Source organism: Aquabacterium sp. A3 (assembly GCF_038069945.1).
Lineage (GTDB): Bacteria > Pseudomonadota > Gammaproteobacteria > Burkholderiales > Burkholderiaceae_C > Aquabacterium.
This window is the reverse complement of record NZ_JBBPEV010000001.1, coordinates 1,081,268-1,309,655: the sequence shown is the minus strand read 5'-3', so window position 1 is coordinate 1,309,655 and position 228,388 is coordinate 1,081,268. Positions and strand designations below refer to the sequence as shown.

The 228,388-nt window shown below is 64.0% G+C and carries 199 protein-coding genes, 2 tRNA genes, 1 other RNA gene and 1 riboswitch (2 of these 203 cut by a window edge); of the genes, 113 read left to right on the top strand and 89 right to left on the bottom strand.

Annotated elements, in window-relative coordinates:
* Window positions 1-2,835, bottom strand: the 5' portion of a protein-coding gene (locus WNB94_RS05780) for an efflux RND transporter permease subunit (protein WP_341389005.1). The gene continues 429 nt to the left of window position 1, outside the view; only the first 2,835 of its 3,264 coding nucleotides appear in the window; its start codon is at window positions 2,833-2,835; the stop codon falls past the left edge of the window.
* Window positions 2,836-2,848: 13 nt separating this feature from the next.
* Window positions 2,849-3,910 carry an efflux RND transporter periplasmic adaptor subunit gene (locus WNB94_RS05775; RefSeq protein WP_341389003.1) on the bottom strand — a complete coding sequence of 354 codons (1,062 nt, stop codon included), beginning with the start codon at window positions 3,908-3,910 and terminating at the stop codon, window positions 2,849-2,851.
* 123 nt (window positions 3,911-4,033) lie between these two features.
* Between WNB94_RS05775 and WNB94_RS05770 the strand changes: the two genes are divergently transcribed.
* The 5 genes from WNB94_RS05770 (at window position 4,034) to WNB94_RS05750 (ending at window position 8,408) form a co-directional block, all read left to right on the top strand.
* A complete protein-coding gene (locus WNB94_RS05770; RefSeq protein ID WP_341389002.1) occupies window positions 4,034-4,369 on the top strand; it encodes an ArsR/SmtB family transcription factor in 336 nt (111 codons plus the stop codon).
* Between the two features lie 74 nt (window positions 4,370-4,443).
* Window positions 4,444-5,148: a molybdate ABC transporter substrate-binding protein gene (gene modA, locus WNB94_RS05765; RefSeq protein ID WP_341389001.1), complete on the top strand. Its 705-nt coding sequence runs from the start codon at window positions 4,444-4,446 to the stop codon at window positions 5,146-5,148.
* Window positions 5,132-5,833: a molybdate ABC transporter permease subunit gene (gene modB / locus WNB94_RS05760; RefSeq protein ID WP_341389000.1), complete on the top strand. Its 702-nt coding sequence runs from the start codon at window positions 5,132-5,134 to the stop codon at window positions 5,831-5,833. The genes modA and modB overlap by 17 nt, the downstream gene beginning before the upstream one ends.
* Window positions 5,834-5,835: 2 nt before the next feature.
* Window positions 5,836-6,921, top strand: coding sequence for a molybdenum ABC transporter ATP-binding protein (modC, locus tag WNB94_RS05755; RefSeq protein ID WP_445819043.1), 1,086 nt, complete (start codon window positions 5,836-5,838; stop codon window positions 6,919-6,921).
* A gap of 167 nt (window positions 6,922-7,088) precedes the next feature.
* Window positions 7,089-8,408 (top strand): lipase family protein, encoded by a 1,320-nt coding sequence (locus WNB94_RS05750; protein WP_341388998.1) that lies wholly within the window; start codon window positions 7,089-7,091, stop codon window positions 8,406-8,408.
* Window positions 8,409-8,412: 4 nt separating this feature from the next.
* On the opposite strand, the gene WNB94_RS05745 is transcribed toward WNB94_RS05750, so the two are convergent.
* Entirely contained in the window at window positions 8,413-9,042 is a 630-nt protein-coding gene (locus tag WNB94_RS05745) for a TetR/AcrR family transcriptional regulator (protein ID WP_341388997.1), read from the bottom strand.
* A gap of 117 nt (window positions 9,043-9,159) precedes the next feature.
* On the opposite strand from WNB94_RS05745, the gene WNB94_RS05740 reads away from it, so the two are divergent.
* Both WNB94_RS05740 and fcl read left to right on the top strand, forming a co-directional pair.
* A complete protein-coding gene (locus tag WNB94_RS05740) occupies window positions 9,160-9,798 on the top strand; it encodes a hypothetical protein (protein WP_341388995.1) in 639 nt (212 codons plus the stop codon).
* A gap of 99 nt (window positions 9,799-9,897) precedes the next feature.
* Window positions 9,898-10,827: a GDP-L-fucose synthase gene (fcl, locus tag WNB94_RS05735; protein WP_341388993.1), complete on the top strand. Its 930-nt coding sequence runs from the start codon at window positions 9,898-9,900 to the stop codon at window positions 10,825-10,827.
* An 11-nt stretch (window positions 10,828-10,838) separates the two neighbouring features.
* Here fcl and WNB94_RS05730 read toward each other — a convergent pair whose 3' ends face one another.
* Window positions 10,839-11,006, bottom strand: coding sequence for a DUF3149 domain-containing protein (locus tag WNB94_RS05730; protein ID WP_341388992.1), 168 nt, complete (start codon window positions 11,004-11,006; stop codon window positions 10,839-10,841).
* A 109-nt stretch (window positions 11,007-11,115) separates the two neighbouring features.
* On the opposite strand from WNB94_RS05730, the gene WNB94_RS05725 reads away from it, so the two are divergent.
* A complete protein-coding gene (locus WNB94_RS05725; protein WP_341388991.1) occupies window positions 11,116-13,398 on the top strand; it encodes a patatin-like phospholipase family protein in 2,283 nt (760 codons plus the stop codon).
* Window positions 13,399-13,418: 20 nt separating this feature from the next.
* On the opposite strand, the gene WNB94_RS05720 is transcribed toward WNB94_RS05725, so the two are convergent.
* From WNB94_RS05720 to WNB94_RS05710, 3 genes are read right to left on the bottom strand one after another with little or no spacing between them, the layout of a single operon-like run.
* Window positions 13,419-14,549, bottom strand: coding sequence for a protein-glutamate methylesterase/protein-glutamine glutaminase (locus WNB94_RS05720; protein WP_341388989.1), 1,131 nt, complete (start codon window positions 14,547-14,549; stop codon window positions 13,419-13,421).
* A gap of 18 nt (window positions 14,550-14,567) precedes the next feature.
* Window positions 14,568-15,266, bottom strand: a complete 699-nt coding sequence (gene cheD, locus WNB94_RS05715; protein WP_341388987.1) for a chemoreceptor glutamine deamidase CheD — start codon at window positions 15,264-15,266, stop codon at window positions 14,568-14,570.
* A 25-nt stretch (window positions 15,267-15,291) separates the two neighbouring features.
* Window positions 15,292-16,140: a CheR family methyltransferase gene (locus WNB94_RS05710; protein WP_341388985.1), complete on the bottom strand. Its 849-nt coding sequence runs from the start codon at window positions 16,138-16,140 to the stop codon at window positions 15,292-15,294.
* Between the two features lie 259 nt (window positions 16,141-16,399).
* On the opposite strand from WNB94_RS05710, the gene WNB94_RS05705 reads away from it, so the two are divergent.
* From WNB94_RS05705 to WNB94_RS05695, 3 genes are read left to right on the top strand one after another with little or no spacing between them, the layout of a single operon-like run.
* Entirely contained in the window at window positions 16,400-17,155 is a 756-nt protein-coding gene (locus WNB94_RS05705; RefSeq protein ID WP_341389958.1) for a GGDEF domain-containing protein, read from the top strand.
* The gene (locus WNB94_RS05700) at window positions 17,155-17,973 is read left to right on the top strand and encodes a MinD/ParA family protein (RefSeq protein WP_445819042.1); all 819 of its coding nucleotides are present in this window, start codon (window positions 17,155-17,157) and stop codon (window positions 17,971-17,973) included. The genes WNB94_RS05705 and WNB94_RS05700 overlap by 1 nt, the downstream gene beginning before the upstream one ends.
* A gap of 4 nt (window positions 17,974-17,977) precedes the next feature.
* The gene (locus WNB94_RS05695) at window positions 17,978-18,364 is read left to right on the top strand and encodes a group II truncated hemoglobin (RefSeq protein ID WP_341388981.1); all 387 of its coding nucleotides are present in this window, start codon (window positions 17,978-17,980) and stop codon (window positions 18,362-18,364) included.
* A gap of 10 nt (window positions 18,365-18,374) precedes the next feature.
* On the opposite strand, the gene WNB94_RS05690 is transcribed toward WNB94_RS05695, so the two are convergent.
* Window positions 18,375-19,067 carry a Smr/MutS family protein gene (locus WNB94_RS05690; RefSeq protein ID WP_341388979.1) on the bottom strand — a complete coding sequence of 231 codons (693 nt, stop codon included), beginning with the start codon at window positions 19,065-19,067 and terminating at the stop codon, window positions 18,375-18,377.
* A 65-nt stretch (window positions 19,068-19,132) separates the two neighbouring features.
* The gene (radC, locus tag WNB94_RS05685) at window positions 19,133-19,801 is read right to left on the bottom strand and encodes a RadC family protein (protein ID WP_341388978.1); all 669 of its coding nucleotides are present in this window, start codon (window positions 19,799-19,801) and stop codon (window positions 19,133-19,135) included.
* An 89-nt stretch (window positions 19,802-19,890) separates the two neighbouring features.
* Between radC and WNB94_RS05680 the strand changes: the two genes are divergently transcribed.
* The 4 genes from WNB94_RS05680 (at window position 19,891) to WNB94_RS05665 (ending at window position 22,842) form a co-directional block, all read left to right on the top strand.
* Window positions 19,891-20,352: an FKBP-type peptidyl-prolyl cis-trans isomerase gene (locus WNB94_RS05680; RefSeq protein ID WP_341388977.1), complete on the top strand. Its 462-nt coding sequence runs from the start codon at window positions 19,891-19,893 to the stop codon at window positions 20,350-20,352.
* Between the two features lie 11 nt (window positions 20,353-20,363).
* Window positions 20,364-21,338 carry a 4-hydroxy-3-methylbut-2-enyl diphosphate reductase gene (ispH, locus tag WNB94_RS05675; protein WP_341388976.1) on the top strand — a complete coding sequence of 325 codons (975 nt, stop codon included), beginning with the start codon at window positions 20,364-20,366 and terminating at the stop codon, window positions 21,336-21,338.
* A gap of 39 nt (window positions 21,339-21,377) precedes the next feature.
* On the top strand, window positions 21,378-22,712 hold the full coding sequence (gene serS / locus WNB94_RS05670; protein WP_341388975.1) for a serine--tRNA ligase: 1,335 nt from the start codon (window positions 21,378-21,380) through the stop codon (window positions 22,710-22,712).
* A 39-nt stretch (window positions 22,713-22,751) separates the two neighbouring features.
* Window positions 22,752-22,842: transfer RNA gene (locus tag WNB94_RS05665), tRNA-Ser, on the top strand.
* A 63-nt stretch (window positions 22,843-22,905) separates the two neighbouring features.
* Here the strand turns inward: WNB94_RS05665 and WNB94_RS05660 are convergent.
* Entirely contained in the window at window positions 22,906-23,928 is a 1,023-nt protein-coding gene (locus tag WNB94_RS05660) for an ABC transporter substrate-binding protein (protein WP_341388974.1), read from the bottom strand.
* Between the two features lie 94 nt (window positions 23,929-24,022).
* Here WNB94_RS05660 and WNB94_RS05655 point away from each other — a divergent pair, with 94 nt between their 5' ends.
* The gene (locus tag WNB94_RS05655; RefSeq protein ID WP_341388973.1) at window positions 24,023-24,667 is read left to right on the top strand and encodes a flavin reductase family protein; all 645 of its coding nucleotides are present in this window, start codon (window positions 24,023-24,025) and stop codon (window positions 24,665-24,667) included.
* 21 nt (window positions 24,668-24,688) lie between these two features.
* Here WNB94_RS05655 and WNB94_RS05650 read toward each other — a convergent pair whose 3' ends face one another.
* Genes WNB94_RS05650 through WNB94_RS05640 form a run of 3 tightly spaced genes read right to left on the bottom strand, consistent with a single transcriptional unit; the run spans window position 24,689 to window position 28,190 of the window.
* Complete coding sequence (locus WNB94_RS05650) at window positions 24,689-25,531, bottom strand: hypothetical protein (RefSeq protein ID WP_341388971.1); 843 nt, start codon at window positions 25,529-25,531, stop codon at window positions 24,689-24,691.
* Window positions 25,528-26,352 carry a citrate synthase family protein gene (locus tag WNB94_RS05645; RefSeq protein WP_341388970.1) on the bottom strand — a complete coding sequence of 275 codons (825 nt, stop codon included), beginning with the start codon at window positions 26,350-26,352 and terminating at the stop codon, window positions 25,528-25,530. The genes WNB94_RS05650 and WNB94_RS05645 overlap by 4 nt, the downstream gene beginning before the upstream one ends.
* A complete protein-coding gene (locus tag WNB94_RS05640; protein ID WP_341388969.1) occupies window positions 26,349-28,190 on the bottom strand; it encodes a thiamine pyrophosphate-binding protein in 1,842 nt (613 codons plus the stop codon). The genes WNB94_RS05645 and WNB94_RS05640 overlap by 4 nt, the downstream gene beginning before the upstream one ends.
* A 152-nt stretch (window positions 28,191-28,342) precedes the next feature.
* Here WNB94_RS05640 and WNB94_RS05635 point away from each other — a divergent pair, with 152 nt between their 5' ends.
* The 3 genes from WNB94_RS05635 (at window position 28,343) to WNB94_RS05625 (ending at window position 33,643) form a co-directional block, all read left to right on the top strand.
* Window positions 28,343-29,338 (top strand): ABC transporter substrate binding protein, encoded by a 996-nt coding sequence (locus WNB94_RS05635; RefSeq protein ID WP_341388968.1) that lies wholly within the window; start codon window positions 28,343-28,345, stop codon window positions 29,336-29,338.
* Between the two features lie 2 nt (window positions 29,339-29,340).
* Complete coding sequence (locus WNB94_RS05630; protein WP_341388967.1) at window positions 29,341-31,413, top strand: HAMP domain-containing hybrid sensor histidine kinase/response regulator; 2,073 nt, start codon at window positions 29,341-29,343, stop codon at window positions 31,411-31,413.
* Between the two features lie 100 nt (window positions 31,414-31,513).
* The gene (locus WNB94_RS05625; RefSeq protein ID WP_341388966.1) at window positions 31,514-33,643 is read left to right on the top strand and encodes a TonB-dependent receptor plug domain-containing protein; all 2,130 of its coding nucleotides are present in this window, start codon (window positions 31,514-31,516) and stop codon (window positions 33,641-33,643) included.
* Here WNB94_RS05625 and WNB94_RS05620 read toward each other — a convergent pair.
* Entirely contained in the window at window positions 33,615-34,706 is a 1,092-nt protein-coding gene (locus WNB94_RS05620) for a zinc-binding metallopeptidase family protein (protein WP_341388965.1), read from the bottom strand. The genes WNB94_RS05625 and WNB94_RS05620 overlap by 29 nt on opposite strands.
* Before the next feature lie 96 nt (window positions 34,707-34,802).
* Between WNB94_RS05620 and WNB94_RS05615 the strand changes: the two genes are divergently transcribed.
* The 5 genes from WNB94_RS05615 (at window position 34,803) to WNB94_RS05595 (ending at window position 38,228) form a co-directional block, all read left to right on the top strand.
* Window positions 34,803-35,438: a Spy/CpxP family protein refolding chaperone gene (locus WNB94_RS05615; RefSeq protein ID WP_341388964.1), complete on the top strand. Its 636-nt coding sequence runs from the start codon at window positions 34,803-34,805 to the stop codon at window positions 35,436-35,438.
* Between the two features lie 47 nt (window positions 35,439-35,485).
* The gene (locus WNB94_RS05610) at window positions 35,486-36,202 is read left to right on the top strand and encodes a winged helix-turn-helix domain-containing protein (protein ID WP_341389957.1); all 717 of its coding nucleotides are present in this window, start codon (window positions 35,486-35,488) and stop codon (window positions 36,200-36,202) included.
* The gene (locus WNB94_RS05605) at window positions 36,199-37,608 is read left to right on the top strand and encodes a sensor histidine kinase (protein ID WP_341388963.1); all 1,410 of its coding nucleotides are present in this window, start codon (window positions 36,199-36,201) and stop codon (window positions 37,606-37,608) included. Before WNB94_RS05610 ends, WNB94_RS05605 begins: the two co-directional genes overlap by 4 nt.
* A 78-nt stretch (window positions 37,609-37,686) precedes the next feature.
* On the top strand, window positions 37,687-37,905 hold the full coding sequence (locus WNB94_RS05600) for an antitoxin MazE family protein (protein ID WP_341388962.1): 219 nt from the start codon (window positions 37,687-37,689) through the stop codon (window positions 37,903-37,905).
* On the top strand, window positions 37,902-38,228 hold the full coding sequence (locus WNB94_RS05595) for a type II toxin-antitoxin system PemK/MazF family toxin (protein ID WP_341388961.1): 327 nt from the start codon (window positions 37,902-37,904) through the stop codon (window positions 38,226-38,228). Before WNB94_RS05600 ends, WNB94_RS05595 begins: the two co-directional genes overlap by 4 nt.
* A gap of 68 nt (window positions 38,229-38,296) precedes the next feature.
* Here the strand turns inward: WNB94_RS05595 and WNB94_RS05590 are convergent, their stop codons facing one another.
* Window positions 38,297-38,773, bottom strand: coding sequence for an FxDxF family PEP-CTERM protein (locus tag WNB94_RS05590; RefSeq protein WP_341388960.1), 477 nt, complete (start codon window positions 38,771-38,773; stop codon window positions 38,297-38,299).
* Between the two features lie 161 nt (window positions 38,774-38,934).
* On the opposite strand from WNB94_RS05590, the gene WNB94_RS05585 reads away from it, so the two are divergent.
* From WNB94_RS05585 to WNB94_RS05570, 4 genes are all read left to right on the top strand, one after another.
* Window positions 38,935-40,137 carry a nucleotide sugar dehydrogenase gene (locus tag WNB94_RS05585; RefSeq protein ID WP_341388959.1) on the top strand — a complete coding sequence of 401 codons (1,203 nt, stop codon included), beginning with the start codon at window positions 38,935-38,937 and terminating at the stop codon, window positions 40,135-40,137.
* A 133-nt stretch (window positions 40,138-40,270) separates the two neighbouring features.
* Complete coding sequence (locus tag WNB94_RS05580; protein ID WP_341388957.1) at window positions 40,271-40,846, top strand: PEP-CTERM sorting domain-containing protein; 576 nt, start codon at window positions 40,271-40,273, stop codon at window positions 40,844-40,846.
* A gap of 34 nt (window positions 40,847-40,880) precedes the next feature.
* Window positions 40,881-41,180, top strand: coding sequence for a nucleotidyltransferase domain-containing protein (locus WNB94_RS05575; protein WP_341388956.1), 300 nt, complete (start codon window positions 40,881-40,883; stop codon window positions 41,178-41,180).
* Complete coding sequence (locus WNB94_RS05570; protein ID WP_341388954.1) at window positions 41,177-41,635, top strand: hypothetical protein; 459 nt, start codon at window positions 41,177-41,179, stop codon at window positions 41,633-41,635. Before WNB94_RS05575 ends, WNB94_RS05570 begins: the two co-directional genes overlap by 4 nt.
* Before the next feature lie 38 nt (window positions 41,636-41,673).
* Here WNB94_RS05570 and WNB94_RS05565 read toward each other — a convergent pair whose 3' ends face one another.
* Window positions 41,674-42,033 (bottom strand): Rossmann-fold NAD(P)-binding domain-containing protein, encoded by a 360-nt coding sequence (locus WNB94_RS05565; protein WP_341388952.1) that lies wholly within the window; start codon window positions 42,031-42,033, stop codon window positions 41,674-41,676.
* Window positions 42,034-42,209: 176 nt separating this feature from the next.
* Here WNB94_RS05565 and xrtB (WNB94_RS05560) point away from each other — a divergent pair, with 176 nt between their 5' ends.
* From xrtB (WNB94_RS05560) to WNB94_RS05540, 5 genes are read left to right on the top strand one after another with little or no spacing between them, the layout of a single operon-like run.
* On the top strand, window positions 42,210-43,121 hold the full coding sequence (gene xrtB, locus WNB94_RS05560) for an exosortase B (RefSeq protein WP_341388950.1): 912 nt from the start codon (window positions 42,210-42,212) through the stop codon (window positions 43,119-43,121).
* A 53-nt stretch (window positions 43,122-43,174) separates the two neighbouring features.
* Window positions 43,175-44,608 carry a chain length determinant protein EpsF gene (epsF, locus tag WNB94_RS05555; protein ID WP_341388948.1) on the top strand — a complete coding sequence of 478 codons (1,434 nt, stop codon included), beginning with the start codon at window positions 43,175-43,177 and terminating at the stop codon, window positions 44,606-44,608.
* A gap of 13 nt (window positions 44,609-44,621) precedes the next feature.
* Window positions 44,622-45,515, top strand: coding sequence for a polysaccharide biosynthesis tyrosine autokinase (locus tag WNB94_RS05550; protein WP_341388947.1), 894 nt, complete (start codon window positions 44,622-44,624; stop codon window positions 45,513-45,515).
* A gap of 57 nt (window positions 45,516-45,572) precedes the next feature.
* Complete coding sequence (locus WNB94_RS05545) at window positions 45,573-47,024, top strand: phenylacetate--CoA ligase family protein (RefSeq protein WP_341388945.1); 1,452 nt, start codon at window positions 45,573-45,575, stop codon at window positions 47,022-47,024.
* A 7-nt stretch (window positions 47,025-47,031) separates the two neighbouring features.
* On the top strand, window positions 47,032-47,490 hold the full coding sequence (locus WNB94_RS05540; RefSeq protein ID WP_341388944.1) for a serine O-acetyltransferase: 459 nt from the start codon (window positions 47,032-47,034) through the stop codon (window positions 47,488-47,490).
* A 9-nt stretch (window positions 47,491-47,499) separates the two neighbouring features.
* Here the strand turns inward: WNB94_RS05540 and WNB94_RS05535 are convergent, their stop codons facing one another.
* The 7 genes from WNB94_RS05535 to epsI (WNB94_RS05505) form a co-directional block, all read right to left on the bottom strand.
* Entirely contained in the window at window positions 47,500-48,024 is a 525-nt protein-coding gene (locus tag WNB94_RS05535; protein WP_341388943.1) for an acyltransferase, read from the bottom strand.
* The gene (locus WNB94_RS05530) at window positions 48,011-49,429 is read right to left on the bottom strand and encodes a lipopolysaccharide biosynthesis protein (protein ID WP_341388941.1); all 1,419 of its coding nucleotides are present in this window, start codon (window positions 49,427-49,429) and stop codon (window positions 48,011-48,013) included. The genes WNB94_RS05535 and WNB94_RS05530 overlap by 14 nt, the downstream gene beginning before the upstream one ends.
* 20 nt (window positions 49,430-49,449) lie before the next feature.
* A complete protein-coding gene (locus WNB94_RS05525; RefSeq protein WP_341388939.1) occupies window positions 49,450-51,135 on the bottom strand; it encodes a heparinase II/III family protein in 1,686 nt (561 codons plus the stop codon).
* Window positions 51,136-51,478: 343 nt separating this feature from the next.
* Window positions 51,479-52,612: a glycosyltransferase family 4 protein gene (locus WNB94_RS05520; RefSeq protein WP_341388938.1), complete on the bottom strand. Its 1,134-nt coding sequence runs from the start codon at window positions 52,610-52,612 to the stop codon at window positions 51,479-51,481.
* A complete protein-coding gene (locus WNB94_RS05515) occupies window positions 52,609-53,766 on the bottom strand; it encodes a glycosyltransferase (RefSeq protein ID WP_341388937.1) in 1,158 nt (385 codons plus the stop codon). The genes WNB94_RS05520 and WNB94_RS05515 overlap by 4 nt, the downstream gene beginning before the upstream one ends.
* 14 nt (window positions 53,767-53,780) lie before the next feature.
* Complete coding sequence (locus WNB94_RS05510; RefSeq protein ID WP_341388936.1) at window positions 53,781-55,274, bottom strand: O-antigen ligase family protein; 1,494 nt, start codon at window positions 55,272-55,274, stop codon at window positions 53,781-53,783.
* Window positions 55,274-55,960: an exosortase-associated protein EpsI, B-type gene (epsI, locus tag WNB94_RS05505; RefSeq protein ID WP_341388935.1), complete on the bottom strand. Its 687-nt coding sequence runs from the start codon at window positions 55,958-55,960 to the stop codon at window positions 55,274-55,276. The genes WNB94_RS05510 and epsI (WNB94_RS05505) overlap by 1 nt, the downstream gene beginning before the upstream one ends.
* 248 nt (window positions 55,961-56,208) lie before the next feature.
* Between epsI (WNB94_RS05505) and WNB94_RS05500 the strand changes: the two genes are divergently transcribed.
* The 5 genes from WNB94_RS05500 to WNB94_RS05480 are packed head-to-tail and all read left to right on the top strand — an operon-like array spanning window position 56,209 to window position 62,829.
* Window positions 56,209-57,249, top strand: a complete 1,041-nt coding sequence (locus WNB94_RS05500; RefSeq protein WP_341388934.1) for an NAD-dependent epimerase — start codon at window positions 56,209-56,211, stop codon at window positions 57,247-57,249.
* A complete protein-coding gene (locus WNB94_RS05495; protein ID WP_341388932.1) occupies window positions 57,246-58,319 on the top strand; it encodes a glycosyltransferase family 4 protein in 1,074 nt (357 codons plus the stop codon). Before WNB94_RS05500 ends, WNB94_RS05495 begins: the two co-directional genes overlap by 4 nt.
* Complete coding sequence (locus tag WNB94_RS05490; protein ID WP_341388930.1) at window positions 58,316-60,316, top strand: heparinase II/III family protein; 2,001 nt, start codon at window positions 58,316-58,318, stop codon at window positions 60,314-60,316. Before WNB94_RS05495 ends, WNB94_RS05490 begins: the two co-directional genes overlap by 4 nt.
* Window positions 60,317-60,326: 10 nt before the next feature.
* A complete protein-coding gene (locus WNB94_RS05485) occupies window positions 60,327-61,640 on the top strand; it encodes a nucleotide sugar dehydrogenase (protein ID WP_341388929.1) in 1,314 nt (437 codons plus the stop codon).
* On the top strand, window positions 61,624-62,829 hold the full coding sequence (locus WNB94_RS05480) for a glycosyltransferase family 4 protein (protein WP_341388928.1): 1,206 nt from the start codon (window positions 61,624-61,626) through the stop codon (window positions 62,827-62,829). The genes WNB94_RS05485 and WNB94_RS05480 overlap by 17 nt, the downstream gene beginning before the upstream one ends.
* Window positions 62,830-62,900: 71 nt before the next feature.
* Here WNB94_RS05480 and WNB94_RS05475 read toward each other — a convergent pair whose 3' ends face one another.
* Window positions 62,901-64,001 carry a heparin lyase I family protein gene (locus WNB94_RS05475; RefSeq protein ID WP_341388927.1) on the bottom strand — a complete coding sequence of 367 codons (1,101 nt, stop codon included), beginning with the start codon at window positions 63,999-64,001 and terminating at the stop codon, window positions 62,901-62,903.
* 119 nt (window positions 64,002-64,120) lie between these two features.
* Window positions 64,121-65,224, bottom strand: coding sequence for a nucleotidyltransferase family protein (locus WNB94_RS05470; RefSeq protein ID WP_341388925.1), 1,104 nt, complete (start codon window positions 65,222-65,224; stop codon window positions 64,121-64,123).
* Between the two features lie 215 nt (window positions 65,225-65,439).
* On the opposite strand from WNB94_RS05470, the gene rfbB reads away from it, so the two are divergent.
* The 4 genes from rfbB to rfbC are packed head-to-tail and all read left to right on the top strand — an operon-like array spanning window position 65,440 to window position 68,896.
* On the top strand, window positions 65,440-66,513 hold the full coding sequence (gene rfbB, locus WNB94_RS05465) for a dTDP-glucose 4,6-dehydratase (RefSeq protein WP_341388924.1): 1,074 nt from the start codon (window positions 65,440-65,442) through the stop codon (window positions 66,511-66,513).
* Window positions 66,513-67,409, top strand: a complete 897-nt coding sequence (gene rfbD / locus WNB94_RS05460; protein ID WP_341388922.1) for a dTDP-4-dehydrorhamnose reductase — start codon at window positions 66,513-66,515, stop codon at window positions 67,407-67,409. Before rfbB ends, rfbD begins: the two co-directional genes overlap by 1 nt.
* A gap of 20 nt (window positions 67,410-67,429) precedes the next feature.
* A complete protein-coding gene (gene rfbA / locus WNB94_RS05455; protein ID WP_341388921.1) occupies window positions 67,430-68,314 on the top strand; it encodes a glucose-1-phosphate thymidylyltransferase RfbA in 885 nt (294 codons plus the stop codon).
* A gap of 21 nt (window positions 68,315-68,335) precedes the next feature.
* On the top strand, window positions 68,336-68,896 hold the full coding sequence (gene rfbC, locus WNB94_RS05450) for a dTDP-4-dehydrorhamnose 3,5-epimerase (RefSeq protein WP_341388920.1): 561 nt from the start codon (window positions 68,336-68,338) through the stop codon (window positions 68,894-68,896).
* 72 nt (window positions 68,897-68,968) lie between these two features.
* Here rfbC and WNB94_RS05445 read toward each other — a convergent pair whose 3' ends face one another.
* Complete coding sequence (locus WNB94_RS05445; RefSeq protein WP_341388917.1) at window positions 68,969-69,469, bottom strand: PEP-CTERM sorting domain-containing protein; 501 nt, start codon at window positions 69,467-69,469, stop codon at window positions 68,969-68,971.
* A gap of 195 nt (window positions 69,470-69,664) precedes the next feature.
* Here WNB94_RS05445 and WNB94_RS05440 point away from each other — a divergent pair, with 195 nt between their 5' ends.
* Genes WNB94_RS05440 through WNB94_RS05415 form a run of 6 tightly spaced genes read left to right on the top strand, consistent with a single transcriptional unit; the run spans window position 69,665 to window position 76,789 of the window.
* Window positions 69,665-70,903, top strand: a complete 1,239-nt coding sequence (locus tag WNB94_RS05440; protein WP_341388916.1) for a glycosyltransferase family protein — start codon at window positions 69,665-69,667, stop codon at window positions 70,901-70,903.
* Between the two features lie 7 nt (window positions 70,904-70,910).
* Window positions 70,911-71,876 (top strand): lysylphosphatidylglycerol synthase transmembrane domain-containing protein, encoded by a 966-nt coding sequence (locus WNB94_RS05435; protein WP_341388915.1) that lies wholly within the window; start codon window positions 70,911-70,913, stop codon window positions 71,874-71,876.
* An 11-nt stretch (window positions 71,877-71,887) separates the two neighbouring features.
* Window positions 71,888-73,312 (top strand): UbiA family prenyltransferase, encoded by a 1,425-nt coding sequence (locus WNB94_RS05430; protein ID WP_341388914.1) that lies wholly within the window; start codon window positions 71,888-71,890, stop codon window positions 73,310-73,312.
* A complete protein-coding gene (locus tag WNB94_RS05425; RefSeq protein WP_341388913.1) occupies window positions 73,309-74,649 on the top strand; it encodes an FAD-binding oxidoreductase in 1,341 nt (446 codons plus the stop codon). Before WNB94_RS05430 ends, WNB94_RS05425 begins: the two co-directional genes overlap by 4 nt.
* Window positions 74,646-75,383: an SDR family oxidoreductase gene (locus tag WNB94_RS05420; protein ID WP_341388912.1), complete on the top strand. Its 738-nt coding sequence runs from the start codon at window positions 74,646-74,648 to the stop codon at window positions 75,381-75,383. The genes WNB94_RS05425 and WNB94_RS05420 overlap by 4 nt, the downstream gene beginning before the upstream one ends.
* 32 nt (window positions 75,384-75,415) lie before the next feature.
* Window positions 75,416-76,789 (top strand): hypothetical protein, encoded by a 1,374-nt coding sequence (locus WNB94_RS05415; protein WP_341388910.1) that lies wholly within the window; start codon window positions 75,416-75,418, stop codon window positions 76,787-76,789.
* Window positions 76,790-76,819: 30 nt separating this feature from the next.
* Here the strand turns inward: WNB94_RS05415 and WNB94_RS05410 are convergent, their stop codons facing one another.
* Window positions 76,820-77,308, bottom strand: a complete 489-nt coding sequence (locus tag WNB94_RS05410) for a low molecular weight protein-tyrosine-phosphatase (protein WP_341388908.1) — start codon at window positions 77,306-77,308, stop codon at window positions 76,820-76,822.
* Between the two features lie 86 nt (window positions 77,309-77,394).
* Window positions 77,395-78,246: a PEP-CTERM sorting domain-containing protein gene (locus tag WNB94_RS05405; protein WP_341388907.1), complete on the bottom strand. Its 852-nt coding sequence runs from the start codon at window positions 78,244-78,246 to the stop codon at window positions 77,395-77,397.
* A gap of 414 nt (window positions 78,247-78,660) precedes the next feature.
* On the opposite strand from WNB94_RS05405, the gene WNB94_RS05400 reads away from it, so the two are divergent.
* The 21 genes from WNB94_RS05400 to WNB94_RS05300 are packed head-to-tail and all read left to right on the top strand — an operon-like array spanning window position 78,661 to window position 104,778.
* Entirely contained in the window at window positions 78,661-79,263 is a 603-nt protein-coding gene (locus WNB94_RS05400) for an XrtA/PEP-CTERM system exopolysaccharide export protein (RefSeq protein WP_341388905.1), read from the top strand.
* Between the two features lie 46 nt (window positions 79,264-79,309).
* A complete protein-coding gene (locus WNB94_RS05395) occupies window positions 79,310-80,875 on the top strand; it encodes an XrtA system polysaccharide chain length determinant (RefSeq protein ID WP_341388904.1) in 1,566 nt (521 codons plus the stop codon).
* A gap of 5 nt (window positions 80,876-80,880) precedes the next feature.
* Entirely contained in the window at window positions 80,881-81,885 is a 1,005-nt protein-coding gene (locus tag WNB94_RS05390; protein WP_341388902.1) for an XrtA-associated tyrosine autokinase, read from the top strand.
* On the top strand, window positions 81,882-83,468 hold the full coding sequence (locus tag WNB94_RS05385; protein WP_341388901.1) for a TIGR03016 family PEP-CTERM system-associated outer membrane protein: 1,587 nt from the start codon (window positions 81,882-81,884) through the stop codon (window positions 83,466-83,468). The genes WNB94_RS05390 and WNB94_RS05385 overlap by 4 nt, the downstream gene beginning before the upstream one ends.
* Before the next feature lie 5 nt (window positions 83,469-83,473).
* Window positions 83,474-84,529 (top strand): XrtA/PEP-CTERM system-associated ATPase, encoded by a 1,056-nt coding sequence (locus WNB94_RS05380; protein ID WP_341388900.1) that lies wholly within the window; start codon window positions 83,474-83,476, stop codon window positions 84,527-84,529.
* Window positions 84,530-84,535: 6 nt separating this feature from the next.
* Window positions 84,536-85,417, top strand: a complete 882-nt coding sequence (locus WNB94_RS05375; RefSeq protein ID WP_341388898.1) for an XrtA system polysaccharide deacetylase — start codon at window positions 84,536-84,538, stop codon at window positions 85,415-85,417.
* Between the two features lie 4 nt (window positions 85,418-85,421).
* Window positions 85,422-86,465, top strand: a complete 1,044-nt coding sequence (locus WNB94_RS05370) for a FemAB family XrtA/PEP-CTERM system-associated protein (protein WP_341388897.1) — start codon at window positions 85,422-85,424, stop codon at window positions 86,463-86,465.
* 1 nt (window position 86,466) lies between these two features.
* Window positions 86,467-87,672 carry a TIGR03087 family PEP-CTERM/XrtA system glycosyltransferase gene (locus tag WNB94_RS05365; RefSeq protein ID WP_341388896.1) on the top strand — a complete coding sequence of 402 codons (1,206 nt, stop codon included), beginning with the start codon at window positions 86,467-86,469 and terminating at the stop codon, window positions 87,670-87,672.
* On the top strand, window positions 87,669-89,228 hold the full coding sequence (gene xrtA, locus WNB94_RS05360; RefSeq protein ID WP_341388894.1) for an exosortase A: 1,560 nt from the start codon (window positions 87,669-87,671) through the stop codon (window positions 89,226-89,228). The genes WNB94_RS05365 and xrtA overlap by 4 nt, the downstream gene beginning before the upstream one ends.
* A gap of 6 nt (window positions 89,229-89,234) precedes the next feature.
* Window positions 89,235-91,148, top strand: a complete 1,914-nt coding sequence (locus WNB94_RS05355; RefSeq protein WP_341388893.1) for an XrtA/PEP-CTERM system amidotransferase — start codon at window positions 89,235-89,237, stop codon at window positions 91,146-91,148.
* On the top strand, window positions 91,145-92,665 hold the full coding sequence (locus WNB94_RS05350) for a glycosyltransferase family protein (protein ID WP_341388892.1): 1,521 nt from the start codon (window positions 91,145-91,147) through the stop codon (window positions 92,663-92,665). Before WNB94_RS05355 ends, WNB94_RS05350 begins: the two co-directional genes overlap by 4 nt.
* A 12-nt stretch (window positions 92,666-92,677) precedes the next feature.
* Window positions 92,678-93,841 (top strand): glycosyltransferase family 4 protein, encoded by a 1,164-nt coding sequence (locus tag WNB94_RS05345; RefSeq protein WP_341388891.1) that lies wholly within the window; start codon window positions 92,678-92,680, stop codon window positions 93,839-93,841.
* A gap of 35 nt (window positions 93,842-93,876) precedes the next feature.
* Window positions 93,877-95,061: a glycosyltransferase family 4 protein gene (locus WNB94_RS05340; RefSeq protein ID WP_341389956.1), complete on the top strand. Its 1,185-nt coding sequence runs from the start codon at window positions 93,877-93,879 to the stop codon at window positions 95,059-95,061.
* A complete protein-coding gene (locus WNB94_RS05335; protein WP_341388889.1) occupies window positions 95,058-96,191 on the top strand; it encodes a TIGR03088 family PEP-CTERM/XrtA system glycosyltransferase in 1,134 nt (377 codons plus the stop codon). The genes WNB94_RS05340 and WNB94_RS05335 overlap by 4 nt, the downstream gene beginning before the upstream one ends.
* A 12-nt stretch (window positions 96,192-96,203) precedes the next feature.
* Complete coding sequence (gene wecB, locus WNB94_RS05330; protein WP_341388888.1) at window positions 96,204-97,340, top strand: non-hydrolyzing UDP-N-acetylglucosamine 2-epimerase; 1,137 nt, start codon at window positions 96,204-96,206, stop codon at window positions 97,338-97,340.
* Complete coding sequence (gene wecC, locus WNB94_RS05325; protein ID WP_341388887.1) at window positions 97,341-98,561, top strand: UDP-N-acetyl-D-mannosamine dehydrogenase; 1,221 nt, start codon at window positions 97,341-97,343, stop codon at window positions 98,559-98,561.
* 38 nt (window positions 98,562-98,599) lie between these two features.
* Complete coding sequence (locus WNB94_RS05320; RefSeq protein ID WP_341388885.1) at window positions 98,600-98,788, top strand: hypothetical protein; 189 nt, start codon at window positions 98,600-98,602, stop codon at window positions 98,786-98,788.
* Window positions 98,781-100,085: a putative O-glycosylation ligase, exosortase A system-associated gene (locus WNB94_RS05315; protein WP_341388884.1), complete on the top strand. Its 1,305-nt coding sequence runs from the start codon at window positions 98,781-98,783 to the stop codon at window positions 100,083-100,085. Before WNB94_RS05320 ends, WNB94_RS05315 begins: the two co-directional genes overlap by 8 nt.
* Window positions 100,082-102,331 (top strand): polysaccharide deacetylase family protein, encoded by a 2,250-nt coding sequence (locus tag WNB94_RS05310; RefSeq protein WP_341388882.1) that lies wholly within the window; start codon window positions 100,082-100,084, stop codon window positions 102,329-102,331. Before WNB94_RS05315 ends, WNB94_RS05310 begins: the two co-directional genes overlap by 4 nt.
* 37 nt (window positions 102,332-102,368) lie before the next feature.
* Window positions 102,369-103,295: a hypothetical protein gene (locus WNB94_RS05305; protein WP_341388880.1), complete on the top strand. Its 927-nt coding sequence runs from the start codon at window positions 102,369-102,371 to the stop codon at window positions 103,293-103,295.
* A gap of 10 nt (window positions 103,296-103,305) precedes the next feature.
* Complete coding sequence (locus WNB94_RS05300; RefSeq protein WP_341388879.1) at window positions 103,306-104,778, top strand: lipopolysaccharide biosynthesis protein; 1,473 nt, start codon at window positions 103,306-103,308, stop codon at window positions 104,776-104,778.
* A gap of 43 nt (window positions 104,779-104,821) precedes the next feature.
* On the opposite strand, the gene WNB94_RS05295 is transcribed toward WNB94_RS05300, so the two are convergent.
* Entirely contained in the window at window positions 104,822-107,368 is a 2,547-nt protein-coding gene (locus tag WNB94_RS05295; RefSeq protein WP_341388878.1) for a hypothetical protein, read from the bottom strand.
* 212 nt (window positions 107,369-107,580) lie between these two features.
* A complete protein-coding gene (locus WNB94_RS05290) occupies window positions 107,581-108,954 on the bottom strand; it encodes a hypothetical protein (protein WP_341388877.1) in 1,374 nt (457 codons plus the stop codon).
* Between the two features lie 121 nt (window positions 108,955-109,075).
* Between WNB94_RS05290 and WNB94_RS05285 the strand changes: the two genes are divergently transcribed.
* Window positions 109,076-110,581 (top strand): right-handed parallel beta-helix repeat-containing protein, encoded by a 1,506-nt coding sequence (locus tag WNB94_RS05285; protein WP_341388876.1) that lies wholly within the window; start codon window positions 109,076-109,078, stop codon window positions 110,579-110,581.
* Between the two features lie 63 nt (window positions 110,582-110,644).
* The gene (locus WNB94_RS05280) at window positions 110,645-111,670 is read left to right on the top strand and encodes a GNAT family N-acetyltransferase (protein WP_341388875.1); all 1,026 of its coding nucleotides are present in this window, start codon (window positions 110,645-110,647) and stop codon (window positions 111,668-111,670) included.
* Here the strand turns inward: WNB94_RS05280 and WNB94_RS05275 are convergent.
* The 3 genes from WNB94_RS05275 to WNB94_RS05265 are packed head-to-tail and all read right to left on the bottom strand — an operon-like array spanning window position 111,639 to window position 113,701.
* Complete coding sequence (locus WNB94_RS05275) at window positions 111,639-112,556, bottom strand: hydrolase 1, exosortase A system-associated (RefSeq protein WP_341388874.1); 918 nt, start codon at window positions 112,554-112,556, stop codon at window positions 111,639-111,641. The genes WNB94_RS05280 and WNB94_RS05275 overlap by 32 nt on opposite strands.
* Window positions 112,553-113,431 (bottom strand): serine aminopeptidase domain-containing protein, encoded by an 879-nt coding sequence (locus WNB94_RS05270; protein ID WP_341388872.1) that lies wholly within the window; start codon window positions 113,429-113,431, stop codon window positions 112,553-112,555. The genes WNB94_RS05275 and WNB94_RS05270 overlap by 4 nt, the downstream gene beginning before the upstream one ends.
* Window positions 113,432-113,443: 12 nt before the next feature.
* Window positions 113,444-113,701, bottom strand: coding sequence for an acyl carrier protein (locus WNB94_RS05265; protein WP_341388871.1), 258 nt, complete (start codon window positions 113,699-113,701; stop codon window positions 113,444-113,446).
* A 66-nt stretch (window positions 113,702-113,767) separates the two neighbouring features.
* Here WNB94_RS05265 and WNB94_RS05260 point away from each other — a divergent pair, with 66 nt between their 5' ends.
* The 11 genes from WNB94_RS05260 (at window position 113,768) to WNB94_RS05210 (ending at window position 129,142) form a co-directional block, all read left to right on the top strand.
* The gene (locus tag WNB94_RS05260) at window positions 113,768-115,366 is read left to right on the top strand and encodes an acyl-CoA ligase (AMP-forming), exosortase A system-associated (protein WP_341388870.1); all 1,599 of its coding nucleotides are present in this window, start codon (window positions 113,768-113,770) and stop codon (window positions 115,364-115,366) included.
* Window positions 115,353-116,570 carry a pyridoxal-dependent decarboxylase, exosortase A system-associated gene (locus WNB94_RS05255; protein WP_341388869.1) on the top strand — a complete coding sequence of 406 codons (1,218 nt, stop codon included), beginning with the start codon at window positions 115,353-115,355 and terminating at the stop codon, window positions 116,568-116,570. Before WNB94_RS05260 ends, WNB94_RS05255 begins: the two co-directional genes overlap by 14 nt.
* 5 nt (window positions 116,571-116,575) lie before the next feature.
* Entirely contained in the window at window positions 116,576-118,366 is a 1,791-nt protein-coding gene (locus WNB94_RS05250; protein ID WP_341388868.1) for a hypothetical protein, read from the top strand.
* 69 nt (window positions 118,367-118,435) lie between these two features.
* On the top strand, window positions 118,436-119,824 hold the full coding sequence (locus tag WNB94_RS05245) for a TIGR03013 family XrtA/PEP-CTERM system glycosyltransferase (RefSeq protein ID WP_341388867.1): 1,389 nt from the start codon (window positions 118,436-118,438) through the stop codon (window positions 119,822-119,824).
* Between the two features lie 28 nt (window positions 119,825-119,852).
* On the top strand, window positions 119,853-121,907 hold the full coding sequence (gene prsK / locus WNB94_RS05240; RefSeq protein WP_341388866.1) for an XrtA/PEP-CTERM system histidine kinase PrsK: 2,055 nt from the start codon (window positions 119,853-119,855) through the stop codon (window positions 121,905-121,907).
* Window positions 121,904-123,268 carry a PEP-CTERM-box response regulator transcription factor gene (gene prsR / locus WNB94_RS05235; protein WP_341388864.1) on the top strand — a complete coding sequence of 455 codons (1,365 nt, stop codon included), beginning with the start codon at window positions 121,904-121,906 and terminating at the stop codon, window positions 123,266-123,268. Before prsK ends, prsR begins: the two co-directional genes overlap by 4 nt.
* Window positions 123,269-123,306: 38 nt before the next feature.
* A complete protein-coding gene (gene prsT / locus WNB94_RS05230) occupies window positions 123,307-126,081 on the top strand; it encodes an XrtA/PEP-CTERM system TPR-repeat protein PrsT (protein ID WP_341388863.1) in 2,775 nt (924 codons plus the stop codon).
* Between the two features lie 62 nt (window positions 126,082-126,143).
* Window positions 126,144-126,824: a hypothetical protein gene (locus tag WNB94_RS05225; protein ID WP_341388861.1), complete on the top strand. Its 681-nt coding sequence runs from the start codon at window positions 126,144-126,146 to the stop codon at window positions 126,822-126,824.
* Entirely contained in the window at window positions 126,806-127,105 is a 300-nt protein-coding gene (locus tag WNB94_RS05220; protein WP_341388860.1) for a hypothetical protein, read from the top strand. Before WNB94_RS05225 ends, WNB94_RS05220 begins: the two co-directional genes overlap by 19 nt.
* Before the next feature lie 74 nt (window positions 127,106-127,179).
* Window positions 127,180-128,016 carry an HprK-related kinase A gene (locus WNB94_RS05215; protein ID WP_341388859.1) on the top strand — a complete coding sequence of 279 codons (837 nt, stop codon included), beginning with the start codon at window positions 127,180-127,182 and terminating at the stop codon, window positions 128,014-128,016.
* Complete coding sequence (locus WNB94_RS05210) at window positions 128,009-129,142, top strand: nucleotidyltransferase domain-containing protein (protein WP_341388857.1); 1,134 nt, start codon at window positions 128,009-128,011, stop codon at window positions 129,140-129,142. The genes WNB94_RS05215 and WNB94_RS05210 overlap by 8 nt, the downstream gene beginning before the upstream one ends.
* A 20-nt stretch (window positions 129,143-129,162) precedes the next feature.
* Here the strand turns inward: WNB94_RS05210 and WNB94_RS05205 are convergent, their stop codons facing one another.
* On the bottom strand, window positions 129,163-130,044 hold the full coding sequence (locus WNB94_RS05205; RefSeq protein ID WP_341388856.1) for a WecB/TagA/CpsF family glycosyltransferase: 882 nt from the start codon (window positions 130,042-130,044) through the stop codon (window positions 129,163-129,165).
* A 305-nt stretch (window positions 130,045-130,349) separates the two neighbouring features.
* Here WNB94_RS05205 and xrtB (WNB94_RS05200) point away from each other — a divergent pair, with 305 nt between their 5' ends.
* Genes xrtB (WNB94_RS05200) through WNB94_RS05165 form a run of 8 tightly spaced genes read left to right on the top strand, consistent with a single transcriptional unit; the run spans window position 130,350 to window position 140,255 of the window.
* Entirely contained in the window at window positions 130,350-131,267 is a 918-nt protein-coding gene (gene xrtB / locus WNB94_RS05200; protein ID WP_341388854.1) for an exosortase B, read from the top strand.
* Window positions 131,251-131,979, top strand: coding sequence for an exosortase-associated protein EpsI, B-type (epsI, locus tag WNB94_RS05195; RefSeq protein ID WP_341388853.1), 729 nt, complete (start codon window positions 131,251-131,253; stop codon window positions 131,977-131,979). Before xrtB (WNB94_RS05200) ends, epsI (WNB94_RS05195) begins: the two co-directional genes overlap by 17 nt.
* On the top strand, window positions 131,976-133,106 hold the full coding sequence (gmd, locus tag WNB94_RS05190) for a GDP-mannose 4,6-dehydratase (protein ID WP_341388852.1): 1,131 nt from the start codon (window positions 131,976-131,978) through the stop codon (window positions 133,104-133,106). Before epsI (WNB94_RS05195) ends, gmd begins: the two co-directional genes overlap by 4 nt.
* Before the next feature lie 24 nt (window positions 133,107-133,130).
* Window positions 133,131-134,441, top strand: a complete 1,311-nt coding sequence (locus WNB94_RS05185; protein WP_341388851.1) for an MATE family efflux transporter — start codon at window positions 133,131-133,133, stop codon at window positions 134,439-134,441.
* Window positions 134,438-135,553 carry a glycosyltransferase family 4 protein gene (locus tag WNB94_RS05180; protein ID WP_341388850.1) on the top strand — a complete coding sequence of 372 codons (1,116 nt, stop codon included), beginning with the start codon at window positions 134,438-134,440 and terminating at the stop codon, window positions 135,551-135,553. Before WNB94_RS05185 ends, WNB94_RS05180 begins: the two co-directional genes overlap by 4 nt.
* Window positions 135,550-136,662, top strand: a complete 1,113-nt coding sequence (locus WNB94_RS05175) for a glycosyltransferase family 4 protein (protein ID WP_341388849.1) — start codon at window positions 135,550-135,552, stop codon at window positions 136,660-136,662. Before WNB94_RS05180 ends, WNB94_RS05175 begins: the two co-directional genes overlap by 4 nt.
* Before the next feature lie 13 nt (window positions 136,663-136,675).
* Window positions 136,676-138,172, top strand: a complete 1,497-nt coding sequence (locus WNB94_RS05170; protein ID WP_341388848.1) for an O-antigen ligase family protein — start codon at window positions 136,676-136,678, stop codon at window positions 138,170-138,172.
* A gap of 1 nt (window position 138,173) precedes the next feature.
* Entirely contained in the window at window positions 138,174-140,255 is a 2,082-nt protein-coding gene (locus tag WNB94_RS05165; protein ID WP_341388847.1) for a hypothetical protein, read from the top strand.
* Between the two features lie 150 nt (window positions 140,256-140,405).
* On the opposite strand, the gene WNB94_RS05160 is transcribed toward WNB94_RS05165, so the two are convergent.
* The 5 genes from WNB94_RS05160 to glnE form a co-directional block, all read right to left on the bottom strand.
* The gene (locus WNB94_RS05160) at window positions 140,406-141,329 is read right to left on the bottom strand and encodes a polysaccharide biosynthesis tyrosine autokinase (protein WP_341388846.1); all 924 of its coding nucleotides are present in this window, start codon (window positions 141,327-141,329) and stop codon (window positions 140,406-140,408) included.
* A 5-nt stretch (window positions 141,330-141,334) separates the two neighbouring features.
* Window positions 141,335-142,744: a chain length determinant protein EpsF gene (epsF, locus tag WNB94_RS05155; RefSeq protein WP_341388844.1), complete on the bottom strand. Its 1,410-nt coding sequence runs from the start codon at window positions 142,742-142,744 to the stop codon at window positions 141,335-141,337.
* Window positions 142,745-142,798: 54 nt separating this feature from the next.
* Window positions 142,799-143,797 carry an EpsD family peptidyl-prolyl cis-trans isomerase gene (locus tag WNB94_RS05150; RefSeq protein WP_341388843.1) on the bottom strand — a complete coding sequence of 333 codons (999 nt, stop codon included), beginning with the start codon at window positions 143,795-143,797 and terminating at the stop codon, window positions 142,799-142,801.
* Window positions 143,798-143,932: 135 nt separating this feature from the next.
* The gene (locus WNB94_RS05145) at window positions 143,933-144,541 is read right to left on the bottom strand and encodes a rhomboid family intramembrane serine protease (RefSeq protein ID WP_341388842.1); all 609 of its coding nucleotides are present in this window, start codon (window positions 144,539-144,541) and stop codon (window positions 143,933-143,935) included.
* Window positions 144,542-144,590: 49 nt separating this feature from the next.
* Complete coding sequence (glnE, locus tag WNB94_RS05140; protein ID WP_341388839.1) at window positions 144,591-147,476, bottom strand: bifunctional [glutamate--ammonia ligase]-adenylyl-L-tyrosine phosphorylase/[glutamate--ammonia-ligase] adenylyltransferase; 2,886 nt, start codon at window positions 147,474-147,476, stop codon at window positions 144,591-144,593.
* 161 nt (window positions 147,477-147,637) lie between these two features.
* Here glnE and WNB94_RS05135 point away from each other — a divergent pair, with 161 nt between their 5' ends.
* On the top strand, window positions 147,638-151,930 hold the full coding sequence (locus WNB94_RS05135) for a YhdP family protein (RefSeq protein ID WP_341388838.1): 4,293 nt from the start codon (window positions 147,638-147,640) through the stop codon (window positions 151,928-151,930).
* A gap of 8 nt (window positions 151,931-151,938) precedes the next feature.
* Window positions 151,939-152,448, top strand: coding sequence for a TlpA disulfide reductase family protein (locus WNB94_RS05130; protein WP_341388837.1), 510 nt, complete (start codon window positions 151,939-151,941; stop codon window positions 152,446-152,448).
* Here the strand turns inward: WNB94_RS05130 and WNB94_RS05125 are convergent, their stop codons facing one another.
* Window positions 152,449-153,654, bottom strand: coding sequence for an ATP-binding protein (locus tag WNB94_RS05125; protein ID WP_341388836.1), 1,206 nt, complete (start codon window positions 153,652-153,654; stop codon window positions 152,449-152,451).
* Between the two features lie 74 nt (window positions 153,655-153,728).
* On the opposite strand from WNB94_RS05125, the gene WNB94_RS05120 reads away from it, so the two are divergent.
* The 5 genes from WNB94_RS05120 (at window position 153,729) to WNB94_RS05100 (ending at window position 157,015) form a co-directional block, all read left to right on the top strand.
* Entirely contained in the window at window positions 153,729-154,334 is a 606-nt protein-coding gene (locus WNB94_RS05120; protein ID WP_341388835.1) for a hypothetical protein, read from the top strand.
* A gap of 21 nt (window positions 154,335-154,355) precedes the next feature.
* Window positions 154,356-154,814 (top strand): PTS sugar transporter subunit IIA, encoded by a 459-nt coding sequence (locus WNB94_RS05115; protein WP_341388834.1) that lies wholly within the window; start codon window positions 154,356-154,358, stop codon window positions 154,812-154,814.
* Window positions 154,783-155,052, top strand: a complete 270-nt coding sequence (locus WNB94_RS05110; protein WP_341388832.1) for an HPr family phosphocarrier protein — start codon at window positions 154,783-154,785, stop codon at window positions 155,050-155,052. The genes WNB94_RS05115 and WNB94_RS05110 overlap by 32 nt, the downstream gene beginning before the upstream one ends.
* 226 nt (window positions 155,053-155,278) lie before the next feature.
* Entirely contained in the window at window positions 155,279-156,361 is a 1,083-nt protein-coding gene (locus WNB94_RS05105; RefSeq protein ID WP_341388831.1) for a SphA family protein, read from the top strand.
* A 9-nt stretch (window positions 156,362-156,370) separates the two neighbouring features.
* Window positions 156,371-157,015 carry a chalcone isomerase family protein gene (locus tag WNB94_RS05100; protein WP_341388830.1) on the top strand — a complete coding sequence of 215 codons (645 nt, stop codon included), beginning with the start codon at window positions 156,371-156,373 and terminating at the stop codon, window positions 157,013-157,015.
* A gap of 9 nt (window positions 157,016-157,024) precedes the next feature.
* Here WNB94_RS05100 and WNB94_RS05095 read toward each other — a convergent pair whose 3' ends face one another.
* From WNB94_RS05095 to queC, 3 genes are read right to left on the bottom strand one after another with little or no spacing between them, the layout of a single operon-like run.
* A complete protein-coding gene (locus WNB94_RS05095; RefSeq protein WP_341388829.1) occupies window positions 157,025-159,016 on the bottom strand; it encodes a M48 family metalloprotease in 1,992 nt (663 codons plus the stop codon).
* Window positions 159,017-159,029: 13 nt separating this feature from the next.
* On the bottom strand, window positions 159,030-159,623 hold the full coding sequence (locus WNB94_RS05090; protein WP_341388828.1) for a LemA family protein: 594 nt from the start codon (window positions 159,621-159,623) through the stop codon (window positions 159,030-159,032).
* Window positions 159,620-160,351, bottom strand: a complete 732-nt coding sequence (gene queC / locus WNB94_RS05085) for a 7-cyano-7-deazaguanine synthase QueC (protein WP_341388826.1) — start codon at window positions 160,349-160,351, stop codon at window positions 159,620-159,622. Before queC ends, WNB94_RS05090 begins: the two co-directional genes overlap by 4 nt.
* A gap of 185 nt (window positions 160,352-160,536) precedes the next feature.
* Here queC and WNB94_RS05080 point away from each other — a divergent pair, with 185 nt between their 5' ends.
* Window positions 160,537-161,313 (top strand): ferredoxin--NADP reductase, encoded by a 777-nt coding sequence (locus WNB94_RS05080; protein ID WP_341388825.1) that lies wholly within the window; start codon window positions 160,537-160,539, stop codon window positions 161,311-161,313.
* Here the strand turns inward: WNB94_RS05080 and WNB94_RS05075 are convergent.
* On the bottom strand, window positions 161,246-161,497 hold the full coding sequence (locus WNB94_RS05075) for a DUF2061 domain-containing protein (RefSeq protein ID WP_341388824.1): 252 nt from the start codon (window positions 161,495-161,497) through the stop codon (window positions 161,246-161,248). The genes WNB94_RS05080 and WNB94_RS05075 overlap by 68 nt on opposite strands.
* A 138-nt stretch (window positions 161,498-161,635) precedes the next feature.
* On the opposite strand from WNB94_RS05075, the gene WNB94_RS05070 reads away from it, so the two are divergent.
* Complete coding sequence (locus tag WNB94_RS05070) at window positions 161,636-162,877, top strand: SMP-30/gluconolactonase/LRE family protein (protein WP_341388823.1); 1,242 nt, start codon at window positions 161,636-161,638, stop codon at window positions 162,875-162,877.
* Between the two features lie 9 nt (window positions 162,878-162,886).
* Here the strand turns inward: WNB94_RS05070 and WNB94_RS05065 are convergent, their stop codons facing one another.
* A complete protein-coding gene (locus WNB94_RS05065; RefSeq protein WP_341388822.1) occupies window positions 162,887-164,188 on the bottom strand; it encodes a glutamate-5-semialdehyde dehydrogenase in 1,302 nt (433 codons plus the stop codon).
* 550 nt (window positions 164,189-164,738) lie between these two features.
* Between WNB94_RS05065 and WNB94_RS05060 the strand changes: the two genes are divergently transcribed.
* The gene (locus WNB94_RS05060; RefSeq protein ID WP_341388820.1) at window positions 164,739-164,870 is read left to right on the top strand and encodes a hypothetical protein; all 132 of its coding nucleotides are present in this window, start codon (window positions 164,739-164,741) and stop codon (window positions 164,868-164,870) included.
* 10 nt (window positions 164,871-164,880) lie between these two features.
* On the opposite strand, the gene WNB94_RS05055 is transcribed toward WNB94_RS05060, so the two are convergent.
* Window positions 164,881-166,224 carry an FAD-dependent monooxygenase gene (locus tag WNB94_RS05055; RefSeq protein ID WP_341388819.1) on the bottom strand — a complete coding sequence of 448 codons (1,344 nt, stop codon included), beginning with the start codon at window positions 166,222-166,224 and terminating at the stop codon, window positions 164,881-164,883.
* A 192-nt stretch (window positions 166,225-166,416) separates the two neighbouring features.
* Here WNB94_RS05055 and ispB point away from each other — a divergent pair, with 192 nt between their 5' ends.
* Window positions 166,417-167,355 (top strand): octaprenyl diphosphate synthase, encoded by a 939-nt coding sequence (ispB, locus tag WNB94_RS05050; protein ID WP_341389955.1) that lies wholly within the window; start codon window positions 166,417-166,419, stop codon window positions 167,353-167,355.
* Window positions 167,356-167,382: 27 nt separating this feature from the next.
* Window positions 167,383-167,459, top strand: a tRNA-Pro gene (locus WNB94_RS05045).
* A 29-nt stretch (window positions 167,460-167,488) separates the two neighbouring features.
* Here the strand turns inward: WNB94_RS05045 and WNB94_RS05040 are convergent.
* The 8 genes from WNB94_RS05040 to WNB94_RS05005 form a co-directional block, all read right to left on the bottom strand.
* Entirely contained in the window at window positions 167,489-167,800 is a 312-nt protein-coding gene (locus WNB94_RS05040) for a hypothetical protein (protein ID WP_341388818.1), read from the bottom strand.
* Between the two features lie 62 nt (window positions 167,801-167,862).
* Entirely contained in the window at window positions 167,863-168,822 is a 960-nt protein-coding gene (locus tag WNB94_RS05035) for an RsmB/NOP family class I SAM-dependent RNA methyltransferase (protein ID WP_341388817.1), read from the bottom strand.
* A gap of 65 nt (window positions 168,823-168,887) precedes the next feature.
* Window positions 168,888-170,147, bottom strand: a complete 1,260-nt coding sequence (gene chrA / locus WNB94_RS05030) for a chromate efflux transporter (RefSeq protein ID WP_341388816.1) — start codon at window positions 170,145-170,147, stop codon at window positions 168,888-168,890.
* Entirely contained in the window at window positions 170,144-170,611 is a 468-nt protein-coding gene (locus tag WNB94_RS05025) for a DUF411 domain-containing protein (RefSeq protein WP_445819021.1), read from the bottom strand. Before WNB94_RS05025 ends, chrA begins: the two co-directional genes overlap by 4 nt.
* A gap of 11 nt (window positions 170,612-170,622) precedes the next feature.
* The gene (locus WNB94_RS05020; protein WP_341388814.1) at window positions 170,623-172,008 is read right to left on the bottom strand and encodes a multicopper oxidase domain-containing protein; all 1,386 of its coding nucleotides are present in this window, start codon (window positions 172,006-172,008) and stop codon (window positions 170,623-170,625) included.
* Between the two features lie 30 nt (window positions 172,009-172,038).
* Window positions 172,039-173,511: a TolC family protein gene (locus WNB94_RS05015; RefSeq protein WP_341388812.1), complete on the bottom strand. Its 1,473-nt coding sequence runs from the start codon at window positions 173,509-173,511 to the stop codon at window positions 172,039-172,041.
* Entirely contained in the window at window positions 173,498-173,815 is a 318-nt protein-coding gene (locus tag WNB94_RS05010) for a hypothetical protein (RefSeq protein ID WP_341388810.1), read from the bottom strand. Before WNB94_RS05010 ends, WNB94_RS05015 begins: the two co-directional genes overlap by 14 nt.
* 78 nt (window positions 173,816-173,893) lie before the next feature.
* Entirely contained in the window at window positions 173,894-174,310 is a 417-nt protein-coding gene (locus WNB94_RS05005; protein ID WP_341388809.1) for a hypothetical protein, read from the bottom strand.
* Window positions 174,311-174,409: 99 nt separating this feature from the next.
* Here WNB94_RS05005 and WNB94_RS05000 point away from each other — a divergent pair, with 99 nt between their 5' ends.
* Entirely contained in the window at window positions 174,410-175,480 is a 1,071-nt protein-coding gene (locus WNB94_RS05000) for a patatin-like phospholipase family protein (protein ID WP_341388808.1), read from the top strand.
* Window positions 175,481-175,492: 12 nt separating this feature from the next.
* On the opposite strand, the gene WNB94_RS04995 is transcribed toward WNB94_RS05000, so the two are convergent.
* Both WNB94_RS04995 and WNB94_RS04990 read right to left on the bottom strand, forming a co-directional pair.
* Window positions 175,493-176,071 carry a TMEM165/GDT1 family protein gene (locus tag WNB94_RS04995; protein ID WP_341388806.1) on the bottom strand — a complete coding sequence of 193 codons (579 nt, stop codon included), beginning with the start codon at window positions 176,069-176,071 and terminating at the stop codon, window positions 175,493-175,495.
* Between the two features lie 16 nt (window positions 176,072-176,087).
* A riboswitch (yybP-ykoY riboswitch) is annotated at window positions 176,088-176,288 on the bottom strand.
* 15 nt (window positions 176,289-176,303) lie between these two features.
* A complete protein-coding gene (locus tag WNB94_RS04990; RefSeq protein ID WP_341388805.1) occupies window positions 176,304-177,620 on the bottom strand; it encodes a dicarboxylate/amino acid:cation symporter in 1,317 nt (438 codons plus the stop codon).
* Window positions 177,621-177,779: 159 nt separating this feature from the next.
* Here WNB94_RS04990 and WNB94_RS04985 point away from each other — a divergent pair, with 159 nt between their 5' ends.
* Complete coding sequence (locus WNB94_RS04985) at window positions 177,780-179,210, top strand: DUF294 nucleotidyltransferase-like domain-containing protein (RefSeq protein WP_341388803.1); 1,431 nt, start codon at window positions 177,780-177,782, stop codon at window positions 179,208-179,210.
* A 25-nt stretch (window positions 179,211-179,235) separates the two neighbouring features.
* Here the strand turns inward: WNB94_RS04985 and WNB94_RS04980 are convergent, their stop codons facing one another.
* Window positions 179,236-180,630, bottom strand: coding sequence for an alkaline phosphatase PhoX (locus WNB94_RS04980; protein ID WP_341388801.1), 1,395 nt, complete (start codon window positions 180,628-180,630; stop codon window positions 179,236-179,238).
* A gap of 281 nt (window positions 180,631-180,911) precedes the next feature.
* Between WNB94_RS04980 and katG the strand changes: the two genes are divergently transcribed.
* Window positions 180,912-183,083 (top strand): catalase/peroxidase HPI, encoded by a 2,172-nt coding sequence (katG, locus tag WNB94_RS04975; RefSeq protein WP_341388800.1) that lies wholly within the window; start codon window positions 180,912-180,914, stop codon window positions 183,081-183,083.
* Here katG and WNB94_RS04970 read toward each other — a convergent pair whose 3' ends face one another.
* Window positions 183,084-183,986, bottom strand: a complete 903-nt coding sequence (locus WNB94_RS04970) for a LysR family transcriptional regulator (protein ID WP_341388799.1) — start codon at window positions 183,984-183,986, stop codon at window positions 183,084-183,086.
* Window positions 183,987-184,079: 93 nt separating this feature from the next.
* Here WNB94_RS04970 and WNB94_RS04965 point away from each other — a divergent pair, with 93 nt between their 5' ends.
* Both WNB94_RS04965 and WNB94_RS04960 read left to right on the top strand, forming a co-directional pair.
* Window positions 184,080-185,582, top strand: a complete 1,503-nt coding sequence (locus WNB94_RS04965) for an NADH-quinone oxidoreductase subunit L (RefSeq protein WP_341388798.1) — start codon at window positions 184,080-184,082, stop codon at window positions 185,580-185,582.
* The gene (locus WNB94_RS04960; protein ID WP_341388796.1) at window positions 185,575-188,100 is read left to right on the top strand and encodes a YbcC family protein; all 2,526 of its coding nucleotides are present in this window, start codon (window positions 185,575-185,577) and stop codon (window positions 188,098-188,100) included. Before WNB94_RS04965 ends, WNB94_RS04960 begins: the two co-directional genes overlap by 8 nt.
* 67 nt (window positions 188,101-188,167) lie before the next feature.
* Here WNB94_RS04960 and WNB94_RS04955 read toward each other — a convergent pair whose 3' ends face one another.
* From WNB94_RS04955 to WNB94_RS04905, 11 genes are all read right to left on the bottom strand, one after another.
* Window positions 188,168-189,190: a nucleotidyl transferase AbiEii/AbiGii toxin family protein gene (locus WNB94_RS04955; protein ID WP_341388795.1), complete on the bottom strand. Its 1,023-nt coding sequence runs from the start codon at window positions 189,188-189,190 to the stop codon at window positions 188,168-188,170.
* The gene (locus tag WNB94_RS04950) at window positions 189,183-189,803 is read right to left on the bottom strand and encodes a DUF6088 family protein (protein WP_341388794.1); all 621 of its coding nucleotides are present in this window, start codon (window positions 189,801-189,803) and stop codon (window positions 189,183-189,185) included. Before WNB94_RS04950 ends, WNB94_RS04955 begins: the two co-directional genes overlap by 8 nt.
* A gap of 94 nt (window positions 189,804-189,897) precedes the next feature.
* Window positions 189,898-190,268, bottom strand: a transfer-messenger RNA (tmRNA) gene (gene ssrA / locus WNB94_RS04945).
* A 91-nt stretch (window positions 190,269-190,359) separates the two neighbouring features.
* Window positions 190,360-191,625, bottom strand: coding sequence for an HD-GYP domain-containing protein (locus WNB94_RS04940; RefSeq protein ID WP_341388792.1), 1,266 nt, complete (start codon window positions 191,623-191,625; stop codon window positions 190,360-190,362).
* A 77-nt stretch (window positions 191,626-191,702) separates the two neighbouring features.
* The gene (gene argJ / locus WNB94_RS04935; RefSeq protein WP_341388790.1) at window positions 191,703-192,932 is read right to left on the bottom strand and encodes a bifunctional glutamate N-acetyltransferase/amino-acid acetyltransferase ArgJ; all 1,230 of its coding nucleotides are present in this window, start codon (window positions 192,930-192,932) and stop codon (window positions 191,703-191,705) included.
* 27 nt (window positions 192,933-192,959) lie between these two features.
* Window positions 192,960-195,704: a preprotein translocase subunit SecA gene (gene secA, locus WNB94_RS04930; RefSeq protein WP_341388788.1), complete on the bottom strand. Its 2,745-nt coding sequence runs from the start codon at window positions 195,702-195,704 to the stop codon at window positions 192,960-192,962.
* 77 nt (window positions 195,705-195,781) lie between these two features.
* On the bottom strand, window positions 195,782-196,546 hold the full coding sequence (locus WNB94_RS04925) for a metal ABC transporter permease (protein ID WP_341388787.1): 765 nt from the start codon (window positions 196,544-196,546) through the stop codon (window positions 195,782-195,784).
* On the bottom strand, window positions 196,543-197,502 hold the full coding sequence (locus WNB94_RS04920) for a metal ABC transporter substrate-binding protein (protein WP_341388785.1): 960 nt from the start codon (window positions 197,500-197,502) through the stop codon (window positions 196,543-196,545). The genes WNB94_RS04925 and WNB94_RS04920 overlap by 4 nt, the downstream gene beginning before the upstream one ends.
* Complete coding sequence (locus WNB94_RS04915; protein ID WP_341388784.1) at window positions 197,486-198,937, bottom strand: hypothetical protein; 1,452 nt, start codon at window positions 198,935-198,937, stop codon at window positions 197,486-197,488. Before WNB94_RS04915 ends, WNB94_RS04920 begins: the two co-directional genes overlap by 17 nt.
* Window positions 198,938-199,030: 93 nt before the next feature.
* Window positions 199,031-199,423, bottom strand: a complete 393-nt coding sequence (locus WNB94_RS04910; protein ID WP_341388783.1) for a DUF2946 family protein — start codon at window positions 199,421-199,423, stop codon at window positions 199,031-199,033.
* A gap of 6 nt (window positions 199,424-199,429) precedes the next feature.
* Window positions 199,430-200,437: a peptidoglycan DD-metalloendopeptidase family protein gene (locus tag WNB94_RS04905; protein WP_341388781.1), complete on the bottom strand. Its 1,008-nt coding sequence runs from the start codon at window positions 200,435-200,437 to the stop codon at window positions 199,430-199,432.
* Between the two features lie 159 nt (window positions 200,438-200,596).
* Between WNB94_RS04905 and WNB94_RS04900 the strand changes: the two genes are divergently transcribed.
* Complete coding sequence (locus WNB94_RS04900) at window positions 200,597-200,830, top strand: DciA family protein (RefSeq protein ID WP_341388780.1); 234 nt, start codon at window positions 200,597-200,599, stop codon at window positions 200,828-200,830.
* A gap of 19 nt (window positions 200,831-200,849) precedes the next feature.
* Here WNB94_RS04900 and WNB94_RS04895 read toward each other — a convergent pair whose 3' ends face one another.
* The gene (locus WNB94_RS04895; RefSeq protein WP_341388778.1) at window positions 200,850-202,022 is read right to left on the bottom strand and encodes an NAD(P)/FAD-dependent oxidoreductase; all 1,173 of its coding nucleotides are present in this window, start codon (window positions 202,020-202,022) and stop codon (window positions 200,850-200,852) included.
* Between the two features lie 8 nt (window positions 202,023-202,030).
* Window positions 202,031-202,195: a rubredoxin gene (locus tag WNB94_RS04890; protein WP_341388777.1), complete on the bottom strand. Its 165-nt coding sequence runs from the start codon at window positions 202,193-202,195 to the stop codon at window positions 202,031-202,033.
* Window positions 202,196-202,430: 235 nt separating this feature from the next.
* Here WNB94_RS04890 and WNB94_RS04885 point away from each other — a divergent pair, with 235 nt between their 5' ends.
* From WNB94_RS04885 to WNB94_RS04875, 3 genes are read left to right on the top strand one after another with little or no spacing between them, the layout of a single operon-like run.
* Window positions 202,431-204,833, top strand: a complete 2,403-nt coding sequence (locus tag WNB94_RS04885) for a polysaccharide biosynthesis/export family protein (RefSeq protein WP_341388776.1) — start codon at window positions 202,431-202,433, stop codon at window positions 204,831-204,833.
* A 22-nt stretch (window positions 204,834-204,855) separates the two neighbouring features.
* Window positions 204,856-206,028: a Wzz/FepE/Etk N-terminal domain-containing protein gene (locus tag WNB94_RS04880; protein WP_341388775.1), complete on the top strand. Its 1,173-nt coding sequence runs from the start codon at window positions 204,856-204,858 to the stop codon at window positions 206,026-206,028.
* Between the two features lie 9 nt (window positions 206,029-206,037).
* Window positions 206,038-207,291, top strand: a complete 1,254-nt coding sequence (locus WNB94_RS04875) for a hypothetical protein (protein WP_341388773.1) — start codon at window positions 206,038-206,040, stop codon at window positions 207,289-207,291.
* Between the two features lie 15 nt (window positions 207,292-207,306).
* Here the strand turns inward: WNB94_RS04875 and WNB94_RS04870 are convergent, their stop codons facing one another.
* From WNB94_RS04870 to WNB94_RS04830, 9 genes are all read right to left on the bottom strand, one after another.
* Window positions 207,307-208,218 carry a class I SAM-dependent methyltransferase gene (locus WNB94_RS04870; RefSeq protein ID WP_341388771.1) on the bottom strand — a complete coding sequence of 304 codons (912 nt, stop codon included), beginning with the start codon at window positions 208,216-208,218 and terminating at the stop codon, window positions 207,307-207,309.
* Window positions 208,155-208,949, bottom strand: a complete 795-nt coding sequence (locus WNB94_RS04865; RefSeq protein ID WP_341388770.1) for a glycosyltransferase family 2 protein — start codon at window positions 208,947-208,949, stop codon at window positions 208,155-208,157. The genes WNB94_RS04870 and WNB94_RS04865 overlap by 64 nt, the downstream gene beginning before the upstream one ends.
* Window positions 208,946-209,836 (bottom strand): glycosyltransferase family 2 protein, encoded by an 891-nt coding sequence (locus WNB94_RS04860; protein WP_341388768.1) that lies wholly within the window; start codon window positions 209,834-209,836, stop codon window positions 208,946-208,948. The genes WNB94_RS04865 and WNB94_RS04860 overlap by 4 nt, the downstream gene beginning before the upstream one ends.
* 13 nt (window positions 209,837-209,849) lie before the next feature.
* A complete protein-coding gene (locus WNB94_RS04855) occupies window positions 209,850-210,395 on the bottom strand; it encodes an LbetaH domain-containing protein (RefSeq protein ID WP_341388766.1) in 546 nt (181 codons plus the stop codon).
* Entirely contained in the window at window positions 210,388-211,521 is a 1,134-nt protein-coding gene (locus WNB94_RS04850; RefSeq protein ID WP_341388764.1) for a glycosyltransferase, read from the bottom strand. Before WNB94_RS04850 ends, WNB94_RS04855 begins: the two co-directional genes overlap by 8 nt.
* A complete protein-coding gene (locus WNB94_RS04845; protein WP_341388762.1) occupies window positions 211,518-212,588 on the bottom strand; it encodes a glycosyltransferase family 4 protein in 1,071 nt (356 codons plus the stop codon). The genes WNB94_RS04850 and WNB94_RS04845 overlap by 4 nt, the downstream gene beginning before the upstream one ends.
* Before the next feature lie 157 nt (window positions 212,589-212,745).
* Window positions 212,746-213,924 carry a hypothetical protein gene (locus WNB94_RS04840; protein ID WP_341388760.1) on the bottom strand — a complete coding sequence of 393 codons (1,179 nt, stop codon included), beginning with the start codon at window positions 213,922-213,924 and terminating at the stop codon, window positions 212,746-212,748.
* A 2-nt stretch (window positions 213,925-213,926) separates the two neighbouring features.
* Window positions 213,927-214,763 (bottom strand): alpha-1,2-fucosyltransferase, encoded by an 837-nt coding sequence (locus WNB94_RS04835; protein ID WP_341388758.1) that lies wholly within the window; start codon window positions 214,761-214,763, stop codon window positions 213,927-213,929.
* Window positions 214,764-214,847: 84 nt separating this feature from the next.
* Window positions 214,848-215,954 (bottom strand): MraY family glycosyltransferase, encoded by a 1,107-nt coding sequence (locus WNB94_RS04830; RefSeq protein ID WP_341388757.1) that lies wholly within the window; start codon window positions 215,952-215,954, stop codon window positions 214,848-214,850.
* Window positions 215,955-216,205: 251 nt separating this feature from the next.
* Here WNB94_RS04830 and WNB94_RS04825 point away from each other — a divergent pair, with 251 nt between their 5' ends.
* Window positions 216,206-218,653, top strand: a complete 2,448-nt coding sequence (locus tag WNB94_RS04825) for a ligase-associated DNA damage response DEXH box helicase (RefSeq protein WP_341388756.1) — start codon at window positions 216,206-216,208, stop codon at window positions 218,651-218,653.
* 2 nt (window positions 218,654-218,655) lie between these two features.
* On the opposite strand, the gene WNB94_RS04820 is transcribed toward WNB94_RS04825, so the two are convergent.
* From WNB94_RS04820 to WNB94_RS04780, 9 genes are all read right to left on the bottom strand, one after another.
* Window positions 218,656-218,862: a DNA gyrase inhibitor YacG gene (locus WNB94_RS04820; protein ID WP_341388755.1), complete on the bottom strand. Its 207-nt coding sequence runs from the start codon at window positions 218,860-218,862 to the stop codon at window positions 218,656-218,658.
* A complete protein-coding gene (gene zapD / locus WNB94_RS04815; protein WP_341388753.1) occupies window positions 218,859-219,617 on the bottom strand; it encodes a cell division protein ZapD in 759 nt (252 codons plus the stop codon). Before zapD ends, WNB94_RS04820 begins: the two co-directional genes overlap by 4 nt.
* A gap of 32 nt (window positions 219,618-219,649) precedes the next feature.
* Window positions 219,650-220,264 carry a dephospho-CoA kinase gene (gene coaE, locus WNB94_RS04810; protein ID WP_341388750.1) on the bottom strand — a complete coding sequence of 205 codons (615 nt, stop codon included), beginning with the start codon at window positions 220,262-220,264 and terminating at the stop codon, window positions 219,650-219,652.
* Complete coding sequence (locus WNB94_RS04805) at window positions 220,264-221,115, bottom strand: prepilin peptidase (RefSeq protein WP_445819041.1); 852 nt, start codon at window positions 221,113-221,115, stop codon at window positions 220,264-220,266. The genes coaE and WNB94_RS04805 overlap by 1 nt, the downstream gene beginning before the upstream one ends.
* 30 nt (window positions 221,116-221,145) lie before the next feature.
* Window positions 221,146-222,360: a type II secretion system F family protein gene (locus WNB94_RS04800; protein WP_341388747.1), complete on the bottom strand. Its 1,215-nt coding sequence runs from the start codon at window positions 222,358-222,360 to the stop codon at window positions 221,146-221,148.
* Between the two features lie 32 nt (window positions 222,361-222,392).
* Entirely contained in the window at window positions 222,393-224,120 is a 1,728-nt protein-coding gene (gene pilB, locus WNB94_RS04795; protein WP_341388745.1) for a type IV-A pilus assembly ATPase PilB, read from the bottom strand.
* Between the two features lie 134 nt (window positions 224,121-224,254).
* Window positions 224,255-225,070 (bottom strand): GNAT family N-acetyltransferase, encoded by an 816-nt coding sequence (locus tag WNB94_RS04790; RefSeq protein WP_341388744.1) that lies wholly within the window; start codon window positions 225,068-225,070, stop codon window positions 224,255-224,257.
* Between the two features lie 11 nt (window positions 225,071-225,081).
* The gene (locus WNB94_RS04785) at window positions 225,082-225,540 is read right to left on the bottom strand and encodes a Cif family virulence factor (protein WP_341388743.1); all 459 of its coding nucleotides are present in this window, start codon (window positions 225,538-225,540) and stop codon (window positions 225,082-225,084) included.
* Window positions 225,537-226,514, bottom strand: a complete 978-nt coding sequence (locus WNB94_RS04780; protein WP_341388742.1) for an ATP-grasp fold amidoligase family protein — start codon at window positions 226,512-226,514, stop codon at window positions 225,537-225,539. The genes WNB94_RS04785 and WNB94_RS04780 overlap by 4 nt, the downstream gene beginning before the upstream one ends.
* A 110-nt stretch (window positions 226,515-226,624) precedes the next feature.
* Here WNB94_RS04780 and WNB94_RS04775 point away from each other — a divergent pair, with 110 nt between their 5' ends.
* Window positions 226,625-228,388 carry the 5' portion of a hypothetical protein gene (locus WNB94_RS04775; RefSeq protein ID WP_341388741.1) on the top strand. It continues 87 nt past the right edge of the window, so the window shows 1,764 of its 1,851 coding nt (coding positions 1-1,764); it begins with the start codon at window positions 226,625-226,627; its stop codon lies beyond the right edge, outside the window.

Genomic DNA, 228,388 nt, shown 5'->3' with positions numbered 1-228,388 from the left:
CACCAGCAGGTAGATCAGGATCAGGCCCACGCCATAGGCGGCGCCCATGTCGCGGAAGGTCTCGTAGGTGATCTGCCATTCGCCATCCCACTTCAGCGAGATGCCGCGGTAAGGATCGGTGGGCTGGGCGATGAAGTGCTCGGCGATCTGGCCGCCCGGCACTGTCAGGCTGGCGATGTCCTGGCGCATGCCGAACAGGCCGTACAGCGGGCTGTCCAGGCCGTCGTCGCGCGACATGTCGGCCACGACCATGGTCACGGGCAGCAGGTCTTTGTGCCAGATGGGCAGGTCGGCCTCGTCACGCCGGGTTTGCAGCAATTCGCCCACGGGCACCAGCGCACCCGTGGCGGTGCGCACGGGCAGCTTGCGCAACTCGGTGGTGTCGCCGCGTGTGGTGTCGGGCAGCATCAGCATCAAGGGCACGGGGTATTTGGATCCGTCGTGCAGGTGGCTGACAGCCTCACCCGACAGGCCGGCACGCAGGCTGCCCACGATCGAGGCCTGAGGCACGCCCAGCAGGCCCGCGCGTTGGCGGTCCACGCTCAGGAACTCACGCGGCGCGGGGGGCGCGTCGGAGGTGTCGATGTCCACGATGCCCGCACTGCGGTGGAAGACGGCCTGCACCTGCTCGGCCGCCGCGCGACGCGACGCGTCATCCGGCCCATAGACCTCGGCCACGATGGGTGAGATCACCGGCGGGCCCGGAGGCACTTCCACCACCTTCACGCGGCCGCCATGCGCCAGCGCAATGCGCTGCAAGGCCGGGCGCAGGCGCGTGGCGATGGCGTGGCTCTGGTCGTCGCGGTGGTGCTTGTCCACGAGGTTGACCTGGATGTCGCCCACCTCGCCACCCGCGCGCATGTCGTACTGCCGCACGAGGCCGTTGAAGTTGATGGGCGCGGCCGTGCCGGCGTAGACCTGCCAGTTGAGCACCTCCGGCGCCTTGGCCAACTCCAGCGTCATCTCTTGCAGCACGGCGGCGGTTTTCTCCACCGGGGTGCCGCCGGGCATGTCCAGCACCACCTGGAACTCCGACTTGTTGTCAAAGGGCAGCATCTTCAGCACCACCAGACCCGCCACCGGCAGCGACACCGACAGCGCGATCAGCACCAGCACGCCACCCCAGAGCTTGAGGCGGTTGCCATGGCCACGTTCGCGGTCCAGGAAGGGCGTGAACAAGCGGGTGAAGAAAGGCAGCAGCTTGCCGGTCAGGCCAGCGTGGGCAGTGTGATCGCCTGAGGCATCGCTCGACGTCGGCAACTTCAGCCAGCGGTTGGACATCCACGGCGTGAGCACGAAGGCGATCGCCAGGGAGATCAGCATGCCCATTGATGCGTTGATGGGGATGGGGCTCATGTAGGGGCCCATCAGGCCGCTGACGAAGGCCATGGGCAGCAGGGCCGCGATCACGGTCAAGGTGGCCAGGATGGTGGGGCCACCCACTTCATCGACGGCGCCCGGAATGATCTCCACCAAAGGCTTGCCGGGGTGCAGCAGCATGTGGCGGTGGATGTTTTCCACCACGACGATGGCGTCGTCCACCAGGATGCCGATGGAGAAGATCAAAGCGAAGAGCGACACGCGGTTGAGCGTGAAGCCCCAGGCCCAGGAGGCGAACAGCGTGGCCGTCAGCGTCAGGGCCACAGCGATGCCCACGATCAGGGCCTCGCGTCGCCCCAGGGCGATGAACACCAGGGCCACCACCGAGGCGGTGGCGAACAACAGCTTCTGGATGAGCTTCTGAGCCTTGTCGTTGGCGGTCTCGCCGTAGTTGCGGGTCACGGTCACGGCCACGTGGTCGGGGATGACGGTGTTGCGCAATTCGTCCACGCGCTGAAGCACGGCGTTGGCCACGTCCACGGCATTCTCGCCCGGCTTCTTGGTGATCTGCAGGGTGACGGCGGGGGTTTCTCGCACCTGGCCGCTTTGGCCGTCATTGGCTTTGTCCTGGACCTTTTCACCAAACCACACCAGGCGTTGCACGGGCAGGGGGCCATCGACCACGGTGGCCACGTCGCGCAGGTAGACAGGCTTGCCGCCACGGGCGCCCACCACCAGCCCGGCCACCTCATCGGCGTTGCTCAGGAAGGGGCCGGCCTCCACCTCGACGGCCTGGTTGCCCGAGATCACCTGACCCAGCGGCGCGCCCTGGTTGGCCGATTGCAGCACCTGGCGCAGATCGTCCACCGTCAGGCCCGCCTGGCGCAGGCGTGAAGGGTCGAGCTCGATGCGCACGGCGCGGCCGGGCCCGCCAATGGCGCTCACGTCACGCGTGCCGGTCACGCGCTTGATCTCGGCTTCGATGGCGTGGGCCACGCGCTCCAGGTCCAGCGGCGCATCGGGCTTGGCAGCGTCGCGCCCATGCAGGGTCAGCGTGACCACAGGCACGTCGTCGATGCCCTTGGGCCGGATGATGGGCTCGCCCACGCCCAGGTTGGCGGGTAGCCAGTTGCGGTGCGCGGCCACCGTGTCGTGCAGGCGCACGACCGCCTCGGTGCGCGGCACGCCCACCTTGAACTGCACGGTGAGCACCGACACGCCCGAGCGCGACACGCTCATCACGTGCTCGACGCCAGGCATGCGCGAGAACACCTGCTCGGCCGGGATGGTCACCGCCTGCTCCACCTCCTTGGTGGCGGCGCCAGGGAAGGGGATGATGACGTTGGCCATCGTCACGTCGATCTGGGGCTCTTCTTCGCGCGGTGTCACCATCACGGCGAACAAGCCCAGCAGCAAGGCCACCAGGGCCAGCAGTGGCGTGATGCGCGCTTGCAGGAAGTAGCCGGCGATGCGGCCCGAGATGCCCAGCTTGGGGCCCAGTGTCTGCGACGACATGCAGTCCTCCCGATCAGCGTTGGGCAGCGGCGGCCACGGGGTCCAGGGCCACGCGTTCACCGGTGTTCAGGCCCGACAAGACTTCCACCGTCGCGCCGGCGGTGCGTCCGAGGCGCACTTGTCTCAGGCGTGCCTGGCCGTCGGCGCCGACCACATAGACACCGGTCAACTCACCGCGCACGACCACGGCTTGGCGTGGCACGTCAAGCCGTTGGGCGCTGAGCGGCGCGGCCGCGCCATTCAAAGGCAGCACCAGCTTGATGGATTGGCCCGGGGTGAGGCCGCTCACGCCAGCGGGCAAGGGCGCACGCACGGTCACCGTGCGGGTGGCGGGGTCCACCGCCGGCAGCACGTCCAGGCTCAGGCCGGTGATGGGAGCGGTGCCGCCAGCGTCCGCGCTGGCGCCTTGGCGCTGCAGTTGGGGCACGAGCGATTCCGGCACCTGCGCCGTGATGCGCAGCGCGCTGGGGTCGTACACCTGCATGAGCATCTGGCCGGGGCCCGCGGCATCCCCCAGGCTCACCGCCACCTGGGCCACCCAGCCCGCGAAGGGCGCCTTCAGCACGTGCAGGCCCGCCTGGGCGTTGGTGGCTGCCACCTGGGCCTGCATGGCGCGCACCTGTGCATCGGCGGCCTTGGCCTGGGCCTCGGCCTGGTCCAGCGCCGCCTGGCTGATGTAGGACTTGGCAAACAACTGTTGAGCGCGGCGCACTTCGTTGCGCGCCACCACGGCCTGGGCTTGCGCCTGGGCCAATTGCGCCTGACTGCCGGCCACCTGCTGCTGGATCACCGAGGGGTCGATGCGGGCCAGCACCTGCCCGGCCTCGACCCGATCACCTGCACGCACGGCGAGCCCGACGATGCGCCCCGGCACCTGGCTGGCGATGCGCGCGTCGCGCACGGCCTCGACCGTGGCGTCGGTCAGAAAGCGGGGGCCGCCTTGGGGAGCGCCCACCGTCACGGTCTGCAGGCTGGACGGGGCGGCAGAGGCGGGTGGCGTTTGCGCGTGAACGAGCACCATCGGCGTCTGCCAGACCAGGGCCATGGACAAGAACAGGCGGGTGACGTGGGGCATGACCGGACTCCTTGGGGCGCTTGCGTTATGCATCTTTACGTCATAGTATAACCATATGGTTATTAACGCAACTGGAGAATTCGTACAATGGCTCGCAGTTGTTCCACAGGTGGTGCCCCACACATGAATGCCCTTGACGATCAGGCGCTGGACCAGGTGGCCGATTACTTCCGAGCCCTGGCCGAGCCATTGCGCCTCAAGCTGCTCAACGGCTTGCGCGACGGCCCCATGAACGTCAGCGAGCTCACGGCCCTGGTGGGCAGCAGTCAGGCCAATGTGTCCAAGCACCTGGCGGTGCTGGCCAAGGCGGGTTTGGTGGTGCGCCGCTCTCGCGGCACCAGCGCCTATTACGAAATCGGCGATGGGCGCACCTACCAGTTGTGTGATCTGGTGTGTGGGCACATTGCCGACCGGCTGTTGGCCCAGGTGCAGGGCATGACCGGGGGGGCGCGGCCTTGAGGGTCCGCTGGCTTCGCCGCCTTGTTCATGGCCTGAGCGCCTTGATGTGCTCGAGCGTGTGCACGACATCGGTCTTGGCCGATGAAGTTCGGGTGGCCGTGGCCTCCAACTTCGTCGCACCCTTTCAGCACATCGCGCAGGCCTTCACCCAAGCCACCGGACACGCCGTCAGGGTGTCGGGTGCCTCCACCGGCAAGCTCTACCTGCAAATCCGCAACGGCGGGCCATTCGAGGTCATGCTGTCGGCCGATGACGAGACCCCGCGCAAGCTGGTCGCGCAAGGGCATGGTGTATCAGGCAGCGCCTTCACTTACGCCCTGGGCAAGCTGGTGTTGTGGAGCGCGCACCCTGAGGTGGTCGATGCCGAAGGCCGTGTGCTGCGCGACGGCGCATTCCAGCGCTTGGCTGTGGCCAATCCCAAGCTGGCACCCTATGGTGCAGCGGCCACCGAAGCCCTCCAGGCCCTCGGGCAGCTGGAACGCCTCACCCCACGTTTCGTGCAGGGAGAGAACATCGCACAAACCTTGCAGTTCGTGTCCACGGGCAACGCCGAGCTGGGTTTTGTGGCCCTGTCGCAGGTGGCCGTGCCCGGCCAAGCTGTCAGCGGTTCGCAATGGGTGGTGCCCGAACACCTGTACACCCCCATTCGGCAAGACGCGGTGTTGCTCAAGAAGGGCGAAGGCCAGCCGGCGGCCGAAGCGTTGATGCGGTTCATGCGGTCGCCTCAAGCACGCCAGATCATCCAGACCTGGGGATACGGCCTTGCCCCTGCACGCTGAAGACTGGCAAGCCCTGTGGTTGACGGCCCGGCTGGCGGCCACCACCACGGTGTTGCTCTTGTTGGTGGGCACCCCCATCGCCTGGTGGCTGGCCCACACGCGCTCGGCGCTCAAAGGGCCCGTGGCGGCGGTGGTGGCGCTGCCGTTGGTGTTGCCCCCCACGGTCATCGGCTTTTACTTGTTGGTGTTGTTGGGGCCTCAAGGCCCTGTGGGTCAGTTCATGCAAGCCATGGGCATGGACCTGTTGCCGTTCACCTTCTCCGGGCTGGTGGTGGCGTGCACCCTGCACTCCCTGCCGTTCGTCGTTCAGCCGCTGCAACAGGCCTTCGAGGCCATCGGCGCGCGTCCGCTGGAGGTGGCCGCCACCCTGCGTGCGTCGCCGTGGGATCGATTCATCACCGTGGCTCTGCCGCTGGCCCGCCCGGGCTTCCTCACGGCAGCGGTGCTGGGTTTTGCGCACACGGTCGGTGAGTTCGGGGTGGTGCTCATGATCGGTGGCAACATTCCTGGCGCCACGCGCGTGCTGTCGGTGGCCCTCTATGGACACGTTGAAGCGCAAGAATGGGCCAACGCCCACTGGCTCGCGGGGGGCATGGTGCTGTTTGGCTTTGTGGTCATGCTGGCGCTGTACCTGCTCAATGCCCGTCGTAGCGCCTTGGGCGGATCACCCGGGGTGCCCACATGAGCATGGGCGACCTCCGGGCACAACTGCAGTTGCACCACCCAGGTTTTGAGTTGTCGGTGAGCCTGTGTTTGCCCGGTCGCGGGGTCAGCGTGCTGCTGGGGCCTTCAGGCTGTGGCAAAACCACGGTCCTCAGGGCGTTGTCTGGTCTGACCCGCGCGTCTGGCAGCGTGCGTCTGGGCGATGAGGTGTGGCAAGACGACGACCTGGGTCGCTGGCTGCCTGTGCATCGGCGACCGCTGGGCATGGTGTTTCAGGAAGCCAGCTTGTTTCCACACCTGGATGTGCGCGCCAACCTGCTGTACGGGCATCGTCGCGTGCCGTCGGGCTTGCATCGCACCACGCTGGACGACGCCATTGAGTTGCTTGGCATCGGCCATCTGCTGTCCCGGCATCCACAGGGCCTGTCGGGCGGTGAGCGTCAGCGTGTGGCCATCGCCCGCGCCTTGCTGACCAGCCCACGCTTGCTGTTGATGGACGAGCCCTTGTCGGCGCTCGACGCGGCACGCAAGGCCGAGGTGCTGCCTTACCTGGAGGCCTTGGCGGTGCACGGGGTGCCCATTGTTTACGTGACCCACGCGCTGGACGAGGCGGCCCGGCTGGCCGATCACCTGGTCCTGATGGAGCAAGGCCGCGTGCAGATGTCAGGGCCCGCCTTGTCACTGATGTCTCGCACCGACACGCCGTGGGCCGCCTTGGATGAGGCCGGCGCCGTGCTCGCCCTGAGCGTGAGGCGCCATGACGAGCCGCATGGCTTGAGCCTGTTGGGCTGGGGCGAAGGCCCCGATCAGGGGCTGTGGGTTGGCCGGGTGTCGGCGCCCTTGGGGCAGGCGGTGCGCTTGCGCATTCTGGCGCGCGATGTGAGTGTGGCGCTGAGTCGTGCGACCGACAGCAGCATGCTCAACATCCTGCCTGCAGTGGTTCGCACTGTGCACCCTCACGGCGACGGCAGTGTCATGTTGGGCCTGGCATTGAGCGCACACCACACCGTGCTGGCGCGCATCACCTCCCGGTCAGCATCGACCCTGGGGCTGCGTGAAGGCCTGCCGGTGTACGCCCAGATCAAGGGCGCCGCCTTGTTGCGCGCCTAGTTGGGGGTTTCTCTGGGGGTGGCCTGGGGTGCACCCTATGCGGTCAAACCCTTGAGTGTCGGTGACGCGGCGCCGGAATGACCAACAGCTGACAGTCTGCTGTCCAGGTGGGCCCAGATACTGGGGATCTTTCGTGTGAAGTTGCACAACCAGAACAGGAGATATCGATGCGATTCCGTTTGACCCCTCGCCCACAGTGGCTCTGTGCATTGCCCGTGGCCTTGTCTGCGCTGGCCTTGCCCGGCACGGCCAGCGCTACCACCGATCCCTTCTTCGAGTTCACCGACACGGCTGCACTGGCCAGCGCGGCGCCCGGCACGGTGCTCAAGAGCCGCACGATCTCTGTGTACGTGGCCGGCTTCAAGACCAAGCTCAAGGCGACGCAACTCGTCTACCGATCGACCGATGCCTTGATGCGGCCGGCAGCCAACGTCACCACCATCTTCACACCCGACTGCGCCACGGCCAGTTGCACCAACAAGAACAAGGTCATTTCGTACCAGTCGTTCTACGACTCGTTGAACCCGGAAGACGGTCCTTCGCGCGCCTATGCGGGGGGCAAGCGCCTGCCCGACCTGCTGCCTGCTGTCGAGACCATTCTGTTTGGCAAGTACGTCAAGCAGGGCTACACCGTGGTGGTGTCTGACACCGAAGGCCAGAAAGCCAACTTTGCCGCAGGGCCCGAGTACGGCTACAACACGCTGGATTCCATCCGTGCAGCGCTCAAGGCCCCGCAGGTCGGCCTGAGCAGCAACGCCCAGGTGGTGATGATGGGCTATTCGGGCGGTGCCATCGCCACCGAATGGGCGGCCGAGCTGGCCCCCAGCTATGCGCCAGACCTCACGCCCAACCTGATCGGCGCAGCCTTTGGCGGCACCCTGGTGAGCCCCGAGCACAACCTGACCTACGTCGAAGGCGCGCCCATCTGGGGCGGTGTGATGCCCATGGCCATCATCGGCGTGTCGCGCTCGTACGAGATCGACATCAAGAAGTACCTCTCTCCGCGCGGCCTGGAGGTCTACGACAAGATGCAGAAGGCCTCGATCGCCTACGTGCTGGGCATGTACCGCAACGTGACCTGGAAGGACCTGGTCAAGCCCGAGTACCAGGACCGCACCAAGATCAAGGAATACGTGGAAGCGGTGAACAAGGTCATCATGGGCACCGGCGGCACCCCTGCCATCCCGCTGCAGATCGGGCAAGGCACCGGCGGCGTGTGGGAGCTCACCAAGACCTCGCCCCTGTGGGGCAAGGGTGATGGCGTGATGCTGGCCGGTGACGTGCGCACCCTGGCTCGTCAGTACTGCGCCCAGGGCGTGCCCGTGCAGCACAAGGAGTGGGGCACCAGCCACTTCACCACCATGGCCCTGTGGCTGCCCTGGGCCACCGACTGGGTGGATGCGCGTTTCGCTGGCAAGGCAGCGCCGCAGAACTGCTCCAGCATCGCCCCCGGCAACCCATTGACCCCCCTGGCCTACAACCCTTGAGGTCTCAGCCCCTCAAGCCGTCAATCAGAGCGTTCAACACGGCGTGCAACTCACGCCTTGCCGAACCAGATTTGACGCCCCATTGAGCCAGTTGGCCGTCGACGTGCATGCGCGCCATGCCGTAGACGGCACTGCGCAACATCAGCGCGAGGCGCTCAGGTGGTACATCCGCCTGAAGGCTGCCCTCGCGCTGCGCCATTTCCACCAGTGACACGGTTCGTGAGCGCACCTCGTTGAAGTGAGCGTGCAGGCTGGGCGACGCATTGAAATCGTAGAGGCGCCGAGCCGATACCAGACGAAATGAGGTGGGGTGTTCCAGCGCCCAACTCAGGAAGCTGTTTCCCATGGTGCGCAGGCGCTCGATCGCCGCTGGTGGCGACCGATGCTGATCGCGCTCGACCATCAAGCGCAGGCGCACGGTGGCCTCTTCCGCGATGGCGGCCATCAAGGACGCATGGTCTGCAAAGTGCCGAAAGGGTGCGCCCGAAGAGACACCGATGCGCCGCGCCACCTCCCGCAGACTGACCTGCTCGTCTCCAGTTTCTTCGGCCAGCGCCAGGGCCGTGTCGATCACGGCCTGGCGCAGGTTGCCATGGTGGTAGTGGGTGCGGTTTGGAGGGGATGCAGGCGTCATGGCTTGAGGCATTGGTGATGTACAAAAAGCACTTCAATGTAAGCAGTGCGTATTTTGGCTTCACCGCATCGCGTTGTCGCATCAGCATGGCGGCCATCACCACTCCCCAAGACGGCCATGCTGGATTCCAACACTTCATCAGCGGCTCTGGCGCTGCGAACAACGTCGCCCTGGCGCGTATGGATCTGGGGCTCAGTGGCCCTGGCGGTCTTGAGCGCCTTGATGTTGTTGAGTCAACCGGACGCGGACGGGGCGCGGCGGCTTGTCCGCGTGACGGCGCGACTGTCTTTGCCGCTGTTTCTGCTGGCCTTCGTGGCATCGGCATGCTGGCGTTGGTGGCCAGGTACGCTCAGCGCAGCGTTGATGTTGCACCGTCGCCAGGTAGGGCTGTTGTTTGCTACATCGCATGCCTGTCACGCTGTGGGTATTCTCTGCCTGTGGATTTGGGCAGAGCCTGCGCTGTGGTCACACCTGACGCCGCTGCTCAGTCGATGGATCGGTGGCGCGGGCTATGTGGCGGTCGTGCTGATGGCAGCGACCTCGTTTGATCCTGCGGTGCAGTGGATGGGCCGGGCACGATGGGTGCTTCTACACCGCCTCTGTGCCTATGTGATCTGGACGGTGTTCGTGCTGTCATGCCTGAAGCGCGTAGGGGCAGCGCCGGTCTATGCCTTGCCCTTGGTCTTGTTGCTGGGCGCGATGCTGCTGCGAGTGTGGCCGCAGCGATCTGCTGCACCGCTCAGCCAGCGCCTCTGAGCGAGGCGTCGATGCCTCTGTCGTTGGCCTTGCAGGTTTGTCGAGACGAGCGGCCGCGCCTGCGCTGTCTATACTGTGCCGAACAGGAGTTTCGTTCCCATGCAATCCAACGCCAAGATTTTTGTGGCCGGCCACCGAGGCATGGTGGGCAGCGCCCTCGTGCGTCGCCTGCAGTCTGCCGGCTACAGCAACGTCATCACCCGCAGCCGCCAAGAGCTTGATCTGCTCAGCCAGCAGGCCGTGCATGAGTTTCTGCAGTCAGAAAAGCCGGATTACCTGTTCATCGCCGCCGCCAAGGTGGGGGGCATCCAGGCCAACAACACCTACCGGGCCGATTTTCTGTACCAAAACCTGGTGATCGAGGCCAACTTGATCCACGGTGCCCACCTGGCGGGCGTGCAGCGGCTGATGTTTCTGGGCTCCAGCTGCATCTACCCCAAGCTGGCGCCCCAGCCCCTGAAGGAAGAGTACCTGCTCACCGGCCCGCTCGAGCCCACCAACGAGCCCTACGCCATCGCCAAGATCGCGGGCATCAAGCTGGCCGAGGCCTACAACCACCAGTACGGGCGCCAGTACACCAGCGCCATGCCCACCAACCTGTACGGCCCCAACGACAATTACGACCTCAACAACAGCCACGTGCTGCCGGCCCTGATCCGCAAGGCGCACGAGGCCAAGCAGCGGGGCGACAGCGAGCTGGTGGTCTGGGGCACGGGCACGCCGCTGCGCGAGTTCCTGCACGCCGACGACCTGGCCGATGCCTGCGTGTTCTTGATGGAAAAGGGCTTTGACGGTCCGTTGATCAACGTGGGCTGTGGCAGCGACGTGTCGATCCGCGAACTGGCCGAGCTGGTGGTGAAGGTGGTGGGCTTTGAAGGCCGCCTCACCTTCGACACCAGCAAGCCCGATGGCACGCCCCGCAAGCTGATGGACGTGGGGCAACTCACGTCACTGGGCTGGACGCCCCGCATCGGGCTGGAAGAAGGCATCGGCCTGGCCTACCAGGACTTCCTCAAGCGTTACACCTGAGGCGGCCTTGTTCACTGGGCGCGACCCTCGCGCACCAGCCGGTCATGTTCTTCCACATCGGCCTTCACGTGGCGGGCCACATACCAGCCGATGTAGCCCAGCATCACGAACATGAAGGCAATGACGGCCAGGCTCATCAGACCGTAGTCGGTGGTGAAGAAGTCGATCCAGGCTTGCATGATGTGCTCCGTTCTTGTCTGAATTGAGTGCCCCAAGGGGTATGTTCATCAGACGCCTTTTTCGGGGCGGTTGCCATGACCCAGGTCAATTCAGAATGACAATCGGCGCATGAGCGTGCGTCTAGTCATTTCGATCCTGGTGGCCACCCTGTTGTCGGTGGTGTCGGCCATGGCCGCCGAGGCGCCTCGGGGTGAGTCCCCGCGCGACGGGGCGTCACAGCGTCCGCGCATTGGCCTGGTGCTCTCTGGTGGCGGTGCCCGTGGCCTGGCCCACGTCGGGGTGCTCAAGGTGCTTGAGCGCGAGCGCATCCCGGTGGACGTCATCGCAGGCACCTCCATGGGGGCCATCGTGGGCGGGCTGTATGCCAGCGGCCTGAGCGCCGCGCAGATCGAAGCCGAGGTCAAGCGGCTGGACTGGGGCAATGTGTTCGCCAGCCGGGTGGATCGTCCCGAGTTGTCTCAGCGGCGCAAAGAGCAGGATTTCGAGGTCTCGCCCCTGATCGAGGTGGGCGTGGGGGCCGATGGCCTGAAGGCCCCGCTGGGCTCGCTGTCCAGCCGGGTGCTGGAGTCGCACCTGCGCCGCCTGACCTTGCCGGCCAGCCAGACCTCGCACTTTGATCGCTTGCCGATCCCGTTTCGCGCCGTGGCCACCGACATGGAAACCGGCCAGCCGGTGGTGATCGAGCAGGGCGACCTGGCCACCGCCTTGCGCAGCTCCATGTCCGTGCCCGGCATTTTTGCCCCGGTGGAGGTTCAAGGGCGCATCCTGGGGGACGGTGGCCTGGTCAACAACACCCCGGTGGATGTGGCCCGGGCCATGGGGGCCGACCGGCTCATCGTGGTCAACGTGGGCACCCCGCTCGCTCCACGCGATACCTTGTCCACGCTCACGGGGGTGACCGCCCAGATGATCAACATCCTCACGGAGCAAAACGTCCAGCGCAGCCTGGCCACGCTGACGCCGCAGGATGTCTTGATCACACCGCAACTGCAAGGGCTGACCTCGGCCGATTTCAGCCGCGCGGTCGAGTTCGTGGAGCTGGGCGAAACGCAGGCCGACGCCATGGTGCTGCGCTTTCAGGACCTGCGCCTGTCAGAGGCCGATTACGCCGCCTGGCGTACAGGCCATCAGTTGCGAGCACCAGCGCCGCAAGAACTGCGTTTTGTGCGCTTTGAAGGCTCCGAGCTGACGCACCCCCAGGCCCGCTCTGACATCCTGCGCTCGCAACCCGGACATGCTTTCAGCGTGGCGGATGCCGAGCGCGACCTGGTCACCCTGGCGGCCACGGGCGATTACCTGCGCACCGACTACCGGCTCGAGCCCGCACCCGATGGAGGACAAGGCCTCGTCTTCATTCTGCAAGACAAGCCCTGGGGGCCCAACTACCTGCAGATGGGGCTTGATTTCAGCGCCGACAACCGTGGGCGCAGCACCTTCGACGTCAAGGTGGTGCACACCCGGCATTGGGCCGACCGCAGCGGCAGCGAATGGCGCAACTTTGCCCGCATCGGTTCGTCACCAGCGCTGTCCACCGAGTGGTGGAGCCCCTGGACGCTCCAGCTGCCAGACGGCCTCAGCGCCTTCTGGTCGGCATCGGCCGCCACGCAGCGCCACACGGTGGACTACCACCTCAATCCGGACGATGACCTGGCCGCCACGGTGCGCCGTCAGCGCAGCGAGCTGGCCCTGGACCTGGGCCTGAACTGGCGCGAGCTGGGCGAATGGCGCCTGGGCTGGGTCAGCCAGAACCTGCGCGACGACCCACGCATCGTGTCATCGGCGCTGTCCGAGGCCAGTGCCTCGGGTGGGCCTGACGTGCAGCGCTGGAAAGAGCAAGGCTGGCGTTTGCGCGCCGTGTTTGACCAACTGGACCACGCCTTCTTCCCGCTCAAGGGCTGGCGGGTGGATGGGCAATGGTTTCATGGGCACCTGAGCGACCGCGGCTCTGCACCGATTGATGAAGGCACGCTGCGTTTGATCAGCCTGCAGGGCCAAACTGTTCACACCTGGGGCAGACACACCTGGAGCCTGCTCGGGCGTGTGTCGCTCAGCGATGGTCCGCAGCCGACCATCGACCGCTATGGCCTGGGCGGCTTCCAGCAGATCTCGGGTTATGCGCCATTTCAGATCAGTGGGCCGCAGGTGGCCCTGGCGCGCCTGGGTTACCGCATTCGCCTCACCGACATGAGCCTCACCCGGGGCACCTACCTGGGCGCCAGCCTGGAGGCCGGCAACGCCTGGCAGCAACGCGAAGAAGTGGGCGAGGGCCGCCTGAAGCTGGGCGGCAGCCTGTACATCGGTGCCGACACGGCGATCGGCCCCGTGTATGGGGCCCTGGGGTACAGCCCGGCGCGCGGCAGCACCTTGATGCTGTTCGTGGGCCGGCCTTGAGCCGGCCTTGAGCACGGGTCTCAGACCCGGCTCAGCGCCTGTCCCACCGTGCTGCGCAGGTGCTCCATCAGGTGCGGGCCGATCTGCTTGAGCGGCAGCACTTCTTGCACGGCCCCGGCCGCAATCGCCTCACGTGGCATGCCGAACACCACGCAGCTGGCCTCGTCCTGCGCCACGCAATAAGCGCCCGCATCCTTCATCTCGCGCATGGCCTTGGCGCCGTCGGCGCCCATGCCGGTCAGCATGATGCCGATGGCGTTGCGTCCCACGAGCCTGGCGGCCGATTTGAACAGCACTTCCACACTGGGTTTGTGGCGGTTGACCGGCTCACCATCCTGCACCCGTGCGATGTAGTTGGCGCCCGAGCGCTCCACGCTCAGGTGCAGCCCGCCCGGTGCGATGTAGGCGTGGCCGGGCAACACCCGCTCGCCATCGGTCGCCTCTTTCACGCGGATGCGGCACAGCCCGTCCAGGCGGGTGGCGTAGCTCTTGGTGAAGCCCGGTGGCATGTGCTGGGTGATGACCACCGCAGGCGCGTCGGCCGGCAGCGTCATCAGCACCTCCTTGGTGGCCTCGGTACCGCCCGTCGATGCGCCGATGAAGATGATCTTTTCGGTGGACAGCCGGCCCAGGCTGGCCGGTGCAGGCGCGGCCGTGCCCGTGGCCGTGCTACTGGCCCCAGCGCTCCCGGTACTGGCCCCCACAGGGGTGCTGCGGGCAGGCGCCGATGGCGTCGGCGCGCGGTTGATGCGTGCCTTCGAGGCGATGCGCACCTTTTCGGTGATCTCGTTGGCCAACTGCTGCAGGCCGTCGGCCACGCCAATCTTGGGCTTGGCCACAAAATCGATGGCCCCCAGCTCCAGCGCCTTCAGGGTCACCTCCGCGCCGCGCTCGGTCAGCGTCGACACCATCACCACCGGCATGGGCCGCAGGCGCATCAACTTGGACAGGAAGTCGATGCCATCCATGCGCGGCATCTCCACGTCCAGCGTGATCACGTCGGGGTTGAGGTTGCGGATCATCTCGCGCGCCACGTAGGGATCGCTGGCCGCGCCGATGCATTGCATGTCGGGCTGCCGGTTGATGATCTCGGTCAACATGCTTCGCACCAGGGCGGAGTCGTCCACCACCACCACTCGAATCTTGGCCATTGGGATTTCTCCGTCGGGTCAGAACAGGTCCACGGTGCCACCGCCGGTGCTGGCGGGTACCACCTTCTGAGCGGCCATGCGATCTTGCTGAACGATGGCCTCGGGGTTGCTGGGGGCCAGGCGCTTGACCATGGCCTTGCCACTGTGCGGCAGGAAGCACACCTTGCGCGGGTAGATGTCCAGCACATCCTTGGACACCACCGGAATGCGCTCGGTCTTGAGGTAGTCCATCACAAAATTGGTGTTGCGCTCACCCACGTTGATCGTGTTCATGCCGCTGATCACCGCGCCGCCGCCAAACACCTTGGCTTCCATGGTCATGCGCGCGGCGCCCATCTTCATCATCTCGTTGATCAGCAGTTCCATGGCGTACGAGCCGTAACGTCCCGAATCGCTGGCCCCGCCGCCGTTGTCTGGCAGCATGAAGTGGTTCATGCCCCCCACCTTGGCTTGCCGATCCCACAAGCACACGGCGATGCACGAGCCCAGCGTGGTCATGATCAGGATGTCTTCGTCCAGCACGAAGTACTCGCCCGGCAACACCTTGACAGCTTCACTGCGAAAGTGCGCGTCGTAGAAAAAGAACGAGGCTTCGCCGGGCTTGGCCACGCGGGTCTTGAGCCGGGTCAGCCGATCGGTGCGCGTCGCCCCCAGCCCACCGGCCAGGGCCGACGGGGGAGCGGGACGGGCCGCAGGGGTGGAAATGGGGCTGATCATCGTGTCTCCTGGTGGCCGTCGGTCTTCAGACCTTGTCATAAACCGTCTTGCCGCGCAGCGTGAACAGGTCACGCGATTCGGTGAAGTTTTCAGAGTGCCCCACGAACAGCATGCCCTTGGGTTTCATCACGCCGTGGATGCGCTCCAGCACCTTGCGCTGGGTGGGTGCATCGAAATAGATCATCACGTTGCGGCAGAACACGATGTCGAAGGCCTCGCCCAGCTGCCAGCTGGTCTGCATGAGGTTGAAGGGCCGAAACTCCACCAGGCGCGCCAGCTCGGGCTTGACCCGGATGCTGCCGGCGTTCGCCCCCTTGCCCTTCAGGAAGAAGCGGTGCAGGCGTTGGGGCGACAGGCCGCGCGCGCTGGCCTCGTACACCCCGCGCGAGGCCTTGGCCAGCACCTGGGTGTCGATGTCGCTGCACAGGATCTTGACCGGCGCGTGCAGCCCCATGTTTTCGGCCACGGTGATGGCCAGTGAATACGGTTCTTCGCCGGTGGACGCCGCACAGCACCAAATGCGGGTGGGCTGGCTGCCGCGGGCCTTCAGCCACTCGGCCAGGGTGTGAAAGTGATGCTCTTCGCGGAAGAACGAGGTCAGGTTGGTCGTGAGGCAGTTCACGAACTCCTGCCACTCCAGATCGGCTTGCGGGCCGCTGGCGCCCTCCAGCCACCTCAGATAGGCATCAAAAGAGGGGTGCCCGGTTTCGCGCAGTCGGCGCGACAGGCGGCTGTACACCATGGCCTGCTTGCCGTCATGCAGGCTGATGCCCGCCCGCGCATAAATCAACGAACGCACCCGGGCAAAATCGCGCGGTTGAAAGTCAAATTCGCGATCAATCGGTAGAACGGCGTCGGGGCTGGCGATGGACATGGGCAGTGGTGCCTTGGCGGTGAACGGTGAGGATGCGAGCGCGGACAATGAGACCCTGTTGGGTTATCGGACGGGCCGCACCAGACTTGAGCATGCCCACCCGGGCCGGGCGTCAGCCTCGGAGATGACGTGGCAATCCGTGCCATTCCGGCGACAACAGTCCCCTGGGCGCTGCTAGACTGAAACGAACTTTGGTGTTCATGCTCAGGAGCCCGCCATCACCACCGTCGTGCCTGCCCCGCTTGCCACGTCCGAGCCCATGCCCTTCAGCTTGTCAGACGGGGCGCTTCGACTTGAACAGGCCTTGTCTCTGCTGCAGCAGGCCGGCTGGCAGGCCCCCGCTGACTTGGCCGCGGGCAGCGCGCCGTGGCTGCAGGCCATCCTGGATGGCCTGTGCGACCTGTCCAGCCGTGACGCCCTGACGGGCCTGGCCAACCGGCGCCAGTTCGAAGCCGCCATCGCCCGCGAGGTCGATCGCGTGGCCCGCATCGGCGAGCCCGCCTTGCTGCTGGTGGCCGACATCGACCACTTCAAGAAGGTCAACGACACCTACGGCCATGCGGCGGGTGATGTCGTCATCCAGTCGGTGGCGCACTGCCTGCAGGACTGCGTGCGGCCCATGGACCTGGTGGCCCGCCTGGGTGGCGAAGAGTTCGCCATCATCTTGCCCAACTGCCCACCCGCCTTCGGGCAGACGGTGGCCGAGCGCATCCGGCAAAAGGTGGAACAGCGCGACGTGGCCATCGTGGGAGGCCAGCATTTGCGCGTCACCGTCAGCATTGGCGGCGCGTTTGCGCCGCAGTGGGTGCGCTCCCTGGCCACCTTGTGGTCAGAGCGTGCCGACCAGCAGCTTTACCGCGCCAAGGCCGAAGGCCGCAACCGCACCTGCCTGGACATGCCGCCCCTGACGGTGGTCAGCGCCGAAGAAAAAGGGCTGCTGTTTGGCAGCTTCACACACAGTGACGATGGTCCGGACTCAGGAAATGACGCCGACCTGCCGAAAACCAGCCCATGATGGTGACCATGTCCACTCCTGACGTTTCTTCGTCCCCGGCTGTTCGCCTCGCCCGCACGGTGGCTGTCACCAGTGGCAAGGGTGGGGTGGGCAAGACCTTTTTCAGTGCCAACCTGGCGGCGGCGCTGACGCGCCAGGGCATGCGCGTGCTGGTGCTGGATGCCGACCTGGGGCTGGCCAACCTCGATGTCGTGCTCAATCTGTACCCCAAGATCACGCTGCACGACGTCTTCACGGGCAAGGCCGAACTGGAGGAAGCCATCCTGGCGGCGCCCGGTGGCTTTTCCGTGCTGCTGGCCGGCTCGGGCCTGGTCGAGTACTCTCGGCTGACGCCCGAGGTGCGTGAGCAGTTGCACACCATTTTCGAGGCGGTCAAACCCAAGTTTGACGTCATCATCATCGACACCGGTGCCGGCATTTCCGACGTGGTGCTGTACGCCGTGTCGATGGCACACGAGGTGGTGGTGGTGGCCACGCCAGAGCCCACCTCCATGACCGATGCCTACGCCACCATCAAGGTGCTGGCGGCCCAGCAAGCCCGAGAGCAGCTCAACCTGGTGGTCAATCAGGTCAGCCGGCCCGGAGACGGGCGCGGCATCTGCAATCAACTGCAGCAGGTGGTTGAGCGCTTCGTGCAACTGCCCAGCGGCGGTGCCCCCAAGCTCAATTTTCTGGGCGACATCCCTCAAGACAACAGCGTGCGCGAAGCCGTGCAAAAGCGCCAGCTGCTGCTGGAACTGCACCCGGGCAGCCCGGCGGCCCAAGGGGTGGTGCAGGTGGCCACGCGGCTGTTGAGCCGCGCGGCCGTGTCAAACTGAGGGCATGAGCGAAGCTTCTGCGTTTGACCTGCTGGGCGGCGAGCCCGGCGTGCGTGCCCTGGTAGACCGTTTTTACGACCTGATGGACCTGGAGCCCGCCTACGCGGTCTTGCGTGGCGTGCATGGCACCACCCTGGACGACGCCCGCGACCGCCTGTTCTGGTTCTTGTGCGGCTGGCTGGGTGGCCCCAACCACTACATCGAGCGCTTTGGGCATCCGCGCCTGAGGGCGCGGCACCTGCCTTTTGCCATCGGCATCCGCGAGCGTGACGAGTGGCTGGCCTGCATGGCCCAGGCCATGCGCGAGCAGGACATCGACGCCGACCTGCAAGCGCGTCTGGCCCAGGCCTTCTTTCAAACGGCCGACTGGATGCGCAACAAGGGTGTCTGAGCCCTGCCGCTCAGGATGCGCCCTGCGGTCCCGACCGCCCGGGCTTGAGCAAGACCACGACCGCGCCGTGGCCACCTTCGTCGGCCCGGGCCTGCACGAAGGCCAGCACCCGGTCGCTTTGCACCAGCCACCGGCGCACCTTGTCTTTCAGCACCGGCTGTTTGCCGGGTGAGCCCAGCCCCTTGCCGTGCACGATGCGCACGCAGCGCCAGCCCTTTACATGGGCTTCGCGCAAGAAGGCCGACACGCGGGTGCGTGCCTCGTCCACGCGCAGCCCGTGCAGGTCCAGCGCGCCCTGAAGCGCCCACACCCCTCTGCGCAGCTTGCGCACCACGTCCACGCCCAACTCGGGCCGGCGCCACGACAGGGTGTCGTCGGTCTCCAGCAGGCTTTCCACGTCGAATTCGTCTGACAAGGATTCTTGCAGCACCGCCTGCTCGTCGGCTTGGCGGTGTGCAGGCACAGGCTGGGCCTTGCGGGCGGGCTCCGGGGCCCTTCGGCCCGCATCGGGCAGCGGATGAACCGAGCCCACCGCCTGCCTGAACAGCGCGGCGTCATGCACCTGGCTCTGACGGCGAGCCTGCTCCGCGCGCTCTTGTTCCAGGCGAGCGGCAGCCTCCCGCGCCGCCTGTTTCAAGGCACGCTTGAGATCGGCAAAGTCGCGCAAGGCAACGTTGGGCGGCGGTTTGACATCTCGGCTCACGGACCCTAGCCTAACCGAAGTTCGGTCACATTTCGTCACAGGCTGAACGGGCCGCGTGGCCGGCGTCACAGCAGTCCGCGCTCGGCAAACGAGATGGCGCCGGTGCGCCCCACCACCACGTGGTCCAGCACCTTCACGTCCACCAGGTTCAGGCTGGTTTTCAGGGTTTGCGTCAGCAACTCGTCGGCGCGTGAGGGCTCCAGCACGCCCGAGGGGTGGTTGTGGGCCAGGATCACGCTGCCGGCGTTCAACTCAAGCGCGCGTTTCACCACCTCACGGGGGTAAACCGAGGTTTGCGTCAGCGTGCCCCTGAAGAGCTCTTCGCAGGCGATCTGCCGGTGTTGGGCGTCCAGAAAGAGCACGGCAAACACCTCGTGGGGCAGGGCGCCCAGGCGCAGACACAGGTAATCTTTCACCAACTGGGGCGAGCTGAACACCGGCTGGGCACTCAGGCTGCCTTGCAGTCCGCGCCGGGCCATCTCCATCACGGCCACCAGCTCGGCCCGTTTGGCGGGCCCCAGTCCGCGGATGCGGCGCAGCCGCTCTGGCGGGGCGTGCAGCAGGCCCTGAAACCCGCCCAGCTCTCGCAGCACGGCCTCGGCCATCTGCAGCACCCCCAGGCCCTTGAGGCCCGTGCGCAGCAGCAAGGCCAGCAGCTCGGCATCGCTGAGCACGCCTGGGCCCATGGCCAGCAGTTTCTCCCGCGGCCGCATCTCGGCAGGCAGGTCTTTCATGGTGTGTCGTCCCTGGGTGTGTAGTAAACCTAAAATTGTGGCTTCGCTGCTTTTCCCTGCCCATCCTCACGAAGGGTGGGCCCACCACCATGACCTCCCCCGTGCCCACCGTCGCCCCTGGCTCGTTCCTCACCCTGCACTACCGCCTGGCCGGCCCGGACGGTGGCGACGTGGTCAACACCTTCGATGACAAGCCCGCCACGCTCTCGCTGGGCTCGGGTGAGTTGTCACCCGCCATCGAGGCCCGCCTGATCGGCCTGCCCGAGGGCACCCGCACCACCTTGCAGCTCGACGCCGGCGAGGCCTTTGGCCCCCGCAACCCCGAGATGCTGCAGCGCGTGGCCCTCAAGCTGCTGCGCGAGCTGGGTGACCCGGACGAAACCTGGAACGTGGGCGATGTGGTGCAGTTCCCCACCCCGGATGGGCAGGGCTCGTTCGCGGGGGTGGTGCGCGAGCTGGACCCGGCGGGCGAATGGGCGTTGTTTGATTTCAACCACCCGCTGGCGGGTCAGCCCGTCACCTTCGAGGTGCAACTGATCGGCGTGCTGTGAAAGGGCAGGGCATGAACCAGGTTGAAGACGTGTTGCTGGCCGAGCCCCGGGGCTTTTGCGCCGGCGTGGACCGCGCCATCGAGATCGTCGAGCGGGCGCTGGCCCAGTTTGGCGCGCCCATCTACGTGCGCCACGAGATCGTGCACAACACCTACGTGGTCAACGACCTCAAGTCCAAGGGCGCTATCTTCATCGAAGACCTGGCCGAGGTGCCCCCAGGCGCCACGCTCATCTTCAGCGCCCACGGTGTCAGCCAGGAGGTGCGCCGCGAGGCCGATGCCCGCGGCTTCAGCGTGTTCGACGCCACCTGCCCCCTGGTCACCAAGGTGCACGTGGAGGTGGCCAAGCTGCACCGCGAGGGCTTCGAGTTTTTGATGATCGGGCACAAGGGGCACCCTGAGGTGGAAGGCACCATGGGCCAGGTCACCGAAGGCATCTACCTGGTGGAAGACGAGGACGATGTTGAGCGCGTGCAGGTGCGCAACCCCGGCAAGCTGGCCGTGGTCACGCAAACCACGCTGTCGGTGGACGACGCCGCCGGCATCCTGGCGGCCATCAAGCGGCGCTTTCCGCAGGTGCGCGAGCCCAAGCAGCAAGACATCTGCTACGCCACCCAAAACCGGCAGGACGCCGTCAAGATCATGGCCCCGCAGGTGGACGTGGTGATCGTGGTGGGCAGCCCCACCAGCTCCAACAGCAACCGCCTGCGCGAACTGGCCGAGCGCCTGGGCACCCCCGCCTACATGATCGACTGCCCTGACGACCTGCAAGAATCCTGGTTTGAAGGGCATCCCCGCGTGGGCCTGACCGCTGGCGCGTCCGCGCCCGATGTGCTGGTGCAGCGCGTGATCACGCGTCTGAAAGACATGGGCGCCGTGTCCGTGCGCCGCATGCAGGGGGTGGAAGAGCACGTGCGCTTCCCGCTGCCCAAGGGCCTGGGAGGCACCGGCCTGGACCGCCCCCTGCCCAGCCAGCGCGCCGTGTAAGCTGCGCGCAGTTCTGATCCACATTCACCACGACTCAACATGCTCGACATCGCCCTGCTGCGCAAAGACCTCGATGGCGTGCTGGCCAAGCTGGCCAAGCGCAAGACCCCGCAGCCTTTCCTGGACGAGGCCCGTTTTCGCGCGCTCGAAGCCGAACGCAAGACCATCCAGACCCGCACCGAAGAGCTGCAATCACAGCGCAACAGCCTGTCCAAGCAGATCGGCATGCTCAAGGGCAAGGCCGCCAAGGGTGAAGACACCACCGCCCAGGTGGAGGCCGTGATGGCTCAGGTGGCTGGTATCGGCGACGAGCTCAAGGCCAGCGCCGATCGGCTCGACATCATCCAGACCGAGCTGCAGGCCATGCTGCTGTCGGTGCCCAACCTGCCGCAAGACGACGCGCCCGTGGGCCACGACGAATCGGGCAACGTCGAGGTGCGCCGCTGGGGCACCCCTGCCACCTACGCCTTCGAGGTGAAAGACCACGTGGACCTGGGCGAAAAGCTGGGCCTGGATTTCGACACCGGTGCCAAGCTCTCGGGCGCGCGCTTCAACTTCATGAAGGGCCCCATCGCCCGCCTGCACCGCGCGCTGGCGGCCTTCATGCTCGACGTGCAAACGCAAGAGCACGGCTACACCGAGTGCTACACGCCCTACCTGGTCAAGGCCCCGGCGCTGCAGGGCACCGGCCAGCTGCCCAAGTTCGAGCAAGACCTGTTTCACGTCACCTCGGGCGATGCCGAGGCCGCCGAGGGCAAGTGGTACCTCATCCCCACCAGCGAGGTCACGCTCACCAACACCGTGGCCGACACCATCGTGCCGCTGGAGCAGTTGCCCATCAAGCTCACGGGCCACACGCCGTGCTTCCGCTCTGAAGCGGGCAGCGCCGGGCGCGACACGCGCGGCATGATCCGCCAGCACCAGTTCGACAAGGTCGAGATGGTGCAGATCACCACGCCCGAGCAAAGCAACGCCGCGCTGGAGGCCATGGTGGGGCACGCCGAAGCCATCCTGCAAAAGCTGGAACTGCCTTACCGCGTGATGGCCCTGTGCACAGGCGACATGGGCTTTGGCGCGGCCAAAACCTACGATCTGGAAGTGTGGCTGCCCGCGCAGAACACCTACCGCGAGATCAGCTCGTGCTCCAACTGCGAGGCCTTTCAGGCCCGCCGCATGCAGGCCCGTTTCAAGAACGCGCAGGGCAAGAACGAACTGGTGCACACCCTCAACGGCTCGGGCCTGGCCGTGGGCCGCGCGCTGGTGGCGGTGCTGGAAAACCACCAGCAGGCCGATGGCAGCATCTGCATCCCGGCCGCGCTGCGCCCCTACCTGGGCGGCGCCGAGGTGCTCACCCCCCTGAAATCTCTGCTATAGTTGCGGGCTACGCCGAATTGACCCCGGCGCCCCGTTTCAGGAGAGGTGGCAGAGTGGTCGAATGTACCTGACTCGAAATCAGGCGTACGGTATCCCCGTACCGAGGGTTCGAATCCCTCCCTCTCCGCCACACACCAAGCCCCGAGCGATCTGACGATCCTCGGGGCTTTGTCTTTGTATTTGTCAGCCAGGCTCAGCGCTTGGGCAGCACGTCCAGCTCGGCCGCGCTGGGCAAGAACGCGCCGTTCCACACCGCTTCCACCGGCACGGGGTTCTTGGTGGCGTAGGCGGCGGCCACCTGCTCGGCCATCAGCTTCAGGCGGTCGGGGTTCAGGCGGCCAAAGCCTTCGGCACGGGCGCTGGGCGAGTCCATGGCGGTTTCAATCGTCAGCTTCAGGCGCTTGATTTCCAGTTCGGTGTTCACCAGACCGTCCTTGGTTTTCAAGGACGCGATCGCAGCGGCCGGGTCGGCGATGGCCTCACGCGTGCCCTTGGCGAAGGCCTTCAGAAACTTGCGGATGGCCTCAGGGTTCTCGGCGATCAGTTTGGGGCTGGCGATGATGACGTTGCCGTACAGCTTCACACCGTTTTGCGCATAGGGCATCAGCACCACGTCCTCGCGCTTGACGCCTCGGGCCTCCAGGTTGAGCAGGCTGGTGAAGGTGTAGCCGGTCACCGCATCCACGTCGCCGCGCACCAGCATGGTTTCGCGCAGGGGCGGGTCCATCGTGGTCCATTGCACGGCGCCCACGCCATTGGCCTGCGCAAAGATCGGGAAGGTGCGGCGCCCCGCATCAAAGATGGGGGCCCCCATCTTCTTGCCGGCCAGGTCGGTGGGCTTGGTGATGCCTGATTTCTTCAGTGTGATCACGGCAGCCGGCGTGGTGTTGTAGATCACCATGACGGCCACGGGCTTGATGGGGGCTTGCGGGTTGTTGGCGTGGAACTCCATCAGCGCGGCCAGGTCGGCAAAGCCCAGGTCGTGCGTGCCCGAGGCCACGCGCTGGATGGCGCCGGCACCGCTGGCGGCCTGCACGTCCACGTCCAGGCCCTGCTCTTTGTAATAGCCCTTGATGCCCGGGTGCACAAAGAATGCGGCGGGCCCTTCAAAGCGCCAGTCCAGCTGGAACTTCAAGGGGGTGTCGGCGGCGTGTGCGGTGGCACACCACAGGCTGGCAGACACCAGGCACGCTTTGATCAGGGCTTGTTTGAACATAAGGCTCCATCAGGGTGGGGGTTGCAAAACTGTATACCGTTTTGCAAAATCGGTGCCAGCGGCGAACGCCTCGTCCGCACCCACAAGGTTCTGCATGACCGAAATCGACTTCACCACCCTCGATGCCTACGCCCGCTACAAGCTGATGGCCAGCCTGATCGTGCCGCGTCCCATCGCACTGATCACCACCGTCAGCCCCGATGGCACCGTGAACGCCGCGCCCTTCAGCATGTTCAACATGGTGGGTGAAGACCCCCCTGTGCTGATGGTGAGCATCAACAAGCTGCAAGACGGTCAACTCAAGGACACGGCCGCCAACATCCTGCGCACAGGTGAGTTCGTGGTGCACATCGCCGATGAGGCCATGGCCACCGCCATGCACCGCTGTGGTGACCGTTTGCCCATGCATGAGAGCGAATTGGTGCATGCAGGCTTGCACAGCGTGCCATCGCACCAGGTCGGGCCGCCGCGCATCGACGAAGCGCCCGTGGCTTTTGAGTGCGTGCTGCACGAAACCATGGAAACCGACAGCCGCTACGTGTTCATTGGCCGCATCGTGTGGCTGGGCGCACGCGATGGCCTGATCGATACGGCGCGCTGGCGTGTGCACCTGCAAAGCTACTTTCCCGTGGGGCGCTTCGGGGCCAGCTTCTATGTCAATTGCCGAGATCGTTTTGCCATCGACGCGGCCGACGCGCCCCAGGCCGGCGCGGCCAGCACCGCCATCGATGAGATCTAAGCCACGAGGCCATCCAGGCCGTCAGGCCGCTGGCGGCCAGGGGCGTGGCGCCACGCCCTCGTACGCCACGTCGTCACAGCGCATGGCAAAGCGGGCGCCAGCCGGCAACTCCAGCGCCTCCAGGTAGCAGGGGTGCATGCCCGCCAGGAAGGCGGGAAAAAGGAACATCGTGAATTCGCGCGGGCTCCAGCCAAAGTCGGCGGCGAAGGCCGACACCAGGCCCCCCAGGTTCAGGCGCAGGGGCTTGCCTTGCTGCGCAAAGTAGTCGTCAATGGCCCAGGCCAGTGCCAGGTGCGGGCCCTGGTCCAGCCCCAGTTCACGGGCCTTGGCCAGGGTCAGTGGCATGCGCTCGTCCACGGTGGAGATCGGGCGCCCGTAGCCCGCCAGGCGTCCGCCATCGGCCAGAAAGCGGGTCAGCACCTCGGCCAGCGGTTCACCGGCCTGCACACGCTGCTGCACCTTGATCAAAAAATCCATGGCGCGGTATTCGTTGCCCCGGCCAAAGATCGTGGCCTCGGACATGGCCTCGGCCGCGCTCAGGCCCAGGTTGGCGGTGCTGCGTGTGGTGCCGGCCAGCGCGGCGATGCGGTTGTTCCACAGGCGCAGGTCGGGGTAGCTGGTCCACACCCAGATCGAGTCAAAAAAATCCAGCTGAGCCTTCGGTACCTCGCGTCCGAACACGGCCAACGCGCACAGCCCCAGCCAGTGGTGGTCGCGCAGGTCGCGGTGCAGGTCGCGCCCCCTGAACACGGCCCGCTGGCCCGGGAAGGCCGCGCCCACGCGCGTGGGCTGGGCGCCGGTGTGGGCCAGCAAGGGGTGAGCAGCCGAGGGTGGCGCTGCTGAGGGGGGTGAGTCGGGGGTCATGAGGTCGTGCCTTGGTGCAGCGGGTCGTCCAGCAGGTTCACGGGCGGATACGGAAAGCGCTTGAAGCCCTGGCTGGCCTGCTCCAGCGCGTGCGCGGCGGCCCCCGGCAGTCGCAGCAGCAGGTGCAGCATCTCGCCCTGGGCCGGGCTCAGTCCCAGATCGGTCATGACGGCGGCGGCCACGGCCACCAGCGTCAGGCCCATGCCGGCCTGGGCGCACAGGGTGTCGATGTGCTCATGCAAGCGCTGCGTGCAGGGCCCTGCCTCGCTCAGCAGCGCCAGGCTCTGGCGCACGATGGTGGCCGTCACCGGGCTGTGCGGGTCCAGGCCGGCGGGGTGCTCTGCCGTGGGCCAGCCCGCATCACGCGGGCCCAGCCAGGCGGGGGCATGCACTGCCAGCAGGGTCTCCAGCCATTGGCTCAGCGGGGCGTCGGCGGGCAGGGCGCGCGCACCTTGCCAGGCGTGCATCGCCAGGTACACGTCGCGGGCGCCACCACTTTGGCCTGCGCCCACGGCCAGGGCCGCCATCAGCCCTGCTGCGGCGGGCGTGCCGCCAATGCCGGCGCACATGGCCGCATGCACCATGGGGTCGCGCGGGCCGGGGTTGGCCAGGGCCACGGCCAGCGTCTCCAGCACGCGGGCCTGCAGCGGGGCCGGGGCCTGTCCGGTCAGCAGCAGGTACACCATGTCCACCCAGCGGGCCTGACCCAGCATCTGGCCGTACACGTCATAGCCATGGCAGCGGGCCACCTGGGTGGCAAAGGGGTTGTCGGGCTCGGGTGTTTCTTGCCAGATCGTGCTGTGCAGTGTGGGCTCGCTCATGCCGATGCCCCCCGGCCTTCCAGGGTCTGCATGCGCAGGCCCATGGGCGGCACCTCCTCGGGGTCGATGTGCACATCCAGCAGGGTGGGGCCCTGCCGCTGCAAGATCTCGTCCATGTCCAGGCGCTCGAAGTCGTCGGGGCCGTGGATCACCACCCCCGGGATCCCCATGGCCTCGGCCAGGGCCGCGTAGTTCACATCCGGCAGCTCGAACGCCACCTGCTCAGCGCCCGCCAGACGCTGGCCGTGTTTGACCATGCCCAGGGCCGAGTCATTGAGCACCACAAAAATCACCGTCAGGCCCTGCTGTGCCGCCACGGTGATTTCTTGCCCGTTCATCAGGTAGCTGCCATCCCCGGTGATGCACACCACCGGGCAGGCGGGTTGGCCGCTGGCAATGCCCACGGCGGCCCCGATGGCCCAGCCCATGGGGGCGAACTCGGTCAACACGCGCAGCCATCCGGCGCGGTCGCGACGCCGTTCGGTGGGCGCCGTCCCAGCGGTGGCGTGGGCCGCCGGGCCTTGGCGCACCAGGCCCAGGCGCCGGTTGTTGCGCGCTTCCAGGTAGTGCACCACCCAGGCCGTGGCGTTGCCTGCATCGGCCACAAAACGCGTGGTGGGGGGCAGCCGGCGGGACAGCTCGTTCATCAGGCGCTGCGGTTTGATGGGTGTTGCCTCGCTGTGAAGCTGCTCAGGTGCACGCAGGCTCAAGCCAGTGGGGGGCAAGCCTGCGCCCGTTTGCAGCAGCGGCCAGTGCCCGTCATCGGCATGGGGGGCCTGGGCTTGCAGTGCCTGCACCAGGCGCTCAAACACCGATCGCAGGTGCCCCTTCACATGGCCCCGCGCCATGGGCGACCGGCGCAGGTGGTCGTCGTTGTCATCCACATGCACCAGCCGATGGTTCAGCACCGCGTCGCTCCAGGCGGCGCTGGTCCATTCGCTGAGCGGGGTGCCCACGGCCAGCACCAGGTCGGTGTCGCCGCGCAGGGCGGCCTGGGCCGAGTCGTGGCCCGCAAACCCCAGCACCCCCCGGTACTGCGGATGGTGCGGGTTGATCAGGCCTTTGGCATCGGGGGTGCTCACAAAGCTGGCCCCCGTCAGTTCGATGAAGCGCATCAGCGCCGGCATGGCTTCGCCGCAGCTGCCGCCCACCAGCACCGCCAGCCGTCGCGCCCGCGACAGCTCGTCCAGCAGTTGCGCCAGTTGGTGGCTGTCCACCGCTTGCGAGCGGCGCATCAGCACCGGCAGATCGGCGGCGCGCAGCCGGGGGCTCAGGGGCTGCCTGAGCAGGTCCAGCGGGATGGACAGGTGCACCGGCCCGGGCGGGCTTTGCGTGGCCCGCATCAACGCCTGCACCAGCTTGGTCTCCAATTGATCAATGTGCGACACCAGCGTGTTGTAGCGCGTGCAGTGCTCGAACATCCCCAAGGTATTGACGCCGGTGCAGGCCGACTCTTGCAGGGCGCCGCGCCCGAAGACGGGCAGGGTGGGCTGACCCGTGATGACCAGCATGGGCACCCCGTTGTCAAAGGCGCACGCCACGCCGGTGATGAGGTTCGTGGCCCCTGGCCCCGAGGTGGCGCAACACACCCCGACGCGCCCGGTCTCTCGGGCGTAGCCATCGGCCATGAAGGCCGCCCCGGCCTCATGCCGGGCCACCACCGGGCGCACACCACCTCGCCGCATGCTCACGGCCATGGCGTTGTACAGGGGCTCTATCGCGCCACCAGGCACCCCGAACACCTGGTCGATGCCCAGCGTCTCAAGGTATTCCACGATCAACTCGGCGGCCGTTGGCCGATACGCTGGCTTGGTCGACAGCAAGGTGTCAGCAGGCATGAGGGCCTTTCGCTACTTCCGCAACAAACAGGAACATCTTTCACGTACTGCAATAATTGTCGACGCCAGCGAGAATGCCTTGTTGACAAACTCGCGTCACCCCCCGGCATGTGGGGCCCTGACTGTGTGTACGCCACACCATGAAACATGTCTTGAAGAGATCTTGCCGTTCTGATCTCGACGTTGTCGAGTTGCCCGCGCGTCGGCAGGCCACCGCCTGGATGTCGGCTGCCGCCCTGCTCGGCTGGGGGGTGTCGCCGCGCGTGGGCGCCGCCGAGCCCACCCGGTTGCCACTGGCCGTCATCTACCCCGACATCGGCGAGCCTTACCGCAGCGTGTTCCTCAACATGGTGCGCGGCATTGAAGACCGGCTCAAAGCGCCCGTGCTGGCCTGGGCGGTGCCCGCTGGTGCGCCGGCCGAGGCCCTGCGCAACCGCCTTCAGCAAGACGAAGTGCGCACCCTGATCGCCCTGGGACGCAGTGGGCTCAAGACCGGCGCCGAGCTGGCCGCCAGCGTGCAGGTGGTGGCCGGCGGCGTGGTGTCCGTGCCCGAGGCCGATGCGCTGGACCTGGTCGTGCAAAGCCTGGCCCCCGACCCGGCCTTGCTGTTTGCTCGCCTGCGGGCCTTCATGCCGCGGGTGCGCCGTGTGTTCGTGGTGCACGACCCACGCCAGAACACGTGGTTGATGCGCCTGGCCCGCGAAGCCGCGCGCCAGATCGGGCTGGAGCTCATCGTCTACGAAGCCCAGGACCTGCGCACGGCGATCCGGGTGTACCGCGACATGCTGCCCCGCCTCACGCCGCAGGTGGACGCCGTCTGGCTGCCACAAGACACCATGACGGTGGACGACACCACCGTGCTGCCCCTGTTGCTCAAGGAATCCTGGGCGCAGCGGTTTGCCGTGCTGTCCAGCAACGTGGCGCACGTGCGCCGCGGCGCGCTGCTGGCGCTGTACCCCGACAACATCGACGTGGGACGCGAGCTGGCCGGACTGGCCTTGCAGTCCCTGGGCACCCAGGCACTCCTCAAGGGCATCCAGCCCTTGCGACGTTTGCGCACTGCTGTCAATACGCGCACGGCCAGCCACCTCGGGCTGGACCTGAACGCGGCCCAGCAGCCCATTCACCTCGTCTTGCCGGAGCAGTAAATATGACAAGACTTCAACAATGCCTGGCGCAGTGGCGTGCATGGGGATGGCGCAATGTCATGACCTTCCGTCAGCAAATCCTGCTGACCATGGCCCTGGGTGGCATGAGCGTGGCGCTGGTGGCCTCGGTGGGCAGCGCGTGGCAGGGCAGCGAGCAGATCAAGACCCATCTGCTGCAGCAAAGCCTGGGGGTGGCCGCCAGCCTGGCCACGCAAAGCCAGTTGGCCCTGCTGGCGGGCGCGCCCGATAACGTGGTGGAAGCGGCCGAGGCGGCGCTGACGTTTCCCGACGTCAAGCGTGTTGAGGTGCGCGGTGTTGATGGCACCGTACTGATGGTGCGCGGTGCCGACGACGCGGGCATGAGCGGCGCCCATGAAATGGTGCCCGCCACCTTCACCGAGCCCATGGTGCTGGCCGAATGCGACCAGGCCTGGCGCATCGTGGCGCCCGTGCTCACCTCGGTCACCAGCTCGCCGTTTGACGTCACCCCCAGCGCACCACAGTACCTGGGTTATGTGGCCGTGGTCATCAGCAAAGACACCCTGGGCCGCATGGTGGGCAGCATCTTCACGGTCAACCTCGTGTCGGCCATGCTGGTGGTGCTGGGCTTTCTGGTGGTCATTCGCTACCTGTCGCGTCGGCTGTCGCAGCCCTTGGTGCAACTCTCCAGCGCCATGTCGCGCGCCGAGCGCGGCGAAAGCAATGTGCGCACCCCCGTCGATGGCCCCCGAGACGTGCGCACCATGGCCATGGCCTTCAACCGCATGATCGCGGTGCTGCAAGACCGCGAGCAAGAACTGCAAAGCCACCGCGATCACCTCGAAGAGCTGGTGCGCGAGCGCACCCACCAGCTCAGCGTGGCCAAAGAGCGGGCCGAAGTGGCCAGCCAGGCCAAGTCCGACTTCCTGGCCCGCATGAGCCACGAACTGCGCACGCCGCTCAACGCGATCATGGGCTACGCCCAGATCATGCAGATGGACACCACGCTGTCGCCCCGCTACCTCAACATCCTCGACACCATCCACCACAGCGGCGAGCACCTGCTCACACTGATCGTCGACATCCTGGACCTCTCCAAGATCGAGTCTGGCAAGGCCACGCTGCAGCTCACGGCCGTCAACCCGCACGACATGGTGCAATTGGTGGGCGATGTCATGTGCATCAAGGCCGCCGAAAAACACCTGGACTTCACCGCCCAGTGCGACCCAGACGTCCCCACCGCCCTCATGCTGGACGACAAGCGACTGCGGCAGGTGCTGCTCAACCTCTTGAGCAACGCCGTCAAGTTCACCCGCCAGGGCTCGGTGGGCTTGCGCGTCAGCCGCCTTGACAGCACCGATCACCCCGCCGACGGCGGCGACGATGCCGGTGGGCCCTGCGCGCGTCTGCGCTTCGAGGTCATGGACACCGGCACCGGCATCCGCCCTGAAGACCAGCAGCGCATCTTCGAGCCCTTCGAGCAAGCAGGCGATTCCCGCAGCCGTGCAGCGGGCACGGGCTTGGGCCTGGCCATCTGCCGTCAGTTGGTGCGCCTCATGGGGGGCGAGATCCGGCTGGACAGCACGCCAGGGCAGGGCAGCGTGTTCCTGTTCGAGCTCACCTTGCCGGTGGCTGAAGCCCAGGCCCCTGCACCCGTGGCCCGACCCGTGCCGGTTGGTTACGAGGGCCCCCGTCGGCGCATCCTGGTGGTTGACGACGTGGCCGTCAACCGTCAGATGCTGCTGGCCCTGTTGCAGCCCCTGGGCTTCGAGGTGCTCGAAGCCGCCGACGGGCAAGAGGCGCTCAGCCAATGGCGCACTGGATCGCCTGAGCTCATCCTCATGGACCTGGTCATGCCGGTCATGGATGGCCTGGAGGCCATCCGCAGCATCCGTCAGGCCGAGGCCAGCGACACCGCACGTGGCCAAGCCCGGCTGCCCATCGTGGCCCTGTCGGCCAACGCCGCCGACAGCGACCAGGCACAAGCCCGCGACGCCGGGGCCGACGACTTCTTGCCCAAGCCCGTGGCGCACGCCGAACTGCTCGATCGGATCGCCACTGCACTGGATTTGCAGTGGACGCACCGCCCCTCATGACATGGATTGTGGTGAACGTGCACCTGGGTCATCCACAGGCTGGTCAACTGTCCGGTTTGCCGACACAATGCGGCAGGTTTTCAACAGGTGGAACTGCCCCATGAGCGTGAAGTTGGCTCGAAGTTCTGTTCCCCGTGCTGCCCTGCGTGCCGCGCGCGCTGTGGTGTGCGCGTCGTGCATGGTCAATGCACAAGCCGCCCCCGCCTCTGATGCCGAAGACCTGGCCATGGCCTTTGGCGACCAGGCCTCTATCAGCCTGGCCACCGGCTCTTCATTGCCCCTGCGGCGCGCCCCGGCCGTGGCCTCGGTCATCACGGCCGAGCAAATCGCGGCCATGGGTGCCCGCGACCTCGACGACGTGCTTGAGGCCGTGCCCGGCCTGCATGTGTCTCGCGTGGCCCAGGGCTACAGCCCGCAGTACGTCGTGCGCGGCATCTACAGCGAGTTCAACCCCCAGACCCTGGTGCTGCAAAACGGTGTGCCCATCACCATGCTGTACGTGGGCAACCGCGGCAACGTCTGGGGCGGCTTCCCGCTGGAAAACGTCTCGCGCATTGAAATCATTCGCGGCCCAGGCTCGGCCCTGTACGGGGCCGACGCCTACGCAGGGGTCATCAACATCATCACCAAGGGCCCTGACGAGGTCAGCGGCACCACCGTGGGCGCGCGTGTGGGCTCGTTCAACACCACCGATGCGTGGCTGTTGCATGGTGCCACCCTGGGCGCCTTTGACGTCGTCACCCACCTGCGCTGGGGGGCCTCTGATGGGCACGACGGCACCATCACCAGCGACGCACAAACCGCGCTGGACCAATTGCAAGGCACCTCGGCCAGCTTGGCGCCAGGGTCGGTCAACACGGGCTATCAGGCCCTTGATGCCAGCGTTGAAGCCCGCCTGGACGACCTGCGCATGAGCCTCAGCTACCGACTGCGCGACAAGCTGCAGTCCGGTGCCGGGGCGGCCAGCGCCATTGACCCCCTTGGGCGCGGCCGCACCGAACGCTGGCTGGCCGACTTGAACTGGCGCCGCATCACACTCAGCCCCGACTGGCAGGCGGCCGTCAACCTCAGCTGGTTCAGCTACACCACCACCTACCCCCAACTGCTGCAGTTGTTGCCCCCTGGGGCCTTCAATGGCGCCTTTCCCGCCGGCATGCTGGGCTCGCCCAACACCTGGGAGCGCCAGATCCGTGGCTCGGTCGTCTTCACCTACAGCGGTTGGGCAGGGCACCAGATCCGACTGGGGCTGGGCCATGACGACCTCGACATGTACCGCACCCAGGAGTTCAAGAACTTCACCCAGGCCCCCAATGGCGCGGGTGTGCCGCTGCCGGGCGCCCAGGTCGTTGAAGTGCCCGTGGCCGATTCGTTCGTGGCGCCGCAGCGCCGTCGCGTCAGCTACGTCTACGTGCAAGACGAATGGAGCATCGCCCCTGACTGGCAGCTCACCGCCGGCCTGCGCCACGACCAGTACTCCGACTTTGGCGGCACCACCAACCCGCGACTGGCCCTGGTGTGGGACACCAGCCTCGACTTCACCACCAAGTTCCTCTTTGGCCGCGCATTCCGGGCGCCCTCGTTTTCTGAGCTCTACAGCGTCAACAACCCTGTCTTGCGCGGCAACCCCGACCTCAAGCCCGAGGTCATCACCACCTTCGAAACCGTCTTCACCTGGCAGGCGCGCGCCGACACCCAGTGGCAGCTCAGCCTGTTCAAGTACGACATGAAGGACATCATCCGCAGCACCGGGCTGCCGGCCATCCGTGCCAACTCAGGACGGCAAAGCGGCGAGGGCTTCGAGCTGGAGGCCCAGCACCGTCTGGCCCCCGATTGGCAGTTCACGGGCCATTACGCCTTTCAGCGCACCATCGACCGCAGCACCGGGCAGTCTGCCGGCTACGCCCCCCGACACCACCTCTATGGCCGCGTCGATTGGCTGGCCGACCACGGCTGGGCCGTGGGCCTGCAAGCCAACCGCGTGGCCGGACGCGAGCGGGCGGCGGGCGATGCCCGTGCGCCCGTGCCCGACTACACCACCGTGGACCTGAGCCTGCGCTCGCCGGCCAACACCCGCAGCGGCCAATGGACGCTGACCGTGCACAACCTCTTCGATGCCGACGTGCGCGAGCCCAGCTGGTACTCGCCCAGCAGCCTGGTGCCTGTGCTCATTGCCGATGACCTGCCCATGGCCGGGCGCAGCATCATGCTGCAGTGGCAGTACGCGCTCTGAGCATGGTCGAGTGCACCAGCGAGTGCACCAGCGTCAGCTTGTCCAGCACCGCGTTGGGCAGCACAAACGGGTACAGATCGCCCTGGCCCAGGCTGCGCCCCATGCTGTTCAAGAACATCGCCAGCGTCACCCACTGCTGAACCAGCTGCTGCCTGAAGTCCTGCATGCGTGTGGCCACCCGCGCAAAGTGCACGCCCTGCGTCGGGCTCGGGTCATCGGGCGTGGCCAGCATCACCGCTTGCCAGTGCGAGGCCGTGTCCAGCGCATCCACGATGTGCAGGTAATGCGCGAAGGTTTCGGCCCAATCCTCCCAGGGGTGTGAGGCGGCATAGCTGCTCACGTGGCGTTGGCTCCAGTCGGCGGGCGGGCCCTGCTCGTAGTGCCGCTTCAAGGCCTCACCGTAGTCTTGCCGCTCATCGCCAAACACCAGCCTGAAAACATCGTGCCAGCCCTGATCCCCCACGATCCGGTCCCAGTAAAAGTGGCCCACCTCGTGCCGCAGGTGGCCCAGCAGCGTGCGGTAAGGCTCACGCAGGCGCGTGCGGATGGCCTCGCGTTCGGCGTCATCGGCCTCGGCCACGTTCACCGTGATGCACCCTTGTGCGTGCCCCGTCATCACGGCAGGCCCCTGGGGGGGCGAGGCCTTGAAGTGAAACACCAGCCCGTCGGTGGGCCGCTCGCGCCGATCAGGCACCGGCAGCCCCAGGCTCCACAAGGTGTACAACAAACGCCGTTTGGCCGACTCCAGCGCGCGCCACTGCTGCAGATGGCGTCCGTCGTGCAAGGGCGGAATCACCGCCGTCAAGCGGCAACTGGCGCACAAGGCATGCGGCGAATCCGCCGGCACCGCCCAATTGCAGGCGCCATGCTTCACATCGTTGGCGCAAGGCCGCCAGGCCGTGCGGTCGTCGTCCAGCGTCCGCCACGGGCCCTGGTCGGTCACCTCAAAAGCCCGCATCATCAAGCGCTCGGCATCAAAAGCCAATCGCGCCCCGCACGCACCACACTGCGTGTTCTCAAAGAACACCGTCTGGCCGCACCGTTGGCATCGAAACGTCTGCATCTACCCATCCTTCACAGATCTTTACCCCCCCGCCACGCCCACTTAACCCCCTGGGGTCAGCATGAAGTCATTGCAACCTCACGCCAGGAGCCCATCATGCACACGCCCTTCACCACCACGCTCAAAGCCCGCCTGTCGGTTGCCGCTGCGGCCGTGGTCATGGTCACCTCTCAGGCCTGGGCCCAAGCCCCCGCCGCGCCAGCCTCGGCCCCGGCTGCCAACGATGCACCCTATGGCGCGCCCCAGGCCGCACCCGCCCAGCGTCCAGATCACCAGCGCGGCCAGCAGCCTCGCGCAGAGCACCACGGCAAGCGCATGCACCCCATGCCCGGCCTCATGCCCTTCATGATGGCAGGCCCGCACGCAGAGCGCCACACCGAGCGCCTGCTCAAGCGCATCAAGGCCACCGATGAACAACGCCAGGCCATCCACCAGGCCATGCGCACGGCCCGCGAGCAACAGCGTCCCCTGATGGCAGAAGGCCGCACCCTGCACCAAGACGCCATGGCCCTTTGGGCGCAGCCCGACATCACCCCCGAGGCCGTCGACCAGCTGCGCATGCGCATGAACGCCCACCACCAGCGCATGACCGAGGCCAACAGCGCCCTGTTCCTGGCCGTGGCCCGCGTGCTCACGCCCGAGCAGCGCGTGCAGATCGCCAAAAGCTTTCAGGAACGTCGAGACGAGCGCCGAGATGAGCGCCGCGAACAGCGCCAAGAACAGCGCCGCTGATCCCATTACCTGGCCATAACACCCCGGAGCGCGCGACAATCATGGACATGACCGAGCACATCCTCCTCATCGATGACGACCTGCGTCTGAGCACCATGGTGGCCGACTACCTCAAGGGGCACGGCTACCAGATCGCCACCGCGCCCAGCCTGGGCGCCGGACGCGAAGCCCTGGCCCGCCAGAACTTCGACGCCCTGGTGCTCGACCTCATGCTGCCCGATGGCGATGGCCTCGACCTGTGCAAAGAGTTGCGCGCCTCACCCCGCACCCGCAGCCTGCCCCTGCTCATGCTCAGCGCCCGGGGCGAGCCCACCGACCGCATCGTGGGGCTGGAGGTGGGGGCCGACGATTACCTGCCCAAACCCTTCGAGCCCCGCGAACTGCTGGCCCGCGTGCGCGCGCTGCTGCGCCGCACCGGCGCCCAATCGGCCGACAGCGACCTGTGGCGCTATGGCCGGCTGGAGATCGACGGTGGCCTGCGCCAGGTGCGCCTGGACGGCAAGCCCTGCGACCTCACCTCCTACCAGTTCGATCTGCTGACCGTGCTGGCGCGCCACCCCGGCCGCGTGCTCTCGCGCGACCAGATCATGGACGCCCTCAAAGGCCACCCCCTGGAGGCCTTTGACCGCTCCATCGACGTGCACATCTCGCGCATCCGTGCCGCCATCGAAGATGACCCGAAAGAACCCCGCCGCATCCTCACCGTGCGTGGCGTGGGCTACGTCTTTGCCAAAAAACAGGATGCTGACGCCGAAGCGGCATGAAAACCCTGGCGCTGCGCATCTACCTCACCGTTGTGGCGGTGCTGCTGGTCTTCGCCCTCGTGTCGGGCTGGCTGGCGCAGCACAACATCGAGCACGAGCGCGCACAAACCCAATCCATCGCCGCCTGGAACGAGCGCGCCGCCGCCTGGGCCGAACTCATTGAAAACAGCCTGCCGCCGCTGGAATCGCCCCGCGACATGCAGGCCCTCGTCTTTCTGGACTGGGCCGATCGCCTGCGCATTCCCATGGCGCTGGACGACCCCGCCGGCCAGCGCATCGCCACCTCGCAACTGCTGATCGAGCGCCTGCAGCGCCGCCCCGAGCTCATCGAGCGCATGCAGACCACCCGCCTGTCTGACGGGCGCACCCTCTGGGTGCTGCGTCCCCCCTTCAGCCGCCTGCGCAGCGCCCCTGATGCCGACGGCCCCCCGCCCGACGCCTCAGGCCCCAGCATGCGGCCACCCAACATGCCCCCGGCGCCGCCCCGCATCGAGCCCTGGCTGGGCCCCTTGAGCTGGCTCATGCCCCCCTGGCTGGCCCAGGGCCTGCCCGCCTTCCTGCTGTCGCTCATCTTGCTGTTCATGGCCGTGGCCGTGGGCGCCTGGCCCGTGGTCAACCGGCTCACCCGCCGCCTCAAGGCCCTGCGCCGTGGCGTGCAGGTCTTTGGTGCGGGCGATCTGGCCCACCGCGTGGCCGTTGAAGGCGCCGACGAGGTCGCCGCCCTGGCCCACAGCTTCAACGAAGCCGCCCAGCAGGTGCAAGACCTCGTCACCGCCAACCGCAGCCTGCTGGCCAACGCCAGCCACGAACTGCGCTCGCCCCTGGCCCGCCTCAAGATGGCCGTCTCCCTCATGGACGAGCTGCCCCCCGAGCGCATCAGCCAGATGAAGGCCGAGATCAACCAGGACATCCGCGAGCTCGACGCCCTCGTGGAAGAAGTGCTGCTGGCCAGCCGCCTGGACGTGCGCACCGACCTGCAGCGCAGCAGCGTCGACCTCATGGGCCTGGTCACCGAAGAGGCCCAGCGCGTGGGCGCCCAGGTTGACATCCAGCCCGATGCGCAACTGCAAAACGTGCAGGGCGACGAACGCCTGCTGCGCCGCGCCGTGCGCAACCTGCTGGAAAACGCCCGCCGCTACGGTGGCCCTGATGTGCTGCTGGAGCTGTCCATCAGCCGGGGCCAGGTGCTCATCGCCGTCAACGACCGCGGCCCTGGCGTGCCCCCCGACCAGCGCGAACGCATCTTCGAGCCCTTCTACCGCATGCCCGGCCACGCCGAACACGCCGGTGGGGTGGGCCTGGGCCTCAGCCTGGTGCGCCAGATTGCCCAGCGCCATGGCGGCCAGGTCATCTGCGGTGCCCGCGAGGGTGGCGGCAGCCGGTTCATGATCACCTTGCCGCTGTGAGTGCTTCCTGCTCAGCCAGCCCCTGTTGCATGTAACAGCCGAAAGGCCCAGAATGTTGCATGTAACAGGAGGCCTGACATGGCGCACGTCAATTCAAGAGTCCAAAAGCACCGCGAAGCGCTTCGCATGGCGGGCCTGAGGCCAGTGCAAATCTGGGTGCCAGACACCCGGCGGCCCCATTTCACTGAAGAATGCCAGCGGCAGTCCCGGCTGATTGCACAGGCTGATCAGGCCGACGACAGTCTCTCTGCTTTGATGGATGAGGCCCTGGCCGACCTGGACGGCTGGACAGAATGAGGCGAGGCGATTTCGTCACCATCGCCATGCAAGGCGACTTTGGCAAACCCAGACCAGCCTTGGTGATCCAGACGGACCATTTCAACCAGCACCCCAGCGTGACCGTCTTGCCCGTGACGGGCACCCTGGTGGCGGCCCCTTTGTTGCGGATCACCGTTCAGGCCGACGAGGCCAGCGGCCTGACAAAAACGTCGCAAGTGATGGTGGACAAGGCCATCACCGTCAAGCGAGACAAAGTTGGCCCCCCGATCGGCAGGATCAGTGCCGACGCGCTGCTGGAGGTTGAGCGGTGTCTGGCTGTGTTTTTGGGCATCACCAAGTAAAAAAGGCGCCCGAGGCGCCTTTTTGCATTGCACAGGTTGCAAGAGGCCCGAAGGCCCCCGCAGCCAGATCAGTGAACCTTCTTACGGCGTGCAGCCACCAAGCCCACCACGCCCAGGCCGGCCAGGGCCAGCGCGTAGGTTTCGGCTTCGGGCACGGCGGTCACCGAGCCGGTGAAGCCACCAAAGCTGAAGGGCGACGACGATGCGGCCGTGAAGGTCAGGGTGTAGTCGCCAGCACCCAGGTTGCCGAAGCTGAACATGCCGCTGTCAGGCAGGGGGGCAAACACCGAGATGTTCGAAGCGCCGCCGGTCAGCATGATCGAGGTCATGGTGATGTCGCCACCGCCAAACAGCTCACCGACGATGCCGGTGCCGCTCAGCAGCGAAAACGTGTACTCGGTCGACAGACCGTTGAACACCGCAAAACCGCCCACCGTGGCGCCCACCGGGTCGGTGCCCAGGTCGGTCGGCAGTGAGGGCAGGGCGTGGGCGCTGCCCAGGGCCAGGGCGGCTGCGGCGGCCACCATCAATTGACGAACTTGCATGAGATTCCCCTCTGGTTGAGGCAAGGTTTCGGTTGATGTGTAATTTGCCACAACCCAGAATGCCTACGACCCCCTGACCGAGGGGATTACAGTTGCTGACACATGCGTCTGATATTCTCAACAGCAGTCACTTCAAACGCATGTCAGGCAGCACCCGCACCATGAGCACACTACAGGCCTCCAGCACCCCCATCCACACCAAGATCGCCGTTTTTGGCCTGGGCTACGTGGGCATGTCCATGGCCGTCTTGCTGGCCAAACACAACCAGGTGGTTGCGGTAGACCTCATGCAGGCGCGGGTAGACCAGGTCAACAACAAGGTCTCGCCCATCGAAGACCCCGACATCACCCAGGCCCTGCAAACCCAGACGCTCAACCTGGTGGCCACCACCGATGGCGTGGCCGCGCTCCAGGGCGCCGAATACGTCGTCATCGCCACCCCCACCGACTACGACGTCGACACCAACCGCTTCAACACCCGCAGCGTCGAGGCCGTCATCCAGCTGGCCCTGCAGCACGCGCCTGACGCCGTGCTGGTCATCAAGTCCACCATCCCTGTGGGCTACGTGGAAGACGCCCGCCAGCGCCTGGGCACCCACAACCTCATCTTCTCGCCCGAGTTTTTGCGCGAAGGCCGTGCCCTGCACGACAACCTCTACCCCAGCCGCATCGTGGTGGGCGAGCAATCGCCCCGCGCCGAGCGTTTTGCCGCGCTGCTCAAACAGGCCGCCCTCAAGCAAGACGTGCAGGTGCTGCTCACGGGCCCCTCAGAGGCCGAGGCCATCAAGCTCTTTGCCAACACCTACCTGGCCATGCGCGTGGCCTACTTCAACGAGCTGGACACCTACGCCCAAACCCACGGCATGGACACCCGCCAGATCATCGAAGGCGTCAGCCTCGATCCGCGCATCGGCCAGCACTACAACAACCCCAGCTTCGGCTACGGCGGCTACTGCCTGCCCAAAGACACCAAACAGCTGCTGGCCAACTACCACGAGGTGCCGCAAAACCTCATCAGCGCCATCGTCACCTCCAACACCACCCGCAAAGACTTTGTGGCCGACAGCATCCTGGCCCGCAAGCCCAAGGTGGTGGGCGTCTACCGCCTCATCATGAAGGCCGGCAGCGACAACTTCCGCGCCAGCTCCATCCAGGGCGTCATGAAGCGCATCAAGGCCAAAGGTGTCGAGGTCATCCTGTATGAGCCCGTGCTGACTGAAGACACCTTCTACAACTCCGAGGTGGTGCGCAGCCTTGAAGACTTCAAGGCCCGCGCCGACGTGATCGTGGCCAACCGCATGGGCCCTGAGCTGGCCGACGTGGCCAGCAAGGTCTACTCGCGGGATCTGTTCGGGCAGGACTGATCTTCGCGCGTGACGCATTCACGCTTTACACGCTGAGCCATGCGGCCCACCCCAAGCGGGGGATGGCCTTACAGGCGACAAACCCAGGACACTACGGGCATCAAATACGACAAATTGCCCGAAAGGTTCCCTCATGTTGCTCAAAAAGTCCCTCATCGGCGTTGCTCTGGCTTGCACCGCGCTCAGCTCGCACGCCTTTTTCAGCTCCACCACCGATCTGGGCACCCTCAGCCCCACCCCCACCGGCGCCTTCACGTTTGCCGGCGTCGGCGTGCTGGGCATCAACCTGCTGGGCAACAGTTTCGTGTTTGACCTCAGTGCCGGCTCCGACGTTTATCTGGACGTCTACACCCTGGCCGGCGTCACCCTGGGCGGCGCGTTCGAGCTGTCCACCGCAGGCGGCCAAGAGATCTCGTCACAACTGCTGGCCAGCGGCACCAACCTGGGCCTGATCAACGCCGACGTGCTGGGCTATGCCGGCGTGGGCCTGCTCAGCCACCGCCGCATCACGTTTGACGACGTGGCCGCCGGCAACAACTACAAGGTCACCTTCGACCCCGGCCTGGCCTCGGTCAGCGTGTTCAACAAGGTCAAGTTCAGCGCCGCCGCGCCCGTGCCCGCCATCCCTGAGCCCGGCACCTGGGCCCTGATGGGCCTGGGCCTGTGCGGCATCGCCGCCGTGTCCATGAAGCGCCGCCGCGCGGCCTGATCCGCCGCCCGCTGCGCGCGGTAAAGTATCGGGCATGCGACTGCTGCCTGAACACATCGCCCTGATCAAGCGCGTCAGCGCCGACATCCTCGGTGCCGACGCCAGCGTGCGACTGTTTGGCTCTCGGGTGGACGATCAAGCCCGCGGTGGCGACATTGATCTCTACATCGAAACCCCGCACCCGCTTGACAACCGCGCGGTGACCGCCGCGCGCGTGGCCGCCACCCTTGAGCGCCGACTGGGCGGACGGCGTGTGGATGTGGTGCTGGTCGACCCCGTCACGCCGCCCCAGGCCGTGCATGCGGTGGCGCGTGCCAGTGGGGTGGTGTTGTGATCAACCCCAAACTGCAGTTCTTGCTTGAAACCGTGGCCCTGGAGCGCGAGCACCTGGCCCACACCAACACGCGCCTGTTTGCCCAAGCCATGACCGCCCAACGCGCGGCCACACTGCGCACCGACCCAGACCTGGCCGAGCGGGTAGACGCCTTTGTGGCGCGCTTCGGGCGCCTGCAAGACACCCTGGGCGACAAGGTCTTGCCCGAGTTGCTCAAAACCTTGGCCGAACCGGTGGGCCCAGCCATCGACAACCTCGGCAAAGCCGAGCGTTTTGGGTGGCTGCCATCGGTAGACCAGTGGCTGCTGGTGCGCCAACTGCGCAACCGCATGATCCACGAATACGTTCGCGACCCCCAAGAACTGGCCCAAGCCCTGCAAACCGCCCACGAGGCCGTGCCGCTGCTGGACACCGTGGCCGACCACCTGGCCCAAGCCGCCGCGGCGCGCGCCTGAAGCTTCGCAACTCGCTGAAGCAGCGCCGGCATCACAACTCAGGCGTAATACGCCCTGTACCACTCCACAAACCGCCCAATGCCTGAGGCCAGATCGGTGTGGGGCGACACGCCCGTCCAGGCCTGCAGGGCGCTCACGTCGGCAAAGGTGGCGGGCACATCGCCCGGCGCCATGGGCTGAAAATCCAGCTGCGCGGTCACGCCCAGGGCGGCTTCCAGCGTGCGGATGAAGTCCATCAGCTGCACCGGCTCGCTGTGGCCGATGTTGAACACCCGGTAGGGCGCCCACGAGGTGGATGACTGCGGCGCCTGCTTGTCAAACGCCTCATTGGGCAGGGCAGGGCGGCGCAGCGTGGCCACCACGCCGTCCCGTTTCGTTCTGATACCACGATGGTGCATGCACCCCACATGTGGGCCCAGACACCCCTTTGAAGGTACACAAGTGTCACGTAGCACCGATACACTGCGTGATGCCTTTGGAGGATCACCTGTATCGGGGGGGCGGAGGAACCCTTGTATCCGTTTCATCTCTGAGCTGAGGTAGGAACCATTCTTGCAACTGCCCACATCACCACATGAGCACTCAAACCTCAAACCTGCTAGCCACTCCTGACGGGGTCAATAAGCGCCCGGGATCTCCCAGCGTGGTTGAGCTGGTTCTTTTGTTGCTGGGCTTTTTGGTTCTTTACGGCCAAACCTACGTCGTGCTCGACAAGACGATCTGGAGCATCGTGGGGCAAGGGCACGGGCCGATCATGGTGGCGCTGTCGTTGTGGTTGGCGTGGATCAGGCGGGAGGCGTTGATTGCTTTGCCTAACGCGGTCGCGCCCGTAGGCGCATCTGTGGTCTTGCTGGTCGGTGCTGCCTTTTATGTCGTCGGCAAGTCGCAAGGCATCCTCGCGTTTGAGGTGTTTTCTCAGATTTTCGTTCTGGCTACTGCTTTGCTCATTTACCGGGGCTGGGCAGGGGTTCGCCTCATGTGGTTCCCCCTGGCTTTCATGCTTTTGGTTGTTCCGCTGCCAGGTGCCGTCGTTGTTGCCATCACCGGGCCCCTGAAGAGCTTTGTATCCGTTGCTGCCGAATGGTTGATGTATCACGCTGGTTATCCGATCGGCCGTACTGGAGTCACGTTGGTCATCGGCCCATACAAGCTCTTGGTGGCTGACGCCTGCGCAGGGCTGAACTCAATCTTTGCGCTGGAAGCCATCGGCGTTTTTTACATGAGTGTGGTCGGGCACACCAACAAGTGGCGAAACATACTGCTTGCGCTCTTGATCTTGCCAATTTCATTTGTGTCCAACGTGATCAGAGTGATCGTGTTGGTGATGGTGACATATTACTTTGGTGATGAAGCAGGGCAGGGCTTCATTCATGGCTTTGCCGGCATTCTTTTGTTCATGGTGGCGACAGCGCTGACCATTGGTGCAGATAGTATCTTGGGCCTTTTCTTTAAAAAGGAAAGCCAAGAGGTCATGGGTGGTAAATGAGGTTGATGTCGGTTGCGTCATTGTGATCGCCAAAAAAGCCGAGAGATAAAAATATGTCGATTAATCAAATCCTCGCAATATTTAAGGCCAGATGGCTTTTGTTCGCCGCCATCTTGGGGGTGACTGTGGTCGCTGCAGCGGTGGTTACCGTTCTTCTGCCAAAACAATACACCGCTTCGGCATCGGTCGTGATTGACCTCAAAAGCCCAGACCCTGTTGCTGGCATGATGATGCCAGGCATGCTGGCGCCCAGCTACATGGCAACCCAGGTCGATATCATCCAAAGCGAACGGGTTGCACGCAAAGTCATTGCCGGCTTGAGACTGGCAGAAAACCCAGATACCAAAATTGCTTGGGAAGAAGCCACCGAGGGGCGCGGCACCGTTGAAGACTGGCTCACCACGCTACTGCTTGAGAAGCTTGAAGTTTCTCCTTCGCGAGAGTCTAATGTTTTGCGCCTTTCCTATGCGGCCGCTGATCCTAGGTTTGCGGCTGTCATCGCAAACGCGTTTGTGCAGGCTTACATTCAAACGGTCTTGGAGTTGCGTACAGAGCCCGCATCGCAATTCAACGCCATGTTTGAAAATCAAGCGCAACAAGCCCAAGTGCGCCTTGAGAAAGCCAAAAAGGCGTTGGCAGACTATCAACGAGCCACCGGAATCATATCCATTGATGAACGGATGGACGTTGAGAACGCCCGTTTGGCCGAGTTGTCCTCTCAATTGGTGGGCATGCAGTCCATTGCGGCTGAGTCTCGCTATCGCGCAGGCCAAGCCAGCAACAATGCCGAGCGTGCTCCAGAGGTGGTGAACAATGCGCTCGTTGCCGGTCTTCGCGCAGACAAAGCCAGACAAGAGTCCAAATTGCAAGAGCTGCAAGCGCGTTTTGGTGAAGCACATCCTTTGGTGGTTGAAACCAAAGCATCCATCGCAGAATTGACTCGCCGTATTGGCCTTGAAACCAACCGAGTTGCCCAGAGCATGGGCGTGAACAGTTCGATCAATCAGGCCAGAGAGGCGCAGATCCGCGAGGCGCTTGCAAATCAAAGGCAAAAAATTCTGGACCTCAAAGACAAGCGAGCCGAGATGGATTCTCTCCTCAGAGAAGTTGACTCTGCGCAGCGTGCCATCGACGGATTGCAAAGCCGTTTGAATCAGACCGATCTTGAGCGCCAGGCCACCCGCACCAATGTTTCTGTCTTGAAGTCGGCATCGGAGCCCATCGAGCCTTCCTCGCCAAAAACCATATTGAATATTTTCCTTGCTATTTTTGTGGGCGGGGCGATGGGCTTGCTGGTGATTTTTGGTCTGGAGTTCGTGAACAGAAAACTTCGAACAGAAAACGATCTGGACGGCTTGGTGGACCTGCCGTTCTTGGGGGTCATGCCAGACGCCAAGAATTTGGGCAATTTGCCTCGCCCTGTGTCTCCGGTTGGGCAACTTTTGTCCCTGGGCAGTCAGCCTCGGCTGACCTCTTCGAAAGCTTGAGAGCACGTGTCACATGTCTGAAAACCCTCAAAACATCATCGCTCCTGTGGCTCCGCAATCTGTTGGCAATCGAAGTATTGGCGAGTTGATACGCGAAGCCAAGAATTTGACGCCCGAGCAGATGGATTCTGTGCTCAAGTATCAGGCGGAGCATGGCATCCGGTTTGGTGACGCGGCCGTGGCCCTGGGCTTTGTGAAAAGAGACGATGTCCTGTGGGCCTTGTCCAGGCAATTTCATTATCCATACAGTGCTGGCGGTGATTCCGCCTCCACTGCAAATCCAGAACTGGTGGTTGCCAACAGCCCCTTCAGCGATGAGGCTGAGGCATTTCGAAATTTCCGAAGCCAACTGATCAGTTCTGTTTTTAATCCTGGGGCTCCCAAGAAGGCGCTGGCGGTGGTCAGCCCTTCTTCTGGTGAAGGAAAAAGTTTTTTCTGCGCCAACCTTGCGGTTGTGTTCAGTCAACTGGGTGGGCGTACCCTGCTTGTGGATGCGGACATGCGAACGCCGCGTCAACACGAAATCTTCGGGGTTGAGGGCAACAATGTGGGCTTGAGCAGCGTGCTTGCGGGGCGCTGCGAGACAAACGTGATTCGCCCGATCGAAGAGCTTCCCAGCCTTTACGTGCTGCCTGTGGGCGCCACGCCTCCCAATCCGCTTGAGCTTGCGCAGCGCCCAGCTTTTGCGTTGCTGGTGATGGAGTTGCTGCAAAAGTTTGATTACGTGATCGTGGATACGCCTGCGGCGGCGCATGGCGCAGATGCCAGGGTCATTTCGGCTGTTTGTGGTGCAGCCATGGTGGTTGGCAGACGTCATCACACGTCAGTGAGTGCGCTGAAGGCACTCGCTGACAATTTGAAGAAAGCCAACATCACCAATGCTGGCATCGTCTTGAACGACCATTGAGTGCCCTCTGGGCGCCATCAGCATTACCCCAGCGTCCAGTCACCATGCCCACTCAGAATGGACGACCAGCTGCATCGCTTGCTTGGGCTGTACATGCAAGCCCCTCAATGGATCAAATCATCCATTGGATGGGCGTATGCACGCATCCCACCCACCGTGCGATTTGGTGCAGCTTATCGCAGCTATCAAGACGCGTTTGCGCGCCAGCCCACCGAGGCTGAGCTGCAGCGCTGCCTAACCCACACCCTGCTGACCGCTGTGCAGCATGTACCGGGTTATCGGCACCTACAGCACCTGGCGCCGCTGATTCAAAACCAGCCGCGCGAGGCGCTCAGGCACTTCCCGCTGCGCGACAAGACCGACTACAAAGGCCGGCTGGACGACTACACCTCCAGCATCAGTCGCCCAGCCCAGCGCCTTAAAACATTCACCGGCGGCTCTACCTCGGTGCCCATGGTGTTTTTCCTGGAAAAGGGGCGCACGCGTGCGCGCGAATGGGCGGCCTTTGAGGCCCTGTCGCGCCAGGTTGATGTGGATGACGGCAAGTCCACCATATTGGCGTTGCGCGGACGCTCCACCGGGCCGCAATTGTGGATGCACGAACCCATCAAGCGCCACCTGGCCGTCAGTTGCGACCACCTGGTGCCTGAACACCTGCCCGCGTATGCCGACATCCTGAGCCGCTGGCGTCCGCGCTACATCCACGCTTACGCGTCGGCACTGTATCCGCTGCTGTTGTGGCTGTCGGCCAACCAGCGCATGGAGGTGCTCAGCCAGGTGCGCGGCGTGTTGCTCACCTCAGAATCCATCCAGCCGGTGCACCTGGAGGCGTTTCGTAAACTCTTGCCCTGCCCGGTGGTGGCCCACTATGGTCACAGCGAGCGGGTGCTGTTTGCCCACACCGATGATCTGGGTCGTTATCACTTCTGGCCCCGGTATGGCTACTTTGAGCTGGTAGACGAGCACGGGCAACCCATCACCCAGGCCGGGCAACTGGGTGAAATCGTTGGCACCAGCTACGACAACGAGGTCATGCCCTTCATCCGCTATCGCACTGGCGACATGGCCATGCTGGCCGAGCCACTGAGTGGTGCCTTGAGCGATGTGCCAGTGTGCGCCCCCATCCATGGACGCAAGCAAGAGTTTGTGGTGTGCCACGACAAGCGTCTGATCAGCATCACCACACTGGGCGCCGCCCACTTTGCGCCGCTGGAACGGTGCTTGCGTATCCAGTACGAACAACACCAGCCCGGCCACCTCATCTTGCACGCGGTGCCCGGCCCCCAGGGTCTCAACGCCCAAGACATCGAACAGATCGAGGCCGCCGTGAAGCAAAAAACCGAAGGTGGGTGTCGTGTGGATGTGCACTTGACGGACCAGGTCAGCCTGACCCGCATTGGCAAACAGCGTCTGCTGTTGCAACACATCGATCTGACACCGTACCTGGGGGCCTCGATTCAGAACACCGCACAAATCAGTGAAGAGGCCCAGCCCCTACACACACCCTGAGCCCCCAATGAGCAGATTGCTGTATCTCATCCACGCGTTCATTTACACACTTCATCAATGCCGAATTCCGGTGTTGCCTGGTTTGCTGAACAAGCTGCTGATTCGCATACCCTTTGGATGTCAAATTGGCTCAGGCACCAAGTTGGGCAAAGGAACATGTCTCGCCTATGGTGGATTGGGCGTGGTGATCCATGACCGCGCAGTGATCGGGGCCCGCTGCTACATTGGCAGTGGCGTCACCATTGGCGGCACATCAGGTAAAAAAGAAGTGCCCGTCATAGAAGACGATGTGATCATTTACGCAGGCGCGAAAATCATCGGCCCCGTGGTGATTGGGCGCGGGAGTGTGGTAGGCGCCAATGCTGTGGTGACACGGAGCATCCCCGCGAAATGTGTGGCTGCAGGCATACCTGCCAGAATAATAAAAGAAAACATCAAAATCAACGACTACAAGACAGGTGAATAATGCTTTAAATTATTCTCCTTCGGAGAAGTGTGCAATTAAATACTTTCTTTTTTCGCGCGGCGACAAATTCTTTGTGCCCAGAGATTTCTCAAGCGAAGAAATCTTGTATTCATCGATTCTCCGAATAATCTTCGCTGGCACACCTGCAACCACCGAGTTGCTAGGCACTGACTTGGTCACCACAGAGCCGGCGCCGATAATGCAGTTGTCGCCAACAACAACACCAGGCATTAAAATCGCATTAAAACCTATGAAAACATTATCTCCGATCACGATCTTCCCAAAAACATCAACCTCTGGATTTTGATCGCGCAAAACCCAAACCCCGCCATCGTGAGTAATGAATCTAACCCCGCTGGTGATCTCGACATGATCGCCAATTTCCACAAGATACGGCTCGCTACCCAACAACTCCGAAGGCCTTGTCTTTATAAGCGTCCTCTTGCCGACCTTTGCACCAAGATGCCGACAGAATTCGGCATCATTCCCCCTAAATAAAATCTTTCGATAAATAAGCTCTTTAATTAAATTCATGACCAAGGCCTTTCATGTAGCGCTTCGCGAGAATAAAACCAACACCAGAAGCAAGAGCAGCCACCAGAACCATCGCATAAACCACATTGACGCCAAAGCGATCTAGAGCATATCTGGAAGCGGCAACCAATGCCAGCGACAACAAGGCCAACGAGCCTGTTTTTAACCAAGGCTGAACTGCATAAATTGAAATGCCAACTCTTTTGGCAATTTGTTTTGCGAGTAATATGCGTTCTACATATGTGGCCAATACGCTACCCAGCGCAGCCCCTGGAAGGCCGAAAAATTTAGCGCCCAGATAACTCACGGTCACAGAAAGCGCCAACAAGGGAAAATTCACCTTAGAAAGATAGGCGCCTTCTTTCAACATGACGACAAGTGCATTCATATCGATCATTTGCAAAAGCCAAAGCACCACAAAAACCCTGAGCACATTGGCAGCATCCAAGTACTGAGTTGTGTAGACCCAGCCTACCAACACATCAGCATAGACAGCTACAACCGCCAGCATGGGGCCCATGAAAGCACTGACCACCAAGTTGCCCTGTTGGTTTGTTTTGAGCATGGCTTGCAGGTCACCGCGTCCTTGAGATCGGCTCATACTAGGCATCAGTACAAGGCCTACTGATTTGCGCGCCATCACCATCACGGGTGCCAACGTCGCAGCAATCGAAAATGCGGCAAACTGCAATGGCGAGAACAATGCGGCCACAAGCCATTGCTCGCTCTGGCGCCTTAGGCCAAATAAAACAGTGCCAAAACCCAAGGGCCAAGCATGGCCCAAATGTTCTGTCAGCCGTGCTTTCTGCCAATCATGGTGCCGATGATAGCGCGCCACGTAAAACGCCATCAAAGCCAGCTTAAGCAGCACGAATGCGCATAACACATACAAGATGGCTTCCAGTGTTTGCCAATGCCACGCAGCAAACACTAACGCTGCAGACCTAACCACTGCCAAACCTATGGACAAGGCCATCTGCCACCGCACACGCTCATCTGCAGTAGGCAATTGGTCCAGCAGCATCCCCACCACCCATGCCACGGTGAAGCTCACCAGCCACGGTCCATGGGCAGCAAACAAACCGGTTTCGCCGGGCAGATGTTGTCGCAACAACCACGCGGCCCCCACCATCAGCAAGGCCATCATCAGCAGGTGCACCAGCGTTTGCGTGATGTACTGCAACTTCGCTTTGGACTCGGCCTTGGGCAGGTAGTAAAACAGGCTCACGATCATGCCCAGGGGTGCGATGGCAGCCACCGTACCCGCCAACAGCCACACCCAACGGTAGGCGGCGAACACATCGGCCTCCAATACGCGCACCAGCACCACGGGCGTGAGTAACTGCAGCCCAAACTCAACGATCTGGGTGGCCCCCACCCCTGCCATCTTGCGTCCAACCGACACGGATTTGTCCTTGTGAATAATCAACGACCAGAGATGGCCACTTGCCCACGCGCTATATCAATGTTCGCGCGGGCACTTTTACCTTGCAATGTGAGGCCCTGCTCGGTGAATGTGACTTGCCAGGCTGATGAGCAGCTGCCCCGAGTCAGAAGAGCCACATGCGTCAACTGGCGCACAGGCTTTACGCTCAGCACCCGTTGATGGCGGGGCAAGGGCCATGCCAGCTTATCCGCCCACCGTGGCGCAGGCGGCGCGACATCGGGCTGAAGGTCCCACCGTACACCGCCTTGGCGGCTTAGGCTGTTCATGCACGCGCCAGCCCCCGCCAAGTGGCTCACCACCGACCTACCATCCGAGCTCAATCGCCCCGCTGCGGCGGTGTGAAAGTTCAACTCCCAGCGGTGCGGCTGCAGCGCCTTGACGTCATCGACAATGGCCACGGTGTCATTGTCCAGCCGGAGCACCCATCGCCAGTAACGGGTCAATAGGCCGCCATAAGCAGCCGTTGCATCAGCCCACACCCAGCCCACACCACCTTGATGACCATGACCACGCACTTGCCCAGTGGCCTGCGCATTCCCGCCACGGGCATCGTCCTGGGTTTGGCCTTTGCCACCGTCATAGGTCAAGGTGTTGTGGGCCACAGTGCGGCGTGTCCACCCCAGGTGGTGGGGGGATCCGTACTGGTCATAAACACCGCTGGGCAGAAGCCAGGGCTGACCGTCTACATACAGCAGCACACCATTCTGGTCCGCGTGTGCATGTGATTGAGCCCCGTACGGACTGCCGCGCAAGTAGGCGACCAGGCCCTGGTCTGGGTGTGCCCCATCACGCAAGCTGGCCATGCCGACTGATTCGAACACCCGCACGGGCTGCAACACAGGTGGCGTCGCCACGGCGTTGGCCTTGATGATCGGTGCAGTCAATAGCTCCAGACGGCTTTCATCGGCACCATGGAACGTCGAAGCGAAAGCCACCAGTGCCGGATCGCCGCGGCGGGCCGCATATGCGCGGATCATCCTGGCTCTGGCCTCGGTGATGTCTCGCTCTGCGGCATCGCCATATTTGGACCCTGGCTCACTTGGCCGCATGAAGTAGGCGGCGAAATCACCAAAGGCTCGTACGCCGGGCGCGGTTTGCACTGGGTCTACGCCGGTGGCGCGCCGAAAATGATCCCAAGGCTGAATGAAGGACAGCACATCCCAAGTGCCATATGCCGTGCCGTTGGCAAAACCGCCATCATCGCCACCCCAGGGCCAGGGCTGACTCAAAAAGTGGTCCAACACCTCGGTACATGCCGCTTGCTGCGCGGGTGCCCGTACAGCCAACACCAAGCTGGCAACGGCAAGAGAGGGCAAAATTTCGGTACGGTGAGATTCCAGCTTCACCCGCAAGCCGCGCGGCCCAGTGACCACATGCAGGGTCAGATCATTGTGCAGCTTCTGCGCAGCGGCCAGGGCGCGCTGCAACTCACCAACTGGCCAGCGTGATACAGGCACCCAATCAATGGCCATGATCAACGCACCGAGGGCGTGAGTGGCCGCCAGGTCCGCCCGATCAACCGACGGCTGGTTGCGCCCAAACCAGGCCGCGACTTGCAGGGCCTGCTGCAGCCATTGGTCATCTCCACTGAGCCGCCACAACCATAAAGACTCGTGTGCAACCTGGGCCAGGCGGCTGGCCGCTACGTGCAAGTGCTTTTCCATCTGTACGGCATTGGCGGAACCGCGGGCCGCCAATTCAGGCTTCAACTGCAGGCCATTGTCATCCCATAATTTACGGGCTCGGCGCGTAAGCTTGCGCTGGAGCCCTTCATATGCCCGTGCTCGGGGCTGTCCGGGGCGCATCGCCGCACGCAAGCTGGAGAGTTCTTCAGCTGTAGGCGACGTTAGGGGCACACTCGCCGTACCGCGCCCAGCTTCGCACAAAGCGCGAGCTTGCTGCGGTGCAGGCCACGGCACTGCGTAGGCCGCGCAAGCCATGCCGCCGCTGACTGCCGCCCACAAGACCATGCGCATGGCTGTCTGCCAAGTAACGCGGAGCGCGACATCAACGTGACGGACACACCTGGTGGATGACACGTTCATATTCGTCCATGGCGGCCGAGGGCGAGCGGTGGGCCTGGTAATAAGCATCCACCAGCGCTGAGCGTTCTTGCCAATAGGCCCCACGTTGAGCAAGATCGTTGACCAACTTCACCATGTGATCTAGGTTGTCCGCCACCAAGTCAACTGCCTGACCATTTAAAAATGAACGCGAGTTCCAGAAGGCCACGGTGGGAATCTTGCGCGCCCAGGCTTGCAGATAGGTGTTGGGGAAGCCTTCATCGACCGCTGTGTTGACGAACACACTGGCGCGGTTGAACAAGGCATCGGCCGCGTCGTAAGGCTGAAACCCTTCGAAAATCAGATTGGGCACCGATACAGCCATTTCTTTGGCTTTTTCAAATTGGCGCTGCCCGTCTTCGCTTGGCAAGGCGCCGCCCACCATTCTGAAGGTGAGGTGCGGCAATCGCCTGGCAACTTCAATGAACAACTCAGGTCGCTTGATCTGACGCATCATGGAGCACCACAACACCTCAGGCCCAGTTAGCGCAGATAAAGGGTTCGGCGGAACGTAAAAGCTGGGAATCAAAGAGGGTTGTCGTTGGTAATGCCTCTGAGCGGTTTCAACCTGGTGTTGATTCTGCACAACCCAGGCATTCGCTCTCTGCAGGCCCCACTGAAACATGACCCGATCACGACGACTGTAAAGACGCTCTTTACCTGGTGTGAAGTCAGTATCTGCAGCGCCGGCGTAGATCATTCCACATCGAAACCTGCGGGCGTGGAAAGCAACCAGCCCAGTGATCATGGCGGCATTGCGTTGGTAGTAAACGTCTGCATCCGCCCGGGCAAGTGCACCAAGAATGCCGGTCATTCGCGGGTGAAAAAATCTGAGACCGCGCAGTCCAGATTGCTCGTTGAAAAGAATATGGTGGGTGATCCCGTCAATTTTCTGCCCGTCGCGCTGACCAAAGTCCAAGCTGGCCACGTGCACGTCGTAACCTCGCTCAACCAGCGCTCTCGCTATGAACGTTTGCTGTACCTCGGCGCCACCCATGCGCCCAGCGACTCCTTCGTTGCCAGACAAAACAGGATAAAGGTTGGGCGCCACGAAACAGATTCTGATGCGCCGCTTCATTTTGGTGGGACCTTTTTTGCCGCATATTGCTGAAAAACTGCGAGCATGCGCTGCGCAGAAATATCTACGGTGGCCTCGCGCTCCACAAAAGCACGCTGCTCCGCAGAAATGGCATCGTGGTTGGCCCAAGCATTTTGCACACGCTGAGCCAAAGACTGAGCATCCCGCTCCGGGGAAACCTGCCATTTAAAAGGCAGGATGTGCGTGATATCCGAGTAGGCGGTAGACACCACTGGCGTACCTGCCGCCATTGCCTCAAGTACTACATTGGGAAAGCCTTCATGTACCGACGTGGACAAAAGCACATCGGCCGCAGCAATCAGCTTGATTGCATCATCCCTTTTGCCTGTGAACACAACTGACGCAGTCAAGCCCTGGCTTTTAACGAAATCAAATACTTCCTGTTTGTACTGCGCCTCTTCGCTGGCCGCCTTGCTGCGGTAGTGCCCGAAACCTGTCGGGGCATCACCCACGAACATGAAACGCCAGCTGACATCTGAGCGTTGCAAAGCTGCGCACACCTTCAAGGCCAGCATGTGGTCCTTGCTGCGGCGGATGGTGCCCACCACCACCACTACCTTGAAATCACCTTCACCAAACAGATCCCGCCTCAATGTCTGCTTCTCATCCGCATTTGGTGAAAAATTCTGCACCTTGGCTACGTCAATACCGTTCCACACCACATGAGTTCTCGACTCGTGAATCCCAAAAAGTCGTTGTGCGAACGCACGTCCCGCATGGGTGTTGGCCACCACGGCGTTGGCCAGCACCCGGGTGGGGTAATGGGCAAGCGCTTGGTTTCGGTTCAATTCATAACCATCGTTCCGCTCGCCATTGATTATGGGGATGCCTGTGCCAACCCCTGCAAGACGGGTATAAAAGTTGGCGTCAAATAAAAACCCTTTGACTACGTCCGGCCGCCACTTCTGTATAAACCGACGAAGGCGCATGACCTCTCTAATGTCAAAGGGGCTGGACTTGTGGCCTTGCTCTACATGAACTTCTGGCGGCAAGTCAGAAACCCGGTCAGTCTCAGGGGTGAGCAAGTACAGCGCTACTTGGTGCCCCATTCGGACAAAGGCATGACACAGGTAAATGATCTGCGTTTCAGCGCCGCCGTGGCGCAATCCACTATTGACGATCAATATCTTCACAAAACAACACCAGATTACAGGCGAGAGTCGCGCACAGAAGCTTGCGCCGCGCCCAAAATCAAACCCAGGGCTCCCCATGCCAATATCTGCATCGGAACGGGCATCCATGACGATCCAGTAATGCCAAAGATAGCAAAGACAAACAACACCATGGCGCCGCCTCTAGCCCCGGCGCGCAACCACGTAGGAGCAAAATCCTGCGTACTCAAGCTCCTGAATTTTTGCCACAGCAGGAAAACGCCAGTCAATACAGCAAGGGTTCCCATTAATCCCATATCCATTAAGAGGCGAAGATAGGCGTTGTGCGGGTGGGTAATCAAATGCGGTGTAAGGCCTGTCCAGCTAGCATTGGACCACAGCATGGACATCATGCCTCTCCCGACAATCGGGCTCTGTGCTATGTCGTATAAAACTGGAATCCAAATGCCAGCTACACGACCAGCCGTAAGCTTGTCGGTTTTGCCCATTGACTGCACGTCAGTCGCGCCGGGCTTAATGCCTTCAGAAATCCGATCGATCACCTCTTGCGGTAGTAGCATGGCAATGACGGATATAACCAGAACTCCTGCCAGCAGTCTGACGCCATTTTTTGCGCCAAAAAAATAGAATCCGGCAGCTATCATCAATCCAAGAAACGCTGCCCGCGAAAATGTTAGCATCACAGCGACAGCAGCAACCCCCATCACGGCCCAACAAGCAGCCTTTACCGCTACGCTCCTTAAGCCCGCCTGAATAAACAAAACGAAGACAATGCCTGTAACAAGCATGGGTCCCAACTCATTAGCATGCATTCCGACAACGTTCAAGGCTTGACGATTTGTCGAGTCCGCTAGGCCCGCAAGTCCCAGGCCAGAAGAAAGGGCCCCGTAAAAGACAACCAAAACCATCACAAGAATAGATAAAACAAATGGTATTAGCAGCAAATTAGGGCGGCGGCTTTCTTTTGCGGCTGCAGCGACCAAATACGCGTAGAGCATGAAGAAGAGCGGCTTAATAACAACATCCCGGAGGTATGGTGCGGGGGTTGAGTATTTTATTTGGTTGTCAATCAGGTATCCTGGGAATATGTTGTTGACGTGTGTGGATCCTATAAAGCCCGCAGCCAGTAGCGGTAACACATAAAACCAGAAAAATTTACTCGAAACCTTCAGTGGCCCGTCCTGACTGAAAAGATGTTTGAGAAAATAAACGCCCGCTGTGCCTAGCAAAATCAGGTTTTCAGGGCTGAATCCCGTGATGCCAAACAGTTGCCTGGGAAATAGATAGGTGTTGGACACCGGCATGATCAAAATCAACGCCACCACGCCAACTCGGTAATCCCAGAGCATGAGCGCGCCTACGGCCACCATCACCACCAGCAGCGCAATCAAGATACCCAACCCCAGGCCTGTTGCTGCGCCCATCAGGCTCGCAAAAAACAACACCGCCACAATGGGCAGTGCTTTTTTGATCCATGCGCCTAAACCCGCCAGGCGGCTGGCGGGTACGTTTTCTTGCCAAACGTTCATCAAGCCCCCGGATTGGTACCCAGGACCGCGATCACGCGTGGGCTGTTGATGTGACCCACCAACTCACGCACAAACGCGTCGTGCAATACATAGGCCGCCTTGGGGTCTGAGCCGAAGCTGGATACGCGTACCAACGCGCCATCAGGAATCACACCCTTCAGGCCGTAGCCAATTTGCACGAACAAGCGCTCAAACCGGCCAAGTACGGCCCGGTCTGCCATGGTGAACCAGTAGGTCACGGGCTCTTTGCGTGAGCCCTGTTCTGCAAACATGCGTGTGACCGGCAGTGCGGCCGCGCCCACATGCAACCGGTCGTTGTGGACTTTGGACACCTTAAAGCCCTGCGCTGTGTAGCAGACCTCTTGCCTGTGGGCCTTGAGGGCGTCGGTCTGGTCGCCACCGTATGCAATGCTCAGCATGACCCGGTCACCCTTGCTGTTGACGTACGTGCGGTTGACGATCTGATCGTAGATCTTGTCGACCGTTTCCTGCACGTCAGGCGAAGGCTCGATCACCTCATTGGAGTGGTCGGCACGCCAATCGCCGAACTGCTCAGGGATGTTGTTGCCAATCTCGACGATGGACTCTTCCATCCGGTGGGCGGGCTTGAGTTGGTCGGCAGCCACGTAAGACGCCGCCAGCACCAGCAGCACGGCCAGGGTTTTGAGCTTGACGATGGAGGTCATGGCATGAACGTCGATGGGTAGTGAGGGGGCGTTTGAGCATCAGGGATTGCTCGCCGTAATCAGGATACACAAACCAGTGTGTCAGTTCCCTGAAAGTGGATCCCCTGTATGGGCGTGTGTAGATTGACACATTGTCTCAATACACTCAGCCGGGCGGTGGTTGGTGATGCGAAAGGGTGGCAGACTTTTGTGGTCTGGCTTTTGCTTGCTGCATGGCCGCTAGAAGCAGGTTTTAGGACGTCCACAACATGAAAGTACTTGTCACGGGAGTCGCCGGGTTCATCGGCATGCACACGGCGTTGGCCTTGCTGGCCCGTGGTGATGAAGTGGTCGGCATCGACAACATCAACGACTACTACGATCCGCAACTCAAGCTTGATCGCTTGGCGCACATCCAGTCGCAGATTGAGTCAAGTTGGCCGAATGCTCGGTTTGCGTTCCAGAAGCTTGATCTGGCCGACGATGCCGGCATGGACGCGTTGTTCCAGGCGCAAGGCTTTGACGCTGTGGTGCATTTGGCGGCCCAGGCCGGGGTGCGCTACTCGCTTCAAAACCCCCGTGCGTATTCGCAGTCCAACCTGTCTGGCTTTGTGAACGTGCTGGAGGGCTGTCGCCACACGGGCGTCAAGCACTTGGTGTACGCCAGCAGCTCCAGCGTGTATGGCGGCAACGTCAAGATGCCGTTTGCCGAAACTGATCCGGTGGATCACCCCGTCAGCCTGTATGCGGCCACCAAAAAGGCCAATGAGCTGATGGCCCACACCTACAGCCACCTGTACGGCTTGCCGACCACGGGCTTGCGTTTCTTCACGGTGTATGGCCCGTGGGGGCGTCCTGACATGGCCCCCATGCTGTTCACCCGTGCCATTCGTGCGCAAGAGGCCATCAAGGTGTTCAACCACGGCAAGATGCGCCGTGACTTCACCTACATCGACGACATCGTGGCCGGTGTGGTGGGCACGCTGGACCGCATTCCCGGGCCAGATGCCGAGTTCAATCGCGAGGTGCCCAACCCATCATCGTCGTGGGCGCCTTACCGCGTGTTCAACATTGGGCACAGCGAGCCTGTTGAATTGATGGATTTCATCGCCGCACTTGAAAAGGCCCTGGGGCAAGAGGCCATCAAAGATTTCCAGCCCATTCAGCCAGGCGACGTGGTGGCCACGTTTGCCGACACCGCCCGGTTGGAGGCCTGGACGGGCGTTCATCCCGGCACATCGATCGATGAAGGCGTGCGCCGCTTTGTGGAGTGGTACGTTGCCTACTTTGGCAGCCGCAGCAAGGCATGAGCAAGGTTGCAATGATCGGCACGCATTTCGACACGATGGGTGGCATCTCATCGGTGGTCGGCGTGTACCGTGCGGCGGGCATTTTTGAGCGGTGTGGCGTGGAGTACATCCCAACGCATTGCGACGGCTCAGCCACCAATAAGCTGTTGATTTTGGTGCGCGCATGGTTGTGTTTCATGCTGGGGTTGTTGGGCTTTCGCTGGCAGATCGTGCATGCGCACATGTCATCCCGAGCCAGTTTTTGGCGTAAATCTTTATTCCTGCTGCCTGCGTTTACGTTCGGGCGGCCAGTGGTGCTGCACCTGCACGGCTCTGAGTTCAAGATTTTTTACGAGCAAGAGTGCAGCGCCTGGCAGCGCTGGTTTGTGCGCCTGGTGTTCAAGCGCAGCGCCTGCGTGATTGTGCTGTCGCCCTCCTGGCAGGCGTGGGTGCGTGAGCATTGCCCCAGCCGGGATGTGCGCGTGGTGTTCAACCCGGTGCTGTATCGACACGAGACGGCCAAACCCGACGCCAGCTACGCGGCGCAGCGCATTTTGTTTTTGGGGCGGCTTGGCAAGCGCAAGGGCGCTTATGACCTGGTTGACGCGCTGGCCGTGTTGAAGGGGCAGGGCATCACGCCTGAGTTGCTGATGGGGGGCGATGGCGAAGTGGAAGAGGTGCGGGCGCATGCCCAGCGCCAGGGCGTGGCCGATCAGGTGCGGTTTTTAGGTTGGGTGCGCGGCGTCGACAAGCAACGCCTGCTGGACGACGCCACCCTGTACTGCCTGCCGTCTTACAACGAAGGCCTGCCCATGGGCGTGCTGGAGGCGATGGAGGCCGGGTTGCCCATCGTGTCCACGCCGATTGGCGGCATCCCTGATGCGGTGACCCCTGGGCAGGAGGGCGCCTTGGTCACACCGGGCGACGTGCCCGCCCTGGCCCAAGCCCTGCATGGGCTGCTCACTCAACCTCAGATGGCCCGCCAGCAAGGGCAGGCCGCCCGCGCCAAGGTACGGCAGTTGTTTTCTCACCTCGCGGTTGAGCCTCAACTTGCCGAGGTGTATGCCGCTGTGCTGAAGGGGCGCCCATGAGTGGCCTGCTCTGGAAGCTGAACCGGCTTCGCACCATGGACCCGGCAGAGGTGTTGTACCGGGTTGAACAGTTGGTGCATGGCAAGTTGCAGAACCTGGGCGTGGGCCTGGCGCGGCAACCCGCAGTGCCCTCGGGCCGCAGCGGGCGCTGGCTGACGCCCCCACCACCAGCCCTGCTGGATGCAATACCCTACCTGCAAGCGGCCGATGAGGTGCTGGCGGGCCGGTTCAATGTGTTTGCCATGCGTGGCGCGCCGCTGGGGTTTCCCCCGCAGTGGAACCAAGACCCGCGCACCGGTACCGTAGCCCCGATGGTGTTCGGCAAAACGCTGAACTACCGCGATGAACGCATCGTGGGCGACATCAAATACCTCTGGGAGCCCAGCCGGCACCTGGAACTGGTGACACTGGCGCAAGCTTGGCACCTGAGCCGCGACGCTCGCTACCTGAGCGGTGTGCGCACGTTGCTGGAGTCATGGATGGACCAGTGCCCCTACATGGTGGGGGTGCACTGGGTGAGCTCGCTGGAGCATTCGGTGCGTCTGGTGAACTGGGCCGCCGCCTGGCACCTCTTGGGCGGCGATGAGTCCCCCTTGTTTGCAGGGAGTGATGGCGCACGCTTCAAGCAACGCTGGCTCACTTCTGTGTTTCAGCACTGCCACTTCATCAGCGGGCATTTTTCAAAGCACTCATCGGCCAACAACCACTTGCTGGGCGAATACATGGGCCTGTTGTTTGGCGCCATGACCTGGCCCATGTGGCCCGAGATGCGTGGCTGGGCCGCCTTGGCGCAGCGTGGCTTCGAGGCCGAGGCGCTCAAACAAAACACGCACGATGGCGTCAACAAAGAGCAGGCTGTCTACTATCACCATGAGGTGATGGACATGATGCTGTTGTGCGGCACCTTGTTGCGCGCCAACGGGCAGGATTTCTCGGCGGCCTATTGGGAACGTCTGCAGCGCATGACCGATTTTGTACATGCGCTGATGAACCAGGGCGGGGAGATCCCGATGATTGGTGATGCCGACGACGCGTTGATGGTGCGTTGGGATCCCCGCCCCGACTTCGATCTTTACCAGGCACTGCTGGCATCTGGCGCAGCATTGTTTTCGCGCGCTGACTTCAAGTTCAAGGCCGAGCAGTTTGGCGACAAAAACCTGTGGTTGCTGGGCGCCGAGGCTGCACAAGCATTTGAGCTGCTGCCCGCCCGGGTCGAGGCGCCAGTGCCGCAATTCCCCGAAGGGGGCTACTACATCATGGGCGCAGGGTTTGACACGCCCTCTGAGGTCAAGGCCGTTGTCGATTGCGCTCCGCTGGGTTACCTGAGCATCGCGGCACATGGCCATGCTGATGCGCTGGCGATGGTGCTGTCGGTGGGGGGCAAAGAAATCCTGTCGGACGTGGGGACCTACGCTTACCACACCCAAAAGGCCTGGAGAGACTACTTTCGGGCCACCCACGCCCACAACACCGTGCGTGTGGACGAGCAAGACCAGTCGGTGATCGGTGGTAACTTCATGTGGCTGGACAAGGCAGAGGCGCGCTGCCTGAAGTTTGAGCCCTCAGGGCCCATCCAGCACTTCTCTGGCACGCACAACGGCTACCGCCGCTTGAGCGATGCCGTGACGCACCAGCGCGACATCGACTTCGATGCGGTCTCGTCGTGCTTTAAGGTGAATGACCAGTTGAGCTTCAAGGGCGAGCACATCATCGAAGTGTGCTGGAACCTGCACGAGGACTGTACGGTAGAAGTTGGCGATGACTGCTTGACGATATGTCGGGATGGGCAGACTGTGCACCTGCGGGTGGTGTCCAGCAGCGCACCATTGACGTTGAGCGGCAGAAAAGGCGAGGACAACCCGATCGGTGGCTGGATCTCTCATCGGTTTGACGAAAAAACGCCGTCCCACCAGTTCATCTGGCGTGGTCGGTTTGTCGGCGGGGCCAGCATTCGAACGGAAATTGCTTGCACGCCTTCTACGATTGCTCAGGAGTAAGGTGAACATCATGAAAATCAGTGTTTTTGGACTGGGTTATGTGGGTGTGGTGGCCGCAGGCTGCATGGCAGCCGATGGACACACCGTGATCGGGGTGGACCCCAGCAAGACCAAGGTTGACCTCATCAACAAGGGTGTACCGCCCATCGTTGAGAAAGACATTGGCGAAATCGTGGCAGCTGCGGCGGCTACCGGTCAGTTGAGCGCCACGGAAGACGCCCGCAAGGCCGTGATGGAGACCGACATCTCGCTGATTTGCGTGGGCACGCCCAGCCAGCTCAACGGCTCGCTGGACCTGCGCTATGTGCGCAAGGTGTGCGAAGAGATCGGCGCCACCTTGAAAGACAAGGCGGCCTTCCATGTGGTGGTGGCACGCAGCACCATGCTGCCCGGCACCATGCGTGATGTGGTGATTCCGACGCTGGAAGAGTTCTCAGGCAAGGTGGCTGGCAAAGACTTTGGCGTGTGCAACAACCCCGAGTTCTTGCGCGAAGGCACTGCCGTGTGGGATTACCGCAACCCGCCCAAGACCGTGATTGGCGAAACCGACGGCAAGAGCGGCGATGTGCTGGCCTCGCTGTACGAGGGGCTGGATGCGCCCATGATTCGCACCACGGTGGAAGTGGCCGAGATGGTGAAGTACGTGGACAACGTGTGGCACGCCCTGAAAGTGGGTTTTGCCAACGAAATCGGCAACATCTGCAAGCAGTTGGACATCGACAGCCACAAGGTGATGGAGATTTTCTGCAAGGACACCAAGCTGAACCTGTCGCCCTACTACCTGAAGCCTGGTTTTGCCTTTGGCGGCTCGTGCCTGCCCAAGGACGTACGCGCCCTGACCTACAAAGGCCGCGCGCTGGACCTGAACCTCCCCATCCTGAGCTCCATCCTGCCCAGCAACGAGCTGCAGATTGCCAAGGGTTACGACATGATCGTGAACAAGGGCAAGCGCAAGGTGGGCGTGCTGGGCTTCAGCTTCAAGGCCGGTACCGACGACCTGCGCGAAAGCCCTGTGGTGGAGGTGATCGAGCGCCTGTTGGGCAAGGGCTTTGACCTGAAGCTGTACGACAAGAACGTGAACATCGCCGCCCTGACGGGCGCCAACCGGGACTACATCCTCAACCACATCCCCCATATCTCCAAGATCATGGTGAGCACGGTGGAAGAGGTGCTGGAGCACGCCGACGTGATCGTGATTGGCAACGGTGCCAAAGAGTTCGGCAGCATTGCCAGCCAGCTCAAACCAGAACAACAGATCGTCGATCTGGTGCGCGTGAGCGCGCTGGAAGGCAACGGGGACAGCTACGATGGCATTTGCTGGTAAGCGGCAACGCAAGGTTCTGATCATCGTCGAGAACCTGCCTTCTCCTTTCGACCGACGCGTGTGGCAGGAAGCCAAGGCCTTGACGGCCGCAGGCTACCTGGTGAGCATCATTTGCCCCACGGGCAAGGGCTACGAGTCAAGGTACGAAGAAATCGATGGCATTCACATCCATCGGCACCCGTTGCCATTGGAGGCAGATGGTGCTTTGGGGTACCTGATCGAGTATTCCACCGCGCTGTTCTGGGAGTTCACGCTGGCGTGGAAAGTGCTGTTTGCACGCGGGTTTGACGTGATCCACGCGTGCAACCCGCCTGACAACATCTTCTTGGTCGGGGGTTTTTTCAAGTTCTTGCTGGGCAAGAAGTTCTTGTTTGACCACCACGACATCAACCCGGAACTGTACGAGGCCAAGTTTGGCCGACGTGATTTCTTCTACAAGCTGATCTGCCTGTTCGAGCGCCTGACGTTCAAGACGGCCGATGTATCGATCGCCACCAACGAATCGTACCGGCGCATTGCGCTGGAGCGCGGCGGCATGGACCCGAAGAAGGTGTTTGTGGTGCGCAGCGGCCCACAACTGGAGCGCCTGCGGCTGTGCCCACCTGTGCCTGCGCTGAAGAAAGGCAAGGATTTTCTGGTGGGTTATGTGGGTGTGATGGGCAAGCAGGAAGGGATTGATTACCTTCTGAAGGCGGCGCGCATCCTGGTGCATGACATGGGCCGCAAGAACATCCACTTCGGCCTGGTGGGCGGCGGCACCGCCTTGCAAGAGATGAAGGACTATGCCAAAGAACTGGGCGTGGACGATTACGTGACGTTCACCGGGCGTGTACCCGATCAAGACCTGCTGGACATGCTGAACACGGCCGACGTGTGCGTGAACCCGGACGAGGCCAACGAGATGAACGACAAGTCCACCATGAACAAGATCATGGAGTACATGGCCTTGGGCAAACCCATGGTGCAGTTCGACCTGACAGAAGGCCGATTCTCTGCACAAGAGGCATCGCTGTACGCCAAACGCAACGACGCCCACGACATGGCATTGAAGATCGCCGAGTTGCTGGACGACCCTGAGAGGCGCCTGCGCATGGGTGAGTTTGGCCGCAACCGGGTGGTCAATGAGCTGGAGTGGCAGTATGAAGTACCCAAGCTGTTGCAGGCTTACGAGACGCTTTGGGCCAAGTGAAGTTCTCAGCTGCTGACGTCTGAAAAACAAGGGGCCGAATACATCGGCCCCTTGTTTTTTTGCTTGAGACTTCAATAAAGCAGGGCACGCACCATGCTGGCGTTGTAATTGGCCGAGTCCTTTAGCAGCATCATGCTGGAGTAACTGGCCTCGATCGTCTCGGGTGCCCCAGGGTGCCAGTAGTTTGTGGTGGTGTTCCAGTGGTAGAGGCCAATCTTGGCGTAGTCTCTCGGGTTGGTGTACCGATATCCAAAAGGACCGCTGTAGTCAACAACCTTTGTGCCGTTGAGCCATATTTGGACAAACCCGGTACTGCCTGACGGGTCTACGTTGGCTTTCACCACAAAGTCTTGCCATTGATGAGGCTCCCACTGGTCGGTGCTCAGCAAGACCACAGCACTGGTGTTGTCTCGTGTCGGTGCACCTGAATCATTGAATTGAGCAACGATCTTCAGGTTTGTGCCGTTAACGATTGCAGCCAGGTGGGGCAGCAGGGCTTCGCCGGCATTATCTTCATGCCATTGCCACACAATCCGGTGCGAGGTTGCATCCCATTCACTGGTTTTCAGGCGAACGCCAAACCATATGTCAGTGAGTTGAGGAATGATTTGCGAATCACTGGCGAAGTAACGTTCACAACGCTGCGTGTTGATGCCTGACGTTACCGGGTCACTTTTCCACAACCGGAAGAGCATTGTTTTGTTGGCGCCATTCGCTGCTGATGTGTCACTGACGACGCCATGCTTCAGTTCAGTTATGCCGTCCGCACCACTGCCATACAAGCCATTTTGGATTGCGGCAATGGGGGTGTTTTGACCCATGCATTGCAGGCGGCCTACTGTAGTGGCTGATGTGTCACCAGCGCGCAAGCTAACCAGCACATCTTCATTCTGCAACAGAGCAAACGCCGATTCGGTACTGATGGCAGGCGCCTGCGATTGCGCACTGGTCAAGCCGCCCAGGCCGGACGTGTTCACAACCGAAGTGATATCGGTAACTTGCGCTTGCGTCAGAAGATCATCTTGGCTTGTGATGCCACTCGCATCCGCACGAGTAGATGACTCGTTTGAAGAGCCGCCACCGCCGCACGCAGTAAGCGATGCAGCGCTGATTGCCAGCGCGCAATGAGCAAAACGCAACCAAAAACTGGGCTGCCCGTCAGAGTAATTCATTTGGCCTGGACTTGGTGGGTGGACATCAGGTACGTGGGGTGACTGAATGATGCATCAGAACCAGCCTGAATCACCGGTAGTTGTGCGCAACCCTGATAAGGGTATCAATTGGTTACGCATCAGGCCCGGGCATCACCCCAACGCAGGGTGCTGGTTTCGTCGCCCTGGTAGGTGGTGTTGCCATTACGGTCCACGCAGTACTGGGGCGAAGCCACCACGTCGGCCATTTCGGTGTTTTCTGACACGCGCGTGTACTCGAACAACACGCTGCGCTTGACCGTGCAGTTCTTGCGCAACAGGCTGCCATGGCCAATCCAGCAGGGGCCTTCAATGGTCACGCCGGGCTCAATGTCGCAGCTGGAGCCGATGTACACCGGCCCGGTCACGTTCACGGTGTCCCAGTCAACGCGGGTGTTCAGGCCCACCCACACGCCGGGGCGCACCTGGGTGCCGGGCATGTCCATCTGGGCCACTTCACCGGCCAGCACGCGCTGGCACACCGCCCAGTAGTCAGACACGCGGCCAATGTCGATCCAGTTGAAGTGGCGGCTTTGCGCATAAAAGGGCATGCCCTTTTCAACCAGCAGCGGAAACAGCTCGCTGCCGATGTCGAACTCTTTGCCCGGCGGGATCAGGTCCAGCACCTGCGGCTCGAAGATGTAGATGCCGGTGGATGCCAGGTTGGACTTGGCCTCTTCGGGGCTGGGCTTTTCTTGAAACGACGTGACCCGGCCTTCTTTGTCGGCCACCACGATGCCGTAGTTCTTGACCTGGTCATCGGGCACCTCCAGCGTGATCACGCTGGCCATGGCGCCCTTGGTCTTGTGTTCGTACAGGGCCGATTTGAAGTCGATGTCGATGATGGCATCGCCACACAGCACGATGGTGGTTTCATCGAAGAAGCCCGAGTGATCCTGGATGCGGCGCATGCCACCGGCCGAGCCCAGCGGCTTGGGCACGATCTCGCCATGCTGGCGTGTGCCTTCGAAGGCATAGCCAATCTCAACGCCCCAGCGGTGGCCATCGCCAAAGTAGTTCTCGATCTTCCAGTGGTTGAAGGCCACGTTGACCATGATCTCGCGCACGCCATAGCGCGCCAGGTGCTCGATGATGTATTCCATCACCGGCTTGCCCAGGATGGGCACCATGGGCTTGGGGGTTTGCTTGGTGAGGGGGCGAACGCGGGTTCCCTGACCCGCGGCGAGGATCATTGCCTTGGCCATTTTTACTTCTGTTGTTGGTTGAGTTCGTTCTGAAAATAAAAGCCAGGCCATTGTGGCCCGGCATCATGACCATCATGCAACAACGGGGCCATGTGTTGTCAACCCCCACCCCAAGCGTCCCGCAAACGAAGGGCGCTGGTAATTTCTCCTTAAGACTTCGTGGCAGGCATGCCTTGCATAATTCAGCAACTCAAGGTTTGAAGATCAACTCCAAGATGCTTTTCATCACAGGCGGCGCCGGCTTCATCGGCGGCAACTTCGTGCACCACTGGCTGGCCCGCCATGGCGCCCAGGCTGAAAAGCTGGTGGTCTTTGACAAGCTCACCTACGCGGGCAACCCGCACACCATCGCCGGGCCCCTGGCCTCGGGCCAGGCCACGCTGGTGCAGGCCGACATCGCCGACCGCGAGGCCGTGCGCGCCGCGCTGGCCCAGTACCGGCCCCGCGCCATCCTGCACTTCGCGGCCGAAAGCCATGTAGACCGCTCCATCCACGGCCCCGGCGAGTTCATCCACACCAACATGGTGGGCACCTTCAGCCTGCTGGAAGAAGTGCGCGCCTACTGGGGCGCCATGCCTGAGGCCGACCAGGCCGCCTTCCGCTTCTTGCACGTCAGCACCGACGAGGTGTATGGCTCGCTGGCCGATACCGACCCCGCCTTCAGCGAAACCACGCCCTACGCGCCCAACAGCCCGTATTCGGCCAGCAAGGCGGGCAGCGACCACCTGGTGCGCGCCTATCACCACACCTACGGCCTGCCCACGCTCACCACCAACTGCAGCAACAACTACGGGCCCTATCACTTCCCTGAAAAGCTCATCCCGCTGATGATCTTGAACGCGCTGGAGGGCAAGCCCCTGCCGGTGTATGGCGATGGCCTGAACATCCGCGACTGGCTGTACGTGCGCGACCACTGCGAGGCCATCTGCCAGGTGCTTGAAAAAGGCACCCCGGGCGAGACCTACAACGTGGGCGGCATCAACGAGATCCGCAACATCGATGTGGTCAACACGGTGTGCGGCATCCTGGATGAGCTGCGCCCCCGCGCCGATGGCAGCCCCTACGCCTCATTGATCACCTACGTGACCGACCGCCCCGGCCACGACCGCCGCTACGCCATCGACCCCACCAAGATCCAGCGCGAGATTGGCTGGGCCCCGGCCGAAACCTTTGCCACCGGCATCCGCAAAACGGTGCAATGGTTTCTGGACAACAGCGAGTGGATCGATACCGTGCGCTCGGGCGCCTACCGGGATTGGATCAGCACCAATTACGCGGGGCGCAGCTGATGAGCGGTGGCTCCAACATTTTGCTGCTGGGCTGCGGTGGCCAGGTGGGCTGGGAGCTTCAGCGCGCGCTGGCGCCGCTGGGCCGGGTGCACGCACACGATGCCGACACGGCCAACTTCACGCAGCCTGAGCAGGTGGCCGCGCTGGCGCGCAGCCTGCGCCCTGATGTGATCGTGAATGCGGCCGCCCACACGGCTGTGGACAAGGCCGAAAGCGAGCCCGAGCTGGCCCGCCTGATCAACGCCACCACGCCGGCCCGGCTGGCCGAGGTGGCGGCCGAGCAGGGCGCTTTGCTGGTGCACTACAGCACCGACTATGTGTTTGATGGCAGCGGCACCGCCCCGCGCGACGAGCAGGCCCCCACCGGCCCCTTGAGCGTGTACGGCAGCACCAAGCTGGAGGGCGAGCAGGCCATCCAGGCCAGCGGCTGCCGGCATCTGATCTTTCGCACCAGCTGGGTGTATGCGGCGCGCGGGGGCAACTTTGCGCGCACCATGCTGCGGCTGGCGGCCGAGCGCGATGCGCTGAAGGTGATCAGCGACCAGGTGGGCGCCCCCACGGGGGCTGACCTGCTGGCCGATGTGACGGCCCACGCGGTGCGCGCGGTGCAGGGCCATGATGGCTTGCTGGGCCTGTACCACCTGGTGGCCGGCGGCGAAACCAGCTGGCATGCCTACGCCACCCATGTGATCGAGTGGGCGCGGGCCCAGGGCCTGCCCGTGAAGGTGGCGCCCGGCGCGATCGAGGCCATTCCCACCACGGCCTACCCCACGCCGGCGGCCCGCCCATTGAATTCGCGCCTGAACACGGCCAAGTTGCAGGCGGCCTTCGGGCTGACGCTGCCGCATTGGCAGCAGGGCGTTGACCGCATGTTGACCGAGATGTCTGGCCAGTAATCAGGGAAGTGAGTCAAGTCATGAACAACCGAAAAGGCATCATCCTGGCCGGGGGCTCGGGCACGCGCCTGCACCCCGCCACCCTGGCCATCAGCAAGCAGTTGCTGCCGGTGTACGACAAGCCCATGGTGTATTACCCACTCAGCACGCTGATGCTGGCGGGCATGCGCGACATCTTGCTGATCAGCACGCCGCAAGACACGCCGCGCTTTCAGGCGCTGTTGGGCGATGGCAGCCAGTGGGGCATCAACCTGCAGTACTGTGTGCAGCCCAGCCCCGATGGCCTGGCGCAGGCCTTCATTCTGGGCAAAGAGTTCATCAATGGCGCCCCCAGCGCCCTGGTGCTGGGCGACAACATCTTTTACGGGCATGACTTTGCGGGCCTGCTGGGCCGGGCGCATGCGCAGGCCACAGGCGCCAGCGTGTTTGCCTACCACGTGCACGACCCCGAGCGCTATGGCGTGGTGGAGTTCGATGCGCAGCAGCGCGCGCTGAGCATTGAAGAAAAGCCCAAAGTGCCCAAGAGCAATTACGCGGTCACGGGCCTGTATTTTTACGATGAGCAGGTGTGCGACATCGCCGCCAGCATCCAGCCCAGCGCGCGTGGCGAGCTGGAGATCACCGACGTGAACGCCACCTACCTGCGCCAGGGGCAACTGAGCGTTGAGATCATGGGCCGGGGCTACGCCTGGCTGGACACGGGCACCCACGACAGCCTGATGGAGGCCGGGCAGTTCATCGCCACACTGGAAAAACGCCAGGGCTTGAAGGTGTCATGCCCCGAAGAGATTGCCTACCGCGCGGGCTGGATCTGCGCCGAGCAACTGGAGGCGCTGGCCCAGCCCATGCTGAAGAACGGCTATGGCCAATACCTGCAGCGCATCCTGAAAGAAACCGTGTATTGATCCAGGCATAAAGCAGCGACCATGAAGTTCATTCCAACCGCCATCCCCGATGTGGTGATCATCGAGCCCGCCCGGTTTGGCGACGACCGTGGCTGGTTCATGGAAAGCCACAACCAGCCCAAGTTTGAAGCGGGCCTGCGTGAGCTGGGCCTGCCCGTGCCGCGCCCCTTTGTGCAAGACAACCACTCATGCAGCCAGGCCGGCGTGCTGCGCGGCCTGCATTACCAGCGGGCCCCGCACGCGCAAGGCAAGCTGGTGCGGGTGGTGAAGGGCCGGGCCTTTGACGTGGCGGTGGACATTCGCGCCGCATCGCCCACGTTTGGGCAGTGGGTGGGCGTCGAGCTGTCGGCCACCAACCACCGCATGATGTGGCTGCCCGAAGGCTTTGCCCACGGCTTTGTGGCCCTGGAAGACGACACCCACTTTTTGTACAAGACCACCGATGTCTATGCCAAAGACTGCGAAGGCAGCATCGCCTGGAACGACCCGGCCATCGGCATTGACTGGCCTGTGGGCGGCCTGAGCATCAAGCTGGCGCCCAAGGATGAGCAGGCGCCGTTGTTGGCGCAGGCGGTGTTTTGAGCAAAAAAAACCGGCCCTGAGGCCGGTTTTTGCTGAGGTGCCACCAGGGCACCTGCACCATGTGGCGCTGGATCAGACCTTGCGGCGGCGCGAGGCCACCAGACCGACCACGCCCAGACCCGCCAGGGCCAGGGCCATCGAGCCGGCTTCAGGCACGGGGGTGGTGATGGCGGTGGCCGTCACGGTGCCGGTGACGAAGCTGCCGAACGAGCCGGTGCTGTCAAACGAGATGCTGTAGCTGCCAGCGCTCAGGCCGGTGAACAGGGCGCTGCCCGACGCAGGCACGACCGTGTCGCTGAACGAGCCGCCGGTCACGGTGATGCCGTTGATGGTGGCCGGAGCGAACACCGACCAGAAGTCGGCGCTGAGGTCGAACGAGGTGGTGAAGCCGGGGGTGGCCACTTCAACCAGATCGAAGTAGAAGGTGCTGACGCCGTTGGCCAGGCCAACAAACGACACACCATCGGGGTTGGTGCCCAGCGAGCCGCCCGGATTGACCGCCTGAGGTGCGGCAAACGCAGCACCGGCAGAGGCCACCAGGACGGCCGCAGCGGCCAGTTTGGTGAGGTTCATGAAATTGCTCCTTGAAGGGTAAGCTGAGGTGGTCCTCGAGATAGAGGTTTTCCCTGTGCGTAATGTACCGGGCGGCGGTGTTTGAAACGCCCCCTCTGATGAGGGGGAGGCAGTGTCTGCCTGAGGGCTTGTCTCGTCGCCTCGTTCAACTGCGTCCGATATGCTTCGCGTTTTGCGCTGGAGCCGTGTGACTCAATGAAGTGTTTTCCCTCTGAACGGGCGGGGCTCGCCTGGTTTTGTGTGTTGGCTTTGCTGTCCGCATTGGTGACGGTGGCACTGATCGCAAAGTCTGGCAGTGCCATGCCTTATGCAGACGAGCGTGATTATTTTGATCAGGCGCAGCGGCTTTTTGCCGGGCAAGGCTACGTACTGGAGGATGGAACGCCCACGGCCTACCGGCCGCCGGGTTATCCGGCGCTGTTGGCCCCATTCACTGCATGGGAGCATGGTGTGGTGGCCGCTCGAATGATGAACGTGGCGGCCTTGCTCATGGCGCTTGTGTTGATGCGACACTTGGTGTGGCGGCACGCTCCGAAGTGGGCGTGGCTCGCTGGTGGCGCGGCCTTGTTGTATCCCGTGTGGATGTATGCGGCCTCGACGCTTTATCCTCAGATCTTGTGCATGGTGCTGTTGCTGGCCTTGGTGTGTCTCATCACGAGGGATGACTTGCGCTGGAAGCACATCGGTCTGGCCGGTGTGCTGTTGGGAGGGCTGATTTTGGTGGCGCCGTCATTTCAGTTGATAGCGCCCTTTTTTGCTTTTTTCATCTTGTTCGCGCAGCGGGGCAGCGTCCGACGCCGCTGGTGGCAAACGGTCGCATTGGCCGCGACGGCGGTGATCGTGGTGGCCCCGTGGATTTGGCGCAACTATCAGGTTTTTGACACGTTCGTTCCGGTGTCAACCAATGGCAGCGTCAATTTGCTGCTAGGCAACAGCGAGTTCACCGAACCCAATAGCGGTATCTACGTGAACGTTGACAAGTACCTTGCCGTGGCAGAGCACTTGCCTGAACTGGAAAAAGCACGGGCGCTTCAGCGCTTCGCTGTCGAGTGGATCTCACAACATCCGGGTGACGCCGCATGGCTGTACGCAAAAAAGGTTCTGAACTATTTCAACTACAAGGCTGATAACGTGACCACGCCGGGGCATTTGCCCAGCGGCAAAGATCTTGTCATGTTGTTGACCTACTATCCAGTCCTGCTGGTGGTGGTCGTGCGTCTGATGTTTCATCGTCGTTATCCACTCTCCCGTGTGGAATGGCTGATGGCGTCGATCTATTTTGTCAATGCACTGTTGGCTGCAATTTTTTTCACGAGGCTGCGATTCCGTTTGCCGTTCGATGGCTTGCTCTGGGTGCTCATGCTGACCTCGATGGCGGCCTTTTTGGGGCAGCGGGGCTTGTTGGAGACAGCGCCTGGTGAGCGCCAGCGATAATTCCCCCATGTCGTATTCGCCCACAGGGACTACTCCGCCCTCTACGCCCTTGTGGCGTCGCGCTTTGCTTTACGCCCTGTTTGCCGGCTTCGCCCTGTGGTGTGTGCTGGCGTTTCAGCGTGATCTGGCGCAGATCAGCCTGGCCCCCTTCAAAGAGGGGTGGTGGGCGGTGGCGGTGGCGGCGGGCTTGTCGCTGTTCAACTATGCCTTGCGGGTGATGCGCTGGCAGTGGTACATGCGCCGCGCGGGGCATCGGCTGCCCTGGGGGTTCACGGCGCTGGCCTTCATGTCGGGGTTTGCCTTCACCTTGTCGCCTGGCAAGGTGGGCGAGATGGTGCGCGCCCGGTACTACGTGCCCAAGGGGGTGCCGCTGTCGGCCACCACGGGGGCGTTTTTTGTGGAGCGGCTGCTGGATTTGCTGGTGATGATCATGCTGGCCGCCGTGGCCTTTGCCGAGCTGCAGTCGTACAGCCACTTTTTGTGGGTGGCCATTGGCCTGGTGCTGGCCTTGTTGCTGAGCATTGCCGTGATGCCCTGGCAGCGCTGGGCCACGCAGCTCAAGACGCAGCGCCCCAGAGGGTGGCGCGCCGGGCTGCTGACCGGGGTGGACATGTTTGCGCAGTCGCGGCAGTTCTTGTCACCCGGGCTGTTGCTGGCCGGCCTGGCCGTGGGGCTGGTGGCCTGGGGTGTAGAGGCCTGGGGGCTGCACCTGGTGGCCCAGGTGGTGGTGCCTGGCCAGTTGACGCTGCCTGGCGCCATGGGCATCTATTCGATCGCCATCATCGTGGGGGCGCTGTCTTTTTTGCCGGGTGGGCTGGGCAGCACCGAGGCGGTGATGACCGCGCTGCTGTATTCGCATGGCATCCCGATGCCGCAGGCCATCTTGCTGACGATGGTGTGCCGCCTGTTGACCTTGTGGTTGGCAGTGGGCATTGGCTGGCTGTGCGTGTGGGCGCTGCGGCGCCAGGCTTGATTTGCTGAACCATGACCATTTCTTCCAGACCGCTCGCCGTTGACCTGGACGGCACCCTGATCCACAGCGACTTGTTGCTGGAGAGCTTTTTGCTGCTCATCAAGCGCAACCCGCTGTACCTGCTGATGCTGCCCTGGTGGCTGCTGAAGGGCAAGGCGGCGTTGAAGCGCGAGATCGCTCAGCGGGTGTCGGTCAATCCGGCGGCCTTGCCGTACAACGCGCCGTTCGTGGCCTGGCTGCGCGAGCAGAAAGCGGCCGGGCGCAGCCTGTGGTTGTGCACGGCCTCTGACCGCAGCCTGGCGCAGCCGGTGGCCGACCACCTGGGCCTGTTTGATGGCGTGTTGGCCAGCGATGGCGCGGTGAACCTGTCAGGCAGCCGCAAGGCGCAGGCCCTGAGCCAGCGCTTTGGTGCCAAGGGCTTTGACTACTGTGGCAATGCCCGTGTGGACGTGGCGGTTTGGCGTGAATCGGGCGCGGCGGTGGTGGTGAGCAACCAGGCGGCTTTGGCGGCGGCGGCGCAGCAGGTGGCCCCGGTGGCCGCGCAGTTTGAAGGCGCGCGCGGCGGTGTGCGGGTGTGGCTGAAGGCCCTGCGGGTGCACCAATGGGCCAAGAACGGGCTGGTGCTGGTGCCCATGCTGGCCGCGCACCAGATGGACAACATGGCGGTGCTGGGCCAGGCGCTGCTGGGCTTGATCGCGTTCAGCCTGTGTGCCTCGTCGGTGTACCTGCTCAATGACATGCTCGACCTGGAATCCGACCGGCAACACCACAGCAAATGCAACCGGCCCTTTGCCGCCGGGCGCTTGAGCCTGTTGTGGGGCATGGCCATGGCACCGGCCCTGCTGGTGGCGGCCCTGCTGTTGTCGCTGTGCTTGCCAGAGCGATTCATGGCGGTGCTGCTGATGTATTACGCCGCCACGCTGGCGTATTCGTTCAGCCTCAAGCGCATGGTGATGGTGGACGTGCTGGCCCTGGCGGGTCTGTACACCATCCGCCTGGTGGCCGGGGCGGCCGCCACGGGCATCGAGCTGTCGTTCTGGCTGCTGATTTTCTCGATCTTCATCTTCCTGAGCCTGGCCATCGTCAAGCGCTATGCCGAGCTGCACGCCATGCGCGAGCAGGGCAAGCTGTCTGCCAAGGGGCGCGGCTACGAGGTGGACGACATGTCGCTGTTGCAAAGCCTGGGCGCGGCTTCGGGCTACCTGAGTATCCTGGTGCTGGGCCTGTACATCAACACGCCCGACAAGGCCATGCTGTACAGCCACCCCAAGTACATGTGGCTGCTGGTGCCCATCATGCTGTACTGGATCAGCCGAGTGTGGATGCTGACGCACCGCGGCAAGATGCACGACGACCCGCTGGTGTATGCCCTGAAAGACCCGGCCAGCCTGCTGACCGGCGCGGCGGCAGCGGCGGTGCTGGTGATGGCGGCATGAACACCCAGGTGATCACCTCGTGGGGACGCGTGCTGCGTGAGCCGCACGAGGTGCTGGGCCTGACCGCCCGGCACGCGCCTTTGGTGTTGCCGCGCGAGGGCTGCACCGCCTTGCCGTATGGCAATGGCCGCAGCTATGGCGACAGCAACCTGAACCCGGGTGGCGCCGTGTGGCGTTGTGCGGCGCTGGACCGGTTCATGGCCTTTGACGCCGCCACCGGGGTGCTGCGCTGCGAGGCCGGGGTGCTGCTGGCCGACATCCTGAAGCTGGTGGTGCCCCAGGGCTGGTTTTTGCCAGTGACGCCTGGCACGCAGTTCGTGACCGTGGGTGGGGCCATCGCCAATGACGTGCATGGCAAGAACCACCATGTGGCGGGCTCGTTTGGCAACCATGTGCGCGCGCTGGAGTTGCTGCGCACCGATGGCCAGCGCCTGCACTGCACCCCCGATGAACACGCCGATTGGCTGGCCGCGACCATTGGCGGGCTGGGGCTGACGGGGCTCATCACCTGGGCCGAGCTGCAGTTGCGCCGGGTGCACAACCCCTTCATGGACGCCGAAACCATCCGCTTCAGAAGCCTGGAGGAATTTTTTGCCTTGTCGGCGGCCTCGGAAGCAGATCATGAGTACACCGTGGCCTGGATCGACTGTGCGTTCAGTGGGCCTCGGCTGGGCCGTGGTTTGTTTAGCCGGGCCAACCACGCCCCGGCGCTGATCGATGTGCAGGGCCTGCCGCGTGCCTTGACGCCGTCGGTGGTGACGCCCTCGCGGGTGGTGCCCTTCACGCCGCCGCTGTCGCTGGTGAACCCGCTGTCGTTGAAGGCCTTCAACACCCTGTACTTTCATCGTCAGGTGGGCGATGCGGTGCGCGGGCTGCAGCATTACCGGCCGTTTTTCTACCCGCTGGATGCCCTGCGTGAATGGAACCGCATTTACGGGCCGCGCGGCTTTTACCAGTACCAGTGCGTGGTGCCGCCCACCGATGCCTTGCCCGTGACGAGGGCTTTGCTGCAGGCGATTGCCGACAGCGGGCTGGGTTCGTTTCTGGCGGTGCTCAAGCAGTTTGGCGCGCCGCCGTCGCGCGGGATGTTGTCGTTTGCGCAGCCGGGCACGACGCTGGCGCTGGATTTTCCGAATGTGGGGCCGCACCTGCACCGCCTGTTTGATCGCCTGGACGACATCGTGCGCGAGGCGGGCGGGCGCTTGTACCCGGCCAAGGATGGCCGCATGAGCGCGGCCATGTTCCGCCAGGGGCAGCCGCGCCTGCAAGAATTTGTGCCCTATGTAGACCCACGCATCAGCTCGGGTTTCTGGCGGCGCGTGATGGAGCAAGCATGAGAAAAATACTGATCGTGGGGGCCAGCTCGGCCATGGCCCAGGCCTGTGCGCGCCAGTGGGCGCAACGTGGCGACCGCCTGTTTTTGGCGGCCCGGCAAGAGGCCGCCGTGCAGGCGGCCTGCGCTGACCTGCGCACCCGGGGGGCCAACCGTGCCGACGGCATGGTGTTTGATGCCCTGGCGCTGGACAGCCACGCCGCGCTGCTGCAGCGGGCCACCGAGGCCCTGGACGGCCTGGACACCATCCTGATTGCGCACGGCACCCTGTCAGACCAGGCGCGTGCCCAGCGTGAGCCGGCCTACGCGCTGCAAGAGCTGCACACGAATGGCACCTCGGTCATCCACCTGATGGGGCTGGCGGCCGAGCAGTTCGAAGCGCAGGGGCGGGGCGCGATCGCCGTGATTTCGTCGGTGGCGGGTGACCGTGGCCGGCAAAGCAACTACGTCTACGGCAGTGCCAAGGCCCTGGTGAGCGCCTTTGCCTCGGGCTTGCGCCAGCGCCTGGCCAAGCGCGGCGTGGCGGTGGTCACCATCAAGCCGGGGTTTGTGGACACGCCCATGACGGCCAGCTTCAAGAAGGGGGCCTTGTGGGCCAGCCCGCAGAAGGTGGCCGGTGATATCGTGCAGGGCATCGACAAGGGGCGGGCGGTGGTCTACACGCCGGGGTTCTGGCGCGCGATCATGTTTGTGATCACGCACATTCCCGAGCGGATCTTCGTCAAGCTGTCACTGTAAGGCGGGTGCGGCCTGGACAAGGGACGTTGGTGATGCAAGGTGGGTGGCGTTGGCTGTGGCGCGGTGTGGCGCTGCTGGTGTTGCTGGGGCTGATGGCGGCTGCGGCCATGGCGGTGCTGTTGATGTCGCTGCCGCAGGGTGCTGCCTTGGTGCCGCAGGCACCCGTGACCCGGCCCGCCGAGAGCCTGCGCGAAGTGCGCGGCCTGATGCACCGGGGCTTGTTGTTCAAAACCTTGCATGGCGAGCCGCTGGTGCTGAACCTGCCCTTGGCCGACCTGGCCTCGGTGGCCCAGGACGCGGCAGGGCGTGTGGCGCAGGGCCGCGCCCGTTTGCGCGCCGACGAGCAGGTGCTGTGGCTGGAGGGCAGTGTGCCTGTGCGGGCCACGCCGCTGGCCTCTTTGAGCGCCTTGGGTGAATGGTTGAACGTGACGGTGGGGCTGCGCTGGCGCGAGCAGGGCGCGCCTGAGCTGGCGCAGGTGAAGGTGGGGCGCGTGGGGGTGCCCCCGGCGCTGGCCTTGTGGGTGGCCCGCCAGGCACTGGCGCGCCACGAGTTGCTGGAGCCCGCCGAGCTGCTGGTGGCGGCCGTGGCCCAGGCCCAGGTGGCCGATGAGCAGTTGCTGCTGACGCTGCACTGGACGCCCGAGCTGCAAGGCCGCACGGTGGCCCTGGTGGTGCCTGCCGAAGACTGGCCCCGCCTGGTGGCTTATCACCGTGTGGTGGTGCAGGCCCTGAGCCGGGTGCCGCCGGCCATGCGGTACCGCCCCGGCATGCCCCTTCCCGAGTTGATGCGCGCGGTGTTTGTGCACGCACAGCAGCGCACCCTGGCCACCAGCCTGATGCCCGCCGCCAGCGAGGCCTTGTCTGCACAGGACGTGGCCGCCCGAGAAAACCGGGCCGCCCTGGTGGCGGTGGCGCTGGCGGCCAACCGCCTGTCACTGCATCAACTGCTGCCGCGCTCGGTGGCGGGGGTGTTGCCGGTGCTGCCGCCGGTGTCGGTGCAACTGCTGGCGCGCGAAGACTTTGCGCAGCACTACACCTTGTCGACCTTGTTGTCGCTGATGGTGGGTGGGCGTGTGGCCGACACGGTGGGCCTCTACAAGGAAATGGCCGACGCCGACAAGGGCCTGGGCGGCAGTGGCTTCAGCTTCAATGACCTGGTCATGAACCGTGCCGGGATCCGGCTGGGCCAACGCGCCCGCCAAGACCCGGTGGCGCTGTTGCACCGCCTGGGGGGTGAGGCCGCGCTGTTGTCAGACCGCGATTTTGTGCCTCAGGTGGACGGCTTGCCGGAGTTTTTGAACCGGCCCGAGTTCATTCGGCGGTTCGGGGGCTTGAACGATGCCCGCTTCCGCCAGGTGCTGGACGCCATGGACCAGACGCTGGCCGGGCTGCCAGTGTTGCGCTGACCGACCCGCCTTGGTGCGCCTCCATGCCACTCAGTGCACGGGGGTGCGGTCCATCAGCAGGCGGCGCAAGGCGCCATCCACGCTGGATTCGCACAGGCTGAGCACGCGCTGAAAGCCCTGTGCGCTGCCGAAGTAGGGGTCGGGCACGGTGTGGGGGGCGGGCAGGCCGGCGTAGCTCAGCAGCAGGTGCACCTTGTGGTGGTGCTCGTCCGGGCAGCGCTTGAGGGCCGAGCGCAGGTTGTCCTGGTCCATGACCAGGATCAGGTCGTGCTGGGCAAACCAGGAGGTTTGCACGGGGCGGGCTCGGTGCTGCTGGATGTGCTGGTAGCCATGCTGCAGTGCCAGCTTGACGGCGCGAGGGTCGGCCGGTTGGCCTTGCGACGAGCGCGAAATGCCGGCCGACGACACCCGCACCTTGTCACTCATGCCGCGCAGCGCCAGGTGGCGCTGAAAGACCGCTTCTGCCAGCGGAGAGCGGCAGAGGTTGGCTTGGCAGAGGAAGAGGACACGACGTTGCATCGCCGCATCCTACCAAAGGGTTCAGCCCCTCCAGAAAGCAGTAAAGCCCACCAAAGGTGGGCTTTACGTTCAGCAAAAAACCTGAATCAGGCTTGCTTGCGGCGGCGGGTGGCCACGGCCAGACCGGTCAGGGCCAGGCCAACCAGGGCGATCGAAGCAGGCTCAGGCACGTTGAAGGTGATGTTGCCGTCCAGCGAAGTGCGGCGGAACAGGTAGGTGCCAGGCTCGTTGGCCACGATGGTCGAGGCGGTGATGGTGCTCGGGCTTTCGGTGGCGTTGATGCGCCACGTCAGGGCCTCGGGGTCGATGTCGTAGAAGCTTTGGCCAGTGCCGGCGTCCACGAAGAAGTTTTGCACGAAGGCATCAGCGCCCACCCAGCTGTAGTCGACATCGCCTTCCAGCACCAGCTGGTTGGTGTTGTTGCTGCTGGTGACAACGTCCAGCTCAGCCACCTTGGTGCCGGGGGGCACGGTGGAGTCACGGTAGTACAGGGTGACGGTGCCGCCGGTGTAGTTGATGAAGCCACCGCTGGTGATGGTGCCGGTCAGGTCCAGGCTGTAGGTCAGGCCCCAGGTGCCGAAGAAGCCGTAGCCGAAGGGTGTGCCGTTCGTGAAACCATTGCCATCGGCCACGCCCGTGTTCAGGGTGTCGATGTTGATGGTGTCAGGATCGGCAGGGGCGGCCAGACCGGTGGTGCCAAAACCGTAGGTGTTCAGCACGCTCAGCGAGTTGGTGACACGAACTTGGGAGCCCACGTTGGTGTTGTTGTTCAGGAACACGGTGTAGAAGCTGGTGCCGGTGAAGCCCAGGTTGTCGACCGTGCTGGTTTGCGTGCTGCTGTTGCCGCCGAAGTCGGCACCGTTGTCGATCACGAATGGCGTGGCACCAGCGGTGGACACGAAGGCAGCTGCAACTGCGCTCAGAACAAACTTTTTCATGGAACTCTCCGATTGAAATGACTGCTGACTTGATCCGGTTGGCAAGCACAGGTGCGCTGCCAGATGCCAACCAATAAGCACATGGTGTGCCAGCTTGGCTTGCGCCTTTAAAATCAATGACTTGCGAAATCTGGCATGCCGAATTCTGATTGGTGTGTCAAAAAAACCGACAGGTTGGTGGGCATGACTGGGGGCGGCGCAGGCCGTGTCCGCCCCTGTGCTCAAGTTTAGGCGGCGGGGGCCGTAAAAAATGCACGCGACGCCCGTACAGTGGTGTTTTCCCCTGCACTCAGGGGGGGCACGCTTTAGGGGGGCGGTCATCCTGCCGAGGGGTGGGTGCGATAAAGTATCCGATTGTGTCGAATCTGTTTACACACATGGGAGGCGATCTTGGTCGCAACAACGTTTGATCTTATGCAGTGGGTGCGTCGGGTGTGGCTGTGCGTGTTGTGTGCCAGCCTGTGGGGCTGCGCCTCTTACCCACCTGCGCCCGCCACGGTCGAGGCCGCCGCCAGTTATGACTACCTGGTGGGCCCGGGCGACACGCTGAGCATTTCCGTATGGCGCAATCCGGAGCTGTCGATGACGGTGCCGGTGCGCCCGGACGGCAAGATCTCGTCGCCGCTGGTGTCTGACATGGTGGTGCAGGGCAAATCGGCCAAGCAGATTGCGCAAGACGTCGAGAAGGCCTTGTCGGCACTGGTGCGTGACCCGGTGGTCAGCGTGGTGGTGACCAACTTTGTGGGCCCGTACAGCGAGCAGGTGCGCGTGGTGGGTGAGGCGGCCAAACCCCAGGCGCTGCCCTTCCGTCAAAAGATGACCGTGCTGGACGTGATGATCGCCGTGGGCGGCCTGACCGATTTTGCAGACGGCAACTCGGCCACGATCGTGCGCGCCGCAGACGGTGGCAAGCGTTATTCGGTGCGGCTGCACGACCTGCTCAAGCGGGGCGACATCGGTGCCAACGTCGAGATGCTGCCAGGCGACATCCTGATCATTCCGCAAGGTTTGCTCTGACCTCGTGTCCTTGACCTTTTCATTGGCCGGCTGAGGCGAGCGCTGCATGGAAGAACTGATCAAACAGGTGCTGACCATCCTGCGCGGTATGTGGAAGTACCGCCGCGCGGGGATGGCCGTGACGTGGGTGGCCGCGCTGTTGGCCGCTGGCGGCGTGCTGACCATGAAGGATCGCTTCGAGGCCTCTGCCCGGGTGCACGTGGACACGCAAAGCATCTTGCGCCCACTGATGTCGGGCCTGGCGGTGCAGCCCGACGTGGAGCAGCAGGTGTTGATGCTGAGCCGCACCTTGATCAGCCGGCCCAATGTGGAGCGGCTGATCCGCAGCGCCGACCTGGACCTGACGGTCAAGACCAAAGAGCAGCGCGATGCCTTGATCGACGAGGTGACCAAAAACGTGCGCATCCGCGCCACGGAGCGCGACAACCTGTACACCTTGTCGTACACCGACACCTCGCCCGATCGGGCGCAGCGGGTGGTGCAGGCGCTGCTCACCATCTTTGTCGAGTCGAGCCTGGGTGCATCGCGCACCGATTCGGACTCGGCCCGGCGTTTTCTGGAAGAGCAGATCAAGGCCTACGAAACCAAGCTGGTCGAGGCCGAAACCCGCCTGAAGGATTTCAAGTTGCGCAATCTGGAGGTGCAGTTTGAGGGCGATGCCGATTCGGCGGCCCGCATGTCCCAGATTGCCGAGCAACTGCGCGAGGCGCGTTTGCAATTGCGTGAGGCGGAAAGCGCCCGCGAGGCCGCGCGCCGTCAACTTGACATTGCCCGGGGTGCCGGTGCCCGTGCGGCGGGCGCCGCGCCGCTGGCCACCCCCATGACACCGGAGCTGGACGCCCGCATCAACGAGCAAAAGCGCACGCTGGACGCCTTGCTGCAGCGCTACACCGATCAGCACCCGGACGTGCAGAACACGCGGCGCCTGATCCGTGACCTGGAAGAGCAGCGCAAGCGCGAGATCCAGGCGTACAAGGCCAATCCGTCGGATTCGTCGCTCAACAGCTCGATAGAGTCGTCGCTGGCGGTGCAAGAGCTCAACCGCACGCTGGCCGGTCTGGAGGTGCAGGTGGCCAGCCTGCGTGCGCGCACGGGTGAGTTCGAGTCGCGCCTGGCCCGTGCACGCGAGCAGCTGAAGCTGGCGCCGCAGCTGGAGTCCGAGCTGGCGCAGCTCAACCGCGATTACGAGGTGCACCAGTCCAACTACAAAGACCTGGTGTCTCGCCGAGAGTCGGCGTCCTTGTCCAGCGAGCTGGAAACGGCGTCCAGCGTGGCTGATTTCCGGGTGATCGATCCCCCGCGCGCCAACAAGACGCCCGTGGCGCCCAACCGCGTCCTGCTGTTGCCGATGGCGCTGGTGGTGGGCTTGGCCGTGGGTGGGGCCGTGATGTTCTTGCTCAGCCAGATCCGACCGGTGTTCTTTGACGCTGCGTCGTTGAGCGCCGTCACCGAAATGCCGCTGCTGGGTGTGGTGTCCAAGGTGATCAATGAAGAGGTGAAGCGCCAGGAGCGCCGAAGCCTCAAGCGCTTCGGGCTGGCCCTGGCGGGCCTGGTGGGTCTGTTTGTGATCGGGATGGCAGCCCTGTCGTACCGACTTGGTCAACTGAGTTGATGTCCATGACAAATTCGATCGAACAAGCCGCCGCCCGCCTTGAACAACTCCGCAAGGCCGGCGCCTTCATGGACGACAGTGCGCCAGCGACGCCAGCGCCCGCGGCACCACCAGCACCTGCGCCCGCAGCCGCCCCGGCTGAATTGCCGGTGCTGGTGGAAGAGCCGCTTAAAGAGCCCGTCAAAGCCGAGCCGTTTGGAGAAGACTCTGCGTTTCCGGGCGTGGGCACCGTCTCGCGCGTGGTCAACATCGACATAGCGCGCCTGGCCGCGCTGGGGTGCATCACGCCCGATGCCCCTCGCTCGCACATCTCCGATCAGTACCGCGTGATCAAGCGCCCCTTGCTGGACAACGCCCGGGGCAAAGGCGCGGCCTTTCTGGAAAGCGGCAACTGCATCATGGTGACCAGCTCGCTGCCCGGTGAGGGCAAGAGCTTCACGGCCTTGAACCTGGCCATCAGCATGGCCATGGAAATGGACCACACGGTGATGCTGGTGGACGCGGACGTGGCCAAGCCATCGCTGATGAAGATGCTGGGCCTGCCGCCCAGCCCAGGCCTGCTCGATTTGCTGGTGGACGAGACACTGGAGATGTCGAAGGTGCTGTTGCGCACCAACCTGGGCCGCCTGACCATCCTGCCCAGCGGCTCGCCGCGTGACAGCGCCACCGAGTTGCTGGCCAGCTCCAGCATGACCCACCTGGTCGAAGACATGGGCAAGCGCTACAAGGACCGGATCATCATTTTTGATTCGCCACCCCTGTTGTTGACCACCGAATCGCGCGTGCTGGCCACGCACATGGGGCAGATCGTGATGGTGGTGCAGGCTGAAAAGACCTTGCAGGCGCAGGTCAAACATGCGCTGGCCACGATCGAGTCCTGTCCGATCAAGCTGATGCTGCTGAACCAGGCGCGCTCGGGTGGCACCGATGCCTACGGCTATGGCTATGGTTATGGCTACGGCTACGGTGAGAAAGAAGCCAAAAGTGCCGAGGCCGGAGGAGGCTCATGAGCCGTCACATGCATCGCCGCCGGGCGGCGTGCGCCACCGCGGTGTGTCTGGGGGCTGCCGCCTTGCTGGCCCATGGCCCGGCGCACGCTCAGTCCGAGCCGCCCCAACAAACCGCTTCGGGCACCACGGCATCGACCAAGCCCCGATTGTGGATTGAGCCTTCGTTGCAAGTGCAAGCGGCGGTCAACCACCGCGCCGAGGGTGGAGGCTTCAAGTTTCCGCTGGCCGACCGCACGGGCGCCGAGGTTCAGGTGTCGCCCGGTTTGCGCGTGGTGGGTGATTTGCCCAAGGCCCGCTTTTCTGTGGATTACGTGCTGACGGGCGCCACCCGATCACGCCATCTGTCAGACGCAGAAACCTACCACCGGCTCAACAGCCTGGGCCAGTTCGAGCTGGCCGACAACACGCTGTTTCTGGACGTGCAGGCCCAGGCGGCGCGACAGGCCGTGTCGGCATTGGGTGCCCCCTTCCAGTCCACGGGCTCGGACGCCAACCAGGCGCAGACCTGGTCGGGACAGCTGTCGCCCTACGTGAAGGGCACCCTGCCAGGGCAGGTCAATGCCTTGTTGCGCCATACCGTCGGTGTGGTGGGTTCGGACGCGGCCAACCGCGCCGACACCACCACCCACCAGACCGCCTTGAGCTTGGGGCGTCAGGTGGGCACCTCGCTGGGCTGGGCTGTGGATGTGCAGCACCAAACCCTGGCCCGTGACCTGAATCTGGACGACACCTCGCTGTCGTCGGCCAACGCCACCGTGAGCTATGCGGTGGCCTCGCGCTGGCTGGCCCGCGTCAGTGCGGGTGCCGAGTCCACCGACCGCATCGAGGGCGTGAGCACCCGCTACACCAACTGGGGGCTGGGCCTGGAGTGGAAGCCTTCTGGTCAAGCCGTGGTGGGCGCCGATGTGGGTCGCCGGTATTTTGGCAATTACCACGATGTGCGCCTTGAATGGCGCGGCCCCCGCAGCAGCGTGCGTTTCTCTGACACGCGCGACGTGGTGGACACCCCCGAGACCAGCGTCACCCAAAGCGTGGGCACCCTGTATCAGTTGTTCGACACCTTGCTGGCCTCGGAGCTTGAAGACCCGGTGGCGCGCGCACAGGCGGTGGAGGCGCTGCTGCGCCAGAACGGCCTGACGGGCGACGAGCTGGTGCAGCGCTCGTTCTTGTATTCGCAAAGCACGGTGCAGCGCACGCGCACGGTATCGGTGTTGTGGTCGCGCCCGCGCCAGAGCCTGGGCTTCAATGTGTCTCATGCCGATGTGCGCCGCCTGCAAAAGCAACGGTTCACGGCAGGTGATGACCTGGACGTGCTGTCGGCGGTGCGCACCTTGAACTGGAACGTGCTGTTCACGCACCGCCTGACGCCACGCATGTCGGTGTCGGTGTCGCATGCGCGCTCGCGCCCCCTGGGTGATGAGGCGGCCGTGGGGGCGTCCAGCCAGTCGACACAGGTGGGCCTGAACGCCGCCTTGGGCGCCCGCACCTCGGGCTCGGTGCAGCTCAGGCACACCAGCAACAAGAGCAGTGTGAGTCCGTATGCGGAAACAGCACTGGTGGGTAACCTGCTGCACCGTTTCTGATCACCATGTACGAAGCTTTTTTCGGGCTCACGAGCAAGCCGTTCCAGCTCAACCCAGACCCTGCTTTTTACTTCGGTAGCAAGCAGCATCGCCGTGCGCGCGCTTACCTTGAATATGGCGTGATGCGTGGCGAAGGCTTCATCGTGATCACGGGTGAGGTGGGCGCGGGCAAAACCACGGTGGTGCGTGGCTTGCTGGAGGGCCTTGACCCCAAGACGGTGGTGGCCGCCCAGTTGGTGAGCACCCAGATCGAGGCCGAAGACACGCTGCGCCTGGTGGCTGCGGCCTTTGGCGTGAACGTGCGTGATGTGTCGAAGGCCGAGCTGTTGATGGCCCTGGAGGCCTTCTTTTTGCGCCAGGCCACCTTGGGCAAACGCTGCCTGCTGCTGGTGGACGAGGCCCAGAACCTCACGCCCAAGGCGGTGGAAGAGTTGCGCATGCTGTCGAACTTTCAGCTCGACAAGAAGGCCTTGTTGCAGACCTTTCTGGTGGGGCAGCCCGAGTTTCGCCACACGCTGCAAAGCCCCGACATGCTGCAGTTGCGCCAGCGGGTGATTGCGCGGTGCCATCTGGGCCCCATGGAGCAAGACGAAACCCGGGGCTACATCGAGCACCGGCTGCGCTGCGCAGGTGCCACCGACAAGCCCACGTTTGAAGACGGCGTCTTTGAGGCCATTCACGACTACACCCACGGGGTGCCCCGCCGCATCAATACCTTGTGTGATCGCCTGCTGCTGAGCGCCTTTCTGGCGGGCACATCCCACATCACCAAAGAGTTTCTGGCCAATGTGCTGACCGAGCTGGACACCGAGCAGGCGGTGCCGGCGCCCACGCCCAAGGCCATCACGCACGAGGTGTCGTCGCGCCTGATGACGCTGGAGGTGCCCGAAGGCGCCGAGCTCAAGGGCGGCCTGTTGCCGGATCTGCAAGAGCACATGGGCCGGTTGACGGCGGTGCAGTTGAGCGCGCAGCTGTCGCGCATCGAGCGCAGTGTGTTGCGGCAGGAGCGCCTGAACATCGAGATCCTGACGGCGCTGCAAAAGATTCTTGAAAAGAGGTGAGCGCCCATGAGCCCAGCACCACGTGGCGTGGTCAACGCCTTCACGATCGATGTGGAAGACTACTTCCAGGTGTCGGCCTTCGCGCCCTACATCGCCCGCAGCGACTGGGATGCCCGTGAGTGCCGCGTGGCCCGCAATGTGGGCCAGATCCTGGACATGCTGGCGCGTCACAACACCCGGGCCACGTTCTTCACCCTGGGCTGGATCGCGCAGCGCTACCCGCAATTGGTCAAAGACATCGCAGCGGCCGGGCACGAGGTGGCCAGCCATGGTTATGGCCACGAGCGTGTGAGCGACCTCAGCGAGGCCGACTTCGAGCAGGATGTGCTGCGCACCAAGGCCTTGCTGGAAGACCTCAGCGGCCGTCCGGTGCTGGGTTACCGCGCCCCGAGCTTCTCGATCGGCGGCGGCAACCTGTGGGCCCTGGACGTGCTGGCCCGCACGGGGCACCGCTACAGCTCCAGCATCTACCCCATCCAGCACGACCACTATGGCATGCCGGACGCGCCACGGTTCAAATACCGCACGCGCCCGGGCCTGGTGGAGGTGCCGCCCACCACGCTGCGCTTGATGAACCGTAACCTGCCGTCCAGCGGCGGTGGCTACTTTCGGCTGTTTCCGTACGCCTTGTCGCGCTGGATGCTGCAGCAGGTCAATGCGCGCGAGCAGCAATCGGCGGTGTTTTATTTCCATCCCTGGGAGATCGACCCCGATCAGCCCCGGGTGCAGGGCATCGACTGGAAGTCGGGCTTTCGGCACTACGTGAACCTGGGGCAGATGGCTGGCCGGCTGGATCGCTTGCTGGCCGATTTTGAATGGGGCCGAATGGACGAGATTTTCTTGCGCGACGAGCCTGCCGTGTCGACACCGGAGGTGGCCTTTGCCTGATGCGATGTCTGCCGTGAAGGTGTCGCGCCTGAGCGCTGGTGATGTGGCCCTGGCCGCCCGCTGGGATGCTTACGTGATGGCGCACCCGGAGGGCACCTTCTTTCACCGTGCGGCCTGGCAAGGCATTCTGGAGCGTGTGTGGAAGCACCGCACCCACTACCTGTGCGTGGAGCAGGGTGGACAGGTGCGCGGCGTGCTGCCGTTGGGACACGTGAAGAGCCGCCTGTTTGGCAACGCCCTGACCAGCCTGCCCTTTGCGGTGTATGGCGGTGTGCTGGCCGATGCACCCGAGGTGGCCCAGGCCCTGGAGCAGGCCGCCGAGGCCCTGGGCCGCGAGCTGGGGGCGCAACACCTGGAGCTGCGCCATGTGCGGCAGCACCATGCCGACTGGCCCACGCAAGACCTGTATGTCACCTTCCGCAAGGAGATCTTGCCCAAGGAAGAAGACAACATGCTGGCCATTCCGCGCAAGCAGCGCGCGATGGTGCGCAAGGGCATCAAGAATGGCCTGAGCTCGCACATTGATCCGGACGTGAACCGATTTTTTGCCCTGTACGCCGACAACGTGCATAGGCACGGCACACCGGCCATGCCCAAGCGCTACTTCGAAGCCTTGTTCGAGGTGTTTGGCGACGACTGCGAAGTGATGACGGTGTGCGATGCACAGGGTCAGCCCGTCAGCAGTGTGATGAGCTTTTATTTTCGCGACGAGGTGCTGCCTTATTACGCGGGCGATGCCGTGGCAGCCCGTGATCTGGCGGCCAATGACTTCAAGTATTGGGAGCTGATGCGGCGTGCTTGCGCGCGTGGCCTGAAGGTGTTTGACTACGGGCGCAGCAAACAGGGCACGGGCTCGTATTCGTTCAAGAAGAACTGGGGCTTTGAGCCCACGCCCCTGCATTACGAATACCGCTTGTTCACGCGAGATTCGATCCCACAGAACAACCCGTCCAACGCCAAGTACAAGCTGATGATCGAGGGCTGGCGTCGCCTGCCCATCGGCGTGGCCAACTGGTTGGGGCCCTTCATCGTGCGCAGCCTGGGGTGACATGGCCAATGTCCTGTACCTGGTGCACCGTTTGCCTTTTCCGCCCAACAAGGGCGACAAGGTGCGTTCGTACCACCTGCTCAAGCACCTGGTGCAGCGCCATCGGGTGTTTCTGGGCACCTTCATCGATGACCCCGAAGACGAAGCCCATGTGGGTGAGCTGAGTCAGCTGTGCCCCGATCTGCACATTGAACGTGTTGACGCCCGTTGGGGCAAGGTGCAAGCCTTGCGCGGCCTGTTGACGGGCGAGGCCCTGTCGCTGGCGTTTTACCGCCGGCCGTCACTGCACGCCTGGGTGCGCGAAGTGGCGGCGCGGCATGGCATCGACGTGTCGGTGGTGTTTTCGGGGGCCATGGCGCAGTTCGCCACGCCCTTGCTGCCCAAGGTGCCCATGCTGGTTGATTTCGTGGACGTTGATTCCACCAAGTGGACGCAGTACGCGCCCGAGCACACCTGGCCCATGTCGGTGCTGTACCGGCGCGAGGGACGCCGTCTGCTGGCCTACGAGCGCGAGGTGGCCGCCCAGGCGCGGCAGTCTTTCTTTGTGACGCCCAAAGAGGCGGCGCTGTTTCAGGGGCTGGCGCCAGAGTCTGCCGCCCGCGTTCAATCGATCAGCAACGGGGTGGATGCCGAGGTGTTTGCGCCCCAGCCCGGGCTGGACAGCCCCTTTGCGCCTGACGAGTGGCCCGTGGTGTTCACCGGCGCGATGGATTACTGGCCCAACATCGACGGCGTGTGCTGGTTTGCGCAGGCGGTGTTGCCGCGCTTGCGTGGGCAATGGCCGCAGGTGCGCTTCTACATCGTGGGGCGCAATCCGGCGGCCCAGGTCAAGGCGCTGGCCGGTGACGACGTGGTCGTGACCGGCACCGTGCCCGATGTGCGGCCTTACCTGGCCCATGCCCGTGCGGTGGTGGCGCCCTTGAGGGTGGCCCGTGGCATCCAGAACAAGATCCTGGAGGCCATGGCCATGTCGCAGCCGGTGGTGACGGTGCCTGAGTGTGCCCAGGCCATAGGCGCCACAGCCGAAGACGGGCTGTTCAGCGCGGCCGACGCCGATGGACTGCTGGAGGCCACCTCGCGCATGCTGCAGGCACCCGCGTTGCGCGAGCAACTGGGCCATGCGGCACGCGCATTTGTGCAGGCGCGCTACAGCTGGCAGGCCCACCTGTCGGCGCTGGATGGCTGGATCGACGAGGTGCGCGCATGACGCGAGCCCAGATGATCAAGGCCTTGACCCCCCTGGTGGTGGCCTGTTTGGCCGTGCTGGTGGTGTACTGGCCCACGGCCGTGTCGATGGCCGAGGTCTGGGATCGCTCCAACACCTACGCCCACGGCTGGGTGATACCGCCCATTTCGCTGTGGCTGATGTGGCGCGAGCGCGCGGCGCTGCGGGCCGTGCCGCTGCAGCCTTCGTGGTGGGGCCTGCTGCCGCTGGGGGCCAGCATGGGCTTGTGGCTGGCGGGTGACCTGGTGGCGGTGAATGCGGCCACCCAGCTGGCCCTGGTGGGCATGCTGGTGTCGATGGTGCCGCTGCTGTTGGGCTGGCGTGCCGCACGGGTGTGGTGGTTTCCGCTGGCCTTTTTGTTCCTGGCCGTGCCGGTGGGTGATTTCATGCTGCCGGTGCTGATGTCGTGGACGGCCGATTTCACGGTGTTGGCGTTGCGCTGGTCGGGTGTGCCTGTGTACCGCGAGGGGCTGGAGTTCATCATCCCCTCGGGCTCATGGTCGGTGGTGGAGGCCTGCAGCGGCATCCGTTACCTCATCACCGGGTTCATGGCGGGCTGCCTGTATGGCTACCTGAACTACCGCAGCAACTGGCTGCGCCTGAAGTTCGTGGGCCTGGCGGTGCTGGTGGCCTTGCTGGCCAACTGGTTGCGCGCCTACCTCATCGTCATGCTGGGCCACCATTCGGGCAACACGATTGCCACCGGGGTGGACCACCTCATCTACGGGTGGTTCTTCTTTGCCATCGTGTTGATGATTTTGTTCTGGCTGGGCGGGCGATGGACCGAGCCTGACGCCCCGCCCACGCCCACCATCCCCACCACGTCGGCCATGCCCCTGCCATCGCAGGGCAGCACGGGCCGTGGGTGGCCTGCCTTGCTGCTGGCCGGCGTGTTGCTGGCCACGCCCCTGATGGCGCTGGAGGTGTTCCGCCTGGGGGTGTCCAGCCAGCCGGTGGATGTGCGCCTGCCGCCGGCCGCCCCGGGCTGGCAGGTGGCGCAGGGTGCCGAGGCCTTGCCCGACTGGGGCCCCACCTTGCTGAACCCCAGCCTGGAGCGCCATCAGGTGTACGAGCGTGCCGACGGTGCCCGGGTGGGTCTGCACGTGGGCTACTTCCGGCAGCAGGGGCCGCAGCGCAAGCTGGTCACCTCATCGAACACGGTGGTGTCTGGCGACAAGGAGGCCCCCTGGGCCCTGGTGTCTCAAGCCCAGGCGACCGTGCAAGTCGATGGGCGGCCCTTGCCCGTGCGCGCCTTTGATCTGCGCTCGACCCAGGGGGGCCTGATGGCTCAGCCCCAGCGCTTGCGCCTGCACCAGTGGTACTGGCTCAATGGCCGGCTGACGGCCAGCGATGTGCGCGCCAAACTGTGGGGCGCGGCCGACCTGGTGCTGGGCCGGGGCGATGACGGCGCCATCTTGACGGTGTACGCCCTGCAGGGCCATGACACCGAGGCGCTGTTGAACGATTTCATGCGGGCACACGGGGATGCGTTGATGGCGGCACTGATGACGGCCCGGACGGCCGCAAGAGGCGGGTGAACGGCGATGTGTGGCATATCCGGCATGTTTGACACGCGCGGCCAACGCCTGTTTGATGGGGCACTGGCGGCGCGCATCAACAACATCCAGGCCCACCGTGGCCCCGACGAGGCCGACGTGCACCTGGAGCCTGGCCTGGCGCTGGGACATCGCCGTTTGTCGGTGATCGACCTGGCCACGGGGCAGCAGCCCTTGTTCGTGGCCGACGGTCAGGTGGGCATCGTCTTCAATGGCGAGATCTACAACTTTCAGGCGCTGCGCGCCGAACTGGAGGCCTTGGGGCACCACTTCCGCACCCGCAGCGACACCGAAGTGATTGCCCAGGCCTGGCTGGCCTGGGGGCCAGACTGCGTGCTGCGTTTGCGTGGCATGTTCGCCTTTGCCATCTGGGATCGGCGCGAGCAAACATTGTTCATGGCCCGTGACCGTCTGGGGGTCAAGCCGCTGCATTACGCCTTGCTGGCCGATGGCACCTTGGTGTTTGGCTCTGAGCTGAAGGTGATCACGGCCCACCCGGGTTTTGAGCGGCGCATTGATCCGCTGGCGGTGGAAGACTACTTCGCACTGGGTTATGTGCCCGACCCGCGCTGCATCTACCAGGGCGCGCACAAGCTGCCGGCCGGGCACCGCATGTTGTGGCGCCGCGCGGCGGGCGGACAAGCAGCGGCCATGCCGGTGTCCGCGCCTTATTGGGACGTTCGCTTCACGCTGGACAACCCCATCAGCCAGGCCGATGCCGAGGCCGAGTTGCGCGAGCGCGTGAAGGAGTCGGTGCGCCTGCGCATGATCGCGGATGTGCCTTTGGGCGCCTTCTTGTCAGGGGGCGTGGACTCCAGCGCGGTGGTGGCGGCCATGGCGGGCTGGTCCAGCACGCCCGTGCGCACCTGCGCCATCGGCTTTGACGACCCCAAGTACAACGAATCCGAGTTTGCCCAGATGGTGGCCGATCGCTACCAGACCGATCACCGTCTGGAGGTGGTGGGCAGCGATGATTTTGACCTGATCGATCAACTGGCCTGGCTGTACGACGAGCCCTTTGCCGACAGCTCGGCGCTACCGACCTACCGGGTGTGCCAGATGGCACGCAAGCACGTGACGGTGGCCTTGTCGGGCGATGGGGGCGATGAGACCCTGGGTGGTTATCGGCGTTACCGCATGCACCTGGGCGAAGAATCGGCCCGCAGCGCCTTGCCCTTGCCTGTGCGCCGCGCGGTGTTCGGCCCACTGGGCTGGCTGTATCCCAAGCTGGACTGGGCGCCGCAGTTCTTGCGCGCCAAGACCACCTTCCAGGCCCTGGCCATGGACGGGGCGCAGGCCTACCAACACAGCATGTCACGCCTGCGCACCGACGAGCGACGCGCATTGCTGAGCCCGGCCTTGCAGCGCCAGTTGGGGGGCTATCACACGGTGGAGCTGTTCAGGCAACATGCGCAGCAGGCCCAGACGGACGACCCGCTGGCCCTGGTGCAGTACCTGGATTACAAAACCTGGCTGGTGGGCGACATCAACACCAAGGTGGACCGCGCCAGCATGGCGCATTCGCTGGAGGTGCGCGAGCCCTTGATGGACCACGAGCTGATCGAGTGGGTGGCCACCTTGCCCAGCCGCATGAAGGTGGCCGGCGGCGAAGGCAAGTTCATCTTCAAGAAGGCGTTTGAGCCCTTGCTGCCACACGATGTGCTGTACCGGCCCAAGATGGGGTTTTCGGTGCCGCTGGCGCGCTGGTTGCGCGGCCCGCTGGCCGAGCGCATGAGGGGCTCGGTGCTGGGCCCGCGCATGCTCGACTGTGGGTTCTTCAACCGGCAGGTGCTGAGCCAACTGGTGCAGCAGCACCTGGGCGGTCAGCGCGATCACAGCGATGTGCTGTGGTCGTTGCTGATGTTTGACGCGTTTTTGAAAGTCAGCGAGGACGGGGCATGAGCCGGGCGCAGGCCGCCGCCGTCTTGCTGGTGGTGCTGATGGTGGGGCTGGGCCTGCGGCTGATGCCGCTGGGGCAGGAGGGCTTGTGGCTGGACGAGGTGTTCAGTGCCGGCTTTGCCAGCTTGAGTCTGGCCGAGATCCCGGTGGCCGTGCTGCGGTTTGATGTGCACCCGCCAGGCTATTACCTGCAGTTGGGCTTGTGGAGCTTGTGGTCGCGCACCGATGAGTGGTTGCTGCTCAACTCGGTGTTCTGGAGCGTGCTGTCCATCGCGCTGGCCTATCACGTGGTGGCCGACCGTGCGGGGCGGGCGCATGGCCTGGTGGCAGCCCTGGCGCTGGCCTTGTGTGGCAGCGAGATTTATTACGCCACCGAGCTGCGCATGTACGCCATGCTGAGCACGGTGATGCTGCTGGCCTGGCACCTGACCGATCGTTGTCTGACGGCACCGACCCGTGGCCGTTACGCGGCGCTGCTGCTCACCCTGCTGGTGCTGAGCACCTTGCACAGTGCGGCCTTCATCTTGGTGGGGGCGGTGCTGGGGCATCTGTTGCTGGGGCATTGGCACAAGGTCGGTCGCATCAGCCTGTCGAGGGGCGTGGTGGCCGTGTGGGTGCTGGCCGCGCTGATGCTGCTGCCCTGGCTGGCCAATGCCTCCTTCCGGTCGTTGAGCCACATGGTGCAGCCCACCTGGGAGGTGATGGCCGTCACCTTGGGCGGCTGGTGGTTTGGCTACTTTCCGGGGCTGTCGGCGGCCCATTACCAGGCCGGTGCGCTGGTGACGGTGTTGCTGGTGGTGACGGTGCTCGTTTGGGGGCAGGCACGACAGCGCCTGGTGTGCCTGGCCTATGTGGTGTTTCCGGTGGTGTTGGTGGGTGTGATCTCCGTGACGCTCAGGCCCATCTGGTTGGACCGAACCCTGGCGTTTTGCGCCCCCGCGCTGGTGCTGGCCCTGACCTTGGGGGGCGGCCGCCAGCCTGCCCGCTGGACAGCCGCCGCGGTGGCGGCGCTGCTGTTGATGGCCGTGTGGGCGCAGATTCCCCAGCGTGAGCAGTTGCCCCGGAAGATGCAGTTCAGAGAGGCGGCAGGCCACATCCTGATGGCGCGCGCACCTGGCGCCAAGGTGCAGGTGCATGTGCCCGACAATGTGCGCTTTTGGGGCATGGCACGTTACCTGGCCGGGCCTGACTGGGGCAGTGTGCTGGCCATTCAGGATCCGCAACTGGTTCGCGGCTCGTCCACCTGGACGCGGATCTACGACAAGCTCGGCGAGGGCGCCTTGCAACGCTTGCACCTGTTGCCGCGCCAACGAGACCTTGCATTCGATGCCGGAAGACTGTGGATCGGTCCCAGCCCCTTGCCCGACGATGTCGTGCGCGCGGGCTACTTCCTGGTCGATGACATGTCGGCCTTGAAGCGCAGCCGGCCTTGTCCTCAGGGCGATGAGGTTGCTCGCCATGTATTCACAGGCGTCACGGTGTTTCAGTGCCGCCAGATGTCCGGCTTGGGCCGGCCTTGACCCATAGTTTTCATGAAAATTCTTTATCACCACCGCACGGCCTCCAAGGATGGGCAGGCGGTTCACATCGAAGAGATGATCGAGGCGCTGCGTGCCCTGGGGCACGAGGTGCGCGTGGTGGCGCCGATGGCCGAAGACCAGTCCGGCCAGGGCCAGATGGGCAGCGACATGGGCTGGGTGCACAAGCTCAAGGCCTTGATGCCCAAGGCCTTGTACGAGCTGATGGAGCTGGCCTACAGCTGGGTGGCCTACCGCAAACTGATGCAGGCTGCGCGCGACTTCCAACCCGATGTCATCTACGAGCGTTACAACCTGTTCTTGTTGTCGGGCCTGATGGCGGCGCGGCGCTTGAAGCTGCCCCTGCTGCTGGAAGTGAATGCGCCCTTGGTGGAAGAGCGCTCAAAGCACAGCGGTGGCCTGGCCCTGCCCTGGTTGGCCCGCTGGGCAGAGGGCACAGCCTGGCGAGGCGCCGACCGCGTGTTGCCCGTGACCCGCGTGCTGGCCCAACACGTGTGGGACCAGGGGGTGCCACCCCAGCGCGTGGTGGTCATCCCCAATGGCATCAACCGTGCGCATTTTGCGCAGGCACCTTCGCCAGACGAGGCCAAGTCGCGGCTGGGCCTGCAAGGACGGCTGGTGCTGGGGTTCACGGGATTCGTGCGCGACTGGCATGGCGTGGACCGCATCATCGACTGGATGGCCACACCACATGCCCCGACCAATGCGCAGCTGTTGGTGGTGGGTGATGGGCCGGTGCGCGCCGACCTGGAAGCCCAGGCGCGCCGTTTGGGCCTGGCCGACCGCGTGGCCTTCACGGGGGTGATTGACCGTGATCAGGTGCCCGCCCATGTGGCGGCGTTTGATGTGGCGCTGCAGCCGGCGGTGACCGCCTATGCCTCGCCCTTGAAGCTGATGGAGTACCTGGCCTTGGGCAAGGCCATCGTGGCGCCTGCCGTGCCCAACCTGCTGGAGGTGCTGACCGACGGCGTGAACGCCTGTTTGTTTGAAGAGGGGCGCCCCGGCCAACTGGAGGCGGCCCTGACGCGTGTGTGTGAAGACACCGCCCTGCGCGAGCGCCTGGCCCAGGGGGCCAGCGACACGATCGACCGCCTGCAGCTGACCTGGCTGGGCAATGCCGGCCGGGTGGTGGCCCTGGCGCAGGAGGCTGCACGGTGAGCGGCTTTGAGCGTCAGCGGGCCCAGAGCAACCCCCTGCGGGTGCTGCTGTTTTCAACCCTGTACCCCAGTGAGGTGCGGCCAGCCCACGGTGTGTTTGTGGAGACCCGCCTGCGCGAGCTGCTGAAAACCGGCGAGGTGGACGTGAGGGTGGTGGCCCCGGTGCCGTGGTTTCCGTCCACCCATCCGCGGTTTGGCGAGTACGCACAGTTTGCGGCCACGCCTCGGCAGGCCCGGCGGCATGGCATCGAGGTGTGGCACCCCCGTTATGTGTTGCCGCCCAAGGTGGGCATGAACATCGCCCCATGGACCCTGGCCCTGGGCGCCTTGCCGACCATCCGTCGCCTGCAACGCCAGGGGTTTGACTTTGACCTGATCGACGCGCACTACTACTACCCTGATGGCGTGGCCGCCATGTTGCTGGCCCGCTGGCTGGGCAAGCCCTTCGTCGTGACGGCCCGTGGCACCGACCTGAACCTGATCCCGGAACACGCCTGGCCACGCCGGCTGATCTTGCAGACGGCCGAGGCCGCATCGGCATCGATCGGGGTGTGCCAGGCCTTGATGGACACCCTGGGTGAGATGGGGGCCGATCGCCGCAAACTGCACACCTTGCGCAATGGGGTGGACCTGGAGCGATTCGTGCCGCACGACCGCCAGGCGGCACGCCAACGCCTGGGGCTCAAACCCGATGGCGCCTACCTGTTGTCGGTGGGCCACCTGATCGAGCGCAAGGGGCACCACCTGGCCATCGAGGCCCTGCGCCTGCTGCCTGAGGTGCACCTGCTGATCGCCGGGGCGGGGCCAGAGCGGGCCGCCCTGCAGGCGCTGGCCGACAGCCTGGGCGTGGCCGCGCGGGTGACCTTTGTGGGCCTGGTGGCCCAGGCCGATCTGGCCTGGTGGTACAGCGCGGCCGATGCGCTGGCGCTGTGCTCCAGCCGAGAAGGGTGGGCCAATGTGCTGCTGGAGTCCATGGCGTGCGGCACACCCGTGGTGGCCACCAACATCTGGGGCACGCCCGAGGTGGTGACCTGTGACGCCGCTGGACAGTTGATGGCCGAGCGCAACGCCCAGTCGCTGGCCGAGGCCTGGCACCGCCTGCGCGGCAACCCGCCCGAGCGCTCAGCCACGCGGGCCTACGCCGAAGGCTTTAGCTGGAACAGCACGACCCAAGGCCAATTGGCCCTGTTTCGGCGGGTGCTGGCACAGGGCGCGTCATGAGCCAGCGCCGCCACGTTGTCCACCTGGTCTACCGCTTTGCAGCCGGTGGGCTGGAGAACGTCATCGTGCAGTTGATCAATGGTCTGCCCGCAGACCGTTTTCGGCATACGGTGGTGGCCCTGACGAGCGTGGACCCTGACTTTCAGCGGCGGGTGAAGCATTCCGATGTTCGGTTTGTGGCGCTGGACAAGCCGCCCGGGCAGCCCTTTGCGATGTACCCGCGCATGTGGCGGCTGCTGCGCCAGTTGAAGCCTGATGTGTTTCACAGCTGCAACCTGGCGGCCCTGGAGTTTGCGCCGGTGGCGGCCGCCGCCGGTGTGCCCCGGAGGGTGCACGCCGAGCACGGCTGGGATGTGGCCGACCCCGATGGCAGCAACCGCAAGTACCAGTGGCTGAGGCGGGTGTACCAGCGCTTCGTGCAGCAGTTTGTGGTGGTGTCGGAGCAGTTGCAGCGCTACCTGCTGGAGCGGGTGGGCATCGAGGCCAGCCGGGTCGAGCTGATCGCCAATGGGGTGGACACCCAGACCTTCTGCCCTGATGTGTCAGACCCCACGCCGCCCGACTGGCCTTTCGATCCCGTGGGCCCATGGGTGATCGGCACGGTGGGCAGGCTGGAGCCCATCAAGAACCAGATGCTGTTGGGGCAGGCTTTCGTGGAGGCCTTGCGCCAGCATCCGGCGGCAACCGCGCACTGGCGTCTGGCCCTGATCGGTGCCGGGCCGGGCCGGGAGGGCCTGGAGGCCTTCTTCCGCCAGGCGGGGGTGCAAGACCGCGTGTGGCTGCCTGGTGCACGTTCAGACATTGCCACGCTGCTGCGCCAGCTGGACTGTTTTGTGTTGCCGTCGCTGGCCGAGGGCACCTCCTGCACCTTGCAGGAGGCCATGGCATCGGCGCTGCCCATCATCGCCACGGACGTGGGCGGCAACGCGCGCTTGCTGGACCACGGTCGGCTGGGGGTGCTGGTGCCATCGGCACAGGTGGAGGCCATGGCCGCAGCGCTGTGGGCGGTGGCGCAAGACGTCCCGGCTGCCAGACAGCGCGCCAGCCTGGCCCGTCAGGAGGCCGAATCGCGGCACAGCCTCAACGCGATGCTGTCGCGCTATGAAGGCTTGTTCAATCAACAGGGTTGAAAGGATGTGGGTATGAAAGTGATGGTTGTGTTCGGAACGCGGCCCGAGGCCATCAAGATGGCTCCATTGGTCAAACGCCTTCAGGCCACGCCGGGCATCGAGACCCGCGTGTGCGTGACAGCCCAGCACCGGCAGATGCTGGACCAGGTGTTGCGCTTATTCGAGATCGAGCCTGACCATGATCTGGACATCATGAAGCCCGGTCAGGATCTGTACGACGTCACCACCAACATCCTGCTGGGGCTCAAGCCGGTGCTGCAAGCCGAGCAGCCAGACTGGGTGCTGGTGCATGGTGACACCACCACCACGCTGGCCACCAGCCTGGCGGCGTTCTACGCCCGCATCCAGGTGGCGCACGTGGAGGCGGGCTTGCGCACGGGCAACAAGCTGGCGCCGTTTCCTGAAGAGATCAACCGCAAGGTGACGGGGGCCGTGGCCGACCTGCACTTTGCCCCCACCGAGGCCGCCCAACGCAATCTGCTGAAAGAAGGCGTGCCGCCTGCCACCATCCACGTCACAGGCAATACCGTCATCGATGCCTTGCTGGAGGTGGTCAGCCGCCTGAAAGAACAGCCGGCCTTGCGCAGCGAGCTGGATGCGCGGTTTTCGTTCCTGGATGCAGCCAAACGGTTGATTCTGGTGACCGGCCACCGCCGCGAAAACTTCGGCGACGGGTTTCAGAACATCTGCCTGGCCCTGGCAGACCTGGCGGAGCGGCACCCCGACATCGAGGTGCTGTACCCGGTGCACCTGAACCCCAACGTGAGGCAACCGGTCAATGACATTCTGGCCAGCAGAGGGCTGTCGAACGTGCACCTGATCGACCCGGTGGACTACCTGCCATTTGTGTACCTGATGGACCGGGCCTACCTGATCATCACTGACTCGGGCGGCGTTCAGGAAGAAGCCCCCTCTTTGGGCAAACCCGTGCTGGTGATGCGTGAGACCACCGAGCGCCCCGAGGCCGTGGACGCCGGCACCGTGAAGCTGGTGGGCACGGACCGCGCTGTGATCGTTCAAGAATGCGAGCGTTTGCTCACTGACTCAGGGGCTTACACCACCATGGCGAAAGCCCATAATCCGTACGGCGACGGGCAGGCTGTGGGCCGCATCGTCGAAAGTCTTCAAAACATGCGCAGGAGCTGCTGAATGCCGCGGGAATTTCAGAAAATCATCGTCATGGGGCTGGGCTACATTGGCCTGCCCACGGCGTCGATGCTGGCCACCAAGGGCCACACGGTGGTGGGGGTGGATGTCAATGAGAATGCCGTCAACACCATCAACTCGGGGCGCATTCACATCATCGAGCCCGATCTGGACATCCTGGTTCGATCGGCCGTCAACAGCGGCAACTTGCGTGCATCGCTGGTGCCTGAGCAGGGCGATACCTTCATCATCGCGGTGCCCACGCCATTCAAGCCCGAGGGTGACAACCCCAAGGCGCCAGACCTGTCGTATGTGGAGGCGGCCACGCGCGCCATCGTGCCCTTCCTGCAAGAGGGCAATCTGATCATCCTGGAGTCCACCTCGCCGGTGGGCACCACCGAATTCATCGAGCGCATCGTCGTGGAGATGCGCCCTGAGCTGGGTGGCAAGGTCTACGCGGCACACTGCCCCGAGCGCGTGCTGCCAGGCCACATTCTGCGAGAACTGGTGGACAACGACCGCATCATTGGCGGCACCAGCAAGGCGGCCGTTGCCAAGGCCAAAGAGCTCTACAAAACGTTTTGCAGTGGCGCCATCCTGGAAACCGACAGCCGCACGGCCGAGCTGTCCAAGCTGGTCGAAAACTCTTTCCGTGATGTCAACATCGCTTTTGCCAACGAGCTGTCGCTCATCTGTGACCGCCTGGGCATCAACGTGTGGGAAACGATTGCGCTGGCCAACCGCCATCCGCGCGTGAACATCCTGCAGCCAGGCCCCGGCGTGGGCGGGCACTGCATCGCGGTAGATCCTTGGTTCATCGTGTCAAGCGCGCCCGAAACCGCCCGCCTGATCCGCACCGCGCGTGAGGTCAATGACCACAAGCCGCATTGGGTGATCGAGCGGGTCAAGGCCAAGGCAGAGCGCTTCAAACGCCCGGTCATCGTCTGCATGGGCCTGACCTTCAAGGCCAACATCGACGACATGCGCGAATCGCCATCCCTGGAGATCGCGCAAGATCTGCTGGCCGCGGACATCGGGATCGTCAAGGCCTGTGACCCCAATGTCGAGCCTGGCAAATCGCCCGTGCCCCTGGTGGACATCAGGACGGCGCTGCAGGAGGCCGACATCCTGGTGTTGCTGGTGGATCACGCCGAGTTCATCGAAATCGACCGCGAGCTCATCAAGGACAAGGTCGTGATCGACACGCGTGGCATCTGGCGCTGAGCATGGCGGTGTTTTGACGAGCTTGCGAAAGGGTTGATGTGGTCGAGTCCATCATCTTTGTGGGCATGCTGGTGTTCATCTACGCGCTCATGTTTGATTCAGCCAAGATCACGGGCGCCCGCCCTGACAAGCGCCCCATGAAGCTGTTTGACTTCACTCGGCCCCCCTTGAATGCGAAGGATGACAAGCGCTCCAAGGGCAAGCGCGAGGGTGTTCGGCGTGCGTGACATTGCCATTGCGCTGTTTGCCCTGGCCCTGCTGCCCCTGGCGTTGCGAAACTCTTTCGTGGCCGTGATGATGTGGTGCTGGGCGGGCCTGATCGGCCTGAACGGGCTGAGTTATGGCTTCATGACCAGCATCGGTGTGGTCCAGATCTTCGCGATGATTGCGCTGGGTGGCATGGTGGTGCGCAAGGAGTTCGTGGGGCTGCGTGACCACATGCACGGCTTTTCGATCATCCTGATCCTGATGATCGTGCATGGACTGGCGTCTGCCTCTTTGGCCTATCCAGGCCTGGACCGCAACTGGGAGCTGTTCAGCAACATGCTCAAGACGGCCTTGTTGTGCCTGGTGTTGCCTCTGTTTCTGGTCAGTCGTGATCGCATCAACATCTTTGTGTTGCTCATCGCGAGCGCCATCAGTTACCACGGTGTGCTCGATGGCCTGAAGTACCTGTCCAGTCTGGGTGGGCACAACGCGGCTGGCATCCCCAAGTTCGGCGACAACAACCACTACGGCATGATGCTGGTGATGGTGATTCCGCTGTGGGCCTACCTGTACCAGTACGCGTCGTCAACCTGGATGCGCTGGATGAGCGTGGGCGGGATGTCCGTCATGACGCTGGCGGTGCTGGCCACCGACTCCCGCGGCGCATTGATCACGGTCATCCTGGCGGCCTTCTGGATGCTGATGTTCAGCAAGCGCAAGGTGGTGGGGGCCGTGGTGGTCTGTCTGGTGGCGGTGAGTGCGTTGTCCCTGGCGCCCGACGACTGGTTCGAGCGCATGAACACCATCAAGACGGCCAACGAGGATGCGTCGTTCATGGGGCGTGTCACGGCGTGGAAACGTGCCAGCGCCATTGCCCTTGAAAACCCCGTCTTTGGCGGCGGCTACCACGCCGGCCAGGCCTGGTCGATTTTTGAGCAGTTCCGTTACAAGCCTGGTTTGCTGGGCATGTACGAAACGCCCGATGTGCCACGCCCTGCCGCGTCTCACAGCATTTATTTCGAGGTCATGGGCGACCTGGGTTTTGTGGGCCTGGCGTTGTTCCTGATGTGCATGGTCACTCCCTTCCATTACTGGCGCAAGATTCTCGCCATGGTCAAGAAGCGCCCGGTGGAGTTGGCATGGGCACGGTCCCTGGCGGTGGCCCTGTCGGCCAGCATGATCGCCTACCTGGTGGGGGGATCGGCCCTGAGCGTGGCGTACTACGAAGTTCCTTACTACATCATGACGGCCATGTTCGTTCTGTATCGCCTCATCTCTGCGCAGGTGGCTGGCCAGCCTGGAAGGGTGAAGGCATGATGAAGCCCCTGTTGCGATGGCTGAGCTCGGACAAACTCACCATCCTGGCCTTTCACGGCGTACCTGCCGTGCCTGACCCGCTGTGGCCGGACGACGTGGGCCTGGCGCAGCTGGAGCAAACTCTTGTGGCCCTGAAAGGTGCGTTCACGTTTGTGCCACTGAGTGAGGGGCTGCAACTGGTTCGTGCGGGGCGTTTGCCCAAGGGGGCTGCGGCTGTCACCTTCGATGATGGATACCCGGGCTGGTGCGAGGGCGCGGCTCCGTTGCTGGAGCGGCTCAATGTGCACGCCACGTTTTTCGTCACCACAGGCCAATTGGGTGGCGCTGCACTCTGGACGGAGCGACTCAGGTACGCCTTGACCCGTGCAGACGTCGGTGTCGACCTGCGATCGGTGCACGCAGAGGTGGGCGCCATCGATGGCCGACTGGCCAGTCGCCAGCTGGTGTTCAATCGCCTCACCAAGCGCTTGAAGTACACCGATCAGGCCGACAGAGAGCAGTTGCTGTGTCGCATCGAGCGGGCCTGCGGCGTACCCACGGCGGGCGAGGCAGGCGCCCTGGCCAGCCAGTTCACCCCCGACGATGTGCGCAGCTTGCATGCCCGTGGGTTTGGGGTGGGCGCACATTCGGTCAACCACACCGTGCTCAGCCATTGCTCGCCCGACGAAGCATGGCAGGAATGCGAACGCAGCAAGGCCACGCTGGAGCAGATCATTGGCGCCACGGTGGACGGCTTTGCCTACCCCAACGGCCTGCCGGGCAAGGATTTCGCTGCCAGCCATGTGGACATGCTGCGCAAGCTGGGCTACCGCTACGCCGTGACCACCGCGTCTGGCTATGCGCACACCGCGTCAGATTTTCTCGCCTTGCCACGGTTCACCCCCTGGGGGCCCAGCGCCTGGCGCATGCATGGTCAGTTGCTGCGCAACCTCGGGCACCGACCGCAGCCCCAGGACAACCTGGCCCAGCGTCCGTCGCCGGCCGAAGCAGGCAAGCGCGCCATGATGGTGGCCTTTCATTTTCCGCCGCAGTCGGGCAGCAGCGGGCTGCTGCGCACCTTGAACTTCACGAAATACCTGCCTTCCCATGGCTGGGAGACCACGGTGTTGACGGCCCGACCGTCGGCCTATGTGCGCACGTCGGCCGAGCTGGTGGCAGACATTCCCGCACGGTGTCAGGTGATCCGTGCTGGCGCACTGGACGTGGCGCGAGACCTGTCATTTCGCGGCAAGTACCTGGGTGTGATGGCGCTGCCAGACCGTTGGGCCAGCTGGTGCTGGGGGGGCGTCCGTCAAGGGTGGCGCTACCTCAACTCGGCATCGGGTGCCACCGATGTGATCTGGAGCACCTACCCCATTCCCACGGCACACATGATCGCCAGCGTGCTGGCCCGGTGGACGGGCAAGCCCTGGGTGGCCGATTTCCGCGACCCGATGACCGCCAGCGGCGACGACCTCACCGGGTTGAAGGGGTGGGTGTGGACCCGACTGGAGCGGCATGTCATGCACAAGGCCGATCGCTGCGTTTTCACCACCGAAGCCGCGGCGGCCGATCATGCGGTGCGGTACCCGCATTTGCGTGACAAGTTCAGGGTGGTGGCCAACGGGTATGACGAAGAAGCCTTCTCCCAACTGAAGCCCCAACGTCCTGGTGTGAGCGACGGCACCGTGCTGATGCTGCACAGCGGGGGCATCTATCCTGAAGAGCGAGACCCCTCAGCCTTCTTCGGGGCTGTCAATGCCTTGCTCCAACAGGGCCTGTTGCAACGCGATCGCCTGTGCATCCGGTTCCGGGCCAGTGGCCAGGAGCAAAGTCTCAAGGCCTTGGCTCAGGCGCATGGTTTGGCCGACGTCTTCGATGCCGCACCGCCCATCCCTTACCGAGAGGCCGTCTCTGAGATGATGGGGGCCGATGTGTTGTTGCTGTTTCAGGGCCATCAGTTCAACACGCAGATCCCCGCGAAGGCTTATGAATACCTGCGGTGTGGACGCCCGGTGCTGGGGCTGGTCGATGCGAAGGGGCAGTCGGCGGCGTTTCTGGCGCCGTTCAAAGCCACCTGGCTGGCCGACATCGGCACCAGCAGCGACATTGAACAGGCCCTGAGGCAATGGCTTGCGGCCATCGCAGCCCCCGAAGCCCTGTGCGCCGCCTTGAATGACAACATGATCAGCATTCAGAGCCACTCTCGTGCGGCGCAGGCGGCACGACTGGCCGCGCTGTTCAACGAGTTGCCAACCGGGCGTTGAGCGCCAGAGCCTTTACTGACCACATTGCGAGTGATTCATGAGTCTTCGTTATTACCTCGATGAGGCACAGAACCGCTGGCGCAAGGCCCGCTTTTTCAAGCAGGCCGACGCCATCTTGCACACCCCGGTGGTGACTTGTGCATCAGCAGGGCCCATGGTCTTGTCCATGGTGCATCACCGCGATGTGCTGACCTACCTGCTGGCCATCAAGAGCTTTGCACGGGCCTTGCCTCCGTCCAAGGTGGTGGTGGTGGCTGACCCGACCATCACCCCCGATGATCGCAAGGTCTTGCAGCAGCATGTGCCCGGCATCGAGATTCGCGATGCCGCCGAGTTCCGGCGACCCGGTGTGCCCGTGGGCGGCACCTGGGAGCGGCTGATGGCCATTGCCTGCCTGTCTCAGGACCACTACGTCATTCAACTCGATGCCGACACCGTGACGCTGGCCGATGTGTCTGAGGTGCGGGAGTGCTTTGTTCAGAACGTGTCCTTCACCATCGGCACTGGCGATCTCCAGTTGCCGGTGCCCGTTGGCGCGGCGGCCCGCTGGGCACGGGGCATGATGAAAGGCTTGGCCCAGCCTCACGTGCAATTGTTGTGCGAGGCGCAGGTGTGTGCCGCTGCGGCCGCTGGCGATGAGCGCAAGCACTACGTGCGCGGTTGCTCCGGGTTCGCGGGATTCGCCCGTCAGGCCATCAGTGAGGCCGACGTGGTGGCCTTGTCCGAGCGCATGCAGGCGGTGCTGGGAGAGGCCTGGTCGCGTTGGGGCACCGAGCAGTTCTCGTCCAACTACCTGATTGCCAACGCGCCTGGTGCGGTGGTCTTGCCCCACCCGATGTACACCACCCCCAACCGCATGGGGCCGTACACCGTGTTTGTGCACTTCATCGGGTCACAGCGCTTCACGTCAGATGCCTATCTCATGGCCTTGCGCAACCATCTGACGTCTGCACGGGCGTCGTGAACTGATTCAGATGTCGCAAATTCGCAAGGCGCTTGCGCTGACGTTCCTGTCCACCAACGGCGCCACTGCGGTGCAGTTTGCGGTGACTTTGGTGCTGGCTCGCTTGTTGAGCCCGGAAGAGATCGGGATTTTTTCGATCACGGCCGTGGCCGTGTCGATTGCCCAGTTGTTTCGTGATTTTGGTGTCGCCAGCTATTTGCAGCGAGAGGCTGATCTGACCCGCCAGAAGGTGGCGACGGCATTTGGCGTGTTGTTGTTCTCGTCCTGGGTGATTGCGCTGCTGGTGTTTCTGGTCAGCGGACCACTGGCCCGTTTTTATGGCGAAGCCGGTGTGCAGGACGTCATGGAGGTGCTGGCGCTGGGGTTTGTGTTCATTCCATTCGGCGCGGTGACGCACAACCTGCTCACCCGCGATTACCGTGCGAAAGAGCAGGCGTATGTGCGGGTGGCGGGCACGTCGGCTTACGCGATCACGTCGATCGGCCTGGCGATGATGGGGCACGGCTACATGTCCATGGCCTGGGCCAACCTGGTCAACATCATCGTGACGGCCTTGGCCTACTGGCCGTTTCGCCCAGCCACCGCTGCGGTCTGGCCCAGCTTGAAGGGGTGGCGCAGCGTGGTGAACTTTGGCGCTGCGGCCACCTTGGGCAACAGTGCCAACGCCATCAACAACGCCTTGCCAGACATCGTCCTGGGCAAGATCAGTGGCCCCCATGATGTGGGCCTGCTCAGTCGTGGCACCGCCATCACCAACCTGCTCAATCAGGTCATCGGCCCCACGGTGTCTTATGCGGTGTTGCCTCTGCTGTCCAGGGTGCACCACAGCGGTCAGGCTCTGAGCGGCCACCTGGCCAAGGCCAGCAGTTACATCACGGGGTTGATGTGGCCCGCCCTGGTGGGGACGGCCTTGTTTGCTGAGCCCTTGATTCGTTTTTTGTACGGGCCTCAGTGGGTGGCCGCGGCCGAGCCCGTTCAATGGCTGGCGCTGATGCTGGCGCTGATGAATCCGTTCACTTTCCATGGCACCGCCTTCATTGCGTTGGGCCGCCCCATGTTGGCGGTTTGGCCGACGCTGGCCATGCTGCTGGCGCGTGGCGTGGCCATTTTCTGGGTGTATGACGGCACCCTGGTGTCGTTCGCCCTGGCCCTGTGCCTGGCCGCTGTCGGGGTGTGGCCCATCCAGCTCTGGATGCAGTCGGCCATCATTGGTTTGCGTGCCCAGCCATTTGTGCGTGCGCTGGTACCCAGTGCCATCGTGACCTTGTTGTGCTCGGTGTCGGCCCTGGCAGTGCAGGCGCTGACCCAGGGCCACGCCGATGGTGTGATCCTCATGTCGGCGTTTGTGCTGGTGGGTCTGACCTGGCTGCTGTCCGTCTGGTGCTGTCGTCACCCGCTGCGCCAGGAGCTGGAGATGATCTTCGCCAAGTGGCCCTGGCTGGCGCGTCGCTTGAAGATCGATCAACCGTCGGCTTCGTCATGAAATCAGCGCGGGCGTGAGCCTCGCGCTGCTTCCTTGGCCGAAGTCACTGCTCCGGCACGAGCGCCCAGGTCGGGTTCGTCAGGAACGAGGGCCGCATGTCGGGCGTGTAGTTGTTGACGAAGTTGTTGTGCGCCGTCAGGGCAGAGGGGTGGCCTGCGGTGTGAGCGGCCGCCAGCATGGCACGGGCATTCGCTGCGTAGCCATTGGGTGCGGTGGGCGAGCCGTTCACGGTGGTGAAGCTGCTGCACTCCACATTGCCAAAGTTGCGCTTGAACAAGCCGTCCCAGGTGCTCAGGTAGTTGTTGGTGGTGGCATCCCGCAGCGACAGGTAGTAAGCCGGCGCCTGCTGCATGCAGTACTGAGGATGGTTCTCGAAGCGGCCCACTGCAAACTTCGTGATGAAGTTGAAGAAGGATTGGGCCTCGTCGCGGTAGCCGTCGTTGATCAACTGCGACACGACGATGGTCATGAAGTCCTGCTGCCACGGGGCGTTGGTGCCGCCCACTTCCATGGCGCCCAAGGGGGACACGGCGCTGGAGCCTTCGCTGTACTGGCTGGCATACCAGTTCAGGTTGTTCAGCAGCTTGCTGTGAAAGTATGAGCGAGAGGGGTGGTCGTCGGGCAGGGCACGGGCGGCCTCTCCGATGGAGCGCAACGCCCAGGCCTGGCCACGCAACTGGTCGGAGTTGATCAGGCCTTGACTGCCGCCACGGTAGCCCGGGTTGACGATCGCCATGTTCCAGGCGGCCCAGAAGGTGATCTCGTCCAGGTAGAAGACATCGCCAGTGATGAGGTAGGGCACGAAGGCGAACGAGCCTTGGTGTGCCGTGTCGGGACTCCAGTCCGTCTGGCTGTACGTCATCGAGGGCAGCGCGTCCTGGGGCGTGGCCGTGCCGAACTTGGCGGTGACGCCAGGGCGGCGATCCAGATTGAGTGGCAGGTCGTCTTCGGCATCCCGGTAGTGGATGGGAATGCCCGCGGCGGCATCGGCGTTGACCAGCATGGACTGCTTGGCGCGTTCGTCCTGGGTGATCAGGAACAGGGCCGTCCAGCGCGGGTAGGGGCCGATTTCTGCTCGGGCACCCGTGGTGCCGAAGTAGCGCAGGATGAAGGCGTTGCCCATCAGGCTGGTGTCGCTGTTGGCGAGGCTGGTTTTTTCGCTTTCCAGCACCGAGTCGGGGATGGGCAGGGTCACGTCATAGTTGAACAGCACCTTGGAGCGCGCCAGGTAGGGGGCGTGGTGGGTGACACGTGCCATCGGCTCGCTGCCCTGCCAGAAGATTTTGTGCCAGCGCGAATGATGGTTGTGGGTGAACGCAGGCTGGTGCAGGACCACGTTGTTGTTTTGCTTGACGGTGAGTTCGTAGGTCAGGTTGCCGGGATCAGGGTTGTAGGCCCAGTTGTTCTCGATGACCATGTCGGTGCGCGCCCGCGCGCCACCGTCATACAGGCGCACATGCAGCCGCGCCGTCAGTTGTGGGTGGCTGGTGTCCGTGCCTTCTTGCTTGAACGGCAAGACCAGGGTGTATTCGTTGGCCAGGGGGCCGCTCAGGTGCTTGCGGGCGTTGGTGGCCACGGCGCTGGCCAGCGCACTGGCGGCGCTGACGGTCCAGTTGCTGGGAGCGCCGAAGCTTTGAATGGATTCAGTGGAGAACTGTGCAGGACCGGTGTAGGTGGTTTCGATCTGGAACGCGCCGGTATCTGGCGACCTGGTGGTCAGGTAGATGTTCTCGTAAGCGCCCATGGGTCGGATTGACCGAAACACGGACTGGCTGTTGTTGTTGATCTGGGCATGAAATGCCTCGGCGATCTTTTGAAAGTACTGAAACCCCGAGCCCGACATGTCGCTGGTGATCGTGACGTCGTAGCTCTCGGTTTGCTGCCCGTTGCGCAGCACCAGGCGCATGACCTGCCCCACATTGAAGGGCGTGGCGCGGTCACCGAATTGCACCCGTGTGACCTGCGGCTTGTAAATGCGCGCCGAGATGTCGAACGAGTAGTTGCTGACGTTGGGGGCGACCGCCGATGCTTTGGGCAGGTTGCTGCGGTACAGGTTGACGATGCGCCGTTCACCGGCCTGCACGTTGCTCAGCGATGAGCTCAGCACGGCAAACCGCACCGAACCGTCGCCGCGTGTCGAGACAGCGTCCATTTGCAGTGGCAGCGTGCCGCCATTGCCATCCCGGGCGATCAGGGTTTGGCCGTTCGTGAGATCTCCAGGCCGAAACACCTGCCCGAACGTCACCGGTACGGTGGACTGGGCAGTGCTGGCGCTGGAGGTGGACGCCACCTCCACACAGGTGATGGCGCCAATGGCGCAATCAAAAGGCTGAGGCCTGACCTCAAGGGCCTGCTCTTGCGGCTGCACCGTGGGCGCAGGGCTGGCCACCTGGGGGGTGCTGTTGCTGGAGTTGCTGCTGCTGGTGTTGCTGCTGGACGAGGGGCTCTCGGCCTCCTGGCTTTGAGAGTTTGCACCGGTGGCCGCCGCCGTGGTCGGGCTGTCATTGCTCGCGCTGCCGCCTCCCCCGCCGCCGCAGCCTGCGAGCAACAAGAGACACGAGGTCAGAACAGAAATTTTGGTTACAGCCATGACTGCACGTCCATCAACAAAGTGAGGCGATCATAGCCAGCGAACGGGATGCCTCATCGTGCAAAGTGGCGCCCCCGAAAAGAGTTTCGAGTGGTTACATCCTCGGGGTTGCCGGGAGATCCCCTGAGCATTGAAGCCGGCGGCCATGGGGTGCCGTACCGGCAGGGTTCTCACTGAGCAGATGTGTCGCAAAGGCATCCCTGGATATGCCTTCAGCGTGGCTGCACACGCCAGCCAGCGGGGGTGCGGCTGAGGTTGAACTGGGCCCGCATGTGATCGCAATAGGTTTCTCGAACCAGGAAAACATCGCCCTCGGGCAGTTCCTGGCCGCGCAATGTGTCACACAAGGCGGCGCTTCGGGTGGGCAGCAGGCCGGCCGCCTTGGCCGAGTTCAGGGCGCCCAGTGGCGTGTAGTCCGCCAGGATCAGGGCGCCGTCAGGGGTGTGGGCCAGTTGCTGCTGCACAAAGACGGTCGCCGACTGATCAGGCATGTAAGGCACCATGAAGTAGCGAACATCGTCTCGCGGCGGCGTGGACACGGCATGAGTGGGGGGCTTCAACCATCCCATCTGGATGCTGCCCCAAACCAAGGTGAGCAACAGCGGGCTCGTGAATGCCGCCACGCGGCCCACCCAGACCCAGGCGTGACTTTTGCCCTGAAACATGGCCTGCAGCCGAACGCACCCGAGCAGCGCCAGCATGGCCGCACCGGGCAGGAAGAAGGTGTAACGGTCGCTGACGGCGTAGCTCATGGCGAACAGGGCGTTCATGGCTGCGGCGATCCAGAGCACGCGGGTTCGGGCGTCCTGCCAAAGGGGCCACAGGCCTGCAGCCTGGAGCCCCAACAAGGACAGCACCCAAATGGCGACGTAGCTTTTGTCGCGCCACATGAGGTCAATGCGAAGAAACGCGCGCTCCCAGTTGGCGCTGGCGGTGGGGCTGTGGCCGGTCAGGTAGTGCCTGATCACGTCGAACAGCGCCTTGCCCGTTCCCAATTCATGCATCAGGGCCGGGTAGGCTGGTGCCAGGCCGATCAACACGCCCGGGATGATCCACCACAGTTGCGTGCGCACACGCACCAGCATCCAGACGTACAAGGGCAGCAAGACCACCAGGGTGAGCTGGTGTGTGGTGACGGCCAGCCCGGTGAGCAAGCCCAGAGTGATCAGCCGTCTGGCCAGTGACCAGCGCAGGGTGTCATCGAAGCACACCCAGTGGGCGGCCAGCACCAGCAAGAGGTGCAGGCTGTAGACCTCGACCTTGCTGCCCACCCAGAAGCAGCAGTGCGCCAGCGTGGCGCACACCGCTGCGATGCTGGCCCAATCCTGGTTGAGGCCCAAGGTGCGCCCCAGCCGGAACAGCGTCCAGGTCAGCGCCAAGGCCAGCGCCGGATTGATGTAAGCCACCCCCCAGGAGCCGAACGCCTCGTGTACCAGCCGAGTCAGCAAGTGGTAGGTGGGGTGAGACAGGGCGCCCAATCCGGGCGAGAACACCGGACCTTGCGAGGCTTCGTGAATGAAGTAGCCGCTGTCGGCCCACTGGATCGGCCCGGCCACCACCAACGCGAGCCACAGGGCTGGCAGCAATAGAAACGCAAGTCTGGCAACGGTGAGGGGAGGCTCGTGGTGTGGCATGGGGTGCGGTAGGAGATCAGGCGCAGGTGCGTGGGTCGACGCTCACGAATGGCGTCGTCATTTTGCACTGGCCGTGTACCCCCCGATGGTTCAGCCGGCCCTGAAAGCCATCAGAATCGGGGGCCATGCGCCACCGGGTGGTGCGGTGTGGGTGTTCTACAAGGGGGCGTTGAAGGTGAGAGGTCGTTGGTGGTGGTGGGCCACAGCCGCTGTGCTGGCCCTGTGGATGCTGCTGGCTGCAAGTGCCCCGGTCGTTTGGTCTGTGGTGTTTCGCGGTTACGCGCCCATCGAGGTGTTTGACCACGTGGCCAAGCGCCTGAGCGGCCATCCCAAGCTGGAGTGGGTGGCCAACCCGCCTTTGGGCTGGCTGGCGGGCTGGTTTGGCGCCACGCCTGCATCCGTTCGGCAGCAATGGCCGTTTTCGGTGCCACCTTTGGATTCACGCTCTGATGCGAAGGCTGCGGTTGCTTTGCCCACCATCCAGGTGGTGCGTGGCAACCAGATCATCCGGGTGGCCAGCCTCAAGGAGGCGGCTCGCGTGGCGGTGTCCGGCGACGAAATCCACCTGTCTGCTGGAGACCACCATGGCGAGACCGCCGTGTTCAGAGGCAAGAGCGTCGCCATCAAAGGTGTGGGTGGGCTGGCGCGCTTGCATGCCCCGCGCAGCCTGGCCGAAGGCAAGGCTCAGTTGGTGTTGAGCAACGGGCAGTTTCGGGTCAGCCACCTGGCGCTCATCGGGGCGCGGGCACCCGACAAGAACGGGGCTGGTATCCGGTTTGAGGGTGGCACGCTGCATGTGGAGGACTGTGTGTTCTGGGGGGCTGATTCAGGCATCCTGACCACCAGTGACACGGAGCGCCACGCTTCGACCGTGACCGTCGAGCGCAGCGAGTTTGGCTATCTGGGCCATGGCGACGGGTACTCGCACGCCTTGTACGTGGGGCGACTGGCCGAGTTGCGGGTGGAGGCGAGCTATTTTCACCACGCGTTTGTGGGCCACCTGCTGAAAAGCCGTGCGCGTGTGAACCACATTGCCTACAGCCGTTTCACCGACGAGGAGGGCGGGCGTGCCAGTTATGAACTGAGCTTTCCGAATGGGGGCGAGGTGACGCTGACAGGCCTGATCGTGGCACAGTCGGCCAGCACCGAGAACTCGCTGTTGGTGTCCTATGGTGAAGAAGGCGATGTGTGGCCGGTGAACCGTTTGACGATGTTGAACAACACCTTGGTCAACGGCTTGCCCTACGGAGGTCGCCTGCTGAGGGTGTCAGGGGCCTTGCAAGGCGGGCTGGTGTGGAACAACCTGGTGGTGGGCGCGGGAACCTGGGCGTTGCCTGCTCAGGTCAACGTTGGCAACAACCTGCATGCCGAGTGGGATGAACTGGTGGCGCCATGGCGGGGCGACTTCAGGTTGGCAAACCCGGATCGCCATGGGTGGCTGCGCCCGCAGGGGGTGAAGGGCAGCGAGGCGATGTTGCTGCAACGACAGTATGTGCACCCCCGCCGTGTGTTGCCGCTGAGCGCCCCGGACCCTGCCGCTGCGGTGGTCGGGGCATTGCCGCCTGCGTCGGCCCCATGATCGATCTCTATGGGAGGCATTGGGGAGACAATGAGGGCCCATGATCAGCCACGACGGTTTGCAGTGACCTGGCCTCCAGCGTTCCAGAGTCAGACTTGGTTCGAGTTGCTCTTGCAGTGCGGGCTTGAGCGGCCACCCGTGGGCGTGCATGCGCTGCACCTGATGACGACGGACGGCCAGTTCCAAGCCCACCTGCCCTGCATGCAAACCCACCCCCGCGGGCACCTGCGCTCCCTGAGCAATTACTACGCAGGCTGGTATGGCCCCGTGCTGGCGACTGGTGGTGATCTGTCGGTGGTGGATTGGGCAGCGGCCGCGCGCTTGGCGGCCCGCTTGCCTGGCGCCTGGATGATCGAGATGGCCTCCATGGGCGCCGACGATGCCTGGGTGATGGCCTGGCGCAGGGGATTGGCGAGCGCGGGTTATGTGACCGACACCTATTTCAGTCATGGCAACTGGTACCTGCCGCGTGCGCCGTGGCGTGACTTTGATCATTACTGGCAGGCCCGCCCATCCAAGTTGCGTCACACGGTGGACCGGGCCCGCAAGCGACTGGACCGTGATGCCGACTGGTCACTGGAGATCATTCGGGATGATGCGGACCCCCTGGCGCTGGCACGGGGCATCGAGGCCTTTGAGGCGGTGTATGCAGACAGCTGGAAATCGGCCGAGCCCAACCCGGCGTTCATGCCGTCGCTGATGCGCGCGGCGGCCAGCGCAGCCTGTTTGCGCCTGGGGGTGTTGCGGGTGGGGGGCGTGGCGGTGGCGGCCCAGCTGTGGCTGGTGGATGCGGGCAAGGCCTGCATCTACAAGCTGGCTTACCGTGAGGATGCGGCCCGGTGGTCGGCCGGTTCGGTATTGACGGCCGCCTTGATGCGGCACGTGATCGAGGTGGACCAGGTTCAAGAGGTGGACTACCTGATGGGCGACGAGCCCTACAAGCGCGACTGGATGACGCACCGGCGTGAGCGCATCGGGCTGGTGGCCTTCCGCTGGCGAGACCCCCGTGGCTTGTGGGCCTGTGCCCGTCACCACGCGGGCCGCTGGCTGCGCCGGCTCAAGTCGCCAGCGACGCCAGCCAGCGGCTGACGGCCTGCTCCAGCGCGTCGTGGGTGTCTGGCGTTGAGCAGGTGTGGTCTGCATGGCGCAAGGCCTGCCATTGCAGTGAGGCCGCCTGGGCGGGCGGCGTCCATGCCGGGTCTTGTCGCACGCTGGTTTCAAATTCCTGGCCGGTGGTGTCGTGCTGGCTGATCAACACCAGCCTGTGCCCCTGGAATCGGCACCAGCCTTGTCGCATGCGTTCCTGGAAGGTGGCGGGCGTGGGCGCGTGGTGGCCGCCTGCGCGCAGCAGGTTGAGGCCCAGGTCGCGCAGTTGAGGCCAGCCCACCTGACCGCTCAGCACTTTTTGCCAGAAACTGGCCTGGCGCAGCCGCTGGAGATAGTGGTGCTTCAGGTGCGTGCGTGCCAGGCTGTGCGCCGACCGCACCCAGGGGTTGATGAGGCACAGGCCGTCCACCGCCGTGCTCTGAGGGCGGGCCTGGTGCATCAGTGCCACCGAGGCCCCATCGCACAGGCCCAACAGCACCAGGCGCCGGGCCTCGGGGCAGTGTTGCTTCAGCAGGTTCAGGGCGCGCTCTGCGTGCCCGGCCAGTTGGTCAAAGGGCTGCACCGTGCCGGTGGCGTCGCCCAGGCCGGGCCAATCAAACCTGAGCACGGCGTGGCCTTGCGTCGCCCAGGCCCGGGCCAGCAGCACGAACTGGCGATGGGCACCCACCCGGCTTTGAGCACCGCCACCCAAGATCACCACCCCCAGGCCCGAGGCCGGGGTGCCGTTGGCGGGGGTGCTGAGTGTGGCGATGCCGTGCCAATCGTGTGGCGAGTGGCCGTCTGTGAACGACAGCCAGCGCTCCTGGCAGCCCGGCCAGTGCCGAAAGCTCACGGTGCGGCTGGGCGACGACGGTGGTGGTGGGTTCATGGCGCTTGCATCGCCTCCAGGGTGGCGGCCAGCAAGGCGGGGGCATCCTGGGTGCCGTGGTTCAGCCAGAAGCTGGGTGCCTGCACCGCCAGGGCCTGCGCCTTCCATCCCTGGTCGGCCACGGCCGCTGCGTGGTGTTGAGCCGCCACGCTGGGGGTGGCCGGTTTGCCCTGGCATTCCAGCCACACCCAATGGCCTTGGCCGGCCGGCGTGGGGGCCTTGAAGGCGCGCAGCTCAGCCGCCCAGCGCGGGGTGATGGGGTAGCCGCCCAGCGAGACGGTTTCGTGCATCAGGCGCTCTGCCGCATTGGCACCCGAGCCCGAGCTTGGGGCATCGGCCGTGGCGGGGGTGGCAAGCCATTGGCGGGCGGTGTCCAGGCGCAGCCACTGCTGCAACTGTTGTCTGCCCTGGGTGATGGGTTGCCACCACAGCACGTTCAGCAACTTGCCCGACCCGTTTGGGGTGCTGTCTGGTGCGGTGTTCAGCTCGGCGGCCAGTGCCGCGGACAGCATCGCACCGCCGCGCACGCCCCACAGCCACAGCGGCACGTCGGGGTCCTGGTCGCTGGAGGCGTCCCGCAGGGCCTGCAGTGCCGCCTGGCTGTCGGCCAGCCAGTGCGGCCAGCCCAGGTCGGCCAGTCGGCCATCGCTGTCGCCCGTGCCGCTCAGGTCAAAACGCAGCACGGCAAAGCCGGCTTGCGCCATCTGCCGGCAGGCCAGGGCGCACACACGGTGGCAGGTGTTGAACTCTTCGGCCAGCGCCGGCAGCAGCAGCACACGCCCACGACAGGGCCGAGTGGCCGGGGGGTGATACAGGCCAAACAGCACGCCGTTGGGGCCATCCATGGCCAGGACCTGGCCAGCGTGGGCGCTCATGGCCGCACCTGTTCAGTCCACCGGGTTCAGGGCCTGCTGAACCAGCGTCAACAGGCTGCCCACGGTGGCGAAGGTCTGCGCGTGGAGGTCGGCGTCATCGAACACCACGCCAAACTGTTGCTCCAGGTGGCTGACCAGGGCCACGGCCCCCATCGAGTCGAGCTCGGGCAGGGCGCCCAGCAAGGGCGTGTCAAGGTTGAAGCGCTGTGCTCGCCCCTCAAGTTGCAGGGCGTCATCCAGGGCATGCAGGAGTGGGGGCAGAAGATCCATCGTGGGACAGCGGGGCGTGTCTGTGGCGGCCAAAGGCGGGCGCACCTTCACTTACCATTGTGAACCATGAGCGCGGCCCCTGATCACCTGTGGAGTGTGCCTCCGATCCTGCTGCACGACCTGCCGCGTCGCGCGGCTGGCTGCTGCCCGGACGCCATCGCCCTGCGCACCGGTGAGGCGTGCTGGACCTACGGCCGCCTGCAGTCCCGCATCGAAGCATGGGCCCACACCTTGCGGTCCGCGGGCCTGCCGGCGGGCGCACGCGTTGCCGTGCTGGTGGACAAGCTGCCCGAGACCGTGGCGGTGTGTTTTGCCGTCAGCCGGGCGGGCGGGGTGCTGGTGCCGCTCAACCCCTTGCTCAAGCCGGCGCAGGCCTTGCACGTGATTCAGGACGCGGGCGCCTGGGCGCTGGTGGCCTTGTCGCCACCCTCGGTGTCGGCCTGGCTGTCGGCGTGGCCTGCGCCTGCGCCGTGTCGGGTCATGGGGCCAGATACAACGCCAGATGCAACCCCAGATGCAACCCCAGATGCAACCCCAGGGGCCCACTCAGACCCTGTGGCCGACCCGTCCGTGGTGGACACCGACCTGGCCGCCATTTTCTACACCTCGGGCAGCACGGGGCGTGCCAAAGGTGTGATGGTGTCGCATCGCAATCTGGTGGCCGGGGCGGGCAGCGTGGTGCGTTACCTGGGCAACCGGGCCGACGATGTCTTGCTGGCCGCGCTGCCGCTGTCGTTTGACGCGGGCTTCAGCCAGCTCACCACCGCATTCATGGTGGGGGCGCAGGTGGTGCTGCACCACCATGTCTTGCCGCGCGACACCTTGTTGGTGATGCAGCAGCACGGTGTGACCGGGCTGACGGCGGTGCCCCCGCTCTTGGCGCAACTGCTTGCGCAGCCCTGGCCGCCCGGCGCGGCCGACCGCCTGCGGTATTGGGCGTGCACGGGAGGGCGGGTGTCGTCGTCCTTGCTGACGGCCATGCAAGGCGCTGCGCCTCAGGCTTTGCCTTACCTGATGTATGGGCTCACCGAGGCGTTTCGCTCGACCTACCTGCCGCCTGACCAGGTGGGGCGACGCCCCGATTCCATGGGCAAGGCCATCCCGAACGTCGAGGTGCTGGTGCTGCGACCGGATGGCAGCCCTTGTCACCCGGGCGAGGTGGGCCAGCTGGTGCACCGCGGGCCCCTGGTGGCCTTGGGCTACTGGAACAATCCGCAAGCCACCGCCGAGCGCTTTGGGCTGTGGTCGCCCAGTGGGCGCCCTGACCTGGGTGAGCGCGTGGTGTTTTCAGGCGATCTGGTGCGGCAAGACGCCGAAGGCTATCTGTACTTCGTGGCCCGTGGCGACGACCTGATCAAGACGTCGGGCTACCGGGTCAGCCCGACCGAGGTGGAAGAGGTGGTGTTGTCGTGCGAGGTGGTGGCCGAGGCCATCGCTTTGGGCCATCCTGACGACGTCTTGGGCAGCGTGGTGCGGGTGGTGGCCACTCGGCGGCCGCAGGCCCCGGTGGACGACGCGGCATGCACCGATGTGCTGATGAGACACTGCCGCCGACACTTGCCTGGCTACATGGTGCCCCGGCTGGTGGAGTGGGTGAGTGCCTTGCCGCGCAACCCCAACGGCAAGATCGACCGACAGCGATGGAGGCTGGATGACGTGGCTTGACTGGCGCGATGGCCAATGGATGCTGGGCGATGGGTCGGTGCGCCGCCTGGCCGAGCGGGCGGGGCAGACGCCCTTTTATGTGGTGGATCGACGCCGGGTGACCGAGCGTGTGCAGGCGGTGCGGCAGGTCTTGCCCCCTGGGGTGCGCCTGTACTACGCGGTCAAGGCCAACCCCATGCCTGCCTTGCTGGGGCACCTGGCTGGCCTGGTGGATGGCATGGATGTGGCTTCGGGCGGTGAACTGAATGCCGCATTGAACGCCGGTTGCGCGCCCGCAGACGTGTGTTTTGCGGGGCCTGGCAAGACCGAGCTGGAGTTGCGACAGGCGGTGGCCGCTGGCGCGTTGTTGCATGTGGAGTCGCTGCGCGAGGTGCGCTTGCTGGGTGAATTGGCCCGGTCGTGGGGCCTGTCACCAGCGCTCGGCCCCCGGGTGGCGCTGAGGGTCAATCCGGATTTCGAGCTGCGCTCGGCGGGCATGCGCATGGGCGGGGGCGCCCAGGTGTTCGGTGTGGACGCCGAACAGGTGCCGACCGTCCTGGCCGAGGTGGCGCGCGAGGGCCTTCGCTTTGAGGGCTTTCATGTCTATGCGGGCTCTCAGATCCTGAAGGCCGAGGTGCTGGTGTCGGCGTTCGAAAGAACCCTGGACATGCTGCGCGGCTGGGCGCAGCAATGTCCCGCGCCGGTGTTGTCGGTGAATGTGGGTGGGGGCTGGGGCATCCCTTACCACGCTGGTGAGACGCCGCTGGACATCCAGGCCGTGGGCCAGGCGATGGGTCGGCTGTGGCCAGCGCTGCAGCAGGTCTGGCCCCAGGCCCACATGACGGTGGAGCTGGGGCGCTACCTGGTGGGCGAGGCTGGCGCCTACGTGTGCCGGGTGCTGGAGCGCAAGGAGTCCCGGGGCCAGGTGTTTGTGGTCACCGACGGGGGCATGCACCACCACCTGGCGGCGGCGGGTCATTTTGGGCAGCTCATACGTCGGCCGTATCCGGTGGCCTTGGCCGGCGCGGCGCCCGGCGGCCCCACCGAGCGGGTGAATGTGGTGGGCCCCTTGTGCACCCCGATGGACACCCTGGCCCAGCAGGTGGAACTGCCCCGCGCCGAGCCCGGTGACCTGGTGGTGGTGTTTCAGTCTGGCGCCTATGGCGCCTCGGCCAGCCCCCAGCGCTTCCTGAGTCACCCCGCCCCGGCCGAGATCTTGCTGTGACGGCCGTGCCGTGGTGGCCCCTGGCCCTCTCGCTGGGGGGGCTGGGGGTGGTGCTGTGGTCTGCACGCCAGCCCGTGTGGGCCATGGCCGTCGTGCTGGCCTTGTTGCCGGTGGCGCACCTGGGCGTCTGGTCAGGCTGGCGGCAGGTGGACGAGTTCGAGTTGCTGCTGACCCTGGTCTTGTTGGGCGCCACGCTCCATCGCTGGCGGGCGCCTCGGCCCGCCCATCCCGCAGGCGCGCGCGGGCCCGCCTGGTGGGTGTACGCGATGGCGGCCCTGTGGTGCCTGAGCGTGGGGCTGGCCTGGTGGCGAGCCGATGCGGGGTGGCCTGCGTGGTGGGAGGTGTTCTGGGGCGATGAGCACTCGGCTGCGGCGCCTTTGCGTGCCGCGCGCTCCACGGTCTGGGCGGTGTGGGCTTGTTGGTGCCTGTGGCCTTGGCGTGCCGAGCGCGAGGCCACCCGCCGCCTGTCCTGGGGCATGGTGACCGGGCTGGGTTGCTTGTGTGTGACGGTGTTCTGCGAGCGCCTGCAGGCGGTGGCATGGTGGGATCTGGCCAGCGACTACCGAACCACCGGCTGGTTCTGGGAGATGAACCTGGGCGGCGGCGCCATCGACGCCTACCTGGCCATGGCCTTGCCGTTCGCCTGGTGGGCCCTGACGCGTGCACGGCGGCCGCTTGGCTTTGCCGTGGGCGCCGTGCTGCTGATGGCGAGCTGGTATGTGGTGGTCACCACCTATTCCAGAGGGATCCTGGTGGTGGCCGTGGTGCTGAGCGCGCATGCGGTTTGGTGGCAGAGCCGGCAGAGCCCGTCCTCGCGGCCCGCATGGTGGCGTCCCGCCTGGCGCGGCCTGTGCCTGCTGTGGCTGGTGGAGGTGGTGTTGCTGGTGTCCATGAGCCAGCTGGCTGGGCAGCGCCTGGCGCAGTCGCTGGACGACACGGTGGGGCGCTGGCGCCATTGGCAGGCCATCACGGGCCTGATGACGGGCCCCTCCGACCTGTGGCGTGGCCTGGGGCTGGGGCAGGTGCCCGTGCAATACAGCCAGCGCCATGGGCATGCCGAGTTGCCTGGGCGCACCACCTGGCAGCCCGAAGGCGGCCACGGCCCCGCTCACGTTGAGCTTTCGGGGCCGGCCACTCGCCTGGAGCTGGCGGGCCGATGGGCCATCATGCAGCGCATTCAACTGCCCGAGGGGCTGGGGGGGCACCACGTGCATGTGCGCCTGCATGGGCGTGTCGAGCACCCCTTGCAGGTCTCGGTGGCCGTGTGCCAGCAGCACCTGCTGTACCCCATCGATTGCGCGCAAATGCAGGCCAGCTGGCAACCTGGCGACGCCATGATCACGCTGGACGGGCCGGGCTTTCGCGGCGCATCGCCCGCGGTCTTGAAGGTGTCGGTGTCGTCGGTGGCGGGTCAGTTGCGCCTGCAGCAAGTGCAGTTGTGGGCCGATGGCCAGGCCGTGCCCCTGCAAAACGCGAACTTTTCACGGGGCAGCGCCCATTGGTGGCCGGTGTCGCAGTCTTACTTTATCCCTTGGCATGTCGATAACCTGTACCTGGAGGTGCTGGTCGAGCGCGGACTGCCTGCCCTGTTGGCCCTGGCCGTGCTGATCGTGCATGGCGGCTGGCGGGCGGGGCGTGTGCCGGACGGGTGGCCCTGGGCGGGCGCCGTGCTGAGCATCGGCCTGCTGGGCAGCCTGATCAGCGTCTTCGAGTTTACCCGCGTGGCATTCCTGCTGCAGTTCCTGTTGTGGTGGACGTCCTTTTCGGGGGATGAAAGCAGGCGGCTGCGGGCGTAAGATGGAGAGTTACACGCCGTTACCCCGAGTGCGCACCGGGTTGGCGGCGGCAAACAGGGTTTGGTATCGATGATCAAGATTTTTGGGCACCACTTCCACAAGCGCTCCATTTTTCAGGTTCTCTTTGAGGCGGCCGTCTTGATGGCCGCCGCATTTTTTGCCGTGTGGTTGCAAGCCAGCATGCGCCAGCCCGACTCGGTGCTGGACAGCACGCTCACTGGCGTCTTCGTGACCGTGACCTTCATCATGGTCAACGGCACCTTGGGCCTGTATGAAAACGCCCGCTCGTACACCCGCACGGCCATGCGCATCCGGGCCCTGGTGGCCTGGCTGGCGTCGGCGCTCATCACCCTGGCGTTTTTGCTGTTGATGCCCAAGGTCATCGACAAGAGCGTGTGGCTGGTCTTTGGTGTGCTGATGGCAGCCAAGACCCTGGTGGTGCTGCAGCGTGAGGTGATGGAGTCCTTCCTGCCGTCGCGCATGACCCGCAGCCGCGTGCTGATCTATGGCGTGGGCACGCGCGCGAAGGCGGTGGCCGAATCTCTGCTGCGGTTTGACCCCAACGTGGACATCGTGGGCTTTGTGGAAAGCCCCAACGAAAAAGACCGGGTCATCGACTCGCATCCGGTGTATGGCCCCGGGCAGCACCTCTCGACGCTGGTCAACGAGCTGCAGGTCGATGAAATCATCGTGGCGCTCACCGAGCGGCGTGGGGGCAGCATGCCCATGCGGGAGCTGCTGGACTGCAAGCTCGATGGCATCAGCGTGATCGACATCGCCACCCATTTCGAGCGCAAAGTGGGGCAGATCCGCCTGGATGCGATGTCTGCCGGCTACCTGATCTTTGGCGAAGGCTTTGACCAGGGCGTGGTGCGCACCGTCCTGAAGCGGGTGGTTGACCTGACGGGCGCCATCTTCTTGCTGCTCCTCACGCTGCCGGTCATGTTGATCACCGCTTTGCTGATCAAGCTGGACAGCCGTGGCGCGATTTTCTACACCCAGGACCGGGTGGGGTTGGGCGGCAAAGAATTCAAGGTGGTCAAATTTCGCAGCATGCGCACCGATGCTGAAAAAGACGGCGTGCCCAAGTGGGCCACCGCCGGCGACAGCCGCGTCACCCGCGTGGGGCGTGTGATCCGCAAGTGCCGCATCGACGAGTTGCCTCAGTTGTTCAGCGTGCTCAAGGGCGACATGAGCCTGGTGGGGCCCCGCCCCGAGCGTCAGTTTTTTGTCGACCAGCTCACGCAGCAGATCCCCTTCTATGCGGTACGCCACAGCATCAAACCCGGGGTGACCGGCTGGGCCCAGGTGCGTTACCAGTACGGATCCACGCTGGAGGATTCGGTGCAGAAACTGCAGTACGACCTCTACTACGTCAAAAACCACTCGCTCTTTCTGGACCTGGTGGTGTTGTTTGAAACCGTGGGGGTGGTGTTGACCGGCAAGGGCGCGCAATGACGCCCGAGCCCCTGTCGCGGATGCGTCCATGGACCTGCCCGGACTGACGCAGCTCGGCCACGCCGCCTGCGCGCTGGCGTACCTGGCGTACACCGGCATGGTGGCGGCACAAACCTGGCGCCATCCTGAGGCACGTCGAAGCCTGCTGGCCTTGTGGCTGGCCGCGGCACTGTCCCTGGCCTGGGCCCTGGCCGGCGCACTGCATGATCACGCGCCCTGGGTGGCGCTCACCGAGGTTCGCCTGGACGCCTTGCGCTACGGCGCCTGGTCGTTGGTGTTGTTGATGCTGCTGTCTCGGGCGGGTGAGACGGGCGCCAGACCGGTGGCCGTGGGCGCCCTGGTGGCCGGCGGGCTGCTGCTGTGGTGCCTGTGGCTGCCCAGTGCGCTGGGCTTCACGCTGCTGGCCATTGCGGGCCTGGTGTTGCTGGAGCAGTGGCTGCGCCATGTGCCCGAGGACGCCCGCTGGAGCATCAAGCCGGTGGCCATTGGCCTGGCCGGCACCTTCATCTTCGACATCTACCTGTTTTCGCAGGCCACGATCTTTCAGGCGGTCGATGCGCATGCCCTGACGGCCCGGGCCTGGGTGCACGCCTTGATGGTGCCGTTCCTGGCCTGGTCGGGCGTGCGCCAGAGCGCCTGGATGGCGCGTGTCCGTGTGTCGCGCCAACTGGCTTTTCAATCGGTGTCGGCCGCCCTGGCAGGAGCCTATTTGCTGTTCATCGCCAGCCTGGGGTACTACCTGCGCTATTTCGGTGGCAACTGGGGGCAGGTGCTGCAGATGGGCCTGCTGGTCTTTGGCCTGGCCTGCCTGGTGGCGGTGTTTTTTTCCGGCACCTTGCGCGCCAAGCTGCGCGTGTGGCTGGGCAAGCACTTCCTGCGTTACCGCTACGACTACCGAGAAGAGTGGTTGAAGTTCACGCAGGCCCTGTCGTCGTCCACCGAGCCTCAGGCCTTGCAGTTGCAGGTCGTCAAGGGCCTGGCCGGCATGGTCGAGAGCCCTGCCGGTGGGCTGTGGTTGCGTGAGGCCGGCGCACCAACGCTGAGGCAGGTCTCGCGCTGGAACCTGCCGCCAGTGCAGGCCGCCGAGCCGCTGGACGGCAGCCTGGCCGAGTTCATGAGGCACAGTGGCTGGGTGATCAACCTGGCCGAGCGCCACCGACACCCCGAGCGTTACCCTGGCCTGGTGCTGCCTGCCTGGCTGGAAGGGCTGGACCAGGCCTGGCTCTTGATTCCGCTCAAGAGCGCGGGCGTGGAACTGGGGTTTGTGTTGCTGTGCCGTCCTCGCACCGACTGGGACGTGAACTGGGAGGTCATCGACCTGCTCAAAACGGCAGCCACCCAGGCGGCGAGCTTTCTGGCCCAGGTCATGGCCACCGAGGCGCTCATGGAGTCACGCAAGTTCGAATCCTTCAACCGGATGTCGGCGTTCGTGGTCCACGACCTCAAGAACATCGTCACGCAACTGTCGCTGATGATGAAGAACGCGCGTCGACTCAAGGACAACCCCGAGTTTCAGGAAGACATGCTGATGACGGTCGAGCATGCCCTGGAGCGCATGAAAACCATGATGCTGCAGCTGCGCGAAGGGGCCGAGCCGGCCGCAGGCGGCACGGTGGGGGTCGATCTCTCGGCCATCGCCCGCCAGTGGGTGCAGCTTGCTCAACAGCGTGGCCGTCACATCGAGGTGGCGCTGGAGGAGGGCGTCACCGCCCGCGGACACGAAGAGCGCATCTCTCGGGTGGTCGGCCACCTGGTCCAGAACGCGCTGGACGCCACCGAGCACCAGGGGCACATGGTCAAGCTGGTATCCCTCCGATATGGGAGTCACGCCTGCCTGAGAGTCGAAGACAATGGGGTGGGCATGAGCGAAGAGTTCATGCGTCAGCAACTGTTCAAACCCTTTCAATCCACCAAAACCGCGGGCATGGGCATCGGGGCTTACGAAAGCGCGCAGTACGTCGCTGAACTTGGCGGCCGCCTGACGGTCGAAAGCCAACAGGGCCGGGGCACCACGTTCACGCTCACCTTGCCCTTGCTGGACATGTCCGACCCCCCGCAACCGCCTGCCGCCACCACGCCATGAGCTCCACCGCGCGAAACCCCGCCGTGCTGATCGTCGAAGACGACCTGGCCCTGCAAAAGCAGATCAGGTGGTCTCTCGATCAACTGGAGTGCGTGCTGGCCTCTGACCGCGCCGAAGCCATGAGCCAGTTGCGCCGGTTTCAGCCCCCCGTGGTCACCATGGACCTGGGGCTGCCGCCCGATGCCGATGGGGCCACGGAAGGCTTCGCGCTGCTGGAAGAGATCCTGGCCTCATTGCCGGACACCAAGGTCATTGTCCTGACAGGGCAGAACGGCCAGGCCAATGCATTGAAAGCCGTGGACATGGGGGCCTACGACTTCCTGGCCAAGCCTTTCGAGCCCGAGGCCCTGGCGCTGACCATCGACCGCGCGCTGCGCCTGCACGAACTGCAGATGGAAAACAGGCGCTTGCGTGCAGCGCAGGCCCCTGAGTCCATGGGGGGGCTCATCACCCGCGACCCCGACATGCTGCGTGTGTGTCGCATGATCGAAAAAGTGGCCCACGCAAGCGCCACGGTGTTGCTGCTGGGCGAAAGTGGCACGGGCAAAGAAGTGCTGGCCCGCAGCCTGCACAAGGCGAGCAACCGGCACGCGGGCCGTTTCGTGGCCATCAACTGTGCCGCCATCCCTGAAACCCTGCTCGAGACCGAACTCTTCGGTCACGAAAAAGGGGCCTTCACGGGCGCCGTCAAGACCACCCAGGGCAAGATCGAGCTGGCCCATGGCGGCACCCTGATGCTCGATGAAATCGGCGATCTGCCCCTGCCCTTGCAATCCAAGCTGCTGCGGTTTTTGCAAGAACGCGTGATCGAGCGGGTGGGGGGCCGGCAAGAAATCCCGGTGGATGTGCGCATCGTGTGCGCCACCCACCAAGACCTCAAACAGCAGATCCAGGACGGCGCGTTCCGCGAAGACCTTTACTACCGCCTGGCCGAGATCGTGGTCAACATCCCCCCGCTGCGCGCCCGCGTCGGCGATGCCGTGTTGATCGCCCACGCCTTTGTGCACCGGTTTTGCGCCGAGCAGCAACGTCCCGCGCTGGCCCTGTCGCCCGAAGCCGCTCAGCTGATCGAGCAGCACACCTGGCCGGGCAACATCCGTGAGCTTGAGAACTGCATCAAGCGCGCCTGCATCATGGCCGAAGGTAAACGCATCGTGCCCGAAGACCTCGGGCTGTCCGCCTCATTGGCAGAGGCCGACACGGGTACCCTCGACCTTCGTGCCGTGCGCGAAGCCGCCGAGCGCAAAGCGGTGCTGGCGGCGCTGGCCCGGGTCGATGGTAATGTGCTGCAAGCCGCCGAGTTGCTGGGGGTCAGCCGCCCGACCTTGTACGACCTCATGCACCGACTGGGACTGCGCTGAGCCCATCTCGTGCAGGCCGCCTTCACGGATTTCCGAACATGACCTCACACTTCCACGTTCTGCGTCGTTCTGCCTTGTCTGTGCTGGTGGCTGGCTTGATGGTGGCCTGCAGCGAAGACCCCGAGGCCTTGAAGGCCTCTGCGCGAGACAGCCTGGCGCGCAATGACACCGCCACGGCCATCATCCAGCTCAAAAACGCCCTGCAGGCCCAGCCCGATGCGGCCGATGTGCGCTTCTTGCTGGGGCAGGCCCTGTTGCGTTCGGGTGATGTGGCGGGGGCCGAGAACGAGCTGAACAAGGCCCTGGAGGCCGGCCACCCCGAATCACAGGTGCTGCCCGTGCTGGCCGAAACCCTCGTGGCGGCCGGCAGGTTCCAGGACGTGGAATCCAGGTTTGGCAAGGTCAAGCTGTCTGACCCCCAGGCGCAGGCCACCGTGCTGGCCTACCTGGGAGAGGCGCAGATGGCCTTGGGCAAGCCCACCGACAGTGCGGCCAGCCTGGATGCATCCTTGGCCTTGAACGCCGAGCAGACCGTGGCCTTGCTCAACAAGGCCCGGCTGGCGGCACGCCAAGGCCAGTACCCGCAGGCCAGCGCCTTGCTGGACCGCGCCCTGGCTGCTTCGCCAAGGCACGCGGGCGTGCTCAAGCAAAAAGGCGATTTGCTCTTTTATGGCATGGGCAAAGCCGATGAGGCCCTGGCGGTCTATCGGCAGGCGGTGGAGTGGCACCCAGGTTTTCGGGACGCACAGATCAGTGTCGTTCGGGTGCACATGAACCAAGGTCAGCTGGACCAGGCTGAGCAGGCCTACAAGGTGCTGCAGAAGATGGGTGAGAACTACCCCAAGACCTTGTTTCTGGGGGCTCAGCTGGCCTTGGCGCGAAGCGACCTGCCCCAGGCCCGCATCCAGGCGCAAAAGCTCTTGCGCCTGGCGCCTGACAACGGGCTGGCGCTGGAGCTGGCCGGTGCGGTGGAGTTCCGCAGCAACGCCTTGCTTCAGGCCGAGCCCTTGCTGGCCCGCGCCGTCACGGCCATGCCGGACTCGGCGCTGGCCCGGCGGCTGCTGATCCAGACTTATTTGCGCACCGGGCAGCTCGACCGGGCCGAGCGCACACTGCCCGACAAGCTGGACGCCAATCAAGACCCCGAAATGCTGGGTGTGGCCGGCCAGTTGTACCTGGTGCTGGGCCAGCAGGCGAAAGCCCAGAAGTACTTTGAAAAAGCCACGGCGCTGGCGCCCAACGATCCCGAGAAAAAGACCAGCCTGGCCCTGGCCCGACTGGCCTCCGGTGACGCCGAAACGGCCTTTGGAGAGCTGCGCAGCATCGCCAGCGAAGACCCCGGCGTGGTGGCCGACATGGCCCTGATCAACGCCCTGGTGCAGCGCCGCGAATTGGACAAGGCGCTGCAGGCCATCGACAAGCTGTCGGCCAAGAAGGCCGACGATCCCATCCCCTGGCACCTGCGCAGCCAGGTGCTGACGTTCAAACGTGACATCGCGGGCGCCCGCAAGGCACTGACACAGGCCCTCAAACTGGCGCCCACATTCTTTCCGGCGGTCAAGGCGCTGGCGGCCCTGGACATGCAGGAGCGCCAGCCGGACGCCGCGCGACAGCGCTACGAGGCCTTCATCGGTCAGTACCCCAAGAATGCAGACGCCATCCTGGCGCTGGCCCAGTTGCGCGCGCAGTTGAATGCGTCGCAGGACGAGGTGGTGGCGCTCTTGAACAAGGCCATTGAGGCTGCGCCATCCGAGTCCGCCCCCCGACTCATCCTGGTGGATTACCTCCTGCAGCAGAACGCCAGCAAGCTGGCCTTGACGGCTGCGCAGGCGGCCTCCGCCGTGCTACCCGACAACCCCTCGGTGATCGACGCCCTGGGCCGGGCCCAGGTCAGTGCTGGCGAGCATCACCAGGCGGTCAACACCTTTGGCAAGCTGGCGGTGATGCAGCCCCGCGCGGTGGGGCCACACATGAGGATGGCGCAAGCCCATGTCGCCGCCAAGGACCTGCCTGCGGCGGCGCAGGCCTTGCGCAAGGCCCTGGATGTGCAGCCCGACCACCTGCCTGCGCAGCAGGCGCTGGCGCAGCTGGCTCTGCGCAACAATTCGCCCGACGAGGCCTTGGCGGTGAGCAAGTCCATTCAGAAGCAGCGATCGACCGAGGCGATCGGTTACGTCGTCGAAGGCGACGTGATGCTGTTTCTCAAGCGCCAGAGCGAGGCGATGCAGGCCTACCGCACGGCGCTGTCCAAGGCGCCCACGTCCACCGCCGTGGCCATGAAGGTGTTCAATGCCCTGGTCAGCACTGGGCAGGGCGCCCAGGCCCAGGCCTTTGCCCAGGATTGGCTGCAGAAACAAGCCAGAGACCATGTGTTTGCCGGCTATGTGGGCGAACAGGCCATGAAGGCGGGGCAGCTTGCACAGGCTGAAAAATACTACCGGCAGGCTTTGGCCAGCCGCCCCGATCAAGTCATTTTTTTGAATAACCTGGCGTGGATTCTGTCGCAGCGCGGGGATAAAGAATCCCTCATTCACGTGGAGCGGGCCAACACCCTGGCGCCGGACAATCCTGATATCCTTGATACATATGCTGGCATTGTCGCCGGTCAGGGTGATGTGGCAAAAGCCTTGTCCCTTCAGCAGCGCGCCGTGCGGCTGCAGCCCGAGCGCGGTGATCTGCGCTTGAGTCTGGCCAAGCTCCAGCTGCGGGCAGGGAAGACCGCCGACGCCAAGGCCACCCTGGGCAAGTTGCAAGAGCTGGGCAACAAATTTGGCAATCAGGAAGAAGTGTCCCGGTTGCTCAAAGGCTTGTGAATTCGAGCCACCCACTGAACCGGGTGGCGAAATGGTTGGGACCATGTTGGTCACGCGGGGGAATGAAAGTGTCGGAACGTCCTGAGTCTCAAGAGCAGTCAAGCGCTGGCGACGTCGTGCCCGGCGTGGGCTCGGAACGTGGCCCGCTGTCTCGCCGTGCTTTGATGCGGGCTGGCCTGAAGGCTGCGCCCATCGTCATGACCCTGAAAACCGACATGGTGCTGGCCACCACCACCAGCGGCTCCACCGTTCGTCCTTCGGCGTTTTCGTCGTTCGTGGCCAACGGCTTCCGTTGCAGCGCAGGTCCGGCCAAGAGCGGCAAAGCCACTGGCAAGTTCCTGACCCGTGATCAATGCAAGAGCCTGGTGGTCACCACCACCATGTACTTCAAGTACAAGTATCACAGCTACAGTGAAGGCTGGAACGGTTGTGGCTTCGTGAAGCCGAGTGTCCGGTTCTCCGGGTGCAGCACCGACAACCCCAAGCTGGACTGGATCATCCGGACCCTCAATCCCCAGAACGATCGCGACCGCCTGGGCCTGTATTGCGCCATGGCGTACATGGCGGCCAAATACTATGGTGATGCCGAGTGCTTCATCACCGAAGCCAATTGCCGAACCATCTGGAAGAACAACGGTGTGTGGACCGTGGGCGGCGTTCAGCGCGATCTGGCCTGGACACTGGCTTACTTCAATCAGGTGTACGGCGCCAATGCGTTTGACGCATGCTTGAAGGGTGCCTGAGCCTGGCCGAAGAACGACTGGTTCTGAACGCCGCGCGCTTCAATTTTCGCTGCTGGGATGACGGGTGTGTGGTGCATGACCACGCCGACGGCGCACTGTACGCGCTGACGCCCGCCGCCGGAGAGGTGCTGCGCCACCTTCAGGACTGTCCTGAGGGGCTGACTCCCTCGGCCTTGTCATTGCGTTTGTTGGGGCCCGCCGAGCCGGGTGACGAGGCGTTGTTGTCGTCGCTGATGGCACCTTTGCGGGACCTGGGCATTCTGAGGGTCGAGCCATCGTGAGTGCCCTCCGCATTGGCAGCCTGACTCGCCAAGCCTTGCACGAACACTTGCGTGGACCTGGCATCTTCGTGCAGATGCCTCCCTTTGTCATGCACATCCGCTCGCCCATTGCGGTGGTGGCCGATGGCATTCACCGGCTGTACGCTCAGCACCTGTGCTGGCATCAAACGGACCGTTTCGTGGATTTCAGGGTGTCGGTCCGTGTGCGGCGTCCCTGGTGGCGGCCCTTGTGCGAGTTTCAGATGGACGGGCTTCAGCCCTTCACGCCCCTGGCCATGGGCGAGGCATTTGCCTTGCTGGAGTGGGGCATGAACTGGTGCATCACCGGGCATTGCCACCAATGGGTGATCTTGCATGCGGCCGTTCTGGAGCGGGGTGGGCGCGCCGTCATCCTGCCTGCGCCCCCGGGCTCGGGCAAGAGCACGCTGTGCGCCGCCCTCATGGGGGCCGGATGGCGCCTGTTGTCTGACGAGTTGACCTTGATCGACCCTGACTCGGGGTTGATCACGCCCAGCCCTCGGCCTGTCAGCCTGAAAAACGCGTCGATTGACGTCATTCGCCGGCGGCTTCCACACGTGCCCATGGGGCCGGTGGCCCACGACACCCTCAAAGGCACTGTGTGCCACCTGAAAGCCTCGGACGACAGTGTGGCCCGAGCGGACGAACCTGCTCGGCCGGCCTGGGTGGTGTTTCCGAAATACGACCCCCAGGCCTCGCTGGAAGTGCAAGCACGCGGTAAAGCCGACGCCTTGCTCGAGTTGCAGCGCAACGCCTTCAATCGCCACGTGCATGGGCATGCCGGATTTCACGCGGTGGCCAATGTGCTGGACGCCAGCCAGGTCTACGATCTGCGCTACAGCGACCTGGATCGCGCCTTGGCCTTCTTTGATGGCTTGTCTGCCCATGCCTGAGCGTTTGCCATTGCAGCCTTTGCTGAGTGCACTCAAGCACCCCGAGGTGCTGGTGTCGTATTCGGGTGCGCAGTGGGATCAGCTCATGCGCCTGGCGCGTGCGGGCGACCTGGTGTCGCGGGTGGCTGCACTGGCACGGCAGCACGGCATCTGGGATGACCTGCTGCCGGCGGCGCGCCGGCACTTGCGTGCCGCCGAGCTGTTGTGCCAGCGCCAGCACACCGAACTGGGTTACGAGGCGCAGGAAATTGCCCTGGCCTTGAAAGGGCTGCCAGGCCCGGTGGTGGTGCTCAAAGGGGCGGCCTACGTGCTGTCCGGGCTGGATGCCGGACGGGGGCGCATGCTGGGTGATGTGGATGTGCTGGTGCCCCGAGCGCAACTGGCCGACGCCGAATCAGCCCTGATGTTGGCCGGCTGGATGTCATCCAGCAGCGACTACGATCAGCACTATTACCGGCAATGGATGCACGAGCTGCCTCCGATGACCCACATCAAGCGTGGAACGGTGCTGGATGTTCACCACGCCATCTTGCCGTCCACGGCGCGCCTGTCGCCCCCGACGGCCAGCCTGATGCAGCAGATCGTGCCCACAGGCCACGTCTCGGGCTTGTGGATGCTGGGTCCGGCCGACATGGTGTTGCACAGCGCTGTGCACCTGATGCATGAGGGGGAGCTGGAGATGGGCTTGCGCGGTCTGGTGGACCTTGACGCCTTGTTGTCAGAATTCGGCCCCCGGTCGGGCTTCTGGCCCTCGTTGCTGGCGCGAGCCCGCGAGCTGAATCTGGGCCGACCGCTGCACCATGTCTGCTGGCTGCTGCAGGAATTCCTGGGCAGCGCCATCCCGGAGGACTTTGTGCAAGGCTTGAGCCAGGTGTCTGGTGCGCGGTCTGGCGCGGTGTCATCAGCGCTGACCGGTTGGGCCTTGAGGCTGGCCATGGTGCCCCGCCACCCCGAGGCGGACGTGGTGTGGAGCCCGCTGGCCAGACAGTTGATTTACCTGCGTGGGCACTGGATGCGCATGCCTGCGCACCTCTTGGCGGCGCATCTGGGCAGAAAGGCCTGGATCGCGGCCACCCAGGGATGGCGTGAGGCGAGAGCCCAAAAAGAAACGGCCCGAAGGCCGTGATCTGGTGACAGGCCGGGGCCTCACGCCTGCCGGTTGCCAGCATTGCCCTTTTTATCGGGCTGACCGAACAGGCTGTCCTTGATGACGCGTGCCATGAACACCGAGTTGGTGACCAGGTAACGTCGGGCCAGGCGGCGCGGCTCACTGCACAGGCGATGGAACCATTCCATGCCGATCTTCTGAACCCACTGGGGCGCGCGCTGAATGGTGCCTGCGTGGTAATCGAACGCAGCGCCAACCCCCAGCATCACCGCGCGGATGCTGCCACGGTGGGCTTGCATCCAGGCCTCTTGTTTGGGGCAACCCAGGCCCACGAACACCACCTGCGCGCCAGAGGCATTGATCTGGGCGATGTCGATCTGGTCTTCTTCAGGGCTGAGGGCCCGGAAGGGGGGCGAAACCATGCCGGCAATCTTCAGCTTGGGGAAAGCCGCCGTCAACCGGGCGCGCAACTTGGCCAAGGTGTCTTCAGAGCTGCCATAGAAAAACACGCTCTGCCCCAGGCGCTCGGCCACCTCCAGGTAGCGCCACATCAGGTCAGGACCGTTGATGCGTTGCTGCTTGTCAAAACCTTCGCGACGCAATGCCCAGGCCACGGGAGCGCCGTCAGGCAGGGCCAGGTCGGCTTGTTCCAGGGCCTTGTTGAACGTTGCATCCTGCGAGGCGGTGACCACGGAGTGCACGTTGCAGAACGCCACGTAACGGGACTGCCGTTGACCGGCCCACGCGGCGATGCGCGAAACGACCTCGTCCCAGCCGATGGCATCGATGTGTGAGTCAAGAACGTTGGCGCCGCGTCGCATGAAATGCTTGCCCGAACTCATCTTGGCGCGCTCAAGCCGACGCTCGTGCTCGACGAACGACAAGGATGGGTAGCCAAAATTCGGATCTGGATGTCTCATAAGCCGCCCCTCGGGTGGGGTTGATCTGTTGGGTCTGGCGGCACGGGCCGCGTTGACTGTTTGTCGTCATTCTAGGGAGCGGGCTTGAATCTTCTGTCAGGGAAAGCCATCGAGTCGGGGGGAGGGACTTCCCGCAACCGTGACATTCTCACCGTGCCCGCACTCTCTCTGTCCCCCCCGTCAAGGGGTAAGTTCCTCGATACGGGGGTTGTTCCCAGGTTGTTTCTGGGGGAACTTGTCGGGCGATTGGGTAACAATCAGCCGTGCTGGTGCTTGCGCCCAGCCGTCATTCATTTCTTTTGCCCATGAGCACTACTTCTTCTGCTTCGCCACCGCTGCCATGGTGGTCGGCCCCCGTGGGCGCACGCGGTGGCGTGTCTGTCCAAGCCATCGTGGTTTTCCTTCTGGCGTTTGCAGTCATGTACGCGCCGGCGTACATGGAGCTGGCGAGAACCACCTGGACCACCGATGAGCAGGGCCATGGGCCTCTGATCCTGGGGGCCGCCGCCTGGTTGCTGTGGGTCAATCGGCAAACCATATTCGAGGGCCCGGCCCGGCCTGCGGTGTTTTCCGGGTTTGCGTTCTTGACGGCTGGGGTGGTGATTTTTTCCGTCGCGCGCTCTCAGCAGATGATCGAGATCGAAGTGGCATCTCAGATGCTGGTTTTGATCGCTGGTTTTTTGCTGCTGCATGGCAAATCGGCGCTGCGCAAGGCGTGGTTTCCGTTGTTTTTCCTGTTGTTCATGGTTCCGCTGCCGGCGTCGGTGGTTCAGGCCCTGACCCTGCCGCTCAAGAGCGCGGTGTCGGTCGTGGCCGAAAACATCCTCTACTGGGCGGGATACCCCATTGGCCGCACTGGCGTGATGCTGACGGTGGGGCCCTACCAGTTGTTGGTCGCTGACGCGTGTTCGGGGTTGAACTCCTTGTTCACGCTGGAGGCCCTGGGCCTGCTGTACATGAACATCATGAATTACCAGTCCAAGGCGCGAAATGTCATTCTGGCCATTGCCATCGTGCCCATTTCCTTCATTGCGAACGTGACGCGGGTGATCATCCTGGTGCTGATCACTTATCACCTCGGGGATGAGGCCGGTCAAGGTTTCATGCACGGTTTTGCTGGCCTGGTGCTGTTCGCGGTGGCCTTGACGTTGACTTATGCGTTTGACCGGGTGCTGGCAGTGCGTTTTGATGATCAAGGAGGCGCACGTGGCCGTCGCAAATGAACCCTCGCCCATCAAATGGCCCGTGGCCGTGATGGTGGCCGCCCTGCTCATGGTGGGCGGGTCTTATGGGCTGACCCAGGCCCTGACGCCCACCCGCGTGATGGCCGATGAACTGCCGGCGTTGAATCTGGAGCAGGACATTCCAAAACAATTTGGCGACTGGCGATTGCTTGACAACGGCCCGGCGGTGGTGGTGGATCCGACGGTGGAGGCCACGCTGGCGGAGTTCTACTCGCAAACCATCGGACGAAGCTATGTCAACTCCAAAGGACAGCTGGTGATGCTGTCATTGGCGTATGGCAAGAACCAGAACTCGTTCAACACCGCGGCGCACCGTCCCGAGTTCTGTTATGCGGCTCAAGGCTATCTGATCAAGAAAGTGGCCGAGAACGCATTCGCACTCAAAGACCATTCGGTCATTGCCAGTCGCTTGGTGGCCACGCGTGTTGGCTCACGGCACAATGAACCCATCAGTTACTGGGTGACTTTGGACGACACCACCGCCTTGCCCGGCTTGTCTCGGCGCATCCAGCAGTTCAAGTACGGCCTTCAAGGCAAAATCGTGGATGGATTCCTGGTTCGGATTTCGTCACTGGGCGCCGACAATGATCAGCAGTTTGAAGTCCATGAGCAGTTTGCCCGTGATCTTGAGCAGGCCATCGCGCCGTCACTGCGCCCCCGTTTGTTTGGATTGAGCGGTTCTCATAAATGACCAAAAAAGTAGCATTGATCACTGGCGTCACCGGGCAGGACGGTTCTTACCTGGCCGAGTTTTTGTTGAACAAGGGCTACGAGGTGCACGGCATCAAGCGCCGCAGCAGCCTGTTCAACACCGACCGCATCGACCACCTGTACCAAGATCCGCACGTCAACAACCGCAACTTCATCCTGCATTACGGCGACCTGACGGACAGCACCAGCCTGGTGCGCATCGTGCAGAAAGTGCAGCCCGACGAGATCTACAACCTGGCCGCCCAAAGCCACGTGGGCGTGAGCTTTGAAGAGCCCGAGTACACGGCCAACGCCGATGGCATTGGCGCGCTGCGGCTATTGGAGGCCATCCGCATCCTGGGGCTGGAAAAGAAAACCCGCTTCTATCAGGCCTCAACCTCTGAGCTGTACGGCCTGGTGCAAGAGATTCCGCAAAAGGAAACCACGCCGTTCTACCCTCGCAGTCCTTATGCGGTGGCCAAGCTGTACGCCTACTGGATCACGGTGAACTACCGCGAGGCCTATGGCATGTATGCCTGCAACGGCGTGCTGTTCAACCACGAAAGCCCGGTGCGTGGCGAAACCTTCGTGACGCGCAAGATCACGCGCGCCATCAGCCGCATTGCGCTGGGCCTGCAAGATTGCCTGTACCTGGGCAACATGAGCGCGTTGCGCGACTGGGGTCACGCCAAAGACTACGTCGAGATGCAGTGGCTGATGCTGCAGCAAGACGTGGCCGAAGACTTCGTGATCGCGACCGGCGTGCAGTACAGCGTGCGCGAGTTCGTGGAGTTCTCGGCCAAAGAGCTGGGCGTTACCTTGGCCTTTGAGGGCGAAGGAGAGCAAGAGATTGGCAAGGTCGTTAAGGTTGAAGCCGTGGGTGGTGAGATGCTGGCCGCGTGCAAGGTGGGCGATGTGATCGTGCGGGTGGACCCACGCTACTACCGCCCCACCGAGGTCGAAACCCTGTTGGGTGACCCTGCCAAAGCCAAGGAAAAGCTCGGTTGGACGCCTAAGATCACCCTGCATGAACTGGTGCGCGAGATGGTGCAGAGCGACTACACCAGTGCCAAGCGGGATGAGCTGGTGAAGGGCGCCGGTTACCAAGCTTACGATTACCACGAATGATCAGGCCCGGGAGGGCATAGTTTCATGATCAGCGCAGCGAAGCACCTGGTCTCGGCTGCGTGGCACAGGCGATGGTCGCCAGAATTGTGGCTGCTGGCCTCCAATTTGCTCGGGAGGCTTCTTGGCTTTGTGGTTTCGTTGTTGGTATCCCGGATCCTCGGAGTTCAGGCGTTAGGCATGTATTCGGGTCTTTTGATTACCACGGCAAGCCCAACGTCTCCCATGGCTTCCGCGCTGGCAAACAACGCGACCATGATGGGAGCAAGGGGCGCAAGCCCTGATTTTTGTTGGCGTTTGGTGCGGGCTCACTTCGGCACCTTGTTGCTCAGCGCCTTCGCCGCCTTCGCAGGCTGCCTAACCATGATGCAGGCTGTTGGTTTGCACGACTCCGTCGGTTTGGATTGGGCGTTGGTGGTGTCGGTTTCAGCTATGTTGGTGTTGGGGCAACTCCTGACCCCGTTCGTCATGGGTTTGGCGCACGGAGTGAATGCATCACGTCGTGCGGCAATGTGGAGTCTGGCTTGGACCTTGACGGCCTTGCTCTTGGCATACTCCTTAATTACAACTGTGGGATTGAGCGGGGTGTTGTGGCTAGCTGCGGGGGCGGGCGTTCTGCCAGCAATGTCTCTGCTTGTCTGGATGTGGTGGCGAGGACGTAATTCGGAAATTGGCTCTGCATCGGATCATGAGTTGCGGGGGCAGGCAAAACAGCAGTTTCGGCGTGCTATTCCGAGTATTGCCGCTACCGTGTTGAATAACGCAACCAATTGGCTGGCTTGTATTTATCTTGCAGAAGCATCCCACGGTGCTGCAGGCGTTGGTTTGGTCGCCATCGGTTTGCAATGGATGGCCTTGATGTTGTTGCCTTTGACCAGTTGGAACGGCCGTGTGATGCGAGCCTTGACCATCGGGCAATCTGAAGGGGCGCAGGCTTTCGGAGAAGCAGTTAGGGCCCAAACAGTGCGATGTATGTTGGTCACCCTGGCCACCTCGTTTCTGGTGGCCGTTGTTACACCATGGGTCGCTGACTTGTACAGGGTGGACAAATACTTGTTATGGGGGCTGATGACAGTCAATGCTGTTGCGGCCACCTTATTTGCAGTAAATTTTGTGTTTGAGCGGGCCTGCTTTTGCCTCAGCATCCAGCGTGTCTGGCTGATGGCGTCAATGGCAGCCTACGCAGTGCAGTTGATCTTCACTTTCTATTTTATTGCTGAGTCAATTTTGGTGGTGGCCATTGGGAATCTGCTTGCAATTACAACACTGTTGTTGATCATGCGTCGGGTCATCAGGCGCGATGCACGTTCGTTGCGCATCGCTGGGGGGAAGTCATGAAGACTACCGGAATAACAAAAGTGGCGATGGTGACTAATATACCAGCGCCATATAGGATTCCTGTTTACGAAATATTGGCCAAGAACAAAGAAATTGATTTTTGCGTGTTTTTTTGTTCGGGGCGAGAGCCTGACAGAGCGTGGGATTTGCAGCAGGCCTCATACAAGCAAGTTTACTTTGAAGAGAGGTTCTTTAGTTATTCAGGAAAGTTTGTGCACTGTAATCCAGATGCTTGGACGCGTCTGCGTGATTTCCAGCCCGATGTCATCGTGACGACAGGCTTTAATCCAACTTTTTTGTTGGCGTATCTGTATGCTCGACTGCATGGCGCCAAGCATGTGGCAATGACCGATGGGACTTATTACACCGAGTTTCAGACGCTCACCTGGGTGCATCGCTTTGTTCGTCGTTGGGTTTATGCAGGGACTAAAGCATTCATTGGTGCCAGCAATGGTTCTTTTGATTTGTATCGGGCTTATGGAGTCGATGATTCGCGTATTTTTCAGTCCCAACTCTGTGCCAACAATGATTTGTATGGTTATGAGTGCCGTGGCGCTCGCCCATACGACTTCGTCTTCAGCGCGCGTTTTATAAAAGCAAAAAATCCTGACTTTGCCATTCGTGTGGCTGCTGGCGTTGCGGAAGTATTGGGACGCCAGGTGACAGTCCTCATGATGGGCTCAGGTGACATGGATGTGGAGTTGCGAAAATTGGCTCAGGCCTCGTCGCCAAAGGTGAGAGTTGAATTCTCTGGCTTCGTTAAACAAGGTGATCTACCTCAGTATTATGCCTCAGCCAAGGTGATGTTGTTTCCCACGCAGATAGATACGTGGGGTGTGGTTGCCAATGAGGCATTCGCTGCGGGTGTCCCCGTATTGGTGACTCCAATGGCGGGAGTGGCAAATGATCTGGTGATTGACGGAGAAAATGGGTATGTTTTGAATCTGGATATTGACTTGTGGGTTGAGGCGTCTGCTCGCTTGCTCTCTAATTCAGATCTTTGGCAATCGATGTCTCGTCATGCAAGGCGGCATGTGTTATTTTACTCATATGAGAATGCAGCAAAAGGAATTTATGATGCTGTAGTTTCGGCTAAGGCAAGTTTTCAATGAAGATATTGTTTGATGTGGCCGAGTTGGCTCCTGGCATGGGTAAGAGCATGGGCATATATAACTATGCAAAGCGATTGCTTGAGCACATTCCGCCGCTATTGCCGGACGGATGGGAGTTGCATGTGGCATGCAATGCTGGAGGTCAAGAGGACTTCTCCGTCCAGCATGAAAAAGTACATCTGCATCGAGTGCTGAATCAACAACAACCAGGAGCGCTGAGGCGCCAGTTGTGGATACGTTGGGGAGCACAGGCGCTGTCTTGTCAAGTTGGGGCTAATATATATTTCACGCCAAAAGGATTTTTGCCTGGTTTTTTTGGCAAGCCTGCGGGATTAAAATCTGTGGCCGTTGTGCATGATCTTATTCCGCTGTGGTATGCGAAAAATTATCCCGATCAATTCTCGTGGCTGGAGAAGATGATTGTTAATGGCGGCCTATTGAGAACTGTTCGCTTTGCAGATCAGTTGATAGTGATTTCTCAGGCGACTGCTGATGACGTACTTTCGATGGTGCGTCGCGACGCCAGTTCGATGAACGTAGTGCATAATGGTATACCCCTGGTGACGCCTCGGCGAGAGCCGCCAAGAAAAAATCCATATATCTTCGCAATGGCTTCTTCACTGCCTCATAAGAATTTAAATGGGTTGCTGGCGTCATATGAGTGTTATCGGAATTTGTCCGCAGATCCATTGCCGCTTATTATATGTGGGGTTGCTGATCCTGGGTTGTGTGGTGTTGAGGTTGTGAGTGGCCTTGATGAGCAGAGTTTGCATACTTACTATGCGCACGCGGAGGCCTTCCTTTTTCTTTCTCTTATCGAAGGCTTTGGTTTTCCGCCGCTTGAGGCTTTGTCCCACGGAACGCCGGTGGTCTGCTCTGACATACCTGCTCTGAGAGAGGTGGTTGGAGATCAGGCTATTTTTGTTTCTCCTGATGACCCGAGTTCTGTCGCATCGGCTCTTCTTAAAACATTGTCTGAAAATCGTGTGCTCAGGGCTGGCCGTCAGCTTGCCCAGAACCCTCTCGCCCCAATTTACTCATGGGATCGTTGCGCCAAGGGCGTAATTTCTGCATTGAAAAGCGTCGCATCACCTACGTCAGCAACATGAATGGATGTTGGTCATGAATACCAAGGTTTACGTTAACCAAGATCATCGCGCCGGAGCTGATTCGCTCATGGGCCTGGTGTTCGGATTCGCGCTTTTATCGTTCTCGGTGACAATGGTTTGGATAGTCACCGATTTTGGCGTTCCGCTATTGCAGCTTCCAGTTATTTTGTTGACTTTATTAGCGGTGGTGGTTGCCGGGTTTTTGTATTTTCTTAATCCGGCCAGATTTTTGACTTTTTTTCTGATAGGTCTGGTCTATTTTTCATTTGAGGCGACGGTTCGACTTGGTGGTGGCGGCGGCGGTGATCTCCAAAGTTTGGTGAAGGGTGTTTTCACGCTGGCGCTGGCTATGTTGGGGATATTCACTGGCTTGAGGTCGATCTGGAAGTCCTGGATATCTTTGGCATTTTTTGCCTACGCCTTGTTTGCGATGGTGTCCGCAACATATTCTCCAATGGTCTTGATCGCGGGGGTGGCTGGCATCGCGTTGGTCGGGGTTGCGATCATCGCAGCCAAGATTGGGCAGGGCGACCAGGCCGATGTCGAGGATTATTGGCGCGCGATGTATTGGGCATCAACTCTTACTGTGCTTGCTTCTTTCGCATTCATGGCAATATCGCCAAATCTCGCCCGTGACTTCCAGGATATGGCGAATTATCGACTGCGCGGAATTACAGGTACGGCCAATAGTCTGGGGCCCATCATGGGTGTCGCCTGCATCATGGCTTTTTACATGATGAAGCGTTCGACATCGCCTGGTTGGTGGCGTTTCCATGTGGTCATGCTGCTTTTATTTTCCGCAGCTCTTTTGCTGACAAATAGCCGGTCGTCAATTTTGGGTGTTGCGGTGGCCTTTATTGCCTCCGGTTTTGTGGGCGGAGGGTGGGGTATTCTTAGGTTCTTGGCTTCTTTGATCGGTGCCACGATATTGGCAACCGTTATGTTTTATCCAGGGCTGCAAGACCAGTTGCTATCGATGGCCGCAGCCCTTTTTTCTCGAACAGGAAGCGTACACGAGTTGACTACATTCACTGGTCGTCAGATCATTTGGGCTGCGTCATGGCGACTGGTTGAGGATTCTCCGTGGATCGGTTATGGCTTGTCGAGTGTGTCCGTGGTGCTCCCAAAGGCGCATGCTGACCAATGGGGCAATACAGTTGCTACTGCGCACAACTCTTTGCTTGAAAGCCTGCTCTCTGTAGGTTGGCTGGGAACGTTGCCCTTGTTGGCCGTCGTGCTTGCGTGTTTATGGGTATTGGCCAGGTATCTTTTCGCTTCCTATTCTCTTCGCGACGAAAGTGATAGCGTTGTAGCAAGACGTGCGATGAGCGTGTGTGCATTTCGCGTTCTGATCATGATGTTGGTGCAAGGGGTGGGTGAGAAAGCGTTTGCCGGGCATCCTGGGTCGCCGTTTGTCGCCTTGGGTGCTGTGGTGGCCACCGCTGTTTTCATGACATTGAACATGCCGCGATCCGTAGCTTGGGGCGCATCGATTGGTGGGAAGAGCTGATATGACCCAAAGACAAAAGACCGTCCTGAGCCTTGCGACAGCGGGTTCTGTGCTGTTCGCCATGTCGTGGTTTTGTTGGTGGTGGTTGAGCTCCGGCGTGACCACGATCAGCATGGCGGCGACACCGCATGATGATTTTGAAGAAGTGGCGCCTATATCTGACCCTGTCAGGGTTCAAATTGAGCACTCGTTTAATGATGGGGCGCTGAGGCCTTTAAACGAAGAGGGAAGCCTGCGGGTCACTTACAGCGCTAGGAGCGTTGTGCCATATCAAGAGGCAACGCTTGATTTTGCTGTGACGAATCAGTCTCCAGTGGTTGCAAATATCGGTTTTTTCCTGACTGATCGCATCGTCGCTTTGCAACCAAATCGCAATCACTATCTGTTTGCGACGGTTGATAGCGCAGTGACCTCGGATATGAGGGCTTCTTTGGGGCTCGGATTTCACCTCTACGGTGAAGAGGGGTATATGGGCGAGGCGGCTTCATCAAGTGGCCGCGTTGCTTGGTATGGCAGGGCGGGACAGGTGGTGGAAGCAAACTATTATGCGCCTGCGCCGTCTGTTGACAAAAGTGGTGTGAGTCGGCCAACTTCAGTTAGGCCGCGTTTCGCTGTGGTCAATATTGAGCCGGGGGCCACCGTCAGTGCATCGTTGCGCTGGCAGGCGCTGCGGATTCAGACGCGGAGGCATGATATACCCGTCATGATAAATTCTGCACCAGCGTACCATGTCGACGCGGTTGCCAACTCTGCTTTTTACTTTACTGTGAGAGGCATTGGTTCAACACAGGTGAAAGAGGGTGATGAAGAGGTTTTGATTTTGCGTGATGGCACTCGGCAATGGTTGTCGTCCAGAGCGGCTACGCAATGGGCAGCAGTCGGAGAGGTGGCCTCGATATGGTCTTGGCCTTTGCCCTCTGATGTGAGACCCGGCACCTACGACCTTCTGTTCGGTGTGCGGCCAGAAGGAAGCGATAGTTGGAGGTCGCTGAGATCTGGTGCCGGTGTTTCTCCGCAAAAAGACGGCTTGATAAAACTCGCGCGATTACAGGTATCTGCTGATCGTGCACCCATGATGCGCATGGGCATGAGTTTTCATCGTTATCCCGGTAGAAGTCAGCAAGCACTGGGGCCTTTACGGCTTCAGTACGATTTTGCCAGAAGCCTTGCAGCGGATGGCATGTCCGGGATGCAGTGGTGGCAAGGCGTCGATCGGTACGAGTGGTCTAAGGTGGATGAGTGGGCAAGCTTTCATGCGCGAGATGGTCGCGGCGTGATCATGGTGTTTTCAGGCTCGCCCACTTGGGCAAGTATGCGGCCAACAGAACACTCGTCCATGTGGATTCCTGGTTATGCCGCTCCCCCAGAGCGACGTTACTGGCCAGCATACGGGCGATTGGTGGGTGAAACTGTAAAGCGTTTGCGTGGCAAGTTGACCGCGGTCGAGTGCTGGAACGAGCCGGATCTCATTGGCGGCTTCACTGGTACCGCCACAGAGTTGGCGGATTTGTGCAAGATCGTTTCCACTCGATCCAGGGCCGTTGCCCCTGAAGTCCCCGTGATTTGCCCACAAGCTGAGTCAGCTCACGGATTGCCATACGTGCTGCAAGCTAGAACGTCGGAGGGGGAGCCGATCACGCAGTTCTGTGATTATGTGGGTGCTCACGTATATGGTGCCTTGAGTGAAGACCAGGCAGGGCGTGCTTATGACGAGAGACGTATTCATGAAGAGCTATGGCGCATGCAAAATTACTTGGAGCAATTTGGCATTGATAAGCCATTGGCAGTGACTGAGTACGGGGTCGCCAGTTGCGGGGGGCGTCCGCTGAACGGACATGAGATGTTTTCTCAGATGACATCCAAGGCGGCTGGAATGGCAATCTATCAGGCCATCAGAGCCTTCCGCGAGGGAGGGGTTAAAATTCTCGGTTTGTACTCATACGATCATGAGGATCGGGATCCGAAATGTAGGCCTGGTGGTAGTTTTATCAGGTTGACCACATCGAACATATTTGGTGCGCAAAATGTGGATGATGTGGTTCTGGGGTATATAAACGAAGCCTATGAAAAATTTGGTCGATGATGCTGCGTTGGCACTATGCAAATCAGGCGGCTAGAGCAGAAGACTCGGCTGGATGTCTCATATATCTGCGCCTTGTGCAGAGGTTAATGGTTTGAGATATTGTTTTTATAAATAGCGAATCCGCTCGGTATTGTTGCTGTGAAAAACAAATCAATACTCATTCAAAACTGAGCCAACGAGTTCAACATTGGCCAATCTCATTGTTTTTATCATCTCTGCCGCACCGCTATAACGGCTTGCATCCCGGCGAGCGATGACCATTGCTGCGCCACACCGTGCAGCAACCACTGCTGCATCTGCGCCGCTGGACATGGCTGGGGTGTCGACAATGATCCGGTCAAACTTTGTTTTGAGTTCGCGCATCATCAAACCAAAAGCCGGGCGCTCAAGCAGTTCAAGCGGGTTGGGAGGGACCACCCCGACGGGCAAAACGTAAAGGCTGGGCAATCCACTCACGGATTGGATGACCCGAGAAGCGGCACGACCTGACAAGATGCTAGACAAGCCAGAGCTGTGCTCTTTAAGCTTGAAGAGGTTGTGTAGACGTGAGTTGCGCATGTCTGCGTCAATGATGAGCGTCCGTCCTGGCAGCTGGGAAAACGCCACGGCGATATTGGCTGCAAAAAAGGTTTTGCCGTCGCCCGACTCAGGACTGATGATGGCCAGGGCATGGCGAGGCCGCTCTTCAGAGAACAGCTGCATGATCAACTTGCTGCGGATCGCACGGAAGCTCTCGGCTTGCTCGGTGAATGGCTGCGCGCCAACGACCAGTTCTGGGTCGAGGCTGCTTCGATTGGTCTCTGAGGAATAGGGGTAGTGAAACTGTTGAGCCAGGGCCCAGATGACATCGTCGGTATTGGCCAAGCCCAAAGCGACCGCTGCTTCACCGAATCGGACACCATTTTCTCGTTGATACGTGAGAATGCTTTCTATCTGTTCCACAGATAAATTGTTGGCCTTGGCGATGAGCTCCCCGATGCTCATTTCGCTGGTGGGCTGTGTGGGCGCTGCCTCCTCCGCAGGACTTAGGACGGAAGTGGCTGCGAACTGGCGGTGGTTGTGTGGTGCGTTCATGCCGTTCAGGAGGTAGTTGTCAATGCGGCAGTTTTCCTGTGGCTAGGCCCAGAAATTCGAAACCCGGATTTACGAGTGGGGCCTTTGAGTGTTCCCAGCACCGCAACCTCAAGCAGTCGTGTCAGATCGTCTGCGCTGCGAATGCGTCGGTCAATCAACTCCAAGATCAGGGCTGTCATCATCGAGAGCAGCGCTCCCAAAACGGTGGCTATCACCACATTCAGTAACATGTTGGGTGAGGAGTGCTTGACGGGCGCTGTTGCCTTGCTGAGCACCATGACACCGGCTTGGCTATTGTTGCTTTCCAAGTTGATTTGGCTCAGTCGCAACTGAATGGCGTCATAAATCCTCTGAGCACTTTCGACGTCACGTTCTAGAACGGCGAGTTCGGTGCGAGCTTCTTTGAGTTGCAATACCTTGGTACGTTGATCTTCATATGCCTGCACCGCATCGCGTTCCCGCGATGAGTTGATGTTGGCTGTCACGCCCACGCCGCCAGTGATGCGGCGTGTCTCAGATACCACTCTGTTGCGCAAGGTTTCGATGCTCGCTTTCAATTCAAGCACTTGCGGATGCATGCTTCCGAGTCGTTCCGAGATCTGATTGAGTTGAGCCTCTTGTAGTGCTAGTTGGCTTTTAAGGTTCGCCACAACCGGACTGCCAAGTACATCTGCCGTTTGGTCTGGACTCACATTGGCTTGAGCCCGCTTGCTACTGGATTCTGAGCGTATGGCCTTCAAGGCAAGAACTTGCTGAGACAACTCGAGCAGCTTTTGATTTTCTACGTCCAGACGTTCATCTGACGCAATGATATTTTTGGACTTTTGAGCGTTGGCCAGTTCAATCTGTGCCTTTTCTAGTTTTTCTCGCGCCAACTGTGCCCGCTCTTCAAAAAAGCTGGCATATTGTCTTGCAGGTGTGGTTCTGAACTGCACCGTGGTTTCGATGAAAGCCTGGGCAAATGCGTTTGCCATTGCGGCGGTAAAAGTCGGGTCGGCACCCTCATAGGAGATCTCGATCACATTTGACTCTCGAGAGGGTTTGACCTTCAACCCTTTGGACATCAGGTCGCCAAGCCAAGCGATGTAATCGCCCCGCTGCTCCGTCTCCTCAGCCCACTGGCTTCGCAAGGTGGGGTTTTCGTCCAACCGCAATAGCCGGACCACTCTTTGCGCCACTGCAGGGCTCTCAATCACATCGATCTGGGTCATGAGAAACGACATGGCCGAAAGCGTGTTCATCGACTGGGCCGAGACGGGGTCTGGCCTTGAATCCAACAACACGGTGGTGGATGCCTGGTACTTTTTGGGGAATACCAGCGTAGCGATGACAGTGATCAGCACTGCGGCAACGAAAATGCCTGCAGCCAACTTCCATCTTGCGCGCAATATCCGCAGAAACTGATCAAATGTCATAGCGAGTAATCGGTGTTCCTAATTCACGGCAGCAAGGGGCAAAAGCCCCTTGTATCACTTCAGTCCAGACAAGCCCTTGCTCAGTGCATCTGCGTCGATCCCGCCGGCGCTGGCCGGTGCGGTCACCGGTTCGGTCACGCTGGGTTCGGCGGGCGCTGAGGCTTCAGATGCTGGCTGCGCTGCTTTTTCGGCAAACTTGCCAAGGTAATCGATTTTCGCAGCTTCGCGCAGGGTCTTGATTTCTTTCTGTGCGGCTTCGCGGCGGCGCTCGGTCATCAGGAACTGTTCGATGATCGGCTTGGCCTTCTCGAAGTCGATCGGCTGTTCGCGAGACGCCACCACCAGCACGGCCTTGAAGCCGTCCTTGGCGGTGATGTACAGGGCTTGGCCGTCGCCCACCTTGGCGAGCTGGTCCACGATGGCCATGGGCAGGTTTTCGGCGGCCTGGGTGACCTGGTTGGCGTTGAACTTCATGCCGCTGGCCTTGAGGGCGTCCGCAAACTCTTGCGGGTTCTTGGTGTTTTGCAGTGTTTGCACCAGCGGTTGGTATTGCTCGGGGGTGCCGGGCACGGTGAACTCTTGCAGTGCGTACACCTTGCGCTTGGCAAACAGCGCGGGCTTTTCGTCGTAGTACTTGCGGATGTCTTCATCCGTCGGGGTGGCGGCCACGGCGGCCGAGGTGCGCTCCAGGTAGGCGCGGGCCAGGATGTTGCGGCGGGCCGAATCCAGGGCTTGCACGATTTGCGGGTCGCGGTCGAGCTTTTGCTCTTCGGCCTTGGCCACGGCGAGCTGCTGGTCGATCAGGCCTTCCAGGATGCGCTGGCTGGCCGCGTCGGCCTGTTCGGGCTTGAGGTTGGGCTGGCGTTGCAGGATCTGGTTGATCTGGTGCACGGTGATTTCGTCGCCGTTGACGCGGGCAGCGGCCTGGGTGGCCTTGCCTTCACCGCCGGATTCGGACTTGTCGCCACAGGCGGCCAGGAAAGCGGCCATGACGATGGGCAGAACAACGAGGCGAGCGGCGCGAATGCCTTGGGATGAGCTTGTGCTGGACATGGTTTGAAAGGTTGATTGAAGACTTGTCGGCACCCGTTACGGTGTTACATCGGCAAGACCGACTGATCATTGAGCGCAAATGAAGTTCCCGAGCGCTGCAAATGCCGGGGTAAACGAGGGTATCTGTGGGTGATGTCAGTCGGATGTCGGCGGAGTGAGGCGGCGCCTGTGGGGGCGCCAGCTGGCGATCAACCCCAGGACGCCACCCACCATGCTCCCTGTGAAATGCGCCCAGGGGGCCACAGTTATAGCCGAGTCCGCGGCGTTCACGAGCGGGTGTTGCCAGGGGTTTTCCATGAAAACCTTCAAGGCAAGCCCCCCCAGGAGGAGGGTGCCCAGTGTGCGGCGGGCGTCAGGTGCCGCCGACAGCAGGTGGTGGGTGCCCAGGATCGCCACCCCGGCGTGGAGCACGCCCGAGGCGCCCACGTAGATCTGGGGCACGGCCTGACCGGCCAGGGCCAGGTGGGTCAGTGGCCAGGCCAGCGCCCAGGCCGCCGCCGCTGGCCAGCGCACACGGGCTTGTTGACCCAGCGCGGCGATGGCCAGCAGGGCCAGCATGTTGCCGGCCAGGTGCGCTGCGCTGCCGTGCAGCCAGGCGCAGGTCCACCAGCGCCATCCATCCTGTCTCAGGCCCTGGGGGGGCGAGAGGGTGAGGCTGTGGGCCCATGCGGGCCAGGTGTCGAGCGGTTGCTGCAGCGGTACCCAGCCCAGCCACAGGGCCGGGGCCCCCAAGGCGAGGCTCATGGCCCACCAGGCCCAAGGGCGCGATGGTGTGGTCATGGGCGGGGGGGCTTCAGCAGGGCGCGAACACCGTGTGCCACAACTGCAGCACGGCCTGCCGGTGCGGGATCAAGGGGGTGAGTTTGTCGCCGCTCAGGCGTGTGGGTGCTTCGTTCAGGCGTGCCCGGTGCTGGATGCGCCGCAGCTCCCGGTAGGCTTGTCCGGCCGCCGCCCCCACGCCGCTGGGCAAGAGCCCGGCCTGTTCGGCGCGCAGCAGCAAGGCGATGTTGCCCACGTTGTCCATCAGTTCGGGGTGGGCATGGCTGTGGGCCAGCACGAGGTATTGCACCGTGAATTCGATGTCGATCATGCCGCCGCTGCAGTGCTTGACGTCGAACTGGTCGGCTGGGCAGGGGTGGGCTTCGCGCAAGCGCTCACGCATGGTCACCACTTCGTCGCGCAGGGCGGCGGCGTCGCGGGGGGTGGACAGCACCGCTCGCCGGGTGCTCTCGAAGCGTGCGGCCAGCGCAGGCTCGCCAGCGCACCAGCGGGCCCGCGTCAGGGCCTGATGCTCCCAGGTCCAGGCGGTGTTGCTGCCGCGCTGGCGCTGATAGTCGTCAAATGCCATGTAGCTGGACACCAGCAGGCCCGAGTTGCCGTTGGGGCGCAGCGCGGTGTCGATCTCGAACAACTCGCCTGCGGCGGTGTGCAGGGTCAGCCAGTTGATGTACTTGCGTGCAAAGGCCAGGTAGGCGTCGATCGCGCTGGGAGTGTCCGGGCCGGCCTGGCTGTCTTCGGTGTCCTGGGTTTCGTCGAACACGAACACGACGTCCAGGTCGCTGCCATAGCCCAGCTCCTTGCCGCCGAGCTTGCCATAGGCGATCACGGCCACATGGGGTTGGCGCCCCACCGCATAAGCGGCCTGTTTGCCCGGCCGTTGCTGCAGGTGGGACCAGGCCCACTGCAGGGTGATGTGCAGGGTGGCATCGGCCAGGGCCGACAGGTCATCGGCCACCTGCTCGACGGTGATCAGCCCTTCCACGTCGCGCACCAGGGTGCGAAACACCTCGGCATGGTGGGCGCGGCGCAAGGTGTCCAGCAAGGCCTCCTCGTCGGCCTGGCCCGCCCGGGTGAGGGCGTCGTGTCGTTCCTGCAGTTCGCGCAGGTAGGCCTCGGCGTCGAACCGGCCCTCCATCAGCCGGGGGTCGGCCAGCTCGTCGATGACGCCGGGGTGGCGCAGCAGGTAGCGCATGGGCCACTTGGCCAGGCCCAGCAGCCGCAGCAGGCGTTGCAGTACCTCCGGGCGCTCAACCAGCAAGGCCAGGTAGCTGTCGCGGCGCAGCAGGGGGCTGAGCCAGTCCATGAACCGCATCACCGCGTCAGGGCCCAGGGGCTCTTGTTCGGACGCTGGCGCGAGGGCCAGGCGCGTGGCGCGGCCCACGAGCTTGGCCAGGCGCAGTTTGGCCGCGTCCGACAGCATGGCCACCTTGGGTTGCTCGGCAAAGCGTCGCACGTGCGAGCAAACCTCCAGCGGCAGGCGGGCCAGGTAGTCTTCGCTGTCGATGGGCAATGGCGGCGCACCGCAGCCCTTGCAGCCCGAGGCGCCGCCGCCATCGCGTCCGTCATGCAGCAGCGCGTCAAATTCGGTGGCCACCAGTTCGCGCACCCGACACAGGGCGTCCAGCATCCGGCAAGTGGCGCTGATGCAGTCCGGGCGCTCTGGCGGTCCTTTTTCGCGGTCGGTCAGCCCCAGGCTGGCGGCGATCCAGGCCAGGTCCTCGTCGGCAGTGGGCAGCAGGTGGGTCTGCTGGTCGTCCAGGAACTGGATGCGATGCTCGATGCGGCGCAGGAAGATGTAGCACTGCGCGAGCTTGTCGGCGGTGTCGGGCGGGATCAGGCCCCGGGCCACCAGGCGGGGCAGGGCCTTCAAGGTGGAGCGGGTGCGGATTTCCGGGAACTGACCGCCACGCACCACCTGCAGCAGCTGCACGGTGAACTCGATTTCGCGAATGCCACCGCGAGACAGCTTCACATCATTGGCGCGCTCGGGGCGCCCGGCCGCACGCCGGTTGGCTTCGTCGCGGATCTTGCGGTGCAGTTGCCGCAGGCCTTCGAAGACGCCGTAATCGAGGTAACGGCGGTACACAAACGGCATGACCAGGTCGCGCAGCGCCAGCGCACGGGTGTGGTGATCTCCGCCCGGCATGCTGCGCCGCGGCGCCACGATGCGGCTCTTGAGCCAGGCAAAACGCTCCCATTCCCGGCCTTGCACCAAAAAGTATTCTTCCAGCATGGCCATGCTGACCACCGGCGGGCCGGAGTTGCCGTTGGGTCGCAGGGCCAGGTCCACCCGGAACACAAAGCCGTCCTCGGTGGTGTCATCGATCAGCCCGGAGATCTTGCGCACCACCTGGCTGAAGTACTCGTGAGCGGTGATCTTGCCCTTGACGATGCCCTGGTCGTTCACGCCGGCGGTCATGCCGTCGTCTTCGTACACGTAGATGAGGTCGATGTCGGACGACACATTCAGCTCTCGGCCGCCCAGTTTGCCCATGCCGACCACCCACAGGTCGATGCGTTGACCTGCTTCGTTCAGGGGCGCGCCGTGGCGCTCATCGAGTTCGGCCTCGGCCTGTGCCAGCGCGGCGTCCAGCGTGACCTCGGCCAGCTCGGTCATGGCCAGGGTGACGGCCGACATCGCGGCGCCGGCTTCCACGTCCTGCGTGGCCAGCCGTTCCATGACGAGCTGACGCGCCACCCGGAGGGCCGAGGGCAAGGGGCGGCCATGGGCCTGCAGTCGCTCAATCAGGGCCCGGATGTCGGCGCTGCGAGGCACCCCGGGGCACGCCGCGAGGAAGGCTGCGCACTCGGTTTCATAACGCCGGCGGATGCGCTGGACGTAGCGCGAGTGGTTGGCGCGGGCCGGGCTGGGCACCGCATCGTGATCAAAATCAAACATGGAACCGGACGGCCGATGTGAGGGTCTGTGCTAGGGTTATCGCTGAACGATCCCGCAGACAGCTAGGCACATGGTAGAGCACCGTGGTGACCCGCCATCTAGGTGATTCGACTGACCATAGACCTTCTTTCATGCCCGCAACTGCGATTGAGCCGGATCCTGTGACTTCTTCCTCCTTGGGGCGACTGTGGCGCAAGGGGGGGCGCTGGGCACTGGCGCTGGCCTTGGGGGTGGGCATGGTCTTGGCCGTGGCATGGGGACTGTTGTTGTTGCAGATTCTGCCCCGTGCGGCCGATTGGCGTGACGACCTGGCGCAACAAGCCACACAGGCCTTGGGGGTGCCAGTGCGCGTGGGGGCACTGGAAGGACGCCGCGAGGGCCTGTGGCCGGTGCTGGTCCTTCGGCAGGTGCAACTGTTGAGCGGCGACGGGCGCCCCGAGCTCACCTTGCCCGAGGTTCACGTGCGGCTGTCCTTGTCCACCTTGTCGCCCTGGGCCTGGCTGGATGGCCGATTGCGTCTGGGCGAGCTGGTGCTGGTGGCCCCAGACCTCTCCATTCGGCGAGACCGCGACGGCGTGATGCACATCGCGGGTTGGCGCCTGGACCCCGCCGCGCCAGCGGCCCAGGGGGCGGGCGACACCTCGGCGGCCGACTGGGTGCTCACACAGGCCCGCATCCGCATCGAGCGTGGCCGCATCCAGTGGCACGACCAGCGCCTGAACGCGCCCCCGTTGTCGCTGACCGATGTCACGCTGGACGTGCGCAACCGCCTGGGCATGGTGGGGCGCCAGCATGACTGGGTGGTGCAGGCCACACCACCGGCCGATGTGGGTGAGCGTTTTGAGCTGCGTGCCGATGTTCACCATTCCTGGTGGAGCCGGCCCAGTGACTGGCGCGCCTGGTCGGGCGACGTGACGGGCCAGTGGCCCCGGGTGGACGTCAGGCGCTGGCAGGAGCACGTGCGGCTGCCGGTGGAGGTGATGTCGGGCGCCGGCCGGGTGGGGGTGAGCTTGTCGCTGGAGGCGGGCCGGCTGGCCCAGGCCGCGCTGGACGTGGACGTGCGCGACGTGCGCATCCGCTGGCAGCCGGGCCTGCCCACGATGGTCTTGCGCCAACTTCAGGGGCAGTGGCGGGCTCAGCAGGCCCCAGACCGCACGACGGTGGGGTGGGATGACCTTCAAATGACGCTGGAGGACGGTCAGCGCTGGCCCACGGGGTCGGCCGAGCTGAGCTGGCGCCACGAACCGTTGGCCGCCGGCCAGGCCTGGCCCGTCTGGGCGCAGACACTGGGCGGGGACGCCCGGGCCAGCGCGCTGGACTTGCACATGCTGGCGAGCCTGGCCGACCGATTGCCTTTGCCCGCCGAATGGCGCGAGGCTTTGAGGGCTTTTGAGCCTGCTGGTGTGCTGCGCAACCTGGCCCTGAGCTGGCAGGGCCCGCCTGGGGCGCCGGGCCACTACACCTTGTCGGGGCAGGCACAAGGCCTGCGCCTCCAGCCCGCCGGGCCGGGCGGGCAGCGCCCCGGGCTGGGGGGCGCCGATGTGCAGTTCAGCCTGGACGAACGCCAGGGCAAGGCACAGGTGCAGGTGCAACAAGGGTGGCTGGCCTTCCCCGGGGTGTTTGAAGAGCCCAAGATCCCCGTGGACCGGCTCCAGGCCCAGGTGGCCTGGCAGCAGCGCGACGGCCAATGGGCGGTGCAGGTGCGCGAGGCCACGTTCGCCAATGGCGATGCACAAGGCAGCCTGCGCGCAGACTGGCGCACCTCGCGACCTGGCGAGCGAGATGCCGCAGGCCGGCCCCTGGATGCCCTGCCGGGCTGGCTCACCATGACAGGCCAGTTGGACACGGCACAGGCCACGCGCGTGTGGCGTTACCTGCCCCTGACCATTCCGGCAGACACCCGCCACTACGTGCGCGACGCCTTCACCACCGGGGTGGGCGAAGCTGTCACCTTCGAGGTGGATGGCGAGCTCAACGCGTTTCCGTTCAAGGACGATGTGGGTGGCCGGTTTCGGGTCAACGTCCCCTTGCAAGGGGTCACCATGGCCTATGTTCCGCCGTCCTTGCTGGGGCTGGACAAGGACGCCACCCACGGCGTCTGGGCGCCGCTGAGCGATTTGAAGGGCGTGTTGCGCTTCGAAGGGCAGCGCATGCTGGTCAGCCAGGCCACAGGGCGGCTCGCCACGGTGGGGGCAGGGCAGTTCGTGCTCAAGGATGTCGAGGGGCGCATCGACAACCTCGGTGACGACGACCCCCGTCTGACCGTCAATGGACAGGGGCGCGGCGCTTTGGAGGACGCCTTGCAGTTTCTGGCCCGCTCGCCCATCAGCGCCTGGACGGGGCATGCCCTGGACGATGCCCGGGCGCACGGCCAGGTGGCCTTGAGCCTGGGCCTGGACATCCCCTTGATGCGCACAGACGACACCCGGGTGCGTGGACAGTTGATCCTGGGTGAGCAGGACATGGCCAGCTTGAAGCTCAACCCGGATGTGCCCTGGCTGTCCATGCTGCGTGGGCAGATCGACTTCACTGAACAGACGCTGGACGTTCGCACCCAAGGCCGGGTCTGGGGCGAGACCTTCACGGTGCAAGGGCAGCGCGGGGACGACGGCATTGCCCGCTTCAAGGCCACGGGTCGCATGGGCGCCAGGGGCCTGTCACAAGCCCAGGATTACCCCTTGCTCGCGCGCCTGGGCCCGATGTTGACCGGCGATGCCCCGGTGCAGGTTCAGGTCGAAGTGGGTGAAGCGCGCGTCCGGCAGGGGCAGCCCCTGGCGGAGGTGCTGGTGCAGTCCAGCCTGCAAGGGGTGCAATCCAGCCTGCCGGCGCCGATGACCAAAGCGGCCCAGGCGGTCTGGCCGCTGCGCGTGCGCTACACCATGCCCGATGCCAGCGGCAACAAAGACGCACTCCAGATCGATCTGGGCAATCCGGCACAGTCGTCCGTCACCTCGGCGGCCATGCCCTGGGTGCGCGCAGATTTGCAGATGCCCCGCACCCTGGCCATGGGTGGCGCACGCGCTGCGCGCAACGTGCGTGGCACCATGAGCGTGGTTCAGGTGGGGGGCACGGAGCCCACCCGCCTGCCAGCCATGCCCGAGCGCGGCCTGCAGGCCCAGTTGGTGCTGGACCGTCTGGACCTGGACGCCTGGATAGCCATGGCCCGGCAGTGGGCCCCAAGCCCACCGGTGACACCGCTGCCGATGGGCGTGGGGGGCGTGGCGGGCGGCGCGCGCAGCGATGGCGCCGACGGCTTTGACGCCTTGCCCGACACGATCAACCTGCGCGTGGACACCTTGACCTGGCGCCAGCGCAGCCTGCACCAGGTCAACGCCGCCCTCGCGCATCCGGCGCCCCGGGTGTGGCGATTGCAACTCGATGCCCGTGAAGCAGCCGGCGTGCTGGAGTGGCTGCCTGACGAGGCCTCGCAGGCCGGTGTCGGTGCTCAGAAGCTGGTGGCCCGGCTGCAGCGGCTGACGGTGCCTGCGGCCGATGCGGAGGCCATGAGCGCACAGGCCGTTCAAGGACTGATGCAGACCGACACCACCACCAGCGTGCCCGCGCTGGACATCGCCGTGGAAGACTTCGATTGGCGCGGCCTGTCGCTGGGGCGCTTTGAGATGCAGGCCGTCAACCGCCGCATTGCCGATGGCAGCGGCCGCCAGTGGCCAGAGTGGCGGCTGACACGATTTCGCCTGGGTGGTGCTGAGGCCCAACTGAACGCCCAGGGCAACTGGACGGTCGCTGACGGGGCGGCGGGCCGGTCGCGGTCGGCGTTTTCATTCACGCTGGACGTGAACAATGGCGGCGACCTGCTCGCCCGATTGGGGTGGCCCAAGACGGTGCGTGGCGCGCGTGGGCAACTCAGCGGCCACGTGGCATGGCGTGGCTCCCCCCTGGACCTGGACACCGCCACCATGACCGGGGACGTGAAGGTGCGTTTCAGCCAGGGGCAGTTCCTCAAGGTCGACCCTGGTGCCGCCAAGCTGCTTGGGGTGCTCAGCCTGCAATCCCTGCCACGCCGGCTGGCCCTTGACTTCAGGGACCTGTTCCAGGAGGGCTTTGCATTTGACGCGATAGACGGCGATTTGCAAATCCAGCAAGGCGTGGCCAGCACGCGCAACCTGCGCATGCGCGGAGTGCAGGCCGTGGTGCTGATGGAAGGGCAGGCCAACCTGGGGCAGGAAACCCAGGACCTGCAGGTGTATGTGGTGCCCGATGTCAATGCGGGGGCCGCATCGCTGGCCTATGCCGCCATCAACCCGGTGGTGGGCCTGGGCACCTTTGTGGCGCAGATGCTGCTGCGCAAACAGGTGGCCGAGGCAGGCACCCAGGCCTTCCGGATCACAGGGGCCTGGAACGATCCCCAGGTCACCAGGGTTTTGAGCGCCAAAGAACTCACGGTGCGTTCTGACGCGGCACAATCGGAAGCTGCCAAGGCCTCCTCACCCTGACGCTCTCCATGGAACTCACCCGCCGACAACTGCTGTGCACCTTGCCTGCCGTGCCCTGGGCGCTGAGCGCCTGCGGCCTGGAGGCGCACCCCACCGTGCCCGACCTGCCCTTCACCCAGATCGATGGCAGCCAGCACCGTCTGGCCGATCTCAAGGGCAAGGTCATGGTGATCAATTTCTGGGCCACCAGTTGCAGCACCTGTGTGCGCGAGATGCCCGAAATCGTGGCCACCCACCGCAAGTTCGAGGCGCAAGGGCTGGAGACGCTGGCGGTGGCCATGCAGTACGACCCGCCGGCCTACGTGATGTCGTTTGCCCGAACCCGTGCCTTGCCCTTTCGGGTGGTGATGGACCACACCGGCGAGTTGGCCCGCTCATTTGGCCCGGTGCAACTTACGCCCACCACCTTCGTCGTCAATCGCCAGGGCGAGATCGTCAAGCGCTACATTGGCGAGCCCGACTTCGATGCCATGCACCAACTGCTGGCCCGTTTGTTGGCGGCGCCTGCCAAAGCCTGATCACATCACCCGTGTGAGCTCGTAGACCAGGGCCGATGGCAGGCCGCTGAGGATGGCGTCGCGACCGATGCGGGCCATGCCCGTGTCGCTGACGGCAGCGATCTCGAAGGTGCGGCCCTCGTCCAGCACTTCGATGAACACGAACTCCGGGACTTCGCGCCGAATGTCGGCCATCAGGTGCTCAAAGCGCGGCGTGCGCAATGCACTTTCAAACACCAGCGCATGAGGCAGCCCCTCACGGCAGAACGCCACGGCCTCTGCCACCGACCCCACAAAGTCCAGCACCAAGCCCATGGACTTGAGGCACTCACGCACCTGCACGCGCAAATCCCGCCGTTGGCTCATGACCAGCACATGGCTGCCGGCCAGCGGTTTGGAGTTGATCGAATCGGCAAAATCATCCGGTGAGGCCTCGTGGCTGAGGGCCTCCAGCCTGGCGGTGACCGTGCAAGGGAAGTCCACCGTCACGTGCACATGGGTGGCATCGGCCTGGCGCCGCACCACCAGGCCCAGCGTGCGCGCAGTCTGATCAAACAACTGCCAATGCAGGTTGTTGAGCCCCCAGTCGCCGGTCTGGTCGCCGTCGCTCCTTCGCGCCGGTTGATCGCTGGGGTGATGGCAGACCCTGCAAAGCAGCCGCGCGTGTTCCGGCCAGGTGCCCATCGACACCTCCAGGCTCACGGCGCCATGTGCCAAAGGCATCCACCAGTCGATCAGCGCATTGAGCATGGCGAACAGCATCGACGCATCCAGGCGCACTTCAGCCGGGTGCAGCGCCTGGGTGAGCTGAATGCCGTGGTTCTGAAGCTCACGGGCCCGATAGGCCAGCACGCTTTGCAGGGTGTGGGTCAGGTGCACCCGCTCGTGCGATTGCCTGATGCGCCCCGAGGCCAGCCTGGCCATCTGTTGGCACAAGAGTCCTGCCTGCCGGGCCCGGTCGATTTCATCGCGCAGGGCTTTCAGGCCCTGTCGGTCGATGCGGCCGGTGGTGCTGAAGGTGGTGACGCGCTCCAGTGCTGCCGTGAGCGGCTCGGCCAGCTCTCGGCCCACCTGGGCCAACAAATCCTGCCAGCGGGCCAGTTCGCCGTCGTCTGCCAGGCCAGGCGCTGGCGGAGACAGGGCATCAGGCCCCACCAGGGGAGGCATCTCGGAGAACTTCATGGGCATCCCTGGGGTGCGTGTCCACGCCCGCAGCGGGGTGGTCATCGATCAGTGGTTGGAAGTGTGGGTTCATGGTGGCATGCTGTCCATCCCACGCATGGGTGAAAACACGCAGTTCAATGAGATTTTTTCACATCAAGAAAAGACTGGCGATGGCGGCCGTGGTGCTGTCTGGACTGAGCGCCTGCAGCCCGGCGCTGGATTGGCGCGAGGTGCGTCTGGAGGGCGACGGCGGCCTGATGGCGAGCTTCCCGTGCAAGCCCGAACACCACCAGCGAACGATCGAGATGGCGGGTTGGCCGGGCCCCCTGGCGGTGGGCTTGTGGTCGTGCGAGGCCGGAGGGGCCACCTGGGCCCTCAGCCGCGTGCAGGTGGCCCAGCCTGAACAGGCGCGCACCTTGTTGCTGGCCTGGCCCCGTTGGACGCGTGGCAACCTGGAGGCCGCTGCACGGCAGTTGCCCGTGGCGCGAGAGGTTCAGGCACAAGACGCCGAGGTGCGCGTGCAGGGCATGACCCCCTGGCCCGAAGCCCGTGCCTGGCATTGGCAGACCGAGCGCGCCGATGCCTCGGGGCGGCCATTGCCGCTGGACGTCCACGCGTGGCATTTTGCCCACGGCGTGACGGTCTTTCAGGCGGCCGTGTGGCGCGCCGGGGCCTCAATGGGGGGGGCAAAGGGTGAAGATGTGGCGAATGCCTACTTTCAGAGCTTTCAATTTCGGCCGTGAGCGGCCGATAATCCGGCCCGTATGCCCGGTTTGCTGATCATTGCGCACGCCCCGCTCGCTTCTGCATTGAAGCTGGCGGCGCAGCATTGCTTTCCGGATGCCGACCCGCAGCTTCAGGCCGTGGACGTGCCGCCCAATTTGCCCTGCGACGAGCTGGAGGCTCAGGCCCGGCAGCTGCTGCAGACGCTGGTGGATGCCGACCCTCGGGGCGAGGCACTGGTGCTGGCCGATGTGTTTGGCGCCACGCCATGCAACACCGTTCAGCGCCTGGCCGACGGGGTGCGCATCAAGGTGGTCACGGGCGTGAACCTGCCCATGCTGTGGCGGGCCCTCAACTACGCGGCCGAGCCCCTGGAGCAGCTCATCCTTCGCGCGGTGGCCGGCGGCACGCAGGGCGTCATGCAGGTGGGCAGCAGCCGACCGCAAAATCAGGCCATCCAGACCACCCATGATCAAGACCACCGTCACCATCAGCAATAAGCTGGGCCTTCACGCCCGCGCATCGGCCAAGTTCACCAAGCTGGCCAGCACGTACCCATGTCAAGTGCACATGAGCCGCAACGATCGGCGCGTCAATGCCAAAAGCATCATGGGCGTGATGATGCTGGCGGCGGGCCTGGGCACCGACGTCGAGATCGAGTGCGATGGCGATCGTGAAGCCGAGGCCATGCAGGCGCTGCTGGCCCTGGTCAACGACAAGTTCGGCGAAGGCGAATGAGCCGCGCTGGCCTGGGCTGGTTTCCTTGATTCCTGGGTTTTCCCTTGGCTTTGACCGCCGGCGCCTCGGCGTGTTGTGTCAATGTCACAAGCCGGCGTGCGCGACATGGCCGGTCGGTGCACAGTGAGAGCCCAGTTCAGTTTTGGCCGCGATTGGCCGATAGCCGAACGTCAGATCCATGAACACTGAATCCATTGACCTTCAGTTTCACCTTCAAGGAGTTTCGATGAGCCCCCAACGCCTCGCCCGGGTTTCCCTGGCTGTCTCCCCGGTTCGTTTGGCCGCCTGCGCACTGGCCGCGTCGCTGGTGTCCGTGTCGGCCGGGGCCGCCGAAAACGGCGGTCAGCGTTATTCGGCAGGCATCGGTGGCAGCGACATGACCGCGCCGCTCATGCCCGGCTGGTACTTCCAGGCGCCGGTGGTGGCCTATCACGCCAAGAAGATCAAGGGCGACAACGGCAAGCAGGCCACTTACCAGGTGCCCCCCAGCCCCCCGTTTGTGCCTGCCTTCACCGCGGCGCTCGACATCGATACCAATGTGCGCGCCGTGCAGCCGCGCATCACCTACCTGGACAACACCCGCCTGTGGGGCGCCAACATTGGCTTCACCATGATGTTGCCCATCGTGCAGCGTCACGCTGATTTTTCCTTGACAGCGCCGGCCGGTGCTTTTGGACCCTTCCAGAGCACGGTGCAGGCGGGTCTGGACGCGCAAGCTGCCCAGATCAGTGGTCACGTGTCTGGCATCGGTGATTTCGAAATGGGCGGCATCCTGCACTGGGAGTTGGCCGACAACCAGGCCATGACCCTGGTCACCACCTTCGTCGTGCCCACGGGTGATTACCAGGCAGATCGTCGCCTGAACCCGGGTTTCGGCAACTTCTACACCTTCCGCCCGTCGCTGCAGTACTCCTACATCGGCGACGGTTGGGACTTCGGGATGCGTGGCGTGCTGTCGTTCAACACCCGCAACAAGGAAACGGGCTACCGCTCGGGCAACGTGGCCAACGTCGACTTCCAGCTGATGACCTTCGTCAGCGAAGACATTCGTGTGGGTCTGCAAGGTTTTGCCGTCAAGCAGTTCCAGAACGATTCCCAGGATGTGTCTTACCTGGCCGATCCCAGTGACGCTGCCACCATCACCAATGGCAATCGCATGCGTGCTTATGGTCTGGGCCCGGCCATCGGCTGGCTCAAGGACGGTGGTGACATGATGGTGGAAGGCAAGTTCATCAAGGAATTTGGTGCCCGCAACCGCACCGAAGGCCAGGCCTTCTGGCTGACCATCTCCAAGCCTCTGGGGCTGTGAGGTAGCGCCATGCAGCACGACGAACCTGGTTCACTGAGCCGCCGGCAATGGCTGGCCTGGTCGGCGGCCGTGGCGAGTGGCATGCTGATAATGCCGCCCGCCCACGCCAACGTCATGCTGGAAGACGTGGTGCTGGAAGAGTCGGTGGTGGCCCATGGCCAGAAGCTGGTGCTCAACGGCGCGGGCGTTCGACGTCGCGGCTATCACAAGTCGGACGTGGTGGCCTTGTACCTGCCCGAAAAGCGCACCACCCCTGACGCCATCTACCGGCTGGACGGGGTGCGTCGCATCCAGCTCAACCTGTTGCGCAACCTCACATCGTCCACGATCACCCGGGTGTTCTTGTCGGACTTCAAACAGGTGGCCACCGACGAGGAGTTCCGCCAGCTGATCGAGCCTCTGGGCATGATTGGTGCCGCCTATGCCGACATCAAGCGCGTGCGCAAGGGCGATGTGGTCAACCTGGACTGGGTGCCTGGCAAGGGCTGGATGGCCACCCACAATGGTCGTCCTTTGCGCAGCGTGGATGGCATTCTGGCCATCAACGACCCCCTGGCCTACCAGGTGTACCTGCGCATGTACCTGGGCGCAGCCGCGTCGGCCGAGTTGCGCAATGGCCTGCTGGGTCTGACCCGACTTGAGAAGGTCGAATAAACAGCGCGCTCAGCGGCCGTCGTAATGGGCGGCCAGCATGGCCGGCATGGGGGAGTCCACCAGGCTGGACACCAGGCGCAAGGCGTCGGCCGTGGGGTGCGACAGCACCCCGCGTGGGCTGTGGTTGAAGGCTTCCTCCACCCAGGCCTTCAGCAGCAGCGGGCGCACCATCCACGACAGCTCCTGAACGGCGGCCAGCGATGTCATCAATTGGTCGGCGTCTGGTGGCTGCGCATCCGGCCACGACTCTCCTGCGTCGCTGCACCGCGTCATCACCCCGGCATACCAGGCCAGGCCCGACAGGCTGATGTACACGCTCTGTCCGGCCTCCACAGGGATGAACCGCGCCAGGTAGGCGGTCAGGGTGGCCACATGGTGGCGTTGGGCCTTGTTCAACGTGATCAGGCCTTGTCCTTGTCCGGTGACGGGCCTCATGAGCGCAGGCCGCTGGCCGACCGTGGCCAGCCGGTGGCGCAGCACCAGCCACCACAGGCGTTCGCGCGGGGTGACGCGGCCATCGGCCCGCAGCAGGTCGCGGGCCAGGATCACGATCTGGCGGCGCTCATCCACGTTCAGCGGCTGCAAGACCCCGATCACACGCTCGAACTCCGGCACACGGGACTGTGGCGTGATGGCGGCCACATCGTCCAGGATCGTCAGTGCACCAGGCAAGTCGGCGGCGTGCTGCAGCCACAGCTTGCGCTCGCGGGCGTTGTCGGGGCTCATCATCAAAGCCAGCAGCAACAGTCGCAACTCGGTAGGGCCTTGGCGAAGCTGAAGGCGCGCCAGGGCGCCTTGGGCGTCGTGACGTTGCGCCGCCACCCCCGATGCTTGTGTCGGGTCGTGGATCACGCCCTTGGCCGCGGCTGGGGCATCGATGGCGATGGACGGGGGCGCGCCGGCCAATGGCAGTGCGGGCAGGTCTGTCAGGCGCACGCCCACCACCTCTCTCACGGCGGCGCCCGCCAGCACGCCAGGTGGCGGTGATGTGTGGTGGTGGTCGGGTTCTGACGAGGTTTCCCGCAGCAGGGGGGCGGGCATGGGTGGCAGCACGGTGCCACAAACGCGGCGGATGCGCTCTGACAACTTGGGGTGGGTGGCCAGCCAATGCACCCCTTCCGGTTCGTGCAGCAGCATGGCGGCGATCATGCTGGCGCTCGGGTTGCGCATCCGCCCGGCCAGTGCCTGTTGATCGTGCCAGATCTTGCGCAGGGTGTGCCCCAGGCCATCGCGGCTGCGCGTGAACTGGATGGCGCAGGCATCGGCCAGGTGTTCGCGTTGTCGCGACACGGCCGCCTGAAGGAGCCTGCCTGCCAGCCAGCCCAGCCAGCCCACCACGGTGAACACCAGCCCCACCAGCCACGGCAGTGGATGCACATGCCCGCGCTCGTCGGCCGCCATCAGGTTCTGCCCATAACCGTGCACGAGCGACAACCCCCAGACCAGCGCGATCATCCGCATGGACAAGGGCAGATCGCCTTCTTTGATGTGCCCGAACTCGTGGGCCACCAGACCTTGCAGCTCGCTGCGCGTCAGGCGTTCCAGCGCCCCCCGGGTGACCGCCAGGGCGCGGTCGTCTTCGCTCCAGCCCGCCACGAAGGCATTGATGGCGTCCTCGCGTGGCAGCACGAACACCCGCGGCACCGCCTGACCACTGGCAATCGCCATCTCGTTGACCACGTTCAGCAGGCGTCGCTCCAGCGAGTTGCTGCCCTCGGTGAGCTCTCGCCCGCCCATCCAGTGGGCCACCCGGATGCCGCCGCCGGCCTTGAGCCGCTGGGTTTCCACCCAGCAACCGCCCAGCACAAACAGCAGCACCAGGGCCGTGTTGGTTTCAAAAAACAGCGTGGGCCATCCCAGGGTGAATGGCAGCAGCAGCTTGTAAGCCAGGCCCATCACCACATTGATCGCCAGCACCAGGGCCACCAGCAGCACGGCAAACCACGCGAACAGGCGCGTGGATTCTTGTCGGGCCGTGGCCTGGTGCTGTCTGAAGCGCATGGGGGGGGCCGGCTCAGAACTTCACCGCCACGGGGGCGCGTTCACTGTCTTGTGTGGTGGACTGCAGCATGTCGGCCTGGCGGAAGCTGAACACGCCCGCCACCACATTGGTCGGGAATTGCTGCGCCGCGTTGTTGTAATCCAGCGTGGCATCGTTAAACAACTGCCTGGCGAACGCGATGCGGTTTTCGGTGTGGGTCAGCTCCTCAGACAGTGCTTGCATGCGGGCGTCGGCCTTCAGCTCGGGATAAGCCTCAACCGTCGCCTGAAAGCGCCCCATGGCCCCTGCCAGCACCCCTTCGGCCAGCCCCAGGCTCTTGATCGGGCCCGCTTCCAATGGCTTGGACTTGACCATCTCGGTGGCCGCCATCACCTGGGCGCGGGCAGCGCTCACACGCTCCAGTGTGTCGCGTTCGTGCTCCATGTACTTGCGCGCCACCTCCACCAGGTTGGGGATCAGATCGTGCCGACGCTTGAGCTGCACGTCGATCTGGGCAAAGGCGTTGCCGATCTCGTTGCGCAGGCGGACCAGCCGGTTGTAGGCGCCCACGCCCCAGAACACCAAGATGGCCGCGATCCCGATCAGTACGACGGCGGTGAGTGTCATGGTGATGATGTCCCTTGTTGGTGGAATTGGGTGTGGCCCTCCTGGCGCAGCAGGCAGGCGGGGCAATGCCCGCAACCGTATCCCCAGGCGTGGCGATGCGATCGGTCGCCCAGGTAGCAGGTGTGCGTGTGTTCGATGATGAGCTCATTGAGCGCATCGCCACCCAGTGCATGCGTCAGGGCCCAGGTCTGGGCTTTGGTCAGCCACATCAGGGGGGTCTCGATGGTCATGGGGCTGTCCAGCCCCAGGCTGATGGCCACCTGCAGGGCCTTGAGGGTGTTGTCGCGGCAGTCCGGGTAGCCCGAGTAATCGGTTTCGCACATGCCGCCCACCAGCACGCTGGCGCCACGGCGGTAAGCCACGGCGGCTGCAAAGTTCAGGAACAGCAGGTTGCGGCCCGGCACGAAGGTGTTGGGCAGGCCGCTGGCCGTCATCTCGATGGCGCGGGCTTCGGTCAGGGCGGTGTCCGAGATCTGCCCCAGCAGCCCCAGGTCCAGCACATGGTCATCGCCCAGGCGGGTGGCCCATGCCGGAAAGGCCTCGGCCAGGGCCTCGCGCACGCGCCCCCGGCAGTCCATCTCGATCCGATGGCGCTGGCCATAATCAAAACCGATGGTTTCAACGCGCGCGTAGCGGTTCAACGCCCACGCCAGGCAGGCCGTCGAATCCTGCCCACCAGAAAACACCACCAGCGCGGTGCGGGTGTCAAGGGTGGCGATCCGGTTCATGGGGCGATGTCCTGCGGGAGAGGTCTCGGTCACGGGCACCCGTGTGCCCAACGCGGCGAGCATAGCGCAAGCCAGGTCAAAGGCCCCGCATCCGCGCGGGGCGCTGGAGGTATTGCCCCCTACTTGAGCGACAATCGAGGGTTTCCCGTCATCAGAGCAGGGCGCCTGTGCGCGCTTCACACATCATGGCTGCATTCAACCAAGAGACCGTCACCTCTGTTCACCACTGGAACGACACCCTGTTCAGCTTCCGCACGACGCGCGATCCGTCTCTGCGGTTCGCCAGCGGGCACTTCGTGATGATCGGCCTGGAAGTCGACGGCAAGCCCCTGATGCGTGCTTATTCGGTGGCCAGCGCCAACTACGAAGAGCACCTGGAGTTCCTGTCGATCAAGGTGCAGGATGGCCCCTTGACCTCGCGCCTGCAGAAGATCCAGGTGGGCGACAAGATCCTGGTGGGCCGCAAGGCGGTGGGCACCCTGGTGGTGGACGACCTCACGCCGGCCAAGAACCTCTACCTGTTCGGCACAGGCACGGGCCTGGCGCCCTTCATGAGCATCATCCAGGACCCGTACACCTACGAGAAGTTCGAGAAGGTCGTGCTGGTGCATGGCGTGCGCCTGGTCTGCGAGCTGGCGTACCACGACTTCATCACCCACGAGCTGCCCCAGCACGAACTGTTGGGCGAGCTCATCCGCGACAAACTGATCTATTACCCGCTGGTCACGCGCGAGCCCTTCCGCAACCAGGGCCGCCTGACCGACCAGATCGTCAATGGTGAGCTGGCCAAGGGCGTGGGCCTGCCGCAGCTGAGCCCCGCCAACGACCGCGCCATGATGTGCGGCAGCCCGTCCATGCTGAAGGACCTGTGCCAGATCCTGGACGACGCGGGCTTCAAGGTCTCGCCGTCTCAGGGCGTTCCGGGCGACTATGTGATTGAACGGGCGTTTGTCGAGAAATGAGCTGGCGCACCCGGCGCATGACCGGGTGGTCCCAGTACCGGTCCAAGGCGTAGTGCAGGCCGGTGTTGACGATGGGTTCGACAAAGGTCACTGCGCCAGCCACGGTCACGCTGCCGGTCAGGGCATAGGCGATGCCGAACGAGCTCGCCATGTGCAAGACGCCGTAGGTTGCTGTTTTGGCCATGATGCGCTCCAGGTGGTCTTTGTTTGAGAATGGTTCTTATTGTTGATGACCTGACAACATCAGTCAAAACGATAGAAGTCATTGCGGCCATAGTTGTGATCAATGATTGAGGCCGATCTGGCCAGAGAGTCGTCCACGATGAGCAAGCGCACTTCCCCCCGATGGGCCTCACTGGCGCCCTGGGCGTCCTGGGCCACGCCCCTGGTGGCACTGCTGGCGTACCTGGCTTTCTGGCCGGTGGCCATTGAGCCCCGCGCCTGGCAGCCCCCCAAAAACGCGGGCTACACCGGCGCGCACCAGGCCAACGAGCGCCTGGCGGCCCTGCGCCCCTTGCCTTTGGTGGGCGCGCAGCATGGCCCTGAGCACATCCTGGCCCATGACGGCCTGATCTACACCGGCCTGGCCAACGGTGACGTGGTGCGCATGAGCCCCGAGGGGCAGGAAGTGCGCGATGTGGTGATCAACACCGGGGGGCGCCCGCTGGGGTTGGCCATGGACGGCCAGGGGCGTCTGCTGGTGGCCGATGGCATGCGCGGTCTCTTGCGTGTCACGGGGGTGGGGCCTCAGGCCCAGGTGGACGTGATCCTGAAGGCCGTGCAGCAGCCCGTGCCCAACGACCCCGTGCGTTATGCCGACGCGGTCGAGGTGGCGGCCGACGGCACCGTGTGGGTCACAGACGCGTCCCGTCGTTTTTCGCCCCGCGAGCTGGGCAGCACGTTCGAGGCCGGCGTGCTTGACATCCTTGAACACAGCTGCACCGGGCGCCTGATCGCCTTGCATCCCGACACGCTGGAGTCGCGCGTGGCCTTGTCCGGCTTGTGCTTTCCCAACGGTCTGGCGTTCAGCGGTGATGGCCGCGCCCTGTTCGTGGCCGAGACCGGCACCTTCCGCATCGTCAAGCTGGACCTGGCCAAGCTGTCGGCAGTGCGATCGCCCATGGGCGATCACGTGCCTCCGAGCCTGGACGATGCCTTCAAACAAAAGGCCGCCGTGGTGCTGATCGACAACCTGCCCGGTTACCCGGACAACCTCACCCGCGCGCCGTCGGGCCGGATCTGGGTGGGCATGACCAAGCCCCGCAGCGACGTGCTGGACTTTGGCCTGACCCAGCCCTGGACACGCCAGCTCATCGCGCGCTTGCCGCGTGCGCTGTGGCCCGTGCCACCGGCGTATGGTCACATCATGGCGTTTGAAGAGTCTGGCCGCATCGTGGACGACCTGCAAGACCCGAAGGGTGGCTACCCGGAGACCACCTCGGCGACCGAGGTCAATGGCCGGCTGTTCGTGCAAAGCCTGAACGCCACCTCGCTGGCCTGGCTGCCTTACCGTGGGCCGGGCGTGCCCGTGCCGGCCGAGGACGACGACCCCGGCCTGCGTTGAGCCGCCAGCTCAGGTGCGTACTTCGCCCTGGCCCAGCACCACGAACTTCATCGACGTCAGGCCTTCCAGGCCCACGGGGCCCCGGGCGTGGAACTTGTCGGTGCTGATGCCGATTTCGGCGCCCAGTCCGTACTCGAAGCCATCGGCAAAGCGGGTGGAGGCGTTGACCATCACGCTGGCCGAATCCACCTCGCGGATGAATCGCATCGCATTGGGGTGGTTGGTGGTCAGGATGGCGTCGGTGTGGTGTGAGCCATAGCGGTTGATGTGGGCCATGGCCTCGTCCAGCGAGTCCACCACCTTCACGGCGATGATGGGCGCCAGGTACTCTTCAAACCAGTCCTGCTCGGTGGCGTCCACCACGGTGGCGCCCTCGACGCGGCCCAGAATGGCTTTGGCGCGCAGATCGCAGCGCATCTCCACGCCCTTGGCCGCGAACACGGCACCGATCTTGGGCAGGAAGGATTCGGCCTGCTGCACGTGCACCAGCAGTGATTCGGTGGCGTTGCAGGGGCTGTACTTCTGCGTCTTGGCGTTGTCGGTCACCTTCACGGCCAGGGCCAGGTCCACCTCGGCATCCACATAGGTGTGGCAGTTGCCGTCCAGGTGTTTGATGACGGGCACGCGGGCTTCGGCACTGATGCGCTCGATCAGGCCTTTGCCGCCTCGCGGGATGATCACATCAACATACTGGGGCATGGCGATCAGCTGGCCCACGGCGGCGCGGTCGGTGGTCTGCACCAGTTGCACGGCCTCGGCGGGCAGCCCAGCCTGCGTCAGGGCAGCCTGCACCAGCTTCCACAAGGCCAGGTTGGAGTGGATGGCCTCCGAGCCGCCACGCAACACGCAGGCGTTGCCGCTCTTGATGGCCAGCGAGGCCGCCTCGATCGTCACGTTCGGGCGGCTTTCGTAAATCATGCCGAACACGCCGATGGGCACGCGCATCTGGCCCACGCTGATGCCGGTGGGGCGGCGGCGCACATTGGTGATCTCGCCGATGGGGTCGGGCAGGGCGGCGACCTGTTCGCAGCTCTCGGCCATCGTTTCGATGACCTTGTCCGTCAGGCGCAGGCGGTCGACCATGGGGGCGGCCAGGCCGTTCTTCTCGGCGGCGATGATGTCGGACTCGTTGCGGGCCTTGAGTTCGCCGGCGTGCGTGCGGATCTGCGCGGCCAGCGCCAGCAGGGCCTGGTTCTTGGCGGCGGTCGAGGCCGCGGCCATGGTGGTGGCGGCCGCGCGTGCTGCCTGGCCAACGGCGTTCATGTACTGGTCAACCGGCTGGTCAACCTGGGGCAGGGTGGTGGTGCTCATAATGCGCCATTGTCTCAAACACCGGCAGGGATTGCCCAGCACCCGATGCCCGACCGACGTTCTTCACCGGCTTCACATCAGGTCATCCACATCCACCCGCTGGCGCCGCCCAAACCCCCACAGGGGGCGCCGTGCAATGGCTGTGGGGTGTGCTGCCTGGCCGAGCCCTGCCCGGTGGGCATGCTGATCAGCCGGCGCCGCACCGGGGCGTGCACAGCCGTGGTCTGGGTCGAAGGCGAGCGGCGGTACCGGTGTGGATTGCTCACCTGGGGTAACCCCGAGGTGTCCGATGCGGCAAATCAGTGGCCGGCAGGGCAAAAGGTGGGTTGGGCGCCACAACTTTTTGTGACAAACCTCTTGCGCCCCTTGTGGCAACGATGGGCCAGGCGCATCATTTCTGCAGGCAGCGGGTGTGATGCAAGCCTCGACGTCATCCGGGAAGACCCTTGATTTCACCGATATAGGGGGGGTGTCCCGGTCTCATCGTGGCATGGCTTTCGCCTGCGGTCCCTAGCATCGATTACATCGTTGGACCCAAGCGGAGCACACCATGCGCAAGATGCTGCAACAAACCTTGATGGCCGTGATGGCCGTGTGGGCGCTGTCGATGATCCAGTCTCAAATGGGCTCATCCAGTTCGGGCATGTTGCTCGCCTCATCGGCCCACTGGGCTGCGCGCTGAGGCACCGGCCTCAGCGCCAGCCGAACATCATCGAGCGCGCCAGCAGGCGCTTGGCAGGCCCCAGGGCCTGCAGTGCGCCCAGGCTCAGGCCCCGGGCTGTGGCCAGGATCGGGGCGGGCCACGTGAAACTGCGCGCCAGCAGGTCGGTGGTGGCCATCAAGGCCACCCGGTCTGGCTGACGACGGCGCTCAAAGCGCCTCAACGCACCTTGTATCGCTGCGCCACGAGTTTCGGCGCTGAGGGCCGCAGTGGTGTGGGCCAAGCGCAAGGCGTGCAAGAGTTCATGCACGTCGCGCATGGCCAGGTTGAACCCCTGGCCGGCCACCGGGTGCAGCGTCTGAGCGGCATTGCCTATGCGCACCACGGCGCCATCTTCCACCAGGCGGCGGCGTGCCTGCAGGCCCAGCGGGAACCCCTTCAGGGGTGACACCGCCTCGATCGCACCCACCTCGTCATGAAACACGGTGTTCAGCAGCGTCAAGCGCTGTGCATCGTCGAGGCTGGCCACCGGATCGTCGTGTCTGGACACGCACCACACCAGAGCTGCGCGCCGTCCAGGGCGCTCATCGCTGGCAGGCATCCCGCCAGGCCCGCTGATGGGCCCATCGGGCAAGGGCAGCAAGGCGGCCGGGCCACTGGGGGTGAACCGCTCGTAAGCCACGCCCTTCGGCGTGTGCTCTGACAGCCTGACCTGGCCCACCCAGGCCGTCTGCTGGTAGTCGTGCTGCAGCCCATCGGGCCAGCGCAAATCGGGTTGCTGGCCAAACACGCCGCCTTCGGCCACCACCACCACGTCGAAGGCCTCGGCAATGTCGGCATCGATCTCCACCCCGCTGGCCAAGACTTTCCAGCCCCGCACCGGGGTGCCAAAACGCATGGCCAGGCGATCAGGGGCGGCCTCGCACGCCGCCTGCCACGCCGCTTGTAGCGGGGCCACCAGGGTGCCGTAGGCCAGCACGGCGCCCAACTGAGGCACCTGCTGTTCAGTGGCGCTGATGCGAACCACCGGTTGCTCGCGGCCCGGCCACAGCACCGTGGGTTGCTGCTGAGACACGTGCACCGTCAGGATGGGCGCCACCTGCCCGCTGGCTTCGATGGCGGGCCACACCATCATGCGCTGCAGTTCTTGCACGGTGCCCAGCGACAGTGCCAGCGTGCGCGCGTCGCCCCGCACATCCTTGTCGGCAGCGCGGGCATCGAACACCGTGATGCAGGCGTCCGGCAGGGTGTGTCGGGCCTGCAGGGCCAGACTCAGCCCCGACGGCCCTGCCCCGACGATGGCCAGCTTCAGGGGCCGCGCGGCCTGGTCGGACAAGGGCGATGCGGCCGAGGCGGAGGTGGTCGTGGTGGGCATGGTGTTGTCTTCAGGGCACGCGGTCACGGCGGGTTGCTGCTCAGCGGGGATTGTCGGCCAGTTTCTATAATCTGGTGTCTGCCCAATGTTTGATCTGGGTGGAGTGCCGGCCACATGGCCGCTTCAACCTCTCATTGACGACGGGCCTTTTGCGTGACCGACACCTCGACCCCCCTTTACCGACAATTGGCCATGGCCGACATGGCCGAGGTTGATCAGGTCATTCATCAGCGTTTGTCGTCACGCATTGCCCTGGTCAACCAGATTTCGCACTACATCGTGCAGGCCGGGGGCAAGCGGGTGCGCCCCATGCTGCTGCTGTTGGTGGCGCGCGCCCTGGGCCATGACACCGCCGAGCGCCACGAGTTGGCCGCGGTGGTGGAGTTCATCCACACCGCCACCCTGCTGCACGATGACGTGGTGGACGAGTCGGACTTGCGCCGTGGTCGCAAGACCGCCAACGCCATGTTCGGCAACGCGGCCAGCGTGCTGGTGGGTGACTTCCTCTACTCGCGTGCGTTCCAGATGATGGTGTCGACCAACCGGCTGCGGGTGATGGAGGTGCTGGCCGAAGCCACCAACGTCATTGCCGAAGGCGAGGTGCTGCAGTTGATGAACATGCACGACCCCGACATCTCGGTGGACGACTACCTGCGCGTGATCGAATACAAAACGGCCAAGCTGTTTGAGGCCAGCGCGCGCCTGGGCGCGGTCATCTGCGAGGCATCGCCCGAGGTGGAAGAGGCTTGCGCGGGCTACGGCCGCACCGTGGGCACCGCCTTCCAACTGATAGACGACCTGCTGGACTACGAAGGCAGCACGGCCGAGTTGGGCAAGAACATTGGCGATGACCTGCGCGAAGGCAAGCCCACGCTGCCGCTGCTGGTGGCCATGCAGCGCGGCACGCCTGAGCAGCGCGAGATGATCCGGCATGCCATCGAGCATGGCGAGGTGGAGCGCATGCCCGAGATCGTGACCATCGTGCGCGACACGGGTGCCCTGGAGGCCACCCGCGAGGCCGCGCGCGACCAGGTGGCGCGCGCGCAGGCGCACCTGGCCATGCTGCCCGAGTCGCCCTGGCGCGAAGCTCTGCTACAATTATCGGCTGACTCGATCGGGCGTTCCAGCTGAGCTGAACGCCGGTTTGATCAAGTCGATCGGGGTGTAGCTTAGCCTGGTAGAGCGCTACGTTCGGGACGTAGAGGCCGGAGGTTCGAATCCTCTCACCCCGACCAATTTCTCTGGTCGCGGCCAGGCTCCGACCTCACGGGCGTGCGCACACCTGACCGCCCAGCACCTGTCGCTTCATGAAGAAAGCGACCAGTTCAAACGATTTCAGCGGCGACAGCACCAGCAAGGTGGTGTCAATGGCCCATTCTTTCAGCTGACGGCGTTGCCAGTTCACCTGCTGCAGGTGGCGGTGCGCCAGCTCGTGCAGGCGGGGGCAGTCCACGGCCAGGTCATGTGCCGCGCGGTAGCGTTCGTGGGCCTCGGCCCATCGTTGCTGCTGCGCCAGAGCCCGGCCTTCGGCCAAGGCGGTTTGGCATGCTTGGAGCCGGTGCGTGGTGTCGTCCATGTGATGTCCTTGGGCTGTTCTCGGCCTGACAGAATACCCGGCAAGTATCCATTTGTATACACTCAAGGTCCGCGCTTTCTCACCAGGGCGAGGTAAAAGCCATCCATCTCCGCCGTGGGCCACACGCGCACGGTGTGTGTGCATGCCTCGGGCAGGGGCTTGTCTTGCCACGAGGTCAGGCCGGCAGTGATGTTGCTGAGTTGGTGTAACCAGTCCGGCATGGGCAGTACCTCGGCCGCATCGCGTTTTTTGAGCAGGTGGGCCACCACGCGTTCGTTTTCTTCAGGCGCGTAAGAGCAAGTGCAGTACAGCAGGTGGCCGCCGGGCGCCAGCGCGTCAAAGGCGCTCAGGATCAGACGCTCTTGCTTGCGGGCGCATTCGGTCACCTTGCGCAGGCTCCAGTGCTCGGTGCTGTCGGGCTCGTCGGAGCGAAAGCGGCTTTCGGACGAGCAGGGCGCGTCCAGCATCACGCGCTGAAAACTGTCGGGCTTCAGGCGGCCGATCTCGCGGCCATCCTTGAGGTAGCAGCGGGTGTTGCTGATGCCCATGCGCTCCAGGTTGGCCTTGAGCCGGTGAAAGCGCCCGTGGACGGGCTCGACCGCGCTGATCTTGCCGGCGTTGCCCATCATCTCGGCCATCAGGATGGTCTTGCCACCGGGCGCGGCGGCCAGGTCCAGCACCCATTCATCTGCCGTGGGAGCCAGCAGGATGGGCGCCAGCATGCTGGACAGGCTCTGGATGTACAAGCGCCCGTCGTTGGCCCAGGCGCCATGGGTCAGCGCGTCGCGCTGCGCTGGCGGGCATTGCCAGGCCATCACGCCTTGATTTTGCGCCCAGGGCACTGGCTCAGGGGTGAGGCCAGCGGCGCGCAGGGCCGGGATCACGCTGCTGGCATCGGGGTGCAGGCGGTTGAGCCGAAAGCTCACGACCTTGGGGTGCTGGAACGAGGCCAATGCCTCGGCATGGCGGTGCGGTGGGCAGAGCTGCTCGAAGCGGCTCAAGAATTCAGCTGGCAATGACATGTCACGGATTGTCGTGCCAGTTTGTTCAGCCCATCAGCCCATCAGCCCATCAGCCCATCAGCCCATCAGCCCATCAGCCCATCAGCCAGCATGCCCGCGACGGCACTGGCCACCACCACGCACCACACCGGCCAGCGCCAGGCCAGCCAGGCCACCCCGCCGCCCAGCGCGATCAGCAGGCCCAACGGGGAGGTGAGGGTGCTGGTGGCCACCGGGTGGATCAATGTGGCGCCCAGCAAGCCCACCACCCCGGCGTTCACCCCGGCCACCAGCACCAGGGCCACGGTATGCTGACGCAATTGAAGCCACCAGGGCAGTGCCGCGGCCAGCACCATGAACGCTGGCACAAAGATGGCCACCAGCGCCAGCAGGCCACCCAGCCAGCCACCAGGACCGATGCTGGCGCTGGCCCCCAGGAAGGCTGCCAGCGTGAACAAAGGGCCGGGCACGGCCTGGGCGGCGCCATAACCGGCCAGGAAGGCGGTGTTGTCGATCCAGCCTGTGGGCACCAACTCGGCCTGCAGCAGTGGCAGCACCACATGCCCGCCGCCAAACACCAGGGCGCCGGCGCGGTAAAAGGCATTGGCCAGCGCCCAGGCATCGCCATGCCGGCCCAACCAGGGCAAGGCCAGCAAGCCGGCCAGGAACAAGGCCAGCCACAGCAGGCCCGTGCGGCGGCGCGGCACGTGGCGCGGCATGGCCTGGGCCTGCTGGGGGCCGTCGCCCATGGTGCGTGTGGGGCCCGCAGGAGCCCATACCTTCAGCCGCCAGGCCAGCATGGCCATCGCGCCCGAGCCCAGCAAGGCCAGCCAGGGAGTCCACCCCCCTGGCCAGCACAGCAAGATGAAGCCCACGCCCAAGGCCATACCACGGCGCAGGGCGTCTGGGCACAGGCTGCTTGACATGCCCCACACGGCCTGGGCCACGATGGGCACGGCCACCGCTTTCAGCCCGGTCAGGGCGCCTTGGGCCCACGGGGATGTCCATGCCGACAGGCCCATGGCCAGTGCCGTCAGCGCCACGGCAGACGGCAGGGTGAAGCCCAGCCAGGCCGCCAGCGCTCCACGGTAGCCTGCCTGCATCAGGCCCAGGGCCATGCCCACCTGGCTGCTGGCGGGCCCGGGCAGAAACTGGCACAGCGCCACCAGGTCGGCGTAATCGTGCTCGCTCAGCCAGCGGCGGCGCACCACGAAGGCATCGCGGAAGTGGGCCAGGTGGGCCACCGGCCCGCCGAAGGCGCTCAGGCCCAGCGCCAGGAATGCCCGGAATACCTGCCAGGCACTGGCGGGTGGGGATGGGTCAAAGGGCTGGGCATGAGGATTCACGGGTGCGTGTTGTACACCCTGTGGCGCCCATCTTGTGTGACAAGCAGCACGTCATAGCGGTCCTGGCGTCCCCCGTACGCGGGACCGTCCATGCCGGGCGAGCCTATCGGCATGCCCGGCACCGCCAGGCCCAGGGCACGGGGGCGCTCTTTCAGCAGGCGCTGGATGTCGGTGGCGGGCACGTGCCCTTCGATCACATAGCCCTGCACACGCGCGGTGTGGCATGAGCCGTAGGACTTCGGCATGCCCAGCCGCTGGCGCATCTCGGCATTGCCTTCGTCATGCACCTTGGCTTCAAAGCCATGGGCCTTGAGGTGGTCCACCCAATCCTGACAGCAGCCGCAGTGGGGGTCTTTCCAAACTTCCACCAGCGGTCGGCGGGGTGAGGTGGCCCAGCCCGTGGGCAGGGCGGCTGCCGTGCTCATCAAGGCGGCCAGGGCCACCAGTCCTTGTCGTCGGTTCATGGCGTGTCCTTTCAGTGTTGGTGATGGTGGGGCTTGCGAACCTGCACTTCCACATCGCCTGGCTGCACGTCAGCCGGCGCTTGACGGTGGGCGGCCGGCGCAGGGCCGGTGTATTCGTGCGCCACCGTGCCCGGCGGGTTCTTGAACCAGCCCGGATCGCGGTAATCGTGGCGGGCCAGCCCTTTGCGTACCTTCAGCACCGAGAACATGCCGCCCATGCCGATGGCGCCAAACGGGCCCTGGCCGGCCATCATCGGGGCGGTGTTGTCGGGCAGGGGCATCTCCATCTCGGTCATGTCCTTCATGCCGCGTTCGCCCATGGCCATGTAGTCCGGAATCAGCTTCGTGATCTGTCGGGCCACGCCGCTGTGATCCACGCCGATCATGGTCGGCACGTCATGGCCCATGGCGTTCATGGTGTGGTGGCTCTTGTGGCAGTGGAAGGCCCAGTCGCCCTGTTCATCGGCCACGAAGTCCAGCTGACGCATCTGGCCCACGGCAATGTCGGCCGTGATCTCGGGCCAGCGTGAGCCTTTGGGGGTGGGGCCGCCATCGGTGCCGCTGACCACGAACTCGTGACCGTGCAGGTGGATGGGGTGGTTGGTCATGGTCAGGTTGCCCACGCGGATGCGCACCTTGTCCATGTGGCGCACCACCAGCGGGTCGATGCCTGGGAAGATCCTGCTGTTCCAGCTCCAGATGTTCTGGTTCAGCATGGTCATGATCTTGGGTGTGGCGCTGCCGGGCTCGATGTCGTAGGCATTGAGCAGGAAGCAGAAGTCGCGGTCCACCTCGTCGATCAGCGGGTGCTGACCTTTGGGATGCGTCACCCAGAAGCCCATCATGCCCATGGCCATCTGCACCATCTCGTCGGCGTGGGGGTGGTACATGAAGGTGCCGGGGCGGCGGGCCACGAACTCGTACACAAAGGTTTTACCGGGCGGGATGCCGGGCTGGTTCAAGCCCGTCACGCCATCCATGCCGTTGGGCAGGCGCTGGCCGTGCCAGTGGATGCTGGTGAGCTCACCCAGGCGGTTGGTGACGAAGATGCGTACGCGGTCGCCCTCCACCACCTCGATGGTGGGGCCGGGGCTTTGGCCGTTGTAGCCCCACAGGTGGGCCTTGAAGCCGGGCGCCATCTCGCGCACCACGGGCTCGGCCACGAGGTGGAACTCTTTGACGCCGTTATTCATGCGCCAGGGCAGGGTCCAGCCATTGAGCGTGACCACGGGGTTGTAGGGCCGCCCGGTGTTGGGCATCAGCGGCGGCATGGTGTCGGGGCGGTTCTGGATGACCGGCTCGGGCAGGGCGGCCATGGCCACCTTGCTGACGGTGGCGGCGCCCACGGCGGCGGTGATGGCACCGGCCCCAGAGAGGAAGTTTCGTCGTGATGTCATGTTCAATCCTGTGTCTGAAACGGACGGGTGTCAGTGCGGGGCATTGCCGCTCGCAGGCAGGGCGGGGCTGTTGCCCCCCGACGGTGCGCTCAGGCTGGGGCTGCTCACCATGGCCAGGTCCAGATCGGCCTGGGCCACCCAGAAGTCGCGCAAGGCATCCAGGTAGGCCGCCACGCTGTGCACCTGGGCGCGGGCATCGGCTAGCAGGTCGAACACGCCGATCAGCATGCCGTTGTAGCGCAGCAGGTTTTCTTCAGAGATGCGTTGCTGCAGCGGCACCACCTCATCCCGCAGGTGGCGGGCAATGTCGTAGGTGGTGCGCTGGTTCACGTAGGCCTCGCGCACCTCGGAGCGGGCGCGGATGGCCGTGTCGGCAGCGCGGTCCAGGGCCTGCAGGTACACCGCCTCGGCCCGGGCCACGCGCGCGCCGCCCCAGTCGAACAGGGGCAACTCCAGCGACACCTCCCAGCCGGTGGTGGTGGGCTCTTCATTCGAGCTGGCCCGCTTGCCGCCCACCTCCAGCACGTTGATCAGTCGCGTCTGTCGTGTCAGACCCAGGCTGCGCGCGGTCGATTCGGTGGCGGCCACGGCGGCCTTCACGTCCAGCCGCTGGGCCATGGCCTCCCGCTCCACCTCGGGGCGATCGGGCAAGGTGGCGGGCAGGTCCGGCAGGCGCTCGGGCAGGGTGAAGGCGGTTTGTGCGCCCCACAGGCCCAAGGCGCGGATCAGGCGCTCGCGGGCCGCGTGTTCGGCGCGCTGGGCGCGGGCCAGGCCCAGGGCCGCCTCGGCATGAAAGCCCTGTTCACGCGCCTGTTGCAGCCGGTTGAAGTTGCCCACCTGGGCCATGCGCTGGGCCAGGGTGGCGCTGGCCTCGGCGGCCTGCATCACCTGCTGCATGTAGCGTCGGCGCTCTTGCGCCGCCACCGCTTCCACATGGGCCTTGCGGGCTTCGGCGGCCACCTGCAAGGCCTTCTGAGCCACCTGCAGCTGTGTCTGCTGAAGTTGCTGATCACCCAGCCGGCTGAGGGTGGGCATGAACAACAGGCGCGCCAGGTTCACATGGATGCCGCGCTCGATCTCGCGCTCGTCACCCTTGCTGGAACGGCCAAAGCTGAAACCCGGGTTGGCCAGCCGAGAGGCCTGCACCCGCTCGGCATCGCTGATACCCACCTCGGCATAAGCGGCTTGCAGCCCTCGGTGGTTGAGCAGGGCGATCTGCACGGCGCGCTCGGCGTCCAGTGGCTGGGCCAGCAACTCGGCCACGCGTTGGGCCACGGCCTGTCGGTCTTCGGCGCTGCGCTGCCATGTCAAGGGCGCATCTGAGGCGGGCTGGCCCAGAATGGCTTGCGCGCTGGCCGGCATCTGGTTTTGAACACCGTGCAGCCCGCCGTCGGTGGCCACGGTGGCGCAGCCGCTCAGCCCCAAGGCGAGGCTCAGCAGCAGGGCGGCAGGCCGGCGTGCGGTGCGCACACCAGGCCCGTGGATGCGGTCAGTGGTGCGCATGCGGGTTCTCCGGTGCAGCCTGGTTGGCCGTGGGCTCGGGCGCGTGGGCTTCGCGGGTGTAGGTGCGCCAGCCGCCAATCTGGTTCACGCGTTCATTGGCCTGCACCCAGGGCACGGGGCGCCCTGCCACCAAAGGGCTGTAGGTGCGCAGGGCGGATTCGAACGTCAAGGGGGGCACGGGGGCATCGGCCTGGGTGGGCTGGGGTGACGAGGCCGGTGGCTGGGCATGGCTGGCGAGGCTCCAGACGGAGACCAGCATCCCGAGCATCCACGGCAAGGGGCGATGGCGCATGGGTTTGAGCATGGCGAAGGGCGGCCTGATGGCCGATGGGGGTGATGACAAGGTGGCCGCGCCCTTGGAGCGCGCGGCAAGGGACTCAGATCACGCCGTGGGGGGGGGCGGACGGTCCAGGTGCCGAACCGTGGCAGAGCGCCACGTGCCCGTCGGGCTGGCAGGCAAGGTGTGAGGCGCAGCCTCTACCGTGGGGCTGATCCAGACGCTGGGCAGCGTCGAGGCGCCGCCGCAGTGCGCACAGGCGCTGCAGCTGTGGTGGCCAGCGCTGCCGCCCTCGTGCGGGCTGGTGGCGTCGGCCGGGGTGGCCTCGGTGGCGTTCAAGGCGTTTGTGGCGCCCCCCTCATGGTGAGGGCAGGCCTCGGCATCGCTGTCCGCCATGGCCATGACCACCATCGGCGCAGCGTCAGCGGCACTGCAATGCGTACCACCGGCCAGCGCCAAGGCCTTCAACGGCATGGCCACGGCCAGCAGGCAAATCCACCAAAGACGCAGTGCGCGCAACATCCTTGTAGCCTAGCGACACCATTCACCCTTGTCAAACCGGCGAGGCAACACCTGCCAAAGCCCTGCAAAAACCCTGCAAAACGCGGTAGAAACGAAGCCATGCATGACACATCGGCCAGTTCAGACGCAGGCCCCACGCCACGCCAGCCGGCATCGCCGCCGCGCATCGGCCTGGCCTTGGGCAGTGGCTCGGCCCGTGGCCTGGCGCACCTGGGCGTGGTGCGCGCCCTGAACGAAGCCGGTGTGCCGCTGCACTGCATCGTGGGCACCAGCATGGGGGCCTTGGTGGGGGCGGTGTGCGCCGCAGGGCAGTTGCAGCAGCTCACCAGCACCTTCCAGGCTTTCGATTGGCGCAAGACGCTCTCGTTCTTCGACGTGGTGCTGCCCCGCTCGGGCCTGCTGGACGGCGCACGGGTGGGCGAGCTGGTGCGCGAGCATGTGGGCTCAGCCACCATCGAATCCCTGCCCATCGCGTATGCGGCCGTCAGCACCGACCTGGTCACCGGCCAAGAGGTGCTCATCCGGCAGGGGGACGTGATCGACGCGGTGCGGGCCAGCATCTCGGTGCCAGGCATCTTCACCCCCGTGCGGCGCAACGGCAGCATCCTGGTGGACGGCGGCCTGGTGAACCCGGTGCCCGTCAGTGCCGCGCGGGCCCTGGGGGCCGAGGTGGTCATCGCCGTGGACCTGAACCACCAAATCGTGGGCGGCAAGAACTTCAAATCGCTGCAGGCGCGGCGTACCCCGGCGGCGGCAGAGTCGGCGCGGGCCACGACCCCGGTCACACTGAGCGATGCCGCCCCTTGGCTGGCCGGTTACCGACGCGCCATGCAAGACCTCAAGACCCGGCTGCAAGGCAGCGAATGGGCGCGTGGGCTGGTCCTGGCGCAAGGGGTGGCGCCGCCCTCCAACCAGGAGCCCATGCCCAGCATCTTCGAGGTGCTGCTGGCGTCCATCAACGTGATGGAGACGCGCATCACCCAGACCCGCCTGGCCCTGGAGCAGCCCGAGGTGCTGATCCAGCCGCCCCTGGGGCACATTCGCTTTCTGGAGTTTGCGCGGGCCGATGAGCTGATCCAGATCGGCTACGACGCCGCGCGGCAGGCCCTGGCCACCAGCCCGGCGCTGCAGGGGTGGTGTGATCAGGCCGATCAGACCAACCAAGCCTGACACGCGCCCGCCTCAGAAGCCCAGCGCGCTGCCCGCCCCCAGCAGCGTGGCCACGCCCAGCGCCGCAAACAAGGTGGCGGCCAGGCCATGCACCAGGCGCATCGGGATGCGCTCGGCCAGCTTGTCGCCCGCGAACACGGCGGGCACGTTGGCCAGCATCATGCCCAGGGTGGTGCCCAGCACCACCATCACCGGCTCGGGGTAGCGCGCGGCCATGGCCACGGTGGCGATCTGCGTCTTGTCGCCCATTTCGGCCAGGAAGAAGGTCACCAGCGTGGCGCCAAACACGCCCAGCTTCGAGGCCACCTGCGCCTCGTCGTCTTCGATCTTGTCGGGGATCAGCGTCCACAGGGCCATGCCGATGAACGACACGCCCAGGATCCAGCGCAGCATGTCGGGCTGCACCAGCCGCGTCAGCCAGGCCCCCACGGCACCGGCCAGGGCGTGGTTCAGGATGGTGGCCACGAAGATGCCCAGGATGATGGGCAGCGGGCGCTTGAACCGTGCGGCCAGCAAGAAGGCCAGCAACTGCGTCTTGTCGCCGATTTCAGCCAGCGCAACCACGCCGGTGGAGATGAAAAAAGCTTCCATGATGGGGATGGAGATAACCTGGCCGGTGTGCGGACGATTGACCACGCCGCGTCCCCGGCCAGATTCGGAGGCGGTGTGGTCAAAGGTCTTGCCAGGTGGTTCGACAGCCGAGGCTGTCGGGGACTGCGCACGCCATGGCCTGCGGGCCAAGTGTGTTGACGTGGGCCTCTTTGCGTGGAGGCAAAGAGCGGCTACTCCCCAATGACGCCGTCAGTGTAAACCACGCAGGCGATCAGCCCGTGGGCTGCCCCGAGTGGTCAACCACGCACGCGGCCACCAGGTCGCCCGCCACGTTGAGTGTGGTGCGGCTCATGTCGAGGATGCGGTCCACCCCGATGATGAGCGCCAGTCCTTCGGCGGGTATGCCTGCGCTGCCCAGCAACATCGAGAGGATCACGATGCCGATGCCCGGGGTGCCTGGCGAGCCGATGGACGCCCCCACGGCCAGCACGACGATCACCAGCAACCCTGACAAGCCCAGGCTCACGTCAAACACCTGCGCCAGAAACAAGGTGGCCATCACCTGGTACAGCGCGGTGCCGGCCATGTTGACCGTGGCGCCCATGGGGATGACGAACCTGGAGACCGCGGTGCTCACGCCCAGCTGCTCTTCGGCCGTGCGCAAGGTCAATGGCATCACCGCGGCCGAACTGCTGGTGGAGAACGCCAGCAGCAGCACATCGCGCGTGCGTTGCAAAAACTGCCATGGTGAGCGCCTGCACAACACCGCATACAACGCCAGCATCATGCCGAAGGCCAGCACCAGGGCCAGCAGCACCGCGCCCACATAGGCGCCCACCCCCCACAGGGCCTCCAGCCCGGTGTTCACCACCAGCTGCACCATCATGCCGAACACCGCGGCCGGCACCAGGTACATGGCCCAGCGCACCACCACCATGCTCAACTCTTGCAGCGCTGTCAGGAGCTCGGTGATGGGGCGTGCCTGCGCGGCGGGCAGTTTCAGCATGGCCACGCCGAGCAACATCGCGAACACCACCACCTGCAGCATGTTTTGCTCGACACCGGCCCGCAAGGGGTTGGTGGGGATCAGCCCCAACAGGCGACTGGGCCACTGGCTGGCGTCTGCGGGGGCGCTGGCCAGCGGTGCGGTGGCCGACAGGTGATCCACGCGGGCGTACTGGCCGGGTTCGATCAGCAGCACCACGCCCAGGCCGATGATGGCCGCCAGCAAGGTCGTGAGCACAAAAAAGGCCGCTGTGCGCAAGCCCATGCGTTGCAACTGGGCCGTGTCCTGGTTGCTGCAAATGCCCAGCATGATCGACGCCACCACCAGCGGGATGACGATCATCTGCACCAGCGACAAGAACAGGCTGCCGGGCAAGGCCAACCAGTTCACCAAGGTGTTGGCGGCCGCTGGCGCCAACCACTGTCCCCAGGGGCCGATGCCCAGGCCCACCCCCAGGCCCAGCGCCATGGCCACCAACACCTGCAGCCACAGGCGCGTGCGCACAAAGCCCCTGAGGCGACGGGTCAGGGGCCGAAGGGCCGGCTTGACGGGGGTGGTGGGGTTGGTGGGGGTGGGGGACATGGGCTGGACGAGGGGCTTGAATCGAGAATACTGCACAGTGCTGCCGCACCGCGTGAGCTGTGCGTGTTTTCGATCAAGACAAGGGCTTACGCTGTGGGCCACAATGGCTCGCGCATGAACGGTGTGACGGGGGCATGTGCCACCCCGCAGGAGAGCCGCTTGAACGACACGTCCCCCTTCTTCGAGCCCGTGGGCTCGGTGGCCCGGCATGAAGTGATCACGTGCGATGCCCAGGCCACCGTGCACCAGGTGGCGTCGATCATGCATGAGCGCAGCATCTCCAGCATCATCGTGCGCCGCGATGGCGCCGAGGTGGGCATCATCACCGACCGCGACCTGCGCGCCATGCTGGCCGACGGGCGAGATGCCCAAGCCACGCGGGCCTGCGACATCATGCGTGGCCCCCTGTTCACCATCAACGAAGACCGCCCCTTGTACGAGGCGCTCTATCACATGAGCCGCCGCCGCACCCACCGCATGTGCGTCACGGATGCCAGCGGCAAACTCATCGGCATGGTCACGGGCACCGACCTGCAGCGCCTGCAAACCCGCAACGCCCTGGGCCTGGTGCTGGCCATCGAGCGTGCCGAGTCGGTGGATGAACTGCGCAGTCTGCACGATCAGGTGCAGAAGACCGCCGTGGATCTGTTCAGGCAGGGCTTGTACATCGGCGAGCTGGTGGGCACCGTGGCCCGGCTCAACGACTTGTTGCTGGTGCGCCTGATCAAGCTGGTGCGCCAGGACTATCCCACCCTCACCAAAGACTGCGCCTTCCTGGTGCTGGGCAGCGAGGGGCGAGGCGAACAGACGCTGGCCACCGACCAGGACAACGCGCTGGTCTATGCCGATCACCTCAGCGCCGCCGAGGTGGACGAGCTGGCCCGTTTCAGTGAGGCCCTGATCACCGCGCTGATCGGCATTGGCGTGCCCGAGTGCACGGGGGGCATCATGGCCCGCAACCCCGAATGGCGGCGCAGCCTGAGCGATTGGAAGCACACCGTGCACAAGTGGTACACCACGCCCATCCCCGACCATGTGGTGCACGGCACGATGTTCTTTGACATGCGCCGTCTTTACGGCGATCCCGCCCTGGCGCAGCAGGTGCAGCAAGCCGTGATCGACGCGGTGTCACACAGCGCGCCCTTCCTGGCGCGGTCTGCCGCCAACATCGTCAGGTTCTGCAAACCGTTCGGGTGGTTTGGCCGCATCGAGACCGAACTCAAAGACGGGGTGCGCAGCTTTGACGTCAAGAAGAACGGCTTGTTCCCCATCACCGAGGGGGTGAAGGTGCTGATTCAGCAAAAAGGGCTGGTGGGGGGCAATACCCATCAACGCATCGAGATGCTGGAAGGCGCGCAGGTGCTGACCCCCAAGCAGGCGCGCAACCTGGTGGCCAGCTTCGATGTGCTGTTGCACTTGCGGCTGAAGGCGCAGTTTGACGCCTTGGCCGCAGGCAAGAAGCCCCATAACTTCCTGAGCTTCGAGGGGCTCGACAGGCTGCAGATCGGGCAGTTGAAGCTGGCCCTGCAGACCGTCGAAACCTTTGGTCGCTTCCTGGAGCAGCACTTCCAGCTGGGCGGCATGCGCTGAGGCCGTGCGCCCAGCCTTCGGTGGGTCAGGCGCGACGGCGTCGGGCCATCACGCCCGCCACGATCAGGCCAGCCAGGGCCAGACCGTAGGTGCTGGGCTCGGGCACGGCCGGCACGGCGCTGATCTTGACCAGCAGGTCGTTGCCGCTGTTGGGGTGCTGGATGTTCACGTACGTCACGTTGGGGTTGAACTTGTCGAAGTACATCCCGGTGAACTCCGAGCCCGGAATGCCGTTGGACGCCCAGCGTTGCAGGCCTTCGCCTTCATCGTTGAGGTCGCCATCGTGGTTGAGGTCGCGGGCAAACCAGATGTCGTCACGGTCGGCGCCAGGTTGATCTTCGATGATGTACAGATTGCCTTCGGCGTCCACGGCCAGGTTGTCTGGGTTGGTCAGCTCGGCCCCCACGGCCTGTCCATTGCCCAGGTCCAGCGTGTCGCGGTTGGCAAACAGGCTGACCTCATTGGTGCTCAGGTTCACTGCGTAGATCTCGTGCGTGGTGGTGGTGGCCATGTACAGCACTTCTTGACCCGCCGCGTTGACGATCACCTCCAGGTCTTCCGGGCGCATGTAGTCGGTGCCGCCCACCGCATTGGCGCTCAGCCGACCATCGATGTCGCCTTGCACGCCGATCACCGACGTTGACAAGGGCGCGCCGGTGGCGTCGGTGATGGCTTCCCAGGTCAGTGCGCCCGTGGCGTTGGCGTTGTTGCCACCATCCACCTTGGCCACAAAGGTCTGGCCTGCAGTGAAGTACTCATTGCCGGTGCTGGCGTTGGGGTTGGCCGCCACGTACTTGTACAAGCTGCCACCATTGAACTCGTCGATGAAGTACAGGCTGTTGCTGCTGTCAAAGGCCAGACCTTCGTGCGACACGCGGGGCACGATCGAGCGGTGGATGAGGTCGCCGCCATTGGCCACGGCCGTGGTGGCGTTCGTGACCTCGAACAGTCGACCCTTGGTGCTGGTGGCGCCCCAGGATTCTTCGGCCGTCAGGTAGCTGCCCCAGGGGGTCCAACGTGATGCATCGCCAGACACGAACGAGCTGGTGCCGGGCGCCACGATGGTGGTCGTGCGCGTGTTGTAGTTGGTGTCCCACAGGTCGACGCGCTGCACGCCCGCCGAGCCCGTCTCGAAGGGCATGAACAGGTAGCGGCCGGCGTTTGCGCCGCTTTCGTTGGCCGTGATCATGTCCCAGTTGCCAGAGTTGGAGCCCGGCACCAGGGTGTTCTGGTTGCTGCGGTTGGCGATCACCTCTTGCGTGAACAGCGGGCTGGACAGCAGCACGGGGGCGCTTTCAGGCAGGGGGCTGGTTTGCGAGGACAACAGGGGGGTGAAGTTGTCGAATTCGGTGGCGGCGGATGCCGACGCGGCCACGGCCATGGCGGCCATCGCAGCCATGGCAATGCGGGTTTGTTTCATGGGGACTCTCCAGTGGGGATGTGATGTTCAAAGTGATGCTCGAGCCCTGGAGAGACTAAGTACGGGGTGTGGCAGGCGTGTAAAGGTTCCGCGTCGTTTTGATGACAAGCCCTGATCCCTTTGGTGTCTTGCCGGGCAGATCGGCGCGGCTGTCCACCAGGCAAAACAAGGTCATGCGACTTTTCTATGCCGCCCATTGAAATTCCACGGTTGTCAATCATTCGGGTGGTGGGTTTAATAGACCTTGAACCCACCCTGATGAACCCAACAAGGAGAACGACATGGACAACAAGCAAACCAGTTCTGGCCAATGCCCCGTCATGCACGGAGGGATGACCTCGGCTGGCATGGCCAAGATGGATTGGTGGCCGAACGCCCTGAACCTTGACATCCTGCACCAGCACGACACCAAGACCAACCCGCTCGGCGCCAGCTTCAATTACCGCGAAGAGCTCAAGAAGCTGGACGTGGACGCCCTGAAGAAGGACCTCAAGGCCCTGATGACCGACAGCCAGCCCTGGTGGCCGGCCGACTGGGGACACTACGGCGGCCTGATGATCCGCATGGCCTGGCACTCGGCCGGTACCTACCGGGTTGCAGATGGCCGTGGAGGTGGTGGTACAGGCAATCAGCGCTTTGCCCCCATCAACTCCTGGCCTGACAACGCCAACCTCGACAAGGCCCGCCGCCTGCTGTGGCCGATCAAGAAGAAGTACGGCAACAAGATCAGCTGGGCCGACCTCATGATCCTGGCCGGCAACATGGCCTATGAATCCATGGGCTTGAAGACCTTTGGTTTCGCCTTTGGCCGCGAAGACATCTGGCACCCCGAGAAAGACACTTACTGGGGCTCCGAAAAGGAATGGCTGGCCCCCACCGGCAGCGAAGGCAGCCGCTACTCGGGCCAGCGCGACCTGGAGAACCCCCTGGCCGCCGTGATGATGGGTTTGATCTACGTGAACCCCGAAGGTGTTGATGGCAAGCCTGACCCGTTGAAGACGGCACACGATGTGCGCATCACGTTCGAACGCATGGCCATGAACGACGAAGAAACCGTGGCCCTGACCGCTGGCGGCCACACGGTGGGCAAATGCCACGGCAATGGCAATGCCGCCAACCTGGGCCCCGCCCCTGAAGGGGCCGAGATCGAAGAACAAGGCATGGGCTGGAACAACCACCAAACCCGTGGCATTGGCCGTGACACGGTCACCAGTGGCATCGAAGGCGCCTGGACCACCCACCCTACGAAGTGGGACAACGGCTATTTTGATCTGCTCCTGGGCTATGAGTGGGAGCTCAAAAAGAGCCCGGCTGGCGCGTGGCAGTGGGAGCCGATCAACATCAAGGAAGAAGACAAGCCAGTGGACGTGGAAGATCCCTCCATTCGCTACAACCCCATCATGACGGACGCCGACATGGCGATGAAGATGGACCCTGAGTACCGCAAGATCTCCGAGCGCTTCCACCAGGATCCGGCTTACTTCTCTGAGGTGTTTGCCCGCGCCTGGTTCAAGCTGACCCACCGCGACATGGGCCCCAAGAGCCGCTACGTGGGCCCGGACGTGCCGCAAGAAGACCTGATCTGGCAAGACCCGATCCCGGCTGGCAAGACGGGCTATGACGTGGCCGCCGTCAAGGCCAAGATCGCCGCCGCAGGTTTGAGCGTCAGCGAACTGGTCACCACCGCCTGGGACAGCGCCCGCACCTTCCGGGGCTCAGACAAGCGTGGCGGTGCCAACGGCGCCCGCATCCGCCTGGCACCGCAAAAGGACTGGGAGGGCAATGAGCCTGCCCGCCTGGCCAAGGTGCTGGCCGTGTACGAAAAGATCGCTGCCGACACCGGTGTGAGCGTGGCCGACGTGATCGTGCTGGGCGGCAACCTGGGCGTGGAGCAGGCAGCCAAGGCGGCGGGCGTGGACGTGACCGTGCCCTTCGCCCCCGGCCGTGGTGATGCCACCCAGGCGCAGACGGATGTCGAATCCTTTGAGGTGCTCGAACCCCTGGCCGATGGCTTCCGCAACTGGCAGAAGAAGCACTACGTGGTCACGCCCGAAGAGATGATGCTGGACCGCGCGCAACTCATGGGCCTGACCGCCCACGAGATGACCGTGCTGGTGGGGGGGCTGCGGGTGATCGGCACCAACCACGGTGGCAGCGCGCATGGCGTGTTCACCGACCGCGTGGGTGCCCTCACCAACGACTTCTTCGTGCACCTCACCGACATGGCCTACAGCTGGAAGCCCACCGGCCGCAACAGCTACGACATCGTCGACCGCGCCAGCGGCGCCACCAAGTTCACCGCCACGCGGGTGGACCTGGTGTTCGGCTCCAACTCGGTGCTGCGCTCGTACGCCGAGGTCTACGCCCAGGACGACAACAAGGCGAAGTTCGTCCACGACTTCGTGGCCGCCTGGGTGAAGGTGATGAACGCCGATCGTTTCGACCTGGCGTGATCAGGCCGGTGTGATGCCGGGGGCGTTGCCCAGCAGCGCCTCCAGCACCGGCAATTGGTGTCGCCGGGGCACGGTGATGGCGTAGAACTGCTCTTGCAGCTCGTCCGAGCCACCCAGGCGCACCAGGGTGCCCGATTTCAGTTCGTCCTGCACCACCACCTCGGGCAGCACGGTCAACCAGCCGCTGTCACGCGCGATCAGGCGCAGCATCGCCATGTCGTCCACTTCGGCACGCAGGCGTGGCTTCACGTCGGCCGACAGGCACAGCGCATCAAACTGGGCGCGCAGGGCATGTCGTGGGCCGGGCAGGGCGATGTCCTGATCGTGCAGATCGTGAGGCACCCGCAGCGTTTGCCCTGCCCATCGGTGGGCGGGGCCCACCAGCGAGATGGACTGTCCGCCCAAAAAGCGGCAATGCAGCGGCCGGTCCGGCGCGGTGGGCACCGGTTCATTGGCCAGCACCACGTCCAGCTGGTGCTGTTGCAGGCGCTCCAGCAGGCCCTCCAGCAGACCAGACTCCAGGGTCAAGGACACGGCCGGGTTGGCCAGCAAAGGCCGCATCCAGTTCTCCTGGTAGTTGCGCGACAGGGTGGCCACGCTGCCGATGCGCAGCCGCACCATGCCCTCGTCGCGGCCCTGAAGCCTCCCCAGCATTTCACGGCCCAGCCCGAAAATATCGTCGGCATAGGTGCGCACCAACTGTCCCGTGTCGGTCAGCACCAGCCGGCGCCCTTCCCGGGTGAACAAAGGGGTGCCCAGCCGGTCTTCCAGCTGGCGGATCTGCGCCGACAGCGCCGACTGCGAGGTGTGCAACTCTTCAGCCGCCCGAGTGAGGTGGCCGATGCTGGCCACGCGCCAGAAGTAAAACAGGTGATGAAAGTTCAGCTGGGCCAGGTCTTTCATTCTGTTTTTGATATTGAAATGTTCTTATCATTGTATTTTACAGAACATATGCGGAGGCGCACCATCGCGGCAGTGCAATGGAGGTGTCTCATCGTGCAGATCAACGACGTGTGGCTGGCCGCCGACGGCCTGGTGACCGGCGCGCCTGCCGCGGTCATGGCGCTGATGGCCGTGGTGGCCTGGTGTCACCGCGAGGCGGCCTGGCGCGGCTGGATGTTCAGCGCCGTGCTGGCCTTGGTGCTGGCCGTGGGCGCCTGGGGCATGGCCTGGGTGCAGGGGGCGTTGGGCCTGAGCCACTGGATGGCGGTGCTGGTGCAGTTGCTGGGGGTCATCATCGGGGCCTTCTCATGGCGGTATCTGTCGGGCGAGCCCGGGCAGCGCCGCTATGTGGTGGCGCTGGCCGGTGTGCTGGCTGCCGTGCACGTGCTGTTGCAGGCGCAGCACTGGGCTGTGCTCATCCTGGCCTGGGCCCTGGTGGGTTGGCTGCTGCAGCCCTTGCTGTGCTTTTACGCCGAGCGGCCATTTGCCCTGCTGGCTGCCCATAAAAAGCGCCTGGCCGATCGCCTGGCCGATGTGCTGCTGATCGCGGCGGCCGCGCTGGCCTGGCACACCGTGGGCAGTGGCGCCTTGCCCGATCTGTGGAGCCACCTGGCCACCCACGGGGCCTCTTGGCCCCTGCAGCTCAGCGCGGTCTGCCTGGTGCTGGCGGCCGTCCTGCGCACCGCCTTGTTGCCGGTGCATGGCTGGCTGATTCAGGTGATGGAGGCCCCCACCCCCGTGTCGGCGCTGATGCACGCCGGGGTGGTCAACCTGTCGGGGGTGGTGCTGATCGGCTTTGCCCCCTTGCTCAACGCGGCCCCTGTGGCCCAGGCCCTGCTGGTGGTGCTGGGCCTGCTCACCGCCGGGCTGGCCGGGCTGGTGATGCTCACGCGCATCAGCATCAAGGTGCGCCTGGCGTGGTCCACCGTGGCCCAGATGGGCTTCATGCTGATGGAGATCGGCCTGGGCTTGTACACGCTGGCGGCGCTGCACCTCATCGGCCACTCACTGTACAAGGCGCATGCTTTTCTGTCGGCCTCTGGTGTGGTTCGCCACACCCGCTTGCAGCACCAGCAGGGCCGCGCCGGGGTGGCGGTGCTCAGCCAGTGGTTGGCGCCTGTGGTGGCGATGGCGGTGATTGTGGCGGTTGGTGTGGGGGCAGGGCAGCCGGCCTGGCCGCTGTGGTGGAGCGCGGTGCTGGCCCTGGCCTGGGCGCCCTTGCTGTGGGGCTGGTCGTGGCCTGCCTTGTGCAGTGGTGTGGCCTTGGTGGCCCTGCTGGCAGGCCTGACCACGGTGGGGCATGCCTTGCCCCTGGGCTTGGCGGACGCGCCCTTGCATTGGGCCGGATGGGGCGTGGTGCTGGGCCTGGCCGCGCTGTATGGCTGCCTGGTGGCGGTGCAGCGGCACTCGCCCCGGCTGGAGCGTTGGCGTCGCTGGAGCTACGCCGGCTTTTATGTGGATGAAACCTACACCCGCCTGGCCTTGCGCTGGTGGCCCACCGGCTGGGCTGTGCCGGCCAGCGGCGGTGCAGGCATGAAGGAGTGGCGCCATGAGTGATGTTTCAGACCTGAGCAGCGTGGCCGACGCCATGCCCTGGCAAGACCGTGTCGATCGGGCCTGCGCGCAAGCCTGCGAGGCCATCGCGCCCACTTGGCCGCTGGACCGGGCCATCGCCGTCAACCCGCACTGGCAGCGCATCGGCATGCCCGTGCTGGAGGTGGCCGCGCGCATGGCCGTGCTGGCCGACATCCGCGTGTTTCCGCCCCGGGCGCTCTTGGCCCAGGCCTGGCGCGATGGCCGCATCACCGCCCAGGACCTGACCCAGGCCCTGGCCGATCTGCCTGCAGCGGCCGCCAGGCTCGACGTAGCTGCCTGCGTGCACGCCCTGTCCGAGCCAGGCCACACGCCCCGACTGCCCCTGCTCATCGACGTGCTGGACGATGACGCCCAGCGCCACCGCCGGCTGTCGTGGCGGCAGGCCATCACCCACCAGGTCAGCCAGACCTGCGCGGCGTACTTCGATCAGGACCAGGCCGACTGGCAGCCTGAGCGCAGCCATGGCCTGTACGCCTTCTGGCGTGACACCCTGGTGCACGACCAGGGCATTGGCGTGCTGATGGGCTTGCCCACGCTGGGAAGGGCCGTGGGGCAACTGCCCGCCACCCGCGAAGACGCCGAGTCGTGGGCCTTGCGGCAACTCGGCCTGCCGGAAGACGTGTGGGCCGACTATCTGGAAGCGGTGCTGTTGTCGGTCAATGGCTGGGCGTCGTGGTGCGCGTACCTGGGCTGGCAGGCCCGGCTGGCCGGTGGCCACGACCCACACCTGCGCGACCTGCTGGCCATCCGCCTGGCCTGGGGCGCCATCCTGCTGGCCACCAAGGACGACGCCAGCACGCGCCACGCCTTCGCCGCCTTGCAGTCGCGGTGGCGCGAGGCCCCGGCCGTGCTGGACGATGCCCGCGCCCGCCTGCGGGTGGACGAGGTCTGGCAACTGGCGCTGGACGTGTCCTGGCAGCGCCGCCTGGCGCAGCAACTGCAACAGCCTGCTGTGGCCGGCCATCAGGCCGCGCCCATGGTGCAAGCGGCCTTCTGCATCGACGTGCGCAGCGAACCCATGCGCCGCGCGCTGGAGGCCGAGTGCCCCGAGGTGCAAACCTTGGGCGTGGCCGGATTTTTTGGCCTGCCCGTGGCCTACACCTCGCTGGGCAGCGCAGAGCGGCGGCCTCAGCTGCCAGGGCTGCTGGCCCCCGCCATCGACGTGCACGACGCCATCGATGCCGCGCCCGACCAAGCCAGCCCCTCACCAGATCAGACCGAACGCGCACGCCAGGCCCGTCAGCGCCATTGGGCCATCACCTCACCATGGCAGGCGGCCAGCCATTGGCCCGGCGCCGCCTACTCGTTCGTCGAGGCCGCGGGTGTCGCGTACCTGGGGCCCCTGCTGCGCTGGCTGCATCCCACCCGTGGCGAGCGGGCCCGCGACGACCTGTCCGGCCTGCCTGTGCGCTACCGGCCGGTGTGCCGTCCGGCCCTGGCGGGCCTGTCCCTGGCCGAGCAGGTGGACCTGGCCGGGCGCGTGCTGCAAGGCATGGGCATGCCGCCAAGCGCATCGCCTTTGCCCCTGGCCCCCCTGGTGGTGCTGGTGGGCCATGGCAGCCAAAGCCACAACAACGCCCACGCCGCCGCGCTGGATTGCGGCGCCTGCTGCGGACAGACCGGCGAGGTCAACGCCCGCGTGCTGGCCCGCCTGCTCAATGACTCGGCCGTGCGCGATGGCCTGGCCCAGCGTGGCAGCCGCATCCCGCCGGCCACGCGCTTTGTGGCTGCGCTGCACAACACCACCACCGACGACATCGAAGCGTTCGACACCGACCTCTTGCCGGCCCACGCCCTGGCCGCATGGCAGGCCCTGGTGCCCCGCTGGCAGCGCGCCAGCGACCGCGTGCGTCAAGAGCGTGCCCCCTCGCTGGGCCTGATCCAGGGGCAGCCTCTCACAGCGCGCCAATTGCACAAGCAACTGCAGCGCCGCGCCAACGATGGCGCCCAGACCCGTCCCGAGTGGGGGCTGGCCGGCAACGCCGCCTTCGTTATCGCCCCCCGCTGGCGCACGCAGCACGCCAACCTGGCGGGCCGCAGCTTTCTGCACGACTATGACCCCGCCTGCGATCCCGACGGCAGTTGGCTCACCCAACTGATCACGGCGCCCATGCTGGTCACCCACTGGATCAACTGGCAGTACCACGCCTCCACCTGCGACCCCGATCGACTGGGCAGTGGCAACAAGGTGCTGCACAACGTGGTGGGCGGCCACCTGGGCGTGTTCGAGGGCAATGGGGGTGACCTGCGCATCGGCCTGTCGCGCCAGTCGCTGCACGACGGTCAGCGCTGGGTGCACGACCCCGTGCGCCTGACGGTGGTGATCGACGCCCCGGCCGACAGGATCGACGCCATCGTGGCGGCCCACGAGCCGGTGCGCCACCTGGTGGCGCAGGGCTGGTTGCACCTGTGGCGCTTCGAGGGGGCGCAACTGCAGCGGCGCACCCAGACAGGGTGGGCTGAGGTGATGCTGGGCTGAGGCCTGGGCCCTTGAACCCGTCCGTTGCAAGGCGATTTGACCTGGTGGCGTTGGCGCAGCCAATGGCTCAGGTCAGTCGTGCCCAAGGACGATTGATCGCTGTTTCCAACACACGCAGGCGATCGACGATGGCATCGAAAGTGGGAGGCTCGCCGATGAACATGCCGGCACCGATCATGCGCTGGAAGTCATCGCGCAGCGCGGCCAGCGCGGCATCTTCCGGAATGAGTCTGAGCTGCCCGGACAAGCATGCGTCGTAGTTGGCGTAGCTCGCGTTGTAGAAGGCCTTCTTGTGCTTGACGACATCGGCGAGCAGAGCGCGATCGGCCACAGCGGCTTGCCCATGGGCAAGATCGGCCAGCATGGCCAGGTCGTACCAGTGGCGTGACAGGCGTTCGGCGCCTGTGCGGAACTCGTCGCGCTGACACTCGACGTGCATCAGCGTCGCTTTTTCCCAGAAGGTACGTGCCGGAGACAGCACACTGACCGGCGATCGAGGGAAATCGAGTTCAGCAACATGTTCCGCGATATCAGGCCGTACCTCATGCTCTTCGTTCGGTTCGGTGATGTTGCGGCCACCGAACTCGATCAGGACGCTGTTGCCCACATAGTCTCCCGGTGACTCCAGCACGCTCGGGTAGCGTATCCGCATCTGCTCGCCGTCATCGCTGACTTCAAGCTGGAACGCTTGGGCATCGAACTCCTCTGCCAGCATCCTCTGGAAGTGCGGCGCCACAACACCGTGGGCGTGATCGCGCACGAAAGACTTGAGATCCTCGCTGAATTTCTTCAACCGATTGCGTGAGACGCCTTCGGCAAACGGGTCGAAAGCGCCGTCCAAGCCACGGTAGTCGAGCGTGATGTCCACGTCCTCGGAGAAGCGGGCAATGGCGCCAAACACCTTGGAGAGGGATGTGCCGCCCTTGAAGGCCATCGGCAGTCGGTCGGGCATGGTGAACAGGGCCTGCAGCACCCAGCAGACCCAGACATCCTTTTCCAGTACGACGGGCGTGCGGGCAAGCTGCGGGGCCAGTGCCCGATAGATTTGGGACTGCTCTTGAGCTTTTAGGTGCAGGAAGGAGTCAGGCATGAATGGCCGTTCGCTCGTTGCGGAAGATGGCGTCGCTCATCCACGCGGGCATTGAACTGGTGGCGGACTTCAGCACCTCGAATTCGCTCGATCCCAGCTTGCGCCGAATCTTCTCGACGAGAGCAGGCGTCACTTCCTTCTTGCCGAGATACCACATCGCCGCAAGCGCGAGCCCGGCGGGTCGTCCTGCCAGGGCCAACTTGCGTTGGCAGACGTGCTGCAGGCGGATCTCCATCTTGCCCACGCGGATGCGCTTCGACGGGCCGGATGTCACGAATACAGACTGGGTCGGGACCTGCGTGGTCAGTTCGAGCCGACGCGCCGCTTCAGCACCATGAACCTGGACGACAGCACCAGTGGTCTTTGCAACGGTCTCGGCCACCTTAAGAGGCTCGGGCATCACCTTGCCAACGAAACGGCTGACCTCGGGCCGCACAAAGATGCCGCGCGTCACACGCTCAATCGACCCTGCCTTGACGAGGCGGGAGAGGGTCTGATCGACGGACGCACGCGTGCCGCACTCCAGGAATGCTGTCGGGGTGAAAGGCTCCCCGATCAGCATCGCCTCGATGCGCTGGCGAATCAGTTCGGCGGTATTGGTCGTCGTGTTCATGTAAGAAAATATATGTCAATTTCTGACAAACTGCAAATGCGATAGTTTGCTGGGGCAAGAAAAAGGGCCCGGAGGTCATCCGGGCCCTTGTGTTTGGTGGAGCCGGGGGGAATTGAACCCCCGTCCGTCAGCCATCAACGAGCAGATCTACATGTTTAGCTGTCTGATTTGAATCTCGCCAACCTGATCGCGCAGCAGCACGCTACCAGGTCAGCCAGTCACTTGATCTTGGCCTGTACCGAGTGACCCGGCACAAACCCAGCCTATGTGAATGACCTCTCAGCTGTTGTCTTGCGACTCAAGCCCGGCCCATAGGCCAACCGTTGAGAGGCTCACCGGTATTAAGCGGCGAGTGCGAACGATTCGTCGTTTGCAGTTAGTTTTTTTCCAGTGGATTTACGAGCTGACTGGTGCTCGACATGCCCTGTCCCGAATCCGCACCAACGTCGAAACCAGGTCGGCCCCTAGGACAAGCCCATTGTAGGCGGTTTGTGCCGCCGCTGCCGGGCCATGTGCATGACATGTGGGCCCGACGGAGATTTTCAAGGGCGCCGGCTCAATCGTCGCTCAGCACCAGGGCGGCGCAAAAGGCGTCCAGGCTGTCTTGCTCCACGTCCGACAGTTCACCGGCCGCCAGCCGGGCCATGCGCTCGATCGTGATCAGCCGGGCACGCAGGGCATCCTGCACCGCCTCGGCCTCGCCGATCTGGTCGATCATCATCGCGCCGGGGCCCCACAGGCCGCTTTCGTTCCAGCCCTGGCGCAGCTTGTGCAACAGGTGGTGGCACAAGGCCGCCGCACGCTGCAGCCCATCGCTGGGTTGGTCGGGCAGCATCAGTGTCAGGCGGTTCATGGCGCCTTGCAGGCTGAAGTCCAGCTGCGACAAGGCGTGCATCAGGTCTTCGCCAGACTGCCGCGCCCTCAGCGGGGCCACCACGCGCGCGGCGGCGGCCAGCGGGCCAGCCAGGTGCTCGTCAAACTCGCCCGGCACCACGCGCAAGGCCACGCTGGCGTGGTGCAAGGTGGCGCCCGGCAGCCGCAAGGCAGACAGGGCCTCTTCGGTGGCCGACAACAACTTGCCCAACTCAGACATCTGCGGCCCGGTCAAGCGGTGCGGGTAGCCCGAGCCATCCAGCCGCTCATGGTGCTCGCCCACGGCCCGCACCACGTCCTTGCTGTAGTCGGTCAACTGGCCCAGCAACAACTGGCCAATGTGCGGGTGCACCACCAGTTGCCGGTACGTGTCCACGTCCAGCGTGTAGGCCGCGTCGGCCTCGCCGTATTCAGGAGAGATGTACATCTCACCCACATCGTGCAGCAGGGCGGCCGTCATGGCCTGGGCCACCAGGTGGCGGTCGGCCTGGCGCGCACCCATGATGGCGCCGGCCATGGCCATGGCGTGCACCGCATGGTGAAAGGCCGCAGGGCGTGCGGCCTCGACCGCGCTCAACAGCAGCTGCACCACCGGGTGCAGGCGCACATCGCCCACGCCTTGCAGCAGGATGTGGGCGTGGGGGCGCAGCAGGGGCGTCAGCACGCCCTCGTGGTCGATCAGGGTCTGCACCGCGTCCTTCAGGCTTTGTGGCGTCACGCCATCCTCGGCCAACAGGCAGGTTTCCAGCGGCTTTTGCAGCGATCTGTCCATCAACTTGCGCTGCAGTTCTTGCGAAACCGGCTGGTTGCGCGCCCACAGCTTCATGCCGTTGATGTCGAAGATGTCGCTGGCCGCGATGATCGAGCGGGTCTCGCTGGCCTCCAGGATGGTGGCCAGGGCGTGCGGGTTGGCGGTGTGAAACGCCGCGCTGGGGCTGTGGTCAGACATGGTCGATCTCCAATCCGCCTGTTCAGGCGTTCCTTGGTTATCGACCGTTGGCGGGGCTGACTTGAGCAGCCTGGCGCTTAACTGCGGTAATCGGCGTTGATGCTGACGTAGTCGTGCGAGAGGTCGCAGGTCCACACCGTGGTGGTGGCCTGGCCGCGCCCCAGGTTCACGCGGATGGTGATCTCGCTTTGCTTCATCACGCGCTGGCCATCTTCCTCGCGGTAGGCCGGGTTGCGCCCGCCCTTGGTGACCACGTGCACGTCGTCCAGGTGCATCTCGATGAGGTTCTGGTCCAGGTCGTCGATGCCCGCGTAGCCCACGGCCGCCAGGATGCGGCCCAGATTGGGGTCAGACGCGAAAAACGCGGTCTTGACCAGCGGCGAGTGGGCGATGGCATAGGCCGCCAGGGCGCATTCGGCCTCGGTGCGGCCGCCTTCGATGGTCACGCTGATGAACTTGGTGGCGCCTTCGCCGTCGCGCACGATGGCCTGGGCCAGCTTTTGCGAAACCTCGATCAGCGCAGCGCGCAAGGCCTGGCCATCGGCGCTGGTCAGGTCGGTGATCTCGGCGTGCTGGGCCTGGCGCGTGGCGATCAGCACAAAGCTGTCGTTGGTCGAGGTGTCACCGTCGATGGTGATGCGGTTGAACGACGCATTGGCCGCATCCGTCACCAGGCTTTGCAGCAGGGCGGGGGCCACCTTGGCGTCGGTGGCCACATAACCCAGCATGGTGGCCATGTTGGGCTTGATCATGCCGGCGCCCTTGCTGATGCCGGTGATGGTGACCGTCTGGCCGCCCAGCGTGATCTGCTTGGAGTACGCCTTGGGCAGGGTGTCCGTGGTCATGATGCCTTCGGCGGCCACGGCCCAGTTGTCGGCCTTCGCGTCGGCGATGGCGGCGGGCAGGCCGGCTTCGATGCGGTCCACCGGCAGCGTCTCCATGATGACGCCGGTCGAGAACGGCAGCACCTGGCGTGGCGACAGTTGCAGCAGGCGGGCCAGGGCCACGCAGGTGGCGCGGGCGCGCACCATGCCGTCTTCTCCGGTGCCCGCGTTGGCGTTGCCGGTGTTGATCACCAGGGCGCGGATGTCGCTGCTGTCTTGCAGGTGTTCGCGGCAGATCTGCACCGGCGCGGCGCAGTAGCGGTTTTTGGTGAACACACCCGCCACCGCGCTGCCCTCGTCGAGCAGGATGACCGACAGGTCGCGGCGGTTGGCCTTGCGCACGCCGGCCATGGTGATGCCCAGCTTCACGCCAGGCACGGGATGCAGATCAGCAGGGTTGGGGGCGCTCAGATTGACGGGCATGGTGCTTTACCTTGCAGGCAGGGCCGATCAGGCGATCTTGCCGTGGCAGTTCTTGTACTTCTGGCCGCTGCCGCAAGGGCAGGGGTCGTTGCGGCCCACACGGGGCACCGCCTGGCGGGCGGTGGCCGGATCGGCGTCCGTGCCCACCGTGCCGTCTTCGTTGGGGTGGGTGTAGCTCACGTTCACAAAGCTCTCGCCCTGCTGCTCCAGGGCCTGGGCGGCCTGCTCGGCTTCTTCGCGGCTCTGGATGCGCACGGTCAACAGCACGCGCGTCACGTCCATCTTCACCACGTCCAGCAGGCGGGCAAACAACTCGAAGGCTTCGCGCTTGTATTCCTGCTTGGGGTTCTTTTGGGCATAGCCACGCAGGTGGATGCCCTGGCGCAGGTAATCGAGTGCGGCCAGGTGCTCACGCCAGTGGCTGTCCAGCGACTGCAGCAGCACCATGCGAGCAAAGCCAGCAAATTGCTCGGCGCCCACCTGGGTTTCCTTGGCCGTGTAGGCCGCGTCGGCCGCTTCCAGCACGCGCTTGAGCACGTCTTCGTCGTCGGCCGCCGTGGCGCCGTCAACCCACTTCACCAGGTCCACGTCCACGTGCCACTCGTCACGCAGGTTGGCCTCCAGGCCGGGCAGGTCCCACTGCTCTTCCATGCTCTGGGCCGGCACGTAGGTGCGCACCACGTCGGTGATGGCGCCTTTGCGCAAACCGTTGATGAACTCGCCAGCGTCGGTGGATTCCAGAATCTCGTTGCGCTGCTGGTAGATCACCTTGCGCTGGTCGTTCGACACGTCGTCGTACTCCAGCAGTTGTTTGCGCATGTCGAAGTTGTGGCCTTCCACCTTGCGCTGCGCGCTTTCGATGGAGCGGGTCACGATGCCGGCCTCGATGGCTTCGCCCTCGGGCATCTTCAGGCGGTCCATGATGGCGCGCACGCGGTCGCCCGCGAAGATGCGCATCAGCGGGTCGTCCAGCGACAGGTAGAAGCGCGATGAGCCCGGGTCGCCCTGACGGCCGGCACGGCCACGCAACTGGTTGTCGATGCGGCGGCTTTCGTGGCGTTCGCTGGCGATGATGCGCAGGCCGCCCAACTCCTTCACCTTGGCGTTCAGCGCCTGCTGCTCGGCGCGCAGGGCATCAATCTTGATGCGCTTGCCGGCCTCGTCCAGGCTCTCGTCGGCCTCTACCAGTGCCACGTCCTTCTCGACGTTGCCGCCCAGCACGATGTCGGTGCCACGGCCGGCCATGTTGGTGGCGATGGTGATCATGCCCGGGCGACCGGCCTGGGCCACGATGTCGGCTTCACGGGCGTGTTGCTTGGCGTTGAGCACCTGGTGGGGCAGCTTTTCCTGCGTCAGCAGCTGCGCCAGCAGCTCGGAGTTCTCGATCGAGGTGGTGCCCACCAGCACCGGCTGGCCGCGGCCATGACATTCCTTGATGTCTTCGATGATGGCCTTGTGCTTTTCCTGGGCGGTTTTGTAGACCAGGTCGAGCTGGTCCTTGCGCAGCAGGGGGCGGTTGGGCGGGATGACGATGGTTTCCAGACCGTAGATGGACTGGAACTCGAAGGCTTCCGTGTCGGCCGTGCCGGTCATGCCGGCCAGCTTGTTGTACATGCGGAAGTAGTTCTGGAAGGTGATCGAGGCCAGGGTCTGGTTCTCGGCCTGGATCTTCACGCCTTCCTTGGCCTCCACGGCCTGGTGCAGGCCATCCGACCAGCGGCGGCCGGCCATCAGGCGGCCCGTGAACTCGTCCACGATCACCACTTCACCGTTTTGCACCACGTAGTGCTGGTCTTTGTTGTACAGGTGGTGGGCACGCAAGCCGGCGTACAGGTGGTGCATCAGCGTGATGTTGCCCGCGTCGTACAGGCTCTCGCCTTCTTGCAGCAGGCCAGCTTCGGCCAGCAGGGCCTCGGCACGTTCGTGGCCGGCTTCGGTCAGGTACACCTGACGGGTCTTTTCGTCGGCGGTGAAGTCGCCGGGTTCGATCACGCCTTCGCCGGTGCGCGGGTCGGCCTCGCCAATCTGGCGCTTGAGCTTGGGCACCACGGCGTTGATGCTGACGTACAGCGCCGTGTGGTCTTCGGCCTGGCCCGAGATGATCAGCGGCGTGCGGGCCTCGTCGATCAGGATGGAGTCGACTTCATCGACGATGGCGAAGTTCAGGCCACGCTGCACGCGGTCGCGCACCTCCATGACCATGTTGTCGCGCAGGTAGTCGAAGCCGTATTCGTTGTTGGTGCCGTAGGTGATGTCGGCGGCGTAGGCGGCCTGCTTTTGCTCGCGCGGGGCGTGCGGCAGGTTGATGCCCACCGTCAGGCCCAGGAAGGTGTAGAGCTTGCCCATCCACTCGGCATCGCGGCGGGCCAGGTAGTCGTTCACCGTCACCAGGTGCACGCCCTTGCCCGTCAGGGCGTTCAGGTACACGGGCAGGGTGGCGGTCAGGGTTTTGCCTTCGCCGGTGCGCATTTCGGCCACCTTGCCGTTGTGCAGGGCCATGCCCCCCAGCAACTGCACATCAAAGTGGCGCATCTTGAAGACGCGTTTTGAGCCCTCGCGCACCACGGCAAAGGCTTCCGGCAAAAGTTTGTCCAGCGACTCGCCTTGGGCAATGCGCTGCTTGAACTCTTCGGTCTTGCCGCGCAGTTGCTCATCGCTCAGGGCCTCGTAAGTGGGCTCCATGGCGTTGATCTTGGCCACCGTGCGCCGGTATTCCTTCAGCAGGCGTTCGTTACGGCTACCAAAAATCGAGGTGAGAAGCTTGGGCAACATGAAAACACAATCCGCAGGGGTAAGGGGGCAGCCACTTTGACAGGCTGACCGAAGCCAAAAAGTGTAGCACCGGCCTGTTAACGCACCAGGCGCGCGCCGATCAGGCAGATCCCTGCCATGCAGACCACCACCAGGGCGCCCGTGGGCAGGTCCAGCATGGCCGACAGGGCCAGCCCCAGGCCATAAGACAGTGCGCCCAGTGCATAGGCCCAGCCCAGGGCCCGCCCGGGGGAGGCCACCCGCCGCACCGCCAGGGCCGGCAGGATCAGGCTGGAGAACACCAGGTACACCCCCACCAACTGCACCGAGGCCGTCACCGCCAGCGCAAACACCACGTAAAAGCCGGCACGCCGCCAGGCCTCGGGCATGCGCCACCACACCAGCAGCAACACGGCGGTCAGGGCGGCCATCGCCTGCAACTGACCGGGTGTCACCCACAAAATCTGGCCCACCAGCAGGTCTTTGAGGTGTTCGCCGCCGTGCGGGTTGTCGGCCAGCAGCAAGATGGCCGCACACGAGGCCAGCACGAACAGGGCGCCGATCAGGGCTTCCTGGATGTCGGGCCAGTGTTTTTCCATCAGCAACAGCAGGGCGGCGCCCGTCAGCGCGGCCCCCGCCGCACAGGCCTGCACCTGCCAGCCATGGGGCTCGAACCCCAAGGTGCTGGCCAGCACCACCCCCAGGCCGGCGATCTGGGCCACCGCCAGGTCAATGAAGACGATGCCCTTGCGCAGCACCTGTCGGCCCAGGGGCACGTGGGTGGCCAGCACCAGCAGGCCCGCCACCAGGGCGGGCCCCACGATGCTCCAGTCCACGGGGTGCCAGTGCAGCTCTGGTGTCATGGGCTCACCGGCGGGGTGGCTGCTGCGTTCAGCAGGCGGGCCACCGTGTCGTCAAACAGCGCAAACAGGTTGCCAGCCTGCTCGTTGCCGCCCACCGTGTAGGGCAGCACCACCACCGGCAGGCCGGTGCGCTGCGCCAGCCAGTCGGCGCTGCGTCCGTCGTTGTAGGCGGCGCGCAGCACCATGCGGGCGGGCTGTTGGGCCAACTGGCTGATCACGCCAGCCAGGTGGGCGCTGCTGGCCTCCACCCCAGGTTTGGGCTCCAGCGTGGCCACCTGGCGCAAGCCCAGCCAGGCCTCCAGGTACGGAAACCCGTCGTGCTGCACCACCACCGGCAAGCCTTTCAACGGGGCGGCCTGCTGCGTCCAGCGGGTGGTGGCCTGCCCCCAGCGCAACAAAAAGTCGGTGGTGCGGGCGCGGTAGGTTTCTGCGCGCGGCGGATCGATCGCCGACAGCCTTTGCACCAGCGCACGCGCCACCAGTTCGATGTTACGCGGGTCGGTCTGGATGTGCGGGTTGCCGGCCGCGTGCACGTCGCCGTGCGCACGGTCCAGTGCCTTGGGCACGTTGCGCAGTGGCACCTGGTCGGTGGCCATGAAGTGCCCCGGGCGGCCAGGCTGAATGCGCGGGTTGCCGGCCTGTTGCAGCAAGATGGGCAGCCAGCCAGCCTCCAGCTCGGCCCCGGTGCACACCAGCAAATCGGCGCGCCGTGCGGCGGCGATCAGGCTGGGGCGAGCCTCGATGCGGTGGGGGTCTTGCAAGGCGTTGGTGGCGCGGTACACCTGGGCGTTGTCGCCGGCCAGCTCGGTCACCAGCGCAGCCCATTCGGGCTCGCAGGCCATCACCTGCAGCGGGGCCGACGCCGCCACCGCCGGCCAGGCGGCCGCGATCATCCAGGCGGCGCCGGCCACACACCAGCGCAGCGATGGGGTGGGGTGGTCAGAAGCTGTGTGCACCGTGGGCTCCCAGGCTCATTTGATACTGCAGGTACACCTGGGTGTCCTTGATGCCCAGGCGCGCGCGGTCTTCATTGATCTGGATGCGCCAGCGCTGGAACTCGCTGGGCGACCAGTCCATCATCAGGCTGGTGCGCTTCGGGTTGTGCTGTTCAGGCTGCAGGTCTTCCACCAGCGTGCGCACGGTGCCCTGGTTCAGGCGGTCGTAACGCAGGCCCACGCGCCACTTGGGCATGAACTGGTAAACGCCTTGCAGGTACCAGCCCGATTGGCTGCTGCGGTAATCGCCTTCGTCTTCCAGCACCTCGTCGGCCAGCACGGTGGCCGTGCCGGCTTCCTTGCGCCAGAAGTACTCGCCCTGCAGCTTGAACGAGGTGCTGCTGGCGTTGCCGTTGGGCGCCCATTTCCACACGCCGTCCACCACCCACAGGCGGCTGGTGCCAGAAAACAGCATTTCTTCGCCAGCGTGTTCTTCGCCCCCGTGGTCATGGTCGTGGCCGGCGCCGCCCCACAGGCGGTCGGCCGATCGGGTGCGCAGCCACGACAGGCCCAGACGCCAGCTGTGGCTGTCGCCGATGTCGTCGCCCGTGCGCGCAAACAGCACGGTGGCGCCGGGCTTGTTGCTGTTACGGTCGGCGCCCGGGTAGGCCTTGCCATTGCCCAGCTCGGCGCCCAGCTCCACGTACTGCAGGGTGGGCAGCACCCACTTCACCTGGGCACCATCTTGTGCATATTGCCCGTTCAAAAAGGCCTGTTGCACAAAGGGCGCGTCCACAAAGTCGCGGGCGTGGGCGTGCTGCTCGTTTTGGTAGCCCACCGACGAGAAGAACCGACCGCCCTTGAGCGTCAGCCCATGCGGCAGCGAGGTGGACTGGATGAAGGCCTCTTCAATGCCCACACCGTGGTCGTCTTCAATGCCCAGGGTCAGCGAGCCCATCACCCAGGGGTCGATGCTGGCGCGAAAGCTGACTTCCGATTCGCCCAGGTTGAAGCCTCGCTCGCCGGGGCCCACGCCATGGCCATCGCTGCCCAACTGGAAGCCGCTGAGTGCCCAGGTGCCCGGGTCTTGCTTGATGGATGCGTAGGTGCCGCTCAGGATGACCGACATGGACGGGTTGAACCGGTTGTCCATGTTTTTGGCGGGTGCGGCCAGCACGGCGGCGGGCTGGGCCTGAGGGGCAGGCTGGGCCGGCGGCAGCGCGTTGTGCGCGGCCTGTTGGCGGCTCAGGGCCTGCGCCTGGGCTTGCTCCAGTTTTTGCTCCAGCGCCTGCAGGCGGCTTTCGTACTGCTGCCGCATGTCTTCGATTTGCTGCTTGAGGGCCTGCAGCGTGGCCTGTTCATCGGCGTGGGCGTGGGGGCTCATCAAGGCCAGCAGCGCGGTGGCGGCCAACACGGTGGGCCGAGGAGACGACAAAGAATGAAAGATGGACAACATGATCAACACACATGACGGAAACGTGAAACACACCCCGGCCTGTGGGCCGACAGGCCCCGGGCGGGGAACGCGTGACAAGTGAAAGGCTGCAGCTCAGTGCAGCGTCGTCATGGGTGGTGCGCGCGAAGGCGGGCGCCAGCGGGTTGCTGGCGAGTGGGCCAGCCAGGCCCAGGCGGGGCGGGCCAGACCATGGGCCAGCGCCGGCAGCATCAATGCCGGCGTGGCGGGCAGGGCGGCGTGCGCCGCCTGCAGGCTCAGGCACAGGGTGCACAGGCCGTGGGCCTTGGGGTGATCTGACGAGTGATCGTGGGTGCGGTCGTGGGCGTGATCAGCGTGGTGCTGCAGTGGTGGCTGCGATGCCTGGTGCGACGCTTGGTGCGTCACCTCGTGGCTCAGCGCGTGGCGCCAAGCGCCCTGCTGCAGCAGCAGCCAGGCTGCCGCCAGCAGGAGCACCGCGCCCCAACGCCGAACCATGTGGGTTGTCATGGGTGCTTAATGTAGCGGAGTTCGGGTTTCCGCGAAGTTCAGCGGGGGCGCCTCTTTGAGCTTCAAGAAGCGGGCCGGGTTCTGGTGCACGCCATCCACCAGCACCTCAAAATGCAAATGCGGGCCAGTGGAGCGGCCGGTGCTGCCCACTTCAGCAATCTTTTGGCCGCGCTTGACCAGGTCGCCCGGCTTGACCAGCAACTTCGAGGCGTGGGCATAGCGGGTGATCAGTTTGTTGCCGTGGTCCAGCTCGATCATCTGGCCGTACTGGTGGTGGGTTTCGGCGGTCAGCACCACGCCCCCCGCAGCCGCCCCGATCGACGTGCCCGTGGGCGCAGGAAAGTCCAGCCCGGTGTGCAATGCCCTGGTGCCCCGAAACGGGTCACTGCGAAAGCCGAAGCCCGAGCCAATCACCCCGCCGGCCACCGGGGCCGAGCTGGGCACCATCAGGGCGTCCAGGCGTTTTTCGAACAGGCGAGACTCGATCAGGGTCAGCACGTCGGCCTGTTGCTCGCCTTGCTGGTTCATCAGGTCGATTTCTTCGCGCAGCGCCTCCAGCGTGGCCTTGGAGGGCTGTTGCAAGGCCGAGCGCAGGGGGGCATATGGCCCACCTTGCCCGCTCTGGCCAGCCGGGGCCGAGGCGCCGGCTGCGCCGGTTTCCGGCACCTGAAACTCTTCAGGTTTGATGCCCGCCATGCCGGCCACCCGCTCGCTCACGGTCTCCAGCCACACCAGGCGCGCCTGCAGCTCGCCCACCTTCACGGCCATGGCGTCGAGGTTTTCGCGCATGTAGCGCTCGCGGCGATCACGCTCGTTTTTTTGCAAGAAACGGGCTGCGTCCGACACCACCGGCAGGTTGATCCGTGTGGCCTGCATCAACAAAGAGTGATAGGCCATCGCCGTGACCATCATCACAGGCACAATCAGCAGCACAGCCACCAGCATCACCGACCACGGAGTGAACTGCAGCACCCGAGGCTGTTTGAAAACGCTGGTGGTGATGAGAATCTGCATGCCGCACCTTTCACTGAGTCAAGCCAATAGATGAGCGCGCCACCACGACGTCCTGGATCAGGTCGGTCCAGCTCCCGGCCGGCCACGTACCGGCCTGTGGTGCCGGATGTGCCAAGCGTGGACAGGGCTCTGCATCGGTCAGAGCCGCTGTTGAGCCTCATGCAGCGCCTGCGTGCTTCGCAAGACTGCATGGAGGCGGTGCGCTCCGTGTTGCCGCCAGCGATGGCGGCTCACGTCAAGGCGGGACCACTCGATGAAGACGGGTGGACCCTGCTGGCAGCCAATTCAGCGGTGTCGGCCAAATTGCGCCAGCTTCAGCCGCGCCTGATCGAGGCGCTGGCCTTGAAGGGGCACAAGGTTACCTCAATACGCGTCAAGGTACAAAAAGGCTGATCACAGCGCGCGGCCGGCGTCAAAGCACGGCCGGGGTCTGCGCCGCCCAGGCTTGCCGCTGCGCGGTGGCCTTGCCTTGCAGCACAAAGCCCAGCATTTGCTCGGGTTGGCTGGCCGACACAAACCGGGCCTCCAGGGCCTCGTCGGTCTCGGTCACTTGCCATTCGCCTTCGGCACCCATGGCCGGCGGACACACCACCGTGGGGCAGGCCGGCGTCTTCACCACCACCGGCATGGCGGGGTAGCTCACGGGCGTGGGCTTGCCCGCCAGCGTGGCGGCCAGGGCGCGTGCCTGCTGCATCAGCGGCATCACGTAAGGCAGCAAGAGCCCTTCCACCTCGGCGCAGTCGCCCAGGGCGTGCACATGCGGCACGCTGGTGGCCAGCTCGCGGTTCACCTTCACGCCCCGGGCCAGCTCGGCACCCGCCTGGGCGGCCAGCTCGGTGCGGGGCTTCAGCCCGATGGCCGACACCACCAGATCGGCGTCAAGGGTGCTGCCATCGCTCAGGGTCAGGCGCAACGCGCCATCCCCACGGGCGATGTTGGTCACGCTGGTGCCAAACCTGAACGCTGCGCCGCCGGCCTCCAGGGCCTTTTGCAGGCGCGCGCTGGCCGCTGGCGGCAGCAGGCGGGGCAGGGCGCGTTCGGCGATGTCGATCACCGTGGCCTTGATCTCGCGGTGCAGCAAGTCGTTGGCAAACTCGCAACCAATCAGGCCGCCACCCAGAATGGCCACCCGTTGAACCGGCTCGCCCATGGGGCCCTTGTCCAGCGCATCGGCAAAGGCGGCAAAGTCGTCCAGATCGTTGACCGACACCACGGTGTCGGCGGCGTTGCCTTGCAGCGGCAATCGCAGCTGGTCTGCGCCCAGGGCCAGCACCAGATCGCGGTAGCGCAGCGTGTCGCCGCTGGACAGCGTCACCGTGCGGGCGGCGGCGTCCACCGCCTGCACCGTCACACGGGGCAGCACCTGGGCCTTGAGCTCGTCGGCCATCTTTTCGGCCGGTTTCATCACCAGCGAGGCGGCGGTTTTCTTGCCCGCCAGCGCATTCGACAGCATGGGTTTGCTGTAAAAACCTGCGCCATCGCGGCTCACCACCACCAGAGGGGTCTCGGCGTCCAGCTTGCGAAACTCTCGGGCCAAGTTGTAGCCCGCCAGGCCGGCGCCCACGATCACGATCGGGTCAGACATGGCCAGCCTCAGATCTCGACCATCTCGAAATCAGACTTGCCCACACCGCAGTCGGGGCACAGCCACGTATCGGGAACATCTTCCCACTTGGTGCCGGCAGGGATGCCGTCTTCAGGAGCGCCCAAGGCCTCATCGTAGATGTAGCCGCACACAACACATTGGAATTTTTTCATGGGGATGCCAGCGGCCCGCAGGCCCGGAAACAGTGCAAAAAAACAGCCGCATTCTGAAGCAAGTCGGGTGCCATTGGGGGGCATGGGGCCGCCAAGAAGGTGATTTAGGCGACAAAAGAACGCATGGCGGCGTCTGGCGCAGGTGCGCAACAACGACATTGCGGCGCTTGTGCAGCAGGCAGGGGCGCAAGCACTCCTACAATGGTCTGATCTTGTCTGGTGAAAGATGGGGCTCATGACGCAGCGGAGACGGGCATTGTTCAAGCACCTGCAACAGACCTTGGCGGGGCTGGCACTGGTGATGTGTGCCACCACCTCGATGGCCCAGACCCTGGTGCCCACAGATGCCATGCGCTCGGGTGCAGGGGCGGGCTTCACGCCGTCCGTGGCGGCCGTGAGGGCCCAAATGGGTTCAACCGGCACCACCGACAGCAGCCTGACGGGCATCCCCACCATCCGTGGTGGCAGCGCCGCCTCGGTCGCTGCCCCCGACACCGCCCAACCCAAGGCCGAGCGGCCTGCCTTGCCCCCCAACGACTTCCAGCGCTTCGTGCTGGAAACCAGCGGCCAGGCCCTGCCCCTGTTTGGGTCCGACCTGTTTGAGCGCCCTGGCGCCTACCTGCCCGCAGACGGTCAGCCCGTCTCTCCTGATTACCGGGTGGGCGCGGGCGATGAGCTGCAGGTGCGGGCCTGGGGCTCGGTGGATGTCGATGTGCGCGCCAACGTCGATCGCGATGGCCGCATCCACATCCCGCGCATTGGCGCGATCAACGTGGCCGGCATCCGCAGCGCCCAGGTCGAAGACGTGGTGCGGGCCGCCATCGGCAAGTACTACAAAGAATTCCAGGTCAGCGTCACCATGGGCCAGTTGCGCGGCATCACGGTGTACGTGGTGGGGCAGGCCCGCCAGCCCGGCTCGTACAAGCTCAACAGCCAGTCCACCCTGGTGTCGGCGCTGTTTGCCAGCGGCGGCCCCAACCAGAACGGCAGCATGCGCCGCATCCAGGTCAAGCGCGGTGGCAAAACCCTCACCGAGCTCGACCTCTACCAGTTCCTGGCCGTGGGCGACAAAGCCGACGACGTGCGCCTGCAAGATGGCGACACCATCGTCATCCCGCCGGCCCGCGCCTTTGTGGCCATTGGCGGCAAGGTGGCGGTGCCCGCCGTGTACGAAATGGCCCAGGGCGGCGACACCATCGGCTCGCTGCTGGCCCTCACAGGCGGCCTGCCCGTGGTGGCCGACCCCAAACGCGTGCAGCTGGAGCGGCTCGACCCCGCCCGCAAACCCGCGCGCAGCGTGGAGGTGTTTGCCCTCGATGCCGCGGGCCTGAACAAGCGCGTGCGCCCTGGTGATCTGCTCACCGTGCAGTCGGTGATGCCCGAGTTTGGCAACACCGTCAGCCTGCGCGGCAACGTGGCCCAGCCCCTGCGCAGCCCCTGGCGCGAGGGCATGACCGTGCGCGACCTCATCCCCGGCCGGGCCTTTTTGATGTCGCAGGCCTCGATCAAGCGGCAAAACGAGGTGCTGCTGAGCGACGACGCCCGCCAGCGCGCCCGCAGCGGCCGGTTTGACGACGCACGCAGCGACTCGGCGCCCAAGGGCAACGACCGCCAGCCCACCGACAACGCCGACACCCTGGCCGCCCGCATCGGCAAGCTGGTGGACGAGGTGAATTTTGAGTACGCCGTGGTAGAGCGGGTGGACGCGGACCGCGTCAAGGTCAAGCTCATCCCCTTCAACCTGGGGCAGGCCCTGGATGACCCGGCCAGCCCTGAGAACCTGGCCCTGCAACCGGGCGACATCGTCACCGTGTTCTCGGTGAACGACGTGCGTGTGCCGCAGGCCAAGCGCCAGGTGTTTGTGCGGGTGGAAGGTGAAGTGCACCGCCCCGGCATCTACCAGATGTCACCAGGTGAAGGCCTGGCCCACTTGCTGGACAAGGCCGGTGGCCTCACGCCCGACGCCTACCTGTTTGGTGCGGCCTTTTACCGCGAAGAGGTGCGTCGCAATCAGCAGGCCGCGCTGCAGCAACTGGTGAACCGGCTTGAATCGCAAGTGCAAGGCCGCATCAGCAATGCCGCGGCCAACGTGTCGGGCGTTGAGGCGGCTGCCGTGGCGCAGTTGCGCCTGCAGGCCGAGGCCGAGGCGCAGAAGCAAGCCCTGCAGCGCCTGCGCGAACTGCAGCCCACGGGCCGCATCATGCTGGGCCTGCAAGGCCTGGATGCCCGCCAGGCCCAGTTGCCTGCGTTGAAGCTGGAAACCCAAGACCGCCTGGTCATTCCCAACCGCCCCGACTTTGTGTACGTGCTGGGCTCGGTGAACACCGAATCGGCCTTGATCTGGCGCGAGGGGCTGGAGGTGAAGGACTACCTGGACCAGTCGGGCCTGACGGGTGGCGCCGATCTGGACGAGATGTTCGTGATCCGTGCCGACGGCAGCGTGATCTCGGAGCAGCGCACCGGCTGGTTCAGCAGCGTGCAGGGCACCAAGGTGTTGCCAGGCGACGTGATCGTGCTGCCTGAAAAAACCAACCGCGAAAGCGCCTGGAGCGTGTTCACACGCAATGCCAAGGACATCACGCAGATCATCTACCAGTTCAGTCTGGGGGCTGCGGCGATCAAGACGTTGAGGGATTGACCGTTACAGGCCAAGGGCGCACATGCAGACTGTCCAGCAACATGACGTTCGCGCCGATGGCGACGAACCCAAACAGATTTCCATCATCGATATCTTCATCCTCATTGGCATGAGGAAGTGGACGTTTCTGTCGGTATCGATTCTGGGGACGGCCCTTTTTCTGGCTGTCGCCTTGACCGTGCCACGCTACTACGTCGCAACGACCTTGATGCTGATTCCTCAACAGCAGCAACAAGGAGGCTCCGCCCTGTTGCTGGCACAGTTGGGTGCGTTGGCAGGCGTGGGTGGCAGCGGAGGCGTTCAGGCGTCCGACGAGTTGTTCGCCTCGTTGCTGAAGTCCAGAAAGATCAAAGAGTCCTTGGTCGACCAGTTCAATCTGGCCGCACGCTATGAATCGGGCTCTGTTGTGGCCGCCCAGGATGTGCTGGCGCAGCGCACCACGCTGTCGCTGGACAAGAAAACAGGCCTGCTGACCATCACCGTCGATGACCTGGAGGCCAAGGTGGCCGCCGAAATCGCGAATGCCTACGTTGCTCAACTGCAAGCCTTGTTGGGAAAATTGGCCATCACCCAAGCCCAACAGAGAGTGGCATTTCTGGATCAGCAGGTGACCGCCCAGCGCGCCTTGGTTGACGAGGCCGAGCGCAAGTTTCGTACTGATCTGCAGACCAGCGGTCTGTCGGTGGCCGATGTAGAGGCCGACTCGACGGTCAAGGCAAGCATTGAGCTGAAGACGCAGATCGCCTCGGCTGAGGTGCGCCTCTCATCGTTGCGACAGTTCTCGACCGAGGGCAACATGGCCGTGATCAAGGCCAAGGCCGAGTTGGCTGCGTTGCGGCGCCAATTGGCGCGACTTGAGCAGGGCAGTGGCGATGCATCAGACGCCCAGGAAAAGCGGCCTGCGGCAACCTCTTACCGTGACTACAAGGTGCGTTTGTCTGCGCTGGATGCCTTGGTTCAGCAGCAAGAGCTGGCCCGCATCGAAGCTGCCAAAGAGGGGCCTTTGCTGCAGCAAGTGGACGTGGCTGTGCCGCCTGAGCGGCCGACCAAACCCAGCCGCGCCCTGATCGTCATCATCGGCGCTCTGGTGTCTGTGCTGGTGGGCGCAGCGGTGGCCATGATGCTGGCCGGCTTGCAGCATGCGGATGCCGGGTTCAAGCAAAAGATGGCCCGACTCAGGCAGCTGTGGTGGTGAGCCCCAGGCATGGCCCAGCATCGGCGCCCTGAAGCGAGCTCAACCGCCCCCTTGAGCGGGCGACTGGCGCGCTACTTCGTGATGGGCTTGCCGGTCTTCAGCGTGGTGATGTCTTACCTGCTGCCAGCGGTGTTTCATTGGCAAGACGTTCAATACCTCACCAACCCATTGCTGAGGCCTGAGTTCATTGAACCGGCCGCCACCTACGCTGCCGGCGCGCTGGCCATTTACCTGCTGTTGCTGGTGCTGTTTCCGGTGCGTGGCGTTGCGCCATTGGGGTTTGAGTGGGGCAGCAGTTTCAAGAAGCTCGACCCCAAGGTTTACCTCATTCTTGCTTTGGTGGCGGCGGTGCTTTGCCATCTCTTGTACGTGATGGCGATGGGCGGATATGCTGCACTCATTTCACCATCAGCCAGGTTTTACGTGGCTCAACCCTGGGCCAAGACCCTCGGGGGCATTTTTGGGTTTGCTAGTCTGATCATCTACGGCATGCTCGGCCGAGGCCGTTCGTTGATCCTGATATTGTTGGCTGCCAACGCCGCTATCTATAGTTTCTCTATTTCCAGCCGGTCGTCATCGGTCTTCTTTCTCTTGGCGACGCTGATGCTGCTCAGTCGGCGTCGTTGGGTCAGCGCTGCCTTGTTCTTTGTTATGGCGGTGCTGGTGTACGTCGATGCCATTTTGGGGCGTTCAACATTGGGTATTGGTCGAATCTTGGCGGCGCCAGAGTGGCTTGCCTACCTGGCGGATTTGCCGTTGATCCTTTTTGTCTTCTACGACACATTTTCAGCCTTGCAGACGCTGACCGTGGCGTTCTCAATTGGCCCCATCGCGCAGTTCACAGATTGGGGCTCATTTCTTACCTATATTTCTCCGTTGCCGTCATCCTTGATCGATGTTGAGTCATTCAGGCCATACCAATCGCTCAGCTATCACCTTGGCATAGGGATCGGCATCAACAGCGACATCATGTCTGAAACATACCTGTGGTTCGGGTGGGCTGGTATGGTCGCTGCGGCAATTTTTTATTACGCTGGGTATCGCGTCATCTGCGCAAAAGCATGGGGGGCGTTCTACCCTCTGCTGGTCATCGGATACGTCTACTTCTGTGTCATGTCGAACGTAGGTTCACTGCGTGCAGCATCTCGACCTTTTATTTATGTGATCGTGATCTATGCTGTCTTGCGCCTGTTATGGTGGCTGACTCGCAAGGCCACCGTGCTTGTCAAGCGGGCTGATATTCGCTTGCCATCCATCGCGTAGTCCATCTTGCGTTGATCAACTCGACTTTGTGAACGTGTAGATGCCGCACCCATGATTGACACAGATTTCGCTGTGAGCGATGTCAACGTGCGTGTGCAAGTCGCCACGGTCGTCGACGTAGTCAAACCGCTCTAGTGTGATGGTGGCTGGCTGATCAAGCCACGTAAAAATATCTCTGGGATGAAAGACTCTGTGTGCGTTGAAATGCACCTCATTGCGGCGACCGATCGGGAAACTGATGTACAGCCGACCTCCCGGCTTCAGCATTCGCACGATGTTGCGAAAGCCTTTGATGTGTCCCTCAGGATCCAGCGGGTCTCCATACCGCCCCAATCCAAAATGCTCTATGGCATGGAGGCAGGAAACGGAGTCGGAGATGCACTCAGTCGCACTTTTGGGGTCCATCAGATCCGCCTTGAAAAATCTGATGTTTGCATGCCCCGTGTCTTCCAGCGCGCGTACGTCCATCACGTCGATGGGTCTGAAAGAAGCCACGTGCGCCACAAATCCATCAATGCGTGAACCGATGTCGAGATGGCGCTCAGGCGCATGTTGATGTACCAATGACGCGACGAGCAGATCTTGATGAAAGTAGGCTCCACGGCCGGACCCGGCAGATTTATTGTGCTCTCCCAAGATCGGCAGCTCATGGGTGATATGGCCGCCTAACCGCTTGAACTCAGACCTCTGTGAACGGTATCGAGGGTAGTCAAGCAGCGCACCGAGTTTTCGAGGATCTAAGCCACTTGCGACAGCAACCATGGCAAACGGCCTGACAAACTTTTTGAGCATTTGTGTCATCGGGGTTGAGTTGTCTTGCTGGTTGAAAGGCATCTTGGCTCGTCGCTTTAGATGTGTGCTTGTCAGCCTGATGGCCATCGTATCTGTTGCAGCTTGCTGAAGTTCTTGCTCAGCAAGGTGGGCCATCCACCCACACCGTGTTGCCGAATGGCGCGCAAGTCTTCAGCAGACTTGCGCATGATGTTGCCGAGCGATCGGTTGCTGGCACCGCCGGTTTTCATGTTCACCATCACCTCGGGCAGGTAACGGGCCTGAAGCCCTGGCAGCGTGAAGACGCGCAACACATGTTCGTAATCGGCCGCGATGCGGTAACGGGTGTCGAACTCGCCTGCCTGCGCCAGCACGCGGCGCCGTAAGAACAAGGTCGGGTGCGGCGGCATCCAGCCCCGGCGCAGCAGGTCGGGTGTGAATGGCTGTGACCGCCAATGGCGCACCACCTGATGTGGTGCCTCGCGGCGCACGTAGTTCAGGTTGCCGTACACCGCGTCCACAGAGGGATCCCGGAACAACTGGCCCACGGCCTTGAGCACGCCGGGGTTGGCCAGGGTGTCATCCGAGTGCAGCAAGCCGATCACCTCGCCTTGTGCGGCGCGAAACCCTTTGTTCAAGGCGTCGTAGATGCCCGCGTCGGGCTCACTGTGCAGGGCGCTCACCACGTCGCCGAACGATTGCCGGATGAGCGCCTGCGTGCCATCGGTGGAGGCACCGTCCATCACCAGCGATTCAAGACCGGGGTATTGCTGTGCGCGGATCGATTCCAGACTGGCCGCCACGGTCTGTGCCGAGTTGTAGGTGGCCGTGATCAGCGTGATGGTGGGCAGCGGTGCGTGCATGGCGTCCTGGCTGAACTTCATCATAAACGCACGTCCAGCACCTGCTCGACCGCCGTGGCGATGTCGCAGCGGTGGTCGCGCATGTACCGTTCTACCTCGGCCACCTTGGCGTCAACCAGGTACCGGTACCAGCCGCCCTGCAGCACATGAAACGCCGTGCCGGCCTTGCCGTCCAGAAAGCCCAGGGCCAACACGTACCTGAACAGAAAATAGGCCATGGCCCGCACCCCCGGGGGCAGGCGCCCGTACACCTGGTGTTTGAGCCAGCGCTTGACGCTGAAATCCAGTCGCTCCTGGGCATGGGCGTCGCCCGTTGAGCGCAAAAAGCGGTGCTTCAGGTTGAGCTGCTCGACGGCCTCCAGGCTGGCGTAGCGGTTGTGTTTGGCGGTCCACCACGTCAGCGACCGCAGGTTGTGGTCGTACATCGTGCCCCGCAGCACGGCGGTGGGGCCGGTCACTTCAACGTGTTCGTCCATCCAGCGGTCCATGCAGCGGCCATGCCCCCGCCTGAACAGGCGCAGGATGTTCACCGGGTACACCAGCCCGAATCGGATGTCCCGGCCCTGAAAGATCATCCGGCGTTGCACATAGAGGCCATGGGCCTGCGTGCTGGGCAACGCTGTTTGAATGGACGCCACCAGCACCTCGTCCATGTACTCGTCAGCATCCATGCGCAAGACCCATTCGGTGCTGGCATCCAGCTGTGTCAGTGCCCAGTTCATCTGGGCGGCGTGGGTGGTGAACGCGTGGTGCAGCACCCGCGCGCCCTGGCGTTCTGCCAGGGCCACGGTGTCATCGGTGGAGCCGCTGTCTACCACCAGAATGTCGTGACTCACCTGCTGAGCGCTGCGGATGCAGCGCTCAATGTGCAAGGCTTCGTTGAAGGTGAGGATGATGACGGTGAGCTTCATGGCAACGGCTTCGTCAGTTGCGCGTTTGGGGCGGGCGTTGGCCCACCACCCGTTGCGGATTGCCCGCCACCACGGTCCATGGCGCCACTGATTTGGTGATGACTGCGCGTGCGCCCACCACCGCGCCCGTGCCAATGCGCACGCCGGGGCCGATGAAGGCTCCCGCCGTGACCCAGGCCTGCGCTTCGATGTGGATGGGGGCCGCCACCAGGGTGAACGAGGGGCTGCGATGGTCGTGCGAAGCGGTGCACAGGTGGCTGTACTGGCTCACGGTGGCGTGATCGTCGATGAGCACGGGCGCCACACAGTAGCAGTCCACGTCAGGGCCCAGGCAGGCGTTGCGCCCCATGCGCAGGTTCCAGGGGGCCCAGATGCGGGCGCTGGGGTAGGGGTGCGCGCCCGCCTCGATGTGGGCGCCAAATAGGCGCAGCAGCCAACGACGCCATGCATGCAGTGGGGTGGGGCTGGGGCGGTACAGGGTCAGCCACACCAGATGCCACGCCAGCCTGCCAAGCTTGTTGCGCCCTGTGAGTCGTTGCGCTGTCATCGGCTCACGCATGCCCCAGCTCCTCGTAGCAGTCATTCATCTGGCGTGCCACCACGGGCAGGTCAAATGATGATTTCATCCACGACCATCCGGCTTCGCCCATGGCCTGCAGGGTGGGCATGGGGGTGGACATGGCACGCCGCAGCGCATGCGCCACATCGGGCACGGTGGGTGAGCAAATCCATCCGCATTCGCGCTCGGGAATGTCTGTCCAGGGCGTCTTGTCGGTGGTCAGCACTGGCAGCCCATGCCCCAGTGCCTCGCAGACGACCATGCCAAAGTTTTCGGTGTAAGAGGCCAGCACAAACAAGGCGCTGGTGTGCCATACCCTGAGCTTTTCGTTCCCATAGATCGGGTCTTCCAGGGTGACGCTGTCCTCAATGCCCAGATCGGTCACCAGACTCAGAAGGTGCCTACGGTAGGTGGCTTCGGTTGGGCCCACGACGCGAAGACGCCAGCCGGCCTGCCTGGCCTGTGGCCATGCGCGAAGCATGACCTCAATGCCCTTGAGCACATGCACGCGCCCCAGGTACAGCACAGTTTTTTCCTTGGGTTGATGGGCTTCGCTTTGCGCCGGCACATCAAACCCAAGCGGCACGGTCACTGTGCACGCATCAGGCAGCAGCTGTTTGACCGCTTGTTCCTCAATGGCCGAAGTCACCATCACTTTGGTGGCTGCCCGCATGCGGCGTCGCTCCATCAACAGCCAGGCGAGCTTCTTCTTGGTGCCTCGGTAGTCCACGGCTGCCGGTTGCAGCATGCCGTGCGGCGACACGATGATGGGACAGTTCAATGTGCGCGCCACAGCGCTGGCCGCCAGGTTGCTGGGCAGCCACATGCCGTGATCGTGCAGCACCACCCGGTGGCCAAGCTGCCGTTGCTTCATCACCTCGTCGATCAGGGCATCGCGAAAGCGTGCGTATTGCTGCCATGGCAGCCTGGGGCGTTCGATCAAGCGCAAGGCCCCCGTCAATCCCTGCCAGCGCTGGGCATCGTAGTGGTCGCTGAACGCCAGGCACCGAGCCTGCTGCCCAGCGGCCTGCCTGAACCCGAGGCTGTTGCTGATGACCGGGGTCACGCCGCTGTTGGGCGTCAGAGAGCCCACGGTGTGGATGACCGCCACCGGTGCCTTGCTCATGCCTTGCCTTTGCCTTGGCGCTGCATGGCCAGTTGGTGCGCCCGCTCGGCCGCAGCCATGAACCGGTCCACCATGATCGTGGTGTGAAAGCGGGTCTTGATGGTGTGCTCAGCCCGTGCAGACATGTCGGCCCTCAGCGCGTCATTGTTCAACAAGCCCTCAAGCGTATCAGCCAGCGCCGCTGCATCGCTTTTGGCAAACAGTGCGCCGCTGCGACCAGGTTCCAACGCTGAGATCTCGGGGTTGTGCTGCTTCAATTGGTCGTGGGTGACCACGGGCAGGCCGTAGTTGAAGGCGTGCAGCAGCGACAGGCCGATGGCGCCGGGGTACACGAACAGGTCGGACTGCAAAAACCAGGGTGCCAGCTGCATCTCGTCGTGAATGGGGCCGAGCCAGGTGATCTGTTCAGTCAGGCCGACTGCCGCCATCTTGGCCTTCAGCGCGGCATCCTGATCGCCGCCGCCAATGATCACCAGTTGCACGCGTTGACCACGCTGCTTGAGTGCCGCCAGCGCGTCAATCAGCACATGCAGCTCGGCTTTGGGTGTCAGGCGGCCGCAAAACAGAATCTGGAAGCCTGAGGGTGAGACGCGGCCCGTACCCGAGCTGAGTCGATCGGGTGTCCAGTGGGCGCGCGCCTGTTCGATGGCCTGCGTGCCCATCGTGTTGTTGGTGGCAAACACCCGGTCGGGCGCAAAGCCGTTGGCAATGAATTGATCGCGCTCTTCATCGGTGTACAGCAGTGCCACATCTGCGAACCGCCACAGCAGGTGCCGGATGCGCGCCAGCCAGGGGCGCGATGATGAGCTCCAGCCATGGCCCTGCACGATGATGCCCATGCCCCGCGCGCGCGCCTTGATCAGCAAGGGGTAGACGCTGAGAAACCGGGGGTTGCCTGGTACGAGCAGTACATCGCCTGTAGATGCGCCTCGTAGGTTCAGGCCCGACTGCCAGTAAAGCTTGTCACCCCGCCAGGACGACAAAGTGTGATCAGGGGCGTAGATGATGTCCGCAAGACCATGTGCGGGGATGCTGGAGGGACCGCCCGGTATGTGAGGGGAGGCCATGAGAATCAACTGTCCCCCTAGGCGACGGCCTACGCCCGAAAAAAATTCGGTCCGGTAGTGTGGCACCGTGGGTTGAACAACGAATACCTTCATGGCGCAATCCCTTTGCCTGAGCGACAAACCTGGGGGAACACCAGAACTCGACGGTGTGCGTTCATCAGCGCTTGGATGCGGAGGTGAAGTCAATCAGATTCAGCGACGCACGAGCGGCAGCAGACGCGGCCAGGATGCTCAGAATGGACATGCCATGCCATGGAGTGGTGAGGACAAGCAGACATCCTAGCCCCAGATACACGAGGTTGGATTTCAGCACCGATCGGGGTTGTCCATGATGCAGGCTGATCACGGTGTGCCATTGCAAAACAATGGTGCTGGTGGCCAAGACCACCGCATAAGCGACCCACGGTCCATCGAAGGGGGCTTGGAACCCGTTTTTGAACATGTGCATGGCCATGTCGATGGGCCAGACCAAGCCTGTGCAAAACACGATCACCACGCCGATGAGAGCCGCCAGTCGCCACAGTTGACCTTGTGCGTGAATGACCAGCAATTTGGGCAAGAGATCTCGGCCGTAGTGCTGAAACACATTACCCATCAGAAAGACCAGCGCGCCAGCAAAGGATATGAACAGCAGCATCTGGGGGATTTGCTCCGCCATTCCCGGGGTGACTTGCATCAGGAACACCAGCGCTGGCGGCATGGCGATCACAGGAAGACTGCTGGCCAACAGGTGAATCCGCAAGCGCAGGGTGCCAAGCAGTGCTTGCTGCCGATCCCGCCACCGTGATGGGCTGTTGGCTGGCAAAGCCAGGGTAACCAATGCCAGGCAGGTGGCAAATGTGGGGCCAGCGGCATAGAGCACCGCTGTGACAGGGGCTTGTTGCTGGATCACAGCAAGGATGTAGCCACCAAAGAAAACGGTGTGTCCACCATAAAGTATCAAGGCTCGCCAGGCCAGGTTGCGAGCCGTTGCCATGGTGAAGACCACTTCTGGCAAGGCCAGAGCCAGTGCTCCAACCAACACGGTGCTCCAGGTGCTGAATGCTGCATGTCCGCTGCCGATCAACATCAACGCGGTAGACAGCAACAGCAAGAGGCTCAGCAACTCGAACTGTGCTCGCACGGGGCGAACAGCATCATGTTCAGCCGCGTTGCTGTTGGCAAGGTAGTGCTGAAAGACGTTCAGGGTGAACAGTGCGCACAGTCCGTTGGCATTGGCCAGCAAAGCCGCGTGCGGCACGGCAAACGTCGGCTCCAGCTGGGTGATCAGCCCCAGCAGGTACATGTAAACCAGTCGGCTGGCCGCACTGCTGGCCACCTGAAGCAGGAATCCCATGATCAACAGCGGATCACGCGGATGGCGTGATCTGGCATGTACCTGCCCAGGTCGAAATCCCGGTGGACGATGGCCTGCCCCGAGCCCAGATAGGCGGCCCACAGCGAGAACGACGAGCGCGAGGTGACGATGGTGCCATGTGCCGACATCCGCAGCATGCTGTGCAGGGCATTGGGCGAGGCGTCCACCTCATCGGCTCCCAGCGCGGCCATCAAGGCGGGTTCCAGGGTGTGGGCATCGGTGAACACGCGCACGCGCGCCCCAGGCGCAGACTGGCGCGCCACCCGCACAGCGTCCACATACCATTCGTCTGGGATCTGGTAGTTCATCGTGCCTTGCTGGGCGGCCGCTGTGGTGGCGGCGGCAAAGTCGCCTCGCCGTATGTGCACGCAGATGTCCTGGGCAGAGATGCTCGCAAGCTCTTGCATCAGGGCCTCGCGGTGCCGGTAATGATCCACCAGCCACTGCTTGAACGTTGCTTGGTGGGCGGCATCAAGATCGTGAAAGTGCCTGCCCAATCCTTCTTGCACCCGCAGCCGCTCAGCGTGGCCGCTCAGCCTGAGGGCCACGGCCTTGGCGTGCAGCAGCACTTCCTGGGGTGTTCGGTGGCGAAACAAGTCGCCATAGGCGCGGGCGTCTTTTTCTCGCCGCAGCCATGGGCCTGGCTTCCACTGAAAAAACTGCGGAAACACCAGTTGCCCGCCTTCCAAACGTTGCGCCTGGAACGCGCGGTACATCGGAAACAGCAGGTTGCCCAAGCCGGGCCCCAGCAGCCTGAAAAACAGAAAGTCTGCTCTGCTCAGGACGGGGAAGTGCAGCAAAGCCCTGTCGGTTGCCATCATCCCTCAAGGATAACTGCGCGCCCGACCATGCCGGCTCGGGGTGTTGGTTTGCCGTCAGGCGCTGTCGCCGAGGGCACGGCCTCAGTTGGCCACCTTGCCGCCCAACACCACCGTGCGGTTGCCAGACGACAGGCCATGGTGCAGCAAGGTCAACACGGCGGCACCTGCCACCGCGGCCAGCATGGCGGCCATGTGGCTGTGGGCGTAATAAACGGCCGCCAGTTGACACGCCAGCACCATGCTCCACAGCACCAGGCTGGCCGCGCCGTGTGCCAGCCAGGCCGGCCGCGCCGGCACGTGGCCACCCTGGCGGATGGTTTTGTACACCAGGTGGTGCAGATGCCCTTGATCTGGCAGCCCCGTTTGCACGCGGCTCACCACGCGGCGGCGGTACATGGAGTACACCGTTTCCCACACGGGGTAGAGGGCCGACAGCAGCACGGCCCAGGTGGACACATCTGGGTTGCGGTTCAGCAGCAGCACCGCGCACGATGCCACCCAGAAGCCGGCCAGGTAGGCGCCGCCGTCGCCCAGAAAAATGCGGCCAAACGGAAAGTTGAAGGCCATGAAGCCCAGCATGGCGGCGATGCCCCAAAGGCACAACTTCATCACCAGCATGTCGTTGGTTTGCCAGGCCATGGCGGCCAGGCCCGCCAGGATGATCACCACCGTGCCAGAGGCCAGACCGTTCAGGCCGTCAATGATGTTGACGGCGTTGGTCATGCCGCCCACCGCAAAGCAGGTGAAGACAAAGGCCAGCGGGGCCAGCATCATCAAGTCATCCACCAACGGGGTGTCCAGCCGGGTGAGTTGGGCGTCGGCCAGCACGATGGCCAGCGCGGCCGAGGCAAACGACGCCAGCAAGCGCGCGCGCACCGACACTTTTTTGGTGAGGTCTTCCAGGATGCCAGCGGCGAACACGGGCAGGGCCGCCAACAGCAACAACACGGCGGTTTGGTAGGTCTGGCCTTGCAGTTGGTGGCCCACGGCGATGCCGATGAGCAGGCTGATGATCAGACCCAGCCCGCCCACCCGGGGCACGGGCGTGGCGTGCAGCTTCTGGATGCCGCCCAAATCGCTGTCCAGCGAGAGGCGGCCGTGCCAGCGTTGTGTGAGCACCAGCACGGCACACACCAAAAAGCTGGTGCCCAAAATGGCCGTGATGGCCCAGATCAGCGTGCTAGTCATGCGGCTGCCTACCTGTGGTTGATGACGCCAAGCGAGAGGTTCAAGGCATTTTCAGACATTCTATGCGGGTTCAACCTGATCAGAAACCGTGACAGATGCCCGCTTTTTGGCGCTTGACCTGCGGGTAAACGGTCTTCATCCATCATGGGCTTGACCCGCCTTTGAGGCGTATGTTGCACTGCAATAGATCGTAGCGACTTCCGGCCTTGTTGCAAGATGCCGCACGCTTTCGATGCCGACTCAGCGCAACAATGCATAAAACATCTTCAGCCAGCGGCGTGCTTGCGTGGTTTGCGCAACAAGGGTTTCGGCCTTTTGACTTTCAGCGCCAATGTTGGCAGGCCATGGCCGAGGGGCGCAGTGGGTTATTGCATGCCAACACCGGCTCGGGCAAGACCTTGGCGGTGTGGGGTGGCGCCCTGCAGGTGGCCCGCCCTGACGCCCGTGGCCTGCAGTGGCTGTGGCTGACGCCGATGCGCGCCCTGGCGGCCGACACCTGTCAGGCCTTGCAGGCGCCTTTGGCTGCGGTGCTGCCCGGTTGGAAGCTGGGCCTGCGCACGGGCGACACGCCATCGGCCGAGCGCGCACGGCAAGACCGCGCCTGGCCCCAGGTGCTGGTGACCACGCCCGAGTCGCTCAGCCTGATGTTGTCGCGCCCCGATGCCGCCCAGCGCTTTGCCGGCTTGCAAGGGGTGGTGGTGGATGAATGGCACGAACTGCTGGGCAACAAGCGCGGGGTGCAGGTGCAACTGGCGCTGGCCCGCTTGCAGGGGTGGCGCCCAAGGCTGTGTGTGTGGGGCATCAGCGCCACGCTGGGCGATTTGAATCAGGCACTGCGGGCCCTGTTGCCGGGCGAGGCCGTGCAGTCGGCCGTGATGGTGCAAGGCCGGGTGGACAAAACCCTGCAGATCGACACGCTCTTGCCTGCCCAGCCCTCTGCCTTGTCGTGGGCGGGGCATTTGGGCTCGCCCATGGCGGCGCCGCTGGTGGATGAGCTGGCCTCTGCCAGTACCACCTTGGTCTTCACCAACACCCGCTCGCAAGCGGAGCTGTGGTACCAGGCCCTGTTGGATGCGCGGCCCGATTGGGCAGGGCTGGTGGCCTTGCACCATGGCTCGCTGGACGCCGATGTGCGGGCCTGGGTAGAGCAGGGGCTCAAAGCCGGGCGCCTGAAGGCCGTGGTGGCCACCTCGTCTTTGGACCTGGGGGTGGATTTTTTGCCGGTGGAGCGCGTGGTGCAGATTGGTTCGGCCAAGGGCGTGGCGCGGCTGTTGCAGCGGGCCGGGCGCAGCGGGCATGCCCCGGGGCGACCGTCGCGCATCACCCTGGTGCCCACGCACACGCTGGAGCTGGTGGAGGCGGCCGCCGCCCGACGCGCGGCCCAGGCCGGCCAGGTGGAAAGCCGCCATTCCCCGCACTGGCCCATGGACGTGTTGGTGCAGCACCTGGTGACGGTGGCGCTGGGCGGCGGCTTTGACGCCGACGAGCTGTGGGCCGAGGTGTGCCGCACGGCGGCCTTTGCCGATTTGCCGCGGGCTGAGTTTCAGTGGGCGCTGGACTTTGCTGCGCGCGGCGGCGACAGCCTGCGCGCCTACCCCGAGCACCACCGCATCGCGCCCGATGAACTTGGCCGCTGGCGTGTGCCCGAGCACGAGCCCACGGGCCGCCTGGTGGCGCGGCGGCACCGCATGCAGGTGGGCACCATCGTCAGCGATGCCTCGATGATGGTGCGTTTTGTGAACGGCCCCAAGCTGGGCACGGTGGAAGAAGGCTTCATCGCCCGGCTGCACAAGGGCGATTGTTTTGTGTTTGGTGGTCGCCTGCTGGAGCTGGTGCGCGTGCAAGATCTCACGGCCTATGTGCGCCGCGCCGAGGGCAAGCGCGCGGCCGTGCCGCGCTGGCAGGGCGGGCGCATGCCCTTGTCCAACGAGATGGCCGATGCCGTGCTGGCCCTGCTGGGCGAAGCGGCCGAGGGGCGCGCCTGGCACGAGCCCGAGATGGCGGCTGCGCGCCCCATGCTGGACGCACAAGCGCAGATGTCGGCCTTGCCGCGCCCGGGGCGTTTGCTGGTGGAGCAGCACCGATCGCGCGAGGGGCACCACCTGTGGCTGTACCCCTTTGCAGGCCGCCTGGCCCACATGGGGCTGGCCAGCGTGCTGGCCTGGCGCCTGGCCCGTGGGCAGCCCAACACCTTCAGCCTGGCCGTGAACGATCACGGCCTGGAGTTGCTGAGCGCCGAGCCGGTCGATCTGGACGAAGCCCGGCTCCGTGCAGCGCTCAGCCCCGAGCACCTGGCCGACGACATCCTGGCCAGCCTCAACGCGGGCGAGCTGGCGCTGCGCCGCTTTCGCGAGATTGCGCGGGTGGCGGGTCTGCTGTTCACCGGCTACCCGGGCCAGGCCAAGAGCGCGCGGCAATTGCAGGCCTCCAGCGGCCTGTACTACGAGGTGTTCAAGCAGCACGACCCCGACAACCGCCTGCTGCAGCAGGCCCAGCGCGAGGTGCTCAGCCAAGAGCTGGAACTGGCCCGGCTGCAACACACCTTGCAGCGTCTGCAGGGCCATGCCATCGACTGGGTGGTGTTGCCCCGCCCCAGCCCCTTCAGCCTGCCCTTGATGGTGGAGCGCCTGCGCGAGCGGCTGAGCACCGAGAAGCTGTCAGACCGCGTGGCCCGGGCGCTCAAGGCCATGGGGGCATGAGCTCAGTCGTCCAGCAGGTCTTCGCTGGTGGGCTTGGCCTCGACGCGATAGCTTTCACTGGCCCAGGCGCCCAGGTCGATGGCCTTGCAGCCCTTGCTGCAAAAGGGCCGGTAGGGGTTGTCCAGGCTGTAGAGGTGCATGTCGCCGCACGAGGGGCAGCGCACTTCCAGGCGTTTGGCCCCTGGGCCGGATGACGACGTTTCGCTCATGCGCACAAGGTCAGTTCGAAGCCTGCATCGGTGTCGGCCGCCAGCTTGAGCTTGCCGTCGCTGTCGGCCCGCATCAGGCGAATGGACACCAGCAGTCGGTTGGCGCTCACCTCGGGGATCAGGCCCATGGCCTCGTCAATGCGCAGCCGCAGCAGTTGGTAGTTGCGGCTTTCTTTGAGGCTTTGCTGGTACTGCCCGCAGGGCGCAGCCACCATGTGCGGATGCCCGGCATCGCGCAGCAGGCCCAGCATCAGCTGGATGGCCTGGGCAAACGGGGCCAGCGTGCCCACCCAGCCCTGCAGATCGGCCTGGCGCTGCGCGGCCGGCAGGTGCTGCCACGCAAAGTAGGCGGGCAGGTCGAATTCGCAGGTGCCGCCCGGGATGCTGATGCGGCTGCGGATGCTCATCAACCAGTCGTTGGATTGCAGGCTCTGGCCTGCTTTGCCGGTGGTTTGCTGCAAGGTGTTGTGGCAGACCTCGATGCGGCCCAGCACCTCGTCCAGCACGGCTTCGTGGATGGCGGGGTTGCCGCGGTAGCCCATGAACTGCTGTTTGTAGCGGTCCAGATCGCGCAGCAGGTCGGTTTTGAGGTCGGCCCGAGAGGCCACGTCCATCACTTCAAAGATGGTGGCCAGCGCGTGGTGGTGGTCCACCGGGTCTTCGCGCCACATGAGCAGGGTCAGGCGCTTGAACAGGTGTTCAAGCCGCAGCATCGTGCGGATGCTCTCGCTCAGTGGGTATTCGTAGATGATCAACGCGCCACCTGATGCAGGTCAGTTCCGGAGGGTCAGTGCCCATTGTTCCACAGTTGCCAGAGCTTCTCGACCTCGTTGCGCAGTTGTTGCAGGCTCAAGCCCTCGTTGACGATGACATGGTCGGCCAGGGCCAGGCGGGTCTCGCGTTGCGCTTGTTTGGCCAGCACCGCCTCGACGGCCTCTCGTGGCCAGCCCGAGCGCAGCATCACCCGTGCGATCTGGGTTTCAGGCTCGGCATCGATCACCAGGATGCGGTCGACCCGCTGGCGCCAGTGCGAGTGGGGCCCGGCTTCGGCCAGCAAGGGCACGTCGTAGACGATGTGCTGATCGGGCAGGGCCAGGCCGGCCTGGGCAGCGGCGTGCTGCTGGATCAGGGGGTGCAGGATGCCTTCCAGCCGGGCCATGGTGCCGGCATCGCTGAAGGCCAGCTCGCGCATGCGGGCGCGGTCCATGGCGCCGTCGGGCGTGATCAGGTGCTCGCCAAAGTGCTGGGCAATCAGGGGAATGGCTGCGCCTCGTGGCGCCGTGAGCGAGCGCGAGATGGCGTCCGTGTCGACCAGGTGCGCGCCCAGTTCGGTCAGCATCTGACTGACGGTGGACTTGCCGCTGCCGATGCCCCCGGTCAGTCCGATGGACAGGCGCTGCATCACACCCAACCCAGCCAGCCCAGCACGGTGGGGGCGCCTGCCAGGGCCACCACCAGCCCGGCGCCCGCCAGGAAGGGGCCGAAGGGCACGTACACGCCCTCGCGCAGTTGGCCGGACACCTTCATGCCGATGCCCACCACCGCACCAATCAGCGATGAGCCCAGCACGATGGGCAAGATCATGCTCCAGCCCAGCCAGGCGCCCAGCGCGGCCAGCAGCTTGAAGTCGCCATAGCCCATGCCCTCTTTGCCGGTGGTGAGCTTGAACAGCCAGTACACCGACCACAGCGACAGGTAACCCGCCACGGCACCCCACACCGCGTCCTTGAGTGGCAGGGCCGTCCAGCCCAGCGCGGCCACCACGAGGCCGGCCCACATCAGCGGCAGGGTGAGGTCGTCGGGCAGCAAGGTGGTGTCCCAATCGATCAGCGACGCCGCCAGCAACACCGCCACGAACCCACACCACAGCAAGGTGGTGGGCTGGGCCCCGAATTGCTGACCACAGACCACAAACAGGCCCGCCGTGACCGCCTCCACCAGGGGGTAGCGCAGGGAGATGGGTGTTTTGCAGGCCGAGCACTTGCCGCGCAACAGCAGCCAACTGATCACCGGCACGTTTTCATACCAGCGGATGGCGTGCCCGCAAGACGGGCACCGCGATGCCGGCTTGGACAGGGTGATGGGCTCGGTGGTGGCGGTGTTGGCGGCGGCCGTTTGCCCCAGCACCTCGGCGGCATCGGCCTGCCAGCGCGCTTCCAGCATCTTGGGCAAGCGATGCACCACCACGTTCAGAAAGCTGCCCACGCACAGGCCCAGGATGCCCAGGCCCCAGGGGGTGAGAAACAACCCCAGTACGTCGGCGAATGGAACGCTTGGCAAAACTTAAACCACCTGGCCCAGCTTGAAGATCGGCAGGTACATCGACACCACGATGCCGCCGATGATGGTGCCCAGCATCACGATGATGATGGGCTCGATCAGGCTGGACAGCGCGCTGACGGCGTCATCCACCTCTTCTTCGTAGAAGTCGGCGGCCTTGCCCAGCATCTGGTCGAGCGCGCCGGATTCTTCGCCAATGGCCGACATCTGCAGCACCATCACCGGGAAGATGCTGGTGGTCTGCATGGCGTTGGTCAGGCTGGTGCCGGTGGACACGTCTTTCTGGATCTGTTCGGTGGCTTCGGCAAACACGGCATTGCCCGCAGCCCCACCCACCGAATCCAGGGCCTCGACCAGGGGCACGCCTGCGGCAAACATGGTGGACAAGGTGCGCGTCCAGCGGGCGGTGGCTGCCTTGTAGATGATGTCGCCAAAGATGGGCAGCTTCAGCAGCAGACGGTCCATGCGTTTTTGCATGGCCTCAGACCGCTTCCAGCTTTGCAAAAAGAAGTAGATGCCGCCGCCGATGCTGCCAAAAATGGCCCACCAGTACTGCACAAAGATCTCGGACATGCCCATCACGAACAGGGTGGGGGCGGGCAGGTCGGCACCGAACGAGGTGAACACCTGTTTGAAGGCCGGGATCACGAAGATCATGATCACGGCCACCACCACGAAAGCCACCACCAGCACGGCGATGGGGTAGGTGAGTGCCGATTTGATCTTTTGCTTGATGGCGATGGTTTTTTCCTGGTAAGTGGCCAGCCGGTCCAGCAGGGTTTCCAGGATGCCGGCGGCTTCGCCGGCTTCCACCAGGTTGCAGTACAGCGCGTCAAAGTACAGCGGATGCTTGCGGAACGCCGACGACAGGCTGGTGCCGGTTTCCACATCGCCCCGGATGTCGTTGAGCAATTTGGTGACGCGCGGATTGGGCGCGCCACGGGCCACGATGTCGAACGACTGCAGCAAGGGCACGCCAGCCTTCATCATGGTGGCCAGCTGCCGGGTGAACATGGCGATGTCTTTGGGCTTGATCGAGGCGCCACCGCTGGTGCGGCGCTTCTTGACCTTCTGCACCATGATGCCCTGGCGCCGCAAGGAGGCGCCGACCACGGCCTCGCCGCCCGCGCGCATTTCGCCGCGCACGACCTTGCCGGTCCGGTCTTTGCCTTCCCATTCAAAGATGGATTCTTCAGGTTTCTTGGCGGCAGTGGCCATGTTCGGGAAACTCCGTCAGGATGCGGGCGCGCTCATTCGTTGGTCACGGCGATGACCTCTTCCAGGGAGGTGACACCCTGTTTCACCTTCACCAGGCCCGATTCGCGCAAGTCTCTCACGCCTTCGGCCTTGGCCTGCTTAGCAATATCCATGGCTGTGCCCTGAGTGAGAATAATCCGTTGGATTTCCTCACTGATGGGCATGACTTGGTAAATGCCCACGCGACCTTTGTAACCGTTGTTACAAGATGAGCAGCCAATCGCCTTGTAAGGCCGCCACGAGCCGTCCAGATCAGATGCTTTGAACCCGGCGTTCAGCAGGGCTTGATCGGGATAGTCGGCGGGCGCCTTGCAGTTGTCGCACAAACGGCGAGCCAGGCGCTGCGCGGTGATCAGGATCACCGACGAGGCGATGTTGAAGGGCGCCACGCCCATGTTCATCATCCGCGTCAGGGTGGTGGGCGCGTCGTTGGTGTGCAGGGTGGACATCACCATGTGGCCGGTCTGGGCGGCCTTGATGGCGATGTCGGCGGTTTCCAGGTCGCGGATTTCGCCCACCATGATGATGTCGGGATCTTGCCGCAGGAAGGCCTTGAGCGCCGCTGAAAACGTCAAGCCGGCCTTGTCGTTGACGTTGACCTGGTTGATGCCGGGCAGGTTGATTTCGGCGGGGTCTTCCACCGTGGCGATGTTCACGCCCGGCTGGTTGAGGATGTTCAGGCAGGTGTAGAGCGACACGGTTTTACCCGAGCCCGTGGGGCCCGTGACCAGCACCATGCCGTAAGGGCGCTTGATGGCATCCATCAGGCGCACCTTCTCTTCGGGCTCGTAGCCCAGGGCCTCGATGCCCAGCTTGGCGCTGGACGGGTCGAGGATCCGGATCACGATCTTTTCGCCAAACAACGTGGGCAGCGTGCTGACCCGAAAGTCGATGGCCTTGTTGCCGAACTTCAGCTTCATGCGGCCGTCTTGCGGCACCCGCTTTTCAGCGATGTCCAGCTTCGAGATCACCTTGATGCGCGAGGCCAGCTTGTCCTTGATGGCCAGTGGGGGCTGCGAGATCTCGCGCAACTCACCGTCCACCCGAAAACGCACGCGGTAGTTGTATTCGTAGGGCTCAAAGTGCAGGTCAGACGCGCGCGCATTGATGGCGTCGATCAGCATCTTCTGCAGAAAGCGCACCACCGGGGCGTCTTCCACCTCGGCCGACATGTCGGCCGCGTCGGCCGCAGGCGCGCCCATGTCTTCTGTGACATCGAACTCGAAGTCGCTGGAGGCGATGGCCGAGAGTTGCTCTTCGGCCGACGTGGTGATGCCTTCCAGCGCCTTGCTGAGCTTGTCATGCTCGACCAGCACCCATTCAGGCGCCAGCTGGGTGGCGAACTTGATGCGCTCGATGGCCTCTTGATCGGTGGGGTCTGCCCCGGCCACGAACAGCCGGTTGCCCCGCTTGGACAGCGGCAGCACCTGGTACTGGGCCGCCAGCTTGTTGTCGATGATGTTGCGCGGCACGCGCTGCAGGTCAATGGCCGACAGGTCAACCAGCGGCACCGACAGGGCCTGCGACAAGGTGTGCGCCAAATCAGACGGGTTGATGGTGCCCGACTGCATCAGCGCGCTGACAAAGTTGCGCTTTTGCTCTTTGGCCGTGCGCGTCAGGGTTTCGGCGGCCTTGGCATCCAGCTTGCCGGCATTGACCAGCACCCGGGCCACACCAGAGAGGGTGCCCGGGGTGTCTGCGAAGGTGGATTCAGCGGCCATGGGACGTCAAATGCTCAAAAGCGCATGGTAGCGCAGGGCTGGTCAGATGATGCCATCGTCTTGTCGTGGGTGAATCCAGAACAGTGGGCAAATACCGGCTAACTTTTTCGCGCCCAGCGTGTATTCGCCTCGCCCTATGGTCGGGAGTGTTCCATTGGGGTCAATAGCAACTGTTGGCCTCCGGCCGCATCCCCGGTCGGGCGCCTGGGAATGGCGGCCACGACCGCCAGGCCTTGCTTGCGCATCAGGTATCTCAGGGTGTTCAGGTCCATGGCGTCCACCACCGCCCAATTGGCAGGAAGGCTATCGCCATCACATAAAGCCAAAAGGGCGTTGTCGTTGATCACATTGCTGACCATACCCCGGGCAGACAACGGGCGGTCTGAGATGAAATGGTTCTGTATGCCATCGCACGGCACGTCAACCAGATCCCGGAAGTAGCTCCCCACTTTGTTGAGGTGAACGTAGAGAGATGCTGGATTGGCATGACTCAACAAGGCATGTCGCGAGCGTGAGCCCTGTTCGTAGGCGAGGGCTGCAGCAAGCCGATTGAGCACGGTCGCCAAGCCGTGGTTTTCAAAGTCCTGGCGCACAACCAGCCTTAAAAGGTAAGAAGGCCGCAGCGGATGTTCGTATCCGATCTGGTACACACATGCCGCCAAGCCACCCGCAACGTCTTCCACAAGGAGGACTTGGCCGAACTTGATGTAGCGGTAGCTGTCGAAAGGGCTGATTTCTCTGGCGAGCGCTTCCCCATATCTGCTGCAAACCAGTTGCTCGATGCGCGGGATGTCAATTGGCTCAGCCTTTCGCAGGGTCAGTTGCAGTTTGGCCAGGTCTTCCCTCTGGTTTGCGCTGAGCATTTGAAAAAATGCCACATCGGTCATGCCACCTTGATAAAACGCAAATACTTCGTTGGGTGCCAGACAAAGCACTTCAGGCTTGAACATCAACAAAGTCCCTATGCCGAATCTGGTTTTGGCGTTGACTGCGGCGCCTGTGCGCTCAGAAATCGCTCTGGGGTTGGCGAGATGGACAGATGGGTATGCACACCGATCCAACGGTCCTGTTGGCGCATCAGCACGATGGTTGCCCGGCCAGTGCGCAAGTACGCCTGGCCACTCCAGGCTTCAATGCCTTCACCCGACCACTGAACCGCCACGACGTGATGCTCTGCGTCGCCCCATGCTCTGGCGCTGTCCATGTGAAATCGAAAATTTCGAGTTCTTGGCCACACCACCTGCCACTGCTCGCAGATCAGGCTTTGAAGGTCTTGGCCTGCATGCATCACCGTGCCGAAGGCGCACGTTTGCGGATGAAATCGTCTGGAGGCCTCGTCAAAGCGCATGTCTTGCACTTCGGCTTCCCAATCGCTCAACCAGACCTTGATCTCTTCCGGGATGGTGGGCCAGGACGTCATGTCAACTCTCTCCAAGGTGCAGACAAAAGGGACTCGACTTCGGGTGGCCTGCGCGACATGGCATTTCCGGGCGAAAACGTCAGCTCGCACAGGTACACCCGATCGTCGCTGCCCAGAAGAAAGTCAACCCGCACGGCAGAAAATGGCTTGGCGATTTCCAGTGCGTACCTGAGCATCTCATGTTGACGCGGACCGATCTGATAGTTCGGCACTGGTGGCAGGATGGGCTGCCAAGGCAGCGGCTGAAAGTCGGGGCCCAACCATGTGGAATATTCCTGCCCCGTCGTCGCTGACTTCAGAAACAGGCCCACCATCGGCACTTCGCCATTAAGAACGTAGAAGTTCCACGAAATCGAGTCTTGGTCGCCTTGGACGCTGCGCTCCAGCATCAACTGAGGCGTGAACACGTTGTACCACCACTCACCATTGTCCTGACCGAATGGCTTTTGAAGCCAGCCGTTGGCCATGACTTCCAGGCGAGAACGTCGCTCTGAACTCAACGGGTAACTGAGTCGCTCGAACATCCCACTACCGTGGCTGGCCTTGAGGTAGTACACACCGGCGGCTAGTTCATGGTTCTGGGGCAGGCGCGCGCTGCTGCCCTGCCATGCCAGCGGCGCGCAACTCAGTTGGTCAAGCAATGAGGCCGGAATGAACGACGCAGTGGCCAGTTTGTTGCCACTTTCCGGAGTCTTTATTTCGCCAAAGAATTTGAACCACATCACCTTGTCATTGAAGGTGTGCGGTCTGACCATGTTGGGGTAATGGTTGAACTTGGCTTTGAAGCGGCTGAAGGCTGTTGCCACTACCCAGGTAAATTGTCCAGGCGGGTAGTGGTCGATGCCGCGCCGACGACCTTCGCGAGGATTTCTGCGCCACGGTGACCCTGCCGCCGCCCGAATCTCGTCAAGCTGTCTGGATGCTTCAAAATAAGCACCTGACCGCAGCAGGCGGAATTTTTCTTTGAATGTCATGGCCTCGTTGGGTGTCCACGCGCTCAGGACGAGGCGTTACGAAATTTTACGTCCCTGAGGGTGGGGTTCAACCGATGCCACCCGGATAGGGGGCGAGCGCAGAGGACTCATTGCTGACCAGAATCGATCACCGCGCTGTGGCGCTGTCGTGGCCCATTGTTGTGAGCTTGTGCGGCTTGGGGGGGCTTTGGTACTGGTGTGCCCGTGGATTCGATTTCACTGATGAGGGCTACTACCTCGTCTGGATCTCGAACCCCTGGATCTATCACACCTCGGTGTCGCAGTTCGGCTATGTCTACAACTCCTTGTATGCCTTGCTACAGGGGGATGTGGTGGCGTTGCGTCGGGCGGGCGTACTGCTGAGCTATGTGCTGGCGGGCTTTTGTACTTGGGCGGTGCTGTGGCGTGCGGGGGGGGCAGCGTTGCCCCGTTCAACCCGTGTGGCGCTTGTGTTGTGTATGCCTGCGGCTGCGTTGCTGGCCTATCACCACTGGTTACCCACGCCCAATTACAACCACTTGACCTTTCAAGGCATGTTGTTGGCAGTGACCGGATTGATGTTGCTGCGACAGTCCTCGTCCGGCGAAAGGTGGATCTCTTTCGGTGTCGTGTTACTTGGCGTGGGCGGGGCGCTGACGTTTCTTGGCAAACCAACGTCTGCCGCTGGATTGGCCTTGTTGGTCGTTGTGTACGAGTTGATCTCAGGTGCAACAGCTTGGCGTCGACTGATCACCAGTGGGGTGGTGGCGTTGGTGATGCTGGCTGTTGCAGGTTTGATGATCGATGGAAGCGTACTGACTTACATGCGCCGTTTGTCCCAGAGTGTGGAAGTGGCGTCCACCTTGGGTGGTGGGCACGGAGCAGATCAGTGGTTGCGGCTGGAGGGGCTGAAGCTTGGCCGTTCTGGCGGCGTGGTCATGGTGTTGGCCGTTGCCGGTGTTTGGTTGGTGTGCGGTTTATGGTTCCGCGCAAATGGTTGGGTGCGCGGCGGTTTTGCCACTTTGCTTGGAATGGTGTCCGTGCTGTATGGCGTTGGTTGGCTGCCCACTTCAGATGTTTTTGAAACGATGGGCGGCAAGCTGATGCTGGCTGTGCCGTTGGCTGCCGCCTTGATGCGCTTGTTCAATCGGCGTGGGGTGATCGATGGGCAGGGGCGGACGTTCTGGGCGCTCGTCATGCTGATGATGGCTTTGCCTTATGCATATGCAGTGGGCACCAATCGAAACTACTGGAGTGTCGGGGCGTACGCCGGCTACTTCTGGGCACTTGGCGGCCTGTTGTTGTGTCTGCCCCTGTGGCTGGACAAACAGCGACAGGCGCCGGTGATTCCTTATGTGCTCTGTGTTTCGCTCATCGCCTCGCTGACTTTGAACACGGCATACCAGCGTCCCTATCGGCAGGCAGTGCCTTTGTGGCAGCAGCAGCGTCATGTTGTATTGGACGACAGACGGGCGGCGTCCGTGATGGTGTCTCCAGAGTTTGCACAATACATCCAACAGGCCCGCCAACAAGCACGAGACGCTGGGTTCTCGAGTGGAGACGCCATGATCGACATGACCGGCCGTTCTCCAGGTTTGTTGTTTGCGCTGGGTGCACGCAGTGTCGGGCAGGCATGGTTCATTGGCGGCTACAGGGGAAGCACGCGCAGGGCCGCTGCACTGTTGTCCAATGTCCGCTGTGACGTCCTGGCCAGTAGCTGGCTTCTGGTGGAACTCGATGGTAGCCGCCGATTGTCCCCGACGCTCACCAGTTCGTTTGGCGCCAACTTTATCGATGCCTATGATCCTGTCGCTCAATGGCGCGCGGTGTCTGGTGAGGGTGGGCAACTGAAGTGGCGCGAGCAGACGCTGTATCGGCCCAATCGTCCAAAGGAT

Excerpts from the sequence above, each read along its gene's own strand:
- WNB94_RS05775 (WP_341389003.1), bottom strand. The coding sequence starts at position 3,910 with ATGCCCCACGTCACCCGCCTGTTCTTGTCCATGGCCCTGGTCTGGCAG.
- WNB94_RS05770 (WP_341389002.1), top strand. The coding sequence starts at position 4,034 with ATGAATGCCCTTGACGATCAGGCGCTGGACCAGGTGGCCGATTACTTC.
- modC (WP_445819043.1), top strand. The coding sequence starts at position 5,836 with ATGGGCGACCTCCGGGCACAACTGCAGTTGCACCACCCAGGTTTTGAG.
- WNB94_RS05750 (WP_341388998.1), top strand. The coding sequence starts at position 7,089 with ATGCGATTCCGTTTGACCCCTCGCCCACAGTGGCTCTGTGCATTGCCC.
- WNB94_RS05745 (WP_341388997.1), bottom strand. The coding sequence starts at position 9,042 with ATGACGCCTGCATCCCCTCCAAACCGCACCCACTACCACCATGGCAAC.
- WNB94_RS05740 (WP_341388995.1), top strand. The coding sequence starts at position 9,160 with ATGCTGGATTCCAACACTTCATCAGCGGCTCTGGCGCTGCGAACAACG.
- fcl (WP_341388993.1), top strand. The coding sequence starts at position 9,898 with ATGCAATCCAACGCCAAGATTTTTGTGGCCGGCCACCGAGGCATGGTG.
- WNB94_RS05730 (WP_341388992.1), bottom strand. The coding sequence starts at position 11,006 with ATGCAAGCCTGGATCGACTTCTTCACCACCGACTACGGTCTGATGAGC.
- WNB94_RS05725 (WP_341388991.1), top strand. The coding sequence starts at position 11,116 with ATGAGCGTGCGTCTAGTCATTTCGATCCTGGTGGCCACCCTGTTGTCG.
- WNB94_RS05720 (WP_341388989.1), bottom strand. The coding sequence starts at position 14,549 with ATGGCCAAGATTCGAGTGGTGGTGGTGGACGACTCCGCCCTGGTGCGA.
- cheD (WP_341388987.1), bottom strand. The coding sequence starts at position 15,266 with ATGATCAGCCCCATTTCCACCCCTGCGGCCCGTCCCGCTCCCCCGTCG.
- WNB94_RS05710 (WP_341388985.1), bottom strand. The coding sequence starts at position 16,140 with ATGTCCATCGCCAGCCCCGACGCCGTTCTACCGATTGATCGCGAATTT.
- WNB94_RS05705 (WP_341389958.1), top strand. The coding sequence starts at position 16,400 with ATGCCCTTCAGCTTGTCAGACGGGGCGCTTCGACTTGAACAGGCCTTG.
- WNB94_RS05700 (WP_445819042.1), top strand. The coding sequence starts at position 17,155 with ATGGTGACCATGTCCACTCCTGACGTTTCTTCGTCCCCGGCTGTTCGC.
- WNB94_RS05695 (WP_341388981.1), top strand. The coding sequence starts at position 17,978 with ATGAGCGAAGCTTCTGCGTTTGACCTGCTGGGCGGCGAGCCCGGCGTG.
- radC (WP_341388978.1), bottom strand. The coding sequence starts at position 19,801 with ATGAAAGACCTGCCTGCCGAGATGCGGCCGCGGGAGAAACTGCTGGCC.
- WNB94_RS05680 (WP_341388977.1), top strand. The coding sequence starts at position 19,891 with ATGACCTCCCCCGTGCCCACCGTCGCCCCTGGCTCGTTCCTCACCCTG.
- ispH (WP_341388976.1), top strand. The coding sequence starts at position 20,364 with ATGAACCAGGTTGAAGACGTGTTGCTGGCCGAGCCCCGGGGCTTTTGC.
- serS (WP_341388975.1), top strand. The coding sequence starts at position 21,378 with ATGCTCGACATCGCCCTGCTGCGCAAAGACCTCGATGGCGTGCTGGCC.
- WNB94_RS05660 (WP_341388974.1), bottom strand. The coding sequence starts at position 23,928 with ATGTTCAAACAAGCCCTGATCAAAGCGTGCCTGGTGTCTGCCAGCCTG.
- WNB94_RS05655 (WP_341388973.1), top strand. The coding sequence starts at position 24,023 with ATGACCGAAATCGACTTCACCACCCTCGATGCCTACGCCCGCTACAAG.
- WNB94_RS05650 (WP_341388971.1), bottom strand. The coding sequence starts at position 25,531 with ATGACCCCCGACTCACCCCCCTCAGCAGCGCCACCCTCGGCTGCTCAC.
- WNB94_RS05645 (WP_341388970.1), bottom strand. The coding sequence starts at position 26,352 with ATGAGCGAGCCCACACTGCACAGCACGATCTGGCAAGAAACACCCGAG.
- WNB94_RS05640 (WP_341388969.1), bottom strand. The coding sequence starts at position 28,190 with ATGCCTGCTGACACCTTGCTGTCGACCAAGCCAGCGTATCGGCCAACG.
- WNB94_RS05630 (WP_341388967.1), top strand. The coding sequence starts at position 29,341 with ATGACAAGACTTCAACAATGCCTGGCGCAGTGGCGTGCATGGGGATGG.
- WNB94_RS05625 (WP_341388966.1), top strand. The coding sequence starts at position 31,514 with ATGAGCGTGAAGTTGGCTCGAAGTTCTGTTCCCCGTGCTGCCCTGCGT.
- WNB94_RS05620 (WP_341388965.1), bottom strand. The coding sequence starts at position 34,706 with ATGCAGACGTTTCGATGCCAACGGTGCGGCCAGACGGTGTTCTTTGAG.
- WNB94_RS05615 (WP_341388964.1), top strand. The coding sequence starts at position 34,803 with ATGCACACGCCCTTCACCACCACGCTCAAAGCCCGCCTGTCGGTTGCC.
- WNB94_RS05610 (WP_341389957.1), top strand. The coding sequence starts at position 35,486 with ATGACCGAGCACATCCTCCTCATCGATGACGACCTGCGTCTGAGCACC.
- WNB94_RS05605 (WP_341388963.1), top strand. The coding sequence starts at position 36,199 with ATGAAAACCCTGGCGCTGCGCATCTACCTCACCGTTGTGGCGGTGCTG.
- WNB94_RS05600 (WP_341388962.1), top strand. The coding sequence starts at position 37,687 with ATGGCGCACGTCAATTCAAGAGTCCAAAAGCACCGCGAAGCGCTTCGC.
- WNB94_RS05595 (WP_341388961.1), top strand. The coding sequence starts at position 37,902 with ATGAGGCGAGGCGATTTCGTCACCATCGCCATGCAAGGCGACTTTGGC.
- WNB94_RS05590 (WP_341388960.1), bottom strand. The coding sequence starts at position 38,773 with ATGCAAGTTCGTCAATTGATGGTGGCCGCCGCAGCCGCCCTGGCCCTG.
- WNB94_RS05585 (WP_341388959.1), top strand. The coding sequence starts at position 38,935 with ATGAGCACACTACAGGCCTCCAGCACCCCCATCCACACCAAGATCGCC.
- WNB94_RS05580 (WP_341388957.1), top strand. The coding sequence starts at position 40,271 with ATGTTGCTCAAAAAGTCCCTCATCGGCGTTGCTCTGGCTTGCACCGCG.
- WNB94_RS05575 (WP_341388956.1), top strand. The coding sequence starts at position 40,881 with ATGCGACTGCTGCCTGAACACATCGCCCTGATCAAGCGCGTCAGCGCC.
- WNB94_RS05565 (WP_341388952.1), bottom strand. The coding sequence starts at position 42,033 with ATGCACCATCGTGGTATCAGAACGAAACGGGACGGCGTGGTGGCCACG.
- xrtB (WP_341388950.1), top strand. The coding sequence starts at position 42,210 with ATGAGCACTCAAACCTCAAACCTGCTAGCCACTCCTGACGGGGTCAAT.
- epsF (WP_341388948.1), top strand. The coding sequence starts at position 43,175 with ATGTCGATTAATCAAATCCTCGCAATATTTAAGGCCAGATGGCTTTTG.
- WNB94_RS05550 (WP_341388947.1), top strand. The coding sequence starts at position 44,622 with ATGTCTGAAAACCCTCAAAACATCATCGCTCCTGTGGCTCCGCAATCT.
- WNB94_RS05545 (WP_341388945.1), top strand. The coding sequence starts at position 45,573 with ATGGACGACCAGCTGCATCGCTTGCTTGGGCTGTACATGCAAGCCCCT.
- WNB94_RS05540 (WP_341388944.1), top strand. The coding sequence starts at position 47,032 with ATGAGCAGATTGCTGTATCTCATCCACGCGTTCATTTACACACTTCAT.
- WNB94_RS05535 (WP_341388943.1), bottom strand. The coding sequence starts at position 48,024 with ATGAATTTAATTAAAGAGCTTATTTATCGAAAGATTTTATTTAGGGGG.
- WNB94_RS05525 (WP_341388939.1), bottom strand. The coding sequence starts at position 51,135 with ATGGAAAAGCACTTGCACGTAGCGGCCAGCCGCCTGGCCCAGGTTGCA.
- WNB94_RS05520 (WP_341388938.1), bottom strand. The coding sequence starts at position 52,612 with ATGAAGCGGCGCATCAGAATCTGTTTCGTGGCGCCCAACCTTTATCCT.
- WNB94_RS05510 (WP_341388936.1), bottom strand. The coding sequence starts at position 55,274 with ATGAACGTTTGGCAAGAAAACGTACCCGCCAGCCGCCTGGCGGGTTTA.
- epsI (WP_341388935.1), bottom strand. The coding sequence starts at position 55,960 with ATGACCTCCATCGTCAAGCTCAAAACCCTGGCCGTGCTGCTGGTGCTG.
- WNB94_RS05500 (WP_341388934.1), top strand. The coding sequence starts at position 56,209 with ATGAAAGTACTTGTCACGGGAGTCGCCGGGTTCATCGGCATGCACACG.
- WNB94_RS05495 (WP_341388932.1), top strand. The coding sequence starts at position 57,246 with ATGAGCAAGGTTGCAATGATCGGCACGCATTTCGACACGATGGGTGGC.
- WNB94_RS05490 (WP_341388930.1), top strand. The coding sequence starts at position 58,316 with ATGAGTGGCCTGCTCTGGAAGCTGAACCGGCTTCGCACCATGGACCCG.
- WNB94_RS05485 (WP_341388929.1), top strand. The coding sequence starts at position 60,327 with ATGAAAATCAGTGTTTTTGGACTGGGTTATGTGGGTGTGGTGGCCGCA.
- WNB94_RS05480 (WP_341388928.1), top strand. The coding sequence starts at position 61,624 with ATGGCATTTGCTGGTAAGCGGCAACGCAAGGTTCTGATCATCGTCGAG.
- WNB94_RS05475 (WP_341388927.1), bottom strand. The coding sequence starts at position 64,001 with ATGAATTACTCTGACGGGCAGCCCAGTTTTTGGTTGCGTTTTGCTCAT.
- WNB94_RS05470 (WP_341388925.1), bottom strand. The coding sequence starts at position 65,224 with ATGGCCAAGGCAATGATCCTCGCCGCGGGTCAGGGAACCCGCGTTCGC.
- rfbB (WP_341388924.1), top strand. The coding sequence starts at position 65,440 with ATGCTTTTCATCACAGGCGGCGCCGGCTTCATCGGCGGCAACTTCGTG.
- rfbD (WP_341388922.1), top strand. The coding sequence starts at position 66,513 with ATGAGCGGTGGCTCCAACATTTTGCTGCTGGGCTGCGGTGGCCAGGTG.
- rfbA (WP_341388921.1), top strand. The coding sequence starts at position 67,430 with ATGAACAACCGAAAAGGCATCATCCTGGCCGGGGGCTCGGGCACGCGC.
- rfbC (WP_341388920.1), top strand. The coding sequence starts at position 68,336 with ATGAAGTTCATTCCAACCGCCATCCCCGATGTGGTGATCATCGAGCCC.
- WNB94_RS05445 (WP_341388917.1), bottom strand. The coding sequence starts at position 69,469 with ATGAACCTCACCAAACTGGCCGCTGCGGCCGTCCTGGTGGCCTCTGCC.
- WNB94_RS05440 (WP_341388916.1), top strand. The coding sequence starts at position 69,665 with ATGAAGTGTTTTCCCTCTGAACGGGCGGGGCTCGCCTGGTTTTGTGTG.
- WNB94_RS05435 (WP_341388915.1), top strand. The coding sequence starts at position 70,911 with ATGTCGTATTCGCCCACAGGGACTACTCCGCCCTCTACGCCCTTGTGG.
- WNB94_RS05430 (WP_341388914.1), top strand. The coding sequence starts at position 71,888 with ATGACCATTTCTTCCAGACCGCTCGCCGTTGACCTGGACGGCACCCTG.
- WNB94_RS05425 (WP_341388913.1), top strand. The coding sequence starts at position 73,309 with ATGAACACCCAGGTGATCACCTCGTGGGGACGCGTGCTGCGTGAGCCG.
- WNB94_RS05420 (WP_341388912.1), top strand. The coding sequence starts at position 74,646 with ATGAGAAAAATACTGATCGTGGGGGCCAGCTCGGCCATGGCCCAGGCC.
- WNB94_RS05415 (WP_341388910.1), top strand. The coding sequence starts at position 75,416 with ATGCAAGGTGGGTGGCGTTGGCTGTGGCGCGGTGTGGCGCTGCTGGTG.
- WNB94_RS05410 (WP_341388908.1), bottom strand. The coding sequence starts at position 77,308 with ATGCAACGTCGTGTCCTCTTCCTCTGCCAAGCCAACCTCTGCCGCTCT.
- WNB94_RS05405 (WP_341388907.1), bottom strand. The coding sequence starts at position 78,246 with ATGAAAAAGTTTGTTCTGAGCGCAGTTGCAGCTGCCTTCGTGTCCACC.
- WNB94_RS05400 (WP_341388905.1), top strand. The coding sequence starts at position 78,661 with ATGCAGTGGGTGCGTCGGGTGTGGCTGTGCGTGTTGTGTGCCAGCCTG.
- WNB94_RS05395 (WP_341388904.1), top strand. The coding sequence starts at position 79,310 with ATGGAAGAACTGATCAAACAGGTGCTGACCATCCTGCGCGGTATGTGG.
- WNB94_RS05390 (WP_341388902.1), top strand. The coding sequence starts at position 80,881 with ATGACAAATTCGATCGAACAAGCCGCCGCCCGCCTTGAACAACTCCGC.
- WNB94_RS05385 (WP_341388901.1), top strand. The coding sequence starts at position 81,882 with ATGAGCCGTCACATGCATCGCCGCCGGGCGGCGTGCGCCACCGCGGTG.
- WNB94_RS05380 (WP_341388900.1), top strand. The coding sequence starts at position 83,474 with ATGTACGAAGCTTTTTTCGGGCTCACGAGCAAGCCGTTCCAGCTCAAC.
- WNB94_RS05375 (WP_341388898.1), top strand. The coding sequence starts at position 84,536 with ATGAGCCCAGCACCACGTGGCGTGGTCAACGCCTTCACGATCGATGTG.
- WNB94_RS05370 (WP_341388897.1), top strand. The coding sequence starts at position 85,422 with ATGTCTGCCGTGAAGGTGTCGCGCCTGAGCGCTGGTGATGTGGCCCTG.
- WNB94_RS05365 (WP_341388896.1), top strand. The coding sequence starts at position 86,467 with ATGGCCAATGTCCTGTACCTGGTGCACCGTTTGCCTTTTCCGCCCAAC.
- xrtA (WP_341388894.1), top strand. The coding sequence starts at position 87,669 with ATGACGCGAGCCCAGATGATCAAGGCCTTGACCCCCCTGGTGGTGGCC.
- WNB94_RS05355 (WP_341388893.1), top strand. The coding sequence starts at position 89,235 with ATGTGTGGCATATCCGGCATGTTTGACACGCGCGGCCAACGCCTGTTT.
- WNB94_RS05350 (WP_341388892.1), top strand. The coding sequence starts at position 91,145 with ATGAGCCGGGCGCAGGCCGCCGCCGTCTTGCTGGTGGTGCTGATGGTG.
- WNB94_RS05345 (WP_341388891.1), top strand. The coding sequence starts at position 92,678 with ATGAAAATTCTTTATCACCACCGCACGGCCTCCAAGGATGGGCAGGCG.
- WNB94_RS05335 (WP_341388889.1), top strand. The coding sequence starts at position 95,058 with ATGAGCCAGCGCCGCCACGTTGTCCACCTGGTCTACCGCTTTGCAGCC.
- wecB (WP_341388888.1), top strand. The coding sequence starts at position 96,204 with ATGAAAGTGATGGTTGTGTTCGGAACGCGGCCCGAGGCCATCAAGATG.
- wecC (WP_341388887.1), top strand. The coding sequence starts at position 97,341 with ATGCCGCGGGAATTTCAGAAAATCATCGTCATGGGGCTGGGCTACATT.
- WNB94_RS05310 (WP_341388882.1), top strand. The coding sequence starts at position 100,082 with ATGATGAAGCCCCTGTTGCGATGGCTGAGCTCGGACAAACTCACCATC.
- WNB94_RS05305 (WP_341388880.1), top strand. The coding sequence starts at position 102,369 with ATGAGTCTTCGTTATTACCTCGATGAGGCACAGAACCGCTGGCGCAAG.
- WNB94_RS05300 (WP_341388879.1), top strand. The coding sequence starts at position 103,306 with ATGTCGCAAATTCGCAAGGCGCTTGCGCTGACGTTCCTGTCCACCAAC.
- WNB94_RS05295 (WP_341388878.1), bottom strand. The coding sequence starts at position 107,368 with ATGGCTGTAACCAAAATTTCTGTTCTGACCTCGTGTCTCTTGTTGCTC.
- WNB94_RS05275 (WP_341388874.1), bottom strand. The coding sequence starts at position 112,556 with ATGAACCCACCACCACCGTCGTCGCCCAGCCGCACCGTGAGCTTTCGG.
- WNB94_RS05270 (WP_341388872.1), bottom strand. The coding sequence starts at position 113,431 with ATGAGCGCCCACGCTGGCCAGGTCCTGGCCATGGATGGCCCCAACGGC.
- WNB94_RS05265 (WP_341388871.1), bottom strand. The coding sequence starts at position 113,701 with ATGGATCTTCTGCCCCCACTCCTGCATGCCCTGGATGACGCCCTGCAA.
- WNB94_RS05260 (WP_341388870.1), top strand. The coding sequence starts at position 113,768 with ATGAGCGCGGCCCCTGATCACCTGTGGAGTGTGCCTCCGATCCTGCTG.
- WNB94_RS05255 (WP_341388869.1), top strand. The coding sequence starts at position 115,353 with ATGACGTGGCTTGACTGGCGCGATGGCCAATGGATGCTGGGCGATGGG.
- WNB94_RS05245 (WP_341388867.1), top strand. The coding sequence starts at position 118,436 with ATGATCAAGATTTTTGGGCACCACTTCCACAAGCGCTCCATTTTTCAG.
- prsK (WP_341388866.1), top strand. The coding sequence starts at position 119,853 with ATGGACCTGCCCGGACTGACGCAGCTCGGCCACGCCGCCTGCGCGCTG.
- prsR (WP_341388864.1), top strand. The coding sequence starts at position 121,904 with ATGAGCTCCACCGCGCGAAACCCCGCCGTGCTGATCGTCGAAGACGAC.
- prsT (WP_341388863.1), top strand. The coding sequence starts at position 123,307 with ATGACCTCACACTTCCACGTTCTGCGTCGTTCTGCCTTGTCTGTGCTG.
- WNB94_RS05225 (WP_341388861.1), top strand. The coding sequence starts at position 126,144 with ATGAAAGTGTCGGAACGTCCTGAGTCTCAAGAGCAGTCAAGCGCTGGC.
- WNB94_RS05220 (WP_341388860.1), top strand. The coding sequence starts at position 126,806 with ATGCTTGAAGGGTGCCTGAGCCTGGCCGAAGAACGACTGGTTCTGAAC.
- WNB94_RS05215 (WP_341388859.1), top strand. The coding sequence starts at position 127,180 with ATGCCTCCCTTTGTCATGCACATCCGCTCGCCCATTGCGGTGGTGGCC.
- WNB94_RS05210 (WP_341388857.1), top strand. The coding sequence starts at position 128,009 with ATGCCTGAGCGTTTGCCATTGCAGCCTTTGCTGAGTGCACTCAAGCAC.
- WNB94_RS05205 (WP_341388856.1), bottom strand. The coding sequence starts at position 130,044 with ATGAGACATCCAGATCCGAATTTTGGCTACCCATCCTTGTCGTTCGTC.
- xrtB (WP_341388854.1), top strand. The coding sequence starts at position 130,350 with ATGAGCACTACTTCTTCTGCTTCGCCACCGCTGCCATGGTGGTCGGCC.
- gmd (WP_341388852.1), top strand. The coding sequence starts at position 131,976 with ATGACCAAAAAAGTAGCATTGATCACTGGCGTCACCGGGCAGGACGGT.
- WNB94_RS05185 (WP_341388851.1), top strand. The coding sequence starts at position 133,131 with ATGATCAGCGCAGCGAAGCACCTGGTCTCGGCTGCGTGGCACAGGCGA.
- WNB94_RS05180 (WP_341388850.1), top strand. The coding sequence starts at position 134,438 with ATGAAGACTACCGGAATAACAAAAGTGGCGATGGTGACTAATATACCA.
- WNB94_RS05175 (WP_341388849.1), top strand. The coding sequence starts at position 135,550 with ATGAAGATATTGTTTGATGTGGCCGAGTTGGCTCCTGGCATGGGTAAG.
- WNB94_RS05170 (WP_341388848.1), top strand. The coding sequence starts at position 136,676 with ATGAATACCAAGGTTTACGTTAACCAAGATCATCGCGCCGGAGCTGAT.
- WNB94_RS05165 (WP_341388847.1), top strand. The coding sequence starts at position 138,174 with ATGACCCAAAGACAAAAGACCGTCCTGAGCCTTGCGACAGCGGGTTCT.
- WNB94_RS05160 (WP_341388846.1), bottom strand. The coding sequence starts at position 141,329 with ATGAACGCACCACACAACCACCGCCAGTTCGCAGCCACTTCCGTCCTA.
- epsF (WP_341388844.1), bottom strand. The coding sequence starts at position 142,744 with ATGACATTTGATCAGTTTCTGCGGATATTGCGCGCAAGATGGAAGTTG.
- WNB94_RS05150 (WP_341388843.1), bottom strand. The coding sequence starts at position 143,797 with ATGTCCAGCACAAGCTCATCCCAAGGCATTCGCGCCGCTCGCCTCGTT.
- WNB94_RS05145 (WP_341388842.1), bottom strand. The coding sequence starts at position 144,541 with ATGAGCCTCGCCTTGGGGGCCCCGGCCCTGTGGCTGGGCTGGGTACCG.
- glnE (WP_341388839.1), bottom strand. The coding sequence starts at position 147,476 with ATGTTTGATTTTGATCACGATGCGGTGCCCAGCCCGGCCCGCGCCAAC.
- WNB94_RS05130 (WP_341388837.1), top strand. The coding sequence starts at position 151,939 with ATGGAACTCACCCGCCGACAACTGCTGTGCACCTTGCCTGCCGTGCCC.
- WNB94_RS05125 (WP_341388836.1), bottom strand. The coding sequence starts at position 153,654 with ATGACCACCCCGCTGCGGGCGTGGACACGCACCCCAGGGATGCCCATG.
- WNB94_RS05120 (WP_341388835.1), top strand. The coding sequence starts at position 153,729 with ATGAGATTTTTTCACATCAAGAAAAGACTGGCGATGGCGGCCGTGGTG.
- WNB94_RS05115 (WP_341388834.1), top strand. The coding sequence starts at position 154,356 with ATGCCCGGTTTGCTGATCATTGCGCACGCCCCGCTCGCTTCTGCATTG.
- WNB94_RS05110 (WP_341388832.1), top strand. The coding sequence starts at position 154,783 with ATGATCAAGACCACCGTCACCATCAGCAATAAGCTGGGCCTTCACGCC.
- WNB94_RS05105 (WP_341388831.1), top strand. The coding sequence starts at position 155,279 with ATGAGCCCCCAACGCCTCGCCCGGGTTTCCCTGGCTGTCTCCCCGGTT.
- WNB94_RS05100 (WP_341388830.1), top strand. The coding sequence starts at position 156,371 with ATGCAGCACGACGAACCTGGTTCACTGAGCCGCCGGCAATGGCTGGCC.
- WNB94_RS05095 (WP_341388829.1), bottom strand. The coding sequence starts at position 159,016 with ATGCGCTTCAGACAGCACCAGGCCACGGCCCGACAAGAATCCACGCGC.
- WNB94_RS05090 (WP_341388828.1), bottom strand. The coding sequence starts at position 159,623 with ATGACACTCACCGCCGTCGTACTGATCGGGATCGCGGCCATCTTGGTG.
- queC (WP_341388826.1), bottom strand. The coding sequence starts at position 160,351 with ATGAACCGGATCGCCACCCTTGACACCCGCACCGCGCTGGTGGTGTTT.
- WNB94_RS05080 (WP_341388825.1), top strand. The coding sequence starts at position 160,537 with ATGGCTGCATTCAACCAAGAGACCGTCACCTCTGTTCACCACTGGAAC.
- WNB94_RS05075 (WP_341388824.1), bottom strand. The coding sequence starts at position 161,497 with ATGGCCAAAACAGCAACCTACGGCGTCTTGCACATGGCGAGCTCGTTC.
- WNB94_RS05070 (WP_341388823.1), top strand. The coding sequence starts at position 161,636 with ATGAGCAAGCGCACTTCCCCCCGATGGGCCTCACTGGCGCCCTGGGCG.
- WNB94_RS05065 (WP_341388822.1), bottom strand. The coding sequence starts at position 164,188 with ATGAGCACCACCACCCTGCCCCAGGTTGACCAGCCGGTTGACCAGTAC.
- WNB94_RS05060 (WP_341388820.1), top strand. The coding sequence starts at position 164,739 with ATGCGCAAGATGCTGCAACAAACCTTGATGGCCGTGATGGCCGTGTGG.
- WNB94_RS05055 (WP_341388819.1), bottom strand. The coding sequence starts at position 166,224 with ATGCCCACCACGACCACCTCCGCCTCGGCCGCATCGCCCTTGTCCGAC.
- ispB (WP_341389955.1), top strand. The coding sequence starts at position 166,417 with ATGGCCGACATGGCCGAGGTTGATCAGGTCATTCATCAGCGTTTGTCG.
- WNB94_RS05040 (WP_341388818.1), bottom strand. The coding sequence starts at position 167,800 with ATGGACGACACCACGCACCGGCTCCAAGCATGCCAAACCGCCTTGGCC.
- WNB94_RS05035 (WP_341388817.1), bottom strand. The coding sequence starts at position 168,822 with ATGTCATTGCCAGCTGAATTCTTGAGCCGCTTCGAGCAGCTCTGCCCA.
- WNB94_RS05025 (WP_445819021.1), bottom strand. The coding sequence starts at position 170,611 with ATGAACCGACGACAAGGACTGGTGGCCCTGGCCGCCTTGATGAGCACG.
- WNB94_RS05020 (WP_341388814.1), bottom strand. The coding sequence starts at position 172,008 with ATGACATCACGACGAAACTTCCTCTCTGGGGCCGGTGCCATCACCGCC.
- WNB94_RS05015 (WP_341388812.1), bottom strand. The coding sequence starts at position 173,511 with ATGCGCACCACTGACCGCATCCACGGGCCTGGTGTGCGCACCGCACGC.
- WNB94_RS05010 (WP_341388810.1), bottom strand. The coding sequence starts at position 173,815 with ATGCTCAAACCCATGCGCCATCGCCCCTTGCCGTGGATGCTCGGGATG.
- WNB94_RS05005 (WP_341388809.1), bottom strand. The coding sequence starts at position 174,310 with ATGTTGCGCGCACTGCGTCTTTGGTGGATTTGCCTGCTGGCCGTGGCC.
- WNB94_RS05000 (WP_341388808.1), top strand. The coding sequence starts at position 174,410 with ATGCATGACACATCGGCCAGTTCAGACGCAGGCCCCACGCCACGCCAG.
- WNB94_RS04995 (WP_341388806.1), bottom strand. The coding sequence starts at position 176,071 with ATGGAAGCTTTTTTCATCTCCACCGGCGTGGTTGCGCTGGCTGAAATC.
- WNB94_RS04990 (WP_341388805.1), bottom strand. The coding sequence starts at position 177,620 with ATGTCCCCCACCCCCACCAACCCCACCACCCCCGTCAAGCCGGCCCTT.
- WNB94_RS04980 (WP_341388801.1), bottom strand. The coding sequence starts at position 180,630 with ATGAAACAAACCCGCATTGCCATGGCTGCGATGGCCGCCATGGCCGTG.
- katG (WP_341388800.1), top strand. The coding sequence starts at position 180,912 with ATGGACAACAAGCAAACCAGTTCTGGCCAATGCCCCGTCATGCACGGA.
- WNB94_RS04970 (WP_341388799.1), bottom strand. The coding sequence starts at position 183,986 with ATGAAAGACCTGGCCCAGCTGAACTTTCATCACCTGTTTTACTTCTGG.
- WNB94_RS04960 (WP_341388796.1), top strand. The coding sequence starts at position 185,575 with ATGAGTGATGTTTCAGACCTGAGCAGCGTGGCCGACGCCATGCCCTGG.
- WNB94_RS04955 (WP_341388795.1), bottom strand. The coding sequence starts at position 189,190 with ATGCCTGACTCCTTCCTGCACCTAAAAGCTCAAGAGCAGTCCCAAATC.
- WNB94_RS04950 (WP_341388794.1), bottom strand. The coding sequence starts at position 189,803 with ATGAACACGACGACCAATACCGCCGAACTGATTCGCCAGCGCATCGAG.
- WNB94_RS04940 (WP_341388792.1), bottom strand. The coding sequence starts at position 191,625 with ATGTCTGACCACAGCCCCAGCGCGGCGTTTCACACCGCCAACCCGCAC.
- argJ (WP_341388790.1), bottom strand. The coding sequence starts at position 192,932 with ATGCCCGTCAATCTGAGCGCCCCCAACCCTGCTGATCTGCATCCCGTG.
- secA (WP_341388788.1), bottom strand. The coding sequence starts at position 195,704 with ATGTTGCCCAAGCTTCTCACCTCGATTTTTGGTAGCCGTAACGAACGC.
- WNB94_RS04925 (WP_341388787.1), bottom strand. The coding sequence starts at position 196,546 with ATGACACCAGAGCTGCACTGGCACCCCGTGGACTGGAGCATCGTGGGG.
- WNB94_RS04915 (WP_341388784.1), bottom strand. The coding sequence starts at position 198,937 with ATGTTGTCCATCTTTCATTCTTTGTCGTCTCCTCGGCCCACCGTGTTG.
- WNB94_RS04910 (WP_341388783.1), bottom strand. The coding sequence starts at position 199,423 with ATGACAACCCACATGGTTCGGCGTTGGGGCGCGGTGCTCCTGCTGGCG.
- WNB94_RS04905 (WP_341388781.1), bottom strand. The coding sequence starts at position 200,437 with ATGCAGATTCTCATCACCACCAGCGTTTTCAAACAGCCTCGGGTGCTG.
- WNB94_RS04900 (WP_341388780.1), top strand. The coding sequence starts at position 200,597 with ATGCAGCGCCTGCGTGCTTCGCAAGACTGCATGGAGGCGGTGCGCTCC.
- WNB94_RS04895 (WP_341388778.1), bottom strand. The coding sequence starts at position 202,022 with ATGTCTGACCCGATCGTGATCGTGGGCGCCGGCCTGGCGGGCTACAAC.
- WNB94_RS04890 (WP_341388777.1), bottom strand. The coding sequence starts at position 202,195 with ATGAAAAAATTCCAATGTGTTGTGTGCGGCTACATCTACGATGAGGCC.
- WNB94_RS04885 (WP_341388776.1), top strand. The coding sequence starts at position 202,431 with ATGACGCAGCGGAGACGGGCATTGTTCAAGCACCTGCAACAGACCTTG.
- WNB94_RS04880 (WP_341388775.1), top strand. The coding sequence starts at position 204,856 with ATGCAGACTGTCCAGCAACATGACGTTCGCGCCGATGGCGACGAACCC.
- WNB94_RS04875 (WP_341388773.1), top strand. The coding sequence starts at position 206,038 with ATGGCCCAGCATCGGCGCCCTGAAGCGAGCTCAACCGCCCCCTTGAGC.
- WNB94_RS04870 (WP_341388771.1), bottom strand. The coding sequence starts at position 208,218 with ATGGCCCACCTTGCTGAGCAAGAACTTCAGCAAGCTGCAACAGATACG.
- WNB94_RS04865 (WP_341388770.1), bottom strand. The coding sequence starts at position 208,949 with ATGATGAAGTTCAGCCAGGACGCCATGCACGCACCGCTGCCCACCATC.
- WNB94_RS04860 (WP_341388768.1), bottom strand. The coding sequence starts at position 209,836 with ATGAAGCTCACCGTCATCATCCTCACCTTCAACGAAGCCTTGCACATT.
- WNB94_RS04855 (WP_341388766.1), bottom strand. The coding sequence starts at position 210,395 with ATGCGTGAGCCGATGACAGCGCAACGACTCACAGGGCGCAACAAGCTT.
- WNB94_RS04850 (WP_341388764.1), bottom strand. The coding sequence starts at position 211,521 with ATGAGCAAGGCACCGGTGGCGGTCATCCACACCGTGGGCTCTCTGACG.
- WNB94_RS04845 (WP_341388762.1), bottom strand. The coding sequence starts at position 212,588 with ATGGCCTCCCCTCACATACCGGGCGGTCCCTCCAGCATCCCCGCACAT.
- WNB94_RS04840 (WP_341388760.1), bottom strand. The coding sequence starts at position 213,924 with ATGGGATTCCTGCTTCAGGTGGCCAGCAGTGCGGCCAGCCGACTGGTT.
- WNB94_RS04835 (WP_341388758.1), bottom strand. The coding sequence starts at position 214,763 with ATGGCAACCGACAGGGCTTTGCTGCACTTCCCCGTCCTGAGCAGAGCA.
- WNB94_RS04830 (WP_341388757.1), bottom strand. The coding sequence starts at position 215,954 with ATGACTAGCACGCTGATCTGGGCCATCACGGCCATTTTGGGCACCAGC.
- WNB94_RS04825 (WP_341388756.1), top strand. The coding sequence starts at position 216,206 with ATGCATAAAACATCTTCAGCCAGCGGCGTGCTTGCGTGGTTTGCGCAA.
- WNB94_RS04820 (WP_341388755.1), bottom strand. The coding sequence starts at position 218,862 with ATGAGCGAAACGTCGTCATCCGGCCCAGGGGCCAAACGCCTGGAAGTG.
- coaE (WP_341388750.1), bottom strand. The coding sequence starts at position 220,264 with ATGCAGCGCCTGTCCATCGGACTGACCGGGGGCATCGGCAGCGGCAAG.
- WNB94_RS04800 (WP_341388747.1), bottom strand. The coding sequence starts at position 222,360 with ATGGCCACTGCCGCCAAGAAACCTGAAGAATCCATCTTTGAATGGGAA.
- pilB (WP_341388745.1), bottom strand. The coding sequence starts at position 224,120 with ATGGCCGCTGAATCCACCTTCGCAGACACCCCGGGCACCCTCTCTGGT.
- WNB94_RS04790 (WP_341388744.1), bottom strand. The coding sequence starts at position 225,070 with ATGTTCAAGCCTGAAGTGCTTTGTCTGGCACCCAACGAAGTATTTGCG.
- WNB94_RS04785 (WP_341388743.1), bottom strand. The coding sequence starts at position 225,540 with ATGACGTCCTGGCCCACCATCCCGGAAGAGATCAAGGTCTGGTTGAGC.
- WNB94_RS04780 (WP_341388742.1), bottom strand. The coding sequence starts at position 226,514 with ATGACATTCAAAGAAAAATTCCGCCTGCTGCGGTCAGGTGCTTATTTT.